This window comes from Sinomonas sp. ASV322 (genome assembly GCF_030908245.1).
GTDB lineage: Bacteria > Actinomycetota > Actinomycetes > Actinomycetales > Micrococcaceae > Sinomonas.
Window position 1 is genome coordinate 1 of sequence record NZ_JAVFJJ010000008.1, and the last position, 181,409, is coordinate 181,409.

The following is a 181,409-nucleotide window of genomic DNA, read 5'->3' on the forward strand; positions in this document are numbered from 1 at the left end:
CTGATATGGAGTAGTCCGCTGTCAAGTGGGCATGGCGAGGCGCCGCCGGGAGGGAGTCCTGGCGGCGCCTCTGTGCTTCGCGTGGCGGGCGCCGGCGAGCGTGTCGTTGGGCGACGCGCGGTCAGGCTGATATGCGCGGGTTGGCTACCGCAGGGCGGTGGTTCGGCTGGAGTCGGTCCGCGTGTCTAGGAGCGAACGTTGGCCCCAGGAGGGGGTCTGTTCATAGTTGCGCCGCGGGTGGCTCCACGCGCTGCCGCCGGCACCTTGCGCCGTGGCGAAGCGGCCTTCGGGAGTCAGTCGTCGTCCATGACTGCCAGGGACCAGCACCAGCCGGCCAGCTCGCGGGCGACGGCGACGTTGGCCACGGTCGGGCGCTTGCGCCGCTCGAGGAACCGCACCCACCGGGCGTGCAGGCGCTGGTTGCCCTCGTCGCCGCGGGCCCGTGCCGCGGCCGGGGCGAGCTCCCACCGGTCCCGAAGGGTCTTCCCGACCGCGTAGCGGGCACGGTGGTGCCAGGCGGCCTCGACCAGGAGGCGGCGGACGTGGGCGTTGCCGGTCTTGGTGATCGGCCCCTGCGCCCGGGACGCGCCCGAGGAATGCTCGGACGGGGTCAGCCCGACGAAGGAGCCGATGGTGGCCCCGGTGAACCGGTGCCAGTCTCCGATCTCTACCGCGAGGGCGAACCCGGTCAGCGTGCTGACCCCGCGCAGGCAGCCCAGGCGGTGTACGGCCGGGGCGAACTCGCTGCCCGCAGCGAGCTCCTCGATCGCGCGGTCGAGCCGGTCGCGGCGGGCTTTGACCGTCAGCACGGCCTCGTAGTCGGAGTCGAACGCCATCCGGGTCGCCCTCGAGCCCAGCGCCGGGGCCGCGTCCCTGCGCAGCCACGTGTCATGGGCCCCGGTCCAGGCATCGCCTCCGTCGTAGACGATCCCGTGCCGCAGCAGCAGCTTCGAGAGCCGGTGCCGGGCCCGCATCAGGTCCCCGCGGCAGTCCTCCCGCGCCCGCACCAGGTCACGCGCGGACTCCTGCTCCACGGTCGGGACCGCCACCGGGGTGACCTCGTCCAGGCGCAGCAGCCTCGCCAGGTGCACCGCGTCCCGGGCATCGGTCTTCACCCGGTCCCCCGACGGGCGCTGGAGCCGGGACGGGGCCGCAACCACGCACCTGACCCCCCGTGAGGTCAAGGCCCGCCAAAGCCCGAACCCCGTCGGGCCGGCCTCATAGACCACGGCGACCGGGCCTGGCAAGCAGGCCAGCCATGACCTGATCGCCTGCTCCGACGGGGCAAGCCTGGCCTGCACCAGCTCGCCGGTCACGCCGTCGATCGCCGCCGCGGCAACCGAACGGGCGTGCACATCCAGCCCAACACTCGTACGCTCAATGAACACCGGGGCCTCCCACGCATGTCGGATAGGCCGGGCAGGGGACTCTGCTCGGTAACCCACGAATCTGCGTGAGCGAGGCCCCGGCCCGCAACCACCCACGAAGTGGTGGTCACTCCATACCGTCTAGCGATGCGGTCGCCATCAGGGACGTGACGGCCAGCGCCCGTCGGCGGAAAGAACCGGAAAGGATCGAACATGTGAGGCCAGGAAGATTACGCACAACGGACACGCCACATTCCCCTCATACATGGAGCTTGCCTAGCGCCTGAACGGCACGACGCGACGGATCCTTCACCCATCCCGGGGCGGCCGATAGGGGGTCAGCAGAAATCGAGTACTACACGCGCTGATTCCAAGTAGCCACTGACGAAAGCGAGTACCCGTCGGCGCCATCCAGTCGATGGAAATATTGTGACCGTACTTCGCGACCGCTAGGATGCGCCCGCCTGGACGCAGCAGCTCGACCCGTGTAGGGCACTCGTGCCCCGAGTGGCATACGGTTTCACGGGCGACCTGCCGGCGTTCGAGAACGCCCTAGCGCGAGATGCCTCGTGCGGATCGCGTGACGACAGCCTCTTCTGCGGCTCCAGTGGGTCGGGCCCAAACTGCGTGAGTTGCCGGTACAAGGTGGCCGTCGACCAATCGACCGCTTCGGCTGGATCAGCGGAATCGAGGGCTTACTCAGAAACGAGACGTCGCCACCTCTGATCGCTGGGTCTTCGGCCGTTTTCCCGGATTGAGAGCCGCCCAAGCCGCAGCAACCGGCGGGCTGTCTCCGGCCTGAAACAATCTCATTCAGTCCCGATCGGGCAGCGGCTTGACATTGGCGTACTGAGACCGCGCTCGACCGAGTGCCACGGGCGCGCAGCGGCAGCGGCAGCGGCAGCGGCAGCGGATGACGCTCGATCCCACCATTGACCGAATGCATGGTCGACAACACCGTCGCCGTCATCCCGGGAGGCCCCGACGTCTGCGCCCATCTCCGGATCCCCGCGCTTGAGAAGTAGTCGGGAGCATTCTGAGGCGACATGACCGCCGTCCCGTGAGCCGCCGTCGTCGGCCATTCAATGGAGGCAACACGCTTCCGCACCGCAACCGCCGAGGCGGTGCCCGGCCGACGGCTTGAACACCAAGCCGAAGTACGTTCGGGTCAACGACAGTGGGCCTTCCGCTGGCGTTGCCGGAGGGCTTTGCCTAGGCGTCGGCGACGGCGGCGTTGAGGATCGCCGGCAGGAGGCCCGGGAACCTCGCTTCGAGGTCGCCCTCCCTGAGGGTGACGAAGCGCGCGGTTCCTTCGATCCGAGTGTTCGTGATGCCGGATTCACGGAGCACCTTGAAGTGGTGTGAGCGCGTGGCCTTCGACAGTCCGAGGTCGAAGCTGCCGCACTGCCGCTCGCCGTCCACGTGCAGAGACCGGACGATCTCGAGACGGGCGCGATCACCGAGGGCGTGCATGACGTCGGCGAGGGTCAGGTCCTCGACGCCCGGCTGCTCGAGATCGCTCGCTTGGGTGGTCACTGGACCAGTATAGGACTGTTTGACACTCATCGAACAATCAGAGTATGTTCGACACCTATCGAACCTGCGACGTGACCCTCGGGCCACAGGAGGTGCCGCATGCGAAACGTGCCCGCTCCGATCTATCCGTTGATCGCCGTCCTCTCATGGGGCGCGATGTTCCCGCTAGCGGCGATCGCGCTCCCCCATGTCGATCCGTTCAACATCACGGCCATCCGCTACGGGGTCGCGAGTGTGATCTTCGTGATCATCCTTGCTACAGCCGAGGGCCGGGGTGCCTTTTCGCTGGAAGGGCAGGGCTGGAGGCTCTTCGCCCTTGGCTCGCTGGGATTCGCCGGGTTCAACCTCCTGGCCTGCCTCGCACTGATCTGGTCGCAGCCCCAGGACGTCGCGGTGATCGTGCCGACGATGCCGCTCGTGACCGTCCTCGTGCGATGGGTGCGCGGCGGCGGGCGGCCCTCGCCCATGATTCTGTCGGCATCGATCGCCGCGCTCTTCGGGGTGTTCCTGGTCGTCACGAAGGGCGACGTCACCAGGCTCTCCGGCGGCCTCGGCGACGCACTGACGTTCGTCGCCGTGGTCTGCTGGGTGATCTACACGATGTCCGCCGCGAAGTTCCCCTCATGGTCAGCCCTCCGCTACACGGGCCTGACCGCGCCGCTCGGCACCATCACGATCCTGGCCGTGACCGCCGTCGCGGATGCGTTCGGCTGGCAGCGGCTCCCGGCGCCCGCCGACGTCGCGGCGGCCTGGTGGGAGCTCGCGTTCATCGTCCTCTTCGGCGCCGTCGCCGCGGTCCTCGCGTGGAATCACGGCGCCAGGCTGCTCGGCGCGGCCAACACCGCGCTGTTCATCGTCCTCGTCCCCGTCGTGACCCTCGCGATGCGGATCGCAGGCGGTTACCAGCCCGCACCCGCCGAAGTGGCAGGCATCGCCGTCGTCGTCGGAGCGCTCGTGGTCGCCAACCTCAGCGGCCGACGAACAGCATCCCGACCCGTTCCGGCGCCCGCAGCGGACTGAGTCCGCGCTTCAGGCGGGGAGAGCCGAGGCCGTGCTCGCCTTGACCCGGGGCCGCGACTTGTAGAGCTGCCGGGTCGAGACGATGTGGATGGCCAGGATGAGCGGCACCGTGAAGGTCGGAATCAGGGCGAGCGGCAGCTGCGCGATCGCGTGGTTCACAGGCGTCACGTCCACGACCTGGAACCCCGTCAGCGCCCCGAGAGTAAGCGCCACGACGAGGTCGAGGATCCCCAGAGCCTCGAGCCACATCGCCCCACGGTAGCTCTGCCCCTTCGCGACCCGCGCGGCGATGAACGGCGCCGCGACGCCCACGGCGATGTCGCCGAGACCGGCCGGGAGCGCGAATAGCGCGGGTACCTGCCCCAGGAACATCGCGAGGACAAACGCGAGTCCGGCGACGCGAAGCGCGTTGACGAGGATGAGGCTGCTCGTCATTCCGGGCGCCTCGAGCGCACGGGCCACGAGGGGGATCCGCGTCGCCGCGAGGAGGCCTCCGAACGCGAGCACGAACGCGACCGCGAGCCATGGCGGTTGGCCGGCGGTCCTCCCGCCGTACAGGCCCGCCGCGGCGAGCGCGGCCGACGCCACCAACCCGCCGGCCAGAAGCACGGCCGCGGTCCCGGCCAGAAGCGCCGAGCGCCGTCGTCCGGCGCCTTGCTGCACCGCGCCGCGGTACAGCAACATGCACGCCGCGGCAGGGATGCCCACGATCCCGACGAGCGCGATCGCCCACACGTACCAAGGGAAATCACTCATGACCTTCACCTTTACTATCTAAGAGATACTGGTTTGTAGATAGTAGTTCCAAGATAGTAGACTCTCAAGGGTGAGCCGCAACGTCCGCACGTACACGCACTTCTGCCCCGCCGCCCGGACGCTCGAGATGATCGGGGACCGGTGGTGCCTGCTCGTGGTCCGGGATCTGCTCACGGGACCGAAGCGCTTCACCGACCTCACCGATCGGCTCGCCGGCATCACCCCCAAGACCCTCACCCAGCGCCTGCGGGAGCTCGAGGAGGAGGGAATCGTCGCCGTCGACCGCGAACCGGGCCGCCGCGAGGTCCGCTACCGGCTCACCCCCGCGGGCCTGGAGCTCGAACCGCTCATCGAGTCGCTCAGCTGGTGGGGGGTGCGCCATGCATGGCGGTGGCCCCAGCCCGGCGAGCCGATCCATTCGGAGCATGTGGTCCGCGCCGTGGTCCAGGCCATCGAGCGGACGACGGCGGACCGCGCACCGGCCCGCTGGATCCTCCGCTTCCCGGACGGCGCCTACCTCGTGACGTGCGACGGCGGGACGTGGGCCCTTGCGGTTGCCGCGCCGGAGGAACAAGCGGACGTCGCCGTGACCGCGACCGTGCCGGAGCTCGCCCGATTCTTGTTCGGGGCGGAGGGCGGGGCGCCGGACGGCTTCGATATCGACGGCGATGCCTCGGCGGTTGAGAGGTTCCGGCAGCTCTCGCGCGCGCTCGCGGGGGTCGTCGGCACGCCGGGGTGAGCGTAGGGCTACGCCCCAGGCAGACCCCCGAGGAAGTCGAGGATGAGCGGGTTGGCCTCGTGCGGCGCTTCGAGCGGGACAAGATGGGCGGCGCCAGGGATTTCGACATGACGGGCGTGAGGTAGCTTCTGCGCCATTCGCTGACTGTGGAACGACGGCAGGGTGCGGTCTTCCCGGCCCGACACGATCAGAGCGGGCACCTTCACTTCGGGCAGCGCGCCGAGGACCGGGGCTCGATCGACGAGCACGGACCGCACCGTCGCGATGAAGCGACGGCGATCCCACCCGAGGAAGTGTTCCGCAAGCTCGACCGCGAGCGCGGGCTGCTGTCGCCGAGTCCCGGGCGCGAGCAGCGCCTCCACGATCAGACGGGTCGTCACCCGATCGAGCGTTCCGATCGCGAGGAGTTTCGTCAGGAGCGTCGCCCTCATCCGCTCGAACCGTGCACCCTGATCGGCCGATGTGTTGAACAGCACCATTCCGCTGACGCGCTGAGGCGCGAGCAACGCGATCCTGGGCGCGACGAACCCACCCCAGGACGTGCCGAAGGCGACGACCGGCGCGCGGACGTCGGTTGCGTCCATGATCTGGACTGCCGCCTCCGCGCACTCGTCCATCGTGAAGCGACGCCCGGGGCCGGGGCTCCGCCCGTGGCCGGGCGGGTCGAGCGCCAGCGTCCGCCAGCCCGCTTCACGCAGAGGATCGATCTGATGCCGCCACATGCGGTGATCGGTAAACAGACTGGGCCAGAGCAGCGCGGTGGGCTGGTCCAGTTCGCCCCGATCGTCAACGTACAAGGGGCCGAGAATCGTGTTCACGGTTGTCATGATGGTCTCCCGTTCCGGTGGTCTGGCCGGCGGTCAGGCGGGGACGAGGTCGTGGCGGGGCGCGGGGTTGTGCATGCCCCAGAACGTGGCCTTGTGGACCGTGCGGGCGGGCACTCCCGCCTCGGCCAACTGGGTGCCGACTGCGGCGACGAAGTCCGGTCGTCCGGACAGGACCCAACGGGCGGCGGGTCGGCTGACCATCGTGCGGTCGACGGCGGCTTGCAAGCCTTCGCGGTGCGCGTGATGTTCGGCGTTGCCGTTCGTTGCGGCGGCGACCTCGTCAAAGAAATGCGGGGCTCCAACGTGGAGCAGGGTTGCGTTCACGCTCCCGTGGGACCGGGCCATCGCCAGGAACGGAGTGATGCCGATGCCCTGTGCGACGAAAACCTGGGATTCGGCGGGATCGACGGCCGGCAGGGAACCGATCGCCCCGACGGCGTGCACACGGTCTCCCGGGCGCAGCACCCCGAGTGCCCGCTTGAACCGGCTGCCGGAGCGGAGCATGGTGGCGATCGAGATCCGCCCGGTCCGATTGTCGGATGCGAAGGTAAACGGCTTCGCGCCGCCGCCCGGAACGACGATCAGGCCGCCCTGTCCGGGCCGGAACGATAGCGGCTGCGCGGGAAGGAAGACGAATTCGACCGCGTCGGTGGCGGACTCGATGATGGCCTCGAGGGTCAGAGCCGTGAATCGCATGGTGGTCTCCTCATCGCTGTTATCACTGCTTACTGTTAGCATTGATTACATGATGACTGGAGAGGTTAGCAGTGTCAACAGCCAGTGCGGCTAAGGCCCCGAAGCCACTCGCGGAGAGGCTCGTGCAGGAGGCGATCGCCATCGTTCGCGAGGAAGGCGGCCCCGACTCCGTATCACTTCGTGAGGTCCAACGACGCGCGGGAGTCTCGCCCGCGGCCGCCTACCGGCACTTTCGCGACCGGGAGGCGCTGCTGCTCGCGGTCGCGCAGGAATCCGCCGGTCTCCTCGCAGACCACCTCGCCGCAGCCCTCGCCGCAGCACCAGCCCCGGTCGACGCATCAGCAGCTCGAGCCCGGCTCCTCGCCGCGTGCGAGGCCTATGTGGAATTCGCGACCCGAAACCCAGGCCTGTACCGGGCCGTCTTCTTCAGCGGAGAGCAGATCGATGAGCTGCTTTCTCCGTCCGAGCGGGCACGCGGAAGCGCCGGCGACGGGGGCTACAACCTCTTGGTCGCCACGCTTCAAGACCTCGCGACCGCAACCGGCGGCGCGGCGGTCAACCAGTGGGACCCACTCGTCGTCTGGTCATGCTGCCACGGCTTGGCGATGCTCCGCCTTGATGCCGCACTCCGCGCCCTGTCCGAACAGGACTTCTCGCGGGCGCGGGACCGCGTTCTCCACACGATCGCCGGCGCCGTCCCGCTTGAAACCCTCACCCACGGCCAGCCCGCCTGAAAAGCGCGGGCATTGCGCCCCCAACGCTGTTCGTCCCCTTGCCGATGGACGACGACGGCGCCAACTCGCGCGGCGGGCGGCGCCGTCGTCGTCCGTTCTGCGGAGACGACCGACCGGAGACCGCCGGCAACACGCGGCCGTGGTCATCGCGACGATGACCGCGGCCTTAGGCGTCCCTCCGCACTGGGGCGCGGAGGCGCCGTCGTCCGTGGACCACGAGGTAGGCGACCGTGCCGATCAAGGGGAATATCACGATGGCGATCGCCCACACGAGCCGCACGGCGGGAGGCAGTGAGGGATCCCTGAGCGCGAGCACGATCACGGCAATCTCGGCGAGAAGCAGGATCAGGCCCGGCAGAGCCGCAAGCGCCATGAGCCAATAGTTCGGCGCCAAAGGAGAGGGCGCCTCCACGGCCATGAGAAACACATGCCCCATCTCGACTCCCCCAATGCGACGGACCGCGAAAAGCTCTAGGCCGCTCAGGCTACCGTCCATTTCTCCCCCGCAGAAGCCCTTCAGCGCGCCGTAAGCGGCGGCTACGGCGCACCCGTCGCCTCGGCTGACGAGAGCTGGCCGTTCCTCAAGCGGCGCCACATGGCGGACGAGCTATCTCGGAACGTCAGCTCGGCGCAGTAGTCGATGTTGCGGAATATCGGTTTGAGTCCAGCTGGCGAAACGGCGGTCAGCATGTCGTCGCCTTTGTCTTTCGGATCAAGGAAATAGACGCCTGGCGGAAGAACCTTGAGAGTCAGACTAATCGCATCGATATTCGTTCCATTCTGAGTGACGCCGCGCGGACGACCAACGGCGACGTCATAGATGGGATCGTGAGACGTATTCGCAATCGCAACTCCCCATGGCCCCTGCCGGCCGTTGGACAACCGGATGGCGGGCCACGTCGACACACGAAGAGCCTGCCCGCGCAGCCTCTCCTGCCGCCTCTCCTCGTCCCGCATTCGCTCGACGCCAAGCTGCTGTTCGGCGGCCTCGGCGGCTTCTTGGCGTGGCCCGTCGAGAGAGCGACGAAGATCAGCGCGGCGGCTGTTGCCAGACTCCCGACGGCCTGAAAGATGTCAACCAAAGTCATAACTATCCCCCGATGCTTATTTGACAGGCTGCGTGGCAACTATGGACTTCATCGGGAGCGGATTTCAAGTCAATGACAAAGCCAGAACAGATATTCAGTGACAATATATCCTTGCCCAAGGGCGCATTTGTCCGGTCAAGGGCAGGGACGTCATGGCGGCGATTCGATCGTGGCGTGCCCGTAGATCGCGGAGTCCGCCCGCAGCAAGGGGCGAGACCCAGCCGAAACGCCGGCGCGGCGCAGGGTGGCGACGGCGTCGCCGACCAGGCGCGTGACTCCGTCGTGGCGATCACCGCGCACGAGGAGGCGAACGACCACCTGCTCGTGCAGATCGCCGCGACGGCGCCCGCGGGCTACCCAGTGTTCATCGGCTAAACGCCCGGTCGGGCGGTCAGCGGACCCCAGCCGGCCATCGCGGAGGCGACGACACCTTCGAGCTCGTCGCGCGTGGCGCCGTCGCGTGCTTGGATCGACAGCCCCTGAACGACCGTGGCGTAGTAGCGCGACAGTGCGTCGAGATCGGTGGATGCGGCGAGGTCGCCCTCGGCGACACCGCGCTCAAGGCGTGCGCGGATCGCCGCGCGCTGTCCGCGCCGACCCTCGGCGAGGAACTCGCGCACAGCGTCGTTCTCGATGGCCCCCGTGGGTGCGGCGAGGACGAGCATGCAGTAGTGCGGTGACTCGGCGCCGGTGATCTGGTCAACCGTGGCGTGCAGCATCCGCTCGATCGCGGTTCGAGTCGACGGCGTATCGGTGAGCGCCCGCCGCGGCGGAGCGCCCGCGGTCGCGGTGTAGAGCGCCATCACCTGCCGGAACAGGTCCTCCTTGCTGCCGAAGCACGCGTAGATGCTGGCCGATGCGATCCCCATGGCCTGAGCGAGGTCGGCGAGCGACGTGCCCTCGTAGCCGCGCTCCCAGAACACGTCGAGCGCCCTGCCCAGCGCGTCATCGGGGTCGAACGTCCTCGGCCTCCCGCGACCGGCCATCCGCATCCTCCTGATTTGTTTGTCAGTCGATCAAGTTTACCTTGACGCGCTTTCGGACGGGTGGGACCATTTTTTTGGTGATCGACAAACAAATGGAGAGAACAATGAATGGAGCTTCCACAATGCGCGCGCTGCGTCAGAAGACGCTCGGCGGCCCTGCTGATCTGGGACTCGTCGGCGACGTCCCCGTGCCGGCTCCGGGGCCCGGTGAGGTCCTCATCCGGGTCGCCGCCGCTGGAGTGAACTTCGTCGACATCTCGCAATCGCGCGGAACGTTCGCAGGCGGGCCGCAGCCGCCGTACCTAGCGGGGATCGAAGCCGCCGGGGAAGTGGTCGCGGTCGCCGACGACGTGACCGGTCTTGAACCCGGCGCGCACATCATCGGCGTCGGAATCGGCGGGGGCGCCTTCGCGGACTACGCGGCCCTGCCGGCGGCGGCCACCATCCCGATCCCGGCGGGCTGGGCCGACGTACATGCGCCCGGGCTGCTAGTCAGTGCGCCGACGGCACTTGCCGCGTTGCGGCCACTCGGCCAGCTCGAGGCGGGCCAGACGGTGCTCATCCACGCGGCGGCAGGCGGGACGGGCCAGCTCGCGGTGCGGATGGCGAAGCACTACGGCGCGACGGTCATCGCGGCCGCATCCCCCGCCAAGCACGAGACCGTGCGTGCGCTCGGCGCCGACCACGTCATCGACTCGTGTGCGCCCGGCCTCGCCGACGCCGTCATGCGGCAGACCGGCGGCGCGGGCGTAGACCTCGTGCTCGAGTCCGTCGGCGGGGAGACCTTCGAGGAGAGCCTCGCCGCTGCGAAGCGGGTGACTGGCCGCGTCGTCGTATTCGGGCTCGTCGCGGGCGAGGCATCCCTCACCAACTGGGACCTCGTGTACCGCCACCAGGTGCAGGTGATCGGGCTGAACATCGGCGTGCTCATCCAGCGCGCCCCGCAGATCTTCGGCGCGGTGATGGGCGAGCTGTTCGAGTTGATCGCCGCCGGTGTCGTGCCGCCCGTGGACCCAAAGATCTACCCGCTCGCGGACGGACCCCGGGCCCTCGCCGACCTCGAGGCACGTGCGACCACCGGGAGAATCGTCCTCGTCCCATAGACCCGCCTCGGGGATCGAGGCGATCGAGCTCGCCCTGACGGACTACGAGGCGCTGTCCGGCCACCCGATGATCGACGACTGCCACGTGCACCCCGCTGACCGGGGAACTGATCCCCGTGGTCACGATCGTGACCGACAACGGCGGCCCGTTCCGCTCGTTCAGCTTCGAACGGTTCATCGTCTCGCTCCGGGAGCTGCGGCACGATTGGGGATGTAGTCGGGGTGGGCGCGTCATTGGCTGGGTAGGGGTCGAGGCCTTCCGGACGGCCCCAGCGAAGCGATCAGCCGCCGCCTCGACTACACCCTGAAATGCGATGAGCCCATTGCCTCGGACCCCACCCATTGGAAGGATGAGGCCGTGGCATACGACGAACTGCTGGCGGACCGGATCCGAGGCGTCCTGATCGGCAAAGCCGATTTCACCGAGAAGAAGATGTTCGGCGGCCTCGCGTTCCTCATCGGCGGCAACATGGCCGTGAGCGCAAGCGGGAACGGCGGCATGCTCTTGCGCGCGGAGCCCGAAGCGAGCGACGAACTGTGCGCGACCACCGGCGTCGAACGCGCCGTCATGCGCGGCAAGGCCATGGACGGCTGGCTCCGCGTGGCCGACGAAGCAATCGACACGGACGAGGACCTCGAACGCTGGGTGCAGGTCGGCATCGACTACGCGAGCTCACTCCCGCCCAAGTGAGGCCGACAACCGACTTCACCCACACGTGACAGCACCGTTCCCGAGTGGTCGAATAGTGGCACGGGAGGGCCTTGGCGGATTGATGACATCCGAGGAGCCCCCATGGACACGACCCCCGAACCATCGGAGGCCGTCGGGCCGCTCGACACCGTCGACCTTGAAGACCGGGTCAAGGCAATCTACGAGCAGGTAGCCGACTATCCGTTCCAGGAATTCCATTTCGAGACGGGGCGCAGCCTCGCAGAGCGTCTCGGCTATCCGAGAGACGGCCTGGATCGGATTCCCGAAGAAGCCGTCGACTCCTTCGCGGGCGTCGGCTATTTCCACGACCTCGCAGACTTGAAGCCGGGTGAGCGCGTGCTCGATCTCGGGAGCGGCTCCGGCACCGACTCGTTCCTCGCCGCCTTGGCCGTCCGTCCGGGGCTCGTCGTCGGCATCGACATGACTCGCGCCCAAATCGCGAAGGCACGCCGGCTCGCCCACGATCGTGGAAACGTCGAATTCCGCGAGGGCCACATCGAGGAGCCCTCGGTCGAGGACGGATCCATCGATTGCGTCATATCCAATGGGGTGATCAACCTCGTCCCCGACAAGGGGCGAGTCTTCGCCGTGGCGGCCCGGGCACTGCGGCCGGGCGGACGCCTCGCGATCGCGGACATCGTCACTGACGCGGAGATGCCGGAGACCGTCACGTGCGACGCGTCCCTCTGGGCCGCGTGCATCGGCGGCGCGATGCAGCGAGGCCTGTTCGTCGAAACCATCGAAGAGGCCGGTTTCCACATCGAGACGATTCGGCCCAACGAGGCGTATCAGTTCCTGTCACGCCGCGCACAGAAGGCAACCGCAAAATACGGGGTGACGAGCATCAGCCTGCTCGCCCGCAAGGCCTGAGCTGTCGGTCGCCGCGTCGGGTGCGTCGCGTCGTTGTTTTCTAGTATTCACAAAATTATGAAACCTGCGTACACTCACAGCCATGGGAACTGTCATCCAGACTGTTGATCTCCACAAGAACTTCGGCCGCGTCAAGGCCCTCGACGGCCTCGACCTCGAAGTGCATGCGGGCGAGATCCACGGCTTCCTTGGGCCCAACGGCGCCGGGAAGACAACGACCCTCCGCATCCTGCTAGGCCTGGCCCGCGCGTCGTCGGGCAGCGCAACCGTGCTGGACCGCGACCCCTGGGCGCATGCCGTCGAACTCCATCGCCGCATCGCAAGCGTCCCTGGGGACGTGAACATCTGGCCAAACCTCTCTGGCGGCGAGACAATCGACCTCCTTTCCCGCCTTCGCGGCGGCACCGCCGACCACGCCGCGTACAAGCAGCGCAAGGCCCGCCTGTGCGAGACCTTCGATTTCGATCCGACCAAGAAGGGCCGGGCGTACTCGAAGGGCAATCGGCAGAAGGTCGCGCTCATCGCGGCCCTCGCGACCGACGCCGAGCTGTACCTCCTCGACGAGCCGACGAGCGGGCTCGACCCCCTCATGGAGGCCGTCTTCATGCGCGAGATCAAGAGGATCGTGCACGAGAACAGCGCCACCGTGCTGCTCTCGAGCCACATCCTCTCCGAGGTCGAACACCTCGCCGACCGCGTGAGCATCATCCGCTCGGGCAGGATCGTCGACGGCGGCACGCTCGACTCCCTGCGCCACCTCACCCGCACGGAGATTTCTTTCTCAACAGACTCAGTGAACACCGTCGACACCCGCGCCCTCGCCCGCCGCCCCGAAGTGCACGACCTCGCCGTCGTCGACGGCAGGGTCAAGTTCGGCGCGGACTCCGACCGCGTCCACGAGGTGCTCCCCCTGCTCGGAGCGCTCGGCGTCAAGGGCCTCCTCGTCTCGCCGCCGTCGCTCGAGGAGCTCTTCCTCCGCCACTACGGAGTGACCGTCGCCCCGCGCGTCGGCGAAGCCGACAACGCGACACAGCACGACGGCGCCACTCGCCGCCAGCGCCACCCCGCGCCGGAGCGGGAGGGAGCCTGAGATGAGCAAATTCCTGGTCCTGTACCGGCAGCGGCTTCGGCGCGACCGGTGGCAGCTCGTCATCTGGATCCTCACGGTCGGCCTCCTCGCGTTGCTGTCCGTCACGACGATCATCAAGACCTACGGCGACGAGCCCTCCCGCGCCGAGGTCCTTCGCCTCGCGACGGCGACCCCCGCGATCCTCATGCTCCGCGGCCTCGTCCGCGGCGCGAGCGTGGGCGCGTTCGTGTTCTTCGCGCTCTTCGCGTTCATTTCGCTTCTGGCCGGGTTCATGAGCACGTTCCTCGCCGTCCGGCATACGCGCGCCGAGGAGGAGACCGGTCGTGTCGAGCTCATCTCAGCGACCCCCGCGGGACGCTGGGCGCCGTTGGCCGCGACGGTGGTGCACGGACTCGTCGCGAACGTCCTCCTGGCGGCCACCCTCGTCGCGGGGCTCACCGTGGGCGGGCTCGATCCGGGCGGCTCACTCGTTGCCGGCGCGGCGGCCGGCGCCGTTGGCATCTCGTTCCTCGGCGTCGGGCTGCTTGCGGCTGAGTTCATGAGCACGTCCCGGGGGGCGAACGGGATCGCGTCCGCGCTCGTGGCGCTCGCGTACCTCCTGCGAGGCTTCGGCGACTCGACCGGCAAGGTCAGCCCGGACGGCCTCACGATGACCGCCGCATGGCCGAGCTGGCTCTCCCCCATCGGCTGGGGACAGCAGACGTTCGCGTACACGGGCGACCGGTGGTGGCCGATCCTACTCCCGCTAGCGCTCGGAGCCGCGTGCATCGCCGTCGTCGTCGTCCTCATGGCTCGGCGCGACGTCGGCGCGAGCGTCCTCGCCGGCCGGGTGAGCCGTGCCGACGCGCGGCCGAGCCTCCGTGGCCCGTTCTCGCTCGCGCTCAGGCTCCAGCAGGGGGCAATCATCGGCTGGTGCCTGGGTGGCCTCGCGGCCGGTCTCCTCGCGGGGGCGCTCGGTTCGGCCGTCCAGTCTGCCATGAACGATGCGCCGTCCATCACGAACGTCATTCGTGCCATGGTGCAAGCCCAGGGCACGTCCATGACCCAACTGGTGATCTCGGTCCTGTTCGAGTTCGCCGGGGTGCTCGCCGCGGCGTGCTGCCTCCAGGCCGTCATCCGGCTGCGGCAGGAGGAGACGACCGGCACGGCCGCCTTCGTCGTGTCGGCGCCGCTGAGCCGCGTTCGTTGGCTCGCGAGCTTCCTCGCCTTGGGCGCTGCCTCGGTGGTGCTCGTCATGGCGTTCGCCGCAGTCGGCGCGTGGGTGTCCCTGACTGCGTCCGGGGATACGTCGAGCGCGGTCTCAGACGTGTGGCAGACCGCAGTCGACCAGCTCCCCGCGGCCCTCATCTACCTTGGACTGCCGTCAGCCGTGTTCGTCCTGTGGCCGCGTGGGACCATGCCGCTCGGCTGGGCAACGCTCCTCCTCGGAGTGATGATCGGCATCTACGGCGGCATGATCGGCCTGGACAAGAGCATCCGCGACCTCTCGCCGTTCACTCACACGCCCATCCCCTCGAGCACCGGCAGCGACTGGGTCGGCGGATTCTGGATGCTCGGGATCGCGGCGGCGCTCACGTTCGTTGCGCTCGTTGCCATGCGGCGCCGGGAGGTAGGGTCAGCCTGATGGACCACACGCCCGCTCCCCGGATGCCCGACGGCGCGGAAGCCTCGGCGGCCGTTCTGGCCGCCGCAGGCTTCCCCAAGATGCCCGCGCGGGCGCTCATGGCGCTCGTCGTCTCGGACGACGGCTCCCTCACGGCCGCCGAGCTCGGCGACATCCTTTCGGCGAGCCCGGCCGCCGTCTCGGGTGCCGTGCGGTACCTCCAGACGATCGGCTTCGTGCACCGCGTCTCCCAACCTGGCAGCCGGCGCGACCGCTACGCGCTGCCCGACCACGCGTGGTATGTCGCCTCACTCCGCCAGAACCCCGTCTACGACCGCCTCGCCGACCTCGCGGCGGCGACGGCGGAAGGCCTCCCAGAGGGCTCGGCCGCCCGCGAGCGCGTCGAGGAGATGGGCGGCTTCTACCGCTTCCTCGTCGCCCGCGTGCCGATCCTCCTCGACGAATGGGAGCACGCGAGGGTCCAAGCTTCAACCTGACGCAACCCGTTCGTTACCTGGCGGTGGCAGGCTCCCGGCTGGGGGACAGCAGCACTGGAACCCACAAGGGAGTACCGCCCATGTCAGGCTTGAACCGCCGTCGTTTCCTTCAGCTCTCGGCCACCGCCGCCGCGGGCACCGCCATTTCGGAGATGCTCGGAGCGAGCATCGCGCGCGCCGCGTCCATCCCGGCGAACCGCGCGACGGGCTCGCTCAAGGACGTCGAGCACGTCGTCATCTTCATGCAGGAGAACCGCTCGTTCGATACCTACTTCGGCACGCTCAACGGCGTGCGCGGCTTCGGCGACCCGCACCCGGCAGTCCTGCCGTCCGGGAAGAACGTCTGGTACCAGAACAACGGCACGCGGGACATCCTCCCGTACCACCCGACCGCGCCCAACCTCGGCATGCAGTTCCTCGAGGACCTCGACCACTCGTGGAAGCTCACCCACGAGGCGTTCAACAACGGCAACTACGACAAGTGGCTCCCCGCCAAGTCGGAGGCCACGATGGCGTTCTACGAGAAGAACGACATCCCGTTCCACTTCGCCCTCGCAGACGCGTTCACGACCTGTGACCAGTACCACTGCTCGATCCTCGGCCCGACCGACCCGAACCGCTACTACATGTTCACGGGCTACACGGGCAACGACTACAAGGGCGGCGGCCCGGACATGTGGAACGCCGAGGTCGGCTACGACTGGAGCACATACCCCGAAGAGCTCGAGAAGGCCGGCGTGAGCTGGAAGGTCTACCAGGACGCCGGAACGGGCCTCGTCGGCCCCGACTGGGGCTGGACCGGGAACGCGTACATCGGCAACTACGGCGACAACGCCCTCCTCTACTTCCACCAGTACCAGAACGCGAAGCCCGGCAGCCCGCTCTACGAGAAGGCCGTCACGGGCACCGACGCCGTCCACGGCGACGACCTCTTCCGGATCTTCCGAGAGGACGTCAAGTCGGGGAAGCTGCCCCAGGTCTCCTACGTCGTCGCTCCCGAGGCCTACACCGAGCACGCGAACTGGCCGCCGAACTATGGCGCGTGGTACACGGCGCACATCCTCGACATCCTTACGTCCAACCCGGACGTGTGGAGCAAGACGGCGTTCTTCATCATGTACGACGAGAACGACGGCCTCTTCGACCACATCGTGCCCCCGCACCCCAACACGCCGCAGATCCCGGGCGCCTCGACGGTCTCGACCGAGGGCGAGTGGTACGACGGCCGCATGACGGCCTCGGGCCACAAGGATGTCCCAGGCCACTTCGGCCTCGGCGTGCGTGTGCCCATGATCGTCGCGTCCCCGTGGAGCATGGGCGGCTGGGTCTGCTCCGAGACGTTCGACCACACGTCGATCGTCCAGTTCCTCGAGGCCCGCTTCGGTGTCAAGTCGCCGAACATCTCCGCGTGGCGTCGCACGGTCTCGGGTGACCTCACGAGCGCGTTCGACTTCTCCTCCACGGGCGGTCCCGTCCCGGCCATGCCGCCGACCGAGCAGTACAAGCCGATGGACCAGAACCGCCACCCGAACTACTACCCGGTGCCGCCCGCGGTCAACGCGATGCCGAAGCAGGCCCCGGGGACGCGCCCGTCGCGTCCGCTCGGCTACGCGCTCGACGTCGACGCCTCGCTTTCCGGGGGCAAGCTCGCCGCCCGCTGGACCAACGCGGGCGCACTCGGTGCGCACGTCCAGGTCCGCTCGACTCTCCTGCCGGCCGGCCCGTACTCGTACACGATCGGTGCCGGCGCCTCGCTGTCCGCTTCGTGGGCGCTCGGCGCCGAGTACGACGTGCAGATGCACGGCCCGTCCGGCTGGTTCCGCCGCTTTGCGGGGACGACGGCGGCTGCGGACATCCGCGTCTCCGTCGCCCGGGATGGGGCTGCTGCGCACGCGCAGTTCCGAATCGAGAATGCGGGTTCGGCCGCCGTGTCGCTCAAGCTCGTCGACGCGTACGGCGCCGGTTCGCAGACGCTCGCGCTCAACCCGGGCCAGGCGAAGACCGTCGTGGTCCCGACGCAGGGTGGCTGGTACGACCTCACCGTCACCTCCGCGGATTCGAAGCTCGTTCGGGTTCTGGCTGGCCGCCTCGAGAACGGCCACGCGCTCACGAGCGACCCGCAGCTCGGCCGCTGACGCCTGGGGGCGGCGGCTCCCCCGCGCCCGCCGTTTCGGCCCCGGCTTCCCGCTGGCCCGCCTTTCGGCCCCGGCGCCCGCGTTCCTGACCGGTTGTGATTTCCCAATCGGTCAGGAACGCGGCGCGTCGGGGCCGACTCGCGTCCGGCGGCCCTAGAAGTGGGCCGGAGCGCTCGGTACCGTGGCACGTGGACGACGGAACCACCTGAACGCGGGAGGGCACATGGCGCGGATCGCCGTCATCGGCGGGCACGGCAAGATCGCGCTCCTGCTTGAGCCGCTGCTCGCGGCGCGGGGCGATGTCGTCACGGCGATCATCCGCACCCGGGAGCACACGACGGACGTCGCGGCGACGGGCGCCCATCCGGTCGTCGCGGACGTCGAAACGCTCGACACGACCGGCATCGCCGAGCTCCTGGCCGGACACGACGCCGTCGTATGGTCCGCCGGAGCCGGCGGCGGCAACCCGGCCCGCACCTACGCCGTCGACCGCGACGCCGCGATCCGCTCGATGGACGCCGCGGGGCAGGCCGGGGTGAGGCGCTACGTCATGGTCTCCTACCTCGGGGCGCGGGCTGACCACGGGGTCCCGCCCGAACACTCGTTCTTCCCCTACGCGGAGGCGAAGGCCGCCGCAGACGAGTACCTGCGCAGCAGTCCCCTCGATTGGACGATCGTCGCACCGAGCACTCTCACTCTCGGCCCCGGTACCGGCCGGATCGGGCTCGCCGATCACACGAATTCGTCGCGTGTGAGCCGAGAGGACGTGGCCGCCGTCTTGGCCGCGGTCCTCGAAGCCCCGGGGACTATCGGGAAGTTCGTCGGCTTCAATCAGGGGCAGACGCCCATCGCCGAAGCGCTCGCCTCGTTCTGACGACCCAGGAGGAGACATGGGAAAGCTCATCTACGCCGCGATCACGTCCGTGGACGGCTACATCGCGGACCGCGCTGCGCAGTTCGGGTGGGCCGTGCCCGACGACGAACTCCACGCCTTCGTCAACGACCTTGTCCGCCCGGCCGGAACGTTCCTCTACGGGCGGCGCATGTTCGAGGTGATGAAGGTGTGGGAGGACCCGTCGTTCGCCGAAGGCGGCCCGGCGCCCGTGGCCGACTTCTCGAAACTCTGGCGCGCCGCGAACAAGATCGTGTACTCGGGCACGCTCGAGGGCGTGGACACGGCGCGGACACGGCTCGAGCGACGATTCGATGCGGACGCCGTCCGGGAACTCAAGGCGAGTACGACGGCGGAGCTCGCCATCGGCGGCGCGGGGCTCGCGGCGGCGGCGTTCGCCGCGGGGCTCATCGACGAGGTGCACCTCTTCCCTGCGCCGGTCTCTGTGGGCGGCGGCACTGCGTCGCTGCCGGACTTCCGCGTGAACCTCGAGCTCGTCGAGGCGCAGCGCTTCGCGAGCGGCTTCGCGCACCTGCACTATCGCGTGCGGAACTGACGACGCCGAGAGCCGGACAACCCGACGATAGGCACTGTGTCGCCCTCCCGATGCGACGAAACGTGGGCGGATCTTAGGCGGCCTGAGGGGCGCGTGGGTGCGATCATGGTGCCCATGGGCACCGTGACGGACTACCTGGAAACGCTGTCTGGACCGAACAGGGAGACTCTCGAACGAGTCGTCGCGATCGCGCGCGAGATCGCCCCCGAAGCGGTCGAAGGCACGAGCTATGCGATGCCCGCCCTCCTCATCGAGGGCAGGGGCCTTCTGAGTACCCTCGAGACGAAGAAGCACCTCGCGATCTACCCGTTCAGCGGAAAGGTCCTCACGGAGCTCGCCGACGAGCTCGAGGGCTTCGACCGGTCTGCCGGAGCTCTTCGCTTCTCGGCCGAACACCCAGTTCCGGACGCGCTCGTCCGCCGCATCATCGAGCTGCGCCTAGCGGAAATAGAGGCCAAAACGCGCCGGAAGTAGGGCAGTCTCGCGCCAGCGGCTGGACTCCCAGCTCGTTAGCCGCTACGTCACTTTGGCGTGGTCTAATTCTGGGGTGCCCAAGCCGGCACTAGGCGCAGAGAGCAGGAAACATGGCTGACGCGAGCGTTCCCGAGGGCCAGTACTGGTTCGTCGGATCGTTCTACCCCGATCGTGATCCCCAGGACCAGACGGAGCGGTTCATCGCCGACGGGATCTGGGAGAACGGCTTCGAAGACCGCGACCTCGACACCGTCAAATCCATGAAGGTGGGCGATCGGATCGCGATCCGGACGACGTCCGTCCGCAGGAATGGCCTCCCGTTCGATCCCCGTGGGCATGCGGTACCCATCTTGGCCGTCAGGGCGGTTGGTGTTGTCACGGCGAATCCGGGCGACGGCCGCAGCGTGGGGGTCGAGTGGACTCGTCTCGACAATCCCCGAGAGTGGTACTTCTACACGGGCCGCCACACCATCTGGAAGGTCACGCCGAGCCACTGGATGCGCGAGGCGCTCATCCGCTTCGCCTTCTGGGGCGAGGACCAGGACACGGAACGCTTCCGCAACGACCCCGCGTGGGCGAAGCGATTCGCCGACCACGATCCGAAGCCGGAACAGCATTTCGGGTGGACCGCGTTCTACGAGGAGATGGCGACGGCGCTGCTCGCCTACCGCGACAAGCGTCCGAAGCTCCTGGCCCGCCTGCGGGAGATGCAGGAGCGTCACGAGGAGCTCAGCTTCCTCATGGACCGCGATCGCCGCGACAATCCCATGCCGCTGCGCGACATCTGCCCGTTCACGGTCATGGGCACGTTCAATCGGGGCGCAACGCCGGCAAAGCGCACCGAGATCGCAGCAGACTGGGCCGAGTTGCTCGGCGTCAAGGCGCCCGCCCCGACGAGCTTCGACGGCATCCCGCTTCTGAACAACCAGAACTCGTGGTTCTTCCCGACTGCTGGGACGCGTCAGAAGGACGATATCGACAGCCTGTGGGACGTCTTCGAGGCAGCCATTGCGGCCACGGATACGAGCGAAGACCACGAACGGCTCCGCTTCGCCCAGGCCTACAGCCGCGCGAGGGACATCTATCGCGTCGGCACGAAGCTCACGATGGGACTCTTCTGGACCCGGCCGTGGAACTTCGTGCCTCTCGACGGCCGTTCTCGCCAGTACCTCAAGACCGAGCTCATGCTCGACCAGGACTTCTTCGCGGCCGACGGCGCAGCGTACGCGCAGCTCCTCGACACCCTGGCATCCAAGTTCGAAGACCCGCAGTTCGCCGTCCATTCGTTCCCCGAGCTCTCGTGGACCGCCTACCTCGAGCGGGACGGCCGCGCGGCCCAGCCCGAAGCGGTTGCAAGGCCCGAGACCGAGGACGACGACGATCCGACCCCGATCTCGCCGCAGGCCAGCTACACGGTCCACGACATCGTCACGGACGGCTGCTTCATCGCAGAATCGGCGCTCAACAGCTACCTCGCGCGCTGGCGGTCCAAGAAGAACCTCATCCTGCAAGGCCCGCCGGGAACAGGCAAGACCTGGCTCGCCCGCCGCCTCGCGTATGCCCTCATCGGCACGAAGGACAACAAGTCGGCGCTGCGCGCGACGCAGTTCCACCCGAACTCGAGCTACGAGGACTTCGTTCGCGGCTGGCGGCCCGGCTCGGACGGAAAGCTCACCCTCGTCGACGGTCCCTTCCTCGAAATGGTCGAACGGGCGAACGCGAACCCCGACGTTCCGCACGTCATGCTCATCGAGGAGATCAACCGAGGCAACCCCGTGCAGGTCTTCGGCGAGCTCCTCACACTCATCGAGGCGGGCAAGCGCTCGCCCCGCGAATCGCTCCAGCTTGCTTACCCGCGCTCGGGCTCGGAATCCGTTCACGTTCCGAGCAACCTGTACATCATCGGCACGATGAACCTGGCCGACCGCTCGCTCGCGATCATGGACTTGGCGTTCCGGCGCCGTTTCGCGTTCGTCTCACTCGAGCCGAACGTGAACGACGCGTGGCAGGAGTGGATGGCCAAGCGGCACAACGTCGCATCCGAAGACCTCGAGCGCGTGCGGCATCGCTTCGAGGCGCTCAACGAGCGCATCGCGGAAGACCCTGGGCTCGGCGGCGAGTTCCGCCTCGGCCACAGCTTCGTCACGCCGCCTGCGGAAGAGCACGTGGCCTCCTTCAACGATTGGTTCCGGGGCGTCGTCGACACGGAGATCGTGCCGACGCTCGAGGAATACTGGTTCGATGACAACGCCAAGGCGGTGGCCGCCACCGAGGCCCTCCTGGATGGCCTCGCGTGACGTTCCCGGTCTGGACGACGACGGCGGAAGGGGACGGCGCCGTCGTCGCCGGCGGGGTGGAAATCACCCTCCGCAACGTCTGGCTCCTGCTCCTCTACGCCTCGGAGTTCTATCGATCGGGGCCTGAGGCCTTCGATGGCATCGAAGAGTATCCCGAGAAGCTGCCCGAACTCCTCGCCGAGCTGCTCGTGGCGAGCACGGAGGATCGCCTGCGGCGCCCCCTCACGCCGTCGTTCGCCCCCGCGGCGCGGGACCTGAGCCGCGTCCGCGGGGGGATCGACACACTCCGGACCGAGTCGCACCAACTGCTCTCGCGGGGGCTCGTCGCGTGCCGGTTCGAAGAACTGACCGTGGACACGCCTCGAAACCGCATGATCCGATCCGCGCTCGAGGCCATTGCTCCCCTCTGCGCCGAAGAAGACCTCGCGCGCCGCTGCCGTTCGCAATCGGAGCGGCTCGCGCGCCTCGGAATCGGAGTCCTCAACCGCCGCGCGGGCGAGCGGGACGCCCACATCCGCATCACCCGCAACGACGCCCGCGACCGCTCCGTGCTGCTCGCAGCCAAGCTCGCGCTCGAGCTCGCACTCCCGTCCGGATACTTCACGCCGGGGCACGGCCGCGGGAACATGTCCGAGCGCCAGTTCCAGCATCTCTTCGAACGGGCCATCGGCGGGTTCTACATCGCGCACGGAACTGCACGAGGGTGGACCGTGCACCGAGGCCGCAAGGTCGATCTCAAGACGAGCGACGCCACGTCCGGCCTCAGCGCGGTTCTGCCGCACCTCGTCACAGATGTGTGGATCGACGACGTCGCGCGCGGCCGGCGCCTGCTTCTCGGCGCGAAGTTCATGCCGCCCGTCGCGAGTGGGCGCCTGGCCCGCGAAACGCTCCGACGTGGGCACCTGCTCGAGCTGTACGCCTACGTGCGTGCGCAGGAGTCCCCCGCCGATGCGCTCTCGCCCGAGGCGGGAGGGCTCTTGCTGTACCCGGCGGTGGGCGCCGCGCTCACCGAGTCGTTCGTCACGGCCGGGCACCGACTCGGGGCGGCCACGGTCGACCTCTCGCTCTCCTCCGTCGATGTGCGCGATCAGCTCATCGCCGCCGTCGCCCCCTACCTCGGCTGAACCCATCGCTCACTCCGTCCGGCACTGGCCGAGCAGCTCGCCCGCCCGGCGTCGCTCTTCATCCGTCATGCGGAGCCCGTAAGCCGCCTTGATCTCGACGATTCTCACCGCGTACTCGCAGCGGAAGGACTTCGCAGGAGGGAGCCACGTCGCGAGGTCGCCGTCGCCCTTTTCCTGGTTGGCTGGACCATCGACGGCGAGCAGATTGGCGGGATCGTTGGCGAATTCGCGGCGGCGTTCCGCCGTCCACTGCTGTGCGCCCTTCTGCCAGGCATCGGACAGGGGCACGACATGATCGATTTGCACGTCGCTTGATCGCTCGCCGCGCCTGAACTCGATAGAACGTGTCGTATACGGGTCGGCGAGAATCCCCGATGCGACCATGCAGCGCGCCGGACCAGAGACGAAGGCGACGTCGAGGAGATCGCGAGCCAGGATATCGTTCCGCGTGTCGCAGCCGTTGCGGTCGACGTCGTCCCACGCCGGGCCGAACCTTTCGCGCGCATACCCGGTCTTCGGCGCACGCCCTGCGACCTCGATGCGCGCGAGATCAGCCTTCGCCGCCTCGAGGCGCGCGGCCGGAACGTGGCCGATCTGCGAGGCAGCCCACGGTGCAGGCGAGGCCAGACCGGGAGGATCGACGATCCCCACGAGCCATGACGCGGCCACGACGAGCAAGAGACCGACGACAAGACCCGCCAGACGCAGGGCAAGCCGTGGTGTCCGGAGTCGTGGTCGCCCACGAACTCCGTGCGTCGCTCGCTGCAGCATGGTGACCCCTAAGAACAGTGAAGGCGTGTTGCGTTCACCGTAGGCAGGTCACACGGCAGGGGTCTCGCGGGTCGGGGCGTATGTGGAAACACGCCGCTCGGCGCTTCTGTGGAGGAGTTACGGAACCAAGGGGGCCTACCGCAACTGTCCCCTCGACTTCAGAGGACAGTTGCGGGAGAGCCGTCAGGAGAAGGTCACGTCCTTGGTCGCGTGGTTGTACACGATCGTGACGGGTCCGCCGTCGTGCTTGAGCTCGTGGTTCGCGCCGCCCGGGAAGCCGAATGCGCCGTAGTTCTCATCCCACGAACGGTCGATCGCGATCTTGAACGTGTACGTTCCGGCAGGGAGGTCGACGGTGCGGCGCCACTGGGCTGCCTCAGCATCGAGGCCCATCTGGACGGCGTCCAGGCTGGGCTCCCAGTCGGATTCGGCACCGAGAGCTGCGCCGAAGTCGCCCGCGATGGCAACCGACTGCGGCTGATCCGAGACGAGGGGCTGCTCCTCGGGCTGCGCGGCTTCGCGCGCCTCGGCGGCCGGTGCCTCGGCGGCGGCCGCCTTCTTCGCGGTGCGCTTGGCCGGCGCCTTCTCGGCGGTGGGCTCCGAGGCCTTCTTGGCCTTGGTCGGCGCAGCCGGAACTGCGACCTCGGCCGGAATCGGCGTGCCCTCGGCGAGGGCTTCAGCGAGCGCATCGACGGTCGGGAAGGCGACGAGGGCGCGCAGGCCGTCGTCCGTGATCGACCAGCCAGAGCGGCCCTTGACCATCCACCCAACTTTGGCGAGCTTGGCGGTCGCGGTCGTGAGCGCCTTGTGGCCGCGCGGGATCCCCCCGGAGAGGAGGAACGCCTCGTGCTCGTCGAACGGAACCTGCTTCACCGCCTCGGCGAGCACGACCCCCGCGTTGGGGTTCCCCCCCGCCCAGCGGGCCTCTGCGAGCCCGTCGAGCACGGCCTTGAGTCGGGCTTCCAGCTTGTCGGATGCGTTCTTCGCCATCCCATCCCCTCTTCTATGCATGGATGTCCTTGCCCACCAATGGTCGCGGGTTACCCGCGAGTCGGGGACAAGGTGACCGACTGTGACGCACGGTCGTGACATCGAGCGGTCAGTTTACTCAGCGTGGACGATGCGGGTTTCCGGAGAGTTAAGGCTTCGCGACGATTCGGTACGAGCTGCGAGGCCAAAAATGTCGGAGGCAGGTGGTGTCATGGATCCAAGAGCGAATGAGGGGGTCTCGTGTTCATTCTCGACAGCCAGGATCTTGTGTTCTCGGCGACCGACGTCGTGACTGCGGCGAAGTGCGAGTTCGCGCTGCTGCGTCGGCTCGATGAGAAGCTCGGCCGCGTGCCGAAGCTCGTCGTCGAGGATCCGATGCGCGAGCGGGCGTCCAAGCTCGGCGATCGGCACGAACAGGCCGTCCTCGCAGACTTCCGCGCGGCGTATGGGATCTGGTCGCCGGGCACGAGCGGGGGCGTGGCCGAGATCGCTGAAGCGGCCGAGATGGACCGCGCGGTCCTCGCCGCGAAGCACGAGGAATCGCTTGCGCCCCTGCGAGACGGGGCTGACGTCGTCTACCAGGCGGGCTTCTTTGACGGTGAGTTCCACGGGCGCTCGGACTTTCTGGTCCGCCAGCCCGACCGCCGGTACCAGGTCTTCGACACGAAGCTCGCCCGTCATGCGAAGGTCGAGGCGTTGCTCCAGCTCGCCGCGTACGGCGAGCAGCTCGCGAAGGCCGGCTTCGAGCCTTCCGACGAGGTGACCCTGATCCTCGGCACCGGAGACCAGGCATCCTTCAGCCTGCACGACCTTCTCCCCGCATATCGCGAACGACGGCGACGCGTCACCGAGCTGACGTCCGCTCACCTCTCTCAGGGCGAACCTGCCGTCTGGGAGGCACCGGGGGTGGCTGCCTGCGGCCGATGCGAATACTGCGCCGTTCAGGCCGCCGAGCATCGGGACGTCCTCCTCGTCGCGGGCATGAGCCTTTCTCGGCGGAAGAAGCTGCGCGAGGCGGGAATCAGGACGATCGACGAGCTGGCCGCGTCACGAGAGCAGCAGGACGACGCGACGCTGGCTCGGCTGCGCGAGCAAGCGCGCTTCCAGAGCGGCGTCGAAGCGGGCGACGGCGGAGCGCTCGCCCCGGCTCACGGGGAGGAACCCGAGCACGAGGTCCGTTTCAAAGTGCTTCCGACCCACACCATCGCCGCCCTCCCCCGATCCAGCGCCGGGGATGTCTATTTCGACTTCGAAGGCGATCCGCTGTGGCAGGACCCCGAAACGCGTGTGTGGGGCATCGAGTACCTCTTCGGGGTCCTCGAGCCACCCGTGGAGGGAGCCGCGCCCGTGTTCAAGCCGTTCCTCGCCCACACGATGGCCGAGGAAAAGGCCGCGTTCCTCGACTTCGTCGACTACATCGAGGACCGCCGGAACCGATTCCCGGACATGCACGTCTACCACTACGCGTCATACGAGAAGACAGCCCTCCGCCGACTCGCCCAGCGGCATGCGGCGGCCGAGACGGTGATCGATGCGTGGCTGCGCGAGGGCCTCCTCGTGGATCTCTACGAAACCGTGCGCCACAGCATCCGCATTTCGGAGCGCTCCTACTCGATCAAGAAGCTCGAGCCGCTCTATATGGGTGCGGAGCTGAGAACGGCCGAACTCCAGAGCGCCGCCGGGTCCGTGGAGATGTATGCCTCCTTCTGCACCGCGCGGGATCTCGCGCGAAGGGCTGCTGCCGATGGAGACTTCGCCGAATCCGAGGCGAGGGGCGCCGAAGCCCAGCACGTACTCGACCTCATCCTCGAGTACAACAAGGACGACTGCGTCTCGACTCTCCGGCTCGACGAGTGGCTCAGGGAGCTCGCGGCCACCCATCCGGGCGCCCCACCCGTAACCCCACGCCACCTTGAGCCGCCGCCCGACGCCGATGCCGAGCAGGCCGATGGGCCGCTCCTCGAATATCTCGCCCAGCGCGGCGAGCACGGAACGACCGCCGACGACGGTCGCGCACAGGCAGACGACGTCGCCCTGGCTCTGCTCGCGGCGGCTGTGCAGTACTGGCCCCGAGAGAAGAAGTCCTACTGGTGGGCGCATTTCGACCGGCTCGAACGCCCACTCAGCGAACTCGAGGGCGTGCGGAACGCGTTCGTCGTCCGCTCGGCCGAAGTGCTCAGTGGCTGGCAGCGGGACAGGCAGACGCTCGCGCGCACCGTGAAGCTCCGCGGCCAGATCACGCCGGGATCGGACTTCCGCGAGGGCAGCTCGTGGTTCCGCGAATTCGCGCAGCCTCTCCCGGCGCCGCTCGAGCCGACGGACGGGCAGGGGCTCGGCCGGAACGGCTGGAACGGGACGATCGTCCTCGGGATTGGGGCAGAGGACGGCGACGACGTCCTGACCGTGAGGGAGAAGACACGCAAGGGGGTCGAGCCCTACGACCAGCTGCCGGTGGCGCTCACGGAAGAGCCGCCGCTCGGGACCAAGAGCATCGAGGCAGCCCAGGCCGAACTCGCGCGCCTCGCTGCAGATGCCCTTCCCGCCATGCTCGAACAGCCCGCGGTAGACCTTCTCCGGCGGCTCCGACCACGCACATTGGGCGCTGTGCCCCTGCCCGAGGCTGACGGGCCGGGAACGCTCCCTGACGCGATCGAGGCGGCAGTCCGCGTCCTCGATCGCTCCTATCTGGCCGTGCAAGGCCCGCCCGGCAGCGGCAAGACCTTCGTCGCGAGCCGAGTCATCGCGCGGCTCGTCCAATCCGGATGGAAAGTGGGTGTGGTCGGCAACTCGCACGCGGTCGTCGAGAACGTCCTGTGCCGGGCCATCGACGACGGCGTCCCCCGCGGCCTCGTGGCCAAGAAGCCCAAGGACGGCCCGCCCGAGGCGGCTCCGCTCCCCTGGCCTGTGGAGAACCAGAGCAATGAGGCGGTCGAGGCCCTGCTGAGCGGGTCCCGAGGCTGCCTCGTCGGAGGAACGGCGTGGACTATGACCGGCGCCTCCGTCCCGCCGGGCTCACTTGACTTGCTGGTCATTGACGAGGCGGGACAGTTCTCGCTGGCAAACACCATCGCGGTGAGCCGTGCAGCGTCGCGGCTCCTCCTGCTCGGCGATCCGCAGCAGCTGCCGCAAGTCAGCCAAGGCCAGCACCCCGAGCCTGTCAATGAATCGGCACTCGGGTGGCTCGCGCAGGGCCACGCCGTTCTCCCCGCCGAGTTCGGCTACTTCCTCTCGGAGTCGTGGAGGATGTCGCCCTTGCTGTGCGAGGCGGTCTCACGGCTCTCCTACGCTGGCCGGCTCCGATCCGCTCCGGCGGCACGAGAGAGAACCCTCGAGGGCGCCCCAGCGGGGGTCGAGACTGTTTTCGTCGACCATTCGGGCAACGCGACGTCGTCGAGGGAGGAGGCCGAGGAAGTCGTCCGGCGGGTGAGACAGCACGTGGGGCTCCGGTGGACCGAGGACGCCGTGACACGCTCTCTCGAACCTCAGGACGTCATCGTCGTGGCGGCCTACAACGCGCAGGTCAACCTCATCCGCGAGGCCCTCGACCGGGCGGGACTCCACGAGTCTCCCGTCGGGACCGTGGACCGCTTCCAAGGGCAGGAAGCCGTTGTCGCGATCGTTTCACTGGCCTGCTCCGACCCCGGAGAAGCGCCGCGCGGCATGGAGTTCCTGATTAACCGCAACCGCATCAACGTCGCTGTATCGCGCGCTAAGTGGCGGGCCGTCGTCGTCCGTTCGCCGGGGCTCACCGTCTATCTGCCGTCGAAGCCCGAGGCCCTAGAGGAGTTGGGGGCCTTCATCGGACTCTGCGGCGGGTGATCCGCGTCGGGGCGCCGTCTCAGAATCCGCCCTGTTCGAGTGCGAGGTTGACGGCCACCACCGTCACGATCGTGGCGATGACGAGCCCCAGAACACTGAGCCCGATCCCCAGGAGAGGAAGGAGCTTCCGGCCCATGCGACGGACGAGGGCGATGATCGCGCAGACCACAGACGAAATCGCTAGGAGGAACGAGAAGAGCGGAATGATGCTCAGGAGCAGAGCGAGCCCGCCCAGCACGACCGAGACGATCCCGAGAGTCTTGCTCTGGCTTGCGGGAAGCACAACGACGCCGTCCTGGGGTGTGTACCGCGGCGGGGCCGAGTACTGGGGTGGCGCCGTGGGTACGTGCTGCTGAGAGGACACGTTCGGCTGCCGGTCAGGCGTGGGTGGCGGAGTCGTGCTCATGGAAATCCCCCTGTTGGAATCACGGATTCATGGGCCCCCCGGGCGGGTGCCCACGGGTCTCAGCCCATGAGGGATCCTTGCACTGCCGGCCACCACTGATCCGCCCAATGGCCGCCACGGATGCCCTCGAACGCCCGCACGGAGGCCGTTTTCGGCTCGACGGAGCCGATGATCCGTGGTCGTAGGAGGCGTCGTCTCAGTGGTACGCCACCCTCTCCGCAGCGATCGGGGCCCCCGCGGTGCAGCGCGAGGGCCCCGATCGCCCGGAGACAGACACGAACCTTGGGGTCAGGCGTGCCGTCCGCGGCGGCGGTCAGCGAGGGCGGCCAGACCAGCCCACGCTCCGAGCAGGATGCCCGACACGAGCAGCAGGTTGGAGGCGAGGTAGTCGGGAGCCGGCGCGTATGACGCTGTCTGGGCCGAGAGGGTCACGTCGCCGTTCGCGGGGGCGGGAGTGCTCGTCCCCGGGTCCCCAGCGACGACAATACTCGGCGACGGCGTGATCGTGTGGGTCTGCGTCGGAGACGGCGTCGCCGCGGGCGTCACCGTCTGGGTCTGCGTAGGCGACGGCGTGATCGTGTGGGTCTGCGTCGGAGACGGCGTCGCCGCGGGCGTCACCGTCTGGGTCTGCGTAGGCGACGGCGTGCTCGTGTGGCTCTGCGTCGGTGTCGACGAGGGGGTCTCGGTCTCCGTGGGCGTCGGGTTGCTCGTCTGGGTCGGCGTCGGGTTGCTCGTCTGAGTCTGCGTCGGAGTCGGGCTAGGGCTCGGCGTCGGGATTTTGCAGCCGGCAGCCAAGATCTGCGCGCCGGTCGCTGTACCGAACTGCGTCGTCAGATTCTGCCCAGCCACGTGGTGCGTCACGCCGTCCTTGACGTAGTCGAATGCCGGCCAGATGTCGTTTGGCGTGCCGTCGGTGCCGTCGTGGTCGATGTGGCCAGCCTTGTAGAAAGCGGCGACGCTGGTCGTGAGGTCGACGAACGGGTTCGAGTCCGATCCAGTGCCATGGCAGAACTCGATCTTCTTGGTGTCGAAGTTGTCCTGTTTGCCGTCGCCCGCCACGGCGAGCGCGGGGCTCGTGGCGACGCCGCCCGCCAGGAGGCAGCACGCGGCCGCGAGGACGAGCCGGCGCACCGTCCGACGGGAGGGTGAGGTGAGGGAGCGCATGATGTGGTCCTTTCGGGATGAACGGAAGAGATGGGTGCCTGGGAGAAATCGGGAGAGCCGCCTCATGTGCATTGACCGCAGCGGAAGGTCACGAGCACGATCTGGCCGTCGGGGTCGAGGTAGTTGCACGAGAAGGCGACGACGGTGCACGGCTGGTTGCCGAAGGTGAACGCCTTCGATTTGTCGACGACCTGCCGGCTCTCGAGGGAGCACTGGGTGACGCGCCCCTGGCGATCAGTGACAGACGCGGCCTGCCCCACTGCCCATCCGGCGAAGCTCAGCCGGTTGAAGGGGAAGGTCTCGTCGTTGCAGAGAGGGACGCCCGCGTGGCACGTGTGCCCGGCGATGACCGCGGGGCGCACGCCGGCGTTCCCACCCGTGTCGACGAGCCAATGCCCGACGGGATCGAAATGACGCGAGTCGAGCGGGGGGTCGACTGGCTCCTTCGGATCCCAATCCATGGGAACGACGTCCACGGAGAGCCCAGCCGCCGGCCATGAGAAGCCAACGGGAGGGCCGGCAGGCGAGCCGGGCACAGCTGGGGGTGCCGTGGGCAAGGAGGTTCTGCCGGCCTGCGGCGACGCGGCGCTGGGGAGGGGGCGCGTCGCCGCAGGCCCGGCAGGCTGGGACGGGGAGGACGACGGCGGGGGCGTCGCCGCGAGGGGGTCGGAGGCGGCGGACCGCCCTGTGGCCTGCGCACCGGATGAGAGCTCTAGCCCGGTTCCGGCAAGGGCCAGAAGGCACGCACCAACCAGGACGGCCGAGCGGACGGCATCCGCGATGCCGCGCCTGGACCTGACCCTGCGCACCCCAATCCCCTTTCGCATTCCGGATTTCCGGAATTCCCCGTGGGATTAGTGCAGCAGCTATCTATTCGACGGTTCTAGATCCACCGAAAATGGACTTTCAATGTTCGCTCGGCGAGACCGCAGGCGAAATCCTCCCGACAATTCTTCGGGAGAACTCCACTTGTAAACTCCCCCGGTCAGGAGGTAGTCGCGGGTGCAGATCTCCGGACGAATTCCTTCGCGGCATCCTCGACGCTCAATCCGTCGCCCGGATCGCACAACGACATGAAAAGTCCGAGGGCAGCCGTTCCCAGGAGGGACGCCTCGTGTTCGGGGTCGAAGATGCGATCCTCCTGGCCAGCCAGAAGCCGGATTCCGAGGCCCTCGGCAAGTGCCTGCAAGATCATGGCGACGTGCTCCGAATTGATGCCCGGACGCATGCGCAGGGCGAATCGCTCGGTCACGCGCTCGTGGAGGTCGACGAGGGTGCGGCACATCGACTCGATGGCCTCATGGAGGACGTCGGCCGCCACGTCGTCATCCGCGGAGGCCGCAGCGAGCAGCTGAAGGCGGAACGCTGGAAGATCGACCATGAGCCGCATGCCGCGGTAGGCGACGGCATGGACGGCGCGCGCGAAGTCGTGACCGGGGGTCGTGAGTTCCTCGGCCCATTGCGCGATCGTCTGCTCGAAATGACGGTGCCGCACGGCGAGCGCATAGGAGATGAAGTCGGCAAGGAAGTCCTGCTGGCCGACCCAGCGGTCGCGGAACTTTGCCTCGGTCGGGACGAGCTCCGGCCACGTCTCCTGGGTGCGCCGCAGGACGCGTGGGCGCGAGAGGAAGGCGAGCGGGAGGGCGTCTTCATCCGCCGCGTCGAACGAGCCTCCCGTGTACCGCTCTTCGACGAGAGTGAGGGCAGATCCGAGAAATGCGCGCGTCAAATCCGAATTTGCAAGCCTTTGGCGAGTGGCTGAACGAATTCTGTTAAGTCGCGTTACAGTATTTGATAGGTCGAGATGAAATTCGTCACGGGAGCGCGCGTGCGCCGCCGTATCGACTGCATACCCCATGTGAGCCTCCCCATTGTTTTACCGAGACATTTGGAGGATACACAGACGACCTAATCATGACGCCATTCCGGGCACATTCTTTGAAGGATAGCTAACGCCAGAAATTCTATCCGAGAGCACGTTCTCAGCGCTCGAACAGGCCCTTCCCCACAAAAGGAGCAAGACGCCCGCGCTGTTCGGGCGTGAGGCGCAAAAGCCTGCCCGACGGCTCGTCGACAAAGGCCAGTGCCGTCGTCGCGCGGACACATTCGTGGCCGTCGACGGGATCGTGGATCACGTAGTCGAGAGTGAGGGCCGCCGCCTTGAGCCCGCTCACCCACACATCGACCTCGGCGGGGACGTTGCGGTAGTCGAGCGGCTTGAGGTAGCGGACCCGGTGCTCGACGACGAGGGCAAGGGTTCCGTCGGGAACGTCGGAGAAGAGGGGAACCGCCGGATCGATGCCTGAGGCTCCGGTGCCGCCAGGAGGGCCGAAGGCCGCGATGCGCGCTTCTTCGAGCATGCGCACGATCTGCACGTTGTTGATGTGCCCGTAGGCGTCCATGTCGCCCCATCGCATGGGGACCTGGACTCGCAGGCGATGGCCGCCGTCGTCCGTCTCCGCCGCTCGCGAGGCACCGGCCTGTTCCGCTGTCGTCATGCGGTCCGGTCTATCACACGGCGGGCCACCCGAGGCCCCGCCAACCGGGGTCGTGCCCGGAGCGCTAGGTGCTCCGCCGGCTCGCCACCCTCGGGGCCTCGGATTGGTCCTGGCGGCGGGACCCGAGCACGGTGCTCGGCCGCCCCGGCCGTTCGTTGCCTCTAGCCTACGGAGAGCACCTTGCGCGACGGTGTCGCCAGTGTTTAATCTGCGTTACTCGGCGGGGCCTCCGGGGCCCTGCGTGATCTACCGGGACGCGCTGGAGACGATCGATGCGGTCGCCCACCGGTGGTCAGAGCTTCCTGAGGTCGATCGGCGGGAGACCGTGCCACTCCGCGCGCATCCAGTCGAGCGCGGAGCGGAGGACTGCCTCCGCACCCTGGGTCGAATCCGCGAGCGCGCGGAGCGCGAACCCCGGCACAGCAAGGCGCGTGACCCCCACGAGCGGGCCCGCGGGAGGCGACGGACACCGCGCGGCGAGCAGCGCGCGGAGGGCGACGACGGCGCCGTCGTCCGCGCGCGGGTCGACGACGAGGAGCGAGCCGACGTGAGTTCGGCCGCCGAGCATGAGCGGGCCCGCCCCGCCCTCGCCGGGCCTGATCAGGAGGTTGTCCGCGACCGCAAGCCGCCCGCCCACCCGAACGCGGGTCACGAGCGAGACCTCGTCGAAGCGGAACGGCTCGCCGTCCGGGGACCATCCGTGGGTGACGACCTCGGCGAGCGCGAGCGACGCGTCCGGCGCCATGTCCACGAGCGTGTCCTGGCGGTAGCTCGCGTCGCGATAGGCGATGAGCGAGTCCGGCACAGACTCGAGCCGCGAGCGGGGGCCCAGCTCGAAGCGCTGCGTGGCCAGCGCGGGGCCCTGCGGGGTGCGGTAGACCTTTGTCGCGGATTGGGTCGTCAGGAGCGCCGACGCGCCCTCCTCGACCATGATCTCCGTCGCGTAGGCGTCGCCGCCGAGGTAGCCGCCACCGGGGTTGACGACCGTGAAAATCGGCTGGCCCGTGGCGTCCTCGTTCGGGCGGGCGGGCGGGGCATACGGGCGGGCGGGCGGGGCATAATAGGCGCGCAGCACGCGCAGAGACCCGACGTGGAACTGCTCGACGGCGGTGCTCCGCCCGCCCCGGCGCGCGATCCGGAGGCGAAGCTCGCCCGTCAGGGGAGGCGCCGCCGTCGTAGGCTCGCCCGGCTGCGCGTCGGGTCTCCCCGGCTGCTCGGCAGGTCTCCCCGGCTGCGCCGTCAGATCAGAAGGGTGCGCACCCGCCAGAGGTGACGGCACAAGATGAGGGGACCCGCCAGAGGTGACGGCGCAACCTGACAGCGCCGTCACGCGAGGTCCGTCATGAGCACGTCGCGGCGGATCCAGTCGAGGACGTACTCGAGCCCGTCGTCCGTCTTGAGGTTCGTGAAGCAGAACGGCCGCTCGCCGCGGAACGCCTTCGAATCACGTTCCATGACGCCGAGATCGGCGCCGACGAACGGCGCGAGGTCCGTCTTGTTGATCACGAGCAGGTCCGACTTGATCATGCCCTGCCCGGCCTTGCGCGGAATCTTCTCGCCCTGCGCGACGTCGATGACGTAGATCGAGAAGTCCACGAGTTCGGGGCTGAAAGTCGCTGAGAGGTTGTCGCCGCCGGATTCGACGAAGATGAGCTCGAGGTCCGGGTGGCGCTCCTTGAGGTCCTCGATCGCGGCGGTGTTCATGGACGTGTCCTCGCGGATGGCCGTGTGCGGGCAGCCGCCGGTCTCGACCCCGACGATCCGGTCCTCGGGCAGCACCCCGTTGCGCGCGAGGATCTTTGCGTCCTCGATCGTGTAGATGTCGTTCGTGATGGCGGCCATGGAGAGCTCGCCGATGAGCGCGCGCGTCACGCGCTCCACGAGTTGGGTCTTGCCGGCACCGACGGGTCCGCCGATGCCGATGATCACGGGGTCAGTCACGGGGAGCCTCCTAGCTCATGAACATGCGCGCACGCTGGTGCTCGTGCCGCATCTGGTGGATTTCGAGGGCGGGCGCGGCGGCGCCGAAGGTCCGCTGGTCCGCGGCACGGGAGCGGTCGACGGCGGCGGGCACCTTCGCGCGCAGGGCGGCGAGGACGCGCTGGCCAGCTAGCTGTCCGAGGGGGATCGCGCGAACCGCGTTGTAGGCGAGCGACGTGAGCGTCGAGTAGAGATAGGCGCCGACGAGCGTCTCCTCGTCGAGGCCCTGGCCGGCGCCCGCGAGCGCAAAGGCGATCGCGTAGTGGCCCGCGCAGGCGCCGCCCGCCGTCGCCCGCGTGTACGCCTCGACACGCTCGGACGGGAACGAATCCCGCGCGATCTCGAGGAGTCGACGGCCCATCTTGAGGCTCGCGCCGCGGATCTGGGCCGGGACGAGAAGGGCCGTGAGCTCGGCGTCGAGTTCGACCAGCTCAGCTGCGGTCTCGGCGCGGCACGCCCGGCGGATGGCGACGGCGTCGGTGTGCGTGAGCTGGGTCGCGAGGAAGCCCTCGAGCCACGCGAGGAGCGTCGCCTCGTCGTCGACCTCCCCGGTCTCGAGATATGCCTCGAGACCGAACGAGTGGCTGAACGCCCCGGTGGGCAGGGCGGAGTCGGCGAGCTGGAGAAGTACGGTGAGGGCGGGCGGGGAAGACGCAGCGAGGGCGGGCGGGGACATAGACGCAGCGAGGGCGGGCGGGGACATAGACGCAGCGAGGGCGGGCAGGGACATAGACGGAGCCATCAGTGCGTGTGTTCGGCGTGGCGGAACGGCACGGCCATGACGCGCTCCTCGCGCGTGTACGGGACGCCGTGCCGGTCGAGGAAGTCCCGCACGGTGTGGTCGTACTGGCACACCATGACGTCCTGACCGGCCGCGCGGCCGAACTCGCTCTCTGCGCCGAAGAACTGGGCCTGGAGATGCCGGTTCCCGAGCGAGTGCGCCGTAAAGAGCGCCTCGCCGACCGTGCGGGGGGCGATGACGAGGACGTCCGTGGCCTCGACGGAGACGACGATGAGGTTGCCGCGCGTCGTCCCTTCGGGAGGTTGGGCGGCGAGGATGTCCCCGTCGCGCAGGTCCGCCGCTCCGGGCGAGAGCCGGATGCCGATCTCCGTCCCGTGGTCGGTGCGGACCCGCTGGATGCGCTTTGCGAGGTCCGCGCTCGGCAGGACGACCCGCTCGCGATGGTGACCTTCGTACGCGCCGGCGGCGTCGGCGTCGTGCAGGTTGCCGAGGATTTCGGTGACGATCATGGGGCTCCCCAGACTCAGAACAAGAAGTAACGCTGCGTGAGCGGCAGGGTCTCGACGGGCTCGCACGTGGCCAGTTCGCCGTCGACCGTGACCTCGTAGGTCTCGGGGTCGACCTCGAGGTGGGGCGTCTCGCCGTTGAACGGAAGATCCGCCTTCCGGAGGGAGCGAATCCCACCGACCGCACGGATCTGCTTGCGGAGGCCGAGTCGCTCGGGCACGCCGGCCTCGATTGCAGCCTTCGACAGGAACGTGATCGACGAGCTCTCGACGCTTCGCCCGTACGCGGCCCAGGCCATACGCAGGGTCTGCGGCTGCGGCGTCGGGATGGACGCGTTGGGGTCGCCCATGACGGAGTTCGCGATCGTGCCGCCCTTGACGACGAGGTCCGGCTTGGCGCCGAAGAACGCCGGATCCCACAGCACGAGGTCGGCGAACTTGCCCACTTCGACCGAACCCACCGAGTCCGCGATGCCCTGCGCGATCGCGGGGTTGATCGTGTACTTCGCGACGTAGCGCTTGATGCGGAAGTTGTCCGCGGGGCCCGCGTCCGCGCCGCCACGGGCCGACGGCGCGAGCGCCCCCCGCTGCGCCTTCATCTTGTCGGCGAGCTGCCACGTGCGGGTGATGACCTCGCCGATGCGCCCCATGGCCTGCGAGTCGCTCGACATGATCGAGAAGACGCCGAGGTCGTGGAGCACGTCCTCCGCCGCGATCGTCTCGGGGCGGATGCGCGAATCGGCGAACGCGACGTCCTCGGGGATCTGCGGACTCAGGTGGTGGCACACCATGAGCATGTCGAGGTGTTCCTCGGCCGTATTCCGCGTGAACGGGTTGGTGGGGTTGGTCGAGGACGGCAGGACGTTCGGCTGGCCCGCGATCGCGATGATGTCCGGCGCGTGGCCGCCGCCTGCGCCCTCGGTGTGGAACGTGTGGATCACGCGGCCGCCGATTGCGGCGATCGTGTCCTCGAGGAAGCCGCACTCGTTGAGCGTGTCCGTGTGGATCGCGATCTGCACGTCGTACTCGTCCGCGACGCGCAGCGAGGTGTCGATCGAGGAGTGCGTCGCGCCCCAGTCCTCGTGGATCTTGAGGCCGATCGCGCCCGCTTCGATCTGCTCGGCGAGCGGCTCCGTGCGGCTCGCGTGGCCCTTGCCCAGGAAGCCGAAGTTCATCGGGAGCCCCTCGGCGGCCTCGAGCATGCGCGAGATGTGCCACGCGCCCGGGGTGACCGTCGTCGCCTTCGTCCCCTCGGCCGGGCCCGTGCCGCCGCCGATCATCGTCGTGATGCCGGACGCGAGCGCCGTCGGCACCTGTTCGGGCGAGATGAAGTGGATATGCGTATCGATGCCGCCCGCCGTGAGGATCTTCCGCTCCCCCGCGATGATCTCGGTCGACGCGCCGACCACGATGTCCACGCCGTCCTGCACGAGCGGGTTGCCTGCCTTGCCGATGGCGAAGATGTGCCCGTCGCGGAGCGCGACATCCGCCTTGTAGATGCCCGTGTAGTCGACGATGAGCGCATTCGTGATGACGGTGTCGGGGACCTCAGGCCCCTCGCCGCCAGAGTCGCCGCTGCGCGTGACCCGCCCGTTCTGGCCCATCCCGTCGCGCAGCACCTTGCCGCCGCCGAAGACCACTTCCTCGCCATACGTCGTGAGGTCGCGCTCGACCTCGGCGAAGAGGCCCGTGTCCCCGAGGCGCACGCGATCGCCCGTCGTCGGGCCGTAGAGCTGGGCGTACTGGGCCCGCGGGATCGCGCGGTTCGGCAGCGGCTCGCGGCTTCCGGCCGGACCAGCGGACGACGGCGGGACGTCGCCTCCCGGGGCGACCTCGGCGCCACCCGCGGTGACCTCGGCGCCACCCGGGGCGACCTCGGCGCCACCCGCGGTGACCTCGGCGCCACCCGCGGTGACCTCGGCGCCACCCGGGGCGACCTCGGCGCCACCCGCGGTGACCTCGGCGAGAGTGTCGAGCGGCCCGTCGGTGAGGTTCCGCAGCCCGTACACCTCGCGCGCGCCCCCGAGCGGGACGAGACGAACCGTCTTTCGATCGCCGGGCTCGAAGCGCACCGCAGTGCCCGCGGGGATGTCGAGGCGTCGGCCCCGTGCGGCGTCGCGGTCAAAGTCGAGCGCCTTGTTCGCCTCGGCGAAGTGGTAGTGGGAGCCGACCTGGACGGGACGATCGCCCGTGTTCGTGACGTCGAGCTCGGTCACGGGTCGGCCCGCGTTGAGCACGATCTCGCCTGCGGCGGGGATGGTCTGGCCCGGAACGAAAGCGGGGACCGGCAGGTTCTGGTCTTCCATCGCGGACTCCTAGCGGATCGGCTCGTGGACGGTCACGAGCTTCGTGCCGTCGGGGAACGTGGCTTCGATCTGGACGTCGTGGATCATCTCCGGCACGCCCTCCATGACATCGTCGCGGGAGAGGATCGTCGTGCCCCAGCCCATGAGCTCGGCGACCGAGCGGCCGTCGCGGGCACCCTCGATGAGCTCGTAGCTGATGATCGCGACCGCCTCGGGGTAGTTGAGCTTGAGCCCGCGCGCCTGCCGCCTCCTCGCGAGATCGGCGGCGACGACGATCATGAGCTTCTCCTGTTCGCGCGGGCTGAGCCTCATGCCTTCTCCTCACGTAGGGACGACGTCATTGGCGATGCTAGGCGGCTCATGTTACCCGCGTGTTTCTGGGAAACCCGCGGGAAGGGCCGGACTGCCAAAGAGACTCTTGGCATGCACACGTTTGCATGCCAGCATTTTCGCTATTCCCAGTCTTTGGACTGCGCACTCGAAGGAGAGATCTATGCACGTGCTCGACTGGCTCGTCCTGGGCGCCTACTTCCTCGTCATGGTGTGGATCGGCTGGTTCGCCAAGAGGCGGGTCAAGAACGCGGCCGACTTCTTCACGGCCGGCGGGAAGATGCCGTGGTGGCTGTCCGGCATCTCGCACCACATGTCGGGGTATTCGGCCGCGGTCTTCGTCGGCTACGCCGCCCTCTGCTACACGACCGGATTCGCGGTCTACGTGTGGTGGGCCATCAGCATTACCCTCGCCTGCCTCGTCGGTTCGTGGCTCTTCGCGCCGCGCTGGGCCCGGCTGCGGCAGCGGCTCAACGTCATCTCACCGCTCGAATACCTCTCGATCCGGTACGGCCTGCCCGCGCAGCAGGTCCTGGCCTGGTCCGGGACGGCGCTCAAGATCTTCGACGTCGCCGCGAAGTGGGCCGCGAGCGCCATCCTGCTGAACGCGTTCGCGGGCGTCCCGCTGCTCTGGGGCGTCATGATCGTGGGCGGGGTGACGCTGATTTACTCGACGATCGGCGGACTGTGGGCCGACGCCCTGACCGACTTCGGGCAGTTCGCGATCCAGCTCGTGGCCGGGATCGCGCTGCTCGTGGCGACGATCGCGAAGCTCGGCGGCGTCTCCTCGATCGTCGACGTGTGGGGCAAGCTCCCGGCGTCGCACTCGTCGCCGTTCGCGGGGAACCTCACCGTGGGCTTCTTCCTCGCCTACTGCCTCATCAACACGGTCTCGTACAACGGCGGGACGTGGAACCTCGCGCAGCGCTTCATCTCCGCGCCCACGGGCTCGGCGGCGCGGCGCTCGATCCTGCTCTCTGCGGGGCTGTACCTCGTGTGGCCGCTCGTCTTGTTCTTCCCGATGTGGGCCGCCCCGGTGCTCCTGCCGAACCTCGCCCACCCGGACGAGTCGTACGCGCTGCTCACGCAGAGCCTCCTGCCCGCCGGGCTCGTCGGGCTCGTCCTCGCCGGCCTGTTCTCGCACACGATGGCCATGACCTCGTCCGACGCGAACGCGATCGCCGCCGTCGTGACCCGCGACATCATCCCGGCGTTGCGAGGAAAGCGGGCCCCGCTATCGGGCCGCGTCGAACTGGCCGTGGGACGCCTCGCCACCTTCCTGTTCATCGGCCTGTCTATGGCCATCGCGCTCACGTCCGATTCGTTCGGCGGCGTCCTCGGCCTCCTCATCACGTGGTTCGGAGCGCTCGTGGGTCCCGTCGCGATCCCGATGCTCCTCGGAATGCTCAAGCCGTTCCGCCGGTGCGGCTCGGTCGCGGCGCTCGGCTCGTGGGCCGCGGGGCTCGTGGTCTTCGCGATCACCAAATACGTCCTCGCGGGCCAGATTGCGGCGCTCGGCGCCAACGGCGCGGCCGTGAGCGTCGCGGCGCCGATCCTCGCGTCCGTGCTCGTGTTCCTCGTCGCGGGACTCGTCGTCCCGCAGGGCATGCCAGCCTCGGACGCCCTCATCGCCTCGCTCGACGCCGACCTGCCCGAGGCGGAGGCGCGGCCCGGCGGCGCCGGCGAACCTGTCGGCACGGGGGCGCGCGCATGACGGTCGACGCGCGGGATCACCTTGAGAACGTCGTCCTGCCGTGGTGGGACCGAGAGGCGGCGGACGACGCGCGGGGCGGCGTCTTCACGTGCTTCGACAACCGCGGCCGTCTCCTCTCCCAGGACAAGCTCACGTGGTCGCAGGGGCGATGGGCGTGGCTCTGCGCCGAGCTCTCGCTCGACGCCGAGTCGGGCAACCTCTCCGTTGATCCTGAGCTGTGGGCGGCGCGCTCGAACGCGACGGCCGGCTTCGTCCGCAACCACGCGCTGCGGCCCGATGGAAGTACACGGTTCCGGGTCGCGGGCGACGGCGCGGCGCCGGCCGAGCCGGGGAACGCCGAGCCGCGGAGCGGCGAGCCGGGGAACGCCGAGCCGCGGAGCGGCGAGCCGGGGAACGCCGAGCCGCGGAGCGCCGAACGGATGAACGAAGAGAGCGTCTTCGCGGACCTCTTCGCGGCGCTCGGCCTCGCGGGGGCCGCGGGCCTCCCCGGCCCGGACGACGGTCACCGCGCGTCGCTGCGGGCTGACGCCGCGGCGATCCTCGCCTCCGCACACGCCCGGATCTCCGCTGGAACGGCCCAGACCGAGCCATATCCGGTTCCCGCGGGTTTCACGGACCTCGCCTCGCCGATGCTCCTTCTGCACGTGGCCTCGGAAGCTCAGCGCGCCGGCGTGGCCGGCGCGCGCGAGGTGGCTGCGGCGGCCCACGAACTCCTCGTCGGCCGCCGGGGCATGCTCGGCCCGGGCCGCTGGTGGGAGTACCGCCCCTCCGGCCTCGCGGACGAGGACACCCTGGTAGCCCGCCACGTGACCCCGGGCCACCTCCTCGAGCTCGCGTGGATGCTCGTGCACGCCGAACGAGTGGACCGTTCCCTCGCCGCGCCCGGCTGGCTGCCGGACCTCGCGCTAGCCGCCCTCGAATGCGGCTGGGACGCCGAGCACGGCGGCATGCTGCGGTACGCGGACCGCGCCGGTGGCCGGCCCGAGGGCCGTTCGCTCCCCGGTGACCGGTACGAAGCTCTGGTCCGCGAAACGTGGAGCACCAAGCTCTGGTGGGTCCACGTCGAGGCACTCTACGCAGCGCGGCTCTTCGCGGAAACGACGGGCGACCCACGCTTCGCGCGCTGGGCCGAGCGGCTCGCGGACTACACGTTCGCGACGTTCCCCGACCCCGAGGGCCGCGAGTGGATCCAGATCCGCGACCGGGCCGGAGGCCCCCTCGACGCCGTCGTGGCGCTCCCCGTCAAGGACCCGTTCCACATCGCCCGGGCCCTCCTGCTCCTCAACCGACTCGACGCCAACGCGTCAGCGACCCTTCGATGAACACAGAACCACCACTGAAAGAGACCATGCGCATTCATTCCTTCCCGACGCCCCTCGCCCTCGGACAGGCCTGCGGGGCCCAGGCAGCGAGCCTGCTCGCGGAGCGGCTCGACTCCCCCGGAACCGCGCGCGTCATGCTCGCCGCCGCACCGAGCCAGCAGCACACGCTCGAGGCGCTCCGCTCCGCCGATCTGGACTTCTCCCGCATCGAGTTCTTCCACATGGACGACTATCTGGGCCTCCCCCTCGCGGCGCCGCAGGCGTTTGGCAACTGGCTCGACCGCGTCCTGTTCTCCCATGTCACGCCCGCGGCGTTCCACCGTATCGACCCGAGCCGCGACCCCGAGGCGGAGGCCGCCCGCTACAGTTCAGTCATGGGCTCCGACGACTTCGACGTGACCCTCTGCGGCCTCGGCGTCAACGGCCACCTCGCGTTCAACGATCCGCCCGCCGATCTCGACGACCCGCTGGCCGCCCGGCCGGTCCGGATGGACGAGGCCTCGCGCCGCCAGCAGCTCGACGAGGGCCATTTCCCGACGCTCGAGGACGTCCCGACGGACGCGATCACCGTGACGATTCCCCGACTCCTTCGCGCGCGCCACGTGCTCGTCTCCGTGCCCGGCGCCGCCAAGCGCCAGGCCGTCCAGGACACGCTCACCGAACCGGTCTCGGGGGCGCACCCCGGCACGGCGCTCCGGAACCACCCCGAGGTCGATCTCTACCTCGACGCCGAATCGGACCCTCGATGACGGCACCCGCCCGCGGAGCCGTGCGGGGCCGCGACCTCGCGACGGGCGGCCTCCTCGAGATCGAGCACGACGGCGGGGTCATCAGTTCCGTGCGCCGGCTCGGCTCGGGCGCGTCCGACGTCCCGTTCCTCGCGCCGGGCTTCGTGGACCTCCAGGTCAACGGCTTCGCAGGCCACGACGTCAATGGACCAGACTCGTCCGCCGAAGAGGTCGCCGCCATCACGGCGGCCCTCGCCCGCACGGGTGTCACGACGTGGCTCCCCACGATCATCACGGCGAGCGAAGAGCAGATCGTGCACAGCCTTCGGGCCGTCGCGGAGGCCCGCGCGGCCGACCCGACTGTGGCGGCCGCGATCCCCGGGGTCCACGTCGAGGGGCCGTTCATCTCCGAGGTCGAGGGGGCTCGCGGGGTCCACGACCCGGCGCAGATCAGGCCGCTCGATCCCGCCGAGGTCCGGCGCTGGGAGACGCCCGGCGCGCCGCTCGAGATCCTCACGGTCTCGCCCCACGGGCCGGACGCCCCCGAGCGGATCGCCGAGATCACGGCCCTCGGGATCTCGGTCGCGATCGGCCACACGCACGCCACGGCGGACGAGGTCCGCGCGGCGGCGGACGCTGGCGCGAGCCTCTCGACCCATCTCGGCAACGGCATGCCGAGCCTCATCCCGCGGCATCCCAACGCGATCTGGGCCCAGCTCGCCGACGATCGCCTCGCCGCGGGACTCATCGCCGATGGCCACCACCTCCCGGCGGACACGCTCACGTCGATGCTGCGCGCCAAGCCCTCGCAGGGCGCGTTCCTCGTCTCCGACGCGACCGCCCTCGCGGGCTGCGCTCCGGGGACGTACACCGCTCCGGTGGGCGGCGCCGTCGTCCTCGATGCGGACGGAAGGCTCTCGGCGGCGGGGACGGGCTATCTCGCGGGGGCCGCCCTGGGTCTTGCGGAGGGCGTCCGCCTGGCCGCGTTGGCCGCCGGGATCGGGCTCGCGGCCGCGGTCCGCCTCGCGACCATCAATCCCGCGCGCCAGCTTCGCCGGGCCCGCCCCGGGCTCGGGTCCCTCACCGTCGGCGCCCCGGCGGACTGTGTCCTCCTCGACGGGACGGGCCACGTCGTCGAGGTCGTACAGGGCGGGCGAACCGTCGCATGACTGCCGCGCTCGGAGCGGACCGGGGGCGCGCGTGAACCGCTACAAGGCCCCGACGATCGTCCAGCTCGCAAAGCTCCTCGGCGTCGCGCCGTCGACCGTGTCCCGGGCCTTCACGGACCCCGGCAAGCTCCTGCCCGAAACCGTGGACAGGGTGCGGCGCAAGGCGAGCGAGATCGGGTACGTGCCGAACAATCACGCGCGCGCTCTCATCACGGGCCGCTCGAGCATCGTCGGGCTCATCGTCCCGGACATCGCGAACCCGTTCTTCCCGCCGATCCTGCGTCAGGCCCAGCGCACCGCGGAGGAGCAGGGGCTCTCGCTCATCCTTGCGGACTCCGACGGCGATCCGGAGCGCGAGCTGCAGCTCGTCGGGAGGATGACGCCGCAGGTCGAGGGCCTCGTGCTGGCGGCGTCGCGCCTCCCGGAGAAGAGCCTCGTCACGATCGCGGAGCGGCTTCCCACCGTGCTGGTCAACCGCGACGTCGAGGGGATTCCGCGGGTTCTTGTGAGCGCCGACGAGGCCCTCGACTTGGCCGTCGCAACGTTTGTCCGCGATGGCCATCGGAGCCTCGCGTACGTGGGCGGGCCCCCGGAATCGTGGTCCAACGCGCAGCGGGCCAGCCGGGTCGAGCGGTCCGCGCGCGAGCACGGGCTCCCGATGGCACGCTTGGAGGCACCCGGCGGAACCTACTCCGAGGGCTTCGACGTGGCGCGCGCGGTGACCAGCGCGGGGGCGACCGCGGTCATCGCGTTCGACGACGTCATCGCCCACGGCCTCATTTCGGGCTTCCAGGCCGCGGGCCTGAGCGTGCCGCACGACGTAAGTGTGCTCGGCTGTGACGACACCCTCTCAACGACCACGTACCCGCCCCTCTCGAGCATTTCCCTCGACCTGCGGGGAGCCGGCCGCTTGGCTGTCGAGACGCTGCGGGCATCGGCTGGCCCTTCTGCCGCCGCGCCCGCGCGATTCGAGCTCGAGGGAAAGCTCGTGCTCCGGGGCTCGACCGGTCGAGCCCCGGAGCGGTAACCCGGCTTCTCGACGGGGACAACGCCCCGGCCCGCCGCGGACAATGCCGCGACGGGCCAGAGGGGATGGCTGCGGCGGACTGCCGCGGGGGCTCAGGCCTCCTGCGAACCGCCCACCGAGGCTCCGCCGCCGGGCCGAGCGCCAGCCGCCGCGGCGCCGGCCGTGGCCGCAGCGGCCTCGGCGTCGAGATCTTGGCCGCCCGCGAACTGGCTCATGTACAGGCGGTGGTACGCGCCGCGCCGGTCGAGCAGTTCATCGTGGTTGCCCTGCTCGACGATCCGGCCGTTCTCCATGACGAGGATCGTGTCCGCGTCGCGGATCGTCGAGAGGCGGTGCGCGATGACGAACGACGTGCGATCCGTCCGCAGCGCCCGCATGGCCTTCTGCACGAGCAGCTCGGTGCGGGTGTCCACGGACGACGTCGCCTCGTCGAGGATGAGCAGCGACGGGTTCGAGACGAAGGCGCGAGCGATCGTGATGAGCTGCTTCTCGCCCGCGGAGACGTTCGTGCCCTCCTCGTCGATGACCGTCTCGTAGCCGTCCGGAAGCGCGCGCACGAAGCGATCCACGTACGTCGCCTTCGCGGCCGCCATGACCTGCTCCTCGGTCGCGTCGAGGTTGCCGTAGCGGATGTTGTCGTAGATCGTGCCGCCGAAGAGCCACGCGTCCTGGAGGACCATCCCGACCTTGGACCGCAGCTCGGCCCGCGAGAGGTCGCGGATGTCCACGCCGTCGAGCGTGATCCGGCCCGACTGGATCTCGTAGAACCGCATGACGAGGTTCACGAGCGTCGTCTTGCCAGCTCCAGTCGGGCCGACGATCGCGACCGTGTGGCCGGGCTCGGCCGTGAGCGAGAGGTCCTCGATGAGCGGCTTGTCGTCGGAGTAGGAGAAGTACACGTTCTCGAACGTGACGTGCCCGTCCGTGACGTCCGGGAGGTGCTTCGTGGCCGTCTCCGGATCCTGCTCCTCCGCGTCGAGCAGCTCGAACGTGCGCTCGGCCGAGGCCACACCGGACTGGAGCATGTTCGCCATGCCCGCGATCTGGCCGAGCGGCTGCGTGAACTCACGCGAGTACTGGATGAACGCGGTCGCGTCGCCGAGGCTCATCTGCCCCGCCGCGACGCGGAGGCCGCCGATCACGGCGATCCCGACGTACGCGAGGTAGCTCACCCAGTTCATGATCGGGAAGATCATGCCCGAGACGAACTGGGCGCCGAACGAGGCCCGATACAGCTCCTCGTTCTTGCCGTCGAAGCGCGTGACCATATCTTCCTGCCGGCCGAAGACGGTCGCGAGCTCGTGGCCCGAGAACGACTCCTCGATCTGGCCGTTGAGCGCGCCCGTGTTCTTCCACTGCGCTTGGAAGAGCTTCTGGCTCCGCGCACCGATGACGCCCGCGACAACGCCCGAGAGCGGAAGCGCGATGAGGGCGATGAGGGCCAGCTGCCACGACACGATGAACATCATGACGACGATGCCGAGCACCTGGAGGAGCGACGACAGCAGCTGCGAGAAGGCCTGCTGGAGCGCCTGCTGGATGTTGTCGACGTCGTTCGTCACGCGCGAGAGCACGTCGCCGCGCTGGCGCGTGTCGAAATAGCCGAGCGGGAGCCGGTTGAGCTTCGCCTCGACCTCGCGGCGGAGGCCGGCGACGACCCGCATCACGAGCCGGTTGAGGATGTACCCCTGCGCCCACATGAAGATGCCCGCCACGAAGTACATGAGCAGGATCACGGCGATGAGGAACGTGAGCTCGTTGAAGTCGATGCCCTTGCCCGGCACGAGGTTCATGCCCGAGAGCATGTCCGCGAAGTTGCCCTGGCCCTGGGACCGGAGCCTTTCGATGACCTGTTCCTTCGAAACCCCTGCGGGCATCTGCTTGCCGATGACGCCCGCGAAGATGACGTCCATCGCCTTGCCGAGGATCTTCGGCGCGATGACCGTGAGGACCACGGAGACGGTGATGAAGACGACGACGATCCCCATCCTCCCCGCCTCCGGCTTGAGCAAGCCCATGAGACGCTTCGCGCTCGGGCCGAAGTTCTTGGCCTTCTTCGCGGGCATCGAGCCCCAGGCCCCGCCGTCGGCCTCGGTTGGGCGGTACTCCTCCTCTTCGACCTCGTCGTGGGGAGCGTGGCCTGCGGGGTTCTCGGCAGCGGTTCCAGCAGTCGCCGTCTTCGTGTTCTTGCCGTGCGTGTTGTCGGTGCTCATGCGATCTCCCCCACTTCCGTGCCGATCGTGCCCGCCACACTCTCGGCCTCTTCGGCCGAGATCTGCGACTGGACGATCTCCTGATAGGTCGGCGACGTCTCGAGCAGCTCGTCGTGCGTGCCGCGGTCCACGATGCGCCCGTTCTCGAGCACGAGGATCTGGTCGGCGTCGACGATGGTCGAGACGCGCTGGGCGACGATGATGACGGTCGCATCCGCCGTCCGGGGCCGGAGCGCGCGCCGGAGCTTCGCGTCCGTCGTGACGTCGAGCGCCGAGAACGAATCGTCGAAGAGATACACCTTCGGCTGGGCCACGAGCGCCCTCGCGATGCAGAGACGCTGGCGCTGGCCGCCCGAGACGTTCGTGCCGCCCTGCGCGATCCGCGAGCCGAGGCCGTGGGGCTTCTCACGGACGAAATCCGAAGCCTGGGCGACGTCGAGCGCCTCCCACAGTTCGTCGTCGGTCGCGTCCTGCCGCCCGAAGCGGAGGTTGTGCTCGACCGTTCCCGAGAACAGGTACGGGCGCTGCGGCACCATGCCCACTCGGGACGTGATCTCGTGGCGGTCGAGCTGCGCGACGGGCACGCCGTCGAGGAGCACCTCGCCGTCGGCCGTGTCGAAGAGCCGCGGGACGAGGTTGAGGAGCGTCGTCTTGCCGGAACCCGTCGCGCCGATGATCGCGAGGGTCTGGCCTGGGCGGGCCGTGAACGAGATGCCGCTGAGGACAGGCTTCTCGGCGCCCGGGTAGCAGAACGAGACATCCCGGAACTCGACGACGCCTTCCCGGCGCGCGGGCGTCACCGGGTTCTCCGGCTCGCGCATCGAGGGCTCGACGTCGAGGACCTCCCCGATGCGGTCGGCGCACACCATGGCGCGCGGGACCATCATGGCCATGAACGTGCCCATCATGACGGCCATGAGGATCTGCAGGAGGTACTGCATGAAGGCCGTGAGCGAGCCCACCTGCATGTCGCCCGAGTCGACGCGGTGCCCGCCGAAGAACAGGACGGCCGCCGTCGCGAGGTGCAGGAAGATCATGATGACCGGGAACATGAGGACGAAGATCGAGCCGACCCTGACCGAGACGTCCGTGAGGGCCTTGTTCGCCTCGCCGAAGCGCTCCTCCTCGTACGGCTCGCGCACGAACGCGCGCACCACCCGGATGCCGATGATCTGCTCGCGCAGAACGCCGTTGATGCCGTCGATCTTCGCCTGCATGCCGCGGAACAGCGGCATGAGCAGGTACACGAGATAGCCGACGACGGCGAACAGGAGCGGGACCGAGACCCACACGAGCCACGAGAGGCCAGCATCCTCGCGCAGCGCCATGATGATGCCGCCCACGCACATGATGGGCGTCGAGACCATGAAGTTGAGGCCCATGAGCAGGACCATCTGGACCTGCTGGACGTCGTTCGTCCCGCGGGTGATCAGGGTCGGCGCGCCGAAGCGCTGGACGTCCTGCGTCGAGAACGACGAGACCTTGCGGAAGACGCCGCGGCGCAAGTCGCGGCCGAACGCCATCGAGGTCTTCGAGCCGAAGTAGACGGCGAGGATCGCCGCGATCACCTGGGCGAAGGCGACGCCGAGCATCATGCCGCCTTGGCGCCAGATGTAGTCGGTATCGCCCTTCGCGACGCCTTGGTCGATGATCTGGGCGTTGAGGCTCGGGAGGTACAGAGTCGCGATGGTGGTCGCGAGCTGGAAGACCGCTACGGCCAGGATCCATGGCCAATAGCGGGCGCCGTAGCGCTTGAGCAGAGTGAACAGCATCGGTGTCCTTTGGGTCAGGCCCGAACTGGGCGACGCTCACCGGATCGCTCGTGGAGCAGACCGCTGGGCGGACTCCACGTGGGCAGGCTCGGTGGAGCAGACTCCAGCGTAGACCCGAGTTCTCGCCGGGGGGATCCTCCGCAGGGAGTAATCTGACAGGCTGCGGACAGGATGTGTCCGCAGCCTGTCAGAAGAGGCCCCAGCCTTCGCAAGCTCAGGCCGGATCCCTCGCCGGCGTGGCCCCAGTCAGCTACCCGGCGCTGTGCCGCCCCCGCGTCGCGAGATAGAACGCGGCCTCCTTCTGAAGCTCCCGCTCGGCGTCGAGCTCTGCCTGAATCCGCGCGAGCTCCGCCGCCGTCTCCGCCTGCTGCCGGGCCGCGGCCTCGTGCTTCGCGGCGAGCTCCTGCTGCGCCGAGAGCTGGTCTGCGAGGCGGGTCATGAGGCTCGCAAGCTGGCCCTGCTGGCCCGCGAGGAGCCGCTGGGTCTCCTGGAGCGCGGCGAGCGTCTCCGCCGTCGTAGTCGGACCAGCCAACCCGGCCTCCCCGGGCTCGGCGAGGAGCAGCTGGAGCTCGGCGTCGAGGGCGGAACCTTCTGCCGTGCGGGCGGCGAGGGCCGCGCGAGCCGCGGCGCGCCGCGTCGGACTCAGCGGCGCACCGCCGTCGGCCCCATCGGACGACGGCGAGGCGGGCGCCTCGGGTGCCTCGCCGTCGTCGTCCGTCCCTCCCCCGGCGAGCGCCGCGGACGGTGCGACGGCCGCCACGGGCGATTCGGCGCCGTCGCCCGCCGCCTGCGAGGCCGGCCGCATGCGCTCGGTGATGTCCACGGTCCGGCGAAGCGGGACCTCCTTGATGAAGAGGACCGCGAGGAACGCGACGACCCCGACGATCCCGGCGATGAGGAAGACGCGGGCCGAGGCGTCGCCGAACGCGCTGCGGACGATGTCCGCGATCGGGGCCGGCATGTCCTTGATGTCGAGGCTCGCGCCGCCGCCCGCGAGCGCCTTGATGCCCTTGGCCTGCAGGCCCTGCGTGATGAGCTCGCTCGAGCGGTTGTTGAGGACGGCGCCGAGCACCGAGACGCCGACCGCTCCGAAGACCGAGCGGAAGAACGCGACAGTCGAGCTCGCGGCGCCGATGACCCCGACCGGAACCGTGTTCTGGACCGCGAGGACGAGGTTCTGCATCGTCATGCCGAGGCCGACGCCCAGGAGGAACGAATACACGCCCGTGATGGTGAGATCGGTCGAGTGGTCGATCGTGCCGAGGAGGCCCATGCCGCCCACGATGAAGACCGTGCCCGCCACGAGGTAGCCCTTCCACTTGCCGAAGCGCGTGATGAGCTGGCCCGTGACGACCGAGCCGAGGAAGTTGCCCGCGATCATGGGGAGCGTCAGGAGGCCGGCCTCGGTCGGTGTCGCGCCGCGGGCCACCTGGAAGTACTGGCCGATGAACGACGACGACGCGTACATCGAGACGCCCACCGCCGCCGACGCGATGATGCTGAGCGCGGTCGTGCGGTTCGCGACGATCTTGAGCGGGATGATCGGCTGCGCGACCTTCGACTCGACGACGATGAGCAGGATGATGCCGACGAGCGAGCCGCCCACCATCGCGGCCGTCTGCCACGACCACCAGTCGTAGTAGTCGCGCTGGCCCGCGAACGAGACCCAGATGAGGAGCGTGCTCACGGAGGCCGTGAGGAGGACCGCGCCGAGCCAGTCGATCTTCGCGGTGCGGCGGACGTGCTTGAGCTTGAGGGTGGCCTGGATGACGATGAGCGAGATGATCGCGAGCGGGACGCACACGAAGAAGGTCCAGCGCCAGCCGAGCGGCGAGTCCACGATGAAGCCGCCCAGAAGCGGGCCGCCGGCCGTGCCGACCGCCATGACGGCGCCCATGTAGCCCGAGTAGCGGCCGCGGTCGCGCGGGGGGATCATCGTGCCGAGGATCGCCTGGGCGAGCGCAATGAGGCCGCCCATGCCGATGCCCTGCACGACGCGCGCGGCGATCATCTGCGGGATGTCCTGCGCGAGGCCGGCCACGACTGAGCCGATCACGAAGATGACGATGTTGAGCTGGGTGAGGAGCTTCTTGTCGAAGAGGTCGGCGAGCTTGCCCCAGATCGGAACCGTCACGGCGCTCGCGAGGAGGGAGGCCGTGATGACCCACGCGAAGTCGGTCTGCGTGCCCTTGAGGTCCGCCATGATGGTCGGGAGGGCGTTCGAGACGATCGTGCTGCTCAGGATCGCGGTGAAGAATGCGGCGAGGAGGCCCGAGAGGGCCTCGAGGATCTGGCGGTGGCTCATCTGCGGAGCCGGTGCATCAGCGGGCAGCAAGTGGTTCCTCCTTCTGTGGATCGCGGCCGTGGACGAGGGGCGCGGCGGCGCGATGGCCTGCCGTGCGGAGAGTGTCGGTGAGGCGCCGGATCGAGTCGCCGCACGCCGCGGCCTCCTCCTCGTCCCAGCCCGCGAGGAAGTCGAGCAGGAGCGCCGTGCGGGCCTCCTCGATCTCGGCGAGCTTGGCCTTGCCGGCCTCCGTGAGCTCGAGCAGCTGGGCGCGGCGATCCTCCGGATCGGGCGTGCGGGCGACGAGCCCGCGTTCCTCGAGCTCCGCGACGTGTCGGCTCAGCACGGGGGCGCTCACGCTGAGCTTCTCGGCAATGTGCACCGCGCGGCCGCCGACTTCGCTGATCATGCGGAGCACTCCGGCTTCCGCCGACCCGACGTTCGTCGACTTGTGCTCGTGGGCGACGCAGCGCAGCGTGCGCTGGAGGTCGAACACGCTGTGGATGAGCGCCCGGGCTGTCTGCGGCTCTACCGCCATGGCTACTTCCCTCGATTGATTGCTTATAGCAACTATATATCTTGGAGGTTGCTTAGGCAAACTAACGTGACGGGCGACGGAGAACCAGCGCCCCTTAAACGTTCAGGGGTCACGTCCCGTGGGTGAGAACCCACGGAACGTGACCCCTGAACGGCGGGAGGGCGGGACAGACCGGCGGTGCCGCCCTACTGCACCTCGAGGTGCGTCGGCGCAAACATCTTGAGCTGGGTCTCGACGACGACGACGTTCGGCCCGTCCGCGGCAAAGCCCGCCTCAAGCGCCTCCCGAACGCCCTCGGGCGCCACGCGGCGCGCCGGGACGCCGAAGGACTCCGCAAGCTTCACGAAGTCGGGCCGTGAGAGCTCCGTCGCGGTCGCCTTGCCGAACGCGCCGATCATGTACTCGCGCAGGATCCCGTACCCGCCGTCGTCGACGATGAGCCACGTGACGGGGACGTTGTGCTGCCTCGCGGTCGCGAGCTCGCTGATCGAATACATCGCCGAGCCGTCGCCCGAGACGGCGAGCACGCGCGAAGGCCTGCCCGTCGTCTCCAGCCCCACGGCCCCGCCGATCGCGGACGGGAAGCCGAAGCCGAGGCCGCCCGCGCCCTGCGCGGAGTGGAACTGACCCTCACGGGAGTCCCAGCAGCTCCAGCCCCAATACGCGGCGATCGTCATGTCCCAGAACGTCTGCATGTCGTCCGGCACGGCCGCGCGGATGTCCTCCATGAAACGCAGCTCCTTCGCGAGGTCCTGCGACTCAAGGCGCGCGCGGACCGCAGCGAGCGAATCGGCCACGAGCTGCTCGGGGGTCTTCCCGTGCCAGTCGGGGGCGAGGGTGACTCCGCCCATGGCCGCCTCGAGGGCGCCGTCGATCGCGGCAAGAGCCTGGCCGGCGTCGGCGCGGATGCCGAGGCCAGGCCGGTTCGACTCGAGGACGCGCGGCTCGGCGTCGATCTGGATGATGCGGCCGCGGGGCTCGAACGTGAAGTAGTTCGACGTGACCTCGCCGAGGGAGGAGCCGACCACAACGAGGACGTCCGCGTCCTCGAGGACGTCGGTCATGTGCCGGTCCTCGACCCACGACTGGAGCGAGAGCGGATGCGTCCACGGGAACGCGCCATTGCCGCCCGGCGTGCAGATCACGGGCGCGTGCAGGCGCTCGGCGATCGCGAGGAGCGACTTCTCGGCGCGCCCGCGGCGCGTGCCGCCACCCGCGATGATCGCGGGGCGTTCGGCCGCAGTGAGCCACTTGACGGCTTCGCGCACGAGCTCGACGCGCGGCGGGTTGTCCGCGGCGACGGCGAGCGCGTCCTCGACCGGCGGGACCACGATTGGATCGAGGAGGACGTTCTGCGGGATCTCAACCCACACCGGGCCCTGCGGCGAGGAGATCGCATCCGTCCACGCGTCCTGGATCGCGGACGGGATGCCCGAGGCGTGCTGGATGAGCCGCTGGCTCTTCGTGACGTTCGCCGCCGAGGCCTTCTGGTCGTCGAGCTGGTGCAGCATGCCCTTGCGGCGCGCGCCGAGGCCCTCGAGAGGGATCTGGCTCGCGATCACGACCATCGGGACGCCCGTCGCGTAGGCCTCCTGGAGCCCGGCGAGCGAAGTCAGCGCGCCGGGGCCGGTCGAGAGGAACAGCACGCCGACTTCGCCCGTCGCGCGCGAGTAGCCGTCCGCCGCGAACGCCGAGTTGTTCTCGACGCGGCTCGAGACGAACTTGAGATTCCCGCGGCCCATGGCGTCGAAGAGGCCGAGCGCATGCTGGCCCGGGATTCCGAAGACCGTCTTCGCGCCGAGCGCCTCGAGCGTCTCGACGACGAGGTCGCCGCCGTTGCGGTACTGGTCGCGCTGCTCAGCTGCCGACTGCATGGTCATCGAGCCACCGCCGTCGTCCGCTCGCCCTCGGTGAGGGGAGCGCCAGCCTTGGGCTGCTCGCTCAGGAGGGACACGAGGTCGTAGGCGACGTGGCTTGCGGCGACGCCTGTGAGCTCGGCGTGGTCGTAGGCCGGGGAGACCTCGACCACGTCGGCGCCCACGAGGTTGAGGCCGCGGAGGCCACGGATGATCTCGAGGAGCTCGCGGCTTGTGATGCCGCCGGCTTCGGGCGTGCCCGTGCCGGGAGCGTGGGCGGGGTCGAGGACGTCGATATCCACCGAGACATAGAGCGGACGGTCGCCGATGCGGTCGCGCAGCTTCGCGACGATTTCGCGCACGCCCTGGTAGTAGACGTCCGAGGAGGTGACGATGCCGAAGCCGAAGCGCCGATCGTCCTCGAGGTCCTTCTTGCCGTAGAGCGGGCCGCGCGTGCCCACGTGGCTCAGGGCATCGGTGTCGAGGATGCCTTCCTCGACGGCGCGGCGGAACGGCGTGCCGTGCGTGTACTCGGCGCCGAAGTACGTGTCCCACGTGTCGAGGTGGGCGTCGAAGTGGAGGAGCGCCACGGGCCCGCCAGCGCGCTCCGCAGCGGCGCGGAGCAGCGGGAGGGCGATCGTGTGGTCGCCGCCGATCGTGAGGAGGCGCGAGCCGCCGGCCGTGAGGTCGAGGGCGTTCTGCTGGATGGTCTCGATGGCCTCGTTGATGTTGAACGGGTTCACGGCCATGTCCCCCGCGTCGGCGACCTGGGCCTCGGCGAACGGCGAGAGGTCGAGGGCCGGGTTGTAGGGGCGCAGGAGCCGACTCGCCTCGCGGACGTGGTTGGCGCCGAAGCGGGCGCCGGGGCGGTAGGAGACGCCGGTATCGAACGGGACGCCGACGACGGCGACATCCGCGTGCGCGACCTGATCGAGACGCGGGAGCCGCGCGAACGTCGCGGCTCCGGCGAAGCGGGGGATGCGGGACGAGTCAATGGGGCCGAGTCGGCCGTTGTCCTCGATGCGCAGCTCTTCCATGAGTGCCCTCCAAAGCGTGAATCGGTTGTGATTCACACTACAGTAAAGTTGCCTTTTATGCACCCGATGTTTCCACATAGCTGACACAGCACGGCCCATGGACGACGGCGGGACCCCGCCGCGCGGGTCGGCCGGGACTTTGTCACGTGGAACACAGCCGTTAAGGATCCATAAAAACTGCCGGGGCAGGCCGTACACGGGGCCTACGCTCCCTCCTGAACGCTGAAGGAGCTGCACGCATGTCAACACTCACCCGGCCGCCGGCCGACCCGTCGGACCGCACGAGGCCGGCCACCCCTGGCTTCCGCCGCTGGCTCCTCGAAGGCATGCCGGAGGGGGCAGGTCAGCACCAGGGCCCCCACGGCGTCCCGAACGAGCACCACACGCCGCAGTCCTGGTGGAAGGTCATGTGCCTCACGGGTGTCGACTACTTCTCGACCCTCGGCTACCAGCCTGCCATCGCGGCCGTCGCAGCCGGACTCCTCTCGCCCATGGCGACGGTCATCCTCGTCCTCGTGACTCTCTTCGGCGCCCTGCCCGTGTACCGCCGCGTCGCGAAGGAAAGCTTCAAGGGCGAAGGCTCGATCGCGATGCTCGAGCGGCTCATGCCCCGGTGGACGGGCAAGCTGTTCGTCCTCGCGCTCCTCGGGTTCGCGGCGACCGACTTCATGATCACCATGACGCTCTCCGCGGCCGACGCGAGCGCCCACCTCGTCGAGAACCCCTATGTTCCCGACGCGTTCCACGGCCAGCAGATCACGATCACCCTCGTGCTGCTCGCGGCCCTCGGCATCGTGTTCCTGCGCGGCTTCCGCGAAGCGATCAACGTCGCCGTCGTGCTCGTCGGCGTGTACCTCGTACTCAATGCGGTCGTCGTCGTCGTCGGCCTCGGCCACCTGTTCACGGACCGCGGGGCCGTCGTCAACTGGTGGTCAGCCCTCACGGCCCAACACGGCGACCCGCTGGTGATGATCGGCATTTCGCTGCTCGTGTTCCCCAAGCTCGCGCTCGGGCTCTCGGGCTTCGAGACGGGCGTCGCGGTCATGCCCCAGATCAAGGGCGACGCGCGGGACACCGAGGAGAAGCCCGTTGGACGCATCCGCGGAACCCACCGGCTCCTCACGACCGCTGCGCTCATCATGTCCGCGTTCCTCATCGCGACGAGCTTCATGACCATCACGCTCATCCCCGAGGCCGAATTCCAGCCCGGCGGGAAAGCCGACGGACGCGCGCTCGCGTTCCTCGCGCACCAGTTCCTCGGCGACGGGTTCGGGACGGTCTACGACGTCTCGACCATCGCGATCCTGTGGTTCGCGGGCGCCTCCGCCATGGCGGGCCTGCTCAACCTCGTGCCGCGCTACCTGCCGCGGTACGGCATGGCCCCCGCGTGGGCCCGTGCCGTGCGCCCGCTCACGCTCGTGTTCACCGCGATCGGGTTCATCATCACGTGGATCTTCGAGGCCAACGTCGACGCGCAGGGCGGGGCGTACGCGACTGGGGTGCTCGTCCTCATGACCTCCGCGGCCATTGCCGTGACGCTCTCCGCGTGGCGCAAGAAGCAGCGAACGCTCACGTGGGCGTTCGGATTCATCAGCGCCGTGTTCCTCTACACGACCGTCGCGAACTCGCTCGAACGGCCCGACGGCATCCGGATCGCGGCGGTGTTCATCGTCCTCATCGTGATCGTGAGCTTCGCCTCGCGCGTTCGGCGTTCCTTCGAGCTCCGCGCGACGCTTGTGAAGCTCGACGAGCAGGCACTCGAATTCCTCGCCGAGCTCGACGAGGGGCCGATCCGGCTCATCGCCCACGAGCCCCAGCGACTCGACTCGGAGCGGTACCGGAATAAGCTCGTCCACGCGCGTGCCGCCAACCACCTGCCCGAAGACGCGGAGATCCTGTTCATCGAGGTCGTCGTGGACGACAGCTCGGAGTTCGAGCAGGAACTCGACGTGCGCGGGATCAAGCGCCACGGGTTCAAGGTCCTCGAGGTCCACTCGAACAACGTCCCGAACACGCTCGCGGCCATCCTCTTGCACTTGCGGAACGCGACCGGGCTCATGCCGCACATCTACTTCCGCTGGACCGAGGGAAACCCGGTCATGAACCTCACGAAGTTCCTGTTCTTCGGCGAGGGCGAGATCGCCCCCGTCACGCGCGAGGTGCTGCGCGAGGCCGAGCCGCGCGTGACCGAAAGGCCATGGGTGCACGTCGGCTAACCCAGGCGCGGGGCCCCTCACTCGCGCTCCCGCCCAGTTGTGTTTTGCCAATCGGTCGGGAGCGCGGCGCGTCTTGGCCGGACGCCCAAATCGGAATGTCAGAAGTGGGCTCGACCGCTCTGGCCCCGCGGCGTCCAAAGCTCCTCCACAGAATCCAACGCGGCGTGTCGCCCACATAGCCTGACACTCAGCCGCTCGTGCCGACGCGAGCGTGAGCTGCTGATGAGATGGACCCTCTTCAGATCCTCGGCTCACTCGGCGGCGTGGCCCGCACCGCAACACTGATCGAGGCCGGACTCAGCCGGACGGACCTCGATTACGTAGCCAGGCGTGCCGCGCGGCCAAAGCGGGGCGTCTACGCCCTCGATGGCTGCCGCCGAGACTTCCTCTCTGCCATCATGCACAACGCGGTCATCACGTGCGCGTCAGCTGCACGCGACTATGGCCTGTGGCTCCGAAAACCGCCCCATCAGGACCATCTCGGCTGCGATCACGGGCATGGGGCAAGTCGGGGAACTGGCGGCATCAGACCCGTCGTGCATCGTGGTCTTCGGTACCCTGCACATCACTCGCTCCCGCTCGCAGCCTTGGAGGACGTGCTTCTCCATGCCCTTCGCTGCCTTCCTGCCCAAGCCGCGGTACCGCTTGCCGCCTCCGCCATCAGGCTGCACGGGCTCCGCATCGCTTTTCTCGAGGAAGAGCTCACCGCCCAGAAAAGCGGCCGCTCGCTTGCGACCCTCCGCGCGGTCGAGCCGCGGGTTGAATCCCTCCCCGAGGCCGAAGCGCTCCTCCTCCTGATCCCCCTCGCCAAGGAACTCGGCCTTGACGTTGAGCCGCAGGCGCTCATCCCCGGCATCGGTCGGGTCGACTTCCTCATCGGAGGATTCCTCATCGTGGAAATCGACGGGGTCGCCTACCACTCGGACCGGGATTCAGTGCGCAGAGACCGGCGGCGAGACAACTCGGCCACCCTGAGGGGATACCTGCGCCTTCGCTATCTTCCCGAGGAAATCTGGAACGAGCCGGACCGGTTCATCGCAGAGGTCCGTGCCGCCCTGACCGGTCGGGCTCTCTGAGCCGGCATGCCCGTGCTCTGGCCCGGTTGTGGATTCCCAATCACTCGGAGCCCGGCGCGTCGCGAGGGCGCGCCGAGAGGGCTGGCTCAGAAACGGGCCCGAACGCGACGGCGGGGGCCGGAACCAGAGCGCGACGGCGGGGGCCGGAACCCGAGCGCGACGACGACGGCGTGGCTACCGGCTCGCGGCCGGGACCAGGACCCACAGGACGGTCGCGGGCTCGTCCAATGGGTTGACCCACGTGTGCGGCTCGCGGCCGGGGAATGTGAGGGTGTCCCCCGCCTCAAGCTCATAGCGGTCGTTCGTCATGACGAGCTGGAGCCGGCCACGCACGACGTGCAGCACGTCTACGTCGCAGTCGACCGCATACAGCTCGGACTCCCCCGCGCCCCGAGGCTCGATCTCGGCCTGGATGATCTGGAGGCGCCGCTCGGACCGCGCCGTGAGCAGCCGCTCGACGATGCCCTTGCCGCCGAGCGAGATGCGGGGAGCCTCGGCGCCGCGCGTGAGATGCGTCTCCGGCGTCGCGAAAAGCTCCCCGATGGGAAGCGAGAGGACTTGGCAGAGAGTCACGAGCGAGGCCACGCTCGGCGAGGATTCGTCACGCTCGACGCGGCTCAGGAAGCCCTTCGAGAGGCCCGCCGCCTCGGCCACCTGCTCGATCGTCATGCGCTGCGCCTCGCGCGCCGCCCGAATCCTCGAGCCGATCGCCACAGACACATTGCTCGGCTCGACCGGCAGGGCTTTCATATGACGCCTCTCGAACTCATGCAGGTCAACGACTGTTAACCTGTCGGCTACATCACACCGAGTCTACAAGACAACAGTCGATGCACGAGAGGAATCGTCGTCGGGCATGCTCAGCACCGCGACGCCGCTGAATGCACCGCGCGCGAGGTCGTCGAGCGCCCGGTCGGCGTCTGAAAACGCGTAGGGCGTCACGGCGGCGCGGAGTCCGAGCCGCGCCGCGAGTCGGAAGAGTTCTTCCCCGTCCCGTCTCGTGTTGGCGGTCACGGATGTGAGGCGACGTTCGCGGAAGAGGTGCTCCGCGTAATTCAGCTGAGGGATGTCGCTCAGGTGGATTCCCGCGACAACGAGCGTGCCGCCCTGCTCGAGGCCAGCGAGGGCGGTCGGGACAAGCTCCCCGGCCGGCGCGAAGAGGATCGAGGCGTCCAAGGGGACGGGAGGCGCCGCGTCGGCCGGCCCCGCCGAGGCCACGCCAAGATCCAGCGCGAGCCGCCGCGCGTCAGCACCTCGGGTCATGACGTGCACTTCGGCACCTTGGGCGACGGCGATCTGCGCCGTGAGATGGGCGCTCGCCCCGAAGCCGTAGATGCCGAGGCGCCCGCCCGGCGGAAGATCGGCGCGCCGCAACGCCCGATACCCGATGATCCCCGCGCAGAGGAGCGGCGCGGCCTGTTCGCTCGGCAGGCCCTCCGGGATCCGGTACGCGAACACTTCCGCAACGGTCGCGTAGAGGGCGTAGCCGCCGTCGGCATCCCAGCCCGTGAACTGGGCGTCGCGGCAGAGGTTCTCGCGGCCCGAACGGCACCAACGGCAGGCTCCGCACGTGGCACGCAGCCACGCGATCCCCACTCTGTCGCCCAGCTCGAACCGTGCTGCATCCTCGCCCAGCGCGACGACTCGGCCGACGGCCTCATGCCCCGGGATCACGTGTGGCTTGTGTACGGGCAGGTCTCCCTCAGTGACGTGGAGATCGGTCCGGCAGACGCCGCACGAGTCGATGCGGACGAGGACGTCCCCTCCGCCGGGCTCAGGCACGGGCCGCCGGACGCGCCGGATTCGCCCGGCACCACCAATGGCTTCCCAGGCGGGCATGGTCCGCGGGACCTCATTCATACAAGACCTTCGCGACACGGACCGCGGCACACTCTTAAGACGTATGCTCAATCACATTTAGTCTACTAGACAACACCTGTTGCATGACAGGCAAAGACGACGAGCGTGAGGCGGCGCCCGTCGCTTGATCGGGGCCTGACCGGAAGGCAACGCACGACGACGGCGAGCGGCCCGCGCGGGCTGCTCGCCGTCGTCGTTCGCCAGGGCAGAAAGTTCAGGCGGGCCGAACTCTCGGGCGTGGGTGAACCGGCCGAAAATCAGCGCAGATCCGGGCTAGAGTGCTGTGGGCAAAGGCGCCCGGAACGCTCCCACAGCATGCAGGAGAACCATGCCCCAGCCCGCGGACCATCAGCCCGCAGAACCCGCCCTACCCCGCCCCCAGCCCACCGCCGCAGACCATCGGCGCTGGCGCCAGTACCTCGCCGACGAGAAGGCCGAGGCCGGCATCTACCGCGCCCTCGCCGAGCGGCGCGACGGCGAAGAGCGCGCGATCCTCCTCGGGCTCGCCGAGGCCGAGGGCCGGCACGAGGCGCACTGGAAAGGGCTCCTCGGGGATCAGATCGGCAAGCCGCGACAGGCATCTCTGCGCAGCCAGCTCGTCGGCTTCCTCGCGCGGCACTTCGGCTCCGTGTTCGTGCTCGCGATGGCGCAGCGCGCCGAGAGCCGCTCGCCCTACTCCACCGATCCCTTCGCGACGCAGGCGATGGCGGCCGACGAACGCATCCACGAGGAGGTCGTGCGCGGGCTAGCGATCCGCGGGCGGACGCGCCTCTCGGGCTCGTTCCGGGCGGCCGTGTTCGGCGCGAACGACGGCCTGGTCAGCAACCTTTCGCTCGTGACCGGCATGGCGGCGTCCGGGGTGTCGAGCCACGTCGTGCTGCTCTCGGGCGTCGCGGGCCTCCTTGCGGGCGCGCTCTCGATGGGTGCCGGCGAATACATCTCCGTCAAGTCGCAGCGCGAGCTGCTCTCGGCGTCACGCCCCACGCAAGTGACACTCAGCGCCGCCCCGGCCCTCGACCTCGACCACAATGAGCTGGTGCTCGTCTACAAGGCGCGAGGCATGAGCCAGGAGGCTGCCGAGCACCGCGCGGCCGAACGGCTCGGGTACTTCACGTGCGACTGCGATCCCAGCCTCTCGCTCCGCCCCGAGAAGGCCTCCGAGGAGGACGAGCACGAGGCGATCGGCTCGGCCTGGCAGGCGGCCGTGAGCAGCTTCAGCTTCTTCGCGTCCGGCGCGATCGTGCCCATCATCCCGTTCCTGTTCGGCATGGTGGGCGTCCCGGCACTCGCCGTCGCGGCCGCGCTGGTGGGCCTCGTTCTCCTCGGGACCGGCGCGATCGTCGGCCTGCTCGCCGGCGCGTCGCCGCTGTGGCGCGCGATGCGGCAGCTGCTCATCGGCTTCGGCGCCGCGGCCGTCACGTACGTTCTCGGCTGGGTGTTCGGCGCGACGATCGGCTAGCCCAGGCTGATGCGTGGGCAGTCGCTTCAGCGGCCAGCACCTAGTTCCGGGCCGCTCGTCGCGGTGGCCAGGTCCCGCGCCGCCTCGATGACGGCGTCCACGCGGCGCGGGCGGCGGGTCCCGGGCGCGACGGCGGCGGCGACGGCGTTAGCAGGGGTGTCGTCGGCCACCCGCACCATGGCGACGCCCGACGCTGCGAAGAGATGCTCCGCGCCGCGCCACACATTTGTGACACTGTAGGCCCGCCCGCTCGCGACGAGGCCCCGGATCGTCTCGGCCACGACGCTCCTCCACCGCACCCGCGGTTCGATGCCCGCCGAGCGGAACATCGCGAGCACGCGCTCGGCGCTCGGCGGGACATCGAAGAGCACAGCGTCCTCGTCCGCGAGATCCGCGAAATGCGCTGACTCCCGCCCCGCGAGCGGATGGTCCGGGGAGAGCAGGAAATGCGGCCGGGATTCGGCGATCGGGAGAAGGTCGACGCCGGGAACGGCTTGGAGCGAGTACACGAGCGCGGCGTCGAGCTCGCCTCCCGCGACGGCCCGCTGGAGTTCCTCGGCTGCGCCCTCGGTGAAGTCGAGCTCGATCTCAGGCCAGCGCTCGCCCACCTCGGCAATGAGGCGGGGCATGAGACGCGGGCTGATCGCGATCATGCAGCCAACGGAGACGCGCCCACGCAGCTCCTCGAAGCCGGTGCGCACCGCCCCGGGAATCTCAGCGGCCTCGGCAAGGATCCGCCGGGCCCGAACGCCGAGCGCGTGCCCCGCTTCAGTCGGCACGACGCGCTTCGAGCGCGTCCGCAGGAAGAGGTCGACGCCGATTGCCCGCTCGAGCTGCGCGATCGCCATGGACGCGGCCGCTTGCGAGATGTTGCTGCGCTTCGCGGCATCCGTCACGGACCCGGCATCAAGCACGGCGACGAAGTACTCGAGCTGGCGGAGCGTGAATTCAGATGCCATTGATTCTCCTGATAAGCCTCCTCGAATTGATTGATTATACAAATGTTGTGGGTCGCACCACACTGGAATCCAGTCAGAACCGAAGGAGTTTCCATGGCTTCCCGCCTCGCCCCGCACGTCGTCACCCTCGGCACCGCCGGCGGTCCCCGCTGGTGGGCAGCCGCAGACTCGGGCGAACGCACGGGGACCTCGACCGCCGTCGTCGTCGGCGATTCGTTCTATCTCGTGGACTGCGGCCAGGGCGCCGGCCGCCGCATAGCGCAAGCTGGGCTGGACCTCGCGAACCTCCGAGCGCTGTTCATCACGCACCTTCACTCGGACCACGTCTACGACCTCGCAGGCCTCGGCATCTTCGGCCTCTACGCCCTCCAGGACCGCGCCGGCGACCCAGTGCGCATCATTGGACCCGGCAACCGAGGCGCGCTGCCCCCGGTTTCGCCGCGCGCCGTCGTCGCCCCTTCCCCGCTCGCGCCCACGAACCCGACCCCCGGCACAAAGCGGACGTTCGAAACGCTCATGGCCGCGCACGCCACCGACCTCAACGACCGCATCCTCGACAGCCTCAAGCCGAGCCCCCTCGAGGTCTTCCGCGCCGAGGACATCGAGATCCCCGACGACGTCGGCTACCACCCCAACGACAACCCGACCCCGGACATGGCACCGTTCGAGGTCTACAGAGACGAGCTCGTGACGGTCACGGCGATCCTCGTCGAGCACCCGCCGGTCGCGCCCGCGTTCGCGTTCCGCTTCGACACCGCCGAAGGCTCGGTGACCATCTCCGGGGACACGAGCTTCACGCCGAACCTTGTGACGCTCGCCGAGGGCACCGATCTCCTGCTCCACGAGGCCATCGACTTCGAGTGGGTCGAGCAGCTCTACGGCGACAAGACCGACGACGCCTCCAGAGCCGCGCGCGACCACCACTACAAGTCGCACACGAGCGCCCGCGACGCCGCGAAGGCCGCCGAGGCCGCCGGCGCGCGCCAGCTCGCGCTGCACCACCTCGTTCCAGGCCACGCGCCCAGCCGCGTGTGGGAGGAGGCCGCCGAGCACTTCTCGGGCCGCTTCGTCCTCCCCCGTGACCTCGACACCATCCCGTTCGGCTCTCAGCGCTGAGAGAAAACCCGTCAGGAGAAGCACTGTGACCGCCACCCAGCTCCGTTCGGGCGCGCCGAACTCCCTCAACACGAAGGACATGCGCCGGATCCTCGGCTCGTCCTTCATCGGCAGCGCGATCGAGTACTACGACTTCATGCTGTACGCGACCGCGGCGTCGCTCGTGTTCGACAAGGTGTTCTTCTCTAACCTCGGCCCCGGCTTCGCGCTCTTCGCATCGTTCGCGACGCTCGCGGTGGGGTACATCGCTCGGCCCCTCGGCGGCGTCGTCTTCGGACACTTCGGGGACATCCTGGGGCGCAAGAAGATGCTCGTGCTCTCGATGCTCATCATGGGCTTTGGCACCGTCGCGATCGGGCTATTGCCTACGACGGCGCAAGCCGGCATCGCGGCGCCCGTCACTTTGGTGGCGCTCGCCTCGTCCAAGGAGTCGCCGTCGGCGGCGAATGGGGCGGCGCCGCGCTCATGGCGGTCGAGCACGCGCCTGCGTCGCGGCGCGGGTTCGCCGCGGCGTTCGCGAACGCGGGCGGGCCGGCAGGCGCGATTCTCGGAACGCTCGCGCTCTCGCTGTCTGCGGCGGTCTCGGGCAAGGAATTCCTCGTGTGGGGCTGGCGCGTCCCGTTCGTACTCAGCGCGCTGCTCATCGCCGTCGGCCTCGTGATCCGGCTCAAGGTCTCGGAGACGCCCGCGTTCAAGCGGCTCGAAGCCGCGGGCGAGCAGCGGAGGGTCCCGCTCCTCGACGTCCTGCGCAACAACTCCCGCGCCGTGGTACTGGGCCTCGCCGCGACCACCGCGTTCTACGTATGCCAGGCCATGACGACCGTGTGGGGCGTCTCGGTGGCGGTGGCGAGCGGGGCCGACAAGAACGGCGTGCTGAACATCAAGGCGGCGGCAGCCGTGCTGACGCTCGTCGTGTGCTTCTACTCGGCGCGGCTGAGCGACCGGATCGGGCGCAATCGGGTGCTCATCGGGGCCTCGGTGCTCGGCGCGGCGCTGGCGTACCCCATGCTGTGGCTCATGACGAACGGGACGCTGTGGGGCTTCGGCGTCGCAATCGTGCTGGGCAATGGGCTCGTGCAGGGTTTCCTCTATGGCCCGATCGCGGCCTACGTCGCGGAGCAGTTCCCCACGCGGAACCGGTACACGGGCGCGTCCCTCGCCTACCAGGGGGCGTCGATGCTCGGTGCCGGGTTCACGCCGATGATCGTCGCTGGGCTGAGCCTCGTGGCCGGCGGGGGCGTATGGCTCATCGGGGTGTTCTGGGTCGTGATCCTCGCCGCGGGCGCCGTGGCCGTGAAGGTCACGCCGGAGGGCAAGGGCCGCGAGCTCGACTGAGCCCGCCCCGCCTGTGAAGGGTCTGTCCACGGCCCCGCAACGCTATGCGAGCACGGCAACCGCTTCCTCGACCGAGTCCACGAGATGCAGCCGGCCCGCCATGCCGTGCTCGCGCGCTAGGCTCGCGAGGAGCGGCCACGCGGGCAGCTCCTCGGTCCAGTACCGGCGCCCGACGAGGACCATCGGCGTAATCGTCTCGGGCGTCCCGTAGTAGTTCTCGCACGCGTCCTGGAAGACCTCCTGAACCGTGCCCGCGGCACCGGGGAGGAACACGACTCCCCCGGTGCTCTTCTCGAGCAGCACCGCCTCGCGCACGGCGTTGGCGAAGTACTTCGCGATATGCGTCGCGAAGAGGTTCGGCGGCTCATGGCCGTAGAACCACGTCGGGATGCCGAGGCTCGGCGCCCCGTGCGGATACAGCTCGAGGACCGCGAGCGACGCGCGGGCCCACGCCCCCACCGAGGGCCGGAAGCGGGGGACGACGGCGAGGCGGCCGAGCGCTTCGTCGAGGGCTTCTGCAGGGCCAGCCGAGAGATAGGCGCCGAGGTTGGCGGCCTCCATCGCGCCGGGCCCTCCGCCCGTGGCGACCACGAACCCGGCCGCCGCGAGGCCGCGCCCGAGGCGAGCGGCGTCGTCGTACGTCCTGCTGCCGCGCGGGCCCGCGTGGCCGCCCATGACGCCCACGATCTTCCGCCCTTCAAAGGGCCCCGACAGCGCGTCGAGGAGCGATTCGCCGATGTGGTGGTCGTGGAGCGCGGCGGACAGGGCGCCTTCGACGCCCGCACGGCCCTGCTGCCGCGTCCACGCGTAGATCTGGGCGTCGGGGGTCCGCTCGTACGGCTCGGCCTCGACCCCGCGGTAGAGCTCGGGGCCGGTGTAGAGCGAGGGCCGGTACGGATCGAATGGCAGGCCCGGCAGAGCCGGGAACACGAGCGCGCCGCGCGCCCGCAGCGATTCCTCCATGCCCGGCTGGAACGTGCCGCCGAGGAATACCGCGCCCATCGGGTCCATCGCCTTGAGCTGAGCCGAGCGGCCGCGGAAGTCGATGGACTGGAGCTGCCAGCCCGCCATGCTGTGCGCTCCCGACGCCACGAGCTCGTCGAAGCGCTCGAGCGATTCGACCTCGAGCGTCCGCGGCATGGGGCCGAGCGCGGGCGTCGCATTCATGGGGAAAGGTTAGCCACCGCCGAGAACTTCCGCGCACGCGGAGGCAGTTCCGACACAAATCAGAGCCGGATCAGCCCGTTCAAGGTCCAATCCGGCGGCGAATTGTGGAGTTATGAACCTCGAGCGTCGCAAGGGCCGCTCGATGGACTTGCCTCAGAGCTGAACTGCAGGCACCTCGACCCGCACGGGCCGCCCGCTCTCGAGGGACTCCTGCGCGGCGTCCGCGACGCGCGAGGCCGCGACGGCATCCTCGGGCGTGCACGGGTTCTCACGCTCGCCGAGCACGAGCTCGACGAACGCCGCGAGCTCGGCCCGGTAGGCGGCGTCGAAGCGCTCGGCGAACGTCTTGTGCGCCTCGCCCGCCGGGAACGCGACGCCCGGCTCGGCCGAGCGGAGCGCGGTCTTGTCGTCGAGACCCACCATGACGGAGGACTTCGAGCCCTGCACCTCGAGCCGCACGTCATGGCCAGCCCCGTTATAACGGGTCGCGGAGACAGTGCCGACGGTTCCGTCGTCGAACGTCAGGACGGCGAGCGCGGTGTCGACGTCGCCGGCCTCGCCGATCGCGGGATCGCCGTTGTTGGAACCCTTCGAGTAGACCTCGACAATCTCGCGTCCCGTAAGCCAGCGGAGGATGTCGAAGTCGTGCACCGAGCAGTCGCGGAACAGGCCGCCGGACGTCGCGATGAACTCGACCGACGGCGGGAACATGTCCCCCGTCATGGCGCGGAACGAGTGGATCCAGCCAATCTCGCCGGCGTCGAGGCGGCGCTTCACCTCGAGATAGCCCGCGTCGAAGCGGCGCTGGTGTCCGATCTGGACGACGCCTCCGCCTTCCGCGATGTACTCCAGGACGGGCAGCGAGTCCGCGACCGATCCGGCCACGGGCTTCTCGCAGAAGACGGGGATTCCCGCGTCGACGCCCGCGCGGATGAGCTCGGGGTGCGTGAGCGTCCCGGTCGCGACGACGAGCGCGTCCACGCCCGAGCCGACGAGTCCGGCCGCGCCCCCGGGCACGAACTCGGCGCCGACTTCCGCGGCGACGTTGCGGGCGTGCTCCTCGGCGACGTCGGTGAGCTTGAGCCGAAGCTCCACGCCGCGGGCCGCGAACTGCTCGCGGAGGGCCGCGATATTGCGCGCGTGCATGACGCCGATGCGACCGACGCCGACGAGGCCGAGGGTCACATGGTTCACAGGAAATCGATGGTTCACAGGAACTCCATGGTTCACAGGAAATCGATGGTTCATGGGGCACTCCTTTGTGACGGGATAGTCCAGGAAAGTATGGGAACGTTCCAAGGATTCCTTTAGAGTATCCCCGGGAGGGATCAGGCGGTCAAGCTTTGTCCTGACAAAACTGGCATCACGAGGAGGCGGCGTGGGGAGAGCTGGGTCCAAGGCTGCGACTATTGTCGACGTCGCCGTGCTGGCCGGCGTGTCGAAGTCCGCGGCGTCCCTCGCGCTCCGCGGTACGGGCTACGTGAGCGAGGTCAAACGACGGGCCGTGCTCGACGCCGCCGCCGAGCTCGGCTACCGCCCCAATGCGGCGGCACGCGCCATGGGGGCCCAGCGCAGCGGGATTGTGGGCCTCATCCTCGACGACCTCCGCAATCCGTGGTTCGTCCCCGCCGTCGAAGGCCTCTCGGCTGGCCTGCATGGCGAAGGGCTCCGGCCCCTGCTTGGGGACTGGCGGCTCGAGGGCGCCCCGCTCGTCGAACGCTTCCTCGAGCTGCGCGTGGAAGGCATCGTGCTCGTGGGCACGCTCGACGGCGCCGAACCGGCGCTCATCGGCGTCGCACCGGTGCCAGTGGTCCAGGTCGGATCGCCGCGCGCCCAGGCTCCGGGAGCCGCCGTCGTGACCAACGACGACGCCGAGGGCGCCCGCCGCGTCGTCCGTCACCTCGCGGCGCTAGGCCATCGAAACATCGCGCACCTCGGCGCGCCGGGAACTGCCGTCGGCGACGCGCGGCGGGCAGGCTTCGAGGAGGAAGCGCGGCGGCTCGGCCTTGCGCACCGCACGGTGGCTGCCGGCCTGACCGAGGACGCCGGCTACCGGGCCGGACTGGCGCTGCTTGAGGCACCGGACCGGCCCACCGCGGTGTTCGCCGTGAACGACATGGCCGCCCTCGGCGCCTTCTCGGCCGCCGAAGAGCTAGGCCTCTCAGTCCCCGACGACGTCTCCCTCGCCGGCTACGACGACACCCCGACTGCGCGCCTGCGGACGGTGGGGCTCACGAGCGTGGACAACGCGAGCGGCGAGGCGGGGCGGGTCGCGGCGGGGCTGCTGGCTAAGGCGATCGCCGCGGGCCCCGAAAGCGTGACCGACGCGGTACTCCTCGAGCCCGAGCTCAAGGCGCGCGGCAGTACGGCGCCGCCTCCCGCCGTCGTCCGCTAGGTTGGGCCCGTCCACATCGAGCGGCGCGATCGGGGCCTCCATGAGCTGTATCAGTTCGTAACGCCACAACTCGTGGCTCTTGGGGGCGTGTTTACCCCTTTCCGGGCCGTGAGTTGTGGCGAACGGAACCCTCAGCCGCCGAACGCTGCCCGGAAGGCCTTGAGCGCGTCGTCGGCGTCGCCCGCCGCGTACGCCTCGAGCCCGATCGTGCCCTCGTAGCCGAGCCCCGCGAGCGCTCGGTGCACTGCCGCGTAGTTGATCTCGCCCGTGCCGGGCTCGCAGCGGCCGGGGACGTCAGCGACCTGGATCTCCCCGATCCAGGGAAGGCACTCGCGCGCGAGTTCTATGAGATTCCCCTCCCCGAGCTGCGCGTGGTACAGGTCCAGCATGAGCCGCGCGTTCGGGTGGTCGACGGCGCGCACGAGCGCGAGCGTGTCCTTGGCCCGAGCCAGCGGAATGCCGGGGTGGTCGAGGACCGTGTTGAGGTTCTCGAGGCAGAACGTGACGCCGTGCCGCGCGCCGAGCTCGCCGAGGCGCTCGAGGGTCCGCGCGGCGGTGAGCCACATCGTCCCGTTGGAGCGCCAGTGCGGGCGGGCTGCCCGGCCGTCCACGAGCTCGGCCGGGTGCACCACGAGGCGTTCGACGCCGAGCTCGAGCGCCGTCGGAATGAGGGCTTCCGCGGTGGCCACCACGAGGTCTGCGGTGTCAGGCTCGACGAGCGAGCCCGCCGAGTAGCCGGTCATGGACGAGAAGCGCGCGCCGGTAGCCCTGAGCTCGGCGAGGTCCTTCTTCCGCGAGTCCCACAGCTCGACGTCGAACCCGGCGTCGTGGATCCGCCGCACGCGCTCGGCGAACGGTAGGTCCGTGAAGACCATCTCGGCGCAGACCGCGAGCCTCATGAGCGGGCCTCGGCACCGGCCGCCGAGGCACCGGCAACGGCCGCGGTCGCGCCGGACTGGGCAGATTCGATGCACGCGAGGGCGACGGCGAGCGCTCGCCGCGCGTCGGCGAGGCCGGGCGTGAGGGGCACGCCGTGGTCTGGCTCGGCGGCGCCGTCGCGGCGGGCGCGGACGTGCTGCGCGAAGTCGGCGAGCTCCGCCGTGTAGGCGTCGGCGAAAAGCTCGATGTTGAGGCGCGGGGTCTCGGCCGCGAGCCCCGAGGCGCCGTAGCGAACGGCCGCGGTCTCGGTCGCGCGGCCCGCTTGGACCATGCCGGCGGAGCCGAAGACCTCGCCGCGCACGTCGTAGCCGTAGAGCGCGGAGAAGTTGGCCTCAGCGACGGCGATCGCGCCGTTCGCATAGCGGACTGTCACGACCGCCGTGTCGAGGAGGCCCGCATCCTTGAAGCTCGGCTCGACGAGGGCGTCCGCCGTGACGTGCACACTGACGGGCTCGGCGCCGGGGTTGAGCCAGTTGAGCGCGTCGAAGTCGTGGATGAGTGTCTCGAGGAAGATGGTCCACTGAGGGATGCGCCCGGCGTGGGGGATGCTGCCGCTGCCTGGGTCTCGGGTGACCGAGCGGAGGAGCTGGGGCGTGCCGACGGCGCCTGCCGCGACCTCGCGGCGCGCGGCGAGGAAGTCAGCGGCGTAGCGCCGGTTGAAGCCGATCTGCCACTTCACACGTGCCTCGGCGACGGCCTCTTCGACGCGTGCGAGCTCCTCAAGATTTACCGCGCCGGGCTTCTCGCAGAAGACGTGCTTGCCTGCGCGGGCGGCGTCGATCGAGAGCTGGGCATGGAAGCGCGCGGGTCCGGCGATGACGACGGCGTCAATCTCCGGGTCCGCGAACAGGTCAGCCGGGTCCGGGGTCACGCGGGGGACACCGAGCTCGGCGGCGAGGGACCGCGCGGCCTCGACCGCGGGGTCGGCTATCGCGACGAGCTCCGCGCCCGGTATCCGGAGCGCGAGGCTGCGGGCGTGGTAGGCGCCCATCCAGCCGGCGCCGATGAGGGCGATTCGCGCCGGGGCGGGGCGGGCAGAATCGACAGGAAGGTAGGTCAATGGAAGTCCTCTCGGAACGTACTAGAACGATCTAGTCGAGATGAGTATGGCAAGTGTCGCACGCCACCGCGGCCGGTGTCTATATCGTTCTAGTACTGTCGGTGACAGGATCCCGGACGGAGAGGAACGCCATGGCCAAGCGCCCCACGCTGACGGATGTCGCGGCTGCTGCGGGCGTCTCTCGCGCGCTCGCCTCGATCGTGATGCGCAACGCACCCGGCGCGAGCGACGCGACCCGCGAGCGCGTCCTCGCGGCCGCGTCAGCCCTCGGCTACCGGCCGGACGCGCGGGCGCGCCTTCTGCGTAGTACCCGGAGCCATCTGCTCGGCGTCGTGTTCGACGTCGACGGCGCCTTCCACACCGAAATCGTCGAGGCCCTCTATCCCGCGGCGGCGGCCCGAGGATTCGACGTGATCCTGAGCGCCCGCGGCCCGCGCCGTCCCGAGGACGAGGCCGTCCGGTCCCTCCTCGACCTCGGCTCCGAGGCCCTGCTCGTCCTCGCCCCCGATTCCCCAGCCGAGGTGCTCGCGGGACATCCCGCGCCGATCATCTCGATCCTGCAGCCGCAGGCCGATCCGCGGCTCTCGAGCGCGGCCACGGACGAGGCGGCCGGGATCGCCCTCGCCGTGGGGCACCTGCGCGAGCTCGGGCATCGGCGCATCGCCCACGTCGACGGTGGTTCCGCCGTGGGTTCCGAGGCGCGCCGGGCCGCCTATGTGCGGCTCATGGAGGACGACGGCGCCGCTCCCCTCGTGCTTCCCGGCGGCCCGTCGGAAACCGACGGCATGGCGGCAGCGCGGACTCTTCTGGCGCTTCGGACCCTGCGCTCGCCCGACGCCCTGCCGACCGCCGTCGTCGTCTTCAACGACGACGCCGCCCTCGGCTTCCTGCATATCTTGGGCGAGGCGGGAATTGCCGTCCCGAAAGCCCTCTCGGTGGTCGGGTACGACGACTCGCGGCTCGCCGCCCTCGCCCATGTGAGCCTTACGAGCGTGCGCCAGGATCCGGACGCGCTCGCGGCCGCAGCCGTCTACGCGGCAGCAGCTGCCTTGGACGGGCGCCGCGCACACACGCTCGTGCCGCCGTCGCTCACCGTGAGGTCGAGCACGGCGCCGCCACCCGTCGTCGACCGCTAGCGCAACGCCGCCACCCGCTTCCGAAACCGTCGTCCCCAACTTCTCCCCGGCCCCGGCGCCGGGCTCCCCAAGTTCAAGCTTCAATCCGCGGCGTGTCGCCGGAATCGCTCGGCAAGTGGCGGCGTCTTCGGCCTGAAGTCGGGGAACGCCGCAGCGACGCAGCGCAAGACCTGGGGAACTCGGCGGCGGCGGATCCGTCGTTACGCCTCGGCGAGCACCCCTGCGGCCCGTGCGGCCTCAAGCAAGACGCCCGCGGCGACCTCGAGCCCCTCGATACGGCCGAGGGAGACATCCTCGTGCTCGATATTGACCATCATGTCGGCGTCCACGTCGTACAGGGCGCGGAGGAAGTCGGCCCAGTAGGCGGTGTCGTGGCCGCGGCCGAGGGCCACGAAGTCCCACGCGGAGTCCTTGGGCCACTCGTTGGCCCACTCGTCGCCCCCAAGGTTGGTGCGTGGCTCATCCGGGGAGAGGCGCCGGAAACGGTTGTCGAGCACGCCGTAGAGCTTCGCATTCTCAGTGTTCACCCGGACGTCCTTTGCCGCGGCGTGGAACACGAGGGGCCCGAGCTCGCGGACCACCGCGACGGGGTCCATCTGCTGCCAGAACAGGTGCGACGCGTCGAGCTCGACGCCCACATGGGTGGCCCCCGTGAGCTCGACGAGCTTGTAGACGTCCGCTGTGTTGAACACTATGTTCTGCGGGTGCAGCTCGAGTGCCACCTTCACACCGTGGTCGGCGGCGAGCCGATCGGTCTCGCGCCAGAACTTCGCCGCGATGTCCCACTGGTAGTCGAGCACGTCGAGAGCAGCGGAGTTCCACGCGTTCACGATCCAGTTCGTCACGGTCGCGCCGGGCTCGCCGCCCGGCAGGCCGGACATGGTCACGACCCGGTTCTGGCCGAGGCGCTCAGCGAGGCGGATGGAGCGCCGGACATCTTCGGCGTGCTTCTCGCCGATCTCGGGCTTGGGGTGCAGCGGGTTGCCGTTGCAGTTCAGGCCCGCGATCGAGACCCCGGTGCCCTCGAAGACCCCCAGGTAGTCGTCGCGCGCGGCGTCGCTGACGAGGATGCCGTCCATGGTCGGAACGTGGACGGCCGGCAGGAATCCACCCGTGTTGATCTCGATCCCCGTCAGGCCGAGGCCTGCGATGACCTTGAGCGCCTCCGGCAGCGGACGGTCGTGGAGGACCGCGTTGTAGGCACCAAGCTTCACAGCGAGACCCGCTTCCCGTTGTTCTGGGCCGACACGGCCACGGCGTCGAGGATCTCCATGTTGCGCACGCCCTCGGCGAACGTCGCGCAGCGCGGGAGGGACTCGGACTCGGGCAGGCCCGCGACCTCCTCAAGGAACGCGCGGGCCTGGTAGCCGAACGCGTCATTCTGGCCGAAGCCGACGCTCGGCGCATCCATCGCGAGTCCTCCCGCGATGTACGGGTGATCCGGCCCGAGGATCACCTGGCGGAAGCCGTTCTCCGAGGCCCGACCCTCCGAGAGGAACAGGCCGATCTCCGACGGGCGGCGCTGGTCGAAGAACGCCGCACCCTTCTCGCAGAACACCTCGAACATGAGCGAGTTGGCGTGGCCAGCCGCAACCCGGGAGACAGAAAGCGACCCGATGCACTGGGCGAACTCGGCGGAGAAGGAGGCAACGTCGTCGTTCTCGACGAGTTCGAACGTGTCGCTCACGGCCGCGTGATCGTGGCCCATGACCGCGCCGAGCGGGAGCGGCCGCTTCGTGATCGCCGTCGAGAGCTGGCCACCCGAGACGGCCTGGATGTCGCCGCACAGGAACTCGCCCACGTACGCGAGGTGGCTTCCGACATCGGCCAATGCCCCCGAACCGGGCGCTCCTTTGTAGCGCCAGCTCATCGGCGCGTCGGGGCTGCAGCCGTAGTCGGTCCAGTACCGTCCGGAGAAGTGCAGCGGCCGGCCGAGCGTGCCGTTCTGGATGAGCTCGCGGATCGCCGCAATGCCGGGAGTGCGGCGGTATGTGAAGCCGATCCGGGCCAGCGTTCCGCGGGACTCCGCGGCCTGCGCGGCGTCGTCCATGGCGCGCGCATCGGCGAGGGAGTCGGAAAGCGGCTTCTCGCACAGCACGTGCTTGCCCGCAGCGAGGAGGCCCTCGACGACCTCGCGGTGCAGGGAGTTCGCGATGACGACGCTCACGACGTCGATGTCGTCCGCCTCCGCGATGGCCTGCCACGAGGCGTCGTGACGCTCGTAGCCGAAGCGCCGGGCCGCGGCCTGGCCGAACTCGGCGTTGACGTCGCCGATCGAGACGAGGCGGATCTCCGGGAGACTGGGGCGGTACAGGGTGCTCGCGGTGCGGTAGGCGGCCGCGTGGGCCTTGCCGGCCATGCCGGCGCCGATGACGGCAACGCCGAGGGACTCGGGCATGATCTCTCCTAAGGGCGGGAGGGGTGGGTGTAAAGGAGCTGGAGGTGGAATTTGGAGCGCTCCACACATCGAGGATAGGGAGGGGAGTTTGTCCTGTCAATAGTCCAGCGACGCCGACGACTACACTCGGCGGGAGTGCCATGATGGTCGCGTGGCTGCTGATCCTCGCCCGACGATCTACGACGTCGCGCAACGCGCCGGCGTCTCGAAATCGCTCGTCTCGCTCGTGCTCCGGGACGCCCCCCACGTGAGCGACGCTCGCCGCCAGGCCGTCCTCGCCGCGATCGAGGCGCTCGGATATCGCCCGAGCCGTGCCGCGAGCGTGCTCGCGAGCCAACGGACGCGGGCCGTGGGCGTGCTCATCGACGACTTCCACAACCCGTGGTTCGTCGAGCTCCTCGCGGGCCTCCGGTCCATCCTCGACCCGGAGGGATACACCGTCAGCGTCGCGGACCTCCAGCTCGAGGCCGCTTCGGGGCGCAACCCGGTCGATGGCTTCATCGCCCAGCACGTCGATGCGCTGGTCCTCGCCGCCGAGCCCGACGAGGGGCTTCTGCGCGACGTACCGATGCCCGTCGTCGTCGCCGGCGTCCGTGAGCTCGGCTCCGGCGCGCTCCCCCAGGCAGACATCGTGGCGGGCCACGACGACCACGGCGGCGAGCTTGCGACGCGCCACCTCCTCGCCCTGGGCCACACCGCCGTCGGGCACGTGAGCGGGCGCGGCGGGCCGGCGGCCCACCGGCGGCGCGGCTACGAGCGCGCCATGGGGGCCGCGGACCTCGAACCATTCGTGGCCGGGACCGCCGGAGGGACCTCGGAGAACGACGGCTACGCGGCCACCGCCCGGCTCCTCCGCGAGCACCCGGAACTCACGGGTCTCGTCGTCGCGAACGACGTCATGGCCGTGGGCGCCCTCGCCGCGCTCAGCGAAAGGGGGCTCTCCGCGCCCGGGGATGTCGCCGTCGTCGGCTATGACAACTCGCCCCTCGCCGCCTACCGCTATCTCGCACTCACGAGCGTCGACCCCCACAGCCGCGAGATCGGCGCTGAAACCGCACGGACCCTCCTGGCCCGGCTCGAGCACCCGGACGCGCCGCCGCGACGAGCGCTCCTCGAGCCGTCGCTCGTGGTCCGCGGCTCGACGGCGCCTCCGCGGAGCACCGGAGTCGACTGACCTCCGCACCCCATCGACTGCTGGGCAACTGCCGTTTTGGGGGCCGAGAACTGCAGCTATGCAGCAGTCGATGCGGTCTTGCGTGCAAGCAGACGACGACGGCGCGGCGGGCTGGGTGCCGTGCCGCGCCGTCGTCATGGGCTGGCCACGCGTCGGGAGCGACCCGGCCGGGCGTTGGGCCTTTTCGACACGTGGCCACCTCTCGCTTCACGCGTGGCCAGCTCTGGCCGGGGTCAGGCGGTGGTGGAGTCGATGCCGACAGCCTCGGCTTCAGCTTTGGCTTCGGCGAGGGCGTCTTTGTGGCCGCCGAGCTGTTCGAGTTCGTGGGCGAGTTCGGCGAGCTCGGCACCGCCGGCCATCTGGGCCGTGAGCTCTTCGAGGGTGATGTCCTTCTTGTCGTAATAGCCGATCGAGCGTCCGCGCTTCAGGAGCAGGAAGCGGTCCCCGACGGGGTAGGCGTGGTGGGGGTTGTGGGTGATGAAGATGACCCCGAGGCCGCGGTCGCGGGCCTGGAGGATGTAGCGCAGCACGACCCCGGACTGCTTCACGCCCAGGGCCGCAGTGGGCTCGTCCAGGATCAGGACCTTGGCGCCGAAGTACACCGCGCGGGCAATCGCGACGCACTGGCGCTCGCCGCCGGAGAGCTGGCCGATGGGCTGCTCGACATCGCGCAGGTCGATGCCCATGTCGGCGAGCTCCTTCTTGGTGATCTCCTTCATCCGGGCCACGTCCATGCGCCGGAACGGGCCGGCGCCGGTGGTGAGCTCGGAGCCGAGGAAGAAGTTCCGCCAGATCGGCATGAGGGAGACGACGGCGAGGTCCTGGTAGACCGCGGCGATCCCGGAGTCCAGGGCCTCGCGAGGGCTCGAGAGCCTGCGCTCTTCGCCCATGATCGAGAACGTGCCCGCATCGTGCTGGTGCAGGCCGGCGATGATCTTGATCAGGGTCGACTTCCCGGCGCCGTTGTCCCCGAGCACGCACGTGACCCGGCCGTTGTCCACGGCCATCGTCACATCGCGCAGAGCGATGACGTTCCCATAGTGCTTGCCCACCGAGTCGAGCTTGAGCAGGTGCACCGCGCGGTCGGTGAGCGGGTCGGTCTCGCCCTTCAGGAGGGTCTCGTTGGAGATGTGCTGTCCCATGATCCCTACTTCCTTTCGGCGCGGTTCTTGACGATGAGGTTCACGATCGTGGCCAGCAGGAGCATCAGGCCCAGGAAGAACTTGAACCAGTCGGGGTTCCACTGGGCGTAGACGATGCCCTTGTTGGCCATGCCGAAGATGAAGGCCCCGATCGCCCCGCCCACCGCGGAGCCGTAGCCGCCGGTGAGCAGGCAGCCGCCGATCACGGCGGCGATGATGTAGAGGAACTCGTTGCCCACGCCCTCCCCGGACTGGACGGCGTCGAACGCGAACAGGTTGTGCATTCCCAGGAGCCAGCCGCAGAACCCGACCCCCATGAACAGCCCGATCTTCGTCGCGGTGACCGGGACCCCGACGGCGCGGGCGGCGTTCGCGTCCCCGCCCACCGAGAAGATCCAGTTCCCGACCCGGGTGCGCAGGAGGATCCACGACGCGATCACCACGAGCACGACCCAGTAGAGGATCGGAATCTTGAAGTCGACGCCTCCCACGACGAGCTCCGAAGCGAACACTGCCTTGGCCGCGGCGAATCCGTCCATGGTCGCGATCGACGGCGAGGAAACCGCCCCGCCGATCAGGCGGGTCAGGGCCAGGTTCAGACCCGTGAGCATGAGGAACGTCGCCAGGGTCACGATGAACGAGGGCAGCTTGGTCTTGGACTGGATCCACCCGTTGACAAGCCCGATGGTCAGGGAGACGACGAGCGCGAGGCCCACCCCGACCCAGACATTCAGCGAGAAGTACCACGAGAACAGGGATGCGGTGAGGGACGACGTGATGACGGCGACGCCCGCGGAGAGGTCGAACTCGCCGCCGATCATCAGCAGCGAGACCCCGACGGCCATGATGCCGATCGTCGAGGAACCGTAGAGCACGGTCGCGAAGGCATTGGGCTGCAGGAACGTGCTCGAGACGAGCGAGAAGAAGATGAAGAGGACGACGGCGCCCACGAGCGCGCCCACTTCGGGGCGTCCGAGGAGCTTCTGGAAGGGGCTGCGACGCCCGACCCGCTCGTCTGCGATCGGCGTCGGGGCCGAGGGCAGTGTTGCTGTTGCCATGGGAAGGACTCCTTGTCGGGCGGGCCGCGCGGCGGGCGCCGCGCGGCCCGGTTCCTTGGTCTAGCGGACGCCCTGCTGGGCGAACTTGAGGACAGTGGACGCGTTGGCCTTGTCCACGATGGTCGGTCCGGTCAGCACGGGCTGACCACCGCCGAGCTTGAAGCCGCCGCGCTTGTTCTGCCATAGCGCGTCGACCGACATGTAGCCCTGGAGCCATGGCTGCTGGTCGACCGTGAAGATGACCTTGCCGTCCACGATGTCCTGCGCGAGCTCGGCATTGAGGTCGAAGCTCGCGACCTTGGCGCTGCTGCCCGCATCGGTGACCGACTTGAGCAGCGTGATCGTGATGGGGGCGCCGAGGCCGATGATCACGTCGGCGTCCTTCGAGGCCTGGAGCTTGGCCGTGGCCGTCGACTGGACGGAGGTCATGTCCTGGCCGTTCACGTACAGGATCTCGGTGCCCGGAACCTTGGCCTTCACACCCGCGCAGCGGTTCTCGAGGCCTACGTGGCCCTGCTGCTGGATCACGCAGATGGGGTGCTTGTAGCCGCCCTGCGCGAGCTTCGTTCCAACGGCCTCGCCCGCGAGCTTCTCGTTCGAGCCGAAGTGCGTGAAGGCGCCAAGCTGAGCCGAGACGTCTTCGCCGGCGTTGAGGCTCACGACCGGGATGCCGGCATCCGTGGCCTTCTTGACAACATCTTTGAGGGCGTCCGGGGTCGCAAGCGTCACGGCAATGCCGTCGACCTTCTGGTCGATGGCCTGCTGGACAAGCTGGGCCTGACGCCCCGCCTCGGGGTCGTTGAGGTACTGCAGGTCTACATTGTCCTTCGCCGCGGCCTCTTCGGCGCCCTTGCGGACGATGTCCCAGAAGGTATCGCCAGCGGCCGCGTGGGTGATGAGGGCGACCTTGATCTTCGGGGTGGAGGCGACCTGGCCACCACCCGCGCCTGCTGCGTTGTCTGCCGGCTTGCCGCCCTGCGAGGAACACGCCGCGAGGGCGAGCATCGGGACGGCGAGCGCCGCGACAGCCATGCGACGCCAAGTGAAAGTGCTCACGGGAATCTCCTTCGATCCATACGGCCCCGCCCGACAGCTGCGTCGCGGTCTCGGGCCTTGGCTTGATCTTGGGTGATCTGCCTCACGCATGTCAATACTTTGTCCATACATAAGCACTTTATTATGGAACGATCTAGTGGAGGCCGACCCGTTTGTCAGGTGCCGCATACATGGGCGACATGTCGCAAGAAGCCACGAAATCCCTGACGCCTCCCGCCAGGGAGTGCTATGATCTGCGCAAGATATTTGTCCTATCAAATAAACAAACGGACGAGGGCGCCCGCCCACCGCCCAGCCCAAGGAGGGGTCATGGCGACCAGCCTCAACATCCCTATCGATCGGTCCTCCCCCATCCCGCTCTACCATCAGGTGGTCCAGGGCATCGAGGCGATGATCCGCACCGGTGCCCTTGAGCCGGGATCGAAGCTCGAGAACGAGATCGAGCTCGCCGCCCAGCTCAACCTGTCGCGGCCGACGATGCGAAAGGCCATGGACGAGCTCGTCCGGGCCGGCCTCCTCGTGCGCAAACGCGGCGTGGGCACGCAGGTCGTGGCGAGCCAAGTGCGCCGCCACCTCGAGCTCTCGAGCCTCTACGACGACCTCTCCCAGAGCGGCAAGGAGCCCACGACGAAGGTCCTGGCCTTCCGCCATGGCCCCGCCGAGGAGGAGGTCGCCACGACCCTCCAGCTTCCCCCGGGGATCGGCGTCTACCACTTCACTCGGCTCCGCTCTGTCGGGGACAAGCCGTTGGCCCTCATGGAGAACTGGGTGCGGGACGACGTCGCCGAGCTCACGGAGGAGGGCCTGCGGGCCCACGGCATGTACCAGATCCTGCGCGAGGCCGGGGTGAACTTCCGGCTCGCGAACCAGCGCATCGGCGCTACCGTCGCGGACGTCTACCAGGCGGATCTGCTGCAGACCTCGCCGGGTGCCGCCCTCGTCACGATGGAGCGCACCGCCGTCGACGACACGGGCCGCAACGTCGAGACCGGACGGCACGTCTACCGCGCCGACTCCTACAGCTTCGAAATGACCCTCGTCCAGCGCTGAGAACGCCACGTTCCGGCGCCGGGATCGAACCACGGAAAGGAACACCCGCATGGCAGAGTGGGTCTACCCCCTCGGTAGCGCCTCCGACGGCGCATGGCAGGTATCGCTCGGCGCACACGACAGCGCGCTCGCCGTCGACGGCTGGGCGCATACCGGCATCAAGGTCGCAGAGCTGGCCCCGGGCGCAAGCATTTCGCTCGCAGCGGCCGGCGAGGAGCGCATCGTCGTGCCGCTGACCGGCGCCTTCGAGGCAACGGTCGACGGCGACACCTACCCCCTGCGCGGGCGCGCCTCCGTCTTCGCGGGCCCGAGCGACGTCCTCTACACGGGCATCGGCAAGGCCGTGGAGATCTCCAGCCCGCAGGGCGGACGCGTCGCCGTCGCCCTCGCCCCCGCCAAGGCCGCATACCCCACTCGGCTGATCCGCGCCGAGGAGACCCCCCTCGAGCTGCGCGGCGCCGGAAACTGCTCGCGCCAGGTGCACAACTTCGGCACGCCCGCCGCCCTCGAGGCCGACCGCTTCATCGTGTGCGAGGTCATCACCCCCGCGGGCAACTGGTCCTCCTACCCGCCGCACAAGCACGACGAGGAGAAGGAGGGCGAGACCAACCTCGAGGAGATCTACTACTTCGAGACGCGCCTCGCCCCCGGCTCCCCCGTCGGCGCAGGCAATGCCGGCGCGGCCGACGTCGCCGGCCAGGATCCCGTGGGCTACGCGCGCGTCTACGCATCCGACGAACGGCCCATCGACGTCAGCGCCGAGGTCCGCACGGGCGACGTCGTGCTCGTCCCCCACGGCTGGCACGGCCCCGCCATGGCCGCGCCCGGCTACGACCTCTACTACCTCAACGTCATGGCCGGCCCCGGCCGTGTCCGCGAGTGGCTCATCAGCGACGACCCGCACCACGGCTGGATCCGCAGCACGTGGGACGCCCAGGCCGTCGACCCGCGCCTCCCGTTTACGTCTTAATCGTCCAGGGGTCACCTCCCGCGGGTGCCAACCCGTCCAGGGGTCACGTGGCGACGGACACCGCCTCGCGGACGGCCGCGCCGTCGACGAGGCTCCTGAGGATGTAGTCGGCGACATCGGCGCGACGCGTGCTGTACCCCCGCGGCAGGTTCCTGCCAATCTGCACGCGGTACGCACCGCCCGGGCCGTCGAGAAGCCGGGACGGGCGAACGATCGTCCAGTCCAGTCCGGACGTCCGGACGACATCCTCCATCTGCCGCAGGTCGACAAAGTTGTGAGCAAGGATCCGCTGGAGAATCGGCTTGGCGACGTACCGCGTGAGGAAGTCGTCGGCGTCGTCGACCACCATGCCGCTCGCGCTCACGACGGCGAGTCGGCGCACCCCCGCACCGTTCATCGCCTCGACGATGCTCGCGACCCCCGCCGAACAGACCGTGGTCGGCCGCCGGATCTCCCGGTTGCCGAGCGCGGACACAACCGCATCGGCGCCGGCCAGCGCGGGCTCGATGCTCGCCGGATCCATGACGTTGCCACGAACGACGACGACGCCCGGCACCGGGGAGAGCCGCGCCGGATCACGGACGACGGCGGTGACGTCATGGCCGGCCGCGGCAGCCTGGCGGACAACTTCAAGGCCTGTACCGCCGGTTGCGCCGAAAACGGTGATTCTCATGGCAATCCCTCCGAGTTGGTGAGCACTTACTAACTAGGTTTTCGGCTACCATGGTGAGTGAGTAATTACTCACCTGTCAAGACTGCAGCACTCGGAGGCCCCGTGGACACTCGCGGCATGATGCTCGACGCCGCCGCGCACGTCATGCGCACGAAGGGCCTCGCCCGCGCGACGACCAAGGAGATCGCCCGCGAATCAGGGTTCTCCGAGGCGGCCCTCTACAAGCACTTCCGCGACAAGACGGATCTGTTCCTGGCCGTGCTGCGCGAGCGCACGCCGGGTCATCTCCCGGAGCTGCTCGCCAACCTCGTCGAGACGCGGGGCCGAGGGGACCTCCGTGCGAATCTCGTGAAGGTCGCGCGGACCGCAATCGAGTTCTACGGCGAGACGTTTCCGATGGCAGCCTCGATCTTCTCCGAGCCCGCACTCCTTGCCGCGCATCGGGAGGCGCTGATCGGGCGGGGCGCGGGCCCGCAGCACGTGCGCGACGCCCTCGCGCGCTACCTCGCGGACGAGAAGGCAGACGGTGCCCTTGCGGCTGACGCCGATCCCGAGGCCGCGGCTGCCCTCCTGCTCGGCGCGTGCTTCATGCAGGCCTTCCTCGGGAACTTCACAGACAACGCGGGGCCGAGCCCTGAAACGCTCGTGGACACCCTCCTCGCACGCCAGTCCATTGAGGGACGCAATCCTTGAGGGACGCCCCACCCCGTTCAAGAGTCAGGTCCCGTGGGTGACAACCCACGGGACCTGACTCTTGAACGATGAGGCACCTCACAAGAGGTGACCCTCCCCACCGGCTCCCAGCCTTCGCAAGCTCAGGCCGGGTCCCTCGCCGGCGTGGGCCCAGAACCGTGGGACCGCTACGCGCGGCCGCCGGCTGCCGCGCTCCGGACGTACTCCTGCATCGTCCGGAGCTGGTAGCGCGAGACTTCGGGCGCGTTCTCGTCTTCAGCGAAGACGCTCGAGACCATGACGGTGTCGTCGCTGTCGAGGAAGCCGATCTCGCCCAGGCCGCCGAAGAACTCGTCCCAGTTGACGTCGCCGTCGCCGATCTTGAGGTGCTGGTGCACCCGGACCGAGTTCCCGGGCGGGTTGGTGATGTAGCGCAGCCCGTGCGAAGCGTGGTGGTTCATAGTGTCCGCGACATGCACCACGCGGAGGCGGTCGCCAGCGGCCCGCATGATCTCAAGCGGGGCGTCCTTCATGTGGAACGTGTGCGACGCGACGTATACCATGCCCACGTTCGGCGAGTTGAGCCCGCGAATGACGCGCAGCGCCGCGAGGCCTTCCTCGACGAAGTCGTCGGGGTGCGGGTCGATCGCGACGTGGACGCCCTCTCGCTCGAAGATCGGCAGGAGCTCCTCCATGGACTTGTAGAAGCAGGCCTCCGACTCCTCGGGCTTCTCCGGGCGGCCAGAGAACTCGGTGTTCATCTGGTTCGCGCCGAGGTCCACGGTGATCTGGATCGCGCGCTTCCAGTACCGCACGGCCGCCTCGCGGGCCGCCTCGTCAGGTCCGGACCAGCGCAGCACCGGGAGCACCGAAGCGACCTCGACGCCCGCGTCCGAGCACGCCTTGCGGAACTGCCGGACGAGATCGTCGTCGGCCTTGGGGTGCGTGAAGAAGGGGATCACGTCCCGGTGCGGGGTGAGCTGGAGGTACCGGTACCCGAGCTCGGCCGCAAGGGCCGGGAATTCTAGGAGCGAATGCGAGTGGTGGAATGGTGTGGGATCGAGAGCGATCTTCATTGCGCGCCCTCGTTGTACAGCGCGGGCTTCTCGTGCAGAACCACCGCGACCTTCTCGCCGCTCTTCTGCGCCTCGACGCCGGCCTCGCAGCAGGCCGCGGTCGCATAGCCGTCCCAGGCCGACGGCCCGCCGAGCTCGCCGCGGAGGGCGGCGTCGACCCACGCCTGGACCTCGGCGTCGTACGCCGCGCCGAAGCGCTCGATGAAGCTCGGGGGCACGGCGCCGCCCCATCGTCCCGCACTCCGGACGTACGCACCGCCGTCGCGCCCGATGTTCACGATGCCCTCCTCGAAGGCGGCCTCGGTGGACACCTCGTAGCCGAACTGGGCATTGACGAAGATCTCGACGTCGGCGAGCACTCCGGAGGAGGTCTCGATCAGAACGTGCTGCGGATCGTGCTGGCCGTTCGGCGCCTTCGACGAGGCCTTGCCCAGGCGGACCTGCACCGAGGTGATCTCCTCCCCGGTGAGGTAGCGGATCACGTCGAACTCATGCACCACGGAGTCGTTGATGAGCATCTCATTCGTGAAGCCGGCCGGGGTGCTGGCGTTGCGGTGGCGGCAGTGCAGCATGAGCAGCTCGCCCAGCTCGCCATTGAGGATCAGGCCGCCGAGCTCGGCGTACTCGGCGTCATAGCGGCGCATGAAGCCCACCTGGATGCGCTTCCGGCCCGCGGCGACCTCCGCCTGGACGATCTTCCACGCCGACTCGGCGTCGGGGGTCAGGGGCTTCTCGCACAGGATCGGGATATCCAGGGGAAGAGCCTCGAGGAGAGCCGCCTCGTGCAGGAAGCCGGGCGTCGCGATGACGACGGCGTTGATGTCGCCGGAAGCGTAGGCTTCGGCGGCGCTCGTGTAGGCCTTGGCCCCCGGGATCCCGGCGATCGCGGCGTTGGCGCGGTCCACGTCGATGTCGACGACGGCGGCCACTTCGGCGCCGTGGATGCGCGTGTGCAGGCGCTTGATGTGGTCCGCGCCCATCATGCCGGCGCCGATGACGGCGACGCGCAGGTTGTCAGTCATGTTTGAACCTTTCACAACAGGTCCGGCATTCACCGGAGGTCAGGAGACGCGGGTACGGGAACCGCACGAGAGGAGGTAGTTGCGGGTGCGCTTGGCGATCGGGAGCGGGACGTCGAACGCGACGGGGTACATGTCCTGCTCGACGATGCCGAACATTGGACGGTCGAGCTTCTCGATCTCCTCGATGACTTCGCGGAGGTCGGGAAGGCCGCCCGGGGGTTCGGTCATGACGCCCGCGGTGTTCGCCGCAGCAAATGTGAGGTTCTCGGCGCGGACCTTCGCGAGGATGTCCGGATCGACCTGCTTGAGGTGCAGGTAGCCGATGCGCTCGGGGTACTTGCGGATGAGGTCGGCGCTGCTCGCTCCGCCGTATTCGGCGTGGCCCGTGTCGAGGCACAGGTTCAGGAGCTCCGGGTCGGTGTTCTCGAGCAGGCGCACGATGTCGTCCTGCGTGAGGATGTGGGAGTCCGCGTGCGAGTGGAACTGCTGCTTGAGGCCGAACTGCTCGCCAAGGCGGCGACCCAGCTCGTCGTGGCCCGCGAAGAGCGAATCCCATTGCTCGGGCGCGAGGACCTCGTTCTCCACGGCCTCTCCCGTGACGTCGTCGCGCCACATCGCGGGGATGACGACGATGTGCTCGCCGCCCATCGCGGCCGTGAGTTCGGCGACGCGGCGGGCCGGCTCCCACGCCTCTTCCCACTGGTCGCGACCACGGTGGAACGCCGTGAACACCGTGCCGGCCGAGACCTGCAGGTCGCGGGACTTGAGCTCGTCCGCGAGGCGCGACGGGTCGTTGGGCAGGTAGCCATACGGGCCGAGCTCGATCCACTTGTAACCAGCCTCGGCGACCTCGTCGAGGAAGCGCTCCCACGGTGTCTGCTTCGAGTCATCGGCGAACCACACGCCCCACGAGTCGGGGGCCGTTCCGATGATGAGCTTGTTCTCGATATCGGTCATCGGATGCCTTTCAGTGGGTCGTGGAGGGGAAGTTGTAGGAGGCGCCGGAGTGCTGTTTGGGTTCGGGCCAGCGCTGGGTGATGACCTTGCCTCGGGTGTAGAACGAGACCCCTTCCTCGCCGTAGATGTGCTTGTCTCCGAAGAGCGAGCTCTTCCACCCGCCGAACGAGTGGTAGGCCACCGGGACCGGGATCGGGACGTTGATCCCGATCATGCCCACGTGCACGCCGCGGTGGAACTTGCGGGCGTTGGACCCGGAGGAGGTGAAGATCGCGGTGCCGTTGCCGTACGGGTTGGAGTTGATGAGCTCGATGGCCTCCTCGACGGTCTCGACCCGGACCACCGACAGCACGGGGCCGAAGATCTCCTCGGTGTAGGCGGCCATGTCCGTGCCGACGTTGTCGATCACCGTCGGGCCGAACCAGTAGCCGTTCTCCTTGCCGGGGACGGTGAATCCGCGCCCGTCCACGACCAGGTCCGCCCCGCCGTCGGCCGCCGCGGTGACGATGCCCTTCATGCGTTCCTTGGACGCGGCCGTGATGATCGGGCCCATCTCCGCGTCGGGGTCGGTGCCCTCGGCAACCTTGACGGCCTCGGCACGCTCGGCGACCTTGCCCACGAGTGCGTCGGCGACGGAGCCGACCGCGACGGCGACAGAGATCGCCATGCACCGCTCCCCGGCGGAGCCGAACGCGGCCGCGGCGAGGTGGTCCGCGGCGTTGTCCAGGTCGGCGTCCGGGAGGATGATCGCGTGGTTCTTCGCCCCGCCCAGGGCCTGTACTCGCTTGCCATTCGCGGTCGCGGTGGCCTGGACGTACTTCGCGATCGGGGTCGAGCCGACGAAGGAGATCGCGTCCACGTCGGGGTGGGTCAGGAGCCCGTCGACGGTCTCCTTGCCGCCGTGCAGGACCTGGAAGACGCCGTCCGGCAGGCCCGCGGCCTTCCACAGCTTGGCCAGGAGCATCGAGGCGGAGGGGTCGCGCTCGGAGGGCTTGAGGATGAACGTGTTGCCCGTGGCGATCGCGACCGGCGCCATCCACAGGGGAACCATGACCGGGAAGTTGAACGGCGTGATGCCGGCGACCACCCCGACGGGCTGGCGGTAAGAGAACACATCGATCCCGGTCGAGGCCTGGTCCGAGTAGGCGCCCTTGAGCAGCTGCGGGATGCCGCACGCGAACTCGACGACCTCGAGCCCGCGCCCGATTTCGCCCTTCGCGTCCGAGAGAACCTTGCCGTGCTCGGAGGTCACGAGCTGGGCGAGCTCGTCGATGTGTGCGGCAACGAGCTCGCGGAACTTGAACAGGACTGCCGTGCGCTTGGCGAGGGAGATGTCGCCCCACGTCTCGGCGGCCTTCTTCGCGTTCGCGACGGCTGTCTCGAGATCGGCTGCGTCCGCGAGGCGCAGCTCGCCGGTCTGCTCGCCCGTGGCCGGGTTGAACACCGGCTGGGTCCGCTCGCCGACGCCGTTGGTCTCTTCGCCGTTGAGGAAATGCGGGATGGTCTTGATCGTCATGGATTGCTCCTTTGCAGGGGAAATGTGGCAAGCGGGCGGGCATGTCGGCCAAGGGCGGACGACGACGGGCCCCACCCGAGTGGGTCAGCCGAGGAAGGGCTTCTGCTCCGCCTTGTGCGCGGTGTAGGTGCGGTAGGCGTTCTGGGTGGATTCGAGCTCGGAGGCCCCCGAGACGGGGACGTCCCACCAGGACTCCGAGGACGGGGCGTCGATGAGCGGATCGGACTCGATGTGGATCACGATCGGCCCCGAACCCTCGGGCGCGGCCTTGGCCTTGGCGATCGCGGCCTGGAGGTCGGCGATCGCTTCCGGCCCGGGCTCGATCCGGTACACCGTGACGCCCAGGCTCTCGGCGTTGGTCGCAAGGTCGATCGGAAGCTTCTCGCCGTCGTCGAACGTGTGGTGCTCACGGTCGAGCGTGCGGTACTTCGTGCCGAAGCGCTGGGAGCCGAGGGACTCCGAGAGCGACCCGATCGAGGCGTAGCCGTGGTTCTGGATGAGCACGACGATGAGCTTGATTCCCTCCGCGACCGCGGTGACAAGCTCGGTGTGCATCATGAGGTACGAGCCGTCGCCGACCATGACGACGACGTCGCGCGGGTCTTCGCCCCGACTCACCGCATCCAGCGCGGCGCGCTTGACCCCGAGGCCGCCGGGGATCTCGTAGCCCATGCAAGAGAACGCGTACTCGACGTGGTAGCCCCAGGGGTCGCGGACGCGCCACATCTTGTGCAGGTCGCCCGGGAGCGAGCCGGCGGCGCAGATGACGACGTCGCGCCGGTCCATCGCGCGGTTGACCGCGCCGATGATGGCGTTCTGGGACACGAGCGGGGAGTACCGCTCATCGAACGCAGCGTCGACCGTCGCGTCCCAGCGGGCCTTCTCCGACGCGACCACGCTCTCAAGGTCCGCCCCGACGCGGTAGCCCGACAGCGCCGTCGTCAGCTGCACGATTGCCTTGCGGGCGTCGGCGACGATCGGCAGCGAGGTGCCGTGCTTGTAGGCGTCGATCGCGGCGACGTTGATGTTCACGAAGCGCACGCCCGGGTTCTGGAACGCCGTGCGGGACGCGGTGGTGAAGTCCTCGTAGCGGGTGCCGATGCCGATGACGAGGTCCGCCTCGCGGGCGAGGGCGTTGGCCGCCGTCGTGCCCGTGGAGCCGATCGCGCCGAGCGCCTGGGCATGGTCCCACGGGAGCACGCCGACGCCGGCCTGCGTCCAGCCGACCGGGATCCCCGTGGCCTCGGCGAACTCGCGCAGCGCGTCCTGGGCGAACGCGTACAGCACGCCGCCGCCGGCGACGATGAGCGGGCGCTTCGCGGCCCGGATCGCCTGCGCGGCGCGGGCAATGTCCTCGGCCTCGGGCTCGGGGCGGCGGATGCGCCACTCGCGCTCGGCGAGGAACTCCACGGGAACGTCGAAGACCTCGGCCTGGACGTCCTGCGGAAGGGCGATCGTCACGGCTCCGGTCTCGGCCGGGTCCGTGAGCACGCGCAGGCCGTGCAGGAGCGCGGAGAACAGCTGCTCGGGCCGGTTCACCCGGTCGAAGTACTTGGACAGGGGCCGGAAGGCGTCGTTGACGGTGATGTCGTAGCCGTGCGGCTGCTCGAGCTGCTGCAGCACCGGATCGGCCGCGCGGGTCGCGAACGTGTCGGAGGGCAGCAGCAGGGCCGGGAGTCGGTTCGCGGTCGCGAGGGCCGCGCCCGTGAGCAGGTTCGACGAGCCGGGTCCGATCGAGGTCGAGACCGCGAACGTCTGACGGCGGCGCGTGTGCCGGGCGTAGCCCACGGCCTGGTGCACCTGGGCCTGCTCGTTGCGCCCCTGGTAGTACGGCATGAGCGACGGGTCGGCGACCTGCCACTGCTTGAGGGCCTGGCCGACGCCGGCGACGTTGCCGTGGCCGAAGATGCCGAACATGCCGGGGATGAGCCGTTCGCGGTACTCAGTACCGCCGACGCGGTCGACGGTGTACTGGCGGCCGAGGAACTCGACGAGCGCCTGCGCGACCGTCATCCTGCGGGTGGTGCTCCGAGAGCTGCTGATGGTCACTGCGTGGCCTCCTTGCTGTCCCGTCCCGCCGGGGAGATCTCTTCAGTGCGCAGCAGCGATGCCGCCGCGGCGACGGCCCCGGCGACGTCCCCGTCGGCCGGGTACAGCATCGTGCGTCCCACGGTGAGGCCCTGCACCCCTGGGAGTGCGAGGGCCTTGCCCCATTCGGCGAAAACCTCGTCCTGATGCCCGGCCGGGTCCCCGCCCAGGAGCACGGTCGGCATCGTGGTGGAGGCCATGACGCGCTCCATCTCGTCCACGACCGGCAGCTTCATCCACGTGTACGCGCTCGTCGAGCCGAGGCCCGAGGCGATCGCGATCGACTTGATGACCGCGTCGGCCGACAGGTCGTTCTTGACCTTGCCGTCGACCCACGAGGAGAGGAACGGCTCGACCATCGCCACGAGCCTGCGCGCGGCGAGCGAGTCGATGGCCTTGGCCGTGGCCTCGAGGAACGGGGCCGTGGCCGGGTCGCCGAGGCAGATGCGCGTGAGCATCTTCCCGCCGTCGGCCCCGAGGGCCGCCAGGGCCTCGGCGGTGTGGCCCGTAAAGCGGTCGTCGAACTCGTTCACGAAGCCGGCCAGGCCGCCGCGGTTCATCGACCCGAAGACGAGCTTGCCCTCGAGTGCCCCGAGCAGAAGCAGGTCGTCCATGATGTCCGGGCTGGCCAGAACGCCGTCCACGGCCGGGTTCGCGAGCGCGATCCGGAGCCGGTCGAGGAGCTCCCGCCGGTCCGCCATCGCCTCCGGGCGGCCCTGCGCCGCGAGCGCGCCGCGGGCCGGGTGGTCCGCGGCGACAATGAAGTTCTGCTTCCCGAGCACGACGCCGGGGTGGCGCCGGCGGGCCTTCGCAGCACGGCCGACGGCATCCGGGTCCTCGAGGCGGACCTTGGTGAGGTGCTCGTAGCGGCGCGGGTCGTCGTCGAACGCGCCCTTCGCCAGAGGCGTCTGCGCACTGGAGGGAGTGGTCGTCGTCACCGGGCCACCGCCTCGGGGACGAGGCGGCCGCGCTCGGCGAGCAGCGAGGTGACCTCGGCCGGCGTCGGCATCGCATCGGCGCACGAGAGCCGCGAGGCGACGATCGCGCCCGAGGCGTTCGCGTAGTCCAGCACCTGGGCGAGCGACCAGCCGGCCAGGAGGCCGTGGCAGAACGCGCCGCCGAACGAGTCCCCGGCGCCGAGGCCGTTGAGCGTCGTGACCGGGACCGGGGCCGAGACGACGCGCTCCGTGCGGGTCTTCGCCATCACGCCCTCGGGCCCGAGCTTCACGACCGCGATCTCCACGCCCGCCTCGAGCAGGCGGTCCGCCTGCTCGTCGGGGGTGCCGTGCCCGACCGCGACGGCGCATTCCTCCTCGTTGCCGATCGCGACGGTCACGTGCGGAAGGACCTTCGCGACCTGCTCGCGGGCGGACTCCTCCGAATCCCAGAACATCGGCCGGTAGTCCAGGTCCAGGACCGTGAACTGCCCCGCCGCGAGCCCGGTGCGGGGCCGCGCCCCGTGCGCCGCGATGTGCGCCGCACGGCTCGGCTCCTGGCACAGGCCCGTGACCGTGGACCAGAAGATCCGCGCGCTGCGGATGGCCTCCAGGTCGAGCTCCTCGGCCCTGATCTGCAGATCGGGCGCGGTCGGGAAGCGGCCATAGAAGTACAGCGGGAACTCGTGCTTCTCCGGCAGGATCGCACAGAACGTCGCGGGGGTCTGCAGGCCCGCCACCGGGGTCACGAACGCATCATCGACGCCGAACTTCTGCAGCTCGCGGTGCAGGTACACGCCGAACGGGTCATCGCCCGTCCGCGTGATCACAGCCGTCCGACGACCGTGCCGTGACGCCGCCACCGCGACGTTGGACGGTGACCCGCCCAGATACTTGCCGAAACTGCTGACGTCCGCCAGGCCGACGCCGATGTCATTGGGATAGATGTCGACGCTGATGCGCCCCATCGTGAGAACGTCATAGGTCACGATAGCTGTGCCTTTCCTGCTGGAGCCCGGAGGTCCGGGCCCTCTCGCTGCCTGTGGCGGCGGCCACAGGCCAACTCTCCTACAGAATTAATGTCCTGTCAAAGGTTTGTACTGACATGCTCAGCGCGCCGGAATGGCAAGCTCGCCTGTCAGGTATTGCGCGCACCCGAAGCCGAACGACCAGTCGTCCGCGCCATTCTCGACGTATCCGATGAAGACATCCTCGCCCGGCACGCCCACGTCGCCGAGCTCACGCGCAACCGACGCAAAGAGCGCCTCCTTGGCCTCCCGGGTACGACCACCCTGAGTGAAGATCTGGATCATGACAACCCCGCCCGTACGCTCGAAGCCCAGCCCTGCATCCTGGGCCACGATCTGGCCGGGCGCATGCTCGGTGAGGATGTGGAAGTAGTCCCGCTCAGGAATCCGGTATTCGGCGAGGATCGCGTCGTGGATGGCGCGGCTGATGCGCGAGAGCTGCTCCGGGCTGCGGCCGGCGTTGACGTCGATGCGGACGAGAGGCATGGAGGGCTCCTGGGAAGGAAGAGTTTGTACTGACAAACTCAGAGTATCGATCTTCGGCGAGCGAGACAAGACTTTGTCCTAACAAAGTCTCCGGAAGGGGGCTCCCCCCACGGAATAGGATTGATCCGATGCGCATTCTCCTCATCCGCCACGGGCAGACGCCGTGCAACATCACGGGCCAACTCGACACCGCCTTCCCGGGAGCCGGGCTCACGGAACTCGGCCATTCCCAGGCCGCCGCCCTCCCGCGGGCCTTCACCGAGCACCGGATTGCCGCCGTCTACGCCTCGAAGCTCATCCGAACGCAGCTCACGGGCGCACCGCTCGCCGCCGCGCATGGGCACACGATCGCCGTCGTCGAAGGACTCGAAGAGATCTCCGCGGGCGACTTCGAAATGCGCAGCGACCCGCAATCCCGCGGCGCCTACGTCGAATGCCTCCTCGACTGGATCCGCGGCGACCTCGCGCGCCGCATGCCGGGAGGCTGCGACGGCCGCGAGTTCCTCGCCCGGTTCGACGCCGCACTGGCCACCATCGCGAGGTCGCACGCCCCGGAGGAGACTGCGGTTGCCTTCAGCCATGGGGCCGCGATTCGCGTGTACACGGCGATCCGAAGCGGGCTCGACGCCACGGCGGGCGCCCAGCTGCAGATCATGAACACGGGCGGCGCGCTCCTCGAGGGAGACCCGGCCCAGGGATGGAAGCTGTCCGCGTGGTACGCCGAGCCGATCGGCGGAGCCGGGCTCGACGGCTTCTCGGCGCAGGATGTCACCGGCGCGACGAGCCTCGCGGAGACCGCGGTGACCGCCGAGGGGAAAGCATGACCGATCGAAAGGCGATCTTCCTCGACGTCGACGGGACCTATGCCCACCACGGGATCGCTCCCGTCGCGCACGAAGACGCCGTGCGAAACCTCCGGGCGGCGGACCACCACGTGCTGCTGTGCACGGGCAGGCCGAAGTCGATGCTCTCCCCGAAGCTCCTGGCGCCCGGATTCGACGGCCTCGTCGCCGCCGCGGGAGGCTATGTCGAGTTCGACGGCGAAGTCCTCGCCGACCGCCGGTTCCCGGCGGACGTCGCCGCGCGCGTCGTCTCAGTGCTCGACAGTCACGGCGTCGCCTATGTCCTCGAGGCCCCCGAGCGCGTTTACGGGCCCCTCGGCGTGGACATTCGCCTCGAGAGTCTGCTCGCGGGGCTCTTCCCCTCGACCGGCGACGGCGACCAGAAGGGACAGCTCGACATCCTGGCCGCGCTCGAGATGTCTGCGGATCTCAGCGCCGCGTCATTCGGGAAGGTGAGCTGCTTCGGTTCGCCTGTTCCGGTCAGCGAGCTCGCGGCGGAGATGGGCCCCGGCGTCGGGGTCGTTGCCTCGTCCTTGGCCGGCATGGACGGCTCGGCGGGCGAGTTCTACCAGCTCGGTGTCCACAAGGCGGTCGGGATCCAGGCGGTCGTCGAGCATCTCGGGATCGGCAGGGAGGACGTCGTGGCGGCCGGCGACGGACTGAACGACGTCGAGATGCTCGCCTACGCGGGCGTCGGCATCGCGATCGACGGCGCCCACCCGGACGTCCTCGCCGCCGCGGACTTCGTGACTCCCGGCCCCGACGACGCGGGCCTCGTCGCCGCGTTCGCGAAGCTGGGCCTCCTCTAGCCCTTCCCCGGTCGTGCGGCCTCGGATGCCGCCGCGCGACCTTCCCCTCGCGTCCCGCCCGGCCGCGGCCCGTCGTCGTGCGTTCGAACGGCAGCGAGCCCGCACACTGCCATCGCCACGACGGCGGCGAGCACGAACACGAACGGAGCCGTCCATCCGCCTGCGGCATCGCGCAGGAAGCCCATGAGGATCGGCCCGGCCGCGGCGAAGCCGTAGCCGACCGACTGGATGAACGCCGTCATGCGCCGGTTCTCGTCGAGCGAGCGGGCGCGCTGGATCACGACCGTGAAGACGACCGTGAACGTCCCGCCCTGGGCGATGCCCCCGAGGAGCGCCCACAGCGACCACAGCGCGGGAGCCGCGAGAAGGCCCAGCGGGAGCGCGATCCAGCACGCCGCGACGAGCACGAAGAGCGGCTGCGCGCCCCACCCGAACGCGCGGGCGAGGGCGGGCACGAGCAGCGGGCCAAGGATGGCGAAGACCTGGAAGAGGCTCGCCGCGTACCCCGCCTCGGAGGGCGTCATGCCGCGCGTCTGCGTGAGGAACGTCGGAAGCCACAGCGTGATCGCGTAATAGCCGAGGTTATGGAGCGCGAACGCCGCCGTGAAGAGGCGCATCATGCGGCGGTTGGCTGGGCTGAGCGTGGGCGCGGGCACCTTGGGCAGCGGGCCCGTCTGGGTTCCCGGCTGGCCCTGGGCGGCACGCAGCTCCGCACGACGACGCGCGGCCGCCCTCGCGAGCGGGCTCGGGAAATCTGCGTCGGACCACCGCGGGCCGTCTTTCGAGGGAGGGAAGAGGAAGAGCCACGTGCCCGCCGCGATCGCGGTCAGGCCGAGCCACGAGACGAGCGACCACTGCCACCCGACCGCGTCCGCGAAAGGTGCCGTAAGCGCCGAGGCGAGCGTAGTGCCCACGTTGACGGAGGCCGTCGTGATCCCCGTCATGAGCGCCGCGCGGTGCGGGAAGTCGCGGCCTACGAGGAGCGGCGTCACGACGTTGACGATCGTCATGGCCACGCCGATCACCACCGTTCCGGCGATCGCGCCCGCGGCCCCGCCGAAGGAGCGGAGGACGATCCCGGCCGCGAGCCCCCCGAAGAAGTAGAGATTCGCGTGGTTGATCCCGATGCGGCCGATGAACCATGCCGCCGCGGGGGTCACGAGGCCGAAGCACAGCACGGGGATCGCCGTGAGCAGGCCGGCAACGGTGGCGTTCAGGCCCGTATCGCGCTGAATGCCTCCGAGCACGGGCCCGAGACCGACGAGCGGGGCGCGGGCGTTGAGCGACATGAGTCCGACGGCGAGCAGGGCCAGTGCCGCGGCGCGGCTGATCCGGCGGGTCACGGAAGTCCTTTCGACGGAGGTCAGGCTGGGGCGGGGGCGCGAGTTCCAGCCTCTCACGCCACGACCGCCCCTCGGCGACATGACCGCCCCTCGCACCGTGCTGCAAGGGACGGTTATGCAGCCAACAGACGGTCGTTCCGCGAGGGGCCGGTTATGCTCTGGCCCATGACCTCGGACTCGACCTCGTCCCAGACCGCAGCCGTCGTCATGTCGGCACACGCGCGTGCGTCGGCCGATCCGGACGCCCGCGCCGCGGTGGCGACCGACCGCTCGGGTTACGTGCCCCCTTCGCTGCCGGACGCCGTCGTCCGCTGTGAAACCGTCGACGACGTCGTCGAGGCCGTACGCCTCGCACACACGCATGGCATCCCGTTGGTGCCGCGCGGCGCGGGGACGGGTCTCGCCGCAGGCGCGAGCGCGCACGCAGGGCAGGTCGTCATCGATGTCTCACGCATGAACCGGATCCTGAGCATCGACCCTGTCGAGATGATCGCCGTCGTCGAGCCCGGCGTCCTCAATGCCGAGGTCAACGCGGCCGCCGGCGAGCACGGGCTGTTCTATGCGCCCGACCCCGCGAGCACCGCGATCTGCTCGATCGGCGGCAACGTCGCGACGAACGCGGGCGGAATGTGGTGCGCGAAGTACGGCGTCACGCGCGAATCGGTGCTCGGGCTCCGGGTGGTGCTCGCGGACGGTCGCGTGCTGCGCACGGGCCGGACCACGATCAAGGGCGTGACCGGCTACGACCTCAACGCGCTGTTCATCGGCTCGGAGGGAACGCTCGGCATCGTCGTCGAGGCGACGCTGCGCCTCCGGCCGCGGCCCGTGCGAACCGAGACCCTCGCGGCGTACTTCGCCGATGTCGAGGCCGCGGGCCGCGCAGCGTCCGCGATCACGGCGGCGAGGATCCAGCCCTCGATCCTCGAGCTCATGGACGGGCCGACGCTCGATGCCGTCGACCGCGCCGAAGGCACGCGGCATCGCGAGCTCGGCGCGGCGTTCCTCCTCGCGCAGACCGACGGCTACGGCGCGCACCTCGAGCTCGACGAGATTGCGCGGGCGATCGAGCCCTTCGCGACGACCGTCCGCCGGGCGGCCGACGACGACGAAGCCGCCGCGCTCGTCAAGGCGCGGCGGGACGCGATCCCGTCCCTCGAGAAGCTCGGGCGCGTCTCGATCGGAGACATCGCGGTGCCGCGAAACCGGCTCGCCGAGGCCTTCGCGGGGCTCGAGGAGATCTCCCAGCGCACGGGCGTGCGGATCTTCAGCATCGCGCATGCGGCCGACGGGAACCTGCACCCGATGATCGTCGTCGACCCAGAGGAATCGATCACGGAGGGCCCGGCGAAGGTCGCGCTGGGCGAGATGTTCCACCTCGCCCAGCGGCTCGGCGGCACGCTCACGGGCGAGCACGGGGTCGGGCTCCTCAAGCGCGAGTGGGTCGTCGAGGAGCTGGGCGGGACGTCCATCGAGCTGCAGAGTGCCATCAAGGCGGCCCTCGATCCGACGGGGATCCTCAACCCGGGGAAGGCGCTTTAGACCAAAGGATGGTGGGACACCATCTGATTAGCTTCTCGTGCCGTTCCCGTACACACTGCCCCAGTTTTCAACGCTGTATGAGAGACCAAAATACGGTGGGCCCCATGGCCAGGTCACTTGCCAGCGATACAGCAGATCTCGTTCAAATGCATTACCGGCTTCAGCACAATCTTGATTTCCAATGGAAACCACGGACGAATAATTGACAAAGCACGAGTGGTATCCCTGATAGCCGTCATAGTACTCGCCGACCCAAGCCTTCCAGCCGTTGTAGTAGAAAGTACCGTTGTGGGTTACCGTGTAAACGCCGGCCGTCGTATACCACGAGAAATGCTTGGAATACACCGCACCGAGGGCCGCAGCCTGCAACAAGCCCTCTCGCTGCTTGCCGGTCAACGACCTGTCCGCGCGAATCTGGCCCATCGAAACTCTTACCGCCTCGGTTGTCCTCGAAACAGTCGTGATATGACAGTCAATTCCAGATACGTCCAACCCGGCAATTTCAGCCTGCCCACGAGCCTTCACGCAGTCAGGAACAATCACGGTCCGCACATTCTCCGCGGACCCAAGGGACTCGGCGACGCTTGGGCCGGAACCTGCCCAAGAACGACGAGGCCAGCGACAAGCACTGCCACCAGTTCAACTGATACGAGTTTCATCAGAAATTCCTTCCAATTAAAGGAACACGCAACCCAGCACGCGCCCGAAACCGTACCGGAATACCATCATCGACCACGCATCGCCTGAACCGACTGACTAGACAACTCAAATCCACTGTGGTCATAATGAGCATCGAACACAACGGAGAATGAGTTGGATTGGGGGACACATGGAACTGTGGCAATGGCTGCCGATCGCGTTGAGCGCTGCTGTGGGTTTGGCATGGACAGGCGCTATCGTATGGGCGACTTTTGACGTCTTGAACGCTCCGTTGTCCACTACGGCACGCCCGCTTTGGATTCTCGTCCTTTGGGCTTTCCCAGTCGTTGGCCTGGCGATCTGGCTGTACGCTCGATCGAGCCACGACATATCGCGATGAAGCGCTAGATGATGATCTGCACCATTCAACCCCCACCTTCGGCGACTAGTGAATGAGAACCTAGTCGCGTGAATGGTTAGGGTCAAGTACTTAAATGTGGAGAACCCTATGATTGGCGCGATTCTTAAGTGTTAGACCTCAAGTATGCGTCGAGTCTCAGTGGTGTGACCCATGCGCCCCTACGTAGTGCCCGGCTCCCCCACCACTCTCGGGCATCCGCGGCCCGGGGCGATTTCCGCAATCGGTAACATCCAGCGCCTCCCGCCCTCGCCGGGTCCCGCCTACCATCGAAGGCACCCGACGGAAGGAACCGACCATGCTGCCGGAATCGGTCCAAAAGTTCATCGACGCCGAGATTGCCGCGAACCCGACAGACTTCACCGACCTCCGCGCGGTGTATCTCAACGGCACTCTCAAGCCGTCCCCTGAGCAGAGCCACACCGACGGGCTCGTAGCGGTCAGCCGGCATGTGCTCGAAGGCGTCGGTGCGCGGGTCGACGTCGTCCGCGCCGTCGACTACGACATCCCGCCCGGCGTCTACCCTGACATGCGCGAGCACGGGTGGGCGACGGATGAGTTCCCGGACCTGTACCGCAGCCTCATCGAGCCGGCGGACATTGTGGTCCTCGCGACGCCGATCTGGCTCGGCGACCAGTCCTCCGTGACCCGCAAGGTCGTCGAGCGGCTCTACGGGTGGTCAGGCGAGCTCAACGCGGCCGGACAGTGGTCCTACTACGGCAAGGTCGGCGGTGTCATCGTCACGGGCAACGAGGACGGCGGGAAGCACTGCGCCGCACAGCTGCTCTATGCGCTGAGCCACATCGGCTTCACGATCCCGCCGCAGGCCGACTCCTACTGGAACGGCGAGGCTGGCCCAGGGCCCTCCTACCTCGATGACAACCGCGGCGCCCAGAACCACTGGACCACTCGCAACACCGTGTTCGCGGCGTGGAACATGCTGCACACGGCCCGGCGGATCAAGGACGCGGGCGGCATCCCCGTGTACGGGAATGTGACGTTCAACTGGGACCTCAGCAGGCAGGACCACCCGAATCCGGAATACCGAGGGTGAGCGTTCCGACCTGGGCATCGGTGCCGCTTCCCCGCAAATGTGCCGCGGGTCCGCGGCACCTTTGCGGGGAAGGGCGCCCGGTGCTGGGGTCACGCCTCCAAGGAACTCTGAATCAGTGGAACTGGACGGTCAAAGGCGTGTAGCCGCTCCCATTGTTTGCGTAAACGTACCCGTTGTCGCTCGACCAATATGACAGCTGGGCATTCGTGTAGAGCGACGTGAGAACGTTTCCGTTGAGGGTCCAGCCCGTAGCACCGATCCAGTTGTAGAAGCCGACGTAGTTGTACCCGTCGCTCACCGAGAGGTATCGGGAGCTGTCGGCGGCGTTGCGGTAGTACAGGACGTTGCTGTAGACGTACGGCTCGAGCGAAACCGCCGCATTCTGGGAGGACACGACGCACCACTCGCTGCCGTTCTCGCCGAGCCAGCCGATCGACGCCCCCTTGGCGAAGAGTTCGAGCTGCTGGGCGGAGCCGGCGGCAACGGCGGCGGTCGCGGCCTCGAAGGACGTCCGTTCAAAATTCTCGCCGAACGTGCCAGCCGGAATTTCGGGCGCTTGAGCAGACATGACAGACTCCATTTCTGTAGTTACACCACTGTGATGGACGGCCGCCTGCTCCAACCCCCACATTAAACTCCACTTGACAGAATCTTACCAAAGATGACTGGAGCAGAAAATTTCACTGGCCGCGTTGATCATGTCAAACGATGGCGCTGGGATCAAGGCTTTCGTGATCCCTTTAATGAATCCGGTAATTTACTATCAGAAGCGGTGGGCCTCCGCGAAGGTGGCGCGTCCAGCTCCGCCGTGTGGGCTGAACCGGACGCGCCCACGCGCGCTCGATCCGACGGCCGGATGGTCGCCGATCGCGCGGCGCGCGGCACGAGCAACTACTTCCGTCCCCAGTGCGGTCGGTATGCAACGTGCGTTTCACACCTTAACCGGTTCAGAGGACGGTTGTGCAAGTTGGGGCGACGCATTATTTCGACGTGTGGACTATTCGGAGATGTCCTCGGCCCACAGGGCCGGGTGCTCACGCTGGAACTGCTCCATGAGCGCGACGCACCGCGCGTCGTCCAGCACCTCGACCTCCACCCCGCGGGAGCGCAGGAGCCCGAGCTCGCCGGGAAACGTCCGCCCCTGCCCCACGACGACGCGCGGGATCTTGAACTGAATGACCGTCCCCGCGCACATCGCGCACGGGGCGAGCGTCGTGTACAGAACCGTGTCGCGGTATGTCCGCTGCCGACCGGCGGCCCGCAGCGCGGACATCTCCCCGTGCGCGATCGGGTCGCCGCGCTGCACCCGCTCGTTATGCCCGACGGCGATGACCTCGCCGGCCCGGACAAGCGCGGCCCCGATCGGAATCCCGCCGTCGCGGAGACCTGCCCGCGCGGCCTCAAGCGCCGCCTCGAATCCGGGATCGCTCATGACTCCACCTCCGCCGGCCGCAGCATGACCTTGACGGATCGTCGCTCATCCATCGCAGCGTACGCCCGCGCGGCGTCCTCGAGCGGCATGACGGCGTCGAAGACGAGGCCGGGCTCGATGGTCCCGGCGAGGACGTCGTCGAGCAGTTCGGGAAGGTACGCGCGCGTCGGCGCCGCGCCGCCGCCCACGGAGATGTTCTTCGAGAAGAGCACCCCGATCGGCAGTTCGGCGCCGCCGGCCGGCACGCCCACGAACCCGAGGCTCCCGCCCGGCCGCACGCAACGGAGAGCCTGGTCCATGGACTCAGAGGTCCCGACGCATTCGAGCACCGAATCGGCGAGCACGCCGCCGAGCAGCTCGCGGACCGCACCGGCGGCCGCCTTGCCGCGCTCCGCGACGACGTCGGTCGCCCCGAAACGGCGCGCGATCTCTGAGCGGTCCTCGTGCCGTGACATCGCGACGATGCGCTCGGCGCCCAGACGCCTCGCGGCGAGCACACCGCACAGTCCCACGGCGCCGTCGCCCACTACCACGACGCTCCGCCCGGGTCCCACGCGGGCCGCGAGCGCGGCGTGGTGCCCCGTGCCCATGACGTCGGAGAGCGTGAGAAGGCTCTTGAGCAGGGGCTCGCCGGGTTCGGTCACGCCGGAGACCGGGACGAGCGTCCCGTCAGCCATCGGAACGCGCACGCGCTCGCCCTGCCCGCCGTCGACCGCGAAGCCGCGATCGTCCAGGCCTCCCCACGAGGCGCGTCGGTCGCACGCGACCTGCACGCCATTGCGGCATTGCGGGCACACGCCGCACGAAACAGCCCATGGCGCGACCACGAAGTCTCCCACCGAAACCGTCGCGACGTCGTCGCCGACCGCTTCGACGACGCCCACGAACTCATGCCCGATAGGGTGCGGTTGCGTAGTTGGCCGCACCCCACGGTAGGGCCAGAGGTCCGATCCGCACACGCACGCGGCGACGACGCGGACAATCGCGTCCGCGGGGGTGCGAAGCACGGGATCGGGTCGGTCCTCGACGCGGATGTCGCGGGGTCCGTGGATGACGACGGCGCGCATGCTGCCTCCTGTCGGTCTCGGCTGGCCGCTCGGCCCAAGTGTTTGAACCCAAGCTACCCCGGTCTATGCTCGGATCGAGGTGGTCAGCATGCTCCAGCCCCTGCTCGATGACGGTCGGAAGCTCTACGACGCCCAGGCCTGGATGGAAGCCCTCACGGCGTTCGAGCGGGCCGAGCGCGACGCGCCGCTCCCCGCCGCCGACCTCACCCGCTACGCGTTCAGCGCCTACCTGATCGGCCGTGAGCAGCAGTGCATCGACCTCTTGGGCCGCGCGTTCCGGGGCTTCCTTTCCGAGAACGACGGCGCCGCTGCCGCCCGCACGGCCTTTTGGCTCGCCGCGACGCACGGCACACGCCGCGACGCGGCCCGCTCGGAGGCGTGGGGCCGCCGCATGGCCGGGATCGTTGACGACGAGGGCCTCGACGCGGAGCGCGCGCTCGTCGCTGCAGGCCTCAGCCGACTCGCGCTCGAGTCCTCGGATCCGGCGGACGTGAGACGCGCCCTCGACCTCTCGCGCGAGGCCATCGCGATCGCGCGCCCGGCCAAAGACACGGACACCGAGGTGCTGTCGCGGCTCAACGCGGGCTGGGCGCTCCTCCGCCTCGGGAGCACGTCGGAGGGCCTCGCCGAGCTCGACGAGGCGATGGCAGCCGTCACGTCCGGAGAGGTGCAGATTCCCCTCGTCAACGGAATCGCCTACTGCTCGGTGATCTCGGCGTCGCTGCAGGCCTCCGACGTGGCCAGGGCGCGCGACTGGACGACGGCCGCGACCGACTGGTGTGCACGGTACCCCGACCTCGTGCCTTTCCGTGGTGTGTGCCTCGTCCACCGTTCCGTCGTGAAGATGCTCGACGGCGACTGGCAGGGCGCGCTCGATGAGGCCGTGACGGCGAGCAAGCGGCTCCTGCCCATCGACACGGGCCTCGCGCGCTACCAACTCGGCGAGCTGCACCGCCTGGCGGGCAGGTTCACGGAGGCCGAGGACGCCTACCGGCTCGCCAACGCGGCCGGACGCCGCCCCGAGCCCGGACTCATGCTCTTGCGCCTCGCGCAGGGACGGATCGACGCAGCTGCCGTCTCGGCGCGGCGGCTCAACTCCGAGCTGAGCCTGCCCGGAGAACGCGCCGAGTTCCTGCCGGCCTACGTCGAGGTCATGTCCGCGGCGCGCGATGCGGAGGCGGCCACAGCCGGCGCCGAGGAGCTGACCCGGCTCGCGGAGTCCAGCGCTTCGCCTTTCCCGAAGGCCCTGGCTCTCACCGCCGTCGGTGCGGCTCTCTGCGCGGCCGGGGAGGCGGCCACCGCCGTCGCGACCCTTCGCGAGGCCTCGCTCGCGTGGCACGACCTCGGAATGCCCTACCCTGAGGCACGGACGCGCGCGGCCCTCGGCCGCTGCTACGCCGCCCTCGAGGACGACGACGCCGCCGCCCTCGAGGTCGAAGCCGCCCGCGCCACGTTCGAGCGGCTCGGCGCTGCCCCGGACCTCGCGGCGCTCCCTGGCCACGCGCCGTCGTCCTCCGGTCCCCTCACGGCGCGCGAGCTGGACGTCGTGCGGCTCGTGGCCAAGGGCCTCACCAACCGTGCCGTGGCCGAGGAACTCGTGCTGAGCGAGAAGACCGTGGCCCGCCATCTCGCGAACATCTACACGAAGCTCGGCGTCGCCTCACGCGCCGCCGCGACCGCGTACGCCTACGACCACGGGATCGTGGAGCGCGCGTAGGGTTCCGTTCGCCATCATTCGGAGCCCATTCGGGTGAAAAGTGACACTTTGCGCCGCGAAATGTGGCGAACGATCACGCCTACACGAAATTGCGCACGTCCGTCCGCGGAAACCTGCATGATCCGCCCGAAGCCGGGCCCCTTTCCCGGGCCGTACCGTCGAATTGACGGCCCGGACGGCGGGCCACCGAGGTGATGGAGCGCATCATGACGAACACCGAGCCCCTCGCACAGCACACCACTTCGGACGGCCGCGACCGCGTCGAGACGGCGATCATCGGTGGCGGGCAGGCCGGGCTCGCGACCGCCTACTGGCTGACGCGGACGGGGCACGACTGCGTCGTGCTCGAGGGCCGCACAAGGATCGGCGAGGTGTGGCGCGAACGCTACGACTCGCTGCGCCTCTTCACCCCGGCGCGCGCGAACGGCCTGCCGGGCATGCCGTTCCCGGGCCGCCGCTCTGCCTACCCCACGGCGAAAGAACTCGCGGACTTCCTCGAGTCGTATGCGGGCTTCGTGGGCGCCCGCGTGCGCATGGGAGTGCGCGTGACGTCGGTGGACCGCGACCCGGAAGGCGGCTTTGTCCTCGAGACGAGCGCCAGCGAGCTGAGGGCGGACAACGTCGTCCTCGCAATCGGCACAGACGCAGCCGGAAAGGTCCCCACAGTGGCCGCAGAGCTCGATCCGGGCATCCGCCAGCTGCATTCGATTGGGTACCGCAACCCGGGCCAGCTCCTTCCGGGTCCCGTGCTCGTCGTCGGCGCAAGCCAGTCGGGCGCGGACGTTGCGTTCGAGGTGGCTCAGTCCGGGCACGAGACGTGGCTCTCAGGGCGGCATCCAGGCGAGATTCCCGTCAACGAGCGGGTCTTCGGGCGAGTCATGGGGTTCGCGGCAAACCACATCCTGACGCTCAAGACGCCCATCGGACGCAAGCTGCGCCCCAAGTTCCGCGCTGGCGGCGCACCCCTGGTGCGTACCAAGCGCGCCGACCTCGACGCAGTAGGCGTTCGGCGGACACAGGCCCGCACGGTGGGCTCGGTCGACGGCAAACCACAACTCGACGACGGCACCGTCCTCGACGTCGCCAACGTCGTGTGGTGCACCGGCTTCCGGCCGGACTATTCGTTCGTGCGCCCCCTGCGGATCGGCGACGACGGGTTCCCCGCCGAGACGGAGGGCGTGGCCGACGGCGTGGAGGGCCTGTTCTTCGTGGGGCTCCTCTTCCAGCGGGGCTTCACGTCGCACCTCGTCGGCGGCGTGGGCCGGGACGCGAAGTTCATCGCGGAACGCATCGCCGAGCGCGCGGTCTCCCGCGCTCTCCAAACCGTTTGAGGGTCACCTAACGCGCGTCCCACCCCGTTCAGGAGTCACCTACCGCAGGTCCCACCCACGGAACGTGACCCCTGAACGAGTACGACGGCGTCCGGCGCCTTCCCCTGGAAAGGCACCGACCGCCGTCGTACTTCGGACTAGCTCGTCGGGGCGCCGGTCTTCGGGTCGAGCTGGAGCGCGGGCTGCGCGTTGCCGCCGAAGTCGAACATGCCCTCGATCGAGCCGGCCTTCTCGTCGAACGAGCTGTCGCCGATGCGGCCGGTCTTCCAGTTGTCCTCGATGAACTTGAGGACCGAGCTCTGGTCCGTGAGGGTGTGGTCCACGAAGTTCGCCTTCGCGAACGGCGACACAACGAGGAGCGGGAGGCGCGGGCCGTAGCCGCAGCGGCCCTGGTAGCCACCGCTCGGGTCGCCCGTGCCGCACTGGCCCTCGGCGCCGTAGGAGTCCTCGTCCGACTTCGAGCTGTTCACGATCTTCGAGGCCTTGTGGTCGTACCAGCCGTCCGAGTCGTCGTACGCGATGACGACCGCCGTGTCCTTCCAGTCCGGGAGCTTCTGGAGGTGGTTGATCGTCTCGACGAGGAACTGCTGCTCGTCGATCGGGTCAGAGTACGCCGCGTGGCCGTCCTGGTAGCCCGGGGCCTTGAGGTAGCTCACGGCCGGCATCTTGCCCGCGTCCGCGGCGGTCCAGAAGTCGGTGAGGTCGTACTGGTGGTTGGCCTGGTCGGTCGAGCCGATCAGATCGGTAGACGTCGGGGCAAGGTGGTGCGGGTTCGCCGTCGACGCGTAGTACTGGAACGGCTCGTGGTGCGCGATGTAGTCGTCCTTCGACCCGAACGGGAGCGCGCCGTCCTTGCCCGTTCCGCCGAGGGCCACCCCGACGTTGTGCTTGGTGCCGCACACGGCCTTGCCGTCCTTGGTCTCAGTCGGCTTGAAGCCTCCCTCGAACCAGCCCCACGAGACGCCCTTGGCGTTGAGCAGGTCGCCGATGTTCTTGTTGTCGCTGCTCAGCTGGGCCTGGTCGCGGGTTGAGCAGTCGTCACCGAACGGCTGCGGGTCGCCGACGATCGTCCCCTGCTTGTTGCCCGCGTTCTCGAGGACCTCCCCCTTGGGGAACGGCTTGTCGCCGGGCATGAACTCCTTGACGACGCCGTGGGTCTGGCCGGCAACGAGGTTGAGCGCGCCGGGGGTCGACGGGCCGAACGTCGTCCCGTACGAGTTATCGCTCATCGCGAAGTGCTGCGCGTAGTTCCAGAGCGCAGTGACGGAGTTGCCGTCGTAGTAGTCCATGACGAGCCCCTTGGGGCCGTACAGGGGCGCCTTGCAGCTGGTTCCCTCAGCGACCTCGGTGTGCTCGACGAACTTGTCCATCTTGCCCGAGTTGAAGGCTTCCTGCTCGTCCTTGTACTCGTGGTCCTGGTCGCACGTGACCTGCTGCTTGGCGCCACCGAGGCGAACCGGCTGGGCCGCGTTCGGGTTCTGCGTGAGAAGGGCCTGAGAGAGCCCGTCCACGGACGGCGTGCTGCTCCCGGCCTTGAACGGCGTGCCGTCCGTGTTGGCGGCGTTCGGGTAGGTGCCGAAGTAGTGGTCGAACGAGACGTTCTCCTGGAAGATCACGACGAGGTGCTTGATCGGCGTGTTCGTGTCTACCTGCGAGGCGGCCTTGAACGCCCCAGAGGCCGACGACGCAGTGCTCGTCGAGCTGGCCGGGCCACCGCACGCGGTGATGGCGACGGCAAAGAGCGCAGCGGCAGCGGCGGCCGCATAGTACTTCCGTGTCGAAACACCGGAGATTCGCATCTGGGATCCCTGTCCTTGAATCGGCGCGAACAACCGCTCCCAATGAGCGATCTGGCCCGAAACGTAAGCACGGAAGGTAACGACAAGGAAAACAAGAAGCCAACGCCCGAAACGTCGGACATTTATGGCGCCGACCGCTCGTCCAGTGCCCGGAACCGGCCCCGAACGACGACGGCGGCCGGTCGCCTTCCGCGGAAGGGGTCCGGCCGCCGTCGTACTCCGTTGCGAAATCAGGGGCCCAGCGAACCGGGCCCGGCGAACTCAGAGGTTCGACTGCGCCTCGTGCGTCGGGTAGACCGTGCGCAGGAGGTGGGCCGTCTCGGACGGGGTCTTGCCGACCTTGACGCCCGCGGCCTCGAGGGCCTCCTTCTTGGCCTGGGCCGTGCCGGAGGAGCCGGAGACGATCGCGCCGGCGTGGCCCATCGTCTTGCCCTCAGGCGCGGTGAAGCCGGCCACGTAGCCGACAACCGGCTTCGTGACGTTGTTCTTGATGAACTCGGCCGCACGCTCCTCGGCGTCGCCGCCGATCTCGCCGATCATGACGATCGCCTTCGTCCCCGGATCGGCCTCGAACGCGGCGAGGGCGTCGATGTGCGTCGTGCCGATGACGGGGTCGCCGCCGATGCCGATCGCGGTCGAGAAGCCGAGGTCCCGGAGCTCGTACATCATCTGGTAGGTCAGCGTGCCGGACTTCGAGACGAGACCGACGCCGCCCTTGCCCGTGATGTTCGCGGGCGTGATGCCCACGAGCGCCTCGCCCGGCGTGATGATGCCGGGGCAGTTCGGGCCGATGATGCGCGTGATCTGGTTGCCGTCGGCGTCCTTCTTGGACTGCGCGAGCGCCCAGAACTCAGCCGAGTCCTGGACCGGGACGCCCTCGGTGATGACCACGACGAGGCCGATCTCGGCCTCGATCGCCTCGACGACGGCGTCCTTCGTGAAGGCCGGCGGGACGAACACGATCGACGTGTCCGCACCCGTCTCGGCCATGGCCTCCTTGACGGAGCCGAAGACCGGGAGCTCGAGCTCGGCTCCGTGCTGGTCCGCGTGCTTGACGGTCGTGCCGGCCTTGCGCGCGTTGACGCCGCCCACGACGTTCGTCCCGGCCGCAAGCATGCGGGCAGTGTGCTTGGAGCCCTCGCTGCCCGTGATGCCCTGGACGATGACCTTGTTGTTCTTGTTCAGGAAGATCGACATTGTGCGTCCCTTACTTCGCAGCGTTCGCGAGCTCGGCCGCCTTGTCGGCGCCCTGGTCCATGTTCTCGGCGAGGGTGACCAGCGGGTGGTTGGCCTCGTGGAGGATGCGGCGGCCCTCGTCGACGTTGTTGCCGTCGAGACGGACGACGAGAGGCTTGTTCGCCGAGTCGCCGAGCTTGCCGAGGGCGCCGACGATGCCGTTGGCCACGGCGTCGCACGCCGTGATGCCGCCGAAGACGTTGACGAAGACGCTCTTGACCTGCTCGTCGCCAAGGATGATCGAGAGGCCGTTGGCCATGACCTCGGCCGAGGCGCCGCCGCCGATGTCGAGGAAGTTGGCCGGCTTGACGTTGCCGTGCTTCTCGCCCGCGTACGCGACGACGTCGAGCGTGGACATGACGAGGCCCGCCCCGTTGCCGATGATGCCGACCTCGCCGTCGAGCTTGACGTAGTTGAGGTCGAGGGCCTTGGCCTTCGCCTCGAGCGGGTCCTCGGACTCCTTGTCTGCGAGCTCCTCGTGCTCGGGGTGGCGGATCGCGGCGTTCTCGTCGAGCGAGACCTTGCCGTCGAGCGCGATGATCTCGCCCGATCCGGTCTTCACGAGCGGGTTGACCTCGACGAGCGTGGCGTCCTCATCCTTGAAGACGTCCCACAGCTTGACGATGACGCCCGCGACCTTCTCGCGCAGCTCGGGCTCGAAGCCCGCGGCGTCGACGATCTCGGCCGCCTTGGCCGCGTCGATGCCCGTGCCGGGATCCACCGGGATCTTCGCGAGCGCCTCAGGGCGCTCGACGGCGAGCTGCTCGATCTCCATGCCGCCCTCGACCGAGCACATCGCGAGGTAGTTCCGGTTCGAGCGGTCCAGGAGCACGGAGAAGTAGTACTCCTCCTCGATGCTCGCGCCGGCCGCGATCATGACCTTCTTGACCGTGTGGCCCTTGATGTCCATGCCGAGGATGTTCTGGGCGTACTCGAATGCCTCATCGGGGGACTTCGCGACCTTGACGCCGCCGGCCTTGCCGCGGCCTCCGACCTTGACCTGCGCCTTGACGACGGTCACTCCGCCGATCTTCTCGGCAGCAGCCTTGGCTTCCTCAGGGGTGTGCGCAACGATTCCGGCCAGCACGGGCACGCCGTGTGCCTCGAACAGATCGCGCGCCTGATATTCAAACAGGTCCACGGTTCAGTGTCCTCTACGTCGAAGTAGTTTTGACTCGAAACACCGTGGTTCGCCGCGGGAGCTCCCCCGTCGGCGGGCCCAGTGCTCCAAGGGGAAACTCTAGCCCCTCCCCGGCGGCCCCGCCCCACCGCGACCAGATTCGTGACTAAGCGCACAGCTCTACGGCGTGTAGAATCCGCGCTCTCCCGGCCGCCCCTCGGGGCCTAGGACACCGCCGCCTCGATGACGGCGACGCTTTCCGCGAGAGGATCGTGAGCACCGAACTCCGCTCGGATGGCTTCCACTCTCTGCCTCAGGCCGCCGTCCGCGAGGACGCGCTCGACGGCGGAACGGATCGCCTGGGCGGTGGGACTCTGCGTTTTGAGATCGATCCCGAGCCCGCGATAGGCAAGCCGGGCATTGACGTCGTTCTTGCCTTCGTTAATTCCCGCAGCAACGACGGGCACCCCGTGGCTCAACGCGAGCATGACACCGCCAAGGCCGCCGTTCGTCACGTAGACATCCGTCTCCGGCAGCGCGTCGTAGAAGTCGACGAAATCCTCGATGACCACGTTGTCCTGACGAAATCTCCGCCGCAGTTCCTCGGTTCCCTTGCCTCCCGTCGCAACCACGAGCTGCAGGCCATGGTCTTTGAGCCCTTCGATCGCGGGAACCATGAGCTTGTTCGGGTCCTCATTGTCGATGGTCCCTTGGGTGATGAGCGCGCGACGGCGGTACTCGCCCTTCGGAACAGACGCACCACTCTTGGCATTCGGGTCCCGCCAAGGCATGAGGGCACCGACGTGCCGAACCTTGGGATTGGTGCGCTCGCGGGGGAAATCGAAGCCGGGCGTCCCGATCTGGATGATCGAGGTCGCGTATCGATACGGCTCGTCCGTAATGACCAATCGGCGATCGAATTCGAGGCCGTACCCGGCGAGGATCTCGGCGTAGCGCTCCTTCCCAGGCCTCATGACGAACTGATTGGAGGCGATGCGTGCCGCCCGGTGCTTGATCCGGTCGAGCGGGCCGCGAGCCGGCTGGAAACCGAAGAACAGGGGCGGAACAAGCCTGTCGGTCTCCATGTCCCCGATCACGATAACGGTCACGGTCGGCACCTCGGTCTTCTCCGCGAACAGCCGCTGGGTGTAGACGGCCCCATCCTGAACCAGGACGTCGTAGGGAAACTCGCTGCGGATTTCCGTCAAATCGTCGAAGAAGTTGCCGACGTTGTCCGCGAAGAAACTCCGCGCATCGAACCTGATAAGCCGCGGCCCGCTCAGGCGCAGGCGCTCGGGATTGACCTCATTGATATTCGCGGCATTGATCTCGACGGCCCGTCGATAGGGAAAATGCCGAATTCCCATCCTCGCGAGCTTCCCCGCGAAGTAGTTCCCCGTATAGAACGCGACCTCATGTCCCGCCTCCTTCGTGGCCATCGCGATGCCGGTGAGCGGGTTGAAGTGGCCCTCTTGGGTGAGGCTTGCGAAGAGCACTTTCATGGCGACCGTCCTCTGGTGCGGTGCCCTCGGGAACGCGCAGGGCGGGAAAGCGGACGGCACTTATCGTAGATGCGCCCTTCCCCGCGAGAGAAGAGGACGACGGCAGTCAGCTCGAACGACGGCGGTACGCCCGACGGCGGCTCAGCTCACCTTTGTGAGGGGCGCGTAGCGGAGGAGGAGCCGCTTTTCGCCCACCGAGAAGGTCACCTTCGCGACGGTCTTGTCCCCCGAACCCTCGACGCCGATCACAGTTCCGTCGCCGAACGCCGTGTGGTTGACCTTGTCCCCGACCGAGACGGAGATGACTTCCTTCTGCGGCTGCACGCGGTTGGCCCGAACGGACGCGGGCGGCGACGAGATGGCGTCGAACTGCGCGTTCCGGCTGACACCCGCACCCCACGAGGAACCGCCGTACCGTGACGAGAAGCGGTCCCCGGCGGTTCCCACCGCGGGCGGCCGCGCCGAGCCCTCGCGCTTCCACTCGATGAGCTCGGCCGGAACCTCCCCGATGAATTGGCTCGCGGGGTAGTACTCGCTCTGGCCCCACAGACTCCGCACCTCGGAGCGCGTGAGGTACAGCCGCTCGCGGGCTCGCGTGAGCCCCACGTACGCGAGTCGACGTTCCTCGGCGAGCTCCTCGGGATCCGTCGCGGACCGCCGGTGCGGGAACACGCCGTGCTCGAGGCCCGTGAGGAACACGATCGGGAACTCGAGCCCCTTGGCCGTGTGCAGCGTCATGAGCGTCACGACGCCCTGCCGTTTCGCCTCGGCGACGGCCGCCTCGACCTCGGCCGGCGACGCCCCCGGCGCGTCCGGGATCTGGTCCGCGTCCGCGACGAGCGAGACCTGCTCGAGGAATTCGGACAGCGTCCCTTCGGGGTTGTCGCGCTCGTATTCACGCACGACGGCGACGAGCTCGGCAAGGTTCTCGACCCGCGACTCGTCCTGTGGGTCCGTCGAGTTCCGCAGCGCCGCAAGATAGCCGGTCTGTTCGAGGACAGCTTCGAGCGCCGCGACCGCGCCCGACCCCGTCGCGACGACGGCGAGATCGTCGAGGAGCTTCACGAAGCCCTTGACTGCGTTGACCGAACGGGTCGCCATCGCGGTGGCCTCGTCGGCTCGGCGCATCGCGGCCATGAACGAGGTGCGGTCCCGCTCGGCGAGCGCGGCGATCGCGCCCTCCGCCCGGTCCCCGATCCCGCGCTTGGGCTCATTGATCACGCGGCGGAGGTTGACGTCGTCGTCCGGGTTGACGAGCACGCGCAGGTAGGCGAGCGCGTCCTTGATCTCCTTGCGCTCGTAGAAGCGCGTGCCGCCCACCACCTTGTACGGCAGCCCGACCCGCATGAGGATTTCCTCGAGGCTGCGGGACTGGGCGTTCGTGCGGTAGAAGACGGCGACGTCGCCGGGCCGGTAGTCGCCGGTGTCGACGAGCCGATCGATCTCGCCCGCGATGAACCGGGCCTCTTCGTGCTCGTTCTCCGCCGCGTAGCCGATGATCTTCTCGCCGTGGCCCTCGGCCGTCCAGAGCGTCTTCTCGGGCCGGTTGGGGTTGCGCGAGATGACCGCATTGGCCGCAGAGAGGATCGTCTGCGTCGAGCGGTAGTTCTGCTCGAGCTTGATGGTCCGCGCGTTCGGATAGTCCTTCTCGAATTCCACGATGTTGCGGATGTCCGCGCCACGGAACGCGTAGATCGACTGGTCCGAGTCACCGACGACGGTCAGCTCGGCGGACCCCGGGCCCTCGCCGACGAGCTCGCGCACGAGCGCGTACTGGGCGTGGTTCGTGTCCTGGTACTCGTCCACGAGGACGTGCCGGAAGCGGCGCCGGTAGCCGTCCGCGATCGCGGGGAACGCGCGGAACATGTAGACGGTCTGCGCGATGAGGTCGTCGAAGTCCATCGCGTTCGACTGCCGCAGACGGTCGGCGTAGCCCTTGTAGACCTCGGCGACGCCGGACTCGAACGGATCGTTCATGTTGGCGCGCGCGGCGAAGTCATCGGCATCGATGAGCTCGTTCTTGAGCGCCGAGATCTTGTGCTGTACGGCCTTGGGCGCGACGCGCTTGGGGTCGAGCTCGAGCCCCTTGTGGACGAGGGTGATGAGACGGAGCGAATCGGCGGAATCGTAGATCGAGAAGTTCGAGTTGAGGCCCACGGAAGAGGCCTCACGGCGCAGGATCCGCACACACGAGGAGTGGAACGTCGAGATCCACATGCGCTTCGCGCGGTCCCCGACGAGCGACTCGATGCGCTCGCGCATCTCCGCGGCGGCCTTGTTCGTGAACGTGATCGCGAGGATCTCGCCGTGGTGCGCTCGTCCCGTCGCGATGAGGTACGCGATGCGGTGTGAGAGGACACGGGTCTTGCCGGAGCCCGCGCCCGCGACAATGAGGAGCGGACTGCCCGCGTGGATCACGGCTTCGCGCTGCTGCGGATTGAGGCCTTCGAGCAGCTCTTCCGCGGCCGCGGACGGGACGATGGCCGACGGCGGCACGAACGACGACGACGCACCCTCCGGATCGCTCGTGGCCCAGGCTGGGGGCGCCATGCCCGCATGCGGCGAAGAGTCGTCCGGCTCTTCCGCGCCCCCGGGCGTGCCGGGCTTGGGCAGATCAGCGTAGGGGTCGAAGAGCATCTCCATGGTGAAACTATTTTAAGGCCCCACCCTGACATTCCTGCCGCGCGGGCTGACGCCTACCCCTCGCGCGGCTCGCTGCCGGGCTCGCGGCGGACCCCGTAGTGGTGGCCCTCAGAGTCCGTCTGGATGTCGATTCCGTCGAGCTCTTCCGAGTTCTTGACGTCCTCGGGGTTGTGCCCGTGGGCCTCAGCCTCAAGCGGATCGCGGTGCGCCGCGGGTCCGTAGACGCTGCGGAGATGGCCCATCGTTCGCATGAAGCGCCCGACCCCGGTGTGCGGAGCCCCCTGTTCGCCCCCCGACTCGCCGGATGCCCGGCGCTCACGGGCCTCGCGGCGCTCACGGACCTCGTCCTTCCGGTCCTCGTCCTTCCGGAGCTCGTCCTCAAAGGGAGTGTCGTCGTCGAGCCGCGGCTCGCCGTCGGTCGTGGATTCGCCCATGGATGGTCCTCTCCTCTCAGTCCTTCTGCGCCTCGACCGTTTCGCTGCTCGCGAACACCTTCCGGGTCATCTCGAGCACGCGGTTCCTCGAAGACAGCAGCTCGACGAGGATCGTCTCGAGGCGCGACGCGACGCCTTCCTCAAGCCATTCGCGCGCGTAGATGGCCAACGGCTCATATGCGGCGAGCGCCCCGTAGAGAATTTCGAGGGCGAGCGGGAGCACCGCGACGTCCATGATCGCGTTCTCTGTCTTGCGGAGCACCAGATGGGCCTCGTGGTCGAGGCCGTCGGCCGCGTGGCCCGGAGGAACGGCGACGTTCCGCTCAAGATCGGCGAACACGTCTTCCAGAACGGCCGCGTGGGCCCGTGCTTCCTCCTGCAGATCACGCACGAGGGCGTTGACCTCGCGGCGTTGGGCGTGCTGCTCAAGGGTGCCAAGGGTCACGATCGCCCGGCGGCTCGCGCCGCGCGCGATCCCCAAGCGGTAGACGAAGAGCTCATGGGCTTCGGTGAAATACTCGAACACAGCGACCTCGCTTTCCGCCGCACTGCCGCGGTCGCGATTGCCCAGAGCCCCAGGCCCTGACCAATGCTGTCCGTGCCGGACAGTGCCTGGGTCAATTTTCCCCCGCTGTCACGCGGCGGGGCAATGCCTCGGGCCGCCGGGTGAGAAAGCAGCTCTTGCCGCGCCGCCGCTCAGGCCTCGACACCCCGATGCTGTTCGGCGACATCCGCCGGGTTGGCCTCGGCGACAACGACCTCCTCGCTATCGATGAAGGCGTCCTCTTCGTCCCACACCGGAAGGTCGGGCTCCACCGAGTAATCCAGTGACGGGTCCTCGTCCTCGCTGAGGCTGTGAGCCGGGTCCTGACCTTCGACGCTGACCATGGTGTCCTCCTTGCATGAGGCCTGGCGGATGTCCCTCAGGATTCCTCCAGCACAGCACCGCGGCGAAGAGAGGTCAAGGCCTCCTGCGCCTCGACGGAACGCCGGCCTACGCGAACTGCACTTCGGCGAGGGCCTCGAGGATCTCGCCCACCGCCGTCGCCCCGCCCGCCGCGAACCACGTGAGTCCGTTGATGACAACCGTGCCCGTGGCGCCGCCCGCGCCCTGCACAATCGCCTTGCCCGGCAGCCAGTCCCACTGGGGGCACGAATGCTGGAACCACGCGCCGATCTCGCCCTCGGCCACACGCGCGAGGTCGCACGAGCCCGAGCCGAGGATGCGGATCGACGCCGCCTTGATCGCGGCGTTGTGCCACGGCATCGCGGAAAGGGGCTGCTCGAGCCATTTCGGCTGGATCGACGTCGCCGTGCCGAGCAGGGCGAGCTTGAGGTCCTCCGGACCCACGAGGGGCTCACCGTTGAGAGTCGCACCGGCGGCGGCGCCGCCGACCCACAGCTTGTCCTCCTGGGGCTGGAAGATGGCCCCGAGTTCGACGGCGGGGTCCGCGTCGCTCGTGTCGGCCTCCCCCCGCAGCGCGATCGCCGAGCACCAGTAGCGCGAGCCCGAGAAGAAGTTGTACGTCCCGTCGACCGGATCGATGACCCAGGTGCGCCCCGACGCCGACGGAACCGACGCGCCTTCCTCGCCGAACACGCCGTCGTCCGGCCGACAGCGTGCGAGCTGGTCGACGACGTACGCCTCGGCGGCCTTGTCTGCGGCGGTCACGATGTCGGAGACGGACGTCTTCCGCTCGGCGGAAAGCCCTTCGGTGCGCATGCGAAGCGCGAGGCCGCCTGCGTTGCGCACGAGCGCGGCGGCGAGGGTGGCGTCGTCGAGGGCGGGATCGAGGGCAAGGTCTTCGGTCAGCTCAGGCACGCACCAAGCGTAGCGATAATGAAGTTATGTCCAAGACCCCCGCCCAGCGTGCGCGCAAGCATGGCGAGCGCGCCGCCGTCGCCCATTCCGGGCGCGCCCCGCTGCCCGAGCCGTCGAAGCGGAAGGCGCAGCCGGGCGAGGGGAATCCCAAGCTCATCGTCATCGCGGCGCTGGGCGCGACCGTGTTCATGTTCTGGTACTTCCACCTGCTCGCGCTGGCCCAGATGACCCAGCTGTCCAGTGGCCTCGCGATGCCGGACTCGATGCTCGCCGGCTTCTCCCCCGCGTACGTCGAGCAGCTCCGGGGCGTGATGAGCGGGGACGCACTCGGCCAGCTCAGCTACGTGCACAAGACCGCGGGCACGATCTTCGCTCTCGCGTTTGGTCTGACGTTCGCGCTCATCGTGGGCATTCTCGTGCGAAGGCGCGCCGCGCGCTGGGCGGGCTTCGCGCTCGTCGGCGCTTTCGTCGTCGTCCGGGTGTGGGGCTACATCGCGATCGACGGCGCGCTCGGCAGCCAGCCGTTCAACGCTGGGCAGGCGGTGCTCGCCTCGGTGCTCGTCGTCGTCGGCTGGGCGCTCTTCGCCGTCGTCGTGCTCGGGGCCGCCGCCCTCGGCGTGCTCACGTGGCGCGCGAAGCGCCAGCCGCCCGCTCGGCTCTGATCGCGGCCCGCGTGCGCTGGGCGCCGGCCGCGATCACCGCGCCCATGACGACCATCCCCAGTGTGATCGGGTAGACGATGCCCCGTTCGAGGGCCCCGGGGAGCGGGACATTGAGGCGCGTCACGACGAGGATCACGGTCGAAGCGCCAGCGACGACACCGAGGGCCATGAGCACCCATCCAGCCCGAGTGCGCCGCCGCCACTGAAGCCCCAGGACGATGAGCGCGGTCGCACCGCTCGCGAAATAGGCGAGCGCGCCCGTGCCGTGGAGCCATCCGATGACGTCCTCCTGCACGAGCCCCACGACGATGAGCCCCGCACCGCCGATGCCGAACAGGACGCGCACAGCGAGAGCCACGAGATGCCCTCGGCGAACCGCCGGGTGGCTGCGCGTCCCCGCGCCCGCCATCGCCGCGGTGAGACGCTCGTGGGCGCGCACGGCGGTTCTGTGCGCGGCAACCCGGAGGACGGTTGTCGAGATGAGCAGCGCCGCAATGATGAGCCCGGCGCCCTGGAGCACGAGCGAGCCGTCGAACAGCCAGTCGAGCGGCGAGCACACGTAGCGCCCGTAGTGGACGGCGCAGTGCGCCGCGCCGAGGTCGCTGATGACGTTCGTCGCGTAGCTGTAGACCTCGTGCCCGGCCCACGCGATCGCCCCTGCGGCCTCCGCGACGAAATACTGGATCACGCTCACCGCCGACCACGCGCCGAGATAGTGGCGGACATCAGCCGGGGCGGGGAACGGATTCCGGGAACGCACGAGCCCAGCGTAGCCATGGCACGCCCCGGGGGCGTACGGATCGTGTGTTGCGAAACGATATGCTTGAGAGCGTGCCCGGCACGCCGGGCGGGCCCCCGTAGCTCAGTAGGATAGAGCGGCCCTCTCCTAAAGGGCAGGCCATCGGTTCGATTCCGGTCGGGGGCACTTGTCGTATACGGTCTCGGATCTGAGCGCGTATCTGCGCGGCGAGTGGGCTGTCGAACGCACGATGCTCGACCGCACCAGCGGCGAGCGCGGCACCTTCTCCGGCACGGTCACCTTCACCGGATCTGCCAGAACGGCCAACGACGACGACGGCGCCCTCCTCCAGCACGAGGAAGGCACCGTCCGCTGGGGTGCTCATGCGGGTCCCGCGACGCGCTCGTACGTATGGCGCCCCGGCCCCTCGCCCGAGTCCATGGACGTGTTCTTCCCCGACGGGCGCTTCTTCCACTCCGTGCAGCTGGGCGAGCTGTCGGCGCAGGATGCCAGCGGCCTCGCCGGGCCCGGCTCACGCGCCGAGCATTGGTGCGACCCCGACACGTACCGCGTGGCCTACACTCCCGTAGGACCCGACGAACTCCGCTACGCATGGGACGTCACGGGGCCGGCGAAGAATCTGCTCCTCACCACGACGTTGCGCCGTCAGATCCGAAGGGTCTGACCCGCGGACCTGACGGCGCAACGCTGGCCTAGACGCCCTTGTTGTAGACGTCAAGCCCGAATCGGCTCAGGCCTGGCGTTCCCGCGTACCCGAGGTACGGCAGGTGGAACAGCTCCTCCATGCTCGCGAGGAAGCTGTAGTGGTTGTAGGACGTGGTAGACCACGTGTTCGGAGCCACGAAGGGCGAGACCATGAGCGCGCCGGTCCTGCCACCGCCGGGGCCCGTGAGGCCAGGCTGCGCAGCGTTCGGGCCAGGGCCCTCGCCGCAGCAGGCCGAGGAATCCGCCTGCGGTCCGTCCGACTCGTCGAAGGTGATCATGAGGATGCCGTCCTGCTGGAACGCGGGCGAGTTCATGATGACGGGAACCCACTGTTTGAGCCACGCGTCCGCGGACTTGAGCCCGCCGGGCTGCCCGTCGACGCACGGCGCATCGTGGCCGTCGTTGCACAGGTTCGGAACGATGAAGTTGAAGTTCGCCGTTGTCGCGGCCGAGGCGAGGTTGCCCTTGAGGGCGGACAGGTCGACGTCGTTCGCAGCGCACGAAGGCGAGCCCGTGATGCTCTGGAAGTAGACGAACGGGTTGTGCCGGGTTGCGTATTGGTAGCCCACGTGGGCCGTCATGGTCGGGTCGGCTGCGCCGATCGCCGGGTGGTTGCACGGCGTGCCCATGTCCTCCATGTAGCCCTTCCACGTGAAGCCTGCTCCCGTGAGCTGGTCCGCGAGGGTTGTGACGTTGGAGGGGTACACGCAGCCGGCTCCGATGGCCTGGCCCAGCATCGCGGTCCCCGTCTGGACGAACGGGGTGTAGACCGGGCAGTCACCCTGGGTCGCGGAGTTCGGTCCCTGCCCCGAGATCTGTGCGAGGTAGTTGTCGAGTGAGTTGTGCCCGATCCCGTAGTAGTTGTTGAGCAGGACTCCCTGCTGGCGCAGCGTCTGCGAGAGGTAGGGAGCTGGCGAGTTCGGGCCAAACGTGCCGTCATAGCTCTTGTTCTCGAGCTGGATCACGAAGACGTGCGCGCTCGACGGAAGGTAGTTCACGGCGGGATCGTCCGCCTCGGCCTTTCCAGAGCTGGTACGGACAAACAGCGTGGCCACGAGGGCGGCCGCGGCTATGGCGGCGAGAAGGATCGCGATGGGCCGACGGCGGAAGGCTGCGGCGAGCTTGGTGCGGATCATGAGAGCTTCCATCCTTCCGCGATCGCGCGGTTCTTGAGCGGGTGCCATTCGTCCTCGGGGTCGCCGCCCGGGAGGGGCGTGCACGCCGCGCCCGCAACGTACGTCGGGACGAGGAACGTCGGGGCGGAAAGGTTCGGGGCGCTCGAGAAGTCGAGGACTTCGGCGATGTTGGTGGCGTTCGCATCACGCGGCGTGAGCGCAGGAAGGTTCCAGCGCCACTCGATCGCCTTGAGGATGGACGTGTGGTCATACAGACCCGACGCCACGGCACCGCGCCGTGCGTACGGCGAGACGAGCATGGCGGGGACGCGGAAGCCCCGTCGCGACGTCGTCTGGCTCACGTCGGGAGCCGTTGCCGGCGCGACGTGGTCGTAGAAGCCGCCCCACTCGTCGAAGTTGATGATGAGCAGCGTCTTCGACCAGGCGGGGGACTTCGTGACGGCGCTGTAGATCTCGTTGAGGAAGAGCTCGCCCGAGCGCACGTCGGCATGCGGGTGGTCGTCGCCGGACGTGCCCGTGCCCTCCTCGACGAACCGCGGGTCCACGAAGCTCACGGAGGGCAGCGTGCCCGCGGCGCAGTCGCTCAGGAACGTCGCGTACGGGGCCGAGATGGGCATGTACTTCGTGCCCCACAGGGCAATGAACGGCACGTCCGAGTAGTAATACTTGCCGCTCACGCCCGCGGCCGCGAGGCGGTCCCAGATCGTCGGAATCGTAGCGTTGACGCTCGAGTTGTGGATTCGATCGGTCTGGGCGGCGTGCTGGTAGAAGCGGTTCGGGTACGTCTCCGCCATGACGGCGGCGAAGTAGTTGTCACACACCGTCCACGCGGGGGCAGCCTGCGCCCAGAACGCGAGATCCGAGGACGTGTAGTACCCGACGGCGAAGTCGTCGTTGTCGCCTGCACGGAGCCATCCGTCGCACTTGCCGTTGTTGAACGCGATCAGGCCGCCCTCGTAGGAGTGGTCCGGGTCGGGATGGCTGCAGCCTTGGTAGTCCGACAGGTGGTGCGTCCCGTGCGGGATGCCGTAGCGGTCGATGAACGTGAAGCCGTCTTGCTTCCCATTGGCCCCGGGGAGCCATCCGAGGAAGTGGTCGAACGAACGGTTCTCCATCATCACGACGACGATGTGGTCGATTCCCGAGCTGGCGGGGTTGGGCAGTGCTGACGGGACGGCGCTGCGGGCGTGAGTCTGCGGCACGGCACCCGGGAGTGCGGCAGCGCCGACCGCGGCCAGCGCCGATGCCGAGAGGAAATTGCGGCGGGGGATTGTCACGCTCAACCAAGTTACCCAACGGTAAGTGGCAAAACGACGGATGTTCCTGAGGGTTCATCTCGCGTTTGAGGAACTCCCATGGAGTTCCCAGCTACGGCGGGGAACTGGGAGTTCCCTGAGAGTCGCTACGAGTGTCGCGCCGCCTCGAGCGCCGGGATCACGTGGTCCGTGAGGAGCGGCGCGAGGTCGCCGGGCAGTTCGGCGTCGAGATCGAGCCACCGGAGTTCTGCGATCTCCGCGGACGCGGTGATCTCGGCCGGATCGTGCACGCCGGGCGCGCTGAAGACGGTTGCGTCGATGTCGGTGCCCGCCTCGTTCGCGGCCCGCGCGACCCAGAACCCCACGAGCTCGAGATCGCCGGCCGCGACGCGGATGCCGACCTCCTCGGCGAGCTCGCGGCTCGCGGCCTCAGCGGCCGTCTCCCCGGGCTCAGGCTTCCCGCCGGGATGCATGAACCGCTCGGTCCCGCGCTTGCGCACAGTGAGGAGCCGGCCATCGGGCGAGAAGACGCAGACGGCTGAGACGACAATGCGGTGAGTCACCCCTCGAGCCTAGCCGCCGCGGGGTCCTCGCCTGGCCCGAGTGCCTCAGCGCCGGCGGCGCAGCCCGAGTGCCTCAGCCAGGCGCCATCCCGCCGGCGCGGCCGCTCAGCTCGCGAGATCGGCCCCGGCGTCCTCGGCCACAGCGACGGCCTCGGCGAACTGCGTGTTGTAGAGCTCGGCATACCGCCCACCAGCCGCGAGCAGGTTGATATGGGTTCCCTGCTCGACGATCTGACCGCCCTCGACGACGAGGATCTGGTCCGCGGCCCGGACCGTCGAGAGGCGGTGCGCGATGACGAGCGCCGTGCGGCCCTCGAGCGCTTCGGCGAGCGCGGCCTGCACCGCTGCCTCGTTCGTCGAGTCGAGCGACGCCGTGGCCTCATCGAGGATGACGACGCGCGGCTGGGCCAGGAGCAGGCGGGCGATGGTGAGACGCTGGCGCTCGCCCCCGGACAGCCGGTAGCCCCGCTCCCCCACCACGGTCTCGAGGCCATCGGGAAGCGCGCGGACCATGGGCTCGAGGCGCGCGCGCCGGAGCGCGTCCCATAGCTCGTCGTCGCTCGCGCCAGGGCGGGCCAGCCGGAGATTGGACCCGATCGATTCGTGGAACAGATGCCCGTCTTGGGTGACCATCCCCACCGCCGAGCGGAGCGAGTCGAACGTCGTGTCCCGCACGTCGGTGCCGCCGATGCGCACGGACCCCGAATCGACGTCGTAGAGCCTCGCGATGAGCTGCGCAGTCGTCGACTTGCCTGCTCCCGAGGAGCCGACGAGCGCGACGGTCTGGCCCGGCTCGACGCGGAAGGTGAGCCCGTGCAGGACCTCTTCCCCGCCGCGCGCGTCGAGCACGGCGACTTCCTCGAGGGACGCGAGCGAGACCTTCTCCGCGGACGGGTACGAGAAGCGCACGTTGTCGAACTCGACCGCGACGGGCCCGCCCGGAAGCGGCCGCGCGTCGTCCTTCTGCCGGATGAGCGGCACGAGGTCGAGAACCTCGAAGACCCGCTCGAAGCTCACGAGCGCGCTCATGATGTCGACGCGCGCGTTCGAGAGCGAGGTGATGGGCGCGTAGAGCTTGGTGAGCAGGAGAGCGAGGACGACGACGTCGCCCGCTGCCATGGAGCCGCTCACCGCAAGCCACCCGCCGACGCCGTAGACGACCGCGAGCGCCAGGGAGGAGACGAGCGTGAGCGACGTGAGGAACGCGAACGCAAGGACGGCGCTCCGCACGCCGATGTCCCGCACGGCCTTGGCCTTGAGCGCGAATTCCGACGACTCGTCGTCGGGGCGCCCGAAGAGCTTGATGAGCGTCGCGCCCGGGGCGGAGAAGCGCTCGGTCATCTGGTTCCCCATGGCAGCGTTGTAGGCCGCGGCCTCGCGCCGCATGTCCGCGATCCTGAGGCCCATGCGGCGTGCGGGGAGCAGGAACAGCGGCAGGAGGAGCAGCGAGAGGAGGGTCACGAGCCAGGACTTCTGCACCATGACGGCCACGGTCAGGATGAGCGAAACGCTGTTGCTCACGATCCCGCTCAGCGTCCCGGCAAAGGCGGACTGTGCGCCAATGACGTCGTTGTTGAGGCGGCTCACGAGGGCGCCCGTGCGCGTGCGCATGAAGAACGCGATAGGCATCTTCTGCACGTGGTCGAACACCGCGCGGCGGAGGTCGAGGATCACGCCCTCTCCGATGACCGATGATTGCCATCGGGCGAGGAGGCTGATGCCGGCGTCGGCGATCGCGAGGAGCGCAATAAGCACCGCGAGGAACGCGACCGGCCCGAGGCCTGACCTGGCCACGATCGCGTCGACCACCTGGCCCGCGAGGACCGGGGTCGCGACCGACGTGATGGCGCCGAGGATCGAGACGAGCACGAAGACGAGGAGCCGCCATCGGTAGGGCTTTGCGAACGCGAGGACCCGCTTGAGGGTGGCCCGGTTGAAGGGGTTCGCCCCTTCCTTGGCTTTCCCCATCGCGTGCATGTAGCCCCATGCAGCCCTGTCCATGCTCATGCGTGCACACCGCCTTCCGTACCAGTAAGGGTAGGCGCGGGGTCCGACAATTCCGGACGGGGTTCACCGTGGGCTGACGCCTTGGGGCGCATTGGGGTCCGCGGGAAAAGGCCGGGAACGTGAAACGCCCGCTGGCTCGCGATTGGGGGGTGCGCGAGCCAGCGGGCTTACGAAAAGCATAGACCACTGTGCTCGGGTCGTAAAATCAAGGCGTTCGACACGCCGAAAGCCCGCCGCAACGCCCCGAGAGAGGAAGGTACCGAATGTCCGTCTCAGCGGTCGCCTTCCAGCGCTGGATCGGCCAAGTGGCCCCCGGGGCAAGCACCGCGGACGTGTGCCGCCTCTCGGGCGTCAAGCGCAGTACGCTCGCCCAGCAGCTCGTGCGGGGCAAGGTCGCTGAGGCGACCGTCGTCGCCGTCGCCCGTGCCTACGGCCGCAATCCCGTCCTCGGCCTCGCCGAATTCGAGCCCTACCACGAGCTCGCAGCAAGCATCGCCCCACCGACCGATGCCGAGGTGCTCAGCCAGACGCCCACGGCGCGCCTGCTCGCCGAGCTCCTTGCGCGGGTCGGCGGCGGCCCCCGGCACGCGGCCGCCGCGGCGGGCGACGAGGGCTCGGCGGTCCGGCAGTGGGTCGAGGCCATCGACGACGGCGAGCTCCGCCAGCGCGTGAGCGCGGCGGCCGGGATCGCGCCCCAGAACTATTCCGCCCAGCTCAGCGCGAATCGGCTCGCGCCGGAGCTCGCGGTCCGCACGGCGCGCGAGGCAGGAGTCGGACTGCGGAACGGACTCGTCGTGACCGGCCTCGTGACCGCGGCCGAGGCCGGCTGGCCGTCCACGGCCGTCGAGGACGCGCTCGAACGCCTGAGCGATGCCGAGCTCGCGTTCCTCGCCTCCGAGCGGCTCGCGACCCTCGCCCGGGCGCTCAAGCGCCAAGAACACGATGACCGCGCGGCCCAGAGGGCCTGGGACCACCTCGCATGATGTGGCTTGCTTGGGCCACCTTTGCCATCGCCGCTCTGCTCGCGGCGACGCGGCTGCCGGCCGCGATCCGAGGACGTAGCCGAGCCCTGTTCGTACTCTTCGCGCTCATGGCGATCGCCGTCCTGCTGAGCATCCAGGGGCCCTATCTCGCGCTTGACGAGCTGCTCGGCGGCAAGAATTTCGCCAACCTCGTCATCCGGTTCACCCTCTTCGGCCTGGCCCTGCTGCTCGCCCTGCGCGTCGCAGCGGCCTTCGGTGCCCACCGCGCCACGAAGATCCTCACGGGGCCGTGGGGCCTCGGCGCCCTCGCGGCGTGTTCGGCGCTGCTCATGGCCTCGTTCGTCCTCGCGGGCCCAGCCCCGTCCCAAGTCGGGTTCGCAGGCCAGAACGATTGGTGGACCGCCGTGTACGGGACGGTCGGCCGGCTGTACCCGACCTTCACGGGCGTCGTGCTCCTGCCCGCTCTCTCGAAGGCGGCGGCCTCTCGCGGACGCCCCTCGCTCCGCATCGCCGCGGGACTGCTCGGGGCCGGCTACGTGCTGCTCGCCGCCACGAATATCATCACGGTCCTCCCACCCGCGGCGCTTGCCATGGCACAGGTCCTCAACTACGGAACCATCCTGCTCGTGTTCGCGGGGCTCACCCTCGTGTGGGCGTCGTCGCTCGTAGTCCGCCTTAGGGATGAGAGGCACTCATCCCTAAGGCGTAAAAAGTCCATACACTAGAGGAATAGGTTCACATTTTCATTAGCCCGTGCCAGAATCACGAATGTGTGAAACGACCTGTCAGGGGGATGGGCGGTTCTTCATTGGGGGGATGAGTGGTGGTGGCCTCCGGGCGACCACCACTCAGCCATGTCAGCGGCTACCCGAAGGCCCTGTCACCTCCGCGGCGGAAGCGCAGGGTGACAAGCTGGAAAGGCCGGAGCACCATCAACGCCGTCCCGCCGGCTCCGAGCTCGATCTCAGCACCCACCGAAGCGTCCGCCGGCGCGAGCGGCCTTTCGAGCAGGTCCACGGCCTCGACCCCCACCACGGCGAACTCCGGCGACACGGCCACCGAGGCGCGCTCGCCGAGAGATTCGTAGAGCCGCACGACGATATCCCCCGAGCCGTCCTCCGCGAGCTTGACGGCCTCGACAACGACCGCGGGATTGCTGACGACGACAAGCGGCTTTGATTCGCGGGCACCGCGCACGACGCGGGGCTCCAGGTTCGTCCGGTATCCCTCCTCGACCGCGTCGGCAATCGCCGCGCCGGGGCGCACGGTGACCACGAACTCGTGCCGCCCCTGATCCGTCTCTGGATCCGGGTACAGAGGTGCCTTGAGCAGCGAAAGCCGCAGCGTCGTCGTCGTGCCTCCATCGGGGCGTACCGCCCGGGTGACGTCGTGCCCATAGGTCGACGAGTTGGACACCGCGACGCCGTAGGACCCCTCCCCCACATGGATCCATCGGTGGGCGCACGTCTCGAAGCGGGCCCAATCCCACGAGGTGTTGGTCGCGATCGGCCGGAAGACGTGGCCGAACTGGATCTCGGACGCCGACCGTTCGGCGCGGACGTCGAGGGGGAACCCGAGCTTGAGAAGCTTCTCGCGCTCGTGCCAGTCGACGGCGGTCTCGATCCGGAGCGACTCCGCGCCCCGGGCCAGGACGAGCCGCTGCGTGACCGCCGAGGCGCCGAACTCACGACGCACCTCCACCGCGGCACCACCCTCGGGGTCAGCAACAGCCCCGACGGACACGGCATCCGTGAGCTGCGTGACGTTCCGGCGATAGAACGGATCGAGGTCCCACGAGTCCCACTCGTTCGGCGTGTCACGGTGGAGCTCGAGCAGGTTCCCGGCCGCGCCCGGGGCGATCGCCTCCCGCCCGCTCGCGACGTCCCGGAGCGAGACGATGAGGCCCCGCGCGTCGATCTCGGCCCGCACAAGGCCGTTGTCGAGGACCCAACGACGGGCCGCGCCGTCGTCCAGCCCGCGAAGCTCGGCGAGCGCCGCGGGCCGCGCGGGACGGACGACGGCGCCAACCCCGAGAGCGGGCACCCCCGCCCGCGCGTGGGGCGCGGCATTGAGCACGAGCTCAGTTTCGCCGCGGCCGACCACCGCACCCACGGCCCGCGCGATGATCTCCTCGAGCTCGCGCGCGACGGCCTCGTAGTTGCGCTCGGCATCGCGGTGCACCCACGCGATCGAGCTTCCGGGCAGGATGTCGTGGAACTGCTGAAGGAGCACGACGCGCCAGAGCCGCTTGAGCTCCGCCGCCGGATACGGCACCCCCTCGCGGACCGTCGCCGTCGCGCACCACAGCTCGGCCTCGCGGAGGAGGTGCTCGCAGCGCCGGTTGCCGCGCTTCGTGCGCGCCTGCGACGTGTACGTTCCGCGGTGCTTCTCGAGGTACATCTCCCCCGCCCAGACGGGCGGATCGACGTACTCGGCCTCCGCGGCGGCGAAGAACTCGCGCGGAACGCCGAGCTCGACGCGCGGAGACCCCTCGAGGTCCCGCGCCCGGTGGGCCGCGGCGAGCATCTCCCGGGTGGGGCCCCCACCGCCGTCGCCATAGCCGAACGGCACGAGGCCGAGGCTCGAGCGGCCCTTCTCGCGGAAGTTCTTCTCCGCGTAGGCGAGCTCGGCGGCGGTGAGCTCCGAGTTGTAGCTGTCACCGGGCGGGAAGTGCGTGAAGACCCGGGTCCCGTCGAGGCCCTCCCACAGGAAGCTGTGGTGGGGTATCCGGTTCGTCTGGTTCCACGACGTCTTCTGCGTCAAGAAGTAGCGCTCCCCCGCGGCCCGCACGATCTGCGGCAGCGCGGCCGAGTAGCCGAAGGAATCCGGCAGCCAGCACTCCTCGCACTCGACGCCGAGCTCCTCGAGGAAGAAGCGCTTGCCCTCGACGAACTGGCGGGCCATAGCTTCGCTCCCGGGCATATTCCCGTCCGCCTCGACCCACATCCCGCCGACCGGAATGAAACGGCCCTCCGCGACCTTCTCCTTGATGCGTTCGAACAGCTCGGGGTACCCGGCCTGGATCCAGGCGAGCTGCTGGGCCGACGAACACGAGAAGGTGAGTGCCGGATCCTCGTCCATGAGAGAGACGACGTTGGAGAACGTCCGGGCGCACTTCCGCACCGTCTCACGCACGGGCCACAGCCACGCGGAGTCGATGTGGGCGTGGCCGGTGGCCACGAGTCGGAGCGCACTGGCGTTTGCGGGGGCCACGAGCGCGGCCTTGAGTGCTTCCCGGCCGGCGCCGATCGTTCCGAGCACGTCATCGGGGTCGACGGCGTCGCAAAGGCGCTCGAGCGCCCGGAGGATGTCGTAGCGGCGAGGCCTGTCCATGGGCAGTTCGTGCATGAGGCCACGAAGGCTGATGACGTCCTGGAGGAGTTCCCACGCCTCGACGTTGCGCTCGCCGAGCACCATCGGGCCTAGGCGATACAGCGGTTCGCGGCTTGCGGTGGCCGGATCGCCCTCTCTCGTGGGGATGAACTGCCATCCCTGCGTCATGTCCGGATTCGCGGCGGCCTCGAGGTAGAAGACGACGGCGGGGCCCCCTCCGAGGGCCGCGAGCGGAATGTAGCGGTTGCGCGGGTTGACGGCCTTGATCGGAACGCCGTCCGCCGTCCAGGCTTGGCCCTCGCACTGGAATCCGGGGAGCTGGCCGGTGAAGCCGAGATCGATGACCGCCTCGACCGCGAAGCCGTCATCGCCCCATCCCGTGGGGACCTCGCCCGAGAGCCTGAGCCATGTGGTCCCCCATGCGGGTCCCCACGCATCGCCCTCGGTCGCCCGCGCGTACTCCTGGCCGAGGGCCTCGGCGGCGGGCACGGGTTCCCCGGGCGCGTCCCAGCGTTCGACGGCGAGACGCACGGTGCGCCGATAGACGGCAGGTTCTAGGCGATCCCGGACGAACCGGTCGATGCGGGCCTCGGTGATGAGGCGGTCGTCGTGCACGGATGCTCCGATCGATCAAATCGGTTGATTAATGTTCCACCAAGTTACTCCTCCGTATGAGAGACGGGAAGCGATTGCCAGACCTTGCCTTCCCAGAGGTGCTGATGGTCATGAACCAACCCGCAACCACGGGCGCCCTGCCCGTCGCCGTCGCCCAGGCCATCCCCGGGGCCGAGGTCGCTCAGGTAAGTCGGATCTGGCGGTTGGCGTCGATGTAGAGCAGGTAGATCCCATTGCCTTCGAGGACGAACATTCCGTGTTCCATTGCCGGGTCCCCGCGAAGGGGATGGAGGCGCCAGGTTCGTAGGTGACGATGTCGACGTGCATGTCGTGTGCAAGATCGTTCGGGTCCGCGAAGCGCGTGACGGCCCAGCTACCGTTGGTGCCTTGTGTGTGGGTGGCCTGGACGTCCTGATGGCGGGTCACGAAGGATGTTGCCGTATGTCCCTTTACCGGTTCGTAGGCCTTGCGGATCCAATGGAAGCCTGTAGCGGCTTCTGAACTGTTCTTCACGGACCGATGGTGCTCGAGCGACTCGACAAGGCAACGGGCGAGGTCAAGGGCGGGATCGAGACCGCGAACTTTGCCGCGTCGAGGTGCTCCTGAAAGTCAGTGATAAACACTGCCGGATCTCACAGGCACAGCCGGAAGTCCGGATCTCGCGACGATAGGCGGGGTCTCATTGAGACGGAGGGCCCGATCGGCGACATTAAAGAGTGTGGACACCAGAGCCGGAGCGTCGAGGACACGCCAGCGAACGGGCGCACACGCTGACGCGCCAGGTCGACTGGGGGCGACGGACGACGCCGCCTTGCTGGAGCGGATCGTCCTCCGGCACGAGTCAGCACTCGCCGAGGCGTACGACCGCCACATCCGGCCCGTGGGCTGGTTCGCGCACTCGATCCTGCCAGCGCACCTCGTCGACGATGCAATCCAGTCCACATTCCTGACCCTGTGGAACAAGGCAGAGCGGATCCATCTCGTAGGCAACTCGCTCCTTCCTTGGCTGATCGGAGTGTGCCGGCAGCACTCGCGCTCACTGCTGCGCAAAGAGGCCCGTCACGTCCACGAGGAGATCGAGGACACCATGCCGGCCGGGGCCGATGTCGAGGCAGCGGCCCTGCGCAGGCACCTTCTGGCTGCGATCGAAGAGCACGTGGCGCATCTGGGGGATCTGGACGCGCAGATCTACAGGCTTTGCATCCACGAAGAGATGTCCTACGAGGATGCCGCCGGCCGGCTCGGTGTGAGCACCTCCACAATCCGCAATCGACTCTCCCGCCTCAGGGCCGGCCTCCGCCGCCGGTTCGGCGGGGACTGAAAGGACGGCCCGCCATGAGTCCTGTTCCCGACCCGCCGGTCCCCACCGGGCCGGAGATTGCCCGCAACCGCGCCCGCCTGCTCGAGTCCGTCGCCGCCCGCCCCGCGCCTCGCCGCGGCCGTCGGATTACTGCTTGGGCTGTCGCCGCCGCGATGGTCATGGGCGGCGGCACAGTCGTGGCGATCGTTCTCGTCCTCACACCGCACGAAGCTGTCCCTGGTGCCATCAGCACCGGGGCTGCGAGCAGGGGCGCCACGTCTGCCAATGCTTATGATGCATACGCCAGCATCCCGAGTGACCAAATTCAGCACATGGAAGCCGACGCCGACGTCCTCTGGAACGCGGGCGACCCGTATTACGGATACAACAAGTACCCCATCGTGGTCCGCGCGCACATCGACTCGATCGACGGCGGACGGACCTTCAGTCCAATCTCGGGGCAATACGTATTCCCGCAGACCATCGGGAAGATGACGATCCGCGAAGTGTACAAAGGAGCCCTAAAGCCCGGTGACTTGCTTGACTACTCGCGCGCCGGCGGAACCGTGACCTACGACGAGTACTGGAACAGCCTCAATCAGGCGCAGAGAGACAAGATCCTCGGCCTGAACAGCGGACAGAAGCCGACTGACAAGAAGTATGTCCAAGAAAGATTCACTGACGACATCGACATTGAAGTCGGCAAAGACTACATCGTATTCCTCCTCCCGCAGACCTCCAAAGACGGAACACTCCACGAATATTCGATATCCGGGTATCAGTATGGTCTCAGAGAAGCGAAAGGATCCGGCGCGGAGACGACCGTGCTCAACAATGAGACCAAAATCTGGGAGAGTCTCAGTAGCCTAGTCAAGCTGCCCTAGCCGCCTAGCCGCAGCTTTCCATCGGGGCTGGTTTGCTGGAGGCGTGGCGTATCGTCGGCGCTACGCGCTAAAGGCGGCCTTCGATGCCAGGACCCTCTGTGGGGAGGCAAAGGAGCGCCAGGCGTCTATGGGTGCAAGCGCTGGATCTCCGATCGCGAGTGCGGGGAACCCCAGGGGTCCGCACATTCCAGCCCGGGGTGCTCGCCGTTCGCAAAGACCCACGAGAAACAGTGCGCGGCCGCGGCCCCGGTAGGGGTGACGTGGTGCTCCTGTGCCGCTAGGTCCGACGGGACGCGGGTCCGATGTTTAGGCTTCGCTGCGCTGGTCGCCCCGTCCGGTGCGTGGCCGGTCTTTCGGTTCCCCGACGGTGCGGCGCGCCTGCTTCCATTCAGAGCGACGCAACCCTGAAAACGGTATTTCATACACCATGATTCGGGGTCTCGGAGGGCCAGCATTGCTACACATTCCACCAACTTGCCCGCATCCTTGTCGCGGAAGCGACAAATGCGGCCAAGCGGATGTCTACATTGTCACAGGCTTTTCGCGGATATTCGAGAGACCTCTTGTGCAGATAGTGCTGCGGGGTTAAGGTGCAGGCATCACTAGCCGCGATTGGGGCGCCAGGGGATGGTGTTTCGCCGGCTTCGCACCTTTTGGAGTCTGTCATGCGGTTGTCCCGCGGGGCGATTTCGTGCGCCCTTTTGCCGCCTTGTTCCACTCCGCCTCGCAGGGCACGGCCGGGCTGACTGGCGGTAGCCACCCCGGGCCTTGCGACAAAATCCGCTGCCCCTAGAGGCCAGGCGGCCAAGCCGATGAGTTTTCGGCGCAAACCGTCTTCAAGGTGGTCTCGTTCTGCACTCCCGTACATGAAATTGGTCGAGCACACAGACGAGAAGCCACAAATTCCCAGAAAATCCGAACAGACCAACTCGAATCAGCCAGGGGGAAATCGTGACCCAAAAATTGAGACGACTCCTTTTCGCATTTCTGACCGCCGCAGTGCTAGCGCTGGTCCCCGCGACGAGCGCACATGCCATGACCCCAGTGTTCGGGCACAGATACCAGAACGGGGTGGGAAATGTCGTTGCATGGATAAACTACTCCTCGGGTGCCGGGAACTGGCAATGGTACATCACGAATGCGACGAACAATTGGATGTACCCGGGCTGGTCCAATCCGATCTATGTGAATTATGTCAGCAGCAATGTTGGCTCAAATCTCGATTTTCATTCGAATAACGATGCATATTTCGGCGGAGGAATGACGATCATAGCCTGGACGACATTCTTCTCCAGCACTGGCGCACCTCTCGACCCGACACTGTCGGACTGGTATTACGCGGAGGTGCACATAAATAATGACGTCTACAGCTCGCCGAGTATCAGCAATGACATGGCCTTGGGGACGACAATCCATGAAGTTGGCCACGCCCTGGGGTTGGCTCACTACAATAGCAACCCTTACAGCATCATGTGCCAGACCTCATATGGCAGGGTCGTGCAAAGGGTCCAGCAGGTTGATAACGATTCCATACTTTACCTGTACTAAGTGGGGTAGGGATTGCGGGCGAAAGTCCATGCGGAACGGACCCAGCCTTGAATGTGGTTCCTTGACAATTCATCTTTCGGGGAGGTTTACAGTATGAACAGGCTGAATGTGGGGGCCATGGTCACGGCCTTGTTGCTTCTTGTCGGGTTATCTTCTTGTGCATCCGATACGACGCGGTCGGCAGATCATGAGTCAAGCCAGTGGGTCGGGCAGGCCGCTGGAAGCAGTTCCCACGATGCGTACGCCGGCATTCCAAACGGCGAGATTGAAAACGCGGGTGGCGACGTTGACTTCCTTTGGGATGCGAAGGACCCGTATTACGGATACAAAAAGTATCCCATCGTGGCGCGCGCACACATCGACTCAATCGATGGTGGGCGGACTTACAGTCCGATCTCCAACCAATACGTCTTCCCCCAGACGGTCGGAAGGATGACGATCCGTGAAGTCTACAAGGGGTCGATAAACTCTGGTGATCAGCTGAACTATTCACGGCTCGGTGGAATCGTAACCTTTGATGATTACTGGAGCAGTCTCAATCAGAGCCAAAGGGATAAGATGCTGAACCGGAACGGAGGCCAGAAGCCGACGGCCAAGAAATACGTCCATGAAAAGTTCATTGACGACATCGACATTGAAGTCGGTAAGGAATATGTTGTTTTCCTTATCCCGCAGTCTGCCAAAGACGGCACACTAAGCGAGTATTCGATATCCGGCTTTCAATACGGCCTCAGGGAGGCAAAGGGTACGGGCGCTGTCACAACCGTGCTCAACAATGAGAATAAAACCTGGGAGAGTCTCGGTAGCTTTGTGAAGTTACCCTAACGTTCGGTGCCGGGTGGCGTGTCGGAGTACATCGGATTCAGCTTCGACGGCTCGTTAGCGCGGGGTTCACCGTCACCCGGTGCGGCGATCATCTCGCACAGGAAGAAGCGCGTCGGGGTCGTCGACCGCTTCAGGCCGGCCGACGTCTGGGCTTCCTTGGTGTCTCCGCGGTCATCATCGCCGGGACGGTCGGTGCGATCTTCGCGCGGCTCGGGCCGCTCGTGGATCGCGTTGTCGACCAGAAGGGCCGGCACCGGCATTCGCGAGCCAGACAACCGGGCGTATGTGCCGGTCGTAGGCTTCGGCTAACGCGGCCTGATGGCGGTACCCGATCGCCCCCAGCAGGTCGGCATCACTTTGCTGTGCCGCCCTGCCGAAGACCGCACGTCGGCGTCCGGGCCCGTTCGCTGGCCTGTCATCGGCGCCCCCGTGCTGCTGTCCATACCCATGTATGTCACCCGAACCGCCAACCGTCACAACACCGCCCGCCGAGATGCGCGGGCGGCCGCTGCACCCTCACGGAGCTTCGGATGCCCTCCTCCATGGGTACGTCCGGAGCAGCAGAGATCGGCCAGGAGTTCGCACGGTTGTTCCGGGACGGGGAGGTATCGTGACATTCCACTGGGGCCAGACCGGGCGCGTTGGCGCGCGGCGACAGCATCGGCCCCTGCGAGAGCGGGGCTCGTGGACATCCATGGAAAGCCGACCGGTCGGCGGTCGCGGCCGGACGCAGTGCACGCCGTCGTAGTGCACGAGGGCGACTGGTGGGAGGTGACGATCCCGGAGCTCGAGCTCTCGATGTCGACCCGGGACCCGGAGATGATCGAGGCCCACGCGCGGAGCTTGGCCGCATCCGTCCTGGCCGTCCTGCCGAGACGAATCACGGTCGCCGTGCGATACGCACAGTTGTGACCAGGGTCCGATTTGCCCCTTGTTCGCGCGAGGGCCCATCAAGACCGGGGGTGGGCCTTGATGGGCCGTCATCATTCGCACCACTGATCGGGGGATCAGCCAGGGCGGCCCAGCCTACACCTCGGGTCCGGCACGGAGACGGCCGGCACTGAGGCTCGATTGTTCGGTGGGTGCGCCTTGGTCCAGGTTTCGCCGCGCCCGCGTCACGATGCGCTGCGTCTGTGCCGTAGGGCTTTCGGCGATCCAGCGGTCGCAGAGGGCCAGAACCCAGTCGGGGCGCGTCGGGGCGACGTCGTTGATCCAGTTCGCGACGGAGTCCTGGGCGTAGCGGGACGTGTCGGAGCGCAGGGGCTCGAGGAGGGGCAGTCCCTTCTCGGGGTGCTGCTTGAGCTCCGTCAGGTGCGCGGCTCACACGCCGCGCGGACGCAGGGTTTCGCTCGCGGAGCGCCGGATCCGTTCGGACGGATCGGCCGTCCACGCGCGGAGCAGCCCGACGCCCCGGCCGAGCTCAGTAGCCAGCCGCGGCCGGACCGCGAGCCAGGCCCACTCGCGCACCGCGAAATGCTGGTCATCCGCCAGGGGCCGGATGCGCGCGAGCAGCTCTTCGACGGGCGTTGGGCCGTCGGCCGCGATCGCGAAGCACGATGCGGCGGCCGATGCCCCCGCCGATGCAGAGGCAGTGCGCAGCCGGCTTGCGTCCCAAACGTCGTCGCACAGCTGACGATTCGAACACTCACCGCCACGCGTTGGGTCAAAAAGGTCAGGGGGTCAGGAGAGGAAGCGTTCCTGACCCGCGTAGACGTTGAACCCCGTGCCACGGCTGAACCCCACGAGGGTCACCCCGGACTCCTCGGCGAGTTCGACGGCGAGGCTCGAGGGCGCGCTCACGGCCGCGAGTACGGGGATCCCCGCCATTGCGGCCTTCTGCACGAGTTCGAACGACGCGCGCCCCGACACCTGCAGCACGGTCCCCGCAAGCGGCAGCAGCCCTGAGCGCAGGGCCCAGCCGACCACCTTGTCTACCGCATTGTGCCGCCCGACGTCCTCCCGCAGGCAGAGGAGCTCGGCCGAGGTCCCGCCGTCGCCCACTCTGAAGAGCCCCGCCGCGTGGACGCCGCCCGTCTTCTCGAAGAGCGCCTGCGCCTCCCGCAGGCGAGCGGGCAGGCCGGCGACGAGCTCGGGGAGAAGGCGCACGCCGTCGTCGGCCGGGCTGTGGTGACCCGCACGCCGAACGGACTCGATCGAATCGGTCCCACAGATCCCGCATGAGCTCGAGGTGTAGACGTTGCGGCCCGTCTCGGGGAGGGCGACGTCGGGGCGCAGCTGTGCCTGCACGACGTTGAACGTCTGCACCCCATCGGCGTCCTCTCCCCCGCAGAACCGCTCGGACACGAGCTGGCCTGGCTCCCACACGACGCCCTCGGAGACGAGGAAGCCCGCGACGAGATCGAAGTCGTCGCCCGGCGTGCGCATCGTGACGCTGTAGGAGAGGCTGCTCGCCCCACGACCGGCGAGCCGAATCTCCAGCGGTTCCTCGACCGCGAGCACGTCCTCCTTATGGCGCACAGGGTGCTCGCTGTCGAGGACGTACTTGTGCACCTTGCGGCGCTGGCTCAGTCGTCCCATGCCTGCCTCCTCCGTCAGTTCAGTCCGCGTGCGGCACGAAGCGCACGGTGAGGGCCTTGAAGCCAGGTGTGTTGGACTCGCGCGCCACGAGGTCGCGGTGCACGAGCGCGTTCGCCTCGGGGAAATACGCCGCGGCGCAGCCTCGCGCGGTCGGATAGCCGACGAGGCGGAAGCGGTTCGCCCGCCGCTCCTCGCCGCGGAAGACGCTCACGACGTCGACGAGCTCGCGGTCCGCGAAGCCGAGGGCCTCGAGGTCGGCGGGGTGCACGAGGATCACGCGCCGGCCGTCGGAGATCCCGCGGTAGCGGTCGTCCTGGCCGTAGAACGTCGTGTTGTATTGGTCGTGGCTCCGCACTGTCTGGAGGACAAGGTGACCTTCGGGCGCCTCGAGGTACTCGAGCGGGCTCACGGTGAACTGCGCGCGTCCGGCGTCCGTCGCGAACGTGCGAGTGTCGCGCGGCGGGTTCGGCAGCTGGAACCCGTTCCTCTGCCGCACGCGGCGATTGAAGTCCTCGAAGCCCGGGATGACGCGGGAGATGTGGTCGCGGATCACGTCGTAGTCCTCGGCCATCGCCCTCCAGTCCACAGCGTGGTCCTCGCCGAGGACCGCCGCGGCCATGCGCGCCACGATGACGGGTTCCGCGAGGAGGTGCTCCGAAACCGGCTCGAGGCGACCCTGCGTCGAGTGGACCATGGACATCGAGTCCTCGACCGAGAGGAACTGCCGCCCCGATGGGTGCTTGTCGTCGCGGTCGGTACGGCCGAGCGTCGGGAGGATGAGGGACGTCCGGCCGTGCACGACGTGCGAGCGGTTCGGCTTCGTCGAGATGTGCACCGTGAGGCCCGTTCGCCGCATGCCCGCCTCGAGCGCCTCGGTGTCCGAGTTCGCCTGTGCGAAGTTGCCGCCGAGCGAGACGAAGACGTCGACGGCGTCGCCCTCGAACGCGTGGAGCGTCTCCGTCGAGTCGAGTCCGTGCTCTCGCGGCGAGGCGATGCCGAACTCGGCGTCGAGCGCCGCGAGGAACTCCTCCTTGGGCTTCTCCCAGATGCCCATCGTGCGGTCGCCCTGCACGTTCGAATGCCCGCGCACGGGGCACGCGCCCGCACCGGGCTTGCCGAAGTTCCCCTGGACGAGCAGGACGTTGACGATCTCCCGGATCGTGTCCACGGAATGCGGCTGCTGGGTGAGCCCGAGGGCCCAGCACACGATCGTCGCCTTCGAGGCCGCGAGCAGCTCCGCCGTCCGCTCGATCTCAGCGCGCGCGATCCCCGTGGCCCGCTCGGTCTCGTCCCAGTCGATCGACGCGCGGGCCTCGGCGTAGGCCTCGAACCCTTCCGTCTGCGTGTCGACGAAGGCGCGGTCGACGACGGTGCCCGGCGCCCGGCGCTCCTCCTCGAGCAGCAGATGGCCGAGGGCCTGGAACAGGGCGAGGTCGCCGCCGACCTTGATCTGGAGGAACTCGTCCGAGATCGTCGCGCCCTGGCCGACGTAGCCAGACACGGTCTGGGGGTCCTTGAAGTGCAGGAGGCCCGCTTCGGGCAGCGGATTGACGGCGACGACCTTGCCGCCGCGGTCGCGGCACTCCTTGAGCGCCGAGAGCATGCGCGGGTGGTTGGTCCCGGGGTTCTGCCCGACGACGAACACGAGCTGAGCGTCGTGGATGTCCTCGAGCGAGACCGTGCCCTTGCCGATGCCGATCGTCGGGCTCAGCGCCGAGCCGGACGACTCGTGACACATGTTCGAGCAGTCCGGGAGGTTGTTGGTCCCGAGGCTCCGCGCGAAGAGCTGGTACACGAAGGCTGTCTCGTTCGCGGTGCGGCCGGACGTGTAGAAGACGCAGCGCTCGGGCGATGACGCGTTGACGTGCTCGGCGACGAGCTCGAACGCGTCGCCCCACGAGATGCGGCGGTAGCGGTCGTCGCCCGGACGGAGCACGACGGGCTCTGCGATGCGGCCCTGTTTGCTGAGCCAGTAGTCCGTCTTGTCCTCGAGGGATTCGATGGGGTGGGCGTCCCACCATTCGGGCGTCACGGTGTGGACCGTCGCCTCCTCCGCAACGGCCTTGGCCCCGTTCTCGCAGAATTCCGCCGCCTTGCGGTGGCCGTTGGACTCGGGCCACGCGCAGCCGGGGCAGTCGAAGCCACCGCGCTGGTTGATCCGTGCGAGCGAGCGGGCCGTGCGCACGGGCCCTGCCTGCTCGAGCCCGCGCTGGAGCGCGACGGCGACGGCGGTCAGGCCCGCCGCGGACGTCTCGGGATGGCCGACTCGCAGGGCGTCCTCGTCGATGTCCTTCATGCCAGGCCCGTTCCGTATGACTCACAGCTCATGGGTCCATCCTGCCCCTCGCGGCCCGTCATTTCGAGCCGACCCCGGAATCGCCCGCCTCCACGGCGTCAGGCGTCGAGGCCGCTCCAGTCCACGGGCTCCTTGGATCCCACCGCGCGGCGCTTGGGCTTCGCTCCCGTCTTCGCGGCGGCGGGCTCGACGAGCGGCCGGCCCCACGGCAGCGCAAACGCCTCGACGGGCTCGCCCAGTTCGACGCCGTGGGGCGGTATCACCATGACGCCGTCGGCCCGCGCGAGCCCGCGCAGCATGCCCGATCCGCTCGCCCCGGCCGGGGACGCCATGCCGTACATCCGGCGGAACGGAACGAGGCGCGTCCGCTTGAGCTCGGGCTCGAAGGCGGCGCCTGACGGGAGTTCGACGGCGGCGAGCGGCGCGCGTCCGGACATCGCCGCGAGCAGCGGCTCGGCGACGGCGAGGAACCCCATGACGGCGGCGAGCGGGTTCCCCGGGAGGCCGACGAAGAAACGCCCATCCGGCAGCTCTGCGAGGACGGTCGGATGACCCGGCCGCATCGACACGCCGTCGACGACGAGCCGTCCGCCGAGCTCCGCGACGATCTCGCGCAGGTGGTCCGACTCCCCCTTGCCCGTGCCGCCCGTCGTGATGACGACGTCGGCCGGCGCGCCGCCGGGCCCCGCGCCAGGCTCGTCTGGTTCGCCTGTTGCGGTGCCGCCGTCGTCGGCCAGCGCGGCACGCCATTCCTCGGCGTCGTCGCCGATCTTCCGCTCGTCCACGACCACGCCGCCGAAGCCCTCGATGAGCGGCGGGATGAGGAAGCTGAACACGTCGCGCACGCGGCCCGGCTCGGGCACTCCGGACTCAACCACCTCGGAGCCCGTGCGGACGAGCCGCACGAGCGGGCGCCCCTCGACGGGGAGGTCGTCGAGGCCCGCGATCGCGGCGAGGGCCAGCTGCGCGGGCCCGAGTTCCGTTCCCGCGGGAAGGAGGAGGTCCCCGGGCTGGGCCTCCTCGCCGCCGGGACGGATGTCCGCGCCGCCGGACGGAGCCCCTGGCGGAGCCGCGGGGCTCAAGCGCAAGTGCGGAAGGCCGTCGTCGTCCGGTCCGATCTCGCCGTGTTCGCGGCGAAGGACCGCCCGTGTGCCTCCCGGCAGCGCGCCGCCGGTCACGATGGGGCTCGCCTGATGGGCCGAAAGGGGCTCACCCGCCTCAACGAGGATCCACGGCCCCGTTCCGCTCACAGCCCAGCCGTCCATCGCCGACGACGAGTAGTGCGGCATGGGCGAGATCGCGAGGACGTCCTCGGCGAGCACGCGCCCGGCGCACCGCGCAAGGGGCACGCGAACCGGCGGAATCCGCGAGCCGGCCGCCGCCGCAGCCGCGCGGGCCTCCGACCACGAGTGGTGCAGGGGGTGCGGCGCGCTCGGGGCGCCGCCCGTCATTCCCCGGTCCCAGCCTGCTGGGCGCGGGACTTCGCGAGGCGGCGCGCGACGTCGATCGCCGACTCCATCGCGGCCCGCTCGGTCGCCTGCCCGCTTCCCGCCGCGTAGCCGGCGGCGTAGGCGGCGAGGAACGTCGTGAGCGGCGCGGCAGGTCGGACAATGGCGTGGGCGGCGACGCCCGCGAGGCCGAGGACGGCGTCGATGTCCACCTCGAGCTCCCCGAGTTCGAGGGCGTCGGCAAGCTCGGCGCTCCACGCGCGCAGGACGGCATCGACGTCGGACTGTCCGGGCTGCGCGGTGGCCGGCTGCACGGTGTTCGGCTGCGCGGCGTTCCCCGATTCGGGCGCTGACTCGGACATCTCGGGCTCCTCCGCTGTGCTCGGCGTTCCCGGACCTTCCGGGCGTCGAATGCCCCAGCGTTCTGCTGCGGGCCACGTGTCGACATCGTCAACGAGGCCCGAGGGAAGCCGCAGGGGCTGCACAGCCAGCCTAGCAATGAGGTGCTTCACGGGGCGGTCGGCGAGCCCGCCCTGTGACGCAAGTTCCACGAGGGCACGCTCGAGCGGAGCCCGGCGGTAGACGCCGAGCAGCGGCTGGAGCCTGCCGTCGTTGTCCTCCGCCACGATCGCGTCGGCGCCGGGCTCCGCCGCTGCCGCGACCCGCAGGAGCTCGAGAGCCTCCGCGGCGCGCGGCACGTCGACGGCCAGCACCGCGACCCACGGGCGCGTATCCGCCGTCGGCGGCCCTTCGCCAAGCGCGGCGATCCCCGCGCCGAGTGCGGCGACGGGGCCCCCGAACCGCGGTTCCTCGAGCACGAAGCGAATGCCTCCTGCCGCTCGGGCGGCGTCGGCGGGGTCGGCCGGCTGGCCGTCGCGAGGTCCGACGACGACGACTCGCCCCGCCGCTTCGACGGCCGCGAGCGTGCGCGCAAGGAGGGTGGACCCCTCGAACACCAGCGATGACTTGGGAACGCCGCCGAGTCGGCTCGAACGCCCGCCCGCGAGGATGACGGCGTCGAACGCGAGGCGCGGCACCCCGCGCCCGGGCGTGTCTCCGTTCAGGCTGCGGACTCCGGCGCGAGGAACGGACTCCACTGCGCCACCGGCTTCTCGAGCTCCTTGATCTGCCACACCGTCCCCAAGGGCGGCTGAGGCGTGAAACGGAGCTTCCAGCCCATCTCGGCCGGCGTGTGATCGCCCTTGACGTTGTTGCAGCGGAGGCAGCACGCCACAAGGTTCTCCCACGTGTCCGCGCCGCCGCGGGACTTCGGGAGGACGTGGTCGATCGTATGCGCCGTCTTGCCGCAGTACGCGCACTGATGCCCGTCCCTGCGCAGCACGCCGCGTCTGCTGACGCTCGCGGTGTGAGTGCGACGGGGTCTGATGTATCTGTTGAGCAGGATGACGGACGGGCGTCCGAGCACATCACGAGGACCGACGACCGGATCGTCGTCTTCCACCACGATGCTCGCCTTCCCGGCGAGGACAAGGACGAGCGCCCGGCGGAAGCTGACAACCGCCAGTGGTTCGTATCCGGCATTCAAGACGAGTGTGCGCATGCGCGTTCCTCTTCACGGCCGCACCCGGTCAGGGGCACAGGGCCGGCTGCCCTGTGCGTGGCCGGGCTGATCGACACTCTTAGAGTACTGAACCGAATTGCGGTTCCACGAACGGAGCCTCCCTCCGGCGCAACGTGTAGGCGATTGTTCACCCGCGAGACACCTCAGGAAACGCGTCCGGACCGGGCGAGATCTGGCCACGCGTCACTGAGGGTGGGCGCGTGGCCACCTCCCGCCCAACCCGTGGCCATGTCGCGCACAAACAAGCGCAGCGCCCCTCCCGAAACGGGAGGGGCGCTGCAGGTAAGCCGTGGCGGGGCTGGATCAGCCGCCGACGCGGATGAAGACGGGGCCCGAGCCGACGTTCACGCTGTAGAGAACGGTGTTGCTGCCGTTCCAACCGCCGTGGACGGCCATGCCGTTGCCCACGTAGACGGCGATGTGGGCCATGCCCATGCCACCGTTCTGGTAGTAGGCGAGGTCGCCCGGCTGAGCCTCAGCTGCGCTCACCTGACGGCCGAGCGACAGGTAGCCGGCCGGCCAGCCGTGGTAGTAGATGCCGACGGCCGCGAGCGCGTTCGTCACAAGGGCGGTGCAGTCCTGGTGCACGCCGAGCTGCGCGTACGCTGCAGCGGCGATCGCAGCACCCATGCCGCTCGATGCCACCGGCTTCGCGGCGGCAGGGGCGGACGCGGCGAGGGCGGTGTTGCTCGAAGCGGTGCGGACCGTGTTGCTGACGGTCTGGACCGGGGCGGGGGCGGCCTCCGACTGGACGGCGGGGCGCTCGAAGCTCACCTGAGCACCGGCGTCGGCGGCAACGTTGGTCTCGACGGCCGTCTGGACCTCGAGGGCGGTGGGGGCGGAAGCGTCACGCTGCGTGGGGATTTCCGCAGCGTTCGCGGCAACGCCGCTCGTGAGCACAAGGCCGGACGCGGCAGCAAGGACCGCAGCCTGACGGCCCATGCCACTGGCGTTCTCAGTCACAGCCTTGGCAATGACGGCGATGGAGGAGGTGTTCTCGGCGCGGTGCCGAGCGATTCCAGCGCGAGTGGACATCTCGGGTGTTTCTCTCTTTCGTCGCCGCGCACCATGGGGGTCTCGGTACGCGGTTGAGGGCGCGGCTACTGGGGGGAAAGCCGCGCGAGCCTCTCGGTCAGGGTCAGCGGAGCGTGTAGAAGGCGGAGCTTTCGTTGTGGGTCGACTTCGCCTTCTGTGACGAGCCCGCGCGGTGGGCGCGGACGGCGCCGGAGAGGACCGAGGCATGCTCGCCAGCCTGACGGCCGACGATGCCTGCGTTACCCGACGCGGCCTGCACAGCAGCAATCAAGCTGCTGCGGACCAGCACGGACCGGTGACGCGCAATGACGTTGCGTGACGACACAGAGGTAGCCTCTCCCAATGCCTGCGAGGTGAGCTGTCGGGTTCGGACTGGAAGTATCCGGCCTCCCGGTGCGAACACCGGGCTGCTTTACCCCAAGGCCCTCCGTGAGGAGGACCGAAATTGGTTCCCCCGCCCCTGCCAGACGGTTGTGCGAACGGATTCCGGTCGGTGGCAGAGCTAGGCAATCCAACCGGATGTTCCAACTTGGTTGGAGTTGGAACAAGAACGAGCGTAGCCGACGTAGAACGAAAAGTCACATTCGGATCACAGCCGCCGCCAAAATCATCACGAACGGGCTACAGCGGATGCCGACCTTGCGCTCAGCGCCACCCTGCCGGGTCGACGACCTCACCCATTGCCGTGATCGACGACGATACGGGCCCTGGAGTCGCACGTCGGGATCGAGGACTCGGCCGATGCCCGGGCGAGAGAAATCCATGCGGCCGTCTGCGGGGGTGCCCCAAGCGGTTCCGCCTCGGTCAAGCTCGCAGGCTCCCTCCTCCGCCTGCGAAGTTAGCTGTCCGGCTCGTGGGCAGAGTGATGACTCAGCGCACGGAAGAGGCCGCGCCAAGGTGCGGCGCTTTGTCAAGGATACGTCGGAGGACGCCGTTTCGTGACCCTACCGTGATCTTTAGTGAGACAGGTCTCGCAAGTGGCCTATCCACATTCATCCAAGGAACGGAATAAATGTGCGAAGCCGATGTTCGATCGTGTGAGAAGGGTCGGAATGTGTCGTCAGCCGATCGAGACGAACACGTGCGCCGCGACCTCGACCGGGAGCTCAAGCGCGCCGTCGACCTTGGGCGTGCGCACGGAGATGTAGTCGCCGACCCGCTCGAGGGCGATCTTCGCCCCCGGTCGGATGCCGCCCTCATCGAGCTGCACCAGAAGCTCGGGATCCACCTGGATAGGCTCGGCGAGCCGGCAGACGACGACGCGCGAACCCGGCGCGTACTCGCGCATCGCTTCGACGAGCGTCACGACGCCCTCGCCGAATCCTTCGGCGGGCTCGCCGCCGAGCGCCTCGAGGCCGGGAATCGGGTTGCCGTAGGGCGATTCGCTGGGCTTGCCGAGCAGCTCGTAGAGGCGGCGCTCGACTCGCTCGCTCATGACGTGCTCCCAGCGGCAGGCCTCATCGTGGACGTACGCCCAGTCGAGGCCGATGACGTCCGAGAGCAGTCGCTCGGCGAGGCGGTGCTTGCGCATGACCTCAGTCGCGCGCTTGCGGCCAGCGGCCGTGAGCTCGAGGTGCCGATCGCCCGTGACGACGACGAGGCCGTCGCGCTCCATGCGTGCGACGGTCTGGGACACGGTCGGGCCCGAATGGCGGAGCCGTTCCGCGATGCGCGCACGCAGGGGCACGATCCCCTCCTCCTCGAGTTCGAGGATCGTGCGGAGGTACATCTCGGTGGTGTCGATGAGATCAGTCATGCGGTCAACGGCTCCTCGGACGCGAATCAGCGGGCTCCACGGCCAGCAAATCACGGGACGCGGTGCGCACAGCCAGTTTAGCTTATTTTGAACTGCTCAGATTAGGGTCTGCCTGTCGTCGTTCTCCACGAATTCGCACGGCGCCGAGCCGGTACGGCAGACTGTTTTGGGGCGGACCGCGCCGCCCTCGACGTCGCAAGGAGCCTTGAGTGAGCGAAACGACCCAGCTTGACATCCCCGCCGACCTTCGCCCCGCCGACGGCCGCTTCGGCGCGGGCCCGTCGAAGGTCCGCAAGGAACAGGTGGACGCGATCGCGGCCGCCGGCTCGACGCTCCTGGGGACGTCACACCGCCAGGCGCCCGTCAAGAACCTCGTCGGCTCGGTGCGCGACGGCCTCACGTCGTTCTTCGGTGCACCCGACGGCTACGAGGTGATTCTCGGCGTCGGCGGTTCGACCGCGTTCTGGGACGCCGCGGCATTCGGCCTCGTGCGCTCGAAGGCCCAGCACCTCTCGTTCGGCGAGTTCGGCTCGAAGTTCGCCAAGGCGACGGACAAGGCGCCGTTCCTCGAGCCGTCGAGCATCCGCACGTCCGACCCCGGGACGCGCCCGGATCCGGTCGCCGAGACGGGCGTCGACGTCTACGCCTGGCCGCAGAACGAGACGTCGACCGGCGTGGCCGCGCCCGTCCGCCGCGTCGAAGGCGCCGACGAGGGCTCCCTCGTGCTCATCGACGCGACGAGCGCCGCGGGCGGCCTCGACGTCGATGTCGCCCAGAGCGACGTCTACTACTTCGCGCCGCAGAAGAACTTCGCGTCCGACGGCGGCCTGTGGCTTGCGCTGTTCTCCCCCGCGGCGCTTGAGCGCGTTGAGGAGATCAAGGCGTCCGGCCGCTGGATCCCCGACTTCCTCGACCTCAAGACCGCGGTCGACAACTCAAAGCTCAACCAGACCTACAACACGCCGAGCCTCACGACGCTTGTGAGCCTCAACGCCCAGGTCGAGTGGCTCAACGCCCAGGGCGGCCTCGCGTGGGCCGCGAAGCGCACGGCCGACTCCGCGAGCCGCATCTATTCGTGGGCCGAGGCCTCGGACTTCGCAACGCCGTTCGTCGCGGACCCGGCCGAGCGCTCGAACGTCATCGCGACGATCGACTTCGACGAGTCCATCGACGCGGCCCAGGTCGCCAAGATCCTCCGCGCCAACGGGATCGTCGACACCGAGCCGTACCGCAAGCTCGGCCGCAACCAGCTCCGCATCGCGACGTTCGTCGCGATCGAGCCCGACGACGTCACGAAGCTCACGCAGAGCATCAACTACATCGTCGGGGCGCTTCGCGGCTGACGCCACCGTTCAAGGGTCAGGTCCCGTGGGTGCAACACCCACAGGACCTGACCCTTGAACGTTTACGGACTCACGTTATGTGACCCCTGGACGTTGGTCTGAAAGGGTCAGTCGATCTCGTCGTCGATGTCGGTGATTCCGGCGGCCTCGGCGTCGGCGGCCTCCACGGCCTCCTCCTCGGCCGCGGCGAGCTCATCGTTGTCGAGCTCGTCCTCGTCGAGTTCATCTTCGTCGAGATCTTCCTCGTCGACGTCGACCACGCCGGCGGCTTCGTCGTCGTCGGCCTCTTCTTCGAACTCCGCGGCTTCGAGCTCTGCCGCGGCCTCCTCTCCCGGCTCGCCGCTGTCCTCGGGGCGGACGCGCTCTGACCACGGCACCCACTCGGGCGCGAGGACCGAGTCCTCGCTCGGCAGGAGGCCGAGTTCGCTCACCGTCACGACCTTCGAGCGGGAGACCCGGGCCACGGTGACGAACCAGTGCCACCCCCGGTAACCGGGCCGGAGGCTTTCGAAGAGGTGCGTCACGAGGCGCTCGCCCTCGCTCTTCGCCGCAACGTGGGCGCCGATCTGCGCGGCGTCAACCGCTTCGAGCAGCGCGGCGCGCGCGACGTCGACGGCGCCCGCGAGGAGCGCGTCCGGCTTTCCGGCGCGCCACACGGGGACGCCGGGCCGGAGCATGCGGGGGGCTCCGTCGTGGGAGGTCACGGTGACGTTCATGCTAGGCGTCGAGCTGGTCCGCGACGCGGCGCAGGGCCGCGGCAATCGTCGAGGCCTTCTCGGGATACGTGCCCCTCGAGAGCTGGCCCGAGAGGTCGTCGAGGACGCTCACGAGGTCCTGGACGATCGGCGCGAGTTCGCGGGCAGGCATGCGCTTGGCCTTGGACACCGACGGAATCTTCTCGAGGACGTGGACGCCAAGTGCCTGCGGGCCACGCTTGCCCTCCGCGACACCGTACTCGAGCCGCGTTCCGGTCCTGATCTCCCCGGCGTCAGCAGGCACGGCGCTGCCTGGCAGGAAGACCTCATGGCCGTCATCGCCGGCGATGAACCCAAAGCCTTTCGCCTTGTCGAAGAACTTGACCTTGCCTGTGGGCACTGCCCTGACCCCAATCTGTCTGGTAACAGCGAACGGTTCGTCGCCGCAGAGAAAAACGGGCGCCGGTATTGGCGCCGTCACCTCTAGGTTACTGTGTTCCGCCGTCGCCGTGGCGCGGTGTGAAGGGGGCTCCGCGGGAGATGGCGGGCCCGTACGGCAGTTCCCGTCGGACCGCCGAGGGCAGCGCGCTCTCCGCCAGGTCCGTCCACCCCGCTCCCCACAAAGAGGCCACGACGCGGGGTCTGTCACTCTGCCGCCGGCCCGCGGCCGTACATTCATATTGGGTATCTGCTTGGCTGAAGTTCGTCCGTAAATGCGGAACCGGCCAGATCCGTGGGGGCCGATGAGCGCTTGGTGGACTGCGTCGACGGGCAGGACGTAGCCGGAGGACGCCGCTTGGGCCGCCGCCAAATGAGTGCTCGCGGTCCGAGAGAATCGTTCCGTGGAGAGCGCTGCTTACGTAGATTGCAGGCATACTGCGTGGGCTTCTGGTCCGACTCGAAAACCGGATCTCGGCCAAGGACCTGTTCTTGATCTTGAGTTCATCGATGCGCGGACGGACTGCCCAGATGACAGTGGTCCTGGTCGCCATGGTCAGATGGTATCCAACAGATATCACAGGGCGAGAACCCGAGGGCGTGGAGCCCCAGCCTGACGTGGCGCCCTCCGCTACATGCCCGGTTCGCCCTGACGGGGAGCGGTCGGGCGGTCGAAGCGCTGCCCGGCAGGGTTCGGGGACAGGAGCATGAAGACGAGCACGGTGATGCACCCAAGGTACGGGATGAGGAGGGGGAGCATGAGCCATCCGCTGAGGTTCGCGTCGTGGAGACGACGAGCCGTGACCGAGAGGCTCGGCACGATCGTGCCGAGGAACAGGGCCAGGAGGGCATAGCCCACGATCGCGAAGCCCGTGCCCGCGGAGCCGCGCGACGCGCCGTCGAGGACGAATGGGAGCACTTCGAGAACAAAACCGACGACGGCGTAGGCCAGCGCCACCCACCAGTACTCGGCCCGGCTCGCCCGGCCGTGGAACACTGCGTACTTGGCGAAGAACCGCACGATCGCCTGTACCGGGCTCGCCCCATAGAACGGCGCCCACAGCGGCGGCTCGCCCTGCGTCGGTGCCGCATAGGCCCGGTCCTGCGGATGCTGCGGATAGCTCATTGCGTAATCCCCTGTAGCGAATGATGTTCCAAAAGGGCACATCCTAGCCGACCCGCAAAACGGCACCCCAACCAGACACGGCCCGGTCCGAGCCTGCGTCCTCCTGCCGCCGCGGACTCAGGCGTCACCGGGGCCGGCCCCGAGGACCCGGGCGGCGGGGCCGCAGGTTGGGTGCCCGCATGCACCGGAGTAGCCGGCCCCGCCACCGCCGCGAGCGCCAGGGAAACTGGCAGGAGGAAAGCCGAAAAAGGGCGCAGAAAATCGCCGCGAGAGAAACCCAAGGAAGCCCCCCAAAGGTGCGAAACGACGGCACCGAAACCCCTTGCCCCGAACTCGGTGCCGATGACAAGGTCAATCTAGATCCAGAGAATCGATATGACAAGATTAATTCTTGAATTTGTTCTATTTCGAAAAAGACACGAGCCCCGTCGCAGCGTCCACCTATGACGAGGCCTTCCCCAACTGCCACGCCTTATGCGGCCGGGCCCACATCCGCCACGCGAACATGCGCCCACCCCCGCCATGGCAAGCCCGCCCTCATGCCCTTCCTGCCGGGCCGACTCCCGCGCAGCCCACCAGCACGCCACGACCGAAGTCGCCGAGCCCCCTCCCCGACAGAACAAACCGGATGGAAGGTATTGACATGAGGGAGGCGGCGCGCATAGTCTCAAGCTGTTGCGCAGCATTGCGGACCAGCGAGGCAAGATTGCAATGCGTCAATTTCACTGCGGTCACGACATTAAGTCCTGATTTCGAGGAATGCTGGATTAGGGCCGATATTCCAGTCGGAGCGCAGCCGACAGATTCGGATTGCCCAATCTGAAAAATTCGACGTGACCGACTTTGCTCGGGAACTTGCCGTGCCGCCACGCATCCGGGGCATCGCTTCCTCGCCATCCTGGCCTGCCGAACCCTAGTCTCAAACGGTCCACCGGACAACTCCCACATGTCCCGACGCCGCCCGCCGGAGAACAACCCACCACGAACGCGCCGGTCACTGTTAGGTTTGGTGTCATGGCGCCAACATTCCGCCGCGCTGCCTCATGGGGCGGCGCCGCCGTCGCGGTCTTCTCGATCGCCATGGTCGCGCTCGCCATAGGGCTCGCGGCGGTGGGGCAGACGCCGCCTGGCTGGATGGCCGCCGTCGTCCTCTACGGGCTGCCGCTCGCGTTCGCACTCATGGGAGCCGCCCTCGTCGCGGCGTATGTCGAGAGGAGGAGACGCTAAGGGCATGTCGTCCATCCGCGCACTCGCCGAAGAACTCGCCGCCCGGGGAAACGATTCCCTCCGCCGGCTTTTTGCAGCCCGGTCGGATCTCATCGCGCCGGGTGTCCCCGACTTCGCGGCGCTTGCCGCGCGAGCGTGCGCGAGGCTGAGCCTCCAGCGCGCGCTCGAAACCCTCTCGAAGCCCCAGCTCGAAGTCCTCGAAGCGCTCGTCCTCACGACCGACGAGGACGAGGGCCGCAGCGGAAGCGCCGTCGAGCTGCGGCACGCCGTGGGCAGCGCGACGCTCGGGACCCTCGACTCGATCCTCGCCGAGCTCTCCCAGCTCGCCCTGACCTACCGCGCGGACCCGCCGGACTCGATCCACTCGGCCTCGGGGAGCCGCCGCCGCTACTACCAGCCCGTGGCCCGCGTCCGCGAGGTGCTCGGGAGCTACCCCGCGGGCCTCGGCCGCTGCTACACCGAGCTGACCGCGGTCTCGGCCTTCTTCGCCGAGCGTGCGGCGGGCATCGTCAATGCGATCCCCGCCGCGACACCGCAGCAACAGCAGGTCGAGCACCACATCGCCGCTGCGTACGCGCTCGAACGGTGGGCAGGGCTGCCCGAGGCGCTCGACGGCGCCCCGAGCCGCACGCGCGAGGTCCTCGAGAAATTCACGAACTGGCCCGTCGGCGCGGTGCCGCACGCCGAAGCGCGCGTGCGCCCCGGCCGGCGCACGGAGAACCCCGTCGACTGGCTGCTCTCGCACGGCCTCCTCGTGCCGATCGACGACGAGCACGTCGAGCTCCCCCGGCCCGTAGGCCTCGCGCTGCGCGGCGGCCGAATCGTGCCCGAGCTCTCGCTCGAGCCCCCGGCACCGCCCACGGCGACGACGAGTGTCGCGCTCCGGCGGAACGCCGCGCTCGGCGCGATCGGCGAACTCCTGCGCCTCGTGAGCGGCCTCGCGGTCGACGCGGCCGAGCGCCCCATCGAGACGCTGCGCGCGGGCGGCGTCGGCATACGCGAGCTGCGGCGGCTCACGTCGGGCCTGCGCGCCGAGGCCGATCAGACCGTGCTCGCCCTTGAGCTCGCGGCCGCCGCAGGCATCATCACGCTCGACGTCGACACGTCGACCTGGCGAGCGACCGCGGCCGAGGAATGGCTCGCCCTCTCCCGTCCCGACCAATGGCTCCTCCTCGCGACGTCGTGGCTCGACACGGCCCGCGTCCCCACCCTCGCGATGTCCTCGGAGGGCGGCGCGCAGCTCGCCCCGCTTGCGGGCGAAGGCCAGCGCCCCGACGCCGCGGCCGTGCGGCGCCGGATCCTCGAAGTCGCGGCGGAGCTCTCCGCAGAGGCGGACGCGCCCGAGGGCCGGGCCTGCGTCGTCTCGCCGGGCGACATCCGGGCTCGGTTCGAATGGGCGCAGCCCCGTCTCGCCCGGCGCCTGCGCGGGCTCCTTGAGGGCGTCCTCGCCGAGGCGGCGATGATCGGCTTCACAGGCTCGGATGCCGTGACCCATGTCGGGGCGGCGGTGCTGCGCGGCGACTTCGACAGCGTCCGGACCCTTCTCGAAGAGATCCTCCCGCCGAGCGTGGATCGCATCCTGCTCCAGGCCGACCTCACGGCCGTGGCGCCGGGCTACCTTGAGCCGGCCCTCGCGCGGCGGCTCGCGCTTCTGGCCGATGCCGAGGGGCGCGGCCCCGCGACAATCTACCGCTTCTCGGCGGCGAGCCTCCGTCGCGCCCTCGACGCGGGCGAGGACGCCGCATCGATCTCCGAGTTCCTCGTGCAGCACGCGGAGACGGGCGTCCCGCAGCCCCTCGCGTACCTCGTCGACGACACGGCGTCCCGCTACGGGAGGATCCGCGTGGGCCGCGCCGGCTCCTTCGTTGCGGGCGACGACGAGGCCACCATCGCGGGGCTGCTCCGCGAGCCTGCCGCGCAGCAGCTCGGCTTCACGCAGATCGCGCCGTCCGTCGTCGTGAGCAACGCGACCCCGCAGGAAGTCGCGACCGTGCTCCGCGAACTCGGGCACGCGCCCGCCGTCGATTCCTCCCTCGAGCCGGTCGTCCGGCTCCGGCGCGTGCGGGGCGCCGCGGCACCCGGCCTGCCCACGCCTGCGCCGCGCCCCGCCGTCCCGAACCCGGACGACGTCGAAGCGCAGCTCAACATCCTGCGGAACCAATCCGCGGTGAGCAGCAACGGGGACGAGGTGGCCCCCATGCTCGGCATCGAGACGCTCCAGAAGGCCATCCGTCTCAAGCGGGCGGTACGCTTGAACATCGTCGACGCGCTCGGCAACTCGACCGTCGAGGAGCTCCGCCCGGTGTCGATCTCGGCGGGGCGCGTGCGCGTGTTCGACCCAGAGCGGGAAACCGAGCGCGTCCTGAGCGTGCACCGTATTATCGACGTCGAACTCGCCTGATCAGCCAGGCAGGATCGGCGTCGAGCCGGCCCGACAAACGCGTCGGGCCCGCGAGGCGGCCCGTCAGCGTGGCGTGCCGCGAGCTAGGAGTAACCAGTGTCGGATGGCCCGCTCATTGTCCAGAGCGACAAGACGATCCTGCTCGAAGTCGACCACGGGCAGGCGACCGAGGCGCGGCACGCGATCGCGGCGTTCGCCGAGCTTGAGCGCGCCCCGGAACACATCCACACCTACCGCATCACTCCGCTCGGGCTGTGGAACGCGCGCGCGGCAGGAATCGACGCCGAGAAGGTCCTCGACACCCTCCTGACCTATTCGCGGTTCCCGGTCCCCCACTCGCTCCTCGTCGACATCGAGGAGACGATGTCCCGGTACGGGCGGCTAAGACTGGAAAAAGACCCCCAACACGGACTCGTGATGCGCACGGACGATTACCCCGTGCTCGAGGAGGTCATGCGGGCCAAGAAGATCGCTCCCCTGCTCGGCCCGCGCATCGACGGCGAGACCGTCGTCGTCCATTCCTCGGAGCGCGGGCAGCTCAAGCAGGCCCTGCTCAAGATCGGCTGGCCCGCCGACGACCGCGCCGGCTACGTGGACGGCACGCCGCACCCCATCGCGCTCGAGGAGGAGGGCTGGGCGCTGCGCCCCTACCAGCGCCTCGCGGCGGAGAACTTCTGGGCCGGTGGGAGCGGCGTCGTCGTCCTCCCGTGCGGCGCGGGGAAGACGATCGTGGGCGCCGCAGCCATGGCGCAGTCGTCGACGACGACGCTCATCCTCGTGACGAACACGGTGGCCGCGCGGCAGTGGAAGGACGAGCTGCTCCGGCGCACGAGCCTCACGGAGGACGAGATCGGCGAGTATTCCGGCTCCGTCAAGGAGGTCCGGCCCGTCACGATCGCGACGTATCAGGTGCTCACCGTCAAGCGAGGCGGCCTCTACCCGCACCTCGAGCTCGTGGACAAGAACGACTGGGGCCTCATCGTCTACGACGAGGTGCATCTGCTCCCCGCGCCGATCTTCCGCATGACCGCGGACCTCCAGGCCCGCCGTCGTCTGGGGCTCACGGCGACGCTCGTGCGCGAGGACGGTCGCGAGGGCGAGGTCTTCTCGCTCATCGGACCCAAGCGCTACGACGCGCCATGGAAGGACATCGAGGCGCAGGGCTACATCGCGCCCGCCGACTGCGTCGAAGTCCGCGTGGACCTCCCCCGCGACGAGCGCATGGCCTACGCGATGGCGGACGACGCCGACAAGTACCGCCTGTGCGCATCGAGCGAGACGAAGACGGCCGTCGTCGAGCAGCTCGTGCGGCGGCACGCGGGAGAGCAGCTCCTCGTGATCGGCCAGTACATCGACCAGCTCGACGAGATCGGCGAACGCATCGGGGCGCCGGTCATCAAGGGCTCGACGAGCGTCAAGGAACGCCAGCGGCTCTTCGACGCGTTCCGCGCGGGCGAGCTTCACCGGCTCGTGGTCTCGAAGGTCGCAAACTTCTCGATCGACCTCCCGGAAGCCTCGGTCGCCGTGCAGGTTTCGGGTTCGTTCGGCTCGCGGCAGGAGGAGGCCCAGCGGCTCGGCAGGCTCCTGCGGCCGAAGGCCGATGGTCGCTCGGCGCGGTTCTACGCCCTCGTGGCCCGCGACACCCTCGACCAGGACTTCGCGGCGAAGCGCCAGCGGTTCCTCGCCGAGCAGGGCTACGCGTACCGGATCATGGACGCGGGCGACCTCGCGAAAGACTGACGCCCGGTCGCCGGTCGATTCGCATGCTGTGAATTGTGAGCTGCATCACAGATCCGTCGTAGAATCGTGACCAGCGGACCGGCGAGGGGCGCCGGCCCGAACCATGCTGGGGGCTTCGCCCGTTGCACCCGCGGGACGTAGGGCGACGCCACCCGCGGCGACCCGATCTCGGCAGCTGGGGGCCCGGCCACGGCGGCACGACCGCCGGGGTTAGCTATTCGCATGCCCGCGAAAGCAGTCCCATGAAACTCATTCGTCGCACCCGCTGGGGTGCGCTCCTCGGCGTCGGCGCGCTCGTCCTCTCGATCGCCGCGCCAGCTCAAGCCGACACCCTCAAGGGGAGCCCCTTCGATGCCGGCAACGGCTCTCTCACCACGAACGTCGCCGGCGAAATCGACTGGACAACGCCCAGTTTCGGCGTCAACTGTACGGACGTGACGTTCACCCACTTCTGTCGCGACGACCTCCCCTCGGGGAAGAACGACAACTCCTTCGGCAACGGGACCAAGGAAGACGACCAATCCCCAACCGTCGTCACGGGCGCCATTCCGCCCAACAAGAGCGACCTCACGCGCTTCTTCGCCAAAGTCGAGACTGAGAGCAACGGCCAGGACTACGCGTACCTCGCGTGGGAGCGGCAGAACAACCCGTCCGGCACCACGAACATGGACTTCGAGCTCAACCAGAGCGCGACGGTCGACGCCAACGGCATCCCCGTCCGCACTGACGGCGACGTCCTCATGGACTTCCACCTTGCCAACGGCGGCACGAGCCCGACGATCATCTCGTACCGGTGGAACGCCGCAACAGGCTCATGCCAGGCAGCCACGGCCCCGCCGTGCTGGGGACCCGGAACGACGATCACCAACTCGGGCGGCCAGATCCTCGACACCTTCCAGGCGTCGGTGAACACCGCCGTCGGCCAGGCCAACGACCCGTTCCCCGGTACGGTGCTCACGACCGCCCCCGGCGCCCTCGACCCGTTCACCTTCGGCGAGGCCGCAGTGAACCTCGAGCTTGCCAACATCATTCCGGCGAACTCGTGCTTCACGCTGAACAACGCCTACCTCAAGAGCCGTTCCTCGGATTCGTTCACCTCTGAGATCAAGGACTTCATCCTGCCGATTCACCTCGGCTTCCAGAAGTGCGGCTCGATCATCATCCAGAAGAAGACCATCGGTGGGGTCGGGACATTCAACTACACCGACACGTCAACCGCGACCGTGATCCCCGGCTCGTTCAGCCTCACAACGGCCACGGCCGGAACGCCCGTGGGCACCACGATCATGCCCGTGAACAGCACCGATCCCAAGGCGCTCCGTGCTGGCACGTACACCTTCACCGAGGGCGCGAAGACCGGGTTCGACCTGACCGGCCTCTCGTGCTCGTCCGCGAACGGGACATCGTCGACGTCGACATCGGGAGCCACCGCAACGGTGAACCTGACCCCCGGCGACACCGTGACATGCCTCTACGTGAACACCGCCCGCGCGGCGCTCCACGTCAAGAAGGTCACGAACCCGAACCCCGACACGACGAACGCGAGCTTCGGCTTCACGGGCCCCAACAACGATTCCGCATCGCTGATGAACGGCCAGACCTTCGACCGGACGAACCTGCTCCCGGGCTCGTACGTGTGGACTGAGACTGCCAAGACGGGCTGGGACCTCACGAATGTGGCCTGTGGGACCGGCGGCACAGGAAGCGTCGCGAACCGTACCGCCACCTTCAGCCTGACCCCGGGCTCCGACGTGACGTGTACCTTCACGAACACGCAGCGCGGCACGATCACCATCCACAAGCAGGATGACGCCAATCCGGCGGTCCCGCTCGCCGGTGCCGTGTTCACGCTTCTCGATCCTCAGGGGAATCCGCTGCCGGCCGGCACCGCGGACAGCCTGACGTGCATGACCAACGCGAGCGGCAACTGCTCGTTCACGGACGTGCTGCCGGGTTCGTACCTCGTGCGTGAAACAACGACCCCGCCCGGATTCACGACCGCGGCTGACCAGTTCGTGACAGTGGCCCCCGGCGCGACCGTGACGCTCACGTTCACGAACCCGCGCCAGTTCACGATCATCGTCCTGGTCTGCAAGAACGCCGATTCCTCGCTCTACCCGAGCCAGGTGACGGTGGACGGCTCGACGCTGACCTCGCTCGGCGCTGCTCCGGCCGGGCTCACCTCGGCCCAGCTGTGCAGCCTCGGCGGCGCATCGTTCAGCCCGAAGGCTGTGGGGAGCCACCCGGCCAGCGTGCTGATCCCGCAGTGATCTCCGGCCTCCACACCAGCTGAGACGAACCGTGAGGGCTCCGCGAAAGCGGGGCCTTCACAGTTCGTCCATCAATTTGTGAAAGACCTCTGGTCAGAATTTGGGTGTGGCCCTACCATGAAGGGGCTGGGAATCAGACTGCGTCGGTTTCTGGGATCCCTCGCCGGGGCATCGACGCTGCGAACGGCGCGTCGTCACCGTGCACCCATGATCAAGGACCAGCCATGCGCAAGCTCTTCCTCGGTGTCTCCGCTCTCCTTTTCCTCGACACGCTCCTCCAGCTCTACTTCGCCGGCTTCGGAGTCTTCGGCGAACACGTCGTCGGCGGCGACGAATCGTTCACTCCGCACTCGATCAACGGCCAGTTCGTTCTCCGGGGCCTCGCGCTCCTCGCGATTCTCTTCGCGGCCCTCGCGAAGGCGGGGAGATCAACGATCTGGCTCACGGTCGGAATCTTCCTCATGACGTACGTCCAGCTCATCGTCTTCATCCTCGGCGGGATCCTGAGCGGCGGAAGCCGCGAGCACCCGAACCTGCCCGGAGCGTGGATGGTGTCCGTGCATGCCGTCACCGGTCTCCTCATCATCTTCATGACGTACTGGCTCTTCCGCCGCGCCCGCAGGCTCGTCCGGACGGGGAGCGCCCGGAGGGCCGGCAAGCGCCAATCCGTCTCGACCTCGGCCTGATCTGCCTGCAGGCCGAGCCCCATGGCACCGTCCGCGATCCTCGGCATCGACCTCATCGTCGCGGCCGTGTGCGCGGCCGTGTGGATCGCTGCGCTCGCCGCCCACCTCATCGGGGCGCGCGCGACGGCGCCGGGCTGGCTTCCAGCCTGGGGCTGCACGGCCGCGGCGGCGGGCGGATTCCTGCTCGCCGCGGCCCGTGCCGCACTCCTCGCGGGAGGCCCGCCCGCACTCGTCGGCGACCGGCTCCTCGGCTTCCTCGCCCTCACGGTTCCTGGGGCGGTCATCGGCGCGGGCGGGCTGGCCCTCGCACGGCGCCCACGCGGCGTCGCGCGCAGCATCGTGCCGGGGGCGCTGACCGCGGCCGCGGCCATGACAACTGCGGGCTTCGTCGCCGTCCTCACGCTCGGCACGCCCGCGGGCTGGCTTCCCCTCGCGGTCCTCGCGGTGCTCCCGGTGGTCGGCACCGCGTGCGGCAGCCTCGCCTTCTCCCGCGGCTGGCCGCACCGCGCGACGATCGCGGTCGAGGCGCTCGGCGTCGCGGTCCTCGCGGGCTCGCTCGCGGTCTCGTGGATGGACAGCCGCGCCGAGCCGCCGTCGTCGTTCACCGCGACGGGGCACCATGCCGCGACCGCCGCGGCGGCCACGGCGCCGCGAAGCGTCGAGACGCTCCGCGGGCCCGCACCGACCGGACGCTTGCGCGAATTCACCCTCCATGCGCGGACCCAACGGGTGACGCTCGACGACGGCACGAGCGTCGACGCCCTCACCTTCGGCTCGCTGCCCGGACCCGAGCTGCGCGCGACGCAGGGCGACACGATCCGTGTGACCCTCGTGAACGACGACGTCGCGGACGGCGTGACCCTCCACTGGCACGGCTACGACGTGCCGAACGCCATGGACGGCGTGCCCGGCGTGACCCAGGACGCCGTCAGGCCCGGCCAGAGCTTCACGTACGAGTTCCCGGCCGCACAGGCGGGCACGTATTGGTACCACACGCACCAGAACGCCTCCGTCGATGAGCCCAAGGGGCTGTACGGCGCGCTCGTGGTCATTCCGGCGGACGTGCCCACGGCAGAAAGTGCGGCCGGCGTCGCGGACCTCACGGTGCCGATCCACACGATCGGGGGCGCGACACTCTTCGGCCCGCACGCGCAGCCGTGGACCGAGCTGCTCCCGCCCGGGACCGCCGTCCGCCTGCGGATCATCAACACGGACCAGATCACGCAGCGGCTGAGCCTCGCCGGGGCCTCGTTCCGGGTCGCGGCGGTCGACGGCGCCGACCTTGCCGGGGGCGCGGAGCTCACCGGCACGGTCCTTCCGCTCGCGGGGGGAGGACGCTACGACGTCGTCCTCACGATGCCCGACCACCCCGTTCAGCTCGCGCTCGACGGCGCGCGCTCGGGCGGGCTCACGCTCGCGCCGCCCGGATCGCCGTCGCCCGCTCCGCGCTTCGCCCCGGGGCCCGAGCTCGACCTCGCGACGTACGGTGCCCCCGCAGCGACCGCCGCCGTGCCGCCGGCCGATCTCGCCGTGACGTACACGCTCGACCATCTCATCCGCTTCGTCGACGGGATTCCGCGGTTCGCGTACACGGTCAACGGTGCGGTCTACCCGAACATCCCGCCACTCGTTGTGCGCGAGGGCGACCACGTGCTCATGACCATCGTCAACCGAAGCGACGACATCCACCCCATGCATCCCCACGGGCACCACGTGCGCGTGCTCTCGATCGACGGGCAACCCGTCGTCGCCGACCTCCGCATGGACAGCCTCGAGGTCAGGCCGGGCCACGTGTGGACCGTCATGCTCACGGCTGACAACCCGGGGATCTGGATGGACCACTGCCACAACCTCGCGCATGCGCGCGACGGGATGATGTTCCACCTTGCGTACGACGGCGTGACGTCGCCGTTTGGGCACGGCGGCGCCTTCGCGAACCGTCCGGAATAGTCACAGCTGGCTTGCATGGGCCGTGCGCCACGGCGGCACACAGCTCACAGGCGACCTCCAGCAGATTCTCAGAAACTGGGAGCACGATGGGAAGGTGAAGAAGACCGGACCCGAAGCCAAGCTCCTCGTTGTCGACGACGAGCCGAACATCCGCGAGCTCCTTTCGACATCCCTGCGCTTCGCGGGATTCGAGGTCGTCGCCGCGAGCAACGGACGCGAAGCACTCTCGGCCGCGGAGGAGCACGCCCCCGACCTCATGGTGCTCGACGTCATGCTGCCGGACATGGATGGCTTCACCGTGACGCGCAAGCTCCGGGCCTCGGGCCGCTACGTCCCGGTCCTTTTCCTCACGGCCAAGGACGAGACCGAGGACAAGGTCCAGGGCCTCACCGTCGGCGGCGACGACTACGTCACGAAGCCGTTCAGCCTCGACGAGGTGGTCGCGCGCATCCGCGCCGTCCTGCGTCGCACGCAGCCCGTGCTCGACGACGACGCCGTCATCCGGGTCGACGACCTCGAGCTCGACGACGACGCCCATGAAGTCCGCCGGGGCGGCGTGACGATCGACCTCTCCCCCACCGAGTTCAAGCTCCTCCGGTACATGATGCTCAACCCGAACCGCGTGCTCTCGAAGTCCCAGATCCTCGACCACGTGTGGGAATACGACTTCAACGGGGACGCGTCGATCGTCGAGTCGTACATCTCCTACCTCCGGCGCAAGGTCGACGCGAACGGTCCGAGCCTCATCCAGACGAAGCGCGGCGTCGGCTACGTGCTCAGGACGGCGGAGAAGCGCTAGCGTGCTGGATCCGAGGTGCTGAACCGCTGGAAGCGGGCGTCGCTGCGCTCGCAGCTCGTTGCCATCATGATGGTCCTGCTCACGGCGGCCATCGTCTTCACGGGCGCGGGCACCCTCACCCAGCTTCATACGTTCCTGGTCTCCCAGGTCGACAGCAAGCTCAAGGACGCCCTCGACTACACGCGCCAGAATCAGGACATCAACCTCCTCACGACGCCCAATCCGTTCCTGCCGTCCGACTACACGCTCGTGCTGTACACGGCAGGATCGCCGCCTCGGATCTACGCGGCTCCCGCCACGACCCGCGCGCGCCCCGACGTGCCAGCCCTCTCGCCGGACCAGGCGCAGCAGATGCAGCTCACGCAGACGATCCTGCAGGCCAACGGCACCGACCACGACTCGGACTGGCGCTACATCGCGATCCCGGTGCGGATCACGACCACGGGCGAGCGGGCCGCCATGCTCATCGCGCTGCCGCTCACGAACGTCGACGAGGCGATGAACCACACGCTCCTGCTGGAGATCGGCGTCGGGGTGCTCACGCTCACGCTCGTCTTCTTCGTCGCGTCGTGGACCGTGACGCGGGCGTTCCGGCCGCTCCGGCGCGTCGAGAAGACGGCCGCCGCCATCGCTGCGGGCGATCTCTCCCAGCGCGTCGACGAGGAGGCCCCCGGGACCGAGCTCGGGCGGCTCTCGTCCTCGCTCAACGCGATGCTCGCCCACATCGAGCGTGCGTTCCGCGACCGGACGGAATCCGAGGCGCGCATGCGCCGCTTCGTCTCCGATGCGTCGCACGAGCTCCGCACGCCGCTCGTGACGATCCGCGGCTTCTCCGAGCTGTACCGCCACGGCGCGCTCGCGACGACCGAGGACGTCGGCACCGCGATGGGCCGCATCGAGAGCGAGGCGAAGCGCATGGGGACGATGGTCGAAGACCTCCTGACCCTCGCGCGCCTTGACGAGCAGCGTCCCGTGCTCCTGCGGCCCGTGGACCTGCTCCCGCTCGGGCACGACGCCGTCGTCGACACCCAAGCCGCGGCGCCCGACCGCACGGTGCGGCTCGTGGGCCTTTCGTCCGGACAGCGAGCGACGGCCGCCCCTGCGCTCGGGGACGAAGGCCGGCTGCGGCAGGTCGTGGGGAATCTTGTGGGCAACGCGCTCCGCTACACGCCCCCGGGCTCACCGCTCGAAGTGGCCGTCGGCGTCACGGCCGACTCCGGGCGCCCCGCGTCCGTCCTCGAGCTGCGCGACCACGGGCCGGGCATCTCCGAGAGGGACGCGCCGAAGATCTTCGAGCGCTTCTACCGCGCCGACACCTCGCGCACGCGCGAGACGGGCGGCACAGGGCTCGGCCTGGCCATCGTGGCGGCGATCGTCGGCGCGCACGGCGGCACGGTGCGGCACCGCGCGACGCCGGGCGGGGGCGCGACGTTCGTCATCGAACTCCCGTTCCAGCCGATTCCCGAGACGCCCCCCGAGCCAGCCGAGCCCCCGCGCGCTGTCCCGGGCGAGGCCCGCGCTCCTCAGGGCGAGGCCGATGCCCCTCAACAGGACCGGGTCCGCTGAGTCGTCCACATACGACGACGACGCCGCGCGCGGCCGCGGTCGGCGCCCCTAGGCTCGTGGTGACGGAGGGCAGGGGGCCCTCCCGCATCACGGAGGGCGGAAGCAATGGCGGTGCTCAAGGCAGATACCGAACGGATGAGCGCGAGCGCGAACAAGGTCGCGGCAACGGTCGAACGCGTGCGGGCCGAGGCTCGGAGCCTGTGCCTCGACCTCGAACTCCTCGCCGAGTGCTGGCAGGGCGAGGCGGCGACGAGCTTCCAGGCGGTCATCGCGCAGTGGAACCATGCGGAGGCTCAGGTCGAGACCTCGCTCGACTCGATCGGCGTCGCGCTCCAGCACGCGAGCGTCGGGTACCAGGACGTGGAGGGCCGCAACGCGCTGCTCTTCCGCTAGGCCGTTCGCGGCGGCGTGATCGGCGCGGGCGTTCGGCTCTCTGGCGGGCCGCTCCCTGGCGGGCCGCTCCCTGGCGGGCCGTTCCCTGGCGGGCCGTTCCCTGGCGGGCCGTTCCCTGGCGGGCCGTTCCCTGGCGGGCCGTTCCCTGGCGGGCCGTTCCCTGGCGGGCCGTTCTGTGTCGGACCGTTCTGGCAGGATGGATCGTATGACGATCACTGCCGCCGCAGACGGCTCTGCTCTCGGAAACCCCGGCCCGGCGGGCTGGGCGTGGTACGTCGACGAGAACCGTTGGCATGCCGGGGGCTGGCCGCACGGCACGAACAACCAGGGCGAGCTCATGGCCGTGCTCGACCTCTTCCGCGCGACGGCGCACGTTCCCGACGAGCCGCTGCGGATCCTGTGCGACAGCCAGTACGTCATCAACTGCGTGACCAAGTGGATGCCGGGCTGGAAGCGCCGGGGCTGGAAGAAGGCTGACGGCAAGCCCGTCCTCAACGTCGAGCTCCTGCGGCAGATCGACAGCGAGCTCGTGGGCCGCGTGTACACGTTCGAATGGGTCAAGGGCCACGCGGGACACTCACTCAACGAGGCCGCGGACGAGCGCGCCCGGGCCTGCGCGACCGCGTATCAGGCCGGCGGTACGCCGGTCGAGGGTCCGGGCTTCCCGGGGGGCAAGGCCGCCCGCGCCACGGCAGCGGCGAGCGGCCCGGTCGCGGAGCCCGCAGCGCCAGGCGGCAAGGCCGCGCGCGCCACGGCGGCGGCGAGCGGCCCGGTCGCGGAGCCCGCAGCGCCAGGCGGCAAGGCTGCCGCGCGCGCCACGGCGGCGGCGAGCGGCCCGGTCGCGGAGCCCGCAGCGCCAGGCGGCAAGGCCGCCGCGCGCGCCACGGCGGCGGCTGCCGGCGGGGCTGCGCGCGGACGCTCGGCCGACTCTGCGGGTGAAGCCACGCGCGCGGCGCGTCCCGCCGCAGAGCAGCCAGGCGCCGAGCGGCCGAGCACCGAAGCCGTGCAAGAAGACCTCTTCGGCGAGCTGGCGGAGCCCGGTCGGGAAGCGCACGTCGCGGATCCAGGCGGGGCCGCGAGCGCCAACGGCCAGGCCGCGATGCCGGGCCGGTCAGATCTCGAGGCTGTCGTCGAGCTCGAACAGGAGCTCCTCGACCCCGAGACCCGCGGCGACTTCGGACAGCTCGCGTACCTCCTGCATCCCGAGTACCGCGAGATCGGCCAATCGGGCCGCCTGTGGGATCGCGACGAGATCGTGGACGCGCTCGTCCAGGAACCCGAGCTCAACGTCGTGTTCGAGCTGGTCGAGGCGACGCCGCTCGCGCCCGACCTCATCCAGGTCGTGTATCGCACGGAGAGCGCCGAGGGGTCGTGCCTGCGCAGCTCCTTGTGGCAGCGCACCGACGACCGCTGGAGGATCCGCTTCCACCAGGGCACGCGCGAGGCGTAGGCGCCGGGCCCTCGCAAAACCGCCTCGTCAGGACGTGGTGGTCTACCGGCCGAGGGTCCGAAGAACGCTCATGAGCGCCTGATGGTCGTCCACCGCCTCGAAGAACGCCTGATCGGTGTGCTCGACTACGGTGATGGCGCGGTGCGCGAGCGCGGCGCCCGGTTCCGTGACGTCGATGCGCAGTGCCCGCGAGTCCTCGGGATCCGGCTCCCGGACCACAAGACCTTTCTCAGCAAGGGTCCGAAGCACCTGCGACGTCATCATCGGATCCGTGTTCGCGTGCTCGGCGAGGCGGCGCTGGCTCGGGATCTCCCCCGCAACCCGCGTGAGCCACCACGTGCTCGCAAGCAGCACGAATTGGACATGAGTCAGGCCGAGAGGCTTCAGCGCTGCCGTCACGTGCCTCTGCCAGTTGAGCGTCGCGCGCCAGAGAAGCAGTCCGGGGCTCTCGTCCGGGCGGAGGGTCTCACCCATGCAATCCCTCGGCCCGTGCACCAAGTGCGGAGATCACGTCGGCGAAATCCGCGCTCGCGAACCCTCCCACTTCTGCCGCAGCCTCCTCGGGCCCCTCGGCCTCACACCGATACACGATGCGCGTCCCCGTCGCAGTCGGGAACAGCTCGTGCCGGACCCGAACAGACACTCCCGCGTCGGCAACCTCGGTCAGGTCCTCGTAGCCCTTGTCCGCCTCGACCCACGTAAAGTGGAACGGGAGCCGCGTACCGTCAGGAAGCTCCATGACGGCTGCGGTGTCTGCCGCGAAGGGACCGTCCATCTCGACGTTCCGGACGCCTTCGTTCCACTCGGCCCACTTGGTCGGCTCCGCCAGGATGCCGAAGACCTCCGCCGGGGTGGCCGAGCATTCGCCCGCGAATTCCTTCGTCCACATATAAGGACTCCTCCTCTGGATACTATGCGCACATAGTATGCAGCGCGCGAACCGGTGTCCATACCTGCGCGGAGTGACCAATAACCGTCCCTCAGCGGCATAACCGTCCCTTCGAACCCGTACTAAGGGACGGTTATGCCCCTGAGGGACTGTCGTGGTCCTAAGGGACGGTTGTGCCCCTGAGGGACTGCTGTGGTCCTAAGGGACGGTTATGCCTCTGAGGGACTGTTGTGTTCCGAAGGGACGGTGATTCCGCGCCAAGGGATGGTGATGCCGCACAAGCACACGCGACCCACGCGAACGGCGGGGCCCCCACCGAAGTGGGGACCCCGCCGTCGTGCGTTGCGGTGGCCAGGCTCACCCGGTCAATGCCGGAATCGAGGCCACCAGCGGCTTCGGATCAGAAGCCGCCCATGCCGCCCATGTCGTCGCCACCCGGCATGGCCGGGGCGGACTTCTCGGGCTTGTCGGCGACGACGGCCTCCGTGGTGAGGAAGAGGCCGGCGATCGAGGCGGCGTTCTGCAGCGCAGAGCGGGTCACCTTGACCGGGTCGTTGACGCCAGCGGCGAGGAGGTCCTCGTAGACGCCGGTCGCCGCGTTGAGGCCGTGGCCAGCCGGAAGTTGGCGAACCTTGTCCGCCACGACGCCCGGCTCGAGGCCAGCGTTGAACGCGATCTGCTTGAGCGGAGCCTCGATCGCGATCCGCACGATGTTGGCACCCGTGGCCTCGTCGCCCTCGAGCTGGAGGTTCGCGAACGCCTTGGCGCCGGCCTGGATGAGGGCCACGCCACCGCCGGGAACGATGCCTTCCTCAACCGCGGCCTTCGCGTTGCGGACTGCGTCCTCGATGCGGTGCTTGCGCTCCTTGAGCTCGACCTCGGTGGCCGCGCCCGCCTTGATGACGGCCACGCCGCCGGCGAGCTTGGCGAGGCGCTCCTGGAGCTTCTCGCGGTCGTAGTCCGAGTCGGAGTTCTCGATCTCGGCGCGGATCTGCGAGACGCGGCCGGCGATCTGCTCGGCGTCGCCCGCACCCTCGACGATCGTGGTCTCGTCCTTCGTGACAACGACCTTGCGGGCCTTGCCCAGGAGGTCGAGCGTCGCGTTCTCGAGCTTGAGGCCAACCTCTTCGGCGATGACCTGGCCGCCCGTGAGGATCGCGATGTCGGTGAGCATGGCCTTGCGGCGGTCGCCGAAGCCCGGGGCCTTGACGGCGACGGACTTGAACGTGCCCTTGAGCTTGTTGACGATGAGCGTGGCCAGAGCCTCGCCCTCGACGTCCTCCGCGATGATGAGGAGCGGCTTGTTGGCCTGCATGACGCGCTCGAGGACCGCGACGAGGTCCTTCACGGAGCCGATCTTGGAGTTCACGATGAGGATGTACGGGTCCTCGAGGACCGTCTCCTGGCGCTCCGCGTCGGTCACGAAGTACGCCGAGAGGTAGCCCTTGTCGAAGCGCATGCCCTCGGTGAGCTCGAGCTCGAGGCCGAACGTGTTCGACTCCTCGACCGTGATGACACCTTCCTTGCCCACCTTGTCGAGGGCCTCGGAGATGAGCTCGCCGATCTGGGTGTCGCCGGCGGAGATGGACGCGGTCGCGGCGATCTCTTCCTTGGTCTCGATCTCCTTGGCAGACTCGAGGAGCTCGGCCGTGACGGCGTCGACGGCCTTCTCGATGCCGCGCTTGAGCGAGAGCGGGTCGGCGCCGGCGGCGACGTTGCGGAGGCCTTCCTTCACGAGGGCCTGCGCGAGAACGGTGGCGGTCGTCGTGCCGTCGCCCGCGACGTCGTCGGTCTTCTTGGCGACCTCCTTGACGAGCTCGGCACCGATCTTCTCGTACGGGTCGTCGAGCTCGATCTCCTTCGCGATGGACACGCCATCGTTGGTGATCGTGGGGGCGCCCCACTTCTTCTCGAGGACGACGTTGCGGCCGCGCGGGCCGAGGGTGACCTTGACGGCGTCGGCCAGGGTGTTGAGGCCGCGCTCGAGGCCGCGGCGGGCCTCCTCGTCGAATGCAATGATCTTGGCCATGACGGCAATCTGTCCTTTCGGGACGGTCTGTTGTGAGCTCACCCGCTGCAGCGCCCGCGACGGCCGGCGCCCGCCTCCCGTTCCATTCCCGGTCGGCTGACGCCTCACTTCAGCATGGTGTTCCCTTCCTCCCGCGGACGACGGCGGCTGGCCGGGCCTCGCGACCCATTCGACTTAGCAGTCTGGCCGTGGGAGTGCTAGGTCAATCATTAGCACTCGGCAGGGTTGAGTGCAAGCGCCGCACTGAGTCAGCGGGCCACCGACTGGTTGCCCGCCGGACGCGCCGTGTTCCCGGCTCCATACTTGAAGACCGTGAAATTCGCGGTAGTGATGTCCCCGTTCGCGTCGAAAGCGATCGGCCCGGACTGGCCGTCGTAGTCAACGTGCGTCCCCTTCGCCTCGAGGGAAAGGCAGTTCGCGAGGCCCGTGCACTTCGTCCGCTGCGCCGAGGTACTCTGCCCCGAGGGGGCGATCGCCCCGCCCGAAACCGAGATGAGGTGCGACGCGATCGAGGGGCCGCCGTCGTCCTGTGCGTCCGCGGCCGCGAGGATCGCGAGCGCCGCCGCGTCATACGCCTCGGCGGCGAACGTCATATCCGCAAGGCCCGGGGCCTGCTTGAGCATGTCGGACTGGAATGACGCGTTCGGGAAGGCCCCCGGAACGAGGCCGCGGGCGCCGTCGAGCGCACTCCCCGCGAGTCCCGTCCCGTACGGGGCGACGAGGGCATCGGAGAGGATGATCTTCGAACCCGGCACCCCGCCGTCGTGCACTTGGGCGAGGACCGCCTGAGGATCGTCGCGCGCGACGACGATGACCGCGTCGGCCCCCGCTGCGAGCGCAGACGCCGCGGCAGCCCGCGCGTCGTGCCCGGTGAACTCGCCGCTCCCCTTCTCTGCGAGTCCCGCGGCCTTCGCGGCCGCGGACGTCGCACCGCCGACAGCCGAGCCGTAGCTGCCCTTCTCGCGCAGGACCGCGACGCTCGACGCCTCGCCGGCCTTGGCGAGGGCCACGAGCGCTGCGCCCTCGGCGGACTCGGTCGGCGCGGTGCGGAAGTAGTAGCCGCCGCTCGGGTAGGCCGAGAGCGCGTCGTCGAGGTTCGCCGGCGAGATGAGGACCGTCTTGGCCTTGTCGAGGACGTCGATGGCCGCGGGCGCGTGGCTCGAGTCGGTCGGCCCGATCACGACGTCCGCCTTCGCGTCGACCAGGCGGCGCGCCGCCGCGGCAGTGTCCGTGGAGGGCGTGGGAGCGATGAACTCGATCGGCCGTCCCTTGTGGCCGCCCACCGCATTCGCCTGCTGGACGGCGAGTTGGACGGCCGCGCGCTGGGCCTCGTTGAGATAGGCCTGGCCGCCCACGTTGTCGAGCAGCATTCCGATGCGCAGGACGCCGTCGCCCGACGCCTCGGTCTGCGCGAGCCGCGCGTTGCCCGAGACCCCCGCCGCGCACCCCGCGAGCGCGAGCGCGGCCGCAACGGCGACCGCGGCACGGGTGCGTCGGAGGGCGTGGACCACTATCCCGCGTACCCCGGGCCGAGGACTGCCGCGAGCGGGTAGCCGAGCTGCTGTGCCTGCTGGACCGTCGCGATGCCGAGATCGGCGGCGAGGGCCTGCGCCGAGGCCTTCTGGCTCGCGTCGCGGTAGAACACGACCGACGACGAAACCGGAGTTCCACCCCAGTTGCCGATCGCCGCGACCGTCCAGCCCGCGTTCCGGGCCGTCGCGGCGACGCGGTTGCCGAGGCCCGAGGTCGTCGTCGCGTTGTAGACGCCCACCTGGAGCGTGCGGTCAGCCGTGGGGGTTGGAGTCGGAGTGGGCGTCGGCGTGGAGCTCGGGGTGGGGCCTGTGCTCGGCGACGCGGACGAGCTCGGGGACGTCGACGACGACGGCTGGCCGCTCGGCGCGGGGCTCGCCGCCGTCGAGCTGAGGTACTTCGGGACGATGAAGAGCACCGCTGCGACGGCGACAACCGCAATGGCCGCCGCGACGATGACCCACGCGATGCCACGGCGGGGCGACTCGACGTTGGCCTTCGCGCGGTGGACGCCTTGGCGCCGCGGCGCTTCGGTCACGTCGTCGAACTCGTCGCGCAGGAAATTGCTCATATCGTCGTGGGTCCTCGTCAAAGGCTGTGCTGGGGACCGCGGCAGGCTCAGACGCTGCCGCCCAGGCGACGAGCCGTCCGTGCGCGCTGCCGCGACGACCTAAGTCTACGCAACCTCTTGACCAGCATCGGATCGTGGGCCAGTGCGGCCTCGGTATCGATGAGGGCGTTGAGGAGCTGGTAGTAATGGGTCGCCGAGAGGTCGAAGAGCTCGCGGATGGCCTGTTCCTTCGCGCCGGCGTACTTCCACCAGTTGCGCTCGAGGGCGAGCATCTGCTCCTCGCGGGCCGTGATCTCGGCCCCTGGCGCGCGAAGCCCGTGGGGCTCGACGAACTCGTGTGCCTCCGCTGCGCCCATGCTCCGACGCTCCCTTCGACTGTTTCCCTCGAGACGGCTTCCTCCAGTGTAGGAGCGAACTACAACGGTGTCATTCGAAGCCCCGTGCGAGACTGAGGGGCGTGATGGACGCCGAGCCTCTCTTCGAGCTCCCGGGCCACCCCGGCACCGCCGCCCCACCCGCGCCCGCCGAGGACGCACGGCGTCTTGCCGCGATGGCGCGCGCTCCGCTCGACGAGCTCATGCACCCCGAGTGGGCCGCCGCGCTCTCGGGGGTCGAACCGCAGCTCCGCCACGCGCTCCACACCGCGGCAGACGACGCCACGGCAGGCGCCGTGGTCCTCCCTCCCCCGAGGGACGTGCTGCGCGCATTCCGCGAACCGCTCTCGGCGGTCAGGGTGCTCATCGTAGGCCAAGATCCGTATCCGACGCCGGGGCACGCGATGGGTCTCAGCTTCTCCGTCGCGGCTGATGTGCGTCCCCTCCCGCGGAGCCTCGCCAACATCTTCCGAGAGCTCGCGGACGACGTCGGCGCCTCACCGTCAACAGGGGACCTCGCCGGATGGGCGGAGCAGGGAGTACTCCTGCTCAACCGGGTGCTCACGGTGCGGGCAGGCGAATCGGGAGCGCATCGGCGGGCCGGCTGGGAGGAGGTCACGGAGGCGGCGGTGCGCGCCGTCGTCGGACGCGGCCTCCCGCTCGTCGCGATTCTGTGGGGAAAGGACGCCCAGGCGATGCGCCCCCTCCTGGGGGCGACGCCGGTCATCGCCACGGCGCACCCGTCCCCTTTGAGCGCGTCGCGCGGATTCTTCGGGTCGCGGCCGTTCAGCCGGGTGAACGAGCTGCTGGCGGAGCAGGACACGGAACCGATCGTCTGGGCGTGAGCCAGTAGGCTGGGCCGCATGACTTCAGGCACGACGACGACCGCCCCGGCCAAGAAGCCACGCCCGACGCTCGACCTCGTCGTGGCGCGGACCGAATGGCTCACACCCCACCTCGTGCGGGTCGTGGCCGGCGGGCCGGGCTTCGAGGCGTTCGCGGACAACGGCTTCACGGACAAGTACGTGAAGATCTCCTTCCCCACCGCGCTGCCTGACGCGGCCTGGGCCGACGGACCGGTCGACGTCGCGGCGCTCAAGGAGGCGCTTCCGCGGGATCAGTGGCCCGTGACGCGCACCTACACCGTGCGCTCGTTCGAAGTCGATGCCCGTGAGCTGTCGATCGACTTCGTCGTGCACGGCGACGAAGGCATCGCCGGGCCGTGGGCCGCGGCAGCGACAGCCGGCGACCGGCTCGTGTGCACGGGCCCCGGAGGCGCGTACTCGCCCGATCCCGCCGCGGACTGGCACCTCTTCGCCGCGGACGAATCCGCCATTCCGGCCGTGGCCGCCGCGCTCGAGGCGCTTCCCGCGGACGCGAAGGGGCTCGCGTTCATCGAGGTCGGTTCGGCCGCCGACATCCTCGAGCTAGCCGCTCCCGAGGGGGTCGAACTTCGCTGGCTCTCGCGCGAGGGGGAGCGGGCTGGGGAAACGCTCGTGCTCGCCGAGGCCGTCGCCGACGGCGAATGGCTTCCCGGGACGCCGAGCGTCTTCGCCCACGGGGAACGCGGCGCGATGAAGGAGCTCAGGGCTGTGTTCAAGCAGCGCGGCCTGTCGCGGAAGAACCTCTCGCTCTCGGGCTACTGGGCGCATGGAAGGGCCGAGGACCAGTTCCAGGCGGAGAAGAAGCTGCCCGTCGGGGAAATCTGACTCGGCCAATCTGAGGGGCGCGAGACGGCCACGCGTTCGAAGGGATTCCCTGGGTCGCGGCTAGGCTAGCTGCATGTCAATCGCGGCCGAACGGGAGCCGAAGACGCCGACTGCTTCGCCTCGAAACCAGCAACTGCTCGTGACCCTCTTCGGCCTGTACGGGCGCGAGCACCAGGGCGCCTTGCCTGTTGCGGGACTTGTGCGGCTCCTTGGCGATCTCGGCATCGAATCGGCCGGTGTGCGTTCCGCGGTATCCCGGCTGAAGAAGCGCGGGGTCCTCGAGAGCGTGAAGGTGGGCGGCGCGGCCGCCTACCGGCTCGGCTCCGGTCTCGAAGAGATCTTCCACGAGGGCGACGAGCGCATCTTCTCCCCCCGCCGTTCCGACATCGGGGATCCGTGGCTGCTCGCGGCGTTCTCCGTACCCGAATCCCAGCGCAATCTGCGCCATCAGATCCGCAGCGCCCTCACGCGTCTGGGATTCGGCGCGGTCACGCCGGGACTCTGGATTGCACCGGCGTTTCTCGAGGCCGAGGCCAGGACTCAGGTGGGCCGCGCCGGCGCGTCTGGCTACGTGGAATTCTTCCGCGCCGAATATGCCGACGGCGACTCGGGCCCGACGATGCGCGAGCTCGTCGCCTCGTGGTGGGACCTTGAGGCGCTCGAATCGATGTACGTGGAGTTCGTTGAGAATCACCGTGCGGTCGGCGAGCGCTGGGCGTCGACGGAGCCTGCTTCCCCTCAAGAGCACGCGGACGCCTTCGCGGACTACGTCTCGATGCTGACCCAGTGGCGGCGGCTGCCGTACTTGGACCCGGGGCTGCCTGTTGAGTATCTGCCTGAGGACTGGCACGGCGTGGTAGCTCAGGACCTGTTCAGGACGCTCCACGAGCGTCTGGCCGGACCCGCCCGGCAGCATGCCGAACGGGCCCTCGCCATCTCTATCGGCGACTAGGCTTCCCCGCCTGAGCCGATCACGGCGACGCCCTTGATCTCGATCAGGGCTTCCTTCTGCCAGAGGCGCGTGATGCCGATGCCGGCCATCGCCGGATACTCGCGCCCGGCCATCTCGCGCCAGATCTGACCGATCTCGCGCCCGTGAGCCATGTAGTCGTCCACATCGGTGAGGTAGATCGTGACGTCCACGAGGTCCTCTGGCCGGCCGCCGGCCTCGGCGAGTGTGGTCAGGACGTTGGAGAACGCCTGCCGGAACTGTTCCACGATGCCGCCGGGGACGATCTGCATGTCGGGGTCGAGTGCGGTCTGTCCACCGAGATAGACGACGTCGCCAACCTTCACCCCGTGTGCGTAGCCCGAGGGCTTCGGCAGCGCTGCGGGATTGACCGTTTCCTTGCGCGTCATGGTGCTTGCCATGGGATCCTCCTCGCCCTCTCGGGCGCCTCGTCAGTGGGGCTAGTCACAGCCGCAGGGCCGTGCTAGCTTGAGTTTAGATGACGAGCGTCACAAAAGCGATATACACCCCGAAGGAGCCGAGCAATGGAGTTGGCAACGATCCGAACCCCCGATGGGTCCACCGCTGCCGCCGTGCGCCGGGGCGATGAGTGGATGGGCCTTGCGGCGGCCAACCTGAGCGAGCTTCTGGCCCGGCCGGACTGGTCGTGGGAAGCTGTGACGGCCCTTGCTGCCCCCGTCGGCAGCGGGATTCCGGTCGACGAGGCCGAGCTCGGGCTGCCGCTCCCCACGCCCGGGAAGGTGGTCTGCTGCGGGCTCAACTATGCGGACCACATCCTCGAGATGGGGCGCGACCTCCCCGAATACCCCACGCTTTTCGCGAAGTTCGCCGACACGCTCACGGGCCCGAAAGACGACGTCGCCGTGCCCGCCCAGGCGCAGGCCGCCGTCGACTGGGAAGCCGAGCTCGCCGTCGTCGTCGGCTCGGAGCTCCGGCGAGCCGACGAGGAGGAGGCACGCGCGGCGATCGCCGGGTACATGCTTGCCAACGACATCTCGATGCGCGACTGGCAGAAGCGCACGCTCCAGTGGTTCCAGGGCAAGGCCTTCGACGGCACGACGCCAATCGGTCCAGTGCTCGTGACCGCCGATTCGATCGACCCCGACGACGGGATCGAGATCACGTGCGAGGTCAACGGCGTGCGCAGGCAGCATGGCAGCACGAAGACCCTCGTGTTCAGCCCGGCCAAACTGCTCGCGTACATCTCCCAGTTCACGGCGCTCCGTGCCGGCGACGTCGTTCTCACCGGAACTCCCGGCGGGGTCGGCATGGGCATGCAGCCCCCGCAGTACTTGTCCGACGGCGACATGGTCGTCGTGAAGGCCGAGGGCCTCGGACAGCTCGAGAACACCATCCGCTTCAACTGACCAGAAATCCCAGGAGGGACACCATGACCACCAACGAGCAGCTCGCGCACGTTACCGAGGGCGACAACTCCATCTACGCGCAGCCCGACGGCCGCGTGATCCCCGTGGTCACCCGCGCGGGCCACGAGGATACTCAGACCATGCAGTCCGGCGACTGCGTCCGCGTCTCGGGCGTCTCGATCCAGCACACCCCTGCTACGAAGATCTGGTTCGGGCAGGTCTCCAACAAGCCGGGCTACCGTTCCCTCCCGCACCACCACGGAGAGGCCGAGACCGGCGGCTACGTGCTGCGCGGACACGGCCGGATCTACTTCGGCGAGGGCTTCAAGGACTACACCGATATGACCGCCGGCGACTGGGTGTTCGTCCCGCCGTTCATGCCCCACGTCGAGGCGAACATGTCCGTCACCGACGAGCTCGTCTGGCTGACGACCCGCACCCCCGAGAATATTGTCGTCAACCTCGAGGACGTGGATGACTCCGAGCTCGAAGGCTACCGGCGAGCATGAGCGGCGAATCCGCGCAGACGACGGCCGCCATGGAGACGGCGGGTTCCTCGACGCTGCTCGCCGCGCTCGAGCTGACGCCCTGCGAGCCCGAGCACTTCGACCTCGCGTGGTCCGCCACCACGCAGTACTGCCCCTGGCCCAAGGCCTACGGCGGGGACATGGTGGCCCAGGCCGCCGCGGCAGCAATGCTCTCCGTGGACGCCGATCGCCGCCTGCATTCGATGCACTCGTACTTCATGCGTCCCGTGGACATTGGCGCCGAGGTCCGGTACGAAGTCGAGCTCCTGCGCGACGGGCGCGGCTACTCGACGCGCCAGGTCCGGGCCTACCAGGGCGGCAAGCCTGTCTACACGGCGCTCGCCTCGTTCCAGGTCCCCGAGGACGGCGCCGAGCTCACCCCAGCCCTTCCGGCCGGCATCCCCGCACCCGAGACGCTGCCGACATCGGCCGAATACCTCGCGGACATCGAACCCGGCACGCCCGAGGCGGGCACGCTCACCCCGGCGGCGAAGGAGTACTGGTCGTCCGGCCGCTCGTTCGACATGCGCCACGTGCGTGGCCCGGTCTACGTCCGGGTTGAGGGCGAGCGGACCACGACGCAGGCCGTGTGGGTCCGGGCCTTCGAGGACTTGGGGGCTGTGCCCGCAGGGGCCCTCGGCGGCGCCGGCTCGACGGTGGCGGCACTCGACCTTGAGCAGGTCCACACCGCGGCCCTCGCCTATGTGTGCGACTACACGATCATCGAGCCGACGCTCCGCGCGCTCGGCCACGCGTGGGCCGATCCCGGCCTCGTCACCGCGAGCCTCGACCACGCCATGTGGTTCCACCGACCGGCACGGGCCGACGAGTGGCTCCTCTACGTCCAGGAGGCCGCCGGAGCCCAGTCGGGCCGGGGCCTCGGCCTGGGCCGCTTCTTCGATTCCGACGGCCGACTCGTCGCGACCGTGGCCCAAGAGGCCATGATCCGCCCGGGCCGCGGACACAGCTCACGCTGACCCAGCATCACGAAAGGCTCTCCACGATGGCCCTCTCCACCTCAGCACATGTCGACTCGTTCACGCGGGACAACCTGCCGCCCGAGTCCCAGTGGCCGACGTTCGAATTCACCCTCCCCGAACTGCAGTACCCGGACCGCCTCAACGCCGGAGCAGCTCTCATCGACCACGCGGTCGAGCGGTTCGGGCCCGACCGGACGGCCCTGATCGGCCCGGACGGGACGCGCTGGACCTATGGCGAGCTCCAGACACGGGCCAACCAGGTGGCCCAGGTGCTCACCGAGGACCTCGGCCTCGTCCCGGGCAACCGCGTGCTGCTCCGCTCCCCCAACAACCCGTGGACCGTCGCGGCCTGGCTGGGCACTCTCAAGGCCGGCGGGGTCGCCGTGACGACGATGTTCGCGCTCCGGTCCGCGGAGATCGTGCCGATCATCGAGCGGACCCAGCCCTCCGCGGCCCTCGTCGACCACCGCTTCGCCGACGATCTCGACGCAGCGCTTGCCGAGCTGGGCAGCGACCGCGGCCAGGTCGCCGTCGTCCGCTTCGGGGGCGACGGCGCGGACGACCTGACCGCGCGGGTCGCGACGAAGAGCGGGATCTTCGAAGCGGTGCCGACGGCGGCGGACGACGTCGCGCTGCTCGGGCCGACGTCGGGCAGCACGGGCGTCCCGAAGATCACGATGCACTTCCACCGGGACATCCTCGCCAACGCTGACACGTTCGCCCGGCACCTCCTGCACCCCACGCCCGACGACGTGTTCGCGTGCTCGGCACCTCTCGCGTTCACGTTCGGGCTTGGCTCGCTCGTCGTATTCCCGCTGCGCTTCGGGGCGTCCTCGCTCCTGGTGGAGAGGGCGACGCCGGTCCAGTTCGCCGAGCTCGTCGCCGCCAACGGCGTCACCATCCTCGCGACGGCGCCCACGGCCTACCGCGCGATCCTCAAGGCGGGCCGCGCCGACCTCCTCGCGGGGGTGAAGAAGGCCGTCTCCGCGGGAGAACACCTGCCGCAGGAGACGTGGCACCATGTGCACGACGACACGGGCCTCAAGCTCATCAACGGCATCGGCGCGACCGAATTGCTGCACGTGTTCATCTCCGCCGCGGGCGAGGACATCAGGCCCAGCTCAACGGGACGCGCTGTGCCCGGGTACCGCGCGACGATCCTCGACGCCGACGGGAACGAGGCGGCGCCGGGAGAGCTCGGCCGGCTGGCCGTCATTGGGCCGACCGGATGCCGGTACCTCGCGGACGAGCGCCAGCTCTCCTACGTGGTGAACGGCTGGAACGTCACCGGCGACATGTTCTACCGCGACGCCGACGGCTACTTCTACTACCAGGCGCGCTCCGACGACATGATCGTCTCCTCCGGCTACAACATCGGCGCGCCCGAGGTCGAGGCCGCGGTCAACGAGCACCCCGACGTGCTTGAGTGCGGCGTGGTCGGGCGGCCGGACTCCGAGCGGGGAACGGTCGTGTGCGCGTTCGTCGTGCTGCGGGACGGGGTCGACGGCGACGACGCGAAGCGCAAGGAGATCCAGGACTTCGTCAAGTCCCGCATCGCGCCCTACAAGTACCCGCGCGATGTCCGCTTCGTCGATGCGCTCCCCCGCAATCCGAGCGGCAAACTGCAGCATTTCCGCCTGCGCGAGCAGGCCGCCGAAACCAACGGCACCCAGGTCTGAAAGGAATCACAGTGAAGATCGCAGTCATCGGCGGCGGCCCGGGCGGCCTCTATTTCTCCGCCCTCATGAAGCAGCTCGACCCGTCCCACGAGGTGACCGTGTGGGAACGGAACCGAGCCGAGGACACGTTCGGCTTCGGCGTCGTCTTCTCCGACGAGACGCTCGGCGGCATCGGCAACGCGGACACCGTCGTCGCGGAGTACATGTCGGAGCGCTTCGCCCGCTGGACGGACATCGACATCACGCTCAACGGCGTGCGGCACACGGTGGGTGGGCAGGGCTTCGCGGCGATGAGCCGCAAGGAGCTCCTCCAGCTCCTCCAGCGGCGGGCCGCCGAGCTCGGCGTCGACGTCCGCTTCTCGACCCTCGCGCCCGACGTCGACGAGCTCTCCCGCGACTTCGACCTCGTCATCGCCTCCGATGGCGTCAACTCCCAGGTCCGGGCGCGCTACGCCGATTCCTTCGGCCCGTCCCTCGACGTCCGCCGCAACAAGTACATGTGGCTTGGCACGGATCTCGTGTTCGAGGCCTTTCAGTTCTTCGTCAAGGACACCCAGTGGGGCACGATGCAGATCCACGGGTACCCCTTCTCCGACTCCGGCTCGACGTTCATCGTCGAGATGCACGAGGACGTGTGGCGGGCGGCCGGATTCGACGCGACCGAGGGCACAGCGTTCCCGCCGGGCGTCTCGGACGAGGCGGCCATCGCGAAGATCCGCGAGATCTTCGCCGACGAGCTCGCCGGCCATGAGGTCCTCGCGAACAACTCGAAATGGATCAACTTCGCGACGGTCCGCAACCAGAGCTGGCGGCACGGAAACGTCGTGCTCCTCGGCGACGCTGCCCACACCGCGCACTTCTCGATCGGCTCGGGCACAAAGCTCGCGATGGAAGACGCCCTCGCGCTCGCGGCCTGCCTTCACGAGCACCCCACGCTCGAAGCGTCGCTCGTGGCGTACGAGTCGGAGCGGCGTCCCGTCGTCGAATCCACGCAGCGCGCCGCCCAGGCCTCCCTCGAGTGGTTCGAGAACATTGGCCAGTACACAGCGCAGGATCCGGTTCAGTTCTGCTTCAATCTGCTGACCCGCTCGCGCCGCATCACCCAGGAGAACCTACGGCTCCGCGACCCGGAGTTCGCCGCGCGCGTCGATGCGTGGTTCGCAGCTTCGCAGGCCCCGCTGGGGAATGGCGACGGCGAGGCCCGTCCTGCGATGTTCCAGCCCTTCCGTGTCGGTGGGCTCGAGCTCAAGAACCGCATCATCGTCTCCTCCATGGACATGTACTCCGCGGTCGACGGCGTCCCCGGAGACTTCCACCTCGCGCACCTCGGTTCGAAGGCCCTCGGCGGGGCGGGCCTGGTCATGACCGAGATGGTGTGCGTGTCCGAAACGGGCCGGATCACCCCCGGCTGCGCCGGGCTCTACACAGACAGCCAGAGGGACGCGTGGGGACGGATCGTGGACTTCGTCCACGCCTCCTCGACCGCCAGGATCGGCCTGCAGATCGGCCACTCCGGCCGCAAGGGCTCCACCAAGCTCATGTGGGAGGGCATCGACGAGCCCCTCGAATCGGGCAACTGGCAGACCGTCGCGCCGTCGTCGCTCGCGTACGGACCCGGCAATCAGGTACCCTCCGAGCTCGACCGCGCCGGCATGGACGCGATCCGCGACGATTTCGTCGCCGCCGCCCGCCGGGGAGCCGAGGCCGGCTTCGACCTGCTTGAAGTCCATGCCGCCCACGGCTACCTTCTCTCCTCGTTCCTCTCCCCGATTTCGAACCGCCGCGACGACGCCTACGGAGGCAGCCTCGAGAACCGCCTCCGCTTCCCGCTCGAGGTCTTCGACGCCGTACGCGCGGCCTGGCCCGCCGAACGCCCCGTCACCGTGCGCATCTCCGCCGTCGACTGGCTTCCGGATGGGAACACGGCGGACGACGCCGTCGAGATCGCCCGGGCCTTCATCAAGCACGGTGCCGCCGCCATCGACGTCTCCTCGGGGCAGATTGCCAAGGATGAGAAGCCTGCGTTCGGCCGTTCCTACCAGACGCCGTTTGCCGATCGGATCCGTCAGGCTGTCGGCGCCGAGAGCGGGGTTGCGGTCATCGCGGTCGGCGCGATCTCGAGCTACGACGACGTCAACTCGATCCTCCTCGCTGGCCGCGCGGACCTCGTGGCCATGGGTCGGACCCACCTCTACGATCCGCAATGGACGCTTCATGCAGCGGCCGAGCAGGACTACCGTGGCGCCGGCGCGGACTGGCCCTCCCAGTTCCGGGCGGGACGGCGCAAGCCGCCGTCGTCGCGAACCGATGCCGTGCGCCCGCGGCTCTCGCTCCTGCGCGAGCCCGACGGCGACGAGCTTCCCACACACGTCCGCTGGACCCCGCGGTCGTCCCGTGAGGCGCTTGAGCCGGTCAACGCCTGACAGTTCCAGCCAAGCCGAAACCAGCAGCCCCGGACCGGAAGGGTCCGGGGCTGGCTGTGCTACGAAAGAAGACATGATGATGAACGACCTCCCGCCCGGGGCCATACGCGAGACCATCACCCGCACCGTCGAGTGGGTCGACACCGATGCCTCCGGGCACCACCACAACTCCTTCATCATGCGAAGCGTCGAGGCCGCGGAGGCGCGCCTCTTCAAGCGGCTCGGGGTTCTCGAGGAGTACTTCGGAATCGCCCCCCGCGTGCATCACGAAGTGGACTTCCGCTCGAAGCTGTACTTCGGGCAGGAAGCCACGACGCTGCTCGAGATCGAGTCCGTGGGGCGTTCGTCGATGACGTTCCGGTTCGAAGTGATGGGCGAAGATTTCGAACGGGGGGCCGCAACGGTGCCGCGACGGCTGGCCGCATCCGGACGCTACGTCACGGTGCACGTGCCGAAAGACACCGAGGAGTCGGCGCCGTGGCCCGAGGCGTTCCTCGAAAGGCTAAGGGCTGCCGCCGTCGACGGCTGAAGGCTGGAATCCCCCGTGCCAGCCGGGCCCTCGTGCGCGCGACCCTCTTGACCGACTTCCGTTGCGCTGCGGTGAAACGATCTCGCCGCCTGTCATCAGCCCGGACCGAAGACGGCTACGGCAGCGAAAGTGCCTGGTCCCATTTCAGTGATATTGCAGAGGCGCGAAGCCCCGCAGGGGGCTGCAACACCGCCCCAACCGAGGAATACCGACGTGCCCATGACGCCCATCATGTTGCTGCTGACCTCGGCGCCTGGCTGCGCGGTCAGCAGCACCGTCTGTCCTCCGGCGAAGGCAGCCGGCTGGCAAAGGACTGTGCCGACCGTCCTGGAGGAGCAACTTACGCCGGCGGGGCTACTGGTAACCGAACCGGAGCTACCGACAACCGCTCCAGCCATGGTTCTCACCGACTGGTTGGTAATCGAAACGCTGATGGTGAACGTTGCGAGAGGCGCCGGCGCCGGGGCAGGCACTATCGGCGCGGGCGGTTCAGTCGGTGGCACCGGTTCTGGCGTTACCGGTTCTGGGGTCGCGCTGGGCGTTGGGGTCGCGCTGGGGGCGGCGGGCGACGGAGTGGCCGTAGCTGACGGTGTCCCGGTGGCGGTCTTGCTCGGGGAAGCGGCAGAGGGTGATGCGGTGGGACTTGCCGTCGTCGCGGACGGTGCGGCGCCAAAGCAGGACGTGAGCGAGAGGCCCACCAAGACCGTACCGGCGAAGAAAATCCTGAAGTGCTTCATAGCACTCACCCCTGCACTGGGCTTGAGAAGCCTTCCATCTCAGAGCCAAATACTCCGCCCGTTAAGACGCCTGATCAATCGCTGGGGTTCATTGTCCAACCAGAGGGCCGCCACCTCTTCGACAGCTGGTCAGTGGCCCTTGAACGCCTCCGCGAGCCACCACGCGCCGCCGTCGGACGCGATTTTGGCGTCGAGGACGAGAGGTCGATCTGGGGTGGAGTCCAGCCAGACCTTCAATGGTTCGAGATCCTCCACCGTGCGGACGGTGAGAGCTTCGCAGCCGTAGCCGCGGGCGATCGCGGCGATGTCGGTCTCAGGGAACGTCACCGTCGAGACGTCGACGGGCCCGTGCTCAGCGAAGTGGTGCACCTCGGCACCATAGGCCGCGTCGTTGTACACGATGCACAGCAGGGGCAGACGCAGCCGCACCGCGGTCTCGAGCTCGCTGATCCCCATGAGGAAGCCCCCGTCACCCGTTCCGAGGACAGGGAGGCGGTGCGGCTGGGCAAGGGCGGACCCGATCGCTGTGCTCAGGCCCAGGCCGATGGACTGGAACGCCTGGGTGAAGCAGAAGCCGAACTCATCCGGAACGTCCAGGTACTGACTCGGGTAGCCCATGAAGTTTCCCGAGTCGACCGCGACCACCCGCTCGGCGGGCAGAAGCTCGTCGATCCTGCGCGTGAGCACGCGGGGATCAATCCGCAATGCGCCGTCGGCGCCGGGGCCACCGAGGTCGGATGTCGGGACATCCTGCCAGCGGGCGGACTCGGCAATACCGGCCCGGACCTCCTCGCTGCGGTAGCCCGTCCGGGGCGAAACTCCGCGGCGCTGCAGCTCGGCGAGGGCGTCGGCGGCGGTCGCGGCGGAGTCGCCGAGTACGCCGAGGGTGATGGGTCGGTTCGCCCCGAGTGCGGAGTCCTCGAGGTCGACTTGGACGACGGCGGTGCCCCCGCCGATGAGGGTTCCGTGCCGCATGGTCCACATGTTCAAAGCACACCCGAAGCCCACGATAAGGTCCGCGCCCGAGATGAGCTCCGCCGTCGTCGGCGAAGAAAACCCGCCCGAAATCCCGAGGCCGAACGGCTCGCCGGCGAAGAGGCCTTTGGCGACCGCCGAGGTGGCCACGAGCGCCCCCACATGCTCGGCGAGCGCGAGGATCTCCGACCGGGCGCCGCGCCCGCCACGCCCGGCCAGGAACACCGGCCGCTCGGCGGCAAGGAGGAGGTCTGCCAAAGCGGCGACGGCCAAGGCGGCCGGACGCACCGGGGCAGGCGGGGCGATGGGGACGACGTCGTTCGTGTCCGGGGCGGGCTGGGCCTGGACGTCGAGCGGCAGGTTGAGGACGACCGTGCGGCGCTCGTTCTGTGCCGCGCGGAAGGCGCGGACGACGTCGGCCACCGCCGAGGCGGCCGAATGAACCCGGTGGGAGAGCGCCCCGACCGAGCGGGCAAGGCCGGGTTGATCCATGGTGAAGTTCGAGTTGACCGAGGCGCCCGCCGTCTCGGCGGCGAGCACGAGGAGCGGTGTGCGCGACTTCGCGGCCTCTCCGATCCCGGTCGTCGCGTTGGTCAGCCCGCACCCCTGGTGGACCGAGAGCAGCGCGACCTTCCCGGACATGCGAGCGTAGGCGTCCGCCATCGTCGCGGCGCCGCCCTCGTGCCGCGCAGCGGTGTAGGGCACCCCGTGGCGGATGAGGGCGTTGGTAACGTCGAAGTTCCCGGAGCCGACGACACCGAAGCAATGCCCCGCGCCCAGCTCGGCGAGGGTGCGTCCTACAAGGTGGGCGACGGTCTCCCCCGCAGGCGCAGATGCCGTCTTGGGAGTGGGGGCGTGCGCCTGGGCGGTCATGAGCTGGCCCCCTCGACGAAGGCCAGAACCCTCGCGGGAGACCCCGTTCCGCCGACGATCGGCAGCGGCGCGACGACGACGACGGCGCCCGTCGCCGGGAGCTGGCTGAGGTTCTGGAGCGAAGTGATGCCGTACTTGTCGGCACCGAGGAGGAAGTGGTGCATCGGGAACAGGGGGTCCATTCCGCCAGCGAGGCCCGCGTCGATGCCCACGGTCTCGACGCCGACTCCGGAGATCGGCGCGATGTCCGCGAGCCAACGGGCGCACTCCACGGTGAAGCCGGGCGTGTGCGAGCCGGTTTCGTCAGCGTTGAGGAAACGCTCGCGATCTTGCGCGTACGCGTCCCACCCGGTGCGCACGAGCAGCCACGCGTTCTCGGGGAGCGGCCCGTGCTCGGCCTCCCAGGCTTTGATGTGCTCGACGTCGACGAGGAAATCGGGGTCGGCGGCCGCCTCGCGGCTCACGTCGAGGACACACGCGGGGCCGACGAGCCGCGAGGGCTCGATCTGAGATACATCCTTCCCGCCGCGACCCGTGACCCAGTGCACGGGGGCGTCGAGATGGGTTCCGATGTGCTCGCCCGTGCTGATGTTGTGGTGCTTCCAGAAAGGCCCGGGCTCGTTGTAGGCCGAGACCTCCTCGAGGCTGAAGTCGACGAGGTTCGCGAGCGGGTCGGGAAGGCGCAGGGTCGGGGTCTCGCTCGAGAGAGTGTTGGTCAGATCGACTACACGCACCTCGCCCGTGGCGAGCGATGCGAGCAGCCCGGTCAGCTGTGACATGGGGACTCCTAGATAAGAGTGAGTGCGTGTCGCCATCATGACGATCGTCACAAGAGGTCTATGAGTTCGATCACCATAGCAGCCGCGAGGATCCACGGCTAGAGGCCAACCCGTGCCGCGGGATTCGGACTGCAGAGCTCGCGAATGGGATAGCCGAGCCCGTGTGAGCCACGCCACCATCGGATCCATGGACACATCCATCCTTGAATCACCGGTCACTGGGCTCGAGCTGCGCCAGGCGATGCGCCACTGGGACACGGGCGTCACCGTGATCACGGCCGGCTCCGAACAGTCCGGGCGGATTGGGCTGGTCTCGAACAGCTTCACGTCGGTTTCCTTGGAACCGCCGCTCGTCTCATGGTGCGTGGACCGCAACTCGAGCAGCTTCGCGGCCTGGTGCGAGACGCCAGCCTTCTCCATCCACATTCTCGACGACGAGGATGCGCACCTCATCCCGCGATTCGCCGCCCGGGGGACCGACAAATTCGCGGGCCTGAGCACGCACGCCACCCCGCTGGGCACGCCAGCGCTGGACGCCGGCCGTATCAGGCTCGACTGCCGCACGTGGAGGACGTACGACGGCGGCGATCACGTGATCATCATCGGCGAGGTCGCGAGTATCTCACCTCGCTGAACGATTAGCTCAATCACCCATTCAATCCTAAGAACAAGAGGAATTCGCATGACGCGCAGCATTCTCGACGGCCAAGGGTTCAAGCTCGGCCTCTTCTCCCCGAACTGCTCCGGCGGACTCGCGGTGACCAAAATCCCCGAACGGTGGAGCGCGAGCTGGGAGGACAACCTACGGCTGGCACAGCTCGCCGACGAGGTGGGCATCGACTTCCTGCTGCCGATCGCACGCTGGATCGGCTACAAGGGGGACACCAACTTCCACGGGCACGTGCTCGACCCCATCGTCTGGGCGGCCGGGCTCCTTGCCTCGACCGAGCGGATCACGGTGTTCTCCACGATCCACACCGCGTTCAACCACCCGCTCGCGATCGCCAAGGCGATGGCCACACTGGATCAGATCGGAGGCGGCGGCCGCGCGGGACTCAATATCGTGGCCGGATGGAACCAGCCTGAATACGAGACGATGGGCGTCTCGATGCCGCAAGAGCACGATGCGCGCTACGAATTCGCCCAGGAGTGGTGGGACGTTGTCCGCGACGCGTGGTCCCGACAGGAGATCTTCGATCACACCGGCACCTACTTCTCGCTGCAGCACATCGAATCCGAACCCAAGCCGCTGGGCGGAAGGCTCCCGGTTTTGAACGCGGGCTCGTCACGGCAGGGCCGAGAATTCGCGGCCAAGAATTCGGACTTCGTCTTCACGATCATCCCCGACGCAGAAACGGGCGCCGAGATCTCCTCCGGACTGCGGGCTCATGCACAGGCGAACTACGGGCGATCGGTGGGAGTCTTCACCCTGGGCCATGTGGTGTGCCGACCGACGCGAGCAGAGGCCGAGGAATTCGTCCACTACTACGCCGAGGAGAATGCGGACTGGGGTGCGGTGGACTACCTGATGGGCCTGCAGGGCCTGCATGCGCAGTCCTTCACCCCCGAGATGCTGACCACGATGCGGGGACGGTTCGCATCGGGGCACGGGTCCCTTCCGATGTTCGGGACTCCCGACGACGTCGCCGACGCCATCGAGCGCGTCTATCGGGCCGGCTTCGACGGCATGACGCTCGCGTTCGTCGACTACGCGGGCGAGCTCGAGTACTTCGCCCAGGAAGTCCTCCCGCGGCTCGAGGAACGGGGCGTGCGGGTACCGGCAAGGGTCTCCGCTGCCGCAGTGTGAGACGAAGGCACAATGTGACGCCTATCACGATTGCCTCGTAGCATGATGGTGAGCACGCTCGAGGAGATCCTGATGCATGACGGCCTGCCGCCCCTAGCCGGTCCAGTCCAAGACCGGCCCCTGGGTGGCAGGCCACTTGCCGAGACCCACTCGCCCCGCGAGATCCGCAATGCGGTGGACGCCCTCACGCATGAGCATCATGAGCTGGCGCTTCGAGAGGGGCATTCGGTCAATGGAACGGCCGATGGCCTCCAGCTTGGACCCCTCGGGCTCGTCCACGTAGCCTACGGCGCGCCCGTGATCGTGGACAGCCCTCCGTCGGGCCGCCAAGTCGTCATCGTCTTGCCTCTCGGGCCCATGGGGGTCCATTCGAACGGACACGAGTGGATCGCCCGCGGGCCGTTCGCCCTCAGTTCATTGCACGGAACCAAGATGGCGCCCGATCCTCGCGCCGGAGCCCTTGTCGGTTCCGCGGCGGCCGATGTTGTCGAGGACTACGTCGAACGACTCCAGTCGAAGCCCCTGCGCCTGCCCATCGCCCTTTCGTCTGAGGTGCCGCTGAAGTTGGCATCGCCGGGCCTCGTCGAGGCTGCGTGGCTCGAGGCGTGCGGAGCGCTGGGCAGCAGCTCGGAGCGGCCCGAGGACATCACCGTCAATGCTCTCGTGTCTTCCCTTCTCTCGACCATGGTGCTCGGCCTTGCGCCGCACCTGTCCGCGTCCATCGGGCCATCGCCGCGTATGATCGAGGGCCCCTCGAAGGCCCTCTGGCGAGGTCCCGGCTATCTCATTGCTGCCCGGAACCTCATGCAAGCTCACCTCGCCGAAAGCCTCTCAGTCGATGACATCGCGAGCGCGGTGGGCGTCAGTTCTCGACAGCTCCACGCCGCATTCGCAGAGCATCTCGGCACGAGTCCTGCACAGCTCCTGAGGGACATGCGCCTCGACCGCGCGCGCTCGCTTCTGCTCGACCGAAGCCTCGCGGGTCGCCTCACGGTGGCGACGGTCGCGGCCAGAACAGGTTTCTCCCATTTCGGGCGATTCGCCGCCTACTACGTCGAGAAGTTCGGGGAGGCTCCCTCAGTCACTCTGACCCGAACGCGGCACTAGGCACGCCCTCAATCCAGACGATCGTCAACCCAGAGGATCGACATCCCAGACGATCGACGGCGGCGGGCGTCGACCTCGCAGCAAGGGGGAGGATCAGAACGCCGGCGGTGCGTCGACCTCGCAGCAAAGGGGAGGATCAGAACGGGGGCGGCGCATCGCCTTCGGGATAGGTGATGTATCTCCGCCCGGAGGGCGCGGTCCATTCGAGGGTTCCGGGCGGCGGGGAGGCAGCCTGGCTAGTGGTGCGGGCGCTGGGGGTCCCGGGGACGTCGGGGGGTGCGGCGCCGGTGCTGGCCGCTCCCGCATTGGTCGAAGCGCCAGGGGTGTCGTTCGCGGTGCCGATCTGGCGGACCTCCCAGTGTCCGAGTGTCTTGAGCCGGTGGTGCTGTGGGCACAGGAGGGCGAGGTTGTCCGTGGCGGTCGCGCCGCCGTCGGACCATTCCCGGGTGTGGTCAGCTTCCGTCGCGGCCGCCGGCTTGTCGCAGCCGGGGAACCGGCAGGTCCGGTCGCGGGCCCCGAGGAAGCGGCGCATCGCGGGGGTGGGCGTGTAGCGCCGCCTGCCGAGGGCGAGCGGCGTGCCGGTGCCCGGCTCGACGTAGAGCCGGGACCACGTCGCGGCCTCCGCGGCGAGCAGCCTGACCGCGTCGGCGTCGATCGGCCCGTAGCCGACAATCTCCCCCGGTGCGCCCTCCCCCGGTGCGTCCTCCCCCGGGGCGTCCTCCCCCGGCGCGTCGGCCCCACGTGCGAGGGTGCGGGCCGGGACGGTGACGATCAGCTCGGTGCGCACCCCTCCGAGCGGGGAATGGCCGTGGCCGGTGAGGAGGTCCGCGAGGGCGTCGGCCCGCAGCTGGTTGACTGTGCGCTCCTCCTCGGGGCTCTGCAGGGACCGGGCGATGGCCTGCAGCCGGGTGTCGATCGCGGCCCCGACCTCGAGCGGCAGGTAGGCGCTCAGCCAGCACATCCCGTCCTGGTCCGGCTCGAGCTCGACCCGCCGGTGGGCGCCCGCCCGCTCCTTCCGGACCTCCAGCGGCTCCTCGGCGTGCTTCTCGGCCAGGCGGCGCAAGCGGCGCCTGAGTGCCCCCTGGGTGGGAATGGCCTCCGGGTCGGGCGGGCTGGCGATGGCCACCGCCTCGGAGGCGAACAATTCGAGCCGTTCCACGGGGACGGGCACGGCGGCGTCCAGGATCGCGGCGGCACG

General features: G+C 68.8%; 163 protein-coding genes, 1 tRNA gene, 1 pseudogene and 1 riboswitch. Of the genes and pseudogenes, 73 read left to right on the forward strand and 92 right to left on the reverse strand.

The window, feature by feature from the left end:
* Positions 1-293: 293 nt before the first annotated feature.
* Both RBS12_RS12110 and RBS12_RS12115 read right to left on the reverse strand, forming a co-directional pair.
* The gene (locus RBS12_RS12110) at positions 294-1,388 is read right to left on the reverse strand and encodes an IS110 family transposase (RefSeq protein ID WP_307964926.1); all 1,095 of its coding nucleotides are present in this window, start codon (positions 1,386-1,388) and stop codon (positions 294-296) included.
* Between the two features lie 1,191 nt (positions 1,389-2,579).
* A complete protein-coding gene (locus RBS12_RS12115) occupies positions 2,580-2,903 on the reverse strand; it encodes a helix-turn-helix domain-containing protein (protein WP_307966366.1) in 324 nt (107 codons plus the stop codon).
* A 99-nt stretch (positions 2,904-3,002) separates the two neighbouring features.
* On the opposite strand from RBS12_RS12115, the gene RBS12_RS12120 reads away from it, so the two are divergent.
* Positions 3,003-3,923 (forward strand): DMT family transporter, encoded by a 921-nt coding sequence (locus RBS12_RS12120; RefSeq protein ID WP_307966367.1) that lies wholly within the window; start codon positions 3,003-3,005, stop codon positions 3,921-3,923.
* 9 nt (positions 3,924-3,932) lie between these two features.
* Here the strand turns inward: RBS12_RS12120 and RBS12_RS12125 are convergent, their stop codons facing one another.
* Positions 3,933-4,679, reverse strand: coding sequence for a hypothetical protein (locus RBS12_RS12125; protein WP_307966368.1), 747 nt, complete (start codon positions 4,677-4,679; stop codon positions 3,933-3,935).
* Between the two features lie 70 nt (positions 4,680-4,749).
* On the opposite strand from RBS12_RS12125, the gene RBS12_RS12130 reads away from it, so the two are divergent.
* A complete protein-coding gene (locus RBS12_RS12130; RefSeq protein ID WP_307966369.1) occupies positions 4,750-5,418 on the forward strand; it encodes a helix-turn-helix domain-containing protein in 669 nt (222 codons plus the stop codon).
* A gap of 8 nt (positions 5,419-5,426) precedes the next feature.
* Here RBS12_RS12130 and RBS12_RS12135 read toward each other — a convergent pair whose 3' ends face one another.
* Positions 5,427-6,236: an alpha/beta hydrolase gene (locus RBS12_RS12135; RefSeq protein WP_307966370.1), complete on the reverse strand. Its 810-nt coding sequence runs from the start codon at positions 6,234-6,236 to the stop codon at positions 5,427-5,429.
* Between the two features lie 42 nt (positions 6,237-6,278).
* On the reverse strand, positions 6,279-6,941 hold the full coding sequence (locus tag RBS12_RS12140; RefSeq protein ID WP_307966371.1) for an FAD-dependent oxidoreductase: 663 nt from the start codon (positions 6,939-6,941) through the stop codon (positions 6,279-6,281).
* Between the two features lie 122 nt (positions 6,942-7,063).
* Between RBS12_RS12140 and RBS12_RS12145 the strand changes: the two genes are divergently transcribed.
* Positions 7,064-7,675 (forward strand): TetR/AcrR family transcriptional regulator, encoded by a 612-nt coding sequence (locus RBS12_RS12145; protein ID WP_307966372.1) that lies wholly within the window; start codon positions 7,064-7,066, stop codon positions 7,673-7,675.
* Positions 7,676-7,841: 166 nt separating this feature from the next.
* Here RBS12_RS12145 and RBS12_RS12150 read toward each other — a convergent pair whose 3' ends face one another.
* Positions 7,842-8,048, reverse strand: coding sequence for a PLDc N-terminal domain-containing protein (locus RBS12_RS12150; RefSeq protein WP_307966373.1), 207 nt, complete (start codon positions 8,046-8,048; stop codon positions 7,842-7,844).
* 164 nt (positions 8,049-8,212) lie between these two features.
* Positions 8,213-8,581, reverse strand: coding sequence for a hypothetical protein (locus RBS12_RS12155; protein WP_307966374.1), 369 nt, complete (start codon positions 8,579-8,581; stop codon positions 8,213-8,215).
* A gap of 356 nt (positions 8,582-8,937) precedes the next feature.
* Between RBS12_RS12155 and RBS12_RS12160 the strand changes: the two genes are divergently transcribed.
* Positions 8,938-9,138: a hypothetical protein gene (locus RBS12_RS12160; RefSeq protein WP_307966375.1), complete on the forward strand. Its 201-nt coding sequence runs from the start codon at positions 8,938-8,940 to the stop codon at positions 9,136-9,138.
* Here the strand turns inward: RBS12_RS12160 and RBS12_RS12165 are convergent.
* Positions 9,135-9,749, reverse strand: coding sequence for a TetR/AcrR family transcriptional regulator (locus RBS12_RS12165; protein WP_307966376.1), 615 nt, complete (start codon positions 9,747-9,749; stop codon positions 9,135-9,137). The genes RBS12_RS12160 and RBS12_RS12165 overlap by 4 nt on opposite strands.
* A 122-nt stretch (positions 9,750-9,871) precedes the next feature.
* Between RBS12_RS12165 and RBS12_RS12170 the strand changes: the two genes are divergently transcribed.
* The 12 genes from RBS12_RS12170 (at position 9,872) to RBS12_RS12225 (ending at position 23,102) form a co-directional block, all read left to right on the forward strand.
* A complete protein-coding gene (locus RBS12_RS12170; RefSeq protein ID WP_307966377.1) occupies positions 9,872-10,852 on the forward strand; it encodes an NADPH:quinone oxidoreductase family protein in 981 nt (326 codons plus the stop codon).
* Between the two features lie 358 nt (positions 10,853-11,210).
* The gene (locus RBS12_RS12175) at positions 11,211-11,543 is read left to right on the forward strand and encodes a TfoX/Sxy family protein (protein ID WP_307966378.1); all 333 of its coding nucleotides are present in this window, start codon (positions 11,211-11,213) and stop codon (positions 11,541-11,543) included.
* A 102-nt stretch (positions 11,544-11,645) separates the two neighbouring features.
* Positions 11,646-12,434, forward strand: a complete 789-nt coding sequence (locus RBS12_RS12180; protein ID WP_307966379.1) for a methyltransferase domain-containing protein — start codon at positions 11,646-11,648, stop codon at positions 12,432-12,434.
* An 82-nt stretch (positions 12,435-12,516) separates the two neighbouring features.
* On the forward strand, positions 12,517-13,524 hold the full coding sequence (locus RBS12_RS12185) for an ABC transporter ATP-binding protein (protein WP_307966380.1): 1,008 nt from the start codon (positions 12,517-12,519) through the stop codon (positions 13,522-13,524).
* Between the two features lies 1 nt (position 13,525).
* On the forward strand, positions 13,526-15,148 hold the full coding sequence (locus RBS12_RS12190; protein WP_307966381.1) for a hypothetical protein: 1,623 nt from the start codon (positions 13,526-13,528) through the stop codon (positions 15,146-15,148).
* Positions 15,148-15,624: a MarR family transcriptional regulator gene (locus RBS12_RS12195; RefSeq protein WP_307966382.1), complete on the forward strand. Its 477-nt coding sequence runs from the start codon at positions 15,148-15,150 to the stop codon at positions 15,622-15,624. The genes RBS12_RS12190 and RBS12_RS12195 overlap by 1 nt, the downstream gene beginning before the upstream one ends.
* 80 nt (positions 15,625-15,704) lie before the next feature.
* The gene (locus RBS12_RS12200) at positions 15,705-17,759 is read left to right on the forward strand and encodes a phosphocholine-specific phospholipase C (protein ID WP_307966383.1); all 2,055 of its coding nucleotides are present in this window, start codon (positions 15,705-15,707) and stop codon (positions 17,757-17,759) included.
* Between the two features lie 223 nt (positions 17,760-17,982).
* On the forward strand, positions 17,983-18,633 hold the full coding sequence (locus RBS12_RS12205) for an SDR family oxidoreductase (protein WP_307966384.1): 651 nt from the start codon (positions 17,983-17,985) through the stop codon (positions 18,631-18,633).
* A gap of 16 nt (positions 18,634-18,649) precedes the next feature.
* Positions 18,650-19,207 (forward strand): dihydrofolate reductase family protein, encoded by a 558-nt coding sequence (locus RBS12_RS12210; protein WP_307966385.1) that lies wholly within the window; start codon positions 18,650-18,652, stop codon positions 19,205-19,207.
* Positions 19,208-19,321: 114 nt separating this feature from the next.
* Complete coding sequence (locus RBS12_RS12215) at positions 19,322-19,681, forward strand: DUF1801 domain-containing protein (protein WP_307966386.1); 360 nt, start codon at positions 19,322-19,324, stop codon at positions 19,679-19,681.
* A 110-nt stretch (positions 19,682-19,791) separates the two neighbouring features.
* Positions 19,792-21,978, forward strand: coding sequence for an AAA family ATPase (locus tag RBS12_RS12220; RefSeq protein WP_307966387.1), 2,187 nt, complete (start codon positions 19,792-19,794; stop codon positions 21,976-21,978).
* Positions 21,975-23,102, forward strand: coding sequence for a hypothetical protein (locus RBS12_RS12225; protein ID WP_307966388.1), 1,128 nt, complete (start codon positions 21,975-21,977; stop codon positions 23,100-23,102). The genes RBS12_RS12220 and RBS12_RS12225 overlap by 4 nt, the downstream gene beginning before the upstream one ends.
* 9 nt (positions 23,103-23,111) lie before the next feature.
* On the opposite strand, the gene RBS12_RS12230 is transcribed toward RBS12_RS12225, so the two are convergent.
* Together RBS12_RS12230 and RBS12_RS12235 are read right to left on the reverse strand one after the other, a co-directional pair.
* Positions 23,112-23,771 (reverse strand): HNH endonuclease family protein, encoded by a 660-nt coding sequence (locus RBS12_RS12230; RefSeq protein WP_307966389.1) that lies wholly within the window; start codon positions 23,769-23,771, stop codon positions 23,112-23,114.
* 285 nt (positions 23,772-24,056) lie between these two features.
* Positions 24,057-24,863 carry a glycosidase gene (locus tag RBS12_RS12235; protein ID WP_307966390.1) on the reverse strand — a complete coding sequence of 269 codons (807 nt, stop codon included), beginning with the start codon at positions 24,861-24,863 and terminating at the stop codon, positions 24,057-24,059.
* 240 nt (positions 24,864-25,103) lie between these two features.
* On the opposite strand from RBS12_RS12235, the gene RBS12_RS12240 reads away from it, so the two are divergent.
* Entirely contained in the window at positions 25,104-28,682 is a 3,579-nt protein-coding gene (locus RBS12_RS12240) for a TM0106 family RecB-like putative nuclease (protein WP_307966391.1), read from the forward strand.
* Positions 28,683-28,701: 19 nt separating this feature from the next.
* Here the strand turns inward: RBS12_RS12240 and RBS12_RS12245 are convergent, their stop codons facing one another.
* The 12 genes and pseudogenes from RBS12_RS12245 to RBS12_RS12300 all read right to left on the reverse strand — a co-directional run bounded on the left by RBS12_RS12245 (position 28,702) and on the right by RBS12_RS12300 (position 38,596).
* A complete protein-coding gene (locus tag RBS12_RS12245; RefSeq protein ID WP_307966392.1) occupies positions 28,702-29,088 on the reverse strand; it encodes a hypothetical protein in 387 nt (128 codons plus the stop codon).
* A gap of 288 nt (positions 29,089-29,376) precedes the next feature.
* Positions 29,377-30,252, reverse strand: a complete 876-nt coding sequence (locus RBS12_RS12250) for a hypothetical protein (protein ID WP_307966393.1) — start codon at positions 30,250-30,252, stop codon at positions 29,377-29,379.
* Between the two features lie 62 nt (positions 30,253-30,314).
* Positions 30,315-30,728 (reverse strand): hypothetical protein, encoded by a 414-nt coding sequence (locus RBS12_RS12255; RefSeq protein ID WP_307966394.1) that lies wholly within the window; start codon positions 30,726-30,728, stop codon positions 30,315-30,317.
* Positions 30,729-31,237: 509 nt separating this feature from the next.
* Positions 31,238-31,981: a hypothetical protein gene (locus RBS12_RS12260; RefSeq protein ID WP_307966395.1), complete on the reverse strand. Its 744-nt coding sequence runs from the start codon at positions 31,979-31,981 to the stop codon at positions 31,238-31,240.
* A 253-nt stretch (positions 31,982-32,234) separates the two neighbouring features.
* Positions 32,235-32,669 carry a thioesterase family protein gene (locus tag RBS12_RS12265; protein WP_307966521.1) on the reverse strand — a complete coding sequence of 145 codons (435 nt, stop codon included), beginning with the start codon at positions 32,667-32,669 and terminating at the stop codon, positions 32,235-32,237.
* Between the two features lie 373 nt (positions 32,670-33,042).
* The gene (locus RBS12_RS12270) at positions 33,043-34,029 is read right to left on the reverse strand and encodes an urease accessory protein UreD (RefSeq protein WP_307966396.1); all 987 of its coding nucleotides are present in this window, start codon (positions 34,027-34,029) and stop codon (positions 33,043-33,045) included.
* Between the two features lie 47 nt (positions 34,030-34,076).
* The gene (gene ureG, locus RBS12_RS12275; protein WP_307966397.1) at positions 34,077-34,691 is read right to left on the reverse strand and encodes an urease accessory protein UreG; all 615 of its coding nucleotides are present in this window, start codon (positions 34,689-34,691) and stop codon (positions 34,077-34,079) included.
* 10 nt (positions 34,692-34,701) lie between these two features.
* Entirely contained in the window at positions 34,702-35,406 is a 705-nt protein-coding gene (locus RBS12_RS12280; RefSeq protein ID WP_307966398.1) for an urease accessory protein UreF, read from the reverse strand.
* A 65-nt stretch (positions 35,407-35,471) separates the two neighbouring features.
* The gene (gene ureE, locus RBS12_RS12285) at positions 35,472-35,981 is read right to left on the reverse strand and encodes an urease accessory protein UreE (protein ID WP_307966399.1); all 510 of its coding nucleotides are present in this window, start codon (positions 35,979-35,981) and stop codon (positions 35,472-35,474) included.
* Positions 35,982-35,995: 14 nt separating this feature from the next.
* Positions 35,996-37,735, reverse strand: coding sequence for an urease subunit alpha (gene ureC, locus RBS12_RS12290; RefSeq protein WP_307966522.1), 1,740 nt, complete (start codon positions 37,733-37,735; stop codon positions 35,996-35,998).
* A 150-nt stretch (positions 37,736-37,885) separates the two neighbouring features.
* Positions 37,886-38,284, reverse strand: a pseudogene (locus tag RBS12_RS12295) (urease subunit beta); the annotation flags it as partial.
* 9 nt (positions 38,285-38,293) lie between these two features.
* Positions 38,294-38,596 carry an urease subunit gamma gene (locus RBS12_RS12300; RefSeq protein WP_307966400.1) on the reverse strand — a complete coding sequence of 101 codons (303 nt, stop codon included), beginning with the start codon at positions 38,594-38,596 and terminating at the stop codon, positions 38,294-38,296.
* Between the two features lie 181 nt (positions 38,597-38,777).
* Here RBS12_RS12300 and RBS12_RS12305 point away from each other — a divergent pair, with 181 nt between their 5' ends.
* From RBS12_RS12305 to RBS12_RS12325, 5 genes are read left to right on the forward strand one after another with little or no spacing between them, the layout of a single operon-like run.
* Entirely contained in the window at positions 38,778-40,328 is a 1,551-nt protein-coding gene (locus tag RBS12_RS12305) for a sodium:solute symporter family protein (protein WP_307966401.1), read from the forward strand.
* Positions 40,325-41,650, forward strand: coding sequence for an AGE family epimerase/isomerase (locus RBS12_RS12310; RefSeq protein WP_307966402.1), 1,326 nt, complete (start codon positions 40,325-40,327; stop codon positions 41,648-41,650). The genes RBS12_RS12305 and RBS12_RS12310 overlap by 4 nt, the downstream gene beginning before the upstream one ends.
* Before the next feature lie 26 nt (positions 41,651-41,676).
* The gene (locus RBS12_RS12315; RefSeq protein WP_307966403.1) at positions 41,677-42,399 is read left to right on the forward strand and encodes a 6-phosphogluconolactonase; all 723 of its coding nucleotides are present in this window, start codon (positions 41,677-41,679) and stop codon (positions 42,397-42,399) included.
* Positions 42,396-43,547 (forward strand): amidohydrolase family protein, encoded by a 1,152-nt coding sequence (locus tag RBS12_RS12320; protein WP_307966404.1) that lies wholly within the window; start codon positions 42,396-42,398, stop codon positions 43,545-43,547. Before RBS12_RS12315 ends, RBS12_RS12320 begins: the two co-directional genes overlap by 4 nt.
* 31 nt (positions 43,548-43,578) lie before the next feature.
* On the forward strand, positions 43,579-44,574 hold the full coding sequence (locus tag RBS12_RS12325; RefSeq protein WP_307966405.1) for a LacI family DNA-binding transcriptional regulator: 996 nt from the start codon (positions 43,579-43,581) through the stop codon (positions 44,572-44,574).
* Between the two features lie 92 nt (positions 44,575-44,666).
* Here RBS12_RS12325 and RBS12_RS12330 read toward each other — a convergent pair whose 3' ends face one another.
* From RBS12_RS12330 to speB, 6 genes are all read right to left on the reverse strand, one after another.
* Positions 44,667-46,787 carry an ABC transporter ATP-binding protein gene (locus RBS12_RS12330; RefSeq protein ID WP_373886516.1) on the reverse strand — a complete coding sequence of 707 codons (2,121 nt, stop codon included), beginning with the start codon at positions 46,785-46,787 and terminating at the stop codon, positions 44,667-44,669.
* The gene (locus RBS12_RS12335) at positions 46,784-48,559 is read right to left on the reverse strand and encodes an ABC transporter ATP-binding protein (protein ID WP_307966406.1); all 1,776 of its coding nucleotides are present in this window, start codon (positions 48,557-48,559) and stop codon (positions 46,784-46,786) included. The genes RBS12_RS12330 and RBS12_RS12335 overlap by 4 nt, the downstream gene beginning before the upstream one ends.
* A 250-nt stretch (positions 48,560-48,809) precedes the next feature.
* Positions 48,810-50,864, reverse strand: coding sequence for an MFS transporter (locus tag RBS12_RS12340; protein ID WP_307966524.1), 2,055 nt, complete (start codon positions 50,862-50,864; stop codon positions 48,810-48,812).
* A gap of 16 nt (positions 50,865-50,880) precedes the next feature.
* Positions 50,881-51,381, reverse strand: coding sequence for a MarR family transcriptional regulator (locus RBS12_RS12345; RefSeq protein WP_307966407.1), 501 nt, complete (start codon positions 51,379-51,381; stop codon positions 50,881-50,883).
* A 185-nt stretch (positions 51,382-51,566) separates the two neighbouring features.
* Positions 51,567-53,261, reverse strand: a complete 1,695-nt coding sequence (locus RBS12_RS12350; RefSeq protein ID WP_307966408.1) for a thiamine pyrophosphate-binding protein — start codon at positions 53,259-53,261, stop codon at positions 51,567-51,569.
* A complete protein-coding gene (speB, locus tag RBS12_RS12355) occupies positions 53,258-54,274 on the reverse strand; it encodes an agmatinase (protein ID WP_307966409.1) in 1,017 nt (338 codons plus the stop codon). Before speB ends, RBS12_RS12350 begins: the two co-directional genes overlap by 4 nt.
* A 239-nt stretch (positions 54,275-54,513) precedes the next feature.
* On the opposite strand from speB, the gene RBS12_RS12360 reads away from it, so the two are divergent.
* Together RBS12_RS12360 and RBS12_RS12365 are read left to right on the forward strand one after the other, a co-directional pair.
* A complete protein-coding gene (locus tag RBS12_RS12360; protein ID WP_307966410.1) occupies positions 54,514-56,490 on the forward strand; it encodes an amino acid transporter in 1,977 nt (658 codons plus the stop codon).
* A 227-nt stretch (positions 56,491-56,717) separates the two neighbouring features.
* A complete protein-coding gene (locus tag RBS12_RS12365; protein ID WP_307966411.1) occupies positions 56,718-57,566 on the forward strand; it encodes a DUF559 domain-containing protein in 849 nt (282 codons plus the stop codon).
* Positions 57,567-57,740: 174 nt separating this feature from the next.
* Here RBS12_RS12365 and RBS12_RS12370 read toward each other — a convergent pair whose 3' ends face one another.
* Together RBS12_RS12370 and RBS12_RS12375 are read right to left on the reverse strand one after the other, a co-directional pair.
* A complete protein-coding gene (locus tag RBS12_RS12370) occupies positions 57,741-58,316 on the reverse strand; it encodes a helix-turn-helix domain-containing protein (protein WP_307966412.1) in 576 nt (191 codons plus the stop codon).
* 63 nt (positions 58,317-58,379) lie between these two features.
* Positions 58,380-59,405 (reverse strand): zinc-dependent alcohol dehydrogenase family protein, encoded by a 1,026-nt coding sequence (locus RBS12_RS12375; RefSeq protein WP_307966413.1) that lies wholly within the window; start codon positions 59,403-59,405, stop codon positions 58,380-58,382.
* A gap of 349 nt (positions 59,406-59,754) precedes the next feature.
* Between RBS12_RS12375 and RBS12_RS12380 the strand changes: the two genes are divergently transcribed.
* A complete protein-coding gene (locus tag RBS12_RS12380; protein ID WP_307966414.1) occupies positions 59,755-60,885 on the forward strand; it encodes a VIT1/CCC1 family protein in 1,131 nt (376 codons plus the stop codon).
* Between the two features lie 26 nt (positions 60,886-60,911).
* Here the strand turns inward: RBS12_RS12380 and RBS12_RS12385 are convergent, their stop codons facing one another.
* A complete protein-coding gene (locus tag RBS12_RS12385; RefSeq protein WP_307966415.1) occupies positions 60,912-61,844 on the reverse strand; it encodes a LysR family transcriptional regulator in 933 nt (310 codons plus the stop codon).
* A 93-nt stretch (positions 61,845-61,937) separates the two neighbouring features.
* Between RBS12_RS12385 and RBS12_RS12390 the strand changes: the two genes are divergently transcribed.
* Positions 61,938-62,960: an MBL fold metallo-hydrolase gene (locus RBS12_RS12390; RefSeq protein WP_307966416.1), complete on the forward strand. Its 1,023-nt coding sequence runs from the start codon at positions 61,938-61,940 to the stop codon at positions 62,958-62,960.
* A gap of 465 nt (positions 62,961-63,425) precedes the next feature.
* Positions 63,426-64,295 (forward strand): MFS transporter, encoded by an 870-nt coding sequence (locus RBS12_RS12395; protein WP_307966417.1) that lies wholly within the window; start codon positions 63,426-63,428, stop codon positions 64,293-64,295.
* 42 nt (positions 64,296-64,337) lie between these two features.
* Here the strand turns inward: RBS12_RS12395 and RBS12_RS12400 are convergent, their stop codons facing one another.
* Positions 64,338-65,462 (reverse strand): Rossmann fold nucleotide-binding protein, encoded by a 1,125-nt coding sequence (locus tag RBS12_RS12400; RefSeq protein ID WP_307966418.1) that lies wholly within the window; start codon positions 65,460-65,462, stop codon positions 64,338-64,340.
* Between the two features lie 153 nt (positions 65,463-65,615).
* Positions 65,616-66,656 carry a Gfo/Idh/MocA family oxidoreductase gene (locus RBS12_RS12405; RefSeq protein WP_307966525.1) on the reverse strand — a complete coding sequence of 347 codons (1,041 nt, stop codon included), beginning with the start codon at positions 66,654-66,656 and terminating at the stop codon, positions 65,616-65,618.
* A gap of 184 nt (positions 66,657-66,840) precedes the next feature.
* On the opposite strand from RBS12_RS12405, the gene RBS12_RS12410 reads away from it, so the two are divergent.
* The gene (locus RBS12_RS12410) at positions 66,841-67,857 is read left to right on the forward strand and encodes a LacI family DNA-binding transcriptional regulator (protein ID WP_307966419.1); all 1,017 of its coding nucleotides are present in this window, start codon (positions 66,841-66,843) and stop codon (positions 67,855-67,857) included.
* Positions 67,858-67,988: 131 nt separating this feature from the next.
* Here the strand turns inward: RBS12_RS12410 and RBS12_RS12415 are convergent, their stop codons facing one another.
* Entirely contained in the window at positions 67,989-68,756 is a 768-nt protein-coding gene (locus tag RBS12_RS12415; RefSeq protein WP_307966420.1) for a TIM barrel protein, read from the reverse strand.
* On the reverse strand, positions 68,753-69,856 hold the full coding sequence (locus RBS12_RS12420; RefSeq protein WP_307966421.1) for a Gfo/Idh/MocA family oxidoreductase: 1,104 nt from the start codon (positions 69,854-69,856) through the stop codon (positions 68,753-68,755). The genes RBS12_RS12415 and RBS12_RS12420 overlap by 4 nt, the downstream gene beginning before the upstream one ends.
* Before the next feature lie 131 nt (positions 69,857-69,987).
* On the opposite strand from RBS12_RS12420, the gene RBS12_RS12425 reads away from it, so the two are divergent.
* Positions 69,988-70,992, forward strand: coding sequence for a LacI family DNA-binding transcriptional regulator (locus RBS12_RS12425; RefSeq protein WP_307966422.1), 1,005 nt, complete (start codon positions 69,988-69,990; stop codon positions 70,990-70,992).
* Between the two features lie 200 nt (positions 70,993-71,192).
* On the opposite strand, the gene RBS12_RS12430 is transcribed toward RBS12_RS12425, so the two are convergent.
* Together RBS12_RS12430 and RBS12_RS12435 are read right to left on the reverse strand one after the other, a co-directional pair.
* Positions 71,193-72,206 carry a sugar phosphate isomerase/epimerase gene (locus RBS12_RS12430; RefSeq protein ID WP_307966423.1) on the reverse strand — a complete coding sequence of 338 codons (1,014 nt, stop codon included), beginning with the start codon at positions 72,204-72,206 and terminating at the stop codon, positions 71,193-71,195.
* Positions 72,203-73,390: a Gfo/Idh/MocA family oxidoreductase gene (locus RBS12_RS12435; protein ID WP_307966424.1), complete on the reverse strand. Its 1,188-nt coding sequence runs from the start codon at positions 73,388-73,390 to the stop codon at positions 72,203-72,205. The genes RBS12_RS12430 and RBS12_RS12435 overlap by 4 nt, the downstream gene beginning before the upstream one ends.
* Before the next feature lie 151 nt (positions 73,391-73,541).
* On the opposite strand from RBS12_RS12435, the gene RBS12_RS12440 reads away from it, so the two are divergent.
* On the forward strand, positions 73,542-74,564 hold the full coding sequence (locus RBS12_RS12440) for a LacI family DNA-binding transcriptional regulator (RefSeq protein ID WP_307966425.1): 1,023 nt from the start codon (positions 73,542-73,544) through the stop codon (positions 74,562-74,564).
* A gap of 233 nt (positions 74,565-74,797) precedes the next feature.
* Here RBS12_RS12440 and RBS12_RS12445 read toward each other — a convergent pair whose 3' ends face one another.
* Genes RBS12_RS12445 through RBS12_RS12455 form a run of 3 tightly spaced genes read right to left on the reverse strand, consistent with a single transcriptional unit; the run spans position 74,798 to position 77,820 of the window.
* Complete coding sequence (locus RBS12_RS12445; protein WP_307966426.1) at positions 74,798-75,706, reverse strand: ATP-binding cassette domain-containing protein; 909 nt, start codon at positions 75,704-75,706, stop codon at positions 74,798-74,800.
* 5 nt (positions 75,707-75,711) lie between these two features.
* Positions 75,712-76,764, reverse strand: a complete 1,053-nt coding sequence (locus RBS12_RS12450; RefSeq protein ID WP_307966427.1) for an ABC transporter permease — start codon at positions 76,762-76,764, stop codon at positions 75,712-75,714.
* 60 nt (positions 76,765-76,824) lie between these two features.
* Entirely contained in the window at positions 76,825-77,820 is a 996-nt protein-coding gene (locus RBS12_RS12455; protein WP_307966428.1) for a substrate-binding domain-containing protein, read from the reverse strand.
* A gap of 309 nt (positions 77,821-78,129) precedes the next feature.
* Here RBS12_RS12455 and RBS12_RS12460 point away from each other — a divergent pair, with 309 nt between their 5' ends.
* A complete protein-coding gene (locus RBS12_RS12460) occupies positions 78,130-78,870 on the forward strand; it encodes a GntR family transcriptional regulator (RefSeq protein ID WP_307966429.1) in 741 nt (246 codons plus the stop codon).
* 49 nt (positions 78,871-78,919) lie between these two features.
* A complete protein-coding gene (gene iolB, locus RBS12_RS12465) occupies positions 78,920-79,840 on the forward strand; it encodes a 5-deoxy-glucuronate isomerase (protein WP_307966430.1) in 921 nt (306 codons plus the stop codon).
* 43 nt (positions 79,841-79,883) lie between these two features.
* Here iolB and RBS12_RS12470 read toward each other — a convergent pair whose 3' ends face one another.
* Positions 79,884-80,513, reverse strand: a complete 630-nt coding sequence (locus RBS12_RS12470) for an NAD(P)H-binding protein (RefSeq protein WP_307966431.1) — start codon at positions 80,511-80,513, stop codon at positions 79,884-79,886.
* Positions 80,514-80,615: 102 nt separating this feature from the next.
* Between RBS12_RS12470 and RBS12_RS12475 the strand changes: the two genes are divergently transcribed.
* Positions 80,616-81,206 (forward strand): helix-turn-helix domain-containing protein, encoded by a 591-nt coding sequence (locus RBS12_RS12475; RefSeq protein WP_307966432.1) that lies wholly within the window; start codon positions 80,616-80,618, stop codon positions 81,204-81,206.
* A gap of 167 nt (positions 81,207-81,373) precedes the next feature.
* Here the strand turns inward: RBS12_RS12475 and RBS12_RS12480 are convergent, their stop codons facing one another.
* The 8 genes from RBS12_RS12480 to RBS12_RS12515 form a co-directional block, all read right to left on the reverse strand.
* Positions 81,374-82,261: a sugar phosphate isomerase/epimerase family protein gene (locus RBS12_RS12480; protein WP_307966433.1), complete on the reverse strand. Its 888-nt coding sequence runs from the start codon at positions 82,259-82,261 to the stop codon at positions 81,374-81,376.
* Positions 82,258-83,283, reverse strand: a complete 1,026-nt coding sequence (locus tag RBS12_RS12485; protein WP_307966434.1) for a Gfo/Idh/MocA family oxidoreductase — start codon at positions 83,281-83,283, stop codon at positions 82,258-82,260. Before RBS12_RS12485 ends, RBS12_RS12480 begins: the two co-directional genes overlap by 4 nt.
* Positions 83,284-83,322: 39 nt before the next feature.
* Positions 83,323-84,240 carry a sugar phosphate isomerase/epimerase gene (locus RBS12_RS12490; protein WP_307966435.1) on the reverse strand — a complete coding sequence of 306 codons (918 nt, stop codon included), beginning with the start codon at positions 84,238-84,240 and terminating at the stop codon, positions 83,323-83,325.
* A 10-nt stretch (positions 84,241-84,250) separates the two neighbouring features.
* Positions 84,251-85,756: a CoA-acylating methylmalonate-semialdehyde dehydrogenase gene (locus tag RBS12_RS12495; protein ID WP_307966436.1), complete on the reverse strand. Its 1,506-nt coding sequence runs from the start codon at positions 85,754-85,756 to the stop codon at positions 84,251-84,253.
* An 84-nt stretch (positions 85,757-85,840) separates the two neighbouring features.
* Positions 85,841-87,769, reverse strand: a complete 1,929-nt coding sequence (gene iolD, locus RBS12_RS12500) for a 3D-(3,5/4)-trihydroxycyclohexane-1,2-dione acylhydrolase (decyclizing) (protein ID WP_307966526.1) — start codon at positions 87,767-87,769, stop codon at positions 85,841-85,843.
* 32 nt (positions 87,770-87,801) lie between these two features.
* The gene (locus RBS12_RS12505; RefSeq protein WP_307966437.1) at positions 87,802-88,782 is read right to left on the reverse strand and encodes a deoxyribose-phosphate aldolase; all 981 of its coding nucleotides are present in this window, start codon (positions 88,780-88,782) and stop codon (positions 87,802-87,804) included.
* Complete coding sequence (iolC, locus tag RBS12_RS12510; protein WP_307966438.1) at positions 88,779-89,768, reverse strand: 5-dehydro-2-deoxygluconokinase; 990 nt, start codon at positions 89,766-89,768, stop codon at positions 88,779-88,781. Before iolC ends, RBS12_RS12505 begins: the two co-directional genes overlap by 4 nt.
* Positions 89,769-89,888: 120 nt before the next feature.
* Positions 89,889-90,293, reverse strand: a complete 405-nt coding sequence (locus RBS12_RS12515) for a tautomerase family protein (RefSeq protein ID WP_307966439.1) — start codon at positions 90,291-90,293, stop codon at positions 89,889-89,891.
* Between the two features lie 128 nt (positions 90,294-90,421).
* On the opposite strand from RBS12_RS12515, the gene RBS12_RS12520 reads away from it, so the two are divergent.
* Both RBS12_RS12520 and RBS12_RS12525 read left to right on the forward strand, forming a co-directional pair.
* Positions 90,422-91,117, forward strand: coding sequence for a histidine phosphatase family protein (locus RBS12_RS12520; protein ID WP_307966440.1), 696 nt, complete (start codon positions 90,422-90,424; stop codon positions 91,115-91,117).
* Positions 91,114-91,944: an HAD hydrolase family protein gene (locus RBS12_RS12525; RefSeq protein WP_307966441.1), complete on the forward strand. Its 831-nt coding sequence runs from the start codon at positions 91,114-91,116 to the stop codon at positions 91,942-91,944. Before RBS12_RS12520 ends, RBS12_RS12525 begins: the two co-directional genes overlap by 4 nt.
* On the opposite strand, the gene RBS12_RS12530 is transcribed toward RBS12_RS12525, so the two are convergent.
* On the reverse strand, positions 91,941-93,287 hold the full coding sequence (locus RBS12_RS12530; RefSeq protein ID WP_307966442.1) for an MFS transporter: 1,347 nt from the start codon (positions 93,285-93,287) through the stop codon (positions 91,941-91,943). The genes RBS12_RS12525 and RBS12_RS12530 overlap by 4 nt on opposite strands.
* Positions 93,288-93,452: 165 nt before the next feature.
* Here RBS12_RS12530 and RBS12_RS12535 point away from each other — a divergent pair, with 165 nt between their 5' ends.
* The gene (locus RBS12_RS12535; RefSeq protein WP_307966443.1) at positions 93,453-94,826 is read left to right on the forward strand and encodes an FAD-linked oxidase C-terminal domain-containing protein; all 1,374 of its coding nucleotides are present in this window, start codon (positions 93,453-93,455) and stop codon (positions 94,824-94,826) included.
* A 27-nt stretch (positions 94,827-94,853) separates the two neighbouring features.
* On the opposite strand, the gene RBS12_RS12540 is transcribed toward RBS12_RS12535, so the two are convergent.
* Positions 94,854-95,369: a hypothetical protein gene (locus RBS12_RS12540; RefSeq protein ID WP_307966444.1), complete on the reverse strand. Its 516-nt coding sequence runs from the start codon at positions 95,367-95,369 to the stop codon at positions 94,854-94,856.
* Between the two features lie 286 nt (positions 95,370-95,655).
* Here RBS12_RS12540 and RBS12_RS20240 point away from each other — a divergent pair, with 286 nt between their 5' ends.
* Both RBS12_RS20240 and RBS12_RS12545 read left to right on the forward strand, forming a co-directional pair.
* The gene (locus RBS12_RS20240; RefSeq protein ID WP_373886517.1) at positions 95,656-95,865 is read left to right on the forward strand and encodes a PLDc N-terminal domain-containing protein; all 210 of its coding nucleotides are present in this window, start codon (positions 95,656-95,658) and stop codon (positions 95,863-95,865) included.
* A 316-nt stretch (positions 95,866-96,181) separates the two neighbouring features.
* Positions 96,182-96,937 (forward strand): flavodoxin family protein, encoded by a 756-nt coding sequence (locus tag RBS12_RS12545; protein WP_307966445.1) that lies wholly within the window; start codon positions 96,182-96,184, stop codon positions 96,935-96,937.
* Between the two features lie 112 nt (positions 96,938-97,049).
* On the opposite strand, the gene RBS12_RS12550 is transcribed toward RBS12_RS12545, so the two are convergent.
* From RBS12_RS12550 to RBS12_RS12560, 3 genes are all read right to left on the reverse strand, one after another.
* On the reverse strand, positions 97,050-97,505 hold the full coding sequence (locus RBS12_RS12550; protein WP_307966446.1) for a hypothetical protein: 456 nt from the start codon (positions 97,503-97,505) through the stop codon (positions 97,050-97,052).
* Between the two features lie 429 nt (positions 97,506-97,934).
* A complete protein-coding gene (locus tag RBS12_RS12555) occupies positions 97,935-98,369 on the reverse strand; it encodes a nucleoside deaminase (protein WP_307966447.1) in 435 nt (144 codons plus the stop codon).
* Positions 98,366-99,436: a zinc-dependent alcohol dehydrogenase family protein gene (locus RBS12_RS12560; protein WP_307966448.1), complete on the reverse strand. Its 1,071-nt coding sequence runs from the start codon at positions 99,434-99,436 to the stop codon at positions 98,366-98,368. Before RBS12_RS12560 ends, RBS12_RS12555 begins: the two co-directional genes overlap by 4 nt.
* A gap of 88 nt (positions 99,437-99,524) precedes the next feature.
* On the opposite strand from RBS12_RS12560, the gene RBS12_RS12565 reads away from it, so the two are divergent.
* Positions 99,525-101,153: a helix-turn-helix transcriptional regulator gene (locus RBS12_RS12565; RefSeq protein ID WP_307966449.1), complete on the forward strand. Its 1,629-nt coding sequence runs from the start codon at positions 99,525-99,527 to the stop codon at positions 101,151-101,153.
* 206 nt (positions 101,154-101,359) lie between these two features.
* On the forward strand, positions 101,360-102,484 hold the full coding sequence (locus tag RBS12_RS12570) for an NAD(P)-binding domain-containing protein (RefSeq protein ID WP_307966450.1): 1,125 nt from the start codon (positions 101,360-101,362) through the stop codon (positions 102,482-102,484).
* A 137-nt stretch (positions 102,485-102,621) separates the two neighbouring features.
* On the opposite strand, the gene RBS12_RS12575 is transcribed toward RBS12_RS12570, so the two are convergent.
* The 9 genes from RBS12_RS12575 to RBS12_RS12615 all read right to left on the reverse strand — a co-directional run bounded on the left by RBS12_RS12575 (position 102,622) and on the right by RBS12_RS12615 (position 113,031).
* Positions 102,622-104,283 (reverse strand): alkaline phosphatase family protein, encoded by a 1,662-nt coding sequence (locus RBS12_RS12575; protein ID WP_307966451.1) that lies wholly within the window; start codon positions 104,281-104,283, stop codon positions 102,622-102,624.
* 261 nt (positions 104,284-104,544) lie between these two features.
* A complete protein-coding gene (sucD, locus tag RBS12_RS12580; RefSeq protein WP_307966452.1) occupies positions 104,545-105,480 on the reverse strand; it encodes a succinate--CoA ligase subunit alpha in 936 nt (311 codons plus the stop codon).
* A gap of 10 nt (positions 105,481-105,490) precedes the next feature.
* The gene (sucC, locus tag RBS12_RS12585; protein WP_307966453.1) at positions 105,491-106,660 is read right to left on the reverse strand and encodes an ADP-forming succinate--CoA ligase subunit beta; all 1,170 of its coding nucleotides are present in this window, start codon (positions 106,658-106,660) and stop codon (positions 105,491-105,493) included.
* A gap of 203 nt (positions 106,661-106,863) precedes the next feature.
* Positions 106,864-108,141 (reverse strand): nucleotide disphospho-sugar-binding domain-containing protein, encoded by a 1,278-nt coding sequence (locus RBS12_RS12590; protein WP_307966454.1) that lies wholly within the window; start codon positions 108,139-108,141, stop codon positions 106,864-106,866.
* Positions 108,142-108,282: 141 nt separating this feature from the next.
* A complete protein-coding gene (gene pcrA / locus RBS12_RS12595; protein WP_307966455.1) occupies positions 108,283-110,784 on the reverse strand; it encodes a DNA helicase PcrA in 2,502 nt (833 codons plus the stop codon).
* Between the two features lie 53 nt (positions 110,785-110,837).
* Entirely contained in the window at positions 110,838-111,218 is a 381-nt protein-coding gene (locus tag RBS12_RS12600; protein WP_307966456.1) for a hypothetical protein, read from the reverse strand.
* 16 nt (positions 111,219-111,234) lie between these two features.
* Positions 111,235-111,744 (reverse strand): DUF892 family protein, encoded by a 510-nt coding sequence (locus RBS12_RS12605; protein ID WP_307966457.1) that lies wholly within the window; start codon positions 111,742-111,744, stop codon positions 111,235-111,237.
* A gap of 170 nt (positions 111,745-111,914) precedes the next feature.
* Positions 111,915-112,106: a hypothetical protein gene (locus RBS12_RS12610; RefSeq protein ID WP_307966458.1), complete on the reverse strand. Its 192-nt coding sequence runs from the start codon at positions 112,104-112,106 to the stop codon at positions 111,915-111,917.
* A gap of 106 nt (positions 112,107-112,212) precedes the next feature.
* Positions 112,213-113,031: an inositol monophosphatase family protein gene (locus RBS12_RS12615; RefSeq protein WP_307966527.1), complete on the reverse strand. Its 819-nt coding sequence runs from the start codon at positions 113,029-113,031 to the stop codon at positions 112,213-112,215.
* 35 nt (positions 113,032-113,066) lie between these two features.
* Here RBS12_RS12615 and RBS12_RS12620 point away from each other — a divergent pair, with 35 nt between their 5' ends.
* Positions 113,067-113,702, forward strand: coding sequence for a hypothetical protein (locus RBS12_RS12620; RefSeq protein ID WP_307966459.1), 636 nt, complete (start codon positions 113,067-113,069; stop codon positions 113,700-113,702).
* Here RBS12_RS12620 and RBS12_RS12625 read toward each other — a convergent pair.
* Positions 113,662-114,462 (reverse strand): DUF998 domain-containing protein, encoded by an 801-nt coding sequence (locus RBS12_RS12625; RefSeq protein WP_307966460.1) that lies wholly within the window; start codon positions 114,460-114,462, stop codon positions 113,662-113,664. The two genes, RBS12_RS12620 and RBS12_RS12625, sit on opposite strands and share 41 nt — an antisense overlap.
* 91 nt (positions 114,463-114,553) lie before the next feature.
* On the opposite strand from RBS12_RS12625, the gene RBS12_RS12630 reads away from it, so the two are divergent.
* Positions 114,554-114,627, forward strand: a tRNA-Arg gene (locus RBS12_RS12630).
* Between the two features lies 1 nt (position 114,628).
* The gene (locus RBS12_RS12635) at positions 114,629-115,126 is read left to right on the forward strand and encodes a DUF6314 family protein (protein WP_307966461.1); all 498 of its coding nucleotides are present in this window, start codon (positions 114,629-114,631) and stop codon (positions 115,124-115,126) included.
* Positions 115,127-115,154: 28 nt separating this feature from the next.
* Here RBS12_RS12635 and RBS12_RS12640 read toward each other — a convergent pair whose 3' ends face one another.
* The 4 genes from RBS12_RS12640 to RBS12_RS12655 all read right to left on the reverse strand — a co-directional run bounded on the left by RBS12_RS12640 (position 115,155) and on the right by RBS12_RS12655 (position 120,129).
* Positions 115,155-116,303 carry an alkaline phosphatase family protein gene (locus tag RBS12_RS12640; protein ID WP_307966462.1) on the reverse strand — a complete coding sequence of 383 codons (1,149 nt, stop codon included), beginning with the start codon at positions 116,301-116,303 and terminating at the stop codon, positions 115,155-115,157.
* A complete protein-coding gene (locus RBS12_RS12645) occupies positions 116,300-117,580 on the reverse strand; it encodes an alkaline phosphatase family protein (RefSeq protein WP_307966463.1) in 1,281 nt (426 codons plus the stop codon). The genes RBS12_RS12640 and RBS12_RS12645 overlap by 4 nt, the downstream gene beginning before the upstream one ends.
* Positions 117,581-117,705: 125 nt before the next feature.
* Complete coding sequence (locus RBS12_RS12650) at positions 117,706-118,122, reverse strand: NUDIX domain-containing protein (RefSeq protein ID WP_307966464.1); 417 nt, start codon at positions 118,120-118,122, stop codon at positions 117,706-117,708.
* A gap of 105 nt (positions 118,123-118,227) precedes the next feature.
* The gene (locus RBS12_RS12655) at positions 118,228-120,129 is read right to left on the reverse strand and encodes an ABC transporter ATP-binding protein (RefSeq protein WP_307966465.1); all 1,902 of its coding nucleotides are present in this window, start codon (positions 120,127-120,129) and stop codon (positions 118,228-118,230) included.
* 263 nt (positions 120,130-120,392) lie between these two features.
* On the opposite strand from RBS12_RS12655, the gene RBS12_RS12660 reads away from it, so the two are divergent.
* Both RBS12_RS12660 and RBS12_RS12665 read left to right on the forward strand, forming a co-directional pair.
* Positions 120,393-121,112 (forward strand): hypothetical protein, encoded by a 720-nt coding sequence (locus RBS12_RS12660; protein WP_307966466.1) that lies wholly within the window; start codon positions 120,393-120,395, stop codon positions 121,110-121,112.
* Positions 121,109-121,837 carry a hypothetical protein gene (locus RBS12_RS12665; RefSeq protein ID WP_307966467.1) on the forward strand — a complete coding sequence of 243 codons (729 nt, stop codon included), beginning with the start codon at positions 121,109-121,111 and terminating at the stop codon, positions 121,835-121,837. The genes RBS12_RS12660 and RBS12_RS12665 overlap by 4 nt, the downstream gene beginning before the upstream one ends.
* Before the next feature lie 139 nt (positions 121,838-121,976).
* Here RBS12_RS12665 and RBS12_RS12670 read toward each other — a convergent pair whose 3' ends face one another.
* Positions 121,977-125,060, reverse strand: a complete 3,084-nt coding sequence (locus RBS12_RS12670) for a glycoside hydrolase family 38 C-terminal domain-containing protein (RefSeq protein ID WP_307966468.1) — start codon at positions 125,058-125,060, stop codon at positions 121,977-121,979.
* A gap of 811 nt (positions 125,061-125,871) precedes the next feature.
* On the opposite strand from RBS12_RS12670, the gene RBS12_RS12675 reads away from it, so the two are divergent.
* From RBS12_RS12675 to RBS12_RS12690, 4 genes are all read left to right on the forward strand, one after another.
* Positions 125,872-126,381 carry a sigma-70 family RNA polymerase sigma factor gene (locus RBS12_RS12675; protein WP_307966469.1) on the forward strand — a complete coding sequence of 170 codons (510 nt, stop codon included), beginning with the start codon at positions 125,872-125,874 and terminating at the stop codon, positions 126,379-126,381.
* Positions 126,382-126,395: 14 nt separating this feature from the next.
* Positions 126,396-127,244: a hypothetical protein gene (locus RBS12_RS12680; RefSeq protein WP_307966470.1), complete on the forward strand. Its 849-nt coding sequence runs from the start codon at positions 126,396-126,398 to the stop codon at positions 127,242-127,244.
* A gap of 951 nt (positions 127,245-128,195) precedes the next feature.
* Positions 128,196-128,792, forward strand: coding sequence for a matrixin family metalloprotease (locus tag RBS12_RS12685; protein WP_307966471.1), 597 nt, complete (start codon positions 128,196-128,198; stop codon positions 128,790-128,792).
* Positions 128,793-128,885: 93 nt separating this feature from the next.
* A complete protein-coding gene (locus tag RBS12_RS12690; protein WP_307966472.1) occupies positions 128,886-129,617 on the forward strand; it encodes a hypothetical protein in 732 nt (243 codons plus the stop codon).
* Here RBS12_RS12690 and RBS12_RS12695 read toward each other — a convergent pair.
* Positions 129,614-129,877 (reverse strand): hypothetical protein, encoded by a 264-nt coding sequence (locus tag RBS12_RS12695; protein ID WP_307966473.1) that lies wholly within the window; start codon positions 129,875-129,877, stop codon positions 129,614-129,616. The two genes, RBS12_RS12690 and RBS12_RS12695, sit on opposite strands and share 4 nt — an antisense overlap.
* A gap of 424 nt (positions 129,878-130,301) precedes the next feature.
* Between RBS12_RS12695 and RBS12_RS12700 the strand changes: the two genes are divergently transcribed.
* The gene (locus RBS12_RS12700; RefSeq protein ID WP_307966474.1) at positions 130,302-130,529 is read left to right on the forward strand and encodes a hypothetical protein; all 228 of its coding nucleotides are present in this window, start codon (positions 130,302-130,304) and stop codon (positions 130,527-130,529) included.
* A 408-nt stretch (positions 130,530-130,937) separates the two neighbouring features.
* Here RBS12_RS12700 and RBS12_RS12705 read toward each other — a convergent pair whose 3' ends face one another.
* The 9 genes from RBS12_RS12705 to RBS12_RS12745 all read right to left on the reverse strand — a co-directional run bounded on the left by RBS12_RS12705 (position 130,938) and on the right by RBS12_RS12745 (position 140,272).
* Entirely contained in the window at positions 130,938-131,084 is a 147-nt protein-coding gene (locus RBS12_RS12705; protein ID WP_307966475.1) for a hypothetical protein, read from the reverse strand.
* Between the two features lie 213 nt (positions 131,085-131,297).
* A complete protein-coding gene (gene fdhD / locus RBS12_RS12710) occupies positions 131,298-132,155 on the reverse strand; it encodes a formate dehydrogenase accessory sulfurtransferase FdhD (protein ID WP_307966476.1) in 858 nt (285 codons plus the stop codon).
* A gap of 19 nt (positions 132,156-132,174) precedes the next feature.
* The gene (locus RBS12_RS12715; RefSeq protein WP_307966477.1) at positions 132,175-134,451 is read right to left on the reverse strand and encodes an FdhF/YdeP family oxidoreductase; all 2,277 of its coding nucleotides are present in this window, start codon (positions 134,449-134,451) and stop codon (positions 132,175-132,177) included.
* 98 nt (positions 134,452-134,549) lie between these two features.
* Entirely contained in the window at positions 134,550-135,902 is a 1,353-nt protein-coding gene (locus tag RBS12_RS12720; RefSeq protein WP_307966478.1) for a molybdopterin molybdotransferase MoeA, read from the reverse strand.
* Complete coding sequence (locus RBS12_RS12725; RefSeq protein ID WP_307966479.1) at positions 135,899-136,996, reverse strand: NTP transferase domain-containing protein; 1,098 nt, start codon at positions 136,994-136,996, stop codon at positions 135,899-135,901. The genes RBS12_RS12720 and RBS12_RS12725 overlap by 4 nt, the downstream gene beginning before the upstream one ends.
* Positions 136,960-137,460, reverse strand: coding sequence for an HNH endonuclease (locus tag RBS12_RS12730; RefSeq protein WP_307966480.1), 501 nt, complete (start codon positions 137,458-137,460; stop codon positions 136,960-136,962). The genes RBS12_RS12725 and RBS12_RS12730 overlap by 37 nt, the downstream gene beginning before the upstream one ends.
* A gap of 324 nt (positions 137,461-137,784) precedes the next feature.
* A complete protein-coding gene (locus tag RBS12_RS12735; protein ID WP_307966481.1) occupies positions 137,785-138,516 on the reverse strand; it encodes an NlpC/P60 family protein in 732 nt (243 codons plus the stop codon).
* A gap of 103 nt (positions 138,517-138,619) precedes the next feature.
* Positions 138,620-138,841 (reverse strand): hypothetical protein, encoded by a 222-nt coding sequence (locus RBS12_RS12740; protein ID WP_307966482.1) that lies wholly within the window; start codon positions 138,839-138,841, stop codon positions 138,620-138,622.
* Between the two features lie 4 nt (positions 138,842-138,845).
* Positions 138,846-139,018, reverse strand: a riboswitch (cyclic di-AMP (ydaO/yuaA leader).
* 558 nt (positions 139,019-139,576) lie between these two features.
* Positions 139,577-140,272 (reverse strand): metal-dependent transcriptional regulator, encoded by a 696-nt coding sequence (locus tag RBS12_RS12745; RefSeq protein WP_307966484.1) that lies wholly within the window; start codon positions 140,270-140,272, stop codon positions 139,577-139,579.
* A gap of 209 nt (positions 140,273-140,481) precedes the next feature.
* On the opposite strand from RBS12_RS12745, the gene serC reads away from it, so the two are divergent.
* Positions 140,482-141,615 (forward strand): phosphoserine transaminase, encoded by a 1,134-nt coding sequence (gene serC, locus RBS12_RS12750; protein WP_307966485.1) that lies wholly within the window; start codon positions 140,482-140,484, stop codon positions 141,613-141,615.
* A 107-nt stretch (positions 141,616-141,722) separates the two neighbouring features.
* On the opposite strand, the gene RBS12_RS12755 is transcribed toward serC, so the two are convergent.
* From RBS12_RS12755 to RBS12_RS12765, 3 genes are all read right to left on the reverse strand, one after another.
* Positions 141,723-142,331 carry a DUF3027 domain-containing protein gene (locus tag RBS12_RS12755; RefSeq protein ID WP_307966486.1) on the reverse strand — a complete coding sequence of 203 codons (609 nt, stop codon included), beginning with the start codon at positions 142,329-142,331 and terminating at the stop codon, positions 141,723-141,725.
* Between the two features lies 1 nt (position 142,332).
* Positions 142,333-142,710 (reverse strand): cold shock domain-containing protein, encoded by a 378-nt coding sequence (locus RBS12_RS12760; RefSeq protein ID WP_307966487.1) that lies wholly within the window; start codon positions 142,708-142,710, stop codon positions 142,333-142,335.
* Between the two features lie 669 nt (positions 142,711-143,379).
* Complete coding sequence (locus RBS12_RS12765; protein WP_307966488.1) at positions 143,380-143,874, reverse strand: DUF805 domain-containing protein; 495 nt, start codon at positions 143,872-143,874, stop codon at positions 143,380-143,382.
* 1,014 nt (positions 143,875-144,888) lie between these two features.
* Between RBS12_RS12765 and RBS12_RS12770 the strand changes: the two genes are divergently transcribed.
* The 10 genes from RBS12_RS12770 to RBS12_RS12815 all read left to right on the forward strand — a co-directional run bounded on the left by RBS12_RS12770 (position 144,889) and on the right by RBS12_RS12815 (position 158,356).
* Positions 144,889-145,101, forward strand: a complete 213-nt coding sequence (locus RBS12_RS12770; RefSeq protein WP_307966489.1) for a hypothetical protein — start codon at positions 144,889-144,891, stop codon at positions 145,099-145,101.
* A gap of 4 nt (positions 145,102-145,105) precedes the next feature.
* Positions 145,106-147,502, forward strand: coding sequence for a helicase-associated domain-containing protein (locus RBS12_RS12775; protein ID WP_307966490.1), 2,397 nt, complete (start codon positions 145,106-145,108; stop codon positions 147,500-147,502).
* 96 nt (positions 147,503-147,598) lie between these two features.
* Positions 147,599-149,242: a DNA repair helicase XPB gene (locus tag RBS12_RS12780; RefSeq protein ID WP_307966491.1), complete on the forward strand. Its 1,644-nt coding sequence runs from the start codon at positions 147,599-147,601 to the stop codon at positions 149,240-149,242.
* Between the two features lie 242 nt (positions 149,243-149,484).
* Positions 149,485-151,512: a prealbumin-like fold domain-containing protein gene (locus RBS12_RS12785; RefSeq protein WP_307966492.1), complete on the forward strand. Its 2,028-nt coding sequence runs from the start codon at positions 149,485-149,487 to the stop codon at positions 151,510-151,512.
* A gap of 224 nt (positions 151,513-151,736) precedes the next feature.
* Positions 151,737-152,198, forward strand: a complete 462-nt coding sequence (locus tag RBS12_RS12790) for a DUF6220 domain-containing protein (protein WP_307966493.1) — start codon at positions 151,737-151,739, stop codon at positions 152,196-152,198.
* Positions 152,199-152,219: 21 nt separating this feature from the next.
* Positions 152,220-154,148 carry a multicopper oxidase family protein gene (locus tag RBS12_RS12795; protein ID WP_307966494.1) on the forward strand — a complete coding sequence of 643 codons (1,929 nt, stop codon included), beginning with the start codon at positions 152,220-152,222 and terminating at the stop codon, positions 154,146-154,148.
* A 94-nt stretch (positions 154,149-154,242) separates the two neighbouring features.
* Positions 154,243-154,947, forward strand: coding sequence for a response regulator transcription factor (locus tag RBS12_RS12800; protein ID WP_307966496.1), 705 nt, complete (start codon positions 154,243-154,245; stop codon positions 154,945-154,947).
* Positions 154,948-154,962: 15 nt separating this feature from the next.
* Positions 154,963-156,513, forward strand: coding sequence for a HAMP domain-containing sensor histidine kinase (locus RBS12_RS12805; protein ID WP_307966497.1), 1,551 nt, complete (start codon positions 154,963-154,965; stop codon positions 156,511-156,513).
* Positions 156,514-156,618: 105 nt separating this feature from the next.
* Positions 156,619-156,906: a WXG100 family type VII secretion target gene (locus tag RBS12_RS12810; RefSeq protein ID WP_307966498.1), complete on the forward strand. Its 288-nt coding sequence runs from the start codon at positions 156,619-156,621 to the stop codon at positions 156,904-156,906.
* A gap of 205 nt (positions 156,907-157,111) precedes the next feature.
* Positions 157,112-158,356, forward strand: a complete 1,245-nt coding sequence (locus tag RBS12_RS12815; RefSeq protein WP_307966499.1) for an RNase H family protein — start codon at positions 157,112-157,114, stop codon at positions 158,354-158,356.
* Positions 158,357-158,398: 42 nt separating this feature from the next.
* Here the strand turns inward: RBS12_RS12815 and RBS12_RS12820 are convergent, their stop codons facing one another.
* The 6 genes from RBS12_RS12820 to RBS12_RS12845 form a co-directional block, all read right to left on the reverse strand.
* Positions 158,399-158,830, reverse strand: coding sequence for a MarR family transcriptional regulator (locus tag RBS12_RS12820; protein WP_307966500.1), 432 nt, complete (start codon positions 158,828-158,830; stop codon positions 158,399-158,401).
* Complete coding sequence (locus tag RBS12_RS12825; protein ID WP_307966501.1) at positions 158,823-159,245, reverse strand: SRPBCC family protein; 423 nt, start codon at positions 159,243-159,245, stop codon at positions 158,823-158,825. The genes RBS12_RS12820 and RBS12_RS12825 overlap by 8 nt, the downstream gene beginning before the upstream one ends.
* 400 nt (positions 159,246-159,645) lie before the next feature.
* Complete coding sequence (gene groL / locus RBS12_RS12830) at positions 159,646-161,274, reverse strand: chaperonin GroEL (RefSeq protein WP_307966502.1); 1,629 nt, start codon at positions 161,272-161,274, stop codon at positions 159,646-159,648.
* A 248-nt stretch (positions 161,275-161,522) separates the two neighbouring features.
* Entirely contained in the window at positions 161,523-162,785 is a 1,263-nt protein-coding gene (locus tag RBS12_RS12835) for an ABC transporter substrate-binding protein (RefSeq protein WP_307966503.1), read from the reverse strand.
* Positions 162,785-163,375: a LytR C-terminal domain-containing protein gene (locus tag RBS12_RS12840; RefSeq protein WP_307966504.1), complete on the reverse strand. Its 591-nt coding sequence runs from the start codon at positions 163,373-163,375 to the stop codon at positions 162,785-162,787. Before RBS12_RS12840 ends, RBS12_RS12835 begins: the two co-directional genes overlap by 1 nt.
* A 47-nt stretch (positions 163,376-163,422) precedes the next feature.
* Positions 163,423-163,731: a DUF3263 domain-containing protein gene (locus RBS12_RS12845; protein ID WP_307966505.1), complete on the reverse strand. Its 309-nt coding sequence runs from the start codon at positions 163,729-163,731 to the stop codon at positions 163,423-163,425.
* 104 nt (positions 163,732-163,835) lie between these two features.
* On the opposite strand from RBS12_RS12845, the gene RBS12_RS12850 reads away from it, so the two are divergent.
* From RBS12_RS12850 to RBS12_RS12860, 3 genes are all read left to right on the forward strand, one after another.
* Positions 163,836-164,594 carry a uracil-DNA glycosylase gene (locus tag RBS12_RS12850; protein WP_373886518.1) on the forward strand — a complete coding sequence of 253 codons (759 nt, stop codon included), beginning with the start codon at positions 163,836-163,838 and terminating at the stop codon, positions 164,592-164,594.
* An 18-nt stretch (positions 164,595-164,612) separates the two neighbouring features.
* Positions 164,613-165,458: a siderophore-interacting protein gene (locus RBS12_RS12855; RefSeq protein WP_307966506.1), complete on the forward strand. Its 846-nt coding sequence runs from the start codon at positions 164,613-164,615 to the stop codon at positions 165,456-165,458.
* A gap of 73 nt (positions 165,459-165,531) precedes the next feature.
* Complete coding sequence (locus tag RBS12_RS12860) at positions 165,532-166,410, forward strand: PaaX family transcriptional regulator C-terminal domain-containing protein (RefSeq protein WP_307966507.1); 879 nt, start codon at positions 165,532-165,534, stop codon at positions 166,408-166,410.
* Here RBS12_RS12860 and RBS12_RS12865 read toward each other — a convergent pair.
* The gene (locus RBS12_RS12865; protein ID WP_307966508.1) at positions 166,407-166,829 is read right to left on the reverse strand and encodes a RidA family protein; all 423 of its coding nucleotides are present in this window, start codon (positions 166,827-166,829) and stop codon (positions 166,407-166,409) included. The two genes, RBS12_RS12860 and RBS12_RS12865, sit on opposite strands and share 4 nt — an antisense overlap.
* A gap of 123 nt (positions 166,830-166,952) precedes the next feature.
* On the opposite strand from RBS12_RS12865, the gene RBS12_RS12870 reads away from it, so the two are divergent.
* The 6 genes from RBS12_RS12870 to RBS12_RS12895 all read left to right on the forward strand — a co-directional run bounded on the left by RBS12_RS12870 (position 166,953) and on the right by RBS12_RS12895 (position 173,933).
* On the forward strand, positions 166,953-167,795 hold the full coding sequence (locus tag RBS12_RS12870) for a fumarylacetoacetate hydrolase family protein (protein WP_307966509.1): 843 nt from the start codon (positions 166,953-166,955) through the stop codon (positions 167,793-167,795).
* A gap of 23 nt (positions 167,796-167,818) precedes the next feature.
* Positions 167,819-168,304, forward strand: a complete 486-nt coding sequence (locus RBS12_RS12875; RefSeq protein WP_307966510.1) for a cupin domain-containing protein — start codon at positions 167,819-167,821, stop codon at positions 168,302-168,304.
* The gene (locus RBS12_RS12880; protein ID WP_307966511.1) at positions 168,301-169,299 is read left to right on the forward strand and encodes an acyl-CoA thioesterase domain-containing protein; all 999 of its coding nucleotides are present in this window, start codon (positions 168,301-168,303) and stop codon (positions 169,297-169,299) included. Before RBS12_RS12875 ends, RBS12_RS12880 begins: the two co-directional genes overlap by 4 nt.
* Before the next feature lie 26 nt (positions 169,300-169,325).
* Complete coding sequence (locus tag RBS12_RS12885) at positions 169,326-170,981, forward strand: AMP-binding protein (RefSeq protein WP_307966512.1); 1,656 nt, start codon at positions 169,326-169,328, stop codon at positions 170,979-170,981.
* Between the two features lie 11 nt (positions 170,982-170,992).
* On the forward strand, positions 170,993-173,404 hold the full coding sequence (locus RBS12_RS12890) for a bifunctional salicylyl-CoA 5-hydroxylase/oxidoreductase (RefSeq protein ID WP_307966513.1): 2,412 nt from the start codon (positions 170,993-170,995) through the stop codon (positions 173,402-173,404).
* Between the two features lie 73 nt (positions 173,405-173,477).
* Positions 173,478-173,933 (forward strand): thioesterase family protein, encoded by a 456-nt coding sequence (locus RBS12_RS12895; protein WP_307966514.1) that lies wholly within the window; start codon positions 173,478-173,480, stop codon positions 173,931-173,933.
* An 866-nt stretch (positions 173,934-174,799) separates the two neighbouring features.
* Here the strand turns inward: RBS12_RS12895 and RBS12_RS12900 are convergent.
* Both RBS12_RS12900 and RBS12_RS12905 read right to left on the reverse strand, forming a co-directional pair.
* Complete coding sequence (locus RBS12_RS12900; protein WP_307966515.1) at positions 174,800-176,518, reverse strand: thiamine pyrophosphate-binding protein; 1,719 nt, start codon at positions 176,516-176,518, stop codon at positions 174,800-174,802.
* Positions 176,515-177,297 (reverse strand): cyclase family protein, encoded by a 783-nt coding sequence (locus RBS12_RS12905; RefSeq protein ID WP_307966516.1) that lies wholly within the window; start codon positions 177,295-177,297, stop codon positions 176,515-176,517. The genes RBS12_RS12900 and RBS12_RS12905 overlap by 4 nt, the downstream gene beginning before the upstream one ends.
* A gap of 187 nt (positions 177,298-177,484) precedes the next feature.
* On the opposite strand from RBS12_RS12905, the gene RBS12_RS12910 reads away from it, so the two are divergent.
* Genes RBS12_RS12910 through RBS12_RS12920 form a run of 3 tightly spaced genes read left to right on the forward strand, consistent with a single transcriptional unit; the run spans position 177,485 to position 180,211 of the window.
* A complete protein-coding gene (locus RBS12_RS12910) occupies positions 177,485-177,931 on the forward strand; it encodes a flavin reductase family protein (protein ID WP_307966517.1) in 447 nt (148 codons plus the stop codon).
* Positions 177,932-177,979: 48 nt separating this feature from the next.
* Positions 177,980-179,104 (forward strand): LLM class flavin-dependent oxidoreductase, encoded by a 1,125-nt coding sequence (locus RBS12_RS12915; RefSeq protein WP_307966518.1) that lies wholly within the window; start codon positions 177,980-177,982, stop codon positions 179,102-179,104.
* A 42-nt stretch (positions 179,105-179,146) separates the two neighbouring features.
* Positions 179,147-180,211 carry a helix-turn-helix transcriptional regulator gene (locus RBS12_RS12920; RefSeq protein ID WP_307966519.1) on the forward strand — a complete coding sequence of 355 codons (1,065 nt, stop codon included), beginning with the start codon at positions 179,147-179,149 and terminating at the stop codon, positions 180,209-180,211.
* A gap of 136 nt (positions 180,212-180,347) precedes the next feature.
* Here RBS12_RS12920 and RBS12_RS12925 read toward each other — a convergent pair.
* Positions 180,348-181,409, reverse strand: a 1,062-nt coding sequence (locus RBS12_RS12925) for a DUF222 domain-containing protein (protein WP_307966520.1), incomplete at its 5' end; no start/stop codon positions are given.

Bases quoted from the DNA above. Each gene is read 5' to 3' on its own strand.
- RBS12_RS12120 (WP_307966367.1), top strand. From the start codon at position 3,003: ATGCGAAACGTGCCCGCTCCGATCTATCCGTTGATCGCCGTCCTCTCA.
- RBS12_RS12125 (WP_307966368.1), bottom strand. From the start codon at position 4,679: ATGAGTGATTTCCCTTGGTACGTGTGGGCGATCGCGCTCGTCGGGATC.
- RBS12_RS12140 (WP_307966371.1), bottom strand. From the start codon at position 6,941: ATGCGATTCACGGCTCTGACCCTCGAGGCCATCATCGAGTCCGCCACC.
- RBS12_RS12150 (WP_307966373.1), bottom strand. From the start codon at position 8,048: ATGGCGCTTGCGGCTCTGCCGGGCCTGATCCTGCTTCTCGCCGAGATT.
- RBS12_RS12165 (WP_307966376.1), bottom strand. From the start codon at position 9,749: ATGGCCGGTCGCGGGAGGCCGAGGACGTTCGACCCCGATGACGCGCTG.
- RBS12_RS12170 (WP_307966377.1), top strand. From the start codon at position 9,872: ATGCGCGCGCTGCGTCAGAAGACGCTCGGCGGCCCTGCTGATCTGGGA.
- RBS12_RS12180 (WP_307966379.1), top strand. From the start codon at position 11,646: ATGGACACGACCCCCGAACCATCGGAGGCCGTCGGGCCGCTCGACACC.
- RBS12_RS12185 (WP_307966380.1), top strand. From the start codon at position 12,517: ATGGGAACTGTCATCCAGACTGTTGATCTCCACAAGAACTTCGGCCGC.
- RBS12_RS12190 (WP_307966381.1), top strand. From the start codon at position 13,526: ATGAGCAAATTCCTGGTCCTGTACCGGCAGCGGCTTCGGCGCGACCGG.
- RBS12_RS12195 (WP_307966382.1), top strand. From the start codon at position 15,148: ATGGACCACACGCCCGCTCCCCGGATGCCCGACGGCGCGGAAGCCTCG.
- RBS12_RS12200 (WP_307966383.1), top strand. From the start codon at position 15,705: ATGTCAGGCTTGAACCGCCGTCGTTTCCTTCAGCTCTCGGCCACCGCC.
- RBS12_RS12205 (WP_307966384.1), top strand. From the start codon at position 17,983: ATGGCGCGGATCGCCGTCATCGGCGGGCACGGCAAGATCGCGCTCCTG.
- RBS12_RS12210 (WP_307966385.1), top strand. From the start codon at position 18,650: ATGGGAAAGCTCATCTACGCCGCGATCACGTCCGTGGACGGCTACATC.
- RBS12_RS12215 (WP_307966386.1), top strand. From the start codon at position 19,322: ATGGGCACCGTGACGGACTACCTGGAAACGCTGTCTGGACCGAACAGG.
- RBS12_RS12220 (WP_307966387.1), top strand. From the start codon at position 19,792: ATGGCTGACGCGAGCGTTCCCGAGGGCCAGTACTGGTTCGTCGGATCG.
- RBS12_RS12235 (WP_307966390.1), bottom strand. From the start codon at position 24,863: ATGGCGAAGAACGCATCCGACAAGCTGGAAGCCCGACTCAAGGCCGTG.
- RBS12_RS12245 (WP_307966392.1), bottom strand. From the start codon at position 29,088: ATGAGCACGACTCCGCCACCCACGCCTGACCGGCAGCCGAACGTGTCC.
- RBS12_RS12250 (WP_307966393.1), bottom strand. From the start codon at position 30,252: ATGCGCTCCCTCACCTCACCCTCCCGTCGGACGGTGCGCCGGCTCGTC.
- RBS12_RS12265 (WP_307966521.1), bottom strand. From the start codon at position 32,669: ATGCGATGGGGCGACATGGACGCCTACGGGCACATCAACAACGTGCAG.
- RBS12_RS12280 (WP_307966398.1), bottom strand. From the start codon at position 35,406: ATGTCCCCGCCCGCCCTCGCTGCGTCTTCCCCGCCCGCCCTCACCGTA.
- ureE (WP_307966399.1), bottom strand. From the start codon at position 35,981: ATGATCGTCACCGAAATCCTCGGCAACCTGCACGACGCCGACGCCGCC.
- RBS12_RS12300 (WP_307966400.1), bottom strand. From the start codon at position 38,596: ATGAGGCTCAGCCCGCGCGAACAGGAGAAGCTCATGATCGTCGTCGCC.
- RBS12_RS12305 (WP_307966401.1), top strand. From the start codon at position 38,778: ATGCACGTGCTCGACTGGCTCGTCCTGGGCGCCTACTTCCTCGTCATG.
- RBS12_RS12310 (WP_307966402.1), top strand. From the start codon at position 40,325: ATGACGGTCGACGCGCGGGATCACCTTGAGAACGTCGTCCTGCCGTGG.
- RBS12_RS12315 (WP_307966403.1), top strand. From the start codon at position 41,677: ATGCGCATTCATTCCTTCCCGACGCCCCTCGCCCTCGGACAGGCCTGC.
- RBS12_RS12320 (WP_307966404.1), top strand. From the start codon at position 42,396: ATGACGGCACCCGCCCGCGGAGCCGTGCGGGGCCGCGACCTCGCGACG.
- RBS12_RS12330 (WP_373886516.1), bottom strand. From the start codon at position 46,787: ATGAGCACCGACAACACGCACGGCAAGAACACGAAGACGGCGACTGCT.
- RBS12_RS12335 (WP_307966406.1), bottom strand. From the start codon at position 48,559: ATGCTGTTCACTCTGCTCAAGCGCTACGGCGCCCGCTATTGGCCATGG.
- RBS12_RS12340 (WP_307966524.1), bottom strand. From the start codon at position 50,864: ATGAGCCACCGCCAGATCCTCGAGGCCCTCTCGGGCCTCCTCGCCGCA.
- RBS12_RS12345 (WP_307966407.1), bottom strand. From the start codon at position 51,381: ATGGCGGTAGAGCCGCAGACAGCCCGGGCGCTCATCCACAGCGTGTTC.
- RBS12_RS12350 (WP_307966408.1), bottom strand. From the start codon at position 53,261: ATGACCATGCAGTCGGCAGCTGAGCAGCGCGACCAGTACCGCAACGGC.
- speB (WP_307966409.1), bottom strand. From the start codon at position 54,274: ATGGAAGAGCTGCGCATCGAGGACAACGGCCGACTCGGCCCCATTGAC.
- RBS12_RS12360 (WP_307966410.1), top strand. From the start codon at position 54,514: ATGTCAACACTCACCCGGCCGCCGGCCGACCCGTCGGACCGCACGAGG.
- RBS12_RS12365 (WP_307966411.1), top strand. From the start codon at position 56,718: ATGGACCCTCTTCAGATCCTCGGCTCACTCGGCGGCGTGGCCCGCACC.
- RBS12_RS12370 (WP_307966412.1), bottom strand. From the start codon at position 58,316: ATGAAAGCCCTGCCGGTCGAGCCGAGCAATGTGTCTGTGGCGATCGGC.
- RBS12_RS12375 (WP_307966413.1), bottom strand. From the start codon at position 59,405: ATGCCCGCCTGGGAAGCCATTGGTGGTGCCGGGCGAATCCGGCGCGTC.
- RBS12_RS12380 (WP_307966414.1), top strand. From the start codon at position 59,755: ATGCCCCAGCCCGCGGACCATCAGCCCGCAGAACCCGCCCTACCCCGC.
- RBS12_RS12385 (WP_307966415.1), bottom strand. From the start codon at position 61,844: ATGGCATCTGAATTCACGCTCCGCCAGCTCGAGTACTTCGTCGCCGTG.
- RBS12_RS12390 (WP_307966416.1), top strand. From the start codon at position 61,938: ATGGCTTCCCGCCTCGCCCCGCACGTCGTCACCCTCGGCACCGCCGGC.
- RBS12_RS12395 (WP_307966417.1), top strand. From the start codon at position 63,426: ATGGCGGTCGAGCACGCGCCTGCGTCGCGGCGCGGGTTCGCCGCGGCG.
- RBS12_RS12400 (WP_307966418.1), bottom strand. From the start codon at position 65,462: ATGAATGCGACGCCCGCGCTCGGCCCCATGCCGCGGACGCTCGAGGTC.
- RBS12_RS12415 (WP_307966420.1), bottom strand. From the start codon at position 68,756: ATGAGGCTCGCGGTCTGCGCCGAGATGGTCTTCACGGACCTACCGTTC.
- RBS12_RS12425 (WP_307966422.1), top strand. From the start codon at position 69,988: ATGGCCAAGCGCCCCACGCTGACGGATGTCGCGGCTGCTGCGGGCGTC.
- RBS12_RS12435 (WP_307966424.1), bottom strand. From the start codon at position 73,390: ATGCCCGAGTCCCTCGGCGTTGCCGTCATCGGCGCCGGCATGGCCGGC.
- RBS12_RS12445 (WP_307966426.1), bottom strand. From the start codon at position 75,706: ATGGGACAGCACATCTCCAACGAGACCCTCCTGAAGGGCGAGACCGAC.
- RBS12_RS12450 (WP_307966427.1), bottom strand. From the start codon at position 76,764: ATGGCAACAGCAACACTGCCCTCGGCCCCGACGCCGATCGCAGACGAG.
- RBS12_RS12460 (WP_307966429.1), top strand. From the start codon at position 78,130: ATGGCGACCAGCCTCAACATCCCTATCGATCGGTCCTCCCCCATCCCG.
- iolB (WP_307966430.1), top strand. From the start codon at position 78,920: ATGGCAGAGTGGGTCTACCCCCTCGGTAGCGCCTCCGACGGCGCATGG.
- RBS12_RS12470 (WP_307966431.1), bottom strand. From the start codon at position 80,513: ATGAGAATCACCGTTTTCGGCGCAACCGGCGGTACAGGCCTTGAAGTT.
- RBS12_RS12480 (WP_307966433.1), bottom strand. From the start codon at position 82,261: ATGAAGATCGCTCTCGATCCCACACCATTCCACCACTCGCATTCGCTC.
- RBS12_RS12485 (WP_307966434.1), bottom strand. From the start codon at position 83,283: ATGACTGACAACCTGCGCGTCGCCGTCATCGGCGCCGGCATGATGGGC.
- RBS12_RS12490 (WP_307966435.1), bottom strand. From the start codon at position 84,240: ATGACCGATATCGAGAACAAGCTCATCATCGGAACGGCCCCCGACTCG.
- RBS12_RS12495 (WP_307966436.1), bottom strand. From the start codon at position 85,756: ATGACGATCAAGACCATCCCGCATTTCCTCAACGGCGAAGAGACCAAC.
- iolD (WP_307966526.1), bottom strand. From the start codon at position 87,769: ATGACGGTCGCGCAGGCGCTCGTCGAGTTCCTCGGCCGCCAGTACACC.
- RBS12_RS12515 (WP_307966439.1), bottom strand. From the start codon at position 90,293: ATGCCTCTCGTCCGCATCGACGTCAACGCCGGCCGCAGCCCGGAGCAG.
- RBS12_RS12520 (WP_307966440.1), top strand. From the start codon at position 90,422: ATGCGCATTCTCCTCATCCGCCACGGGCAGACGCCGTGCAACATCACG.
- RBS12_RS12525 (WP_307966441.1), top strand. From the start codon at position 91,114: ATGACCGATCGAAAGGCGATCTTCCTCGACGTCGACGGGACCTATGCC.
- RBS12_RS12535 (WP_307966443.1), top strand. From the start codon at position 93,453: ATGACCTCGGACTCGACCTCGTCCCAGACCGCAGCCGTCGTCATGTCG.
- RBS12_RS20240 (WP_373886517.1), top strand. From the start codon at position 95,656: ATGGAACTGTGGCAATGGCTGCCGATCGCGTTGAGCGCTGCTGTGGGT.
- RBS12_RS12545 (WP_307966445.1), top strand. From the start codon at position 96,182: ATGCTGCCGGAATCGGTCCAAAAGTTCATCGACGCCGAGATTGCCGCG.
- RBS12_RS12550 (WP_307966446.1), bottom strand. From the start codon at position 97,505: ATGTCTGCTCAAGCGCCCGAAATTCCGGCTGGCACGTTCGGCGAGAAT.
- RBS12_RS12555 (WP_307966447.1), bottom strand. From the start codon at position 98,369: ATGAGCGATCCCGGATTCGAGGCGGCGCTTGAGGCCGCGCGGGCAGGT.
- RBS12_RS12560 (WP_307966448.1), bottom strand. From the start codon at position 99,436: ATGCGCGCCGTCGTCATCCACGGACCCCGCGACATCCGCGTCGAGGAC.
- RBS12_RS12565 (WP_307966449.1), top strand. From the start codon at position 99,525: ATGCTCCAGCCCCTGCTCGATGACGGTCGGAAGCTCTACGACGCCCAG.
- RBS12_RS12570 (WP_307966450.1), top strand. From the start codon at position 101,360: ATGACGAACACCGAGCCCCTCGCACAGCACACCACTTCGGACGGCCGC.
- RBS12_RS12575 (WP_307966451.1), bottom strand. From the start codon at position 104,283: ATGCGAATCTCCGGTGTTTCGACACGGAAGTACTATGCGGCCGCCGCT.
- sucD (WP_307966452.1), bottom strand. From the start codon at position 105,480: ATGTCGATCTTCCTGAACAAGAACAACAAGGTCATCGTCCAGGGCATC.
- RBS12_RS12590 (WP_307966454.1), bottom strand. From the start codon at position 108,141: ATGAAAGTGCTCTTCGCAAGCCTCACCCAAGAGGGCCACTTCAACCCG.
- pcrA (WP_307966455.1), bottom strand. From the start codon at position 110,784: ATGGAGATGCTCTTCGACCCCTACGCTGATCTGCCCAAGCCCGGCACG.
- RBS12_RS12600 (WP_307966456.1), bottom strand. From the start codon at position 111,218: ATGGGCGAATCCACGACCGACGGCGAGCCGCGGCTCGACGACGACACT.
- RBS12_RS12610 (WP_307966458.1), bottom strand. From the start codon at position 112,106: ATGGTCAGCGTCGAAGGTCAGGACCCGGCTCACAGCCTCAGCGAGGAC.
- RBS12_RS12620 (WP_307966459.1), top strand. From the start codon at position 113,067: ATGTCCAAGACCCCCGCCCAGCGTGCGCGCAAGCATGGCGAGCGCGCC.
- RBS12_RS12640 (WP_307966462.1), bottom strand. From the start codon at position 116,303: ATGATCCGCACCAAGCTCGCCGCAGCCTTCCGCCGTCGGCCCATCGCG.
- RBS12_RS12655 (WP_307966465.1), bottom strand. From the start codon at position 120,129: ATGAGCATGGACAGGGCTGCATGGGGCTACATGCACGCGATGGGGAAA.
- RBS12_RS12660 (WP_307966466.1), top strand. From the start codon at position 120,393: ATGTCCGTCTCAGCGGTCGCCTTCCAGCGCTGGATCGGCCAAGTGGCC.
- RBS12_RS12665 (WP_307966467.1), top strand. From the start codon at position 121,109: ATGATGTGGCTTGCTTGGGCCACCTTTGCCATCGCCGCTCTGCTCGCG.
- RBS12_RS12680 (WP_307966470.1), top strand. From the start codon at position 126,396: ATGAGTCCTGTTCCCGACCCGCCGGTCCCCACCGGGCCGGAGATTGCC.
- RBS12_RS12690 (WP_307966472.1), top strand. From the start codon at position 128,886: ATGAACAGGCTGAATGTGGGGGCCATGGTCACGGCCTTGTTGCTTCTT.
- RBS12_RS12695 (WP_307966473.1), bottom strand. From the start codon at position 129,877: ATGCCGGTGCCGGCCCTTCTGGTCGACAACGCGATCCACGAGCGGCCC.
- fdhD (WP_307966476.1), bottom strand. From the start codon at position 132,155: ATGGGACGACTGAGCCAGCGCCGCAAGGTGCACAAGTACGTCCTCGAC.
- RBS12_RS12715 (WP_307966477.1), bottom strand. From the start codon at position 134,451: ATGAAGGACATCGACGAGGACGCCCTGCGAGTCGGCCATCCCGAGACG.
- RBS12_RS12720 (WP_307966478.1), bottom strand. From the start codon at position 135,902: ATGACGGGCGGCGCCCCGAGCGCGCCGCACCCCCTGCACCACTCGTGG.
- RBS12_RS12730 (WP_307966480.1), bottom strand. From the start codon at position 137,460: ATGCGCACACTCGTCTTGAATGCCGGATACGAACCACTGGCGGTTGTC.
- RBS12_RS12735 (WP_307966481.1), bottom strand. From the start codon at position 138,516: ATGTCCACTCGCGCTGGAATCGCTCGGCACCGCGCCGAGAACACCTCC.
- RBS12_RS12745 (WP_307966484.1), bottom strand. From the start codon at position 140,272: ATGACTGATCTCATCGACACCACCGAGATGTACCTCCGCACGATCCTC.
- RBS12_RS12755 (WP_307966486.1), bottom strand. From the start codon at position 142,331: ATGAACGTCACCGTGACCTCCCACGACGGAGCCCCCCGCATGCTCCGG.
- RBS12_RS12765 (WP_307966488.1), bottom strand. From the start codon at position 143,874: ATGAGCTATCCGCAGCATCCGCAGGACCGGGCCTATGCGGCACCGACG.
- RBS12_RS12770 (WP_307966489.1), top strand. From the start codon at position 144,889: ATGGCGCCAACATTCCGCCGCGCTGCCTCATGGGGCGGCGCCGCCGTC.
- RBS12_RS12775 (WP_307966490.1), top strand. From the start codon at position 145,106: ATGTCGTCCATCCGCGCACTCGCCGAAGAACTCGCCGCCCGGGGAAAC.
- RBS12_RS12785 (WP_307966492.1), top strand. From the start codon at position 149,485: ATGAAACTCATTCGTCGCACCCGCTGGGGTGCGCTCCTCGGCGTCGGC.
- RBS12_RS12790 (WP_307966493.1), top strand. From the start codon at position 151,737: ATGCGCAAGCTCTTCCTCGGTGTCTCCGCTCTCCTTTTCCTCGACACG.
- RBS12_RS12795 (WP_307966494.1), top strand. From the start codon at position 152,220: ATGGCACCGTCCGCGATCCTCGGCATCGACCTCATCGTCGCGGCCGTG.
- RBS12_RS12810 (WP_307966498.1), top strand. From the start codon at position 156,619: ATGGCGGTGCTCAAGGCAGATACCGAACGGATGAGCGCGAGCGCGAAC.
- RBS12_RS12815 (WP_307966499.1), top strand. From the start codon at position 157,112: ATGACGATCACTGCCGCCGCAGACGGCTCTGCTCTCGGAAACCCCGGC.
- RBS12_RS12820 (WP_307966500.1), bottom strand. From the start codon at position 158,830: ATGGGTGAGACCCTCCGCCCGGACGAGAGCCCCGGACTGCTTCTCTGG.
- RBS12_RS12825 (WP_307966501.1), bottom strand. From the start codon at position 159,245: ATGTGGACGAAGGAATTCGCGGGCGAATGCTCGGCCACCCCGGCGGAG.
- groL (WP_307966502.1), bottom strand. From the start codon at position 161,274: ATGGCCAAGATCATTGCATTCGACGAGGAGGCCCGCCGCGGCCTCGAG.
- RBS12_RS12840 (WP_307966504.1), bottom strand. From the start codon at position 163,375: ATGAGCAATTTCCTGCGCGACGAGTTCGACGACGTGACCGAAGCGCCG.
- RBS12_RS12845 (WP_307966505.1), bottom strand. From the start codon at position 163,731: ATGGGCGCAGCGGAGGCACACGAGTTCGTCGAGCCCCACGGGCTTCGC.
- RBS12_RS12850 (WP_373886518.1), top strand. From the start codon at position 163,836: ATGGACGCCGAGCCTCTCTTCGAGCTCCCGGGCCACCCCGGCACCGCC.
- RBS12_RS12855 (WP_307966506.1), top strand. From the start codon at position 164,613: ATGACTTCAGGCACGACGACGACCGCCCCGGCCAAGAAGCCACGCCCG.
- RBS12_RS12860 (WP_307966507.1), top strand. From the start codon at position 165,532: ATGTCAATCGCGGCCGAACGGGAGCCGAAGACGCCGACTGCTTCGCCT.
- RBS12_RS12865 (WP_307966508.1), bottom strand. From the start codon at position 166,829: ATGGCAAGCACCATGACGCGCAAGGAAACGGTCAATCCCGCAGCGCTG.
- RBS12_RS12870 (WP_307966509.1), top strand. From the start codon at position 166,953: ATGGAGTTGGCAACGATCCGAACCCCCGATGGGTCCACCGCTGCCGCC.
- RBS12_RS12875 (WP_307966510.1), top strand. From the start codon at position 167,819: ATGACCACCAACGAGCAGCTCGCGCACGTTACCGAGGGCGACAACTCC.
- RBS12_RS12880 (WP_307966511.1), top strand. From the start codon at position 168,301: ATGAGCGGCGAATCCGCGCAGACGACGGCCGCCATGGAGACGGCGGGT.
- RBS12_RS12885 (WP_307966512.1), top strand. From the start codon at position 169,326: ATGGCCCTCTCCACCTCAGCACATGTCGACTCGTTCACGCGGGACAAC.
- RBS12_RS12895 (WP_307966514.1), top strand. From the start codon at position 173,478: ATGATGATGAACGACCTCCCGCCCGGGGCCATACGCGAGACCATCACC.
- RBS12_RS12900 (WP_307966515.1), bottom strand. From the start codon at position 176,518: ATGACCGCCCAGGCGCACGCCCCCACTCCCAAGACGGCATCTGCGCCT.
- RBS12_RS12905 (WP_307966516.1), bottom strand. From the start codon at position 177,297: ATGTCACAGCTGACCGGGCTGCTCGCATCGCTCGCCACGGGCGAGGTG.
- RBS12_RS12910 (WP_307966517.1), top strand. From the start codon at position 177,485: ATGGACACATCCATCCTTGAATCACCGGTCACTGGGCTCGAGCTGCGC.
- RBS12_RS12915 (WP_307966518.1), top strand. From the start codon at position 177,980: ATGACGCGCAGCATTCTCGACGGCCAAGGGTTCAAGCTCGGCCTCTTC.
- RBS12_RS12920 (WP_307966519.1), top strand. From the start codon at position 179,147: ATGATGGTGAGCACGCTCGAGGAGATCCTGATGCATGACGGCCTGCCG.